The 178204-nt window shown below is 64.2% G+C and carries 162 protein-coding genes, 3 tRNA genes and 3 pseudogenes; 91 read left to right on the forward strand and 77 right to left on the reverse strand.

Going from position 1 to position 178204, the window contains the following annotated elements; all coding sequences use genetic code 11:
* Window positions 1-114: 114 nt before the first annotated feature.
* Both ABE459_RS02005 and ABE459_RS02010 read right to left on the reverse strand, forming a co-directional pair.
* A pseudogene (locus ABE459_RS02005) lies at window positions 115-228 on the reverse strand (LysR family transcriptional regulator); the annotation flags it as partial.
* Window positions 229-441: 213 nt separating this feature from the next.
* Window positions 442-660, reverse strand: a complete 219-nt coding sequence (locus tag ABE459_RS02010; RefSeq protein ID WP_323833127.1) for a hypothetical protein — start codon at window positions 658-660, stop codon at window positions 442-444.
* A 709-nt stretch (window positions 661-1369) separates the two neighbouring features.
* On the opposite strand from ABE459_RS02010, the gene ABE459_RS02015 reads away from it, so the two are divergent.
* Both ABE459_RS02015 and ABE459_RS02020 read left to right on the forward strand, forming a co-directional pair.
* A complete protein-coding gene (locus ABE459_RS02015; protein ID WP_323833125.1) occupies window positions 1370-2536 on the forward strand; it encodes an SIR2 family protein in 1167 nt (388 codons plus the stop codon).
* Window positions 2533-4386 carry an ATP-binding protein gene (locus ABE459_RS02020; protein WP_323833123.1) on the forward strand — a complete coding sequence of 618 codons (1854 nt, stop codon included), beginning with the start codon at window positions 2533-2535 and terminating at the stop codon, window positions 4384-4386. Before ABE459_RS02015 ends, ABE459_RS02020 begins: the two co-directional genes overlap by 4 nt.
* A gap of 340 nt (window positions 4387-4726) precedes the next feature.
* Here the strand turns inward: ABE459_RS02020 and ABE459_RS02025 are convergent, their stop codons facing one another.
* Window positions 4727-5674: a LysR family transcriptional regulator gene (locus tag ABE459_RS02025; protein ID WP_323833121.1), complete on the reverse strand. Its 948-nt coding sequence runs from the start codon at window positions 5672-5674 to the stop codon at window positions 4727-4729.
* A gap of 133 nt (window positions 5675-5807) precedes the next feature.
* On the opposite strand from ABE459_RS02025, the gene ABE459_RS02030 reads away from it, so the two are divergent.
* Window positions 5808-7334, forward strand: coding sequence for a CoA-acylating methylmalonate-semialdehyde dehydrogenase (locus ABE459_RS02030; protein WP_125465631.1), 1527 nt, complete (start codon window positions 5808-5810; stop codon window positions 7332-7334).
* 10 nt (window positions 7335-7344) lie between these two features.
* Window positions 7345-8235 carry a 3-hydroxyisobutyrate dehydrogenase gene (gene mmsB / locus ABE459_RS02035; RefSeq protein WP_125465630.1) on the forward strand — a complete coding sequence of 297 codons (891 nt, stop codon included), beginning with the start codon at window positions 7345-7347 and terminating at the stop codon, window positions 8233-8235.
* 268 nt (window positions 8236-8503) lie between these two features.
* Here the strand turns inward: mmsB and ABE459_RS02040 are convergent, their stop codons facing one another.
* Window positions 8504-8848 (reverse strand): cupin domain-containing protein, encoded by a 345-nt coding sequence (locus ABE459_RS02040; protein WP_125465629.1) that lies wholly within the window; start codon window positions 8846-8848, stop codon window positions 8504-8506.
* A 151-nt stretch (window positions 8849-8999) separates the two neighbouring features.
* The gene (gene dmeF / locus ABE459_RS02045; protein WP_323833117.1) at window positions 9000-9923 is read right to left on the reverse strand and encodes a CDF family Co(II)/Ni(II) efflux transporter DmeF; all 924 of its coding nucleotides are present in this window, start codon (window positions 9921-9923) and stop codon (window positions 9000-9002) included.
* A 69-nt stretch (window positions 9924-9992) separates the two neighbouring features.
* Here dmeF and ABE459_RS02050 point away from each other — a divergent pair, with 69 nt between their 5' ends.
* A complete protein-coding gene (locus ABE459_RS02050; protein WP_125465627.1) occupies window positions 9993-10268 on the forward strand; it encodes a metal/formaldehyde-sensitive transcriptional repressor in 276 nt (91 codons plus the stop codon).
* 38 nt (window positions 10269-10306) lie between these two features.
* On the opposite strand, the gene ABE459_RS02055 is transcribed toward ABE459_RS02050, so the two are convergent.
* From ABE459_RS02055 to ABE459_RS02085, 7 genes are read right to left on the reverse strand one after another with little or no spacing between them, the layout of a single operon-like run.
* Complete coding sequence (locus ABE459_RS02055; protein WP_323833115.1) at window positions 10307-10786, reverse strand: HIT family protein; 480 nt, start codon at window positions 10784-10786, stop codon at window positions 10307-10309.
* A 4-nt stretch (window positions 10787-10790) separates the two neighbouring features.
* Complete coding sequence (locus ABE459_RS02060) at window positions 10791-11723, reverse strand: phosphatidate cytidylyltransferase (RefSeq protein ID WP_125465626.1); 933 nt, start codon at window positions 11721-11723, stop codon at window positions 10791-10793.
* A gap of 1 nt (window position 11724) precedes the next feature.
* Complete coding sequence (locus tag ABE459_RS02065; RefSeq protein ID WP_346647909.1) at window positions 11725-12348, reverse strand: lysophospholipid acyltransferase family protein; 624 nt, start codon at window positions 12346-12348, stop codon at window positions 11725-11727.
* Window positions 12349-12358: 10 nt separating this feature from the next.
* Window positions 12359-12778, reverse strand: coding sequence for a hypothetical protein (locus ABE459_RS02070; protein ID WP_323833111.1), 420 nt, complete (start codon window positions 12776-12778; stop codon window positions 12359-12361).
* Window positions 12775-14187, reverse strand: a complete 1413-nt coding sequence (locus ABE459_RS02075) for a phosphatase PAP2/dual specificity phosphatase family protein (protein ID WP_323833109.1) — start codon at window positions 14185-14187, stop codon at window positions 12775-12777. The genes ABE459_RS02070 and ABE459_RS02075 overlap by 4 nt, the downstream gene beginning before the upstream one ends.
* On the reverse strand, window positions 14187-15941 hold the full coding sequence (locus ABE459_RS02080; protein ID WP_323833107.1) for a bifunctional alpha/beta hydrolase/class I SAM-dependent methyltransferase: 1755 nt from the start codon (window positions 15939-15941) through the stop codon (window positions 14187-14189). Before ABE459_RS02080 ends, ABE459_RS02075 begins: the two co-directional genes overlap by 1 nt.
* Window positions 15942-15971: 30 nt before the next feature.
* Window positions 15972-16577, reverse strand: a complete 606-nt coding sequence (locus ABE459_RS02085; protein WP_125465621.1) for a CDP-alcohol phosphatidyltransferase family protein — start codon at window positions 16575-16577, stop codon at window positions 15972-15974.
* A 213-nt stretch (window positions 16578-16790) separates the two neighbouring features.
* Here ABE459_RS02085 and ABE459_RS02090 point away from each other — a divergent pair, with 213 nt between their 5' ends.
* Together ABE459_RS02090 and ABE459_RS02095 are read left to right on the forward strand one after the other, a co-directional pair.
* Window positions 16791-16973, forward strand: a complete 183-nt coding sequence (locus tag ABE459_RS02090) for a type II toxin-antitoxin system HicA family toxin (protein WP_125465620.1) — start codon at window positions 16791-16793, stop codon at window positions 16971-16973.
* Between the two features lie 56 nt (window positions 16974-17029).
* The gene (locus ABE459_RS02095; protein ID WP_323833105.1) at window positions 17030-17440 is read left to right on the forward strand and encodes a type II toxin-antitoxin system HicB family antitoxin; all 411 of its coding nucleotides are present in this window, start codon (window positions 17030-17032) and stop codon (window positions 17438-17440) included.
* 152 nt (window positions 17441-17592) lie between these two features.
* Here the strand turns inward: ABE459_RS02095 and ABE459_RS02100 are convergent, their stop codons facing one another.
* The gene (locus tag ABE459_RS02100) at window positions 17593-18477 is read right to left on the reverse strand and encodes a LysR family transcriptional regulator (RefSeq protein WP_323833103.1); all 885 of its coding nucleotides are present in this window, start codon (window positions 18475-18477) and stop codon (window positions 17593-17595) included.
* 77 nt (window positions 18478-18554) lie between these two features.
* Between ABE459_RS02100 and ABE459_RS02105 the strand changes: the two genes are divergently transcribed.
* Window positions 18555-19319 (forward strand): sulfite exporter TauE/SafE family protein, encoded by a 765-nt coding sequence (locus ABE459_RS02105; protein WP_323833101.1) that lies wholly within the window; start codon window positions 18555-18557, stop codon window positions 19317-19319.
* Here the strand turns inward: ABE459_RS02105 and ABE459_RS02110 are convergent.
* A complete protein-coding gene (locus ABE459_RS02110; protein WP_323833099.1) occupies window positions 19309-19623 on the reverse strand; it encodes a putative quinol monooxygenase in 315 nt (104 codons plus the stop codon). The genes ABE459_RS02105 and ABE459_RS02110 overlap by 11 nt on opposite strands.
* A gap of 177 nt (window positions 19624-19800) precedes the next feature.
* Between ABE459_RS02110 and ABE459_RS02115 the strand changes: the two genes are divergently transcribed.
* The 3 genes from ABE459_RS02115 (at window position 19801) to ggt (ending at window position 23213) form a co-directional block, all read left to right on the forward strand.
* A complete protein-coding gene (locus ABE459_RS02115; protein ID WP_125860468.1) occupies window positions 19801-20391 on the forward strand; it encodes an NAD(P)H-dependent oxidoreductase in 591 nt (196 codons plus the stop codon).
* 139 nt (window positions 20392-20530) lie between these two features.
* Window positions 20531-21436, forward strand: a complete 906-nt coding sequence (locus ABE459_RS02120) for a LysR family transcriptional regulator (RefSeq protein WP_125465614.1) — start codon at window positions 20531-20533, stop codon at window positions 21434-21436.
* A gap of 109 nt (window positions 21437-21545) precedes the next feature.
* Window positions 21546-23213, forward strand: coding sequence for a gamma-glutamyltransferase (gene ggt, locus ABE459_RS02125; protein ID WP_323833097.1), 1668 nt, complete (start codon window positions 21546-21548; stop codon window positions 23211-23213).
* A gap of 79 nt (window positions 23214-23292) precedes the next feature.
* Here ggt and ABE459_RS02130 read toward each other — a convergent pair whose 3' ends face one another.
* Together ABE459_RS02130 and ABE459_RS02135 are read right to left on the reverse strand one after the other, a co-directional pair.
* Window positions 23293-25212 carry a methyl-accepting chemotaxis protein gene (locus ABE459_RS02130; RefSeq protein ID WP_323833095.1) on the reverse strand — a complete coding sequence of 640 codons (1920 nt, stop codon included), beginning with the start codon at window positions 25210-25212 and terminating at the stop codon, window positions 23293-23295.
* A 239-nt stretch (window positions 25213-25451) separates the two neighbouring features.
* Window positions 25452-26342 (reverse strand): neutral zinc metallopeptidase, encoded by an 891-nt coding sequence (locus ABE459_RS02135; RefSeq protein WP_125465611.1) that lies wholly within the window; start codon window positions 26340-26342, stop codon window positions 25452-25454.
* 202 nt (window positions 26343-26544) lie between these two features.
* On the opposite strand from ABE459_RS02135, the gene pcaH reads away from it, so the two are divergent.
* On the forward strand, window positions 26545-27264 hold the full coding sequence (gene pcaH / locus ABE459_RS02140) for a protocatechuate 3,4-dioxygenase subunit beta (protein ID WP_125465610.1): 720 nt from the start codon (window positions 26545-26547) through the stop codon (window positions 27262-27264).
* An 11-nt stretch (window positions 27265-27275) separates the two neighbouring features.
* Entirely contained in the window at window positions 27276-27881 is a 606-nt protein-coding gene (gene pcaG / locus ABE459_RS02145; protein ID WP_323833093.1) for a protocatechuate 3,4-dioxygenase subunit alpha, read from the forward strand.
* A gap of 84 nt (window positions 27882-27965) precedes the next feature.
* Here pcaG and trmA read toward each other — a convergent pair whose 3' ends face one another.
* The 3 genes from trmA to ABE459_RS02160 all read right to left on the reverse strand — a co-directional run bounded on the left by trmA (window position 27966) and on the right by ABE459_RS02160 (window position 31857).
* Entirely contained in the window at window positions 27966-29051 is a 1086-nt protein-coding gene (gene trmA / locus ABE459_RS02150; protein WP_323833091.1) for a tRNA (uridine(54)-C5)-methyltransferase TrmA, read from the reverse strand.
* Complete coding sequence (locus ABE459_RS02155) at window positions 29048-30343, reverse strand: NCS2 family permease (RefSeq protein WP_153788673.1); 1296 nt, start codon at window positions 30341-30343, stop codon at window positions 29048-29050. The genes trmA and ABE459_RS02155 overlap by 4 nt, the downstream gene beginning before the upstream one ends.
* A 293-nt stretch (window positions 30344-30636) precedes the next feature.
* Window positions 30637-31857, reverse strand: coding sequence for an MFS transporter (locus tag ABE459_RS02160; RefSeq protein WP_323833089.1), 1221 nt, complete (start codon window positions 31855-31857; stop codon window positions 30637-30639).
* Between the two features lie 345 nt (window positions 31858-32202).
* Here ABE459_RS02160 and ABE459_RS02165 point away from each other — a divergent pair, with 345 nt between their 5' ends.
* From ABE459_RS02165 to ABE459_RS02175, 3 genes are read left to right on the forward strand one after another with little or no spacing between them, the layout of a single operon-like run.
* Window positions 32203-33639 (forward strand): cytochrome ubiquinol oxidase subunit I, encoded by a 1437-nt coding sequence (locus ABE459_RS02165; RefSeq protein ID WP_125465603.1) that lies wholly within the window; start codon window positions 32203-32205, stop codon window positions 33637-33639.
* Between the two features lies 1 nt (window position 33640).
* Window positions 33641-34648, forward strand: coding sequence for a cytochrome d ubiquinol oxidase subunit II (gene cydB / locus ABE459_RS02170; RefSeq protein ID WP_125465602.1), 1008 nt, complete (start codon window positions 33641-33643; stop codon window positions 34646-34648).
* Between the two features lie 12 nt (window positions 34649-34660).
* The gene (locus ABE459_RS02175) at window positions 34661-34801 is read left to right on the forward strand and encodes a DUF2474 domain-containing protein (protein ID WP_178125879.1); all 141 of its coding nucleotides are present in this window, start codon (window positions 34661-34663) and stop codon (window positions 34799-34801) included.
* 195 nt (window positions 34802-34996) lie between these two features.
* On the opposite strand, the gene ABE459_RS02180 is transcribed toward ABE459_RS02175, so the two are convergent.
* The gene (locus tag ABE459_RS02180) at window positions 34997-36121 is read right to left on the reverse strand and encodes a methyltransferase (protein WP_346647910.1); all 1125 of its coding nucleotides are present in this window, start codon (window positions 36119-36121) and stop codon (window positions 34997-34999) included.
* Between the two features lie 87 nt (window positions 36122-36208).
* Window positions 36209-36910, reverse strand: coding sequence for an autoinducer binding domain-containing protein (locus ABE459_RS02185; RefSeq protein ID WP_125465599.1), 702 nt, complete (start codon window positions 36908-36910; stop codon window positions 36209-36211).
* A gap of 212 nt (window positions 36911-37122) precedes the next feature.
* On the opposite strand from ABE459_RS02185, the gene ABE459_RS02190 reads away from it, so the two are divergent.
* Window positions 37123-37899 (forward strand): ferredoxin--NADP reductase, encoded by a 777-nt coding sequence (locus ABE459_RS02190; RefSeq protein ID WP_125465598.1) that lies wholly within the window; start codon window positions 37123-37125, stop codon window positions 37897-37899.
* Between the two features lie 113 nt (window positions 37900-38012).
* On the opposite strand, the gene mscL is transcribed toward ABE459_RS02190, so the two are convergent.
* Window positions 38013-38423 (reverse strand): large-conductance mechanosensitive channel protein MscL, encoded by a 411-nt coding sequence (gene mscL / locus ABE459_RS02195; RefSeq protein ID WP_125465597.1) that lies wholly within the window; start codon window positions 38421-38423, stop codon window positions 38013-38015.
* 178 nt (window positions 38424-38601) lie between these two features.
* Between mscL and radA the strand changes: the two genes are divergently transcribed.
* The 8 genes from radA (at window position 38602) to ABE459_RS02235 (ending at window position 49793) form a co-directional block, all read left to right on the forward strand.
* Window positions 38602-39969, forward strand: a complete 1368-nt coding sequence (gene radA, locus ABE459_RS02200) for a DNA repair protein RadA (RefSeq protein ID WP_323833084.1) — start codon at window positions 38602-38604, stop codon at window positions 39967-39969.
* Window positions 39970-40040: 71 nt separating this feature from the next.
* The gene (locus ABE459_RS02205) at window positions 40041-40544 is read left to right on the forward strand and encodes an RNA polymerase sigma factor (protein WP_323833082.1); all 504 of its coding nucleotides are present in this window, start codon (window positions 40041-40043) and stop codon (window positions 40542-40544) included.
* A gap of 68 nt (window positions 40545-40612) precedes the next feature.
* Complete coding sequence (locus ABE459_RS02210) at window positions 40613-41608, forward strand: FecR domain-containing protein (protein ID WP_323833080.1); 996 nt, start codon at window positions 40613-40615, stop codon at window positions 41606-41608.
* Between the two features lie 198 nt (window positions 41609-41806).
* Window positions 41807-44470, forward strand: coding sequence for a TonB-dependent hemoglobin/transferrin/lactoferrin family receptor (locus tag ABE459_RS02215; protein ID WP_323833129.1), 2664 nt, complete (start codon window positions 41807-41809; stop codon window positions 44468-44470).
* 81 nt (window positions 44471-44551) lie between these two features.
* Window positions 44552-45166, forward strand: a complete 615-nt coding sequence (locus tag ABE459_RS02220; protein ID WP_125465595.1) for a heme acquisition protein HasA — start codon at window positions 44552-44554, stop codon at window positions 45164-45166.
* A 169-nt stretch (window positions 45167-45335) separates the two neighbouring features.
* Window positions 45336-47099 carry a type I secretion system permease/ATPase gene (locus ABE459_RS02225; RefSeq protein WP_323833078.1) on the forward strand — a complete coding sequence of 588 codons (1764 nt, stop codon included), beginning with the start codon at window positions 45336-45338 and terminating at the stop codon, window positions 47097-47099.
* 4 nt (window positions 47100-47103) lie between these two features.
* Window positions 47104-48450 (forward strand): HlyD family type I secretion periplasmic adaptor subunit, encoded by a 1347-nt coding sequence (locus tag ABE459_RS02230; protein WP_125860440.1) that lies wholly within the window; start codon window positions 47104-47106, stop codon window positions 48448-48450.
* A 5-nt stretch (window positions 48451-48455) separates the two neighbouring features.
* The gene (locus ABE459_RS02235; protein WP_323833076.1) at window positions 48456-49793 is read left to right on the forward strand and encodes a TolC family outer membrane protein; all 1338 of its coding nucleotides are present in this window, start codon (window positions 48456-48458) and stop codon (window positions 49791-49793) included.
* A gap of 231 nt (window positions 49794-50024) precedes the next feature.
* On the opposite strand, the gene ABE459_RS02240 is transcribed toward ABE459_RS02235, so the two are convergent.
* The gene (locus ABE459_RS02240) at window positions 50025-51542 is read right to left on the reverse strand and encodes a nucleobase:cation symporter-2 family protein (RefSeq protein ID WP_125860437.1); all 1518 of its coding nucleotides are present in this window, start codon (window positions 51540-51542) and stop codon (window positions 50025-50027) included.
* A 262-nt stretch (window positions 51543-51804) separates the two neighbouring features.
* Window positions 51805-52170, reverse strand: a complete 366-nt coding sequence (locus ABE459_RS02245) for a PilZ domain-containing protein (protein ID WP_125465590.1) — start codon at window positions 52168-52170, stop codon at window positions 51805-51807.
* 166 nt (window positions 52171-52336) lie between these two features.
* Between ABE459_RS02245 and ABE459_RS02250 the strand changes: the two genes are divergently transcribed.
* The 3 genes from ABE459_RS02250 to yjiA all read left to right on the forward strand — a co-directional run bounded on the left by ABE459_RS02250 (window position 52337) and on the right by yjiA (window position 55667).
* The gene (locus tag ABE459_RS02250) at window positions 52337-54403 is read left to right on the forward strand and encodes a carbon starvation CstA family protein (protein WP_125465589.1); all 2067 of its coding nucleotides are present in this window, start codon (window positions 52337-52339) and stop codon (window positions 54401-54403) included.
* Between the two features lie 13 nt (window positions 54404-54416).
* Complete coding sequence (locus ABE459_RS02255; RefSeq protein WP_110994698.1) at window positions 54417-54614, forward strand: YbdD/YjiX family protein; 198 nt, start codon at window positions 54417-54419, stop codon at window positions 54612-54614.
* Window positions 54615-54692: 78 nt separating this feature from the next.
* Complete coding sequence (gene yjiA, locus ABE459_RS02260; protein WP_323833074.1) at window positions 54693-55667, forward strand: GTPase; 975 nt, start codon at window positions 54693-54695, stop codon at window positions 55665-55667.
* 42 nt (window positions 55668-55709) lie between these two features.
* Here yjiA and ABE459_RS02265 read toward each other — a convergent pair whose 3' ends face one another.
* The 3 genes from ABE459_RS02265 to ABE459_RS02275 all read right to left on the reverse strand — a co-directional run bounded on the left by ABE459_RS02265 (window position 55710) and on the right by ABE459_RS02275 (window position 61987).
* Window positions 55710-56387 carry a hypothetical protein gene (locus ABE459_RS02265; RefSeq protein ID WP_323833072.1) on the reverse strand — a complete coding sequence of 226 codons (678 nt, stop codon included), beginning with the start codon at window positions 56385-56387 and terminating at the stop codon, window positions 55710-55712.
* A 213-nt stretch (window positions 56388-56600) separates the two neighbouring features.
* Window positions 56601-57854, reverse strand: a complete 1254-nt coding sequence (glyA, locus tag ABE459_RS02270) for a serine hydroxymethyltransferase (protein ID WP_110996555.1) — start codon at window positions 57852-57854, stop codon at window positions 56601-56603.
* A 302-nt stretch (window positions 57855-58156) separates the two neighbouring features.
* Window positions 58157-61987, reverse strand: coding sequence for an EAL domain-containing protein (locus ABE459_RS02275; RefSeq protein WP_258705133.1), 3831 nt, complete (start codon window positions 61985-61987; stop codon window positions 58157-58159).
* Between the two features lie 236 nt (window positions 61988-62223).
* On the opposite strand from ABE459_RS02275, the gene ABE459_RS02280 reads away from it, so the two are divergent.
* The 3 genes from ABE459_RS02280 (at window position 62224) to gdhA (ending at window position 66247) form a co-directional block, all read left to right on the forward strand.
* Complete coding sequence (locus ABE459_RS02280) at window positions 62224-62637, forward strand: hypothetical protein (protein WP_323833070.1); 414 nt, start codon at window positions 62224-62226, stop codon at window positions 62635-62637.
* 293 nt (window positions 62638-62930) lie between these two features.
* Complete coding sequence (gene ettA, locus ABE459_RS02285; RefSeq protein ID WP_110996559.1) at window positions 62931-64598, forward strand: energy-dependent translational throttle protein EttA; 1668 nt, start codon at window positions 62931-62933, stop codon at window positions 64596-64598.
* Window positions 64599-64906: 308 nt separating this feature from the next.
* The gene (gene gdhA / locus ABE459_RS02290) at window positions 64907-66247 is read left to right on the forward strand and encodes an NADP-specific glutamate dehydrogenase (RefSeq protein ID WP_323833068.1); all 1341 of its coding nucleotides are present in this window, start codon (window positions 64907-64909) and stop codon (window positions 66245-66247) included.
* Between the two features lie 140 nt (window positions 66248-66387).
* Here the strand turns inward: gdhA and ABE459_RS02295 are convergent, their stop codons facing one another.
* The 4 genes from ABE459_RS02295 to ABE459_RS02310 form a co-directional block, all read right to left on the reverse strand.
* Window positions 66388-66885, reverse strand: a complete 498-nt coding sequence (locus tag ABE459_RS02295) for a GreA/GreB family elongation factor (RefSeq protein WP_323830660.1) — start codon at window positions 66883-66885, stop codon at window positions 66388-66390.
* Between the two features lie 67 nt (window positions 66886-66952).
* Window positions 66953-67309 (reverse strand): hypothetical protein, encoded by a 357-nt coding sequence (locus ABE459_RS02300; RefSeq protein WP_125465581.1) that lies wholly within the window; start codon window positions 67307-67309, stop codon window positions 66953-66955.
* Window positions 67310-67517: 208 nt separating this feature from the next.
* Window positions 67518-69371: a DUF4105 domain-containing protein gene (locus ABE459_RS02305; RefSeq protein ID WP_323830659.1), complete on the reverse strand. Its 1854-nt coding sequence runs from the start codon at window positions 69369-69371 to the stop codon at window positions 67518-67520.
* Between the two features lie 77 nt (window positions 69372-69448).
* A complete protein-coding gene (locus tag ABE459_RS02310) occupies window positions 69449-69937 on the reverse strand; it encodes a DUF3015 domain-containing protein (RefSeq protein WP_110996202.1) in 489 nt (162 codons plus the stop codon).
* Between the two features lie 256 nt (window positions 69938-70193).
* On the opposite strand from ABE459_RS02310, the gene ABE459_RS02315 reads away from it, so the two are divergent.
* The 5 genes from ABE459_RS02315 (at window position 70194) to ABE459_RS02335 (ending at window position 74974) form a co-directional block, all read left to right on the forward strand.
* Window positions 70194-72632: an ATP-binding protein gene (locus ABE459_RS02315; protein ID WP_125465579.1), complete on the forward strand. Its 2439-nt coding sequence runs from the start codon at window positions 70194-70196 to the stop codon at window positions 72630-72632.
* Between the two features lie 162 nt (window positions 72633-72794).
* Complete coding sequence (locus tag ABE459_RS02320) at window positions 72795-73133, forward strand: hypothetical protein (protein WP_125465578.1); 339 nt, start codon at window positions 72795-72797, stop codon at window positions 73131-73133.
* 181 nt (window positions 73134-73314) lie between these two features.
* Window positions 73315-73803 carry a TIGR00645 family protein gene (locus ABE459_RS02325; protein ID WP_110996199.1) on the forward strand — a complete coding sequence of 163 codons (489 nt, stop codon included), beginning with the start codon at window positions 73315-73317 and terminating at the stop codon, window positions 73801-73803.
* Window positions 73804-73966: 163 nt separating this feature from the next.
* On the forward strand, window positions 73967-74272 hold the full coding sequence (locus tag ABE459_RS02330) for a DUF6482 family protein (RefSeq protein WP_125465577.1): 306 nt from the start codon (window positions 73967-73969) through the stop codon (window positions 74270-74272).
* Window positions 74273-74356: 84 nt separating this feature from the next.
* On the forward strand, window positions 74357-74974 hold the full coding sequence (locus tag ABE459_RS02335) for an FKBP-type peptidyl-prolyl cis-trans isomerase (RefSeq protein ID WP_125465576.1): 618 nt from the start codon (window positions 74357-74359) through the stop codon (window positions 74972-74974).
* Between the two features lie 85 nt (window positions 74975-75059).
* Here the strand turns inward: ABE459_RS02335 and ABE459_RS02340 are convergent, their stop codons facing one another.
* The 3 genes from ABE459_RS02340 to ABE459_RS02350 all read right to left on the reverse strand — a co-directional run bounded on the left by ABE459_RS02340 (window position 75060) and on the right by ABE459_RS02350 (window position 76945).
* Window positions 75060-75305 (reverse strand): hypothetical protein, encoded by a 246-nt coding sequence (locus ABE459_RS02340; protein WP_110996196.1) that lies wholly within the window; start codon window positions 75303-75305, stop codon window positions 75060-75062.
* 147 nt (window positions 75306-75452) lie between these two features.
* Window positions 75453-75791 carry a zinc ribbon domain-containing protein YjdM gene (locus ABE459_RS02345; RefSeq protein ID WP_323830658.1) on the reverse strand — a complete coding sequence of 113 codons (339 nt, stop codon included), beginning with the start codon at window positions 75789-75791 and terminating at the stop codon, window positions 75453-75455.
* Between the two features lie 185 nt (window positions 75792-75976).
* Window positions 75977-76945, reverse strand: a complete 969-nt coding sequence (locus ABE459_RS02350; RefSeq protein ID WP_110996194.1) for a polyprenyl synthetase family protein — start codon at window positions 76943-76945, stop codon at window positions 75977-75979.
* 244 nt (window positions 76946-77189) lie between these two features.
* On the opposite strand from ABE459_RS02350, the gene rplU reads away from it, so the two are divergent.
* The 5 genes from rplU to ABE459_RS02375 all read left to right on the forward strand — a co-directional run bounded on the left by rplU (window position 77190) and on the right by ABE459_RS02375 (window position 80885).
* Window positions 77190-77504: a 50S ribosomal protein L21 gene (gene rplU, locus ABE459_RS02355; RefSeq protein WP_060512528.1), complete on the forward strand. Its 315-nt coding sequence runs from the start codon at window positions 77190-77192 to the stop codon at window positions 77502-77504.
* A gap of 38 nt (window positions 77505-77542) precedes the next feature.
* Window positions 77543-77800, forward strand: coding sequence for a 50S ribosomal protein L27 (rpmA, locus tag ABE459_RS02360; RefSeq protein ID WP_008092023.1), 258 nt, complete (start codon window positions 77543-77545; stop codon window positions 77798-77800).
* Window positions 77801-77986: 186 nt separating this feature from the next.
* Window positions 77987-79213: an Obg family GTPase CgtA gene (cgtA, locus tag ABE459_RS02365; protein WP_110996193.1), complete on the forward strand. Its 1227-nt coding sequence runs from the start codon at window positions 77987-77989 to the stop codon at window positions 79211-79213.
* A gap of 87 nt (window positions 79214-79300) precedes the next feature.
* Window positions 79301-80419, forward strand: coding sequence for a glutamate 5-kinase (gene proB / locus ABE459_RS02370; protein WP_125465574.1), 1119 nt, complete (start codon window positions 79301-79303; stop codon window positions 80417-80419).
* A 22-nt stretch (window positions 80420-80441) separates the two neighbouring features.
* Window positions 80442-80885: a CreA family protein gene (locus tag ABE459_RS02375; RefSeq protein WP_323830663.1), complete on the forward strand. Its 444-nt coding sequence runs from the start codon at window positions 80442-80444 to the stop codon at window positions 80883-80885.
* Between the two features lie 132 nt (window positions 80886-81017).
* On the opposite strand, the gene mksF is transcribed toward ABE459_RS02375, so the two are convergent.
* The 3 genes from mksF to mksB are packed head-to-tail and all read right to left on the reverse strand — an operon-like array spanning window position 81018 to window position 85832.
* Window positions 81018-83849 carry an Mks condensin complex protein MksF gene (gene mksF, locus ABE459_RS02380; protein WP_125465572.1) on the reverse strand — a complete coding sequence of 944 codons (2832 nt, stop codon included), beginning with the start codon at window positions 83847-83849 and terminating at the stop codon, window positions 81018-81020.
* A complete protein-coding gene (mksE, locus tag ABE459_RS02385; RefSeq protein WP_125465571.1) occupies window positions 83846-84553 on the reverse strand; it encodes an Mks condensin complex protein MksE in 708 nt (235 codons plus the stop codon). Before mksE ends, mksF begins: the two co-directional genes overlap by 4 nt.
* Window positions 84543-85832: an Mks condensin complex protein MksB gene (mksB, locus tag ABE459_RS02390; RefSeq protein WP_125465570.1), complete on the reverse strand. Its 1290-nt coding sequence runs from the start codon at window positions 85830-85832 to the stop codon at window positions 84543-84545. Before mksB ends, mksE begins: the two co-directional genes overlap by 11 nt.
* Window positions 85833-86115: 283 nt before the next feature.
* On the opposite strand from mksB, the gene ABE459_RS02395 reads away from it, so the two are divergent.
* The gene (locus tag ABE459_RS02395) at window positions 86116-86901 is read left to right on the forward strand and encodes an energy transducer TonB (protein ID WP_323830657.1); all 786 of its coding nucleotides are present in this window, start codon (window positions 86116-86118) and stop codon (window positions 86899-86901) included.
* On the forward strand, window positions 86898-87353 hold the full coding sequence (gene rimI, locus ABE459_RS02400) for a ribosomal protein S18-alanine N-acetyltransferase (RefSeq protein ID WP_125465568.1): 456 nt from the start codon (window positions 86898-86900) through the stop codon (window positions 87351-87353). Before ABE459_RS02395 ends, rimI begins: the two co-directional genes overlap by 4 nt.
* Window positions 87354-87357: 4 nt before the next feature.
* Here the strand turns inward: rimI and ABE459_RS02405 are convergent, their stop codons facing one another.
* Window positions 87358-88047: an NYN domain-containing protein gene (locus tag ABE459_RS02405; RefSeq protein WP_323830656.1), complete on the reverse strand. Its 690-nt coding sequence runs from the start codon at window positions 88045-88047 to the stop codon at window positions 87358-87360.
* Window positions 88048-88269: 222 nt separating this feature from the next.
* Window positions 88270-89427 carry a hypothetical protein gene (locus ABE459_RS02410; protein ID WP_323830655.1) on the reverse strand — a complete coding sequence of 386 codons (1158 nt, stop codon included), beginning with the start codon at window positions 89425-89427 and terminating at the stop codon, window positions 88270-88272.
* Between the two features lie 66 nt (window positions 89428-89493).
* On the opposite strand from ABE459_RS02410, the gene ABE459_RS02415 reads away from it, so the two are divergent.
* Window positions 89494-90078, forward strand: coding sequence for a D-Ala-D-Ala carboxypeptidase family metallohydrolase (locus tag ABE459_RS02415; RefSeq protein ID WP_189654500.1), 585 nt, complete (start codon window positions 89494-89496; stop codon window positions 90076-90078).
* On the opposite strand, the gene ABE459_RS02420 is transcribed toward ABE459_RS02415, so the two are convergent.
* Window positions 90018-90923, reverse strand: a complete 906-nt coding sequence (locus tag ABE459_RS02420) for a LysR substrate-binding domain-containing protein (RefSeq protein WP_323830654.1) — start codon at window positions 90921-90923, stop codon at window positions 90018-90020. The two genes, ABE459_RS02415 and ABE459_RS02420, sit on opposite strands and share 61 nt — an antisense overlap.
* A 183-nt stretch (window positions 90924-91106) precedes the next feature.
* Between ABE459_RS02420 and ABE459_RS02425 the strand changes: the two genes are divergently transcribed.
* Window positions 91107-91724, forward strand: a complete 618-nt coding sequence (locus ABE459_RS02425) for a LysE family translocator (protein ID WP_323830653.1) — start codon at window positions 91107-91109, stop codon at window positions 91722-91724.
* Between the two features lie 54 nt (window positions 91725-91778).
* Here the strand turns inward: ABE459_RS02425 and ABE459_RS02430 are convergent.
* Window positions 91779-91855: transfer RNA gene (locus ABE459_RS02430), tRNA-Met, on the reverse strand.
* A 95-nt stretch (window positions 91856-91950) separates the two neighbouring features.
* Window positions 91951-92883, reverse strand: a complete 933-nt coding sequence (locus tag ABE459_RS02435) for a FecR domain-containing protein (RefSeq protein ID WP_323830652.1) — start codon at window positions 92881-92883, stop codon at window positions 91951-91953.
* 197 nt (window positions 92884-93080) lie between these two features.
* Here ABE459_RS02435 and ABE459_RS02440 point away from each other — a divergent pair, with 197 nt between their 5' ends.
* Window positions 93081-94295 carry an MFS transporter gene (locus ABE459_RS02440; RefSeq protein ID WP_323830651.1) on the forward strand — a complete coding sequence of 405 codons (1215 nt, stop codon included), beginning with the start codon at window positions 93081-93083 and terminating at the stop codon, window positions 94293-94295.
* 63 nt (window positions 94296-94358) lie between these two features.
* Here ABE459_RS02440 and ABE459_RS02445 read toward each other — a convergent pair whose 3' ends face one another.
* Window positions 94359-95159, reverse strand: a complete 801-nt coding sequence (locus ABE459_RS02445; protein WP_323830650.1) for an RHS repeat-associated core domain-containing protein — start codon at window positions 95157-95159, stop codon at window positions 94359-94361.
* A gap of 502 nt (window positions 95160-95661) precedes the next feature.
* Here ABE459_RS02445 and ABE459_RS02450 point away from each other — a divergent pair.
* On the forward strand, window positions 95662-96819 hold the full coding sequence (locus ABE459_RS02450; RefSeq protein WP_110995660.1) for an MFS transporter: 1158 nt from the start codon (window positions 95662-95664) through the stop codon (window positions 96817-96819).
* A 105-nt stretch (window positions 96820-96924) separates the two neighbouring features.
* On the opposite strand, the gene ABE459_RS02455 is transcribed toward ABE459_RS02450, so the two are convergent.
* The 3 genes from ABE459_RS02455 to ABE459_RS02465 form a co-directional block, all read right to left on the reverse strand.
* Window positions 96925-99399: a TonB-dependent siderophore receptor gene (locus ABE459_RS02455; RefSeq protein WP_323830649.1), complete on the reverse strand. Its 2475-nt coding sequence runs from the start codon at window positions 99397-99399 to the stop codon at window positions 96925-96927.
* A 96-nt stretch (window positions 99400-99495) separates the two neighbouring features.
* Window positions 99496-100452, reverse strand: coding sequence for a FecR domain-containing protein (locus ABE459_RS02460; RefSeq protein ID WP_323830648.1), 957 nt, complete (start codon window positions 100450-100452; stop codon window positions 99496-99498).
* On the reverse strand, window positions 100439-100954 hold the full coding sequence (locus ABE459_RS02465) for a sigma-70 family RNA polymerase sigma factor (RefSeq protein ID WP_125465559.1): 516 nt from the start codon (window positions 100952-100954) through the stop codon (window positions 100439-100441). The genes ABE459_RS02460 and ABE459_RS02465 overlap by 14 nt, the downstream gene beginning before the upstream one ends.
* Window positions 100955-101122: 168 nt before the next feature.
* On the opposite strand from ABE459_RS02465, the gene ABE459_RS02470 reads away from it, so the two are divergent.
* The 3 genes from ABE459_RS02470 to ABE459_RS02480 all read left to right on the forward strand — a co-directional run bounded on the left by ABE459_RS02470 (window position 101123) and on the right by ABE459_RS02480 (window position 105433).
* Window positions 101123-101749 carry a DNA-3-methyladenine glycosylase gene (locus ABE459_RS02470; protein ID WP_323830647.1) on the forward strand — a complete coding sequence of 209 codons (627 nt, stop codon included), beginning with the start codon at window positions 101123-101125 and terminating at the stop codon, window positions 101747-101749.
* A 168-nt stretch (window positions 101750-101917) separates the two neighbouring features.
* On the forward strand, window positions 101918-102976 hold the full coding sequence (gene ada / locus ABE459_RS02475; protein WP_125465557.1) for a bifunctional DNA-binding transcriptional regulator/O6-methylguanine-DNA methyltransferase Ada: 1059 nt from the start codon (window positions 101918-101920) through the stop codon (window positions 102974-102976).
* 54 nt (window positions 102977-103030) lie between these two features.
* On the forward strand, window positions 103031-105433 hold the full coding sequence (locus tag ABE459_RS02480) for a DUF3772 domain-containing protein (RefSeq protein WP_258705118.1): 2403 nt from the start codon (window positions 103031-103033) through the stop codon (window positions 105431-105433).
* A 153-nt stretch (window positions 105434-105586) separates the two neighbouring features.
* On the opposite strand, the gene ABE459_RS02485 is transcribed toward ABE459_RS02480, so the two are convergent.
* Window positions 105587-106804 (reverse strand): DUF3422 domain-containing protein, encoded by a 1218-nt coding sequence (locus ABE459_RS02485; protein WP_125465555.1) that lies wholly within the window; start codon window positions 106802-106804, stop codon window positions 105587-105589.
* 387 nt (window positions 106805-107191) lie between these two features.
* Here ABE459_RS02485 and ABE459_RS02490 point away from each other — a divergent pair, with 387 nt between their 5' ends.
* Complete coding sequence (locus ABE459_RS02490; protein WP_081100214.1) at window positions 107192-107482, forward strand: DUF1778 domain-containing protein; 291 nt, start codon at window positions 107192-107194, stop codon at window positions 107480-107482.
* Window positions 107440-107961 (forward strand): GNAT family N-acetyltransferase, encoded by a 522-nt coding sequence (locus ABE459_RS02495; RefSeq protein WP_323830646.1) that lies wholly within the window; start codon window positions 107440-107442, stop codon window positions 107959-107961. The genes ABE459_RS02490 and ABE459_RS02495 overlap by 43 nt, the downstream gene beginning before the upstream one ends.
* 446 nt (window positions 107962-108407) lie before the next feature.
* Here the strand turns inward: ABE459_RS02495 and ABE459_RS02500 are convergent, their stop codons facing one another.
* From ABE459_RS02500 to ABE459_RS02510, 3 genes are all read right to left on the reverse strand, one after another.
* Entirely contained in the window at window positions 108408-109838 is a 1431-nt protein-coding gene (locus ABE459_RS02500; RefSeq protein WP_323830645.1) for an aldehyde dehydrogenase family protein, read from the reverse strand.
* A gap of 13 nt (window positions 109839-109851) precedes the next feature.
* On the reverse strand, window positions 109852-111351 hold the full coding sequence (locus ABE459_RS02505) for a cytosine permease (RefSeq protein WP_125465552.1): 1500 nt from the start codon (window positions 111349-111351) through the stop codon (window positions 109852-109854).
* A gap of 86 nt (window positions 111352-111437) precedes the next feature.
* Entirely contained in the window at window positions 111438-111827 is a 390-nt protein-coding gene (locus tag ABE459_RS02510) for a nuclear transport factor 2 family protein (protein WP_323830644.1), read from the reverse strand.
* 449 nt (window positions 111828-112276) lie between these two features.
* Here ABE459_RS02510 and ABE459_RS02515 point away from each other — a divergent pair, with 449 nt between their 5' ends.
* From ABE459_RS02515 to ABE459_RS02540, 6 genes are read left to right on the forward strand one after another with little or no spacing between them, the layout of a single operon-like run.
* Window positions 112277-112966 carry a hydrolase gene (locus ABE459_RS02515; RefSeq protein ID WP_323830643.1) on the forward strand — a complete coding sequence of 230 codons (690 nt, stop codon included), beginning with the start codon at window positions 112277-112279 and terminating at the stop codon, window positions 112964-112966.
* Between the two features lie 37 nt (window positions 112967-113003).
* Complete coding sequence (ycaC, locus tag ABE459_RS02520; protein WP_062572799.1) at window positions 113004-113624, forward strand: isochorismate family cysteine hydrolase YcaC; 621 nt, start codon at window positions 113004-113006, stop codon at window positions 113622-113624.
* Window positions 113625-113683: 59 nt separating this feature from the next.
* On the forward strand, window positions 113684-115840 hold the full coding sequence (locus ABE459_RS02525; RefSeq protein ID WP_323830642.1) for an FUSC family protein: 2157 nt from the start codon (window positions 113684-113686) through the stop codon (window positions 115838-115840).
* The gene (locus tag ABE459_RS02530) at window positions 115830-116036 is read left to right on the forward strand and encodes a DUF1656 domain-containing protein (protein WP_110995645.1); all 207 of its coding nucleotides are present in this window, start codon (window positions 115830-115832) and stop codon (window positions 116034-116036) included. Before ABE459_RS02525 ends, ABE459_RS02530 begins: the two co-directional genes overlap by 11 nt.
* 9 nt (window positions 116037-116045) lie before the next feature.
* Entirely contained in the window at window positions 116046-116990 is a 945-nt protein-coding gene (locus tag ABE459_RS02535) for an HlyD family secretion protein (protein WP_323830662.1), read from the forward strand.
* Between the two features lie 38 nt (window positions 116991-117028).
* Entirely contained in the window at window positions 117029-117955 is a 927-nt protein-coding gene (locus ABE459_RS02540; protein ID WP_323830641.1) for a LysR substrate-binding domain-containing protein, read from the forward strand.
* Here the strand turns inward: ABE459_RS02540 and ABE459_RS02545 are convergent.
* The 10 genes from ABE459_RS02545 to ABE459_RS02590 form a co-directional block, all read right to left on the reverse strand.
* A complete protein-coding gene (locus ABE459_RS02545; protein ID WP_323830640.1) occupies window positions 117933-119102 on the reverse strand; it encodes an MFS transporter in 1170 nt (389 codons plus the stop codon). The genes ABE459_RS02540 and ABE459_RS02545 overlap by 23 nt on opposite strands.
* Before the next feature lie 293 nt (window positions 119103-119395).
* Window positions 119396-119692 carry a cupin domain-containing protein gene (locus ABE459_RS02550; protein ID WP_322359956.1) on the reverse strand — a complete coding sequence of 99 codons (297 nt, stop codon included), beginning with the start codon at window positions 119690-119692 and terminating at the stop codon, window positions 119396-119398.
* Window positions 119693-119921: 229 nt separating this feature from the next.
* Window positions 119922-121022 carry a redox-regulated ATPase YchF gene (gene ychF, locus ABE459_RS02555; RefSeq protein WP_323830639.1) on the reverse strand — a complete coding sequence of 367 codons (1101 nt, stop codon included), beginning with the start codon at window positions 121020-121022 and terminating at the stop codon, window positions 119922-119924.
* A gap of 23 nt (window positions 121023-121045) precedes the next feature.
* Window positions 121046-121630, reverse strand: a complete 585-nt coding sequence (gene pth, locus ABE459_RS02560; protein WP_110995623.1) for an aminoacyl-tRNA hydrolase — start codon at window positions 121628-121630, stop codon at window positions 121046-121048.
* Between the two features lie 81 nt (window positions 121631-121711).
* Entirely contained in the window at window positions 121712-122305 is a 594-nt protein-coding gene (locus tag ABE459_RS02565; RefSeq protein WP_125465547.1) for a 50S ribosomal protein L25/general stress protein Ctc, read from the reverse strand.
* Between the two features lie 120 nt (window positions 122306-122425).
* Window positions 122426-123367 (reverse strand): ribose-phosphate pyrophosphokinase, encoded by a 942-nt coding sequence (locus tag ABE459_RS02570; RefSeq protein WP_099773531.1) that lies wholly within the window; start codon window positions 123365-123367, stop codon window positions 122426-122428.
* Window positions 123368-123414: 47 nt separating this feature from the next.
* Window positions 123415-123489: transfer RNA gene (locus ABE459_RS02575), tRNA-Gln, on the reverse strand.
* Window positions 123490-123509: 20 nt separating this feature from the next.
* Window positions 123510-124370, reverse strand: a complete 861-nt coding sequence (gene ispE / locus ABE459_RS02580) for a 4-(cytidine 5'-diphospho)-2-C-methyl-D-erythritol kinase (protein ID WP_323830638.1) — start codon at window positions 124368-124370, stop codon at window positions 123510-123512.
* A 6-nt stretch (window positions 124371-124376) separates the two neighbouring features.
* Window positions 124377-124994 (reverse strand): lipoprotein insertase outer membrane protein LolB, encoded by a 618-nt coding sequence (lolB, locus tag ABE459_RS02585; protein ID WP_323830637.1) that lies wholly within the window; start codon window positions 124992-124994, stop codon window positions 124377-124379.
* A gap of 2 nt (window positions 124995-124996) precedes the next feature.
* Window positions 124997-126721 (reverse strand): tetratricopeptide repeat protein, encoded by a 1725-nt coding sequence (locus ABE459_RS02590; protein ID WP_125465544.1) that lies wholly within the window; start codon window positions 126719-126721, stop codon window positions 124997-124999.
* A 598-nt stretch (window positions 126722-127319) separates the two neighbouring features.
* Between ABE459_RS02590 and ABE459_RS02595 the strand changes: the two genes are divergently transcribed.
* From ABE459_RS02595 to ABE459_RS02615, 5 genes are all read left to right on the forward strand, one after another.
* Window positions 127320-127838 carry an Hcp family type VI secretion system effector gene (locus tag ABE459_RS02595; protein WP_125462404.1) on the forward strand — a complete coding sequence of 173 codons (519 nt, stop codon included), beginning with the start codon at window positions 127320-127322 and terminating at the stop codon, window positions 127836-127838.
* Window positions 127839-127922: 84 nt separating this feature from the next.
* Window positions 127923-130934, forward strand: a complete 3012-nt coding sequence (tssI, locus tag ABE459_RS02600) for a type VI secretion system tip protein TssI/VgrG (protein ID WP_323830285.1) — start codon at window positions 127923-127925, stop codon at window positions 130932-130934.
* A complete protein-coding gene (locus ABE459_RS02605) occupies window positions 130931-135583 on the forward strand; it encodes an RHS repeat-associated core domain-containing protein (protein ID WP_323830286.1) in 4653 nt (1550 codons plus the stop codon). The genes tssI and ABE459_RS02605 overlap by 4 nt, the downstream gene beginning before the upstream one ends.
* 2 nt (window positions 135584-135585) lie before the next feature.
* Window positions 135586-135963: a DUF2750 domain-containing protein gene (locus tag ABE459_RS02610; RefSeq protein WP_258705600.1), complete on the forward strand. Its 378-nt coding sequence runs from the start codon at window positions 135586-135588 to the stop codon at window positions 135961-135963.
* Window positions 135964-136174: 211 nt separating this feature from the next.
* On the forward strand, window positions 136175-136498 hold the full coding sequence (locus tag ABE459_RS02615) for a hypothetical protein (protein ID WP_323830287.1): 324 nt from the start codon (window positions 136175-136177) through the stop codon (window positions 136496-136498).
* Between the two features lie 11 nt (window positions 136499-136509).
* On the opposite strand, the pseudogene ABE459_RS02620 reads toward ABE459_RS02615, so the two are convergent.
* A pseudogene (locus tag ABE459_RS02620) lies at window positions 136510-136796 on the reverse strand (integrase core domain-containing protein); the annotation flags it as partial.
* Between the two features lie 244 nt (window positions 136797-137040).
* Here ABE459_RS02620 and ABE459_RS02625 point away from each other — a divergent pair.
* From ABE459_RS02625 to ABE459_RS02675, 11 genes are all read left to right on the forward strand, one after another.
* Window positions 137041-137556 carry a hypothetical protein gene (locus ABE459_RS02625; RefSeq protein ID WP_323830288.1) on the forward strand — a complete coding sequence of 172 codons (516 nt, stop codon included), beginning with the start codon at window positions 137041-137043 and terminating at the stop codon, window positions 137554-137556.
* 33 nt (window positions 137557-137589) lie between these two features.
* Window positions 137590-137802, forward strand: a complete 213-nt coding sequence (locus tag ABE459_RS02630; protein ID WP_323830289.1) for a hypothetical protein — start codon at window positions 137590-137592, stop codon at window positions 137800-137802.
* A 105-nt stretch (window positions 137803-137907) separates the two neighbouring features.
* Entirely contained in the window at window positions 137908-138165 is a 258-nt protein-coding gene (locus ABE459_RS02635; RefSeq protein WP_323830290.1) for a hypothetical protein, read from the forward strand.
* Window positions 138166-138377: 212 nt separating this feature from the next.
* Window positions 138378-138641, forward strand: coding sequence for a PAAR domain-containing protein (locus ABE459_RS02640; RefSeq protein ID WP_011531938.1), 264 nt, complete (start codon window positions 138378-138380; stop codon window positions 138639-138641).
* A 178-nt stretch (window positions 138642-138819) separates the two neighbouring features.
* Window positions 138820-141888 (forward strand): formate dehydrogenase-N subunit alpha, encoded by a 3069-nt coding sequence (gene fdnG / locus ABE459_RS02645; protein WP_258705604.1) that lies wholly within the window; start codon window positions 138820-138822, stop codon window positions 141886-141888.
* A complete protein-coding gene (gene fdxH, locus ABE459_RS02650) occupies window positions 141888-142838 on the forward strand; it encodes a formate dehydrogenase subunit beta (RefSeq protein WP_323830292.1) in 951 nt (316 codons plus the stop codon). The genes fdnG and fdxH overlap by 1 nt, the downstream gene beginning before the upstream one ends.
* Window positions 142835-143491: a formate dehydrogenase subunit gamma gene (locus ABE459_RS02655; RefSeq protein WP_323830293.1), complete on the forward strand. Its 657-nt coding sequence runs from the start codon at window positions 142835-142837 to the stop codon at window positions 143489-143491. The genes fdxH and ABE459_RS02655 overlap by 4 nt, the downstream gene beginning before the upstream one ends.
* Before the next feature lie 4 nt (window positions 143492-143495).
* Window positions 143496-144422 (forward strand): formate dehydrogenase accessory protein FdhE, encoded by a 927-nt coding sequence (fdhE, locus tag ABE459_RS02660; RefSeq protein WP_323830294.1) that lies wholly within the window; start codon window positions 143496-143498, stop codon window positions 144420-144422.
* A gap of 154 nt (window positions 144423-144576) precedes the next feature.
* A complete protein-coding gene (gene selA, locus ABE459_RS02665) occupies window positions 144577-146004 on the forward strand; it encodes an L-seryl-tRNA(Sec) selenium transferase (protein ID WP_323830295.1) in 1428 nt (475 codons plus the stop codon).
* Complete coding sequence (selB, locus tag ABE459_RS02670; protein ID WP_323830371.1) at window positions 146001-147923, forward strand: selenocysteine-specific translation elongation factor; 1923 nt, start codon at window positions 146001-146003, stop codon at window positions 147921-147923. The genes selA and selB overlap by 4 nt, the downstream gene beginning before the upstream one ends.
* A gap of 9 nt (window positions 147924-147932) precedes the next feature.
* Window positions 147933-148028, forward strand: a tRNA-Sec gene (locus ABE459_RS02675).
* 121 nt (window positions 148029-148149) lie between these two features.
* On the opposite strand, the gene ABE459_RS02680 is transcribed toward ABE459_RS02675, so the two are convergent.
* Entirely contained in the window at window positions 148150-149142 is a 993-nt protein-coding gene (locus tag ABE459_RS02680; RefSeq protein WP_258644294.1) for an asparaginase, read from the reverse strand.
* Window positions 149143-149292: 150 nt separating this feature from the next.
* Entirely contained in the window at window positions 149293-150735 is a 1443-nt protein-coding gene (locus ABE459_RS02685; RefSeq protein WP_125462417.1) for an alanine/glycine:cation symporter family protein, read from the reverse strand.
* 179 nt (window positions 150736-150914) lie between these two features.
* Here ABE459_RS02685 and ABE459_RS02690 point away from each other — a divergent pair, with 179 nt between their 5' ends.
* Complete coding sequence (locus ABE459_RS02690) at window positions 150915-151718, forward strand: helix-turn-helix transcriptional regulator (RefSeq protein WP_110993334.1); 804 nt, start codon at window positions 150915-150917, stop codon at window positions 151716-151718.
* A 139-nt stretch (window positions 151719-151857) separates the two neighbouring features.
* Here ABE459_RS02690 and ABE459_RS02695 read toward each other — a convergent pair whose 3' ends face one another.
* Genes ABE459_RS02695 through ABE459_RS02705 form a run of 3 tightly spaced genes read right to left on the reverse strand, consistent with a single transcriptional unit; the run spans window position 151858 to window position 154571 of the window.
* Window positions 151858-152697: an alpha/beta hydrolase family protein gene (locus ABE459_RS02695; protein WP_323830296.1), complete on the reverse strand. Its 840-nt coding sequence runs from the start codon at window positions 152695-152697 to the stop codon at window positions 151858-151860.
* Window positions 152698-152706: 9 nt separating this feature from the next.
* Complete coding sequence (locus ABE459_RS02700; RefSeq protein WP_323830297.1) at window positions 152707-153516, reverse strand: TSUP family transporter; 810 nt, start codon at window positions 153514-153516, stop codon at window positions 152707-152709.
* 14 nt (window positions 153517-153530) lie between these two features.
* Entirely contained in the window at window positions 153531-154571 is a 1041-nt protein-coding gene (locus ABE459_RS02705; RefSeq protein WP_323830298.1) for a hypothetical protein, read from the reverse strand.
* A gap of 270 nt (window positions 154572-154841) precedes the next feature.
* Between ABE459_RS02705 and ABE459_RS02710 the strand changes: the two genes are divergently transcribed.
* Window positions 154842-155726 carry a sugar nucleotide-binding protein gene (locus ABE459_RS02710; protein WP_125857266.1) on the forward strand — a complete coding sequence of 295 codons (885 nt, stop codon included), beginning with the start codon at window positions 154842-154844 and terminating at the stop codon, window positions 155724-155726.
* Window positions 155719-156651, forward strand: coding sequence for an NAD-dependent epimerase/dehydratase family protein (locus ABE459_RS02715; RefSeq protein ID WP_125462422.1), 933 nt, complete (start codon window positions 155719-155721; stop codon window positions 156649-156651). The genes ABE459_RS02710 and ABE459_RS02715 overlap by 8 nt, the downstream gene beginning before the upstream one ends.
* A gap of 251 nt (window positions 156652-156902) precedes the next feature.
* Here the strand turns inward: ABE459_RS02715 and ABE459_RS02720 are convergent, their stop codons facing one another.
* Window positions 156903-157343, reverse strand: a complete 441-nt coding sequence (locus ABE459_RS02720) for a helix-turn-helix domain-containing protein (protein ID WP_323830299.1) — start codon at window positions 157341-157343, stop codon at window positions 156903-156905.
* 100 nt (window positions 157344-157443) lie between these two features.
* Between ABE459_RS02720 and ABE459_RS02725 the strand changes: the two genes are divergently transcribed.
* Complete coding sequence (locus ABE459_RS02725; RefSeq protein WP_323830300.1) at window positions 157444-158688, forward strand: MFS transporter; 1245 nt, start codon at window positions 157444-157446, stop codon at window positions 158686-158688.
* Here ABE459_RS02725 and ABE459_RS02730 read toward each other — a convergent pair.
* The 5 genes from ABE459_RS02730 to ABE459_RS02750 form a co-directional block, all read right to left on the reverse strand.
* A complete protein-coding gene (locus tag ABE459_RS02730) occupies window positions 158676-159359 on the reverse strand; it encodes an OmpW family outer membrane protein (RefSeq protein WP_125462425.1) in 684 nt (227 codons plus the stop codon). The two genes, ABE459_RS02725 and ABE459_RS02730, sit on opposite strands and share 13 nt — an antisense overlap.
* A gap of 109 nt (window positions 159360-159468) precedes the next feature.
* A complete protein-coding gene (locus ABE459_RS02735) occupies window positions 159469-160002 on the reverse strand; it encodes a DUF3299 domain-containing protein (RefSeq protein ID WP_323830372.1) in 534 nt (177 codons plus the stop codon).
* Window positions 160003-160124: 122 nt separating this feature from the next.
* Window positions 160125-161390: an ABC transporter permease gene (locus tag ABE459_RS02740; protein ID WP_258644336.1), complete on the reverse strand. Its 1266-nt coding sequence runs from the start codon at window positions 161388-161390 to the stop codon at window positions 160125-160127.
* Window positions 161390-162100 (reverse strand): ABC transporter ATP-binding protein, encoded by a 711-nt coding sequence (locus ABE459_RS02745; protein WP_323830301.1) that lies wholly within the window; start codon window positions 162098-162100, stop codon window positions 161390-161392. Before ABE459_RS02745 ends, ABE459_RS02740 begins: the two co-directional genes overlap by 1 nt.
* Window positions 162101-162676, reverse strand: coding sequence for a DUF2796 domain-containing protein (locus tag ABE459_RS02750; protein ID WP_323830302.1), 576 nt, complete (start codon window positions 162674-162676; stop codon window positions 162101-162103).
* Window positions 162677-162809: 133 nt separating this feature from the next.
* On the opposite strand from ABE459_RS02750, the gene ABE459_RS02755 reads away from it, so the two are divergent.
* Window positions 162810-163154 (forward strand): hypothetical protein, encoded by a 345-nt coding sequence (locus ABE459_RS02755; RefSeq protein WP_125857272.1) that lies wholly within the window; start codon window positions 162810-162812, stop codon window positions 163152-163154.
* Between the two features lie 124 nt (window positions 163155-163278).
* Here the strand turns inward: ABE459_RS02755 and trxA are convergent, their stop codons facing one another.
* From trxA to ABE459_RS02770, 3 genes are read right to left on the reverse strand one after another with little or no spacing between them, the layout of a single operon-like run.
* Entirely contained in the window at window positions 163279-164151 is an 873-nt protein-coding gene (gene trxA, locus ABE459_RS02760; protein ID WP_125462430.1) for a thioredoxin, read from the reverse strand.
* 28 nt (window positions 164152-164179) lie between these two features.
* Window positions 164180-164839, reverse strand: a complete 660-nt coding sequence (locus ABE459_RS02765) for a 50S ribosomal protein L11 methyltransferase (RefSeq protein ID WP_125462431.1) — start codon at window positions 164837-164839, stop codon at window positions 164180-164182.
* The gene (locus tag ABE459_RS02770; protein ID WP_125462432.1) at window positions 164840-165292 is read right to left on the reverse strand and encodes a YbaY family lipoprotein; all 453 of its coding nucleotides are present in this window, start codon (window positions 165290-165292) and stop codon (window positions 164840-164842) included.
* Window positions 165293-165388: 96 nt separating this feature from the next.
* On the opposite strand from ABE459_RS02770, the gene nrdR reads away from it, so the two are divergent.
* The 12 genes from nrdR to ABE459_RS02830 all read left to right on the forward strand — a co-directional run bounded on the left by nrdR (window position 165389) and on the right by ABE459_RS02830 (window position 174245).
* A complete protein-coding gene (gene nrdR / locus ABE459_RS02775) occupies window positions 165389-165853 on the forward strand; it encodes a transcriptional regulator NrdR (RefSeq protein ID WP_016393425.1) in 465 nt (154 codons plus the stop codon).
* Between the two features lie 2 nt (window positions 165854-165855).
* Window positions 165856-166986: a bifunctional diaminohydroxyphosphoribosylaminopyrimidine deaminase/5-amino-6-(5-phosphoribosylamino)uracil reductase RibD gene (gene ribD, locus ABE459_RS02780; protein WP_323830303.1), complete on the forward strand. Its 1131-nt coding sequence runs from the start codon at window positions 165856-165858 to the stop codon at window positions 166984-166986.
* A 42-nt stretch (window positions 166987-167028) separates the two neighbouring features.
* Window positions 167029-167694 (forward strand): riboflavin synthase, encoded by a 666-nt coding sequence (locus ABE459_RS02785; protein WP_110993350.1) that lies wholly within the window; start codon window positions 167029-167031, stop codon window positions 167692-167694.
* An 18-nt stretch (window positions 167695-167712) separates the two neighbouring features.
* Window positions 167713-168804, forward strand: coding sequence for a bifunctional 3,4-dihydroxy-2-butanone-4-phosphate synthase/GTP cyclohydrolase II (gene ribBA, locus ABE459_RS02790; RefSeq protein ID WP_110993351.1), 1092 nt, complete (start codon window positions 167713-167715; stop codon window positions 168802-168804).
* Window positions 168805-168895: 91 nt separating this feature from the next.
* Window positions 168896-169372 carry a 6,7-dimethyl-8-ribityllumazine synthase gene (ribE, locus tag ABE459_RS02795; protein ID WP_110993352.1) on the forward strand — a complete coding sequence of 159 codons (477 nt, stop codon included), beginning with the start codon at window positions 168896-168898 and terminating at the stop codon, window positions 169370-169372.
* Complete coding sequence (gene nusB / locus ABE459_RS02800) at window positions 169369-169869, forward strand: transcription antitermination factor NusB (RefSeq protein ID WP_110993353.1); 501 nt, start codon at window positions 169369-169371, stop codon at window positions 169867-169869. Before ribE ends, nusB begins: the two co-directional genes overlap by 4 nt.
* A 17-nt stretch (window positions 169870-169886) precedes the next feature.
* Window positions 169887-170843 carry a thiamine-phosphate kinase gene (thiL, locus tag ABE459_RS02805; protein WP_323830304.1) on the forward strand — a complete coding sequence of 319 codons (957 nt, stop codon included), beginning with the start codon at window positions 169887-169889 and terminating at the stop codon, window positions 170841-170843.
* Complete coding sequence (locus ABE459_RS02810) at window positions 170840-171343, forward strand: phosphatidylglycerophosphatase A (RefSeq protein ID WP_023632630.1); 504 nt, start codon at window positions 170840-170842, stop codon at window positions 171341-171343. Before thiL ends, ABE459_RS02810 begins: the two co-directional genes overlap by 4 nt.
* Window positions 171344-171360: 17 nt before the next feature.
* A complete protein-coding gene (locus ABE459_RS02815; protein ID WP_258644374.1) occupies window positions 171361-172101 on the forward strand; it encodes a transporter substrate-binding domain-containing protein in 741 nt (246 codons plus the stop codon).
* Window positions 172102-172399: 298 nt separating this feature from the next.
* Window positions 172400-173017, forward strand: coding sequence for a GTP cyclohydrolase II (gene ribA / locus ABE459_RS02820; RefSeq protein WP_125462436.1), 618 nt, complete (start codon window positions 172400-172402; stop codon window positions 173015-173017).
* Window positions 173014-173433: an MFS transporter gene (locus ABE459_RS02825; protein ID WP_258644375.1), complete on the forward strand. Its 420-nt coding sequence runs from the start codon at window positions 173014-173016 to the stop codon at window positions 173431-173433. Before ribA ends, ABE459_RS02825 begins: the two co-directional genes overlap by 4 nt.
* The gene (locus ABE459_RS02830) at window positions 173433-174245 is read left to right on the forward strand and encodes a cobalamin-binding protein (RefSeq protein WP_323830305.1); all 813 of its coding nucleotides are present in this window, start codon (window positions 173433-173435) and stop codon (window positions 174243-174245) included. The genes ABE459_RS02825 and ABE459_RS02830 overlap by 1 nt, the downstream gene beginning before the upstream one ends.
* On the opposite strand, the gene ABE459_RS02835 is transcribed toward ABE459_RS02830, so the two are convergent.
* Both ABE459_RS02835 and dxs read right to left on the reverse strand, forming a co-directional pair.
* A complete protein-coding gene (locus tag ABE459_RS02835; protein ID WP_323830306.1) occupies window positions 174223-176097 on the reverse strand; it encodes a TonB-dependent receptor in 1875 nt (624 codons plus the stop codon). The two genes, ABE459_RS02830 and ABE459_RS02835, sit on opposite strands and share 23 nt — an antisense overlap.
* Window positions 176098-176179: 82 nt before the next feature.
* Window positions 176180-178072: pseudogene (dxs, locus tag ABE459_RS02840) on the reverse strand (1-deoxy-D-xylulose-5-phosphate synthase); the annotation flags it as partial.
* Window positions 178073-178204 lie beyond the last annotated feature (132 nt).

The following is a 178204-nucleotide window of genomic DNA, read 5'->3' on the forward strand; positions in this document are numbered from 1 at the left end:
GCTGTGTAACGTTCGCGTCACCCCCCCCACCCTCGGGGGTGGAACCACCCGGGGCCCACCCCCCCCCCCCGGGTTGGGGGGGGGCGCGGGATTGCCCCGCGATGGCCCTCAAGTTCAACCTTGAGCGAATTTCATCTCACGGGTCTCGCCCATCAACAACTGCGCATTCGCCTCGGTCACCTCACGGATGTAATCCCACAGCAGGGTAATCCGCTTGAGCTTGCCGAGATGCAATGCGCCTCCCGCATGAAATCCAACTGCAAGGCCAGGTTGGCGCCAATCTCGCCGTCGCAAATGGCGCATTGGGCTGCTGCGCAAATGACTTGAAGCCTGTGTGTCTCCGGAATGGCAGGCAGATGCTGCTCGCGGTACGCCGTTCGGACGTATTCCGCGACAGGGCCGCAAGGCGGCCCCAATGATGCAGGTTTTACTGCCCCAAGGTCACCCCTTCTCCGTCATAGCCCCCATCTTGCCGACCTGCTCGCTGGCCAGCCGACTGATGATCCGGATCGCCTGATGAATCCCCGCCGTATTGCGAAAGCTCAGCTGCGGGTTGTGCTCGCACTCCAGCACCTCGTCATGCTGGACCAGCGCTTCACCGAGCAATTCGAGGGTCCAGGCGTAGCTTTGGATGGTGGACAGGCGTTCGTGGTCAGTCATGGGATGCCTCCCGGTTTGCGCGGGTGGCGAGGGATTGGCTGTCGATTGGGTAGAAGGTTGGAGAAGGGGGCGCCGCGGGGGATGGGCGGCGGAGAGCGGATGCGAGGATCCTCAGTATCGTGGTGGTCATGCATGAGTTCCTTTCGTTATGGAACTGCCACCGCTCGCGGCCAAGCAAGTTTAGGTGGCAGCAGTACGCGGGTTGGCCGACCGGGACGAAAGGGGCCCGGCACACCCGAAGGTGTCCCGCGCACCACCGCCATAACGCGACATCGCGGGCACAAAAAAAAGCGCCTGCGATGAAGACTGGGCGCTGCTGCGCCTTTCGATTCCGACCGGCCAAGGTCGCGTCGCCGATACTCCGGCGACTGGGGAAATCTATCTCTGTTGGGCGCAAGGCGCAACCTTGGGGGGCTGACTTTGGGAGATTTCCCGCAGCGCGATATCGGTTATGGGCCTTTCCTAGGGTAACGAGCATGTGGAGATCTATAACCGACTGCAAGTTCCAAGCATTCAAGCCAAATGAGCGGGAGATCATTATGAACACTGTGCTACCCCCAAAACCGAATGGGCGGACATCAGTGCCACCCAGCCGCAGAGACTGAGCGTGAACATTGATAGGTTCAGTGATCGAGCCTGCACCTCTTGATGAACGACAGGCTTTCGTGGCAAATAGCCAGACCGGAACGGATCCGCTATGGATAGGCTTATGAACGCTAACGATTGGCTGGAGCAGCTTGACCGACACTTAGCCTCACCTTGTCTGACTTGGCTCTTAGGAGCAGGCGTGAGCTTTGGGGCAAAGATTCCCTTGATGTACCCCCTCACTGATAGAGTCAAAGCCTTGGCTCAGGGGACAGAGCACTTGGCGCTCCTCACTGCACTTTTTAATGAGATTCCTCAGGATGCTCATGTTGAGCATGTTTTAAGCCATCTGGGTGACTACAGTGCATTAGCATTGCGCTCTCGATCAAAAACCGTATCCATCGACAATACGGAATTCACTCTTGAGCAGATGAATGATGCTCACAAGACAATATTAAGGTGGATTGCAGAAACTATTCGCTGGGGGTATGTGCCCGCTCGGGGTGAGAACGCTGAGCAAGTGGGGAATGCCACTCAGCCACTGGTTCAAATAGGTGACCATAAGGATTTTGTCGACGCACTCTTCAAAACCTCGCAAGCAGGGCTGCATGATCGTAGGCGGGCGGTTAAGCTTTTCACCACAAACTACGATACGTTGATTGAAGATGCCTTGGCTCTTGCCAATGTCTCATATTGGGATGGGTTTTCGGGAGGGGCCGTAGCCTTTCGCACCCACCGCTTTGGAGACGAAGAACCTAAAAAATCCGTTAGAGCATGCGTTGTAAAACTTCATGGTTCTATCGATTGGTACTTGGGGGACGATGGAAAGGTTTGGCGCGTTCGTGATTTCGATACCTACCCAAATCGCCATGGACTGATCCTGATACATCCCCAAGCGACAAAGTACGCAGCCACCCAACGGGACCCATTTGCAGCACAGTTCGATCTGTTAAGGAAGTCTTTGTCAAATCACGAAGACAATGTCCTCGCTATATGTGGATATAGCTTTGGTGACGATCACATCAACGACGAAATAGAACTATGTATGGGGCGAGTAGATAGTCGAACCACTTTATTGGCATTTGTGCGCGAGGTGGATGGACTTCCAGAGTGCTTAGCTAAGTGGCGGGAAAAATCTTGGGCGGCTCGTCTTTATATTCTCACTCAGAATGGGCTTTATGTTGGTAATCGTGACGCTACTCATGCGCCCGCTGAGAATGCTGAGAGAGCCTGGTGGACATTTGCTGGGGTGACCAAGATGCTTCGTGATGGATCGGAGAGTTTTCTATGACAATGCCGTTCGAAGCAGTGCCGGACCTTAAGGTAGGCACAATAGTAGAGGTGTCAGGCTCGACAGTTAAAGTTGAGTTGTCTGGAGATGTTTCCGAGTTGACGAGAAGTTTCGGGGGGCGAGTTTACCCTATCGGCCAGATTGGGAGCATTGTGAAGGTTCATTTCGGCCGTCGCTTGGTGTTTGGTTTTGTGACATTGCTTCGAATGAAGTCTGAAGAGTTGGCCGATATGGCATTACCGTCTGTACCGGCTGACGCTGACCAGCGTGTCATGGAAATCCAGCTATTTGCGGAAGGCGCGTGGAGCTCCGGACAAAGACGGCTTTCATTCGCGCGTGGGGTGTCCACTTATCCACTGCCTCGGCAGAGCGTCTATCTCCTAACACGTGACGAGGCGACAATACTTTACCAATCTGCTGAAGGGCAACGGCCTGATGGAGTAGACTCGTTAGTGGCATTCGCGACATATGTTGGTGCCGATGCAGCAGTATGCCGTGCTAACGTAGACAAAATGTTTTCCCTGCACTGTGCTGTTTTGGGCTCAACTGGTTCCGGAAAGTCAGGAGCAGTCGCGGCTCTACTTCATAGCATTTTGGATCACTCCCCTGGCGTTGGGTTAATGTTTACGCCACGAATAGTTATGATTGACCCACATGGAGAATATGGGAAGGCGTTTTCTGAGCGAGCACGAGTTTTCAGAGCTTATGATCCTATCGGTACAGATGACACGCCGGGAACTCCTATCAGATTGCCTTACTGGTTAATGTCTGCGGAGGAGTTTAGGCTTTTGGTTATAGGGAAGACCGAGTTCGAAGCCACATCCCAAAATAATATAATATATAAAGCTCTTACTCATGCAAGGATGGTTGCCGCCGGGCTTATAGAACCAGCTCCCACCGGGTATGGCTGGGCAATTCCTCAAGACGGGTTGGATCTTGATGCACCCCGAGCGAAACAGGGTGTAAGCCCTTCTCAAATTATAGAGTTCGATAGAGATAAACCTCGTCCTTTTCTCCTAAGTGAGGTGCTGAACCACATCCATTATCTACAAGCTGCACGGGCAAGCAAAATGCTGGTAACTGAGAGGGTGACAGAAACTGATTTTGGAAAAGGGTTCAAGTCAATCATTGACAAACTTGGTATGCTTTGTCGTGATCCCCGTATTGATTTTTTGATGAGAGAATGGGATCCGCAGGAAAAGCTCGAATCTATAATTGCTCAATTTGTGGGTGAGTTGGCGGGTGAAGCAGACGTAAAGCAGGACCTCCGCATAATTGACATTTCAGGTCTTCCCAATGAAGTTGCTGGCCCTCTCGCCGCGGTGATTGCTCGCTTGCTTTTCCAGTACAAACTCTACCAGACGGTCGAGGAGCGCCGCAGAGATCCTGTTCTTTTGGTCTGTGAAGAAGCTCATAGATATGTTCCTGATCGCGGTGAAGCAGAATATGCAGCCGCCCAAACAGCAATCCGTCGCATAGCAAGAGAAGGGCGAAAATATGGAATCGGGTTAATGCTGGTAAGTCAGAGGCCCGCAGATATAGAAAGTACAGTCATCTCTCAATGTGGGACATGGCTCGTTCTCCGACTCAGTAACGCTGCTGATCAGGCGCATGTCGCTCGATTCCTCCCTGATGGGTTGACTGGGATGATTAAGGCACTTCCGACTCTGGCTCAGCAAGAAGGATTATTTGTCGGCGAAGGCGCAGCTCTGCCTGCGAGGGTGCGGATTAAAAATCTACCTGAGGAAAGATTGCCAAGGTCCGAGAGCGTAAGTTTTGCCAAAGGTTGGGCTGAACAGCGTCTGACCGATGATGAGTTGGCCGCCATCGCTGGTCGCATGAGCACCTGACGTAGTCTATCCCGACCCCTCAAGAAATCAGCGCATGACATGAGAGGCTTCTAGGGCCCACATGACACTCGCCGATGTTCATTTACTCTCTGGTGCTCTACGGTGCCAGAGGGGCTATGTGCCCAGGGCTTGGACGAACCTTTGCAGAGCACGTTGAGAGGTTCTACCTACAGCCGCAACAGAGTAATTTATTAATTCAGTCGCGTATGCCATTACTTTTCGGAGTAGATTTTTCGCTTTGGCTCAGTGTCATAAGTTTTGTCACAATCCCTATATGAACTTCATTGGCGAGCCCTTGCAGATGTCGTTAGGAATTCGCCTCCCTTACACCTATAGTTCTTCAGTCCACGAAGCCCATCACTCGGGTTTCGCCCAGCAGCAGCGGCCCGTTCAGCTCGGTCACCTCACGGATGTAATCCCACAACAGGGTAATCCGCTTGAGCTTCCTCAAATCCTCCCGGCAATACATCCAGAACTGTCGCGTCACCTCGATCTCCTCCGGCAACACCGTCACCAACCGCGGATCCTGCGCCGCCAGGAAGCACGGCAAAATCGCCAGCCCGCGCCCCTGCAACGCCGCCGTGTACTGCGCGATGACGCTGGTGCTGCGCAGGTGCGCGTTGGCATTGGGGATCAGGTTCGCCAGGTACAAAAGCTCCGAACTGAACGCCAGATCGTCGACGTAACTGATGAAGGGATGGCTCGCCAGGTCGCTCACCGCCCTGATCGGCGCGTGGCTGTCGAGGTAGTCCTGGGTGGCGTACAGCCGCAGCCGGTAGTCGCACAGCTTGCAGCACACATAAGGCCCATGCTCGGGCCGCTCCAGGGCGATGACGATATCGGCCTCGCGCTTGGACAGGCTGATGAAGTGCGGCAACGGCAGGATATCCACCGAGATCGCCGGCCAGGCATCGACGAAATGGCTCAGCTGCGGGGTGACGAAGAAGCTGCCGAAGCCTTCGGTGCAGCCCATGCGCACATGCCCCGACAACGCCACGCCCGAGCCCGAAACCTGCTCGCAGGCCATGTGCAGGGTGCTTTCGATCGACTCGGCGTAGCCCAGCAGGCGCTGGCCTTCGGCGGTGAGGACGAAGCCGTTGGTGCGCGACTTCTCGAACAACAAGGTACCCAGCGCCCCTTCCAGTGAGCCGATGCGCCGCGACACCGTGGTGTAGTCCACGGCCAGGCGCTTGGCCGCACTGCTGGCCTTGCGGGTGCGCGCTACCTCAAGAAAGAACTTGAGGTCGTCCCAGTTCAGCGCGCTCAGGGAGGTGAGGTCTTTTTGCATGATGATCCGGTTTTTTTGTTCATTCTTGTTGGATGTTTGCACATCTATACTCGATCTCAGCCCCTACACGCCACCCCGTGTCCACCCCGGCGTAGGCGTCTTCGTTCCGACAATAATTCCAAGGAGAGCGCAGATGAACGCACCCCACAACCCCAGCCAGACCAAGGTCGAACAGGTAAAACTGCTGATCGACGGCCAATGGGTCGAATCCAAGACCACCGAGTGGCGCGACATCGTCAACCCGGCCACCCAGCAAGTGCTGGCGCGGGTGCCGTTTGCCACCGTCGATGAAGTGAACGCCGCCGTGGCCGCCGCCGAGCGCGCCTTCAAGACCTGGCGCGACACCCCGATCGGCGCGCGCATGCGCATCATGCTCAAGCTGCAGGCGCTGATCCGCGAACACAGCAAACGCATCGCCGTGACCCTCAGCGCCGAGCAGGGCAAGACCATTGCCGACGCCGAGGGCGACATCTTCCGCGGCCTGGAAGTGGTCGAGCACGCCGCCTCCATCGGCACCCTGCAGATGGGCGAGTTCGCCGAGAACGTCGCCAGTGGCGTCGACACCTACACCCTGCGCCAGCCTATCGGCGTGTGCGCCGGCATCACCCCCTTCAACTTCCCGGCGATGATCCCGCTGTGGATGTTCCCGATGGCCATCGTCTGCGGCAACACCTTCGTGCTCAAGCCGTCCGAACAGGACCCGCTGTCGACCATGATGCTGGTCGAGCTGGCGCTGGAAGCCGGGATCCCGGCTGGTGTGCTCAACGTGGTGCACGGCGGCAAGCAGGTGGTCGATGGCATCTGCACCCACCCGGACATCAAGGCGATCTCGTTCGTCGGCTCCACCGAAGTCGGCACCCACGTCTACAACCTGGGCAGCCAGCACGGCAAGCGCGTGCAGTCGATGATGGGCGCGAAGAACCACGCCGTGGTGCTGCCTGACGCCAACCGCACCCAGACCATCAACGCGCTGGTCGGTGCTGCGTTCGGTGCCGCCGGCCAGCGCTGCATGGCTACCTCGGTGGCGGTGCTGGTGGGCAAGGCCCGCGAGTGGCTGCCGGACATCAAGGACGCGGCCAGCAAGCTCAAGGTCAATGCCGGCAACGAGCCAGGCACCGACGTCGGCCCGGTGGTCTCCAAGCGCGCCAAGGAGCGGGTGCTGGGCCTGATCGAAAGCGGCATCAAGGAAGGCGCCAAGCTGGAGCTGGACGGCCGTGACGTGAAGGTGCCGGGCTACGAGCAGGGCAACTTCGTGGGCCCGACCCTGTTCTCCGGGGTCAAGACCGACATGCAGGTGTACACCCAGGAAATCTTCGGCCCGGTGCTGGTCACGCTGGAGGTGGACACCCTCGACGAGGCCATCGCCCTGGTCAACGCCAACCCGTTCGGCAACGGTACCGGCCTGTTCACCCAGAGCGGCGCCGCGGCGCGCAAGTTCCAGAGCGAGATCGACATCGGCCAGGTCGGCATCAACATCCCGATCCCGGTACCGGTGCCGTACTTCAGCTTCACCGGCTCGCGCGGCTCCAAGCTTGGCGACCTCGGCCCGTACGGCAAGCAGGTGGTGCAGTTCTACACTCAGACCAAGACCGTCACCGCCCGCTGGTTCGACGATGACAGTGTCAACGACGGTGTAAACACCACCATCAGCCTGCGCTAAGGAGCTGACCATGCGTATCGCATTCATCGGCCTGGGCAACATGGGCGCGCCCATGGCCCGCAATCTGATCAAGGCCGGGCATTCGCTGAACCTGTTCGACCTTAACAAGACCGTACTGGCGGAGCTTGCCGAGCTGGGTGGGCAGGTCAGCGCCTCGCCCAAGGAGGCCGCGGCCAACAGCGAGCTGGTAATCACCATGCTGCCGGCCGCTGCCCATGTACGCAGTGTTTACCTGGACGAAGAGACCGGCGTGCTGGCCGGCATCCGCCCCGGCACCCCGACCGTGGACTGCAGCACCATCGACCCGCAGACCGCCCGCGAGGTTTCCAAGGCCGCGGCGGCCAAGGGCATCGACATGGGTGACGCGCCGGTCTCCGGCGGCACTGGCGGCGCGGCGGCCGGCACGCTGACCTTCATGGTCGGCGCCAGCGAGGCGCTGTTCGCCACCCTCAAGCCGGTGCTGGAGCAGATGGGCCGCAACATCGTGCACTGCGGCGAGGTAGGTACCGGGCAGATCGCCAAGATCTGTAACAACCTGCTGTTGGGCATCTCGATGATCGGCGTGTCCGAAGCCATGGCCCTGGGCAATGCGCTGGGCATCGACACCAAGGTACTGGCCGGGATCATCAACAGCTCGACCGGGCGTTGCTGGAGTTCGGACACCTACAACCCGTGGCCGGGCATCATCGAGACCGCACCGGCCTCGCGCGGCTACACCGGCGGCTTCGGCGCCGAATTGATGCTCAAGGACCTGGGCCTGGCCACCGAGGCCGCACGCCAGGCGCACCAGCCGGTGATCATGGGCGCCGTGGCCCAGCAGCTGTACCAGGCCATGAGCCTGCGCGGCGAAGGCGGCAAGGATTTCTCGGCGATCGTCGAGGGGTATCGCAAGAAGGATTGATGGGCGAGAGGGACTTCATCGCGGACCGTATGGTCCTCCCCCTTGTAACTGCGCACCTTGGGGGAGGGGCATGCGCTTCGCGATTTTTTTTGCCCGATGTTCCAACAGTAGCCTTGCTTGTGGGAGCAACTGTCTTTGTAGGAGCGGCCTTGTGTCGCGAAAGGGCTGCGCAGCGGCCCCGGCGATCGATGTGGTAACGCTGGGGCCGCCTTGCGGCCCTTTCGCGACACAAGGCCGCTCCTACAGGGTTTGCTGTTTTGCCGAGCTATCAGGCAAACACGAAGTACTTGCGCACCGTCTCGACCACTTCCCAGGTGCCTTTCATCCCCGGTTCGATCACGAACACATCCCCTGCCTTCAGGTGCTTGGGCTCTTCACCTTCCGGGGTGACGATGCAGTAGCCATCGAGGAAGTGGCAGAACTCCCATTTTTCGTAGTTGACCTCGAACTTGCCCGGGGTGCAGATCCAGGTACCCATGATCTTGCTGCCGTCGGCCGACAGGTAGGCGTTGAGGTTGACGGTGTGCGGGTCGCCGCCGATGCGCTTCCACTTGGTCGCGTCGACCACCGGGGTGGGGCAGGTTTCGCGCAGGACGGTGATGAAATCGGACATGGCGTGGCTCCAGGCAATGAGTGATAGAACGCATCACCATAGGGCCAGGCGTCGTCGGCCAGTTGCCTGTGCTCGACGCCTGGCTGTCTGGATGCGCTATCCGGCCTGCTGGCTCGGGCTGTGTACCACGCTGGCGCTGTCCAGAGGACGCTCAGCGCAGGGCATTCACCTCGACGGTGATGTGTGCCAGCTCTTCATGCACCCCAAGCGCCTGGCGCACGCTGTCGGCGCTCAGTGCGCCGGCGGTGGCCAGGCTGACGATGCAGGCGTACTGGTCCTTGCCAACGCGCCACACATGCAGGTCGGTGATGGCGGCGGGCACTGGCAGCTGCGCTACCACCTCGCGGATTTCCTCGACCACCGGCGCATCCATTTCGGCATCCAGCAGCACCCGCCCGGTATCGCGCAGCAAGCCTTTGGCCCACAGCGCCACCAGCATCGCGCCGACCAGGCCCATGACTGGGTCGAGCCAGCCGGCACCCCACAGTTTGCCGGCCACCAGGGCAACGATCGCCAGAACCGAAGTGGCGGCGTCGGCGATCACATGCAGGTAGGCCGAGCGCAGGTTGAGGTCGTGGTGGTGATGGCCGTGGTCATGTGCATGCTCGTGATGATGGCTGTGGTCATCGCGCAGCAACCAGGCGCAGATCAGGTTGACCGCCAGGCCGATCACGGCGATGAAGATCGCCTCGTCGTAATGGATGGCGCCTGGCGTCAGCAGCCGTTCAACCGACTGGAACGCCATCAGTGCGGCCACGCCAAGCAGCAACAGGGCGCTGGAGTAGCCGCCGAGAATCTCGATTTTCCAGGTGCCGAAGGCAAAACGACGGTCGCCGGCATAGCGCCGCGCAGCGGCGTAGGCCAGTAGCGACAGGCCGAGTGCGAGGGCATGGGAGCTCATGTGCCAGCCGTCGGCCAGCAGGGCCATGGAGTTGAAGAACCAGCCACCGGCGATCTCCGCCACCATCATCACGGCAGTCAGCCATACCGCCAGCCGCGTCTTGCGCTCTGCACCGAGGTTGCTGGTATGGAACTGGTGGCTGTGCAGCCAACGGTCGGAGGTTTGCGTGGTCATGGTTTATCATGCTCCCGGACAGGCGTGAAATATACTATACCCCAGTATACCTGCAGTGATGGAAGCAGAATGGCACATACCCTCAAGAGCAAGAAGCAGCTGCTGACCCGGGTGCGCAAGATCAAAGGCCAGGCAGCCGCGCTGGAGACCGCGCTGGAGCAGGAAAAGGACTGCCTGGCGATCCTGCAGCAGATCGCCGCCGTGCGCGGTGCAGTGAATGGGCTGATGGCCGAAATGATGGAAGGGCATATCCGCGAGCATCTGGTGGCGGAGGGGCTGAGCGCCGAGGAGCGGCTGGAGGAGGCCGACAAGGTAGCTGCGCTGCTGCGCTCGTACCTGAAATAGCGTTTGGCAACACCGTGGGGCTGGTCTCGTGATACGCGCTACAACCGCTCACGCACAGCGGCAATCACCTCAGGGATACCCCTCCCCAGTACCTTGGGTGGCGTCGGGCTTTCGCCGAACTCGCGCCAGACGAACAACGTCAGTTCCGCCCCGTCGGTCTTCGACAGGGCATGCTCCAGCGAGCCGAACTGTTGCAGCGCACGGTAGCGCTCATCAGCCCAGAACAGTGCCTCGACCCAGTCGTACACCGGGATGAAGTGAAAATGCAGCGGGCAACCCGGTACATGCCCGAAACGCCCGATGTACAACCACCTGGGCGCCAGCGTTTGCTCCATGGCCCGTTGCAGCCTGGCCATCAGCCGGCCCATGTCCGCCAGCGCCTGGTCGGGCAGGTCGGCCAGGCTGTCCACCGGCGCCCGCGAACCCAGCATCAGGTAGCCGGGCAGGCGCGACGTCAGGTGGTGGTTGACGATCCAGTGCTCGCTCTCGTGGACGATGTAATCCTGGGGAATGTCCACCGACTCAGGCCCACCAGTAGCGCACGAAGTGGAAGAACACCGGCGCTGCGAAACACACCGAATCCATGCGGTCGAGCATGCCGCCATGGCCTTCGATCATGTGCCCCCAGTCCTTCACCCCGCGGTCGCGCTTGATCGCCGACATCACCAGCCCGCCGAAGAAGCCCATGGCATTGACGGTCAGCGCCATCAGCGCCGCCTGCCAGAAGGTGAACGGGGTGATCCAGCACAGCAGCGCGCCCACCAGGGTGGCCAGCGCCACGCCGCCGGCCAGGCCTTCGACGGTTTTCGACGGCGACAGGTTGGGCGCCACCTTGCGTTTGCCGAACAGCTTGCCGCACACGTACTGCAGCACATCGCTGATCTGCACCACCAGGATCAGCCAGGCGATCAGCAGCAGGTTGCGGCCTTCGAAGCCAGGGATATCCAGGGTCATCAGCGCCGGCACTGACGACACACAGTACACCGCGATCATCAGCCCCCATTGCACCTTCGAGGCGCGTTCGAGGAAGCGCGTGGTGTCGCCGCCGAAGCTGGCGAGGATCGGCAGCAGCAGGAACAGGTACACCGGTATGAAGATGCTGAACAGCCCGTACCAGTCCATGGCGATCAGCAGGTACTGCACCGGCAGCGCCACGTAGAACGCCGCCACCAGCGCCGGGTAGTCGCTGCGCCGGGTCGGGGTGAGGGTCATGAACTCGCGCAGGGCGTAGAACGACACGCCGTAGAACAGCACGATCACCCCGTACTTGCCGAACACGAAGGCGATGCCGATCACCAGCACCATGACCCACCAGGCATTGATGCGCGCGTTGAGGTTGTCGATGACCGCGTGCGGGGCAGGGCCGGCGCGCCACTTGAGCAGGCGCCCGATGGCGCTGGCCAGCAGCAACAGGGCGCCGATGCCGGCGAACAGCGAAAGGGTGTTGTGATCCATCTCAGGCATCCTTCGGGGCCAGGTTCAGCAGGGCCTCGCGGGCCCGCTCGAGAAATGCGTGTTTGCCTTCGTCCGCCTGCAGGTGCAGCGGCTCGCCGAAACTCAAGGTGCACAGCAGCGGCAGCGGCAGGGCACGGCCCTTGGGCATGACCCGGTTGAGGTTGGCGATCCACACCGGCACCAGCTCGACCTGCGGGTTGGCCGCGGCCAGGTGGAACAGGCCGCTCTTGAAGGGCAACAGCGGTTCGTCACCGAGGTTGCGGGTGCCTTCCGGGAAGAAGATCAGCGAGTCGCCCTGGGCGAACGCGTCGAGCACCGGTTGCAGCGGATTGCCCTCGGCCGGCGTGCGTGTGCGATCGATCAGCACAGCGTTGAACACCTGGCGGATGAGGAAGTCGCGAATACCGGGCTTGCACCAGTAGTCGGCCCCCGCCACGGGGCGGGTGTGGCGGCGCAGGGGAGCGGGCAGTGCCGCCCACAGCAGCACGAAGTCACCGTGGCTGCTGTGGTTGGCAAAGTACAGCCGTTGTACCGGCTGTGGCGTGCAACCCAGCCACAGGGCGCGGGCGCCGGTGATCAGGCGGGCGGCGGAGGTGATGACTAAGGCGGTCAGGCTGGCGAGCATGGCGGCGGTCTTATCCGGTGAAGGGGAGGGTCAGTACCAGCAGCACTTGCACGGCCAGGCACAGGGCCTGGCGGCGCAGCAGGGCCAGGGCGACCTGGCTGCGTGCCGGCCAGTCGCGGCTGTCGCTGGCGCTGGGTTTGAGGCGGAGTTCATGCAGGGCACGGTCCAGGGCCTGGGTATCGGCGGGCAGGTCGCTGCTGGCGGCCAGGTGGGCGAACAGCTCGGCATCCAGGGCGACACGTATCGCCCAGTACTTGTGGGCCAGGCCGATGACCAGCAGCGCCACGCACAGTGCGCGGGCCGGCGAAGACAGCGCCAAGCCGAACAATGGCGCCAGGCTGCAGGCGATTGCCAGCAGGCTGATGCCGTCCGACAGACGTTCCAGCTGGCGGCCACGGGAGAGCAGGCTGGCGACGACGCGCAGGTTCATGGCCGGGCCTCCAGTTGCTGCAGCACCTGCCGATGGGCCGGGTGCAGGACCACCCTGGGGCGTGCCTTGCGGATGAGCATTTCGGCCTGGCTGGCGTCGCTGCAACGGCCGCTGATGATCAGCCAGGCAGCCACCGCGCTGGCGCTGCGCGAATAGCCCAGGGCGCAGCAGACCAGTAGCGGGCCATGTTGGCGCAGGTGTTCGATGGCGGCGGCGGCTTGCTCCAGGGTTTGCCGGCTTGGGGCGATCAGGTCCAGGCTCGGCAGGCTCTGGTAATACTGCACAGGCTGTTCGAGGGCCATCGCGGGGCAAGTCGCAGCGGCGCACCGCCGCTCCCACGCAGCCTCCGACGAGCTATTGCCTAGCGCGTGGGAGCGGGCTTGCCCCGCGATGGCGTCGGTACAGGCCAGCTCCGCACACAGGTCGATCACCGCAGCAAACGCCGTCGCCTCCCCGTGCCCCGGTATCCGGCCCAGATACACCCCATCCAACACTTCATCCGCCTGCGGGTGCTGCCGGGTCCACAACCGTGAGTTGGCCCACGCAGCCAGCAGATAGGGCGCCAGCAGCACGCTCGCGGCAATCGACAGCTGGCCATCCGCGCCTTTCTGGAAACCGCCCGCACCGAACAGGCCATAGTTAAGCGCCACCAGCAGCAGCGACACAGCCGGCCACAGCAGCCACAAGCTGACGTGGCCGAGCTTGAGGGCCAGCACGGCCAGCAGCATCGCGCCGAGCCCGTAGCGCAACGCCATGCGCCAACGCTTGGGGTCGCGCGCCAGCCGGGCCTGCTGCCAGGGCAGCGGGCCTTGCCGCGGCCACAGCCACAGGCAGACGAAACCGGCCAGTGCGCCAGTTGGCAGGTCGATGAAGTGATGCTGCCAGGTGGTCAGCACCGACACCCCGATCAGCCCCATCCAGCCATGCACCAGCCAACGCCACATAGGCTGCTGGGTGTGCCGGGCGAACATCGTCCAGATGATCACCAGCAGTGCGATATGCAGTGATGGCGCCTGGTTGTAAGGCTTGTCGAAGCCCATCAGCACATCGAACAGCCAGCCGAACAGCCCCGACAGTTCCGGGCGCTCGAAGGTGAAGCGCAATGGCCAGAGCAGGAAGCAAGCGACGCTGACCAGCTGCGCGGTCAGCAGCGCCAGGGCGTGCCGGTCCATCTCCCGCCGGGTGTGCGGCAACAGGAACGACAAGCCGTACAACAGGTCGATCGACCAGTACGGGATGATCGTCCATGGCCACAACGGCATGTGCCGTTCCCAGGCGAACACCAGGCTGCCGACATCTTCGCGCCCAGCCGTGTAGTTGTTGGCCAGGCCGTAGCTGAGGAAAAAGAACGGGCCGAGCAGCAACAGCCACAGCACGCCACGTCGGATCAGCCCTGCTTCACGGGCCATCAACGCACCCGCTGCGCCAGGCTGACACTGAAAATGCCCCACTCGTCGATGCGCTGGGTGATCTTGCGAAAACCTGCCGCCGCCACCAACTGGTCCATCTCTGCCTGGCTGCGCCGGCGCATCACCCAGGCCTGGCCGCCACGGTGGCTGGTCAGCGCCCGGGCGATCATCTCCAGTTGCGGGTGCCAGGGCTGGCCGGTGTACACCAGGTAGCCGCCTTCCTCGACGACATCGGCCAGCCCCGCCAGCGAGTTAGCCACGGCCTCATTGCTGGGGAACAGCTCATACAGGCCCGAGACCACCGCGAGGGTCGGGCGCGGGTCGAGGCCGGCCAGGCTCTGGCGGTCGAAGGCATCGCCCTGGACGAAACGGGCGATCTCACCCAGGCCCTTTTCGCTGATCAGCGCATTGCCTTGCTGCACGTTGAGCTCGCTGTAGTCGCGCAGCAGGATCGAGTCGGGCAGCTGCTGCAAGCCTTGCAGCGCTTCGAGGATGTAGCGGCCGTGGCCGGCGGCGATATCGACGATGCGCACCGGGCGCTGTTGCTCACGCAGTTGCGCGATGGCCAGGCGCAGCAGTTCCTCGACGTTGAGCTTGCGCTGGCGGATGCCGCGCCAGCCGATGGCGTTGAGGTAGTTCTGGTCGATCATCTCGCCCAGCCGGCCCTTGCCGGTGGGCTGGTTGCGGTACACGTAGTCCAGGGTCGAGCCAGAGTCGAAGCCGGTGTCGAAGCCCAGCTTCACGCCAGCGGAAAGGCCCTTGCCCAGTTGCAGGCCGGCGCGGGTGGCGCGCCAGTACAGGTCGCGTGGCGAGTTGCGCGGCAGCGGTGCGGCCAGGCTTTCGGCCTCGGCGCAGCTGGCGCCGGTCTTGTCGGCATCGAGCAGCGATGGCACGGGTGCGGGGTTATCGAAGCAATGCTCGACGAAGCGCTTGATCCGCGCCAGGGCATGGGCGCGGTCCCGTTCGCCGAGGGTGTCGTGGAAGAAACCAGGCAGAATGTGCATCTCTTTGCGCGCACTGCCCAGGCGCTCGAAGAAGCGCTCCTGCGGGGCGCGTTCGACCACGAAGTCCGAGCCCGATACCAGCAGTTGCGTCGGCACCTGGATCGCCTGGGCATCCGCCACCACGCGGTCGGCGGCTTCGTACAGGCCGAGCAGCATGGTCACCGAGATCGGCCGGCTGATCAGCGGGTCGGCCACGTAGGACATGACCCGCTCCGGGTCGTGGGTGAGCAGGCGCGGCTTGACGTAGCTGTTGACGAAGAAATTGCCGCGCAGGGCTTTCATCAGCTTCAGCCCGGGGCGGGCAAAAGGTACGTAGAGTTTGACCTTGAACGCTGGCGAGGCCAGCACTAGGCAGCGCACCTTGGGCGCGTAGTCATGGGCCCAGGTGGCGATCAGCACGGCCCCGACGCTCTGTGCCAGCACCACCAGGTCGGGCTCGGCGATGCCGTGCTGCGCCTGGATATGCTCGATGAAGGTCTGCACGTCGCGCACGCTGGTGGCGAAGCTCGGGCTGTCGCCGCGCGCGCCCGGCGACTGGCCATGGCCACGGGCGTCCCAGGCGAAAACGTCATAGCCGGGCAGGTCCAGCTCGTCGGCCAGGTGCGCCAGGCGCCCGCCGTGCTCGTGGCCACGGTGGAACATCACCACGGCACGGCGCGGCTGGTGTTCGTTGCGTGTGGCGGGCCAGTGACGGTAGTGCAGCTCGACGCCGTCATGGGTGGAAAAATGCAGCGATTGCGCTTGGCGCATGGCGAATATCCTTGTCCGGCAGCGGGGGGCTCAGCGGGTTTCGGCCAGGCCCTGGCGAACCCGGTTGTACAGGGTATAGAGCGAGAGCAACAGGATGACCAGCAGCAGGCCGTTGATCCAGGTTGCACTCAGCAGCCCGAAGGCTACCCCGGTGCCCAGCACGCCAAAGGCGAAGGCCCGGTCGCTCTTGCCCATCGGCCCGTCGTAGCGCCGCGACGCGCCGGCCAGCGGGCCCATCACCCCGGCGTACTCGCTGATGACCGCGAGCAGCACCACCAGCACCACCAGCGCCGGCGATACGCCGGTCAGCAGGGCGAAGGGCAGGTACAGCGCGGCATCGGCGATCACGTCGCACAGCTCGTTGAGGTAGGCGCCCAGCTTCGATTGCTGGCCGAACTCCCGGGCGAGCATGCCGTCCACCGCATTCAGTGCCATGCGCAGCAGCATCCACACCGGCACCAGTATGAACAGCCACGCCACCTGGGGCAGCCAGGCCAGCAGCAGGCCGATGAGCACGGAGATTGCGCCAGCGGCGACGGTGACCTGGTTGGCGGTGACGCCCCGCTCGAACAGGCGTTGCACGGTCGGGCGCAGCAGCGCCTGGAAGCGGGGTTTGAGCTGGTAGATCGATGGCACGTGGAATTCCCTGTCGTGGTGCGGCGATGCGGCAATTGTGAATAAGGCGCGTGGGTGGCGGCAAGTTGAAAGCGCCCATCTGTGAAGTGCATCAGGCCTACGAAATGGAAGGAATGTGCCGCTTGTCGCCTATTGTGTGCATGGTGTGTATTTGGCTTGGTTAAAACCCATAGTGGTGTGTACGCTACACATCACCTGCCAAAGGAAGGATGCATGCGCAGCAGGGACGTGATCCAGCTCATCGAAGCCGACGGCTGGTACGAGGTGGAAGTGAAAGGAAGTCACCATCAATTCAGGCATCCGTACAAGCGAGGGCGGGTCACGGTTCCCCATCCCAAAAGCGATCTGCCCAGGGGCACCGTGCACAGCATTTTGAAACAGGCTGGCTTGAAATGAGGCCGGTTGCGTTGAGCGGGACGCTTTGCGGCCCACAGGACCAAGGGAGACAGACCATGAAATTCCCCGTTGTACTGCATAAGGATGAGGGCACTGACTACGGCGTGATCGTGCCCGACGTGCCTGGCTGTTTCTCGGCCGGCCCTACTGTTTCCCAGGCGCTGGAAAATGTGCAGGAAGCCCTGGCCCTGCATTTCGAAGGCCTGGTGGCCGACGGCGAGGCGCTGCCGCAGGCCGAGGAGGTGGATGTGCATGTGGCCAATCCCGACTACGCCGGGGGCGTCTGGGCGGTGGTGGACTTCGATGTCACCCCGTACCTGGGCAAGGCGGTGCGCTTCAATGCCACGTTGCCCGAGAACCTGCTGCAGCGCATCGACGAAAAGGTGAAACGCGATCATCGTTACGCCTCGCGCTCTGGCTTCCTCGCCTCGGCTGCGCTGCGTGAGCTGGCGGTCGCCTTCCGCTAACCGCCGGGTTTGGCGCGGTCCCTGTAGGAGCGGCCTTGTGTCGCGATAGGGCTGCGTAGCAGCCCCGGCAATTGTGTGACATACACCGATCCTGGGGCCGCTCCGCGCCCCTTTCGCGGCACAAGGCCGCTCCTACAGGGATCGCGCAGCTTTCAGGCCATCAGCAAATGCTCGACCAGCGCCGCCGCATAGCCGGGGAGCGCGGCAAAATCCCGGGCGCATACCTGCAATTGCCGGTTCGCCCACGCCTCGTGCAGCGCCACCCAGTGCAGGGGCAATACACCCTCCCAACGCCGTACCGAGGCCAGCGGCACCACCCCCACGCCAGCCCCGCCCGCAACCATGCGGATCACCCCATCGAAGCCTTCGGCGCGTACCCGCACCAGCATCCTGTGTCCCAGCCGCAGTGCCTGTTCCTCAAGGTGCAAGGCCAGTGCGCTGTTCGGGCCCAAGCCGACATGCCCGTATGCAAGGCTTTGCACAAAATCGGGCGCGGCTGCATCGGCCAGTGCATGCCCCTCCGGCATCACCAGCACCAGCGGATCGTCGCGAAACACTCGGGTCTGCAGATGCCCGCAGGGCGCAGCGGTGGAGACGATGCCCAGGTCGGCCATGCCTTGGGTAATGGCCTGGACGATGCGCAGGCTCGGCTGTTCCTGCACGTCGATGCTCACCCCCGGGTACTCGACCAGATACCGTGCCAGCAACTCGGGCAGGTACTCGGTCAGCGCCGCGGTGTTGCACAGCAGGCGCACCTGGCCCTGCTGGCCCTTGGCGTACTGAGCCAGGTCGTATTGCAACCGCTCCACCTGCGCGGCGATCAACCGCGCGTGCTGCAGCAGGGCCTGGCCAGCGGGTGTCGGCTGCACGCCGCGGCGATTGCGTTCGAGCAACGGGATGCCGAGCGAGGTTTCCATGGCGCGGATCCGTGCGCTGGCGGCCGGCAGCGACAGGTGGCTGCGGCGTGCGCCGGCGGTGATGTTGCCGCACTCCAGGGTGTGCTGGAACAGCGCAAGGTCGGTCAGGTCGAAATGCATCAGCCTCTGTCCTGGCAAAAGTCTGGCTGAGTATATGGCGAATTTTCAGGCCTGCGCGGCCAGGTCAGGATGGCGCCATGAATACATTTTTCGCGTTTTACCAGAACATCGGCCCGGCACTGACGCTGCTGGTGGTGCTCACCTTCCTGCTGGCCGGCGCGGTCAAAGGGGTCATCGGCCTGGGGTTGCCGACCATCGCCATGGGCCTGCTTGGGCTGGCTATGCCTCCGGCGCAGGCTGCGGCGCTGCTGATCGTGCCCTCGACGCTGACCAACCTGTGGCAGCTGGCGGCAGGCGGGCATCTGCAGGCATTGATGCAGCGCTTGGGCGGGGTGCTGCTGATGATCTTCGTCGGCACCTTGCTGGGCAGTCGCTGGCTGGGGATCGACAGTGGCCCCTGGGCGGCCCACGCCTTGGGTGGTGCGCTGGTGGTGTACGCCCTGTATGGCCTGATCGGGCCGGGCCTGCGCCTGGCGCGGCATCACGAGCGCTGGCTGGGCCCGTTGTGCGGGCTGGTAACGGGAGTGGTCACGGCTGCCACCGGGGTGTTCGTGATGCCCGCCGTGCCCTATCTGCAGAGCCTCGGCCTGAGCCGAGACGAGATGGTCCAGGCCCTGGGCCTGTCGTTCACCGTCTCGACCCTGGCGCTGGCCATCGGCCTGGCCGGCCAGGAGGTACTGGACGGCCAGGCGCTGGGTGCCTCATTGCTGGTGCTGGCCCCGGCGTTGCTGGGCATGCTCGCCGGTACCTGGCTTCGCAGCCGTATCAGTGCAGCGCTGTTCAGGCGCTGCTTTTTCATCGGCCTGGCGCTGCTCGGCGGGCACCTGCTGATCAACGGTTAGCGGAGGAGGCACTGAGCATTTCGATCATCTGCAAATCGAAGTCGCGCTCCAGGTATTTCATGCGGTTTTCAAAGAATTCAGCCATGTGCGGCAGGGCCGAGTGCACGTCCAGTGCCGCCTTGTCTGCCCACACCTCGAAGAACAGGAACAGGCTCGGGTCTTCCTTGTCGCGCAGCATGTGGTACTCGATGCAGCCCGGCTCCTGGCGGCTCGGCTCCACGTAGGGGCGGAACAGTTGCTCGAAGGCATCGGACATTTCCGGGCGGGTCTTGGCTTGGAGGATGAAAGCAAACTGCTCGCTCATGGTGAGGCCTCTGTGGATGAGATGGTGAACAGATTCTAAGGCAATAATTGGCTGGTAATTCGTGATTTGCAGGCAAATGTATTTTGCCGTGCCCCGGCTTTATCCGCCGCCCGCGACTGCCTAATCTGCCGCCATCCAATTGACCCGGTCGCCGGTACCAACCCTTCGAGGCACACCATGAAAAAGATTCTTCTGCTCAACGGCGGCAAGCAATTCGCCCATTCCGACGGTCGCCTCAACGAGACCCTGCACGAGGCTGCCCTGGCCCATCTGGACCGCGCCGGCTTCGACCTGAAGCAAACCTTCATCGATGGCGGTTACGACGCCCGGGAAGAAGTCGAAAAATTCCTTTGGGCCGATGTGATCATCTACCAGATGCCCGGTTGGTGGATGGGCGCCCCCTGGACCGTGAAGCAGTACATCGACGAGGTGTTCACCGCTGGCCACGGCAGCCTGTATGCCAGCGATGGCCGTACCCGCTCGGACGCTTCGCAGAAGTACGGCAGCGGCGGGCTGATCCATGGCAAGCAGTACATGCTGTCGCTGACCTGGAACGCACCCCAGCAGGCGTTCGATGACCCGGCTGACTTCTTTGAAGGCAAGGGCGTGGACGCGGTGTACTTCCCGTTCCACAAGGCCAACCAGTTCCTCGGCATGACCGGGCTGCCGACCTTCCTGGCGGTGGATGTGATGAAGCGGCCGGATGTGCCGGCGGCGCTGGCGGCCTATGAGCAGCATCTGCAAGCGGTGTTCGGCAAGGCCGAGTGATAGGTGCCTGATCGCGGGGCAAGCCCGCGCCCACAAGATTGCGTGGGAGCGGGCTTGCCCCGCGATGGTTATGCAGGCTTGCGCGCTTGCCGCCCAAACGCTATCTATCAATGCGATCCCCCACCAAGGCCATCCCCGCGTGAAAACCCGCTCCGAAGAACTCCAGGTATTCGTCGCCGTCATCGACTGCGGTTCGATCTCCGCCGCTGCCGAGCAGATCGGCCAGACCCCGTCGGCGGTCAGTCGCACCTTGTCGCGCCTGGAGGGCAAGCTGGGCACCACGCTGGTCAACCGCACCACCCGGCGCATGGACCTGACCGAAGAAGGGCGCTTCTTCCTCGAGCGTTCGCGGCAGATCCTCGAGCAGATGGACGACATGGAAGAGCGCCTGTCGATGCACCGCCAGACCCCGTCCGGGCGCCTGCGCATCAATGCTGCCGGGCCGTTCATGCTGCACGCGATCCTGCCCTGGATCAGCGAGTTCCGTCAGCAGTATCCCGATATCGAACTTGAACTGAACACCGACGACCTGATCATCGACCTGCTGGAGCAGAGCACCGACGTGGCCATCCGCATCGGTGAGCTGGCCGACTCCAGCCTGCATGCCCGGGCGCTGGGTTGCAGCCCGGTGCAGGTGCTCGCCAGCCCTGCGTACCTGGCCCGGCACGGCACCCCGCAGAACGTCGAGGACCTCGCCGAGCATTGCCTGCTCGGTTTCAGCTCCCCCGAGTCGCTCAACCAGTGGCCGCTGCGCCACGCCCAGGGCGAGCGCTGGGCGATCCGCCCGCAGTTGCTCGCGTCCAGCGGCGAGACCCTGCGCCAGCTGGCCATCGCCGGGGAAGGCATCGTCAGCCTGTCGCACTTCATGACCCACGAAGACATCCGTGCCGGCCGCCTGCAGGTGCTGCTGGCGGAGCACAACAACGGCTATCGCCAGCCGATCAATGCGGTCTACTACCGCAATACCCAGCTGGCCCTGCGCATTCAGTGCTTCCTTGATTTCATCCAGGCCAAGCTGGCGGCGTACGCCTGCGCAGTTGCCTGAATGCGACAACTGCTGCCCGTCGGCGGCGGAAATTTCCTACGGTGTTTGCTTAGTCGGAGCGCTTCGGCCTTAATGACTGATCAACAAAAACAACACCAAGGAAGTGCCCATGCGTCTTGTCATGTTCCAGTCATTGGCCCTCGGGGCCGCGATCCTGAGCTGTTCCTCTGCTTTTGCCGTGACGCTGGAAGGCGGCGCGGTGGCCGCGCCTGATCAATATGGCGCACAGGTGGCCGCCGATATCCTCAAGAAGGGCGGCAACGCGGTGGACGCCGCCGTCGCCACGGCCTTCACCCTCGCCGTCACCTACCCCGAGGCCGGCAACATCGGCGGCGGTGGTTTCATGACCCTGTTCGTCGACGGCAAACCGTACTTCCTCGACTACCGCGAAGTGGCCCCCAAGGCCGCCACCAAGACCATGTACCTGGATGACAAGGGCGAGGTGATCGAGAACCTGAGCCTGGTCGGCGTGCGCGCAGCCGGCGTGCCGGGCACGGTGATGGGCCTGTGGGAGGCGCATCAGAAGTTCGGCAAGCTCAAGTGGAGCGAGCTGCTCACCCCCGCCATCGGCTATGCGAAGAACGGCTTCAAGATTGCCCAGAAGCAGTACCAGTACCGCGACGACGCCCAGGGCCTGTTCAAGACCGCCACCAATTTCAATGATTACTTCGGCAGCATGAAGGTGGGTGAGCTGTTCAAGCAGCCGGAGCTGGCGCAGACCCTGGAGCGCATCGCCGACAAGGGCGTCAGCGAGTTCTACCAGGGCAAGACCGCCGACCTGCTGGTGGCGCAGATGCAGGCCGACAAGGGTCTGATCACCAAGGAAGACCTCAAGGACTACAAGGCGCTGTGGCGCAACCCGATGGCCATCGACTGGCGCGGCAACGTGGTCTACACCGCGCCGCCGCCGAGCTCTGGCGGCGTCGCCCTGGCCCAGCTGCTGGGCATCAAGGAAGACCGTGCGGCCGACTTCAAGGGCGTCGAGCACAACTCGGCCAAGTACATCCACCTGCTGGCCGAAATCGAGAAGCGCGTGTTCGCCGACCGCGCCGACTACCTGGGTGACCCCGCCTTTACCCAGGTGCCGGTGGACAAGCTGGTCGCCAAGGACTACCTGGCCAAGCGCGCAGAGCAGGTCAACCCGAACGCGATCTCCGAGACCGATAAGGTCAAGCCGGGCCTGGAGCCGCACCAGACCACGCACTTCTCCATCGTCGACAAACAGGGCAACGCGGTGAGCAACACCTACACCCTCAACCTCGACTACGGCAGCGGCGTGGTGGTGAAGGGCGCAGGCTTCCTGCTCAACGACGAGATGGATGACTTCAGCGCCAAGCCCGGTGCGGCCAACGCCTTCGGCGTGGTGGGCGGTGACGCCAACGCCATCGCCCCCGGCAAGCGCATGCTCTCGTCCATGAGCCCGACTCTGGTGACCCGTGACGGCAAGGTGGTGCTGGTGGTGGGCACGCCGGGCGGTTCGCGGATCTTCACCTCGATCTTCCAGGTGATGAACAACCTGTATGACTACAACATGCCGCTGGAGAAATCGGTGGCGGCGCAGCGGGTGCACCACCAGTTGCTGCCCAAGGACACCATCTATTTCGACAGCTATGCGCCGCTCACCGGCAAGGTGGCCGATGACCTGAAGAAAATGGGTTATGTGCTGGAGGATCAGGGCTGGGAGATGGGCGATATCCAGGCGATCCGGGTGACCGGGGAGAAGCTGGAGACCGCTTCCGACCCGCGTGGGCGGGGCGTGGGGATGATCGTCAAATAGGGCAGGGTTGAAATGATCGCGGGGCAAGCCCGCTCCCACGGTCTGTGGGAGCGGGCTTGCCCCGCGATGCTTTTGTGGGTCAGACGCGGAACTGGCTGACCAGTGTCTGCAGGTGACCACCCAGGCGCGCCAGCTCCACGCTGGAGGCCGCGGTTTCATCACTGGCCGCAGCGGTCTGCTCCGACACATCACGCACATTCAGGATGCTGCGGCTGATCTCTTCGGCCACGGCGCTCTGCTGCTCGGCGGCGGCGGCGATCTGCTGGTTCATCGACTGGATATTCGACACCGTACGGGTGATGTTCTCCAGCGAACCACCGGCCTTGCGCGCCAGTTCCACACTGCTGTCGGTCAGGCTGCGGCTGCCGTTCATCGCTTCGGCGACCTGCTGGGTACCGTGCTGCAGGCTGGCGATCAGGCCTTCGATCTCTTCGGTCGACTGCTGGGTGCGCTGGGCCAGGCCGCGCACTTCGTCGGCGACCACCGCAAAGCCACGCCCGGCTTCACCGGCACGGGCAGCTTCGATGGCGGCGTTGAGGGCCAGCAGGTTGGTCTGCTCGGCCACCGACTTGATCACATCCATCACACTGCCGATCTTCTGGCTTTCCTGCTGCAGCAGGGTCATGGCGTCGGTGGAGCGTTTGACTTCCTGGGCCAGGCGTTCGATCTGGCTGATCGCCTCACCCACCACTTTGTCGCCGCCGCGGGCTTCGCCGTCGGCATTGGTCGCGGCAAAGGCCGCTTGTTCGGCATTGCGCGCCACTTCCTGCACGGTGGCGGCCATTTCGTGCATGGCGGTGGCCACCTGGTCGGTCTCGACCTTCTGGCTGTTGGCACCGGCGCTGGTCTGCTCGGTCACCGCCGACAGCTCTTCGGCTGCGCTGGCGATCTGGGTGACGCCGTCGCGGATACCGGTGATCAGTTCACGCAAGGTGGTGCCCATACGGCCGATGCCCTGTTGCAGCACGCCGAGCTCGTCGCGGCGGGTCACGCGCAGGTTCTGGGTGAGGTCGCCGCCGGCGATCTGCTCCACGGCCTGCAGGGTTTCGCGCAGCGGGCGGGTGATCTGACGGGTGATGATCACTGCCGCCAGCACGCCGACCAGCAGTGCCAGCAGCGTGGCGGTGATCTGCAGGCTGCGGGCCTGGGCGCTTTCGATGTCGCGGCGCTCAAGCTGGATCTGGTACAGCGCGTCGCTGCGCTTGACGATGTCGGCGCCCTGCACGGTCATTTCGGCGCGGGCGGTGGCGATGCTGGCCACGGCGTCGCGGAACTGGCGCACGGCGTCACGGTAGCTCTGCACCGATTGCTCGAACTGGCGAAGGCGCGTGGCTTCGTTGGGCAGCTGGCCCTTGAGGTTGTCGGCTTCGGCCAGCGCGGCATCCAGCTGGCGCAGGGCGGCTTGCTCGTTGGCCGCGCTGTTGTCGGCGATGTAGCCACGCACGTCGATGCGTACCTGCAGCAGTTGCTGGCGCGCCTTGCTGATCAGCTGGTACTGGGCCAGGCGCACGCTGTCGCTCTCGGCGCGCGCCATGACATCCTGGCTCAGGGTGTCCATGGCTTCGTCAGCCTTGATGGCCGAGGCGGTCATCACTTCACGGGCGGCCAGCGAGGCCTTGTAGCCTGTGCGCATTTTGTTCAGCGAGACTTTGTACTCGCTGATGGTCTGGCCCAGCTCACGCAGCAGCTTGACGTTCTCGGGGCTCTTGAAGGTGCTGACCAGGTATTCCTGCTGCTTGCTGAATGCGTCCAGCTTGGCCTGGGTGTTGGCCGCCGCTGCGTCGTCGCCGTTGGCGATCATGTATTGCAGGCGGGCGATGCGCAGGTCGGTCAGGTCCTTGTTGAGCTGGCCGATGTCGCCCATCCAATTGCTGCGGTCGATCAGGCTGCCCAGGCTGTTCCAGCCGGTCAGGGCCAGCAGGCCGGTCAGTACCAGCACCAGGCCGAAGCCCAGGCCGAGTTTGAGGTTGACGCTGATGTTGGCGAACCAGCTGTTCATGCACGCTCTCCCAGAAAATGATTTCGCTCACTTGATCTCAATCGCTGGGCGTTATTGTTGTGGGAGCCCCGCTGATTCGTGCAGGGGTTATCGGCAGGGCAGGGGCAAGCTGAAACGCTTTTTCAGCAGATTTGTAACTGCCTGAAAACGTTTGCGTTTATTCGAAATCATCGCGGGGCAAGCCCGCTCCCACGCGGTGGACCGCCCCAAAGCGTGGGAGCGGGCTTGCCCCGCGATGATCAAAGGCTACGGCTGGAGAAGGTATCGCACTGGTTCACATCGCCACTGCCGAACCCGGCCTTGAACCACCGCACCCGCTGTTGCGAGGTGCCGTGGGTGAACGAGTCGGGTACCACACGCCCCTGGCCCTGTTGCTGCAAGCGGTCGTCGCCGATGGCATTGGCGGCGTTCAGGGCTTCCTCCACGTCCCCCGGCTCCAGCCAGTTCAGGCGCTTTTGCGCCTGGTAGGCCCAGACGCCGGCCAGGCAGTCGGCCTGCAGCTCCTGGCGCACCAGCAAGCCATTGTCGCCTTCCAGGCGCTGGCCGCTGCGGCGAGCGGCGTCGACCTTGGCCGAGACCCCGAGCAGGGTCTGCACGTGATGGCCGATTTCGTGGGCGATCACGTAGGCCTGGGCGAAGTCGCCGGCGGCGGCGAAGCGGGTTTCCATTTCGCGGAAGAAGCTCATGTCCAGGTACACGCGCTGGTCGGCCGGGCAGTAGAAAGGCCCGACCGCCGCCGAGGCGAAACCACAGGCCGAGTTGACCTGGCCGCTGAACAGCACCAGTTTCGGGTCGCGGTACTGTTTGCCAGCCTGGGCGAACAAGGCTTTCCAGGTGTCTTCGGTGTCGCCGAGGATCGAGGCGACGAACGCCGCCTGTTCGTCGTTGGCGGGCGGTGCCTTGCTGCCGACATTGGCTGGGGCAGTCTGTTGCTGCTGGTCCATCTGCCCGGCCAGCTGGCCGAGGATCTGCAGCGGGTCCTGCCCGGTGAGCCAGCCGATGCCGACGATCAACAGGATGGCACCGAGCCCCAGGCCCTTGCCGCCGCCGAAACGCATGCCGCCGCCACCGCCACCTTCGCCGCGGGCATCGACCACGTTGTCGCTGCGTCGGCCTTTTCGCCATTCCATGTGCTGCTCTCCAGTTTTTTGAAACATGAAGTCAAAAGATTAGTTCAGCGCCGCGCTGGCCGTAGAGGTAAGCGCAAGAGCATAACCAAATGGTTATGCCTATGACCGCTGAATTCAATATTCATCCCGTCGTACCTGCCGGAAACTGCAAGTCCGCCTGCCACGCCCAGGCGACTTCATAATTCCAAAAGAGGTAACCGGCATGCCTGCCCAGGACACCAGCCGTTTCGTGATCCGTGATCGCAACTGGCACCCCAAGGCCTTCACCCCCGACTACAAGACCTCGGTCGCCCGCTCGCCGCGCCAGGCGTTGGTGAGCATCCCGCAGTCGATCAGCGAAAGCACCGGCCCGGACTTTTCCCACCTGCGCTTCGGCGAGCATGACCACGACCTGCTGCTGAACTTCAACAACGGTGGGCTGCCGATCGGCGAGCGGATCATCGTCGCCGGCCGCGTGGTCGACCAGTACGGCAAACCGGTGCCCAACACCCTGGTGGAAATGTGGCAGGCCAACGCGGGTGGCCGTTACCGGCACAAGAACGACCGCTACCTGGCGCCGCTGGACCCGAATTTCGGTGGCGTCGGTCGTTGCCTGACCGACCGCGACGGCTACTACAGCTTCCGCACCATCAAGCCTGGCCCGTACCCATGGCGCAACGGCCCCAACGACTGGCGCCCGGCGCATATCCACTTCTCCGTCAGCGGCCCGTCGATCGCTACCAAGCTGATCACCCAGCTGTATTTCGAGGGTGACCCGCTGATCCCGATGTGCCCGATCGTCAAGTCGATCGCCAACCCGGATGCGGTCGAGCGGCTGATCGCCAGGCTCGACATGAGCCACGCCAACCCCATGGATTGCCTGGCCTATCGCTTCGACATCGTCCTGCGCGGCCAGCGCCAGACCCACTTCGAAAACCGCTGAGGAGCACCGACATGCCTATCGAACTGCTGCCGGAAACCCCCTCGCAGACCGCCGGCCCCTACGTACACATCGGCCTGGCCCTGGAAGCGGCCGGCAACCCGACCCGTGACCAGGAAATCTGGAACCGCCTGGCCAAGGCCGATGCCCTGGGTGAGCACATCCTGCTGATCGGCCAGGTGTACGACGGCAATGGCCACCTGGTGCGTGATTCGTTCCTGGAAATCTGGCAGGCCGACGCCAACGGCCTGTACCAGGACGACTACAACCAGGAGAACGTCTTCAACAGCTTCGGCCGCACCGCCACCACCTTCGATGCCGGTGAATGGACCCTGCACACGGTCAAGCCGGGTGTGGTGAACAACGCCGCGGGCGTGCCGATGGCGCCGCACATCAACATCAGCCTGTTTGCCCGGGGCATCAATATCCACCTGCATACCCGGCTGTACTTCGATGACGAGGGCGAGGCGAACGCGAAGTGCCCGGTGCTCAACCTCATTGAACAGCCGCAGCGGCGCGAGACGCTGATTGCCAAGCGCTGTGAAGTGGAGGGGAAGACGGCGTATCGCTTCGATATCCGTATCCAGGGGGAAGGGGAGACGGTGTTCTTCGACTTCTGACCTGAGCAACGCATCGCGGGGCAAGCCCGCTCCCACTGGCCTTGTGCAAGGCCTTCGTGGGAGCGGGCTTGCCCCGCGATGCTTTCAGCGCCGAACCAGCAGGACGCCGCTTTCCATGTGATGGGTATAGGGGAACTGGTCGAACAGCGCGCAGCGTTCGATGCGATGGGTGTCCTGCAACTGGGCGATGTTCTGCGCCAGGGTCTCGGGGTTGCACGAGATGTACAGGATGCGCTCGAAGCGCCGGGTCAGTTCGCAGGTGTCCGGGTCCATGCCGGCGCGCGGCGGGTCGACGAACACGGTGCCGAAGTCGTAGGCCTTGAGGTCGATGCCTTCCAGGCGGCGGAACGGGCGGACCTCGTTCAGCGCCTGGGTCAGCTCTTCGGCCGACAGGCGCACCAGGCGCACGTTGTCCACGCCATTCTCGTCGAGGTTGTGCAGCGCGGCGTTGACCGAGGTCTTGCTGATCTCGGTGGCCAGCACCTGGCGGGCACGGGTGGCCAGCGGCAGGGTGAAGTTGCCGTTGCCGCAGTAAAGCTCCAGCAGGTCGTCGTCGCGCTCGCCCATGGCTTCGAAGGCCCAGCCGAGCATCTTCTGGTTCACCGCGCCGTTGGGCTGGGTGAACGCGCCTTCGGGTTGGCGATAGCTGAAGGTGCGGCCGGCGATGTCCAGTTTCTCTACCGCGTAGTCACGGCCGATCACCAGGCGCTTGCCCTTGGAGCGGCCGATGACGCTGACATTCAGCTCGGTGGCCAACTGCTGCGCGGCGGCTTCCCAGGCGTCGTCCAGCGGGCGGTGGTAGCACAGGGTGACCATGGCATCGCCGGCCAGGGTGGTGAGGAACTCCACCTGGAACAGGCGGTTGTTCAGCGCCTCATTGCCCTGCCAGGCGGCCTTCAGGCGCGGCATCAGTTGGTTGATGCGCTGGCTGGCGATAGGGAAGTCGTCGATCAGGATCGCCTTGTGCTTCTCGCCCGGGGCGAACATCGCGTAATGGCGCTGGCCGTCCTCGCGCCACAGGCGAAACTCCGCGCGCAGGCGGTAGTGCTCGCGCGGCGAGTCGAACACTGCAGGCTCGGGCGCCGCGAACGGCGCCAGCAGCTCACGCAGGCGGGCGACCTTGGTCGCCAGCTGCGCGTCGTATTGCGTAGGGTCGAAAACGGCACTCATGCGTTGAACCAGCCCAGCTTGATGACAAACAGAATGGACAGGATCACCAGCGCCGGGTTCAGGTCGTGGCGACGGCCGGACAGCAGCTTGATGGCGGTCCAGGCGATGAAGCCGAAGGCGATGCCGTTGGCGATCGAGTAGGTCAGCGGCATGGCCAGGGCGGTGACCACCACCGGCGCGGCTTCGGTAACGTCATCCCAGTTGATCTCGGCCAGGCCCGAGGCCATCAGCACGGCGACGAACAGCAGCGCCGGGGCGGTGGCGAAGGCGGGCACGCTGCCGGCCAGCGGGGCGAAGAACAGCGCCAGCAGGAACAGCACGGCGACCACGATGGCGGTCAGGCCGGTGCGGCCACCGGCACTGACGCCGGCGGCGGATTCGATGTAGCTGGTGGTGGTCGAGGTGCCCAGCAGCGAGCCGGCCATGGCGGCGGTGCTGTCGGCGATCAGGGCGCGGCCCATCTTCGGCATGTGGCCGTCCTTGCCCATCAGGCCGGCGCGCTTGGCCACGCCGATCAGGGTGCCGGAGTTGTCGAACAGGTCGACGAACAGGAAGGCGAAGATCACGCTGATCAGGCCGACGTCCAGTGCGCCCTTGATGTCCAGCTGCAGGAAGGTCGGTGCCAGCGACGGCGGCATCGAAACCACGCCGGCGAACGGGGTGACGCCCAGTACGATCGAAGCGATGGTCACCGCGAGGATACCGATCAGCACTGCGCCACGGACTTTCATGGCCTCGAGGGCGACGATCAGGAAGAAGCCCAGGGTGGCGAGGATCGGCGCTGGCTGCTTGAGGTCGCCCAGGCCCACCAGGGTGGCCTGGTTATCGACGACGATGCCGGCGTTATGCAGGGCGATCAGCGCCAGGAACAGACCGATACCGGCGGCAATGGCCGAGCGCAGCGGCAGCGGGATGCTGTTCACGATCCATTCGCGGATGCGGAAGATCGACAGCAGGAAGAACAGCACGGCGGACAGGAACACCGCACCCAGCGCCACCTGCCAGGTGTGGCCCATGTGCAGGACCACGGTGTAGGTGAAGAAGGCGTTCAGGCCCATGCCCGGCGCCAGGGCGATCGGGTAGTTGGCGATGATGCCCATGGTCACCGAGCCGATGGCCGCGGCCAGGCAGGTGGCGACGAAGATCGCGCCCTTGTCCATGCCGGTCTCGCCGAGGATGCTCGGGTTGACGAACAGGATGTAGGCCATGGCCAGGAAGGTGGTGACGCCCGCGAGAATCTCGGTGCGCACGTTGGTGTTGTGTGCCTTTAGTTGAAACAGCCTTTCCAGCATGCCTGCTCCCAGGGCGCCTCGCGCCGTGAATGTATCGTCCCCAACAGCAAAGCACAGACCGTACCGGATGCCGCGGTTTTGCGTGGGGGGCAAAAAAGCCGCGCATCATACCAGCATGGGGGGCGGGGGCCTATGGCCATTGGGGAGAGGGCATTCCGTAGCCTGTGCCGGCCCTTTCGCGGGTAAACCCGCTCCCACAGGGATCGCGCGGCCTCTTGGCCCTGTGCAATACCTGTGGGAGCGGCGGTGCGCCGATGCGATTTACCCGCGAAGAGGCCGGCACAGGCAACCGGTCAACCGTTATGCAGCCGGTCGCGGTGGGTCAGGGTCGGGAACAGTTTCATCCACACCCCGGTCACCACCAGGGTGCCGACACCACCGAGCACCACCGCCGGCACTGTGCCAAACCAGTGCGCGGTGAGCCCTGATTCGAACTCGCCGAGCTGGTTCGAGGCGCCGATGAACAGCCCGTTCACCGCACTCACCCGGCCGCGCATTTCATCCGGGGTCTCCAGCTGCACGAAGGCGCCACGGATGACCATGCTGATCATGTCAGCCGCGCCCAGCACCACCAGCACCGCCAGGGAGAACCAGAACGAGGTGCTCAAGCCGAAAGCGATGGTCGCCACGCCGAACACCCCCACCGCAGTGAACATGACCAGGCCCACCTTGCGTTCCACCGGGAAGCGCGCCAGCCACAGCGACATCAGCAGCGCGCCCACCGCCGGGGCCGAACGCAGCAGGCCCAGGCCCCAGGCGCCGGTGAGCAGGATGTCCTTGGCGAACACCGGCAGCAACGCGGTGGCGCCGCCCAGCAGTACGGCGAACAAGTCCAGCGAAATGGCGCCGAGGATGTCCGGGCGGCTGCGGATGAAGCGGATGCCGGCCAGCAGCGACTCAAAGCTCGCGCGGCCTTGCTGGAGTGGTTGCTGGCGGGCGTCGAGGCTGAGCATGAGCAGGCAGGCGATCACATACAGGGCCACGGTCGGGGCATACACCCAGATGCTGCCGAAGGCATACAGGAAACCGCCCACCGCCGGGGCGACGATGGTCGCGGTCTGGGTCGCCGAGGCCGACGCCGCCACCGCCCGCGGGAACAGCCCCGGCGGCACCACGTTGGGCAGCAGCGCCTGGGTGGCCGGCATCTCGAACGAGCGGGTGGCGCCGAGCAGGAAGGCCAGCACGAAGATCAGCTCGCGGCTGACGTTGTCAGTGACACTGCCAAGGGCCAATGCCAGGGCGATCAGCGCCTGCAAGGTCTGGCAAAGCGCGGCGACCTTGCGCCGGTCATAGCGGTCGGCAACGTGCCCGGTGTGCAGCATGAACAGCACGCGCGGGGCAAATTCCACCAGCCCGACCAGGCCCAGATCGAGCACATTGCCCGTCAACTGGTAGAGGTGCCAGCCGATCGCCACGGTGAGCATCTGGAAGCCGCTGGCAGTGAAGACGCGGGCCAGCCAGAAGGCCATGAAAGGGCGGTGATGACGCAGCAATTGCGGGGCGGAGTCGGACATCGGCAGGCCTGTAACCTCGGCAATAGAGGGGTCTGCAGAGTAGCATCTGTTTGTAACATTTAGTTGCTGAATGTCGAGATGGACAGTTTTTCAGTGCCTGGAAAAGGGGGTGGGACAACGGGTCACGCGGCAATCAACCACACATCTTGTGACTTGATTCGGGACTATGCTTCCAGACATTCGTTGACTTGGATCAATCGTTCCAGATGCAACGAATTTGGCCCTTGGGCCGGAATCCCTGCGATCGAACAGAACAATTCCAACGAGCCGCACTCGATCACTGTGGGGGCAGTGGGCGACAAGGGCCACAAGCCTGGACGCCGGATTATCTGAAGAGGAAGCACCATGTTCGGATTAGAAGCCCTAGAGCTCGCCCGAATCCAGTTTGCCTTTACCGTGTCCTTTCACATTCTGTTCCCGGCCATCACCATTGGCCTGGCGAGCTACCTGGCGGTTCTCGAAGGCCTTTGGCTCAAGACCGGCAACAACACCTACCGTGACCTCTACCACTTCTGGTCGAAGATCTTCGCCGTCAACTTCGGCATGGGCGTGGTCTCCGGCCTGGTCATGGCCTACCAGTTCGGCACCAACTGGAGCCAGTTCTCCGACTTCGCAGGTTCCATCACCGGCCCCTTGCTGACCTACGAGGTACTGACGGCCTTCTTCCTCGAGGCCGGCTTCCTTGGCGTCATGCTGTTCGGCTGGAACCGTGTCGGCCGAGGCCTGCACTTCTTCGCCACCTGCATGGTGGCGCTCGGCACCTTGGTCTCGACCTTCTGGATCCTGGCGTCCAACAGCTGGATGCAGACCCCCCAGGGCTACGAGATCGTCAATGGTCAGGTGATCCCGGTGGACTGGTTCGCGGTGATCTTCAACCCGTCCTTCCCCTACCGCCTGATGCACATGGCCACCGCCGCCTTCGTCGCCACGGCGTTCTTCGTCGGGGCCTCGGCGGCCTGGCACCTGTTGCGTGGCCGGGATAACCCGGCGGTGCGCAAGATGCTGTCGATGGCCATGTGGATGGCGCTGATCGTCGCGCCGATCCAGGCGGTGATCGGTGACTTCCACGGCCTCAACACCCTCAAGCACCAGCCGGTGAAGATCGCGGCCATCGAGGGCCATTGGGAAAACAAACCCGGTGAACCGACGCCGCTTATCCTGTTCGGCATCCCGGACATGAAAGCCGAAACCACCCGCTTCAAGATCGAGATCCCGGCCCTGGGCAGCCTGATTCTTACCCACAGCCTGGACAAGCAAGTACCGGCAATGAAGGAGTTCCCGCCCGAAGACCGGCCCAACTCGACCATCGTGTTCTGGTCGTTCCGGGTCATGGTCGGCCTGGGCATGCTGATGATCTTCGTTGGCCTGTGGAGCCTGTGGCTGCGCAAGCGAGGCACCCTGTACAGCTCGCGGCCGTTCCTCTACCTGACCCTGTGGATGGGCCCGTCGGGGCTGATCGCCATCCTCGCTGGCTGGTTCACCACCGAGATCGGTCGCCAGCCATGGGTGGTCTATGGGCTGATGCGTACCGCCGACGGTGTGTCCAACCATAGTTATGCGCAGCTCGGTTTCACCCTGGTGATGTTCGTGGTGGTGTACTTCGCCCTGTTCGGCACCGGCATCGGCTACATGATGCGGCTGGTGCGCAAAGGGCCGAAAACCGGCGAAGGAGAGGAACACACCCCAGGTGGCCCTGGCCAGCAACGTACGCCGGCGCGGCCGCTGTCCGCCGCCGATGATGGCCATGAGGCCACCTCCACCCGCCTGAGCGAGGGGAACTGAGATGGGTATCGATCTTCCGCTGATCTGGGCCGTGATCATCATCTTCGGCGTGATGATGTACGTGGTGATGGACGGTTTCGACCTTGGGATCGGCATGCTCTTCCCGTTCGTCCAGGACGAGCGTGACCGTGATGTGATGATGAACACCGTCGCCCCGGTATGGGACGGCAACGAAACCTGGTTGGTGCTGGGTGGCGCCGCGCTGTTCGGCGCCTTCCCGCTGGCCTACTCGGTGGTGCTGGAAGCGCTGTACCTGCCGCTGATCCTGATGCTGGTGGGGCTGATCTTCCGCGGCGTGGCCTTCGAGTTCCGCTTCAAGGCGCGGGCCAACAAGCGGCATATCTGGGACAAGGCGTTCATCTGGGGCTCGCTGGTGGCCACCTTCTTCCAGGGCGTGGCCCTGGGCGCCTTCATCGAAGGCTTCAAGGTGGTCGACCGCAAGTTCGTCGGCGGCTACCTGGACTGGCTGACGCCGTTCACCCTGTTCTCCGGCCTGGGCCTGATCGTCGCCTACACCCTGCTGGGCTGTACCTGGCTGATCATGAAAACCGAAGGGCCGCTGCAACAGAAGATGCACGACATGGCGCGGCCCCTGGCGCTGGTGCTGCTGGCAGTGATCGGCATCGTCAGCCTGTGGACACCGATCGCCTACCCGCAGATCGCCGACCGCTGGTTCAGCATGCCTAACCTGGTGTGGTTCATGCCGGTGCCGCTACTGGTGATGGTGACCTTCTATGGCCTGCTGCGCGCGGTGGCACGTAATGCGCACTACACGCCGTTCCTGCTCACCCTGGTGCTGATCTTCCTTGGCTACAGCGGATTGGGGATCAGCCTGTGGCCCAACATCATCCCGCCGTCGATCAGCATCTGGGATGCCGCCGCACCGCCGCAGAGCCAGGGCTTCATGCTGGTGGGCACGCTGTTCATCCTGCCGTTCATCCTCGGGTACACCTACTGGAGCTACTACGTGTTCCGCGGCAAGGTGACCCATGAAGACGGCTATCACTAGGAGCGCGCCATGATGGATGTCGAACAGAAGAAACCGTTGTGGCAACGCCTGGGCTGGCTGGTGCTGATCTGGGCGCTGAGTGTCGCGGCGCTTGGGGTATTCGCCTACGGGATGCGGATGTTCATGAGTGCTGCGGGGTTGAGCACGCACTGAGCCTGCATCGAAACCATCGCGGGTAGCGTGGGAACAACTGTCGTCTTGTAGGAGCGGCCTTGTGTCGCGATAGGGCCGCAGAGCGGCCCCAGGATTTCAGCGTTAATGCAGAAATCGCCGGGGCCGCTTTGCGGCCCTATCGCGGCACAAGGCCGCTCCTACAGTGGACGTGCAAGCCCGTTTAGTGGGGCTGCCTTACTTGCGGGCCTTGAGCACGACGAACTTCGGCGTCGCCGCTACTTGCTCCACACCTCTGAACAACCGCGCCAGCTTGCTGTGGTAGCCCAGGTGCCGGTTGCCGACGATGTACAACGCTCCCCCCACCTCCAGCGCCTCCCGTGCCTGCTGGAACATGCGCCAGGCGAGGAAATCGCCGACCACCTGCTGCTGGTGGAACGGCGGGTTGCACAACACCACGTCCAGCGACTGCTTGGCAATCCCCGCCAGGCCATCCGCCGCCTCAATGGCTACTTCACGATCGCCCAGCGCGGCCTGCCAGTTGTCACGGGCCGATTGCACCGCCATGTACGACTCGTCCACCAGGGTGTAATGCGCGTCAGGGTTCGCCAGGGCGCTGGCGATGGCCAGTACGCCATTGCCGCAGCCCAGGTCTGCCACCCGGGCGCGGCCCAGGTCGCGGGGCAGGTGCGGCAGGAAGGCACGGGTGCCGATGTCCAGGCCTTCGCGGCAGAACACGTTGGCGTGGTTGACCAGCTCCAGTGCCGGCGCGTCGAGGCGGTAGCGGCTAGGGTAGGGGGACTGGGCGAGTGGGCGCTCGGCGACCGTGGCGGTGAGCAGCCGGGCCTTCTTCTGGGCCAGCGAGGCCTGGACCGGGCCGATGTATTTTTCCATCAGGTCGCCGGCCGCACGTGGCAGGTGCTTGATCATGGCGCCGGCGATCACCTGAGCGCCGGGGGCCAGGTGGCCCTGCAGGCGGATCAGCTGTTCTTCGAGCAGGGCCAGGGTTTTCGGTACGCGCACCAGCACGCGATCGAAGGGCCCTTGCCAGTACTGGTTGGCGGGTACGAAAGGCACGGCATCGAACGGCTTGCCGTTGCCGGCCAGGTTCTTCTCCAGCGCCATGCGCGCCAGGTGCGAGTCGCCGCTGCTGATGACATCCAACGTGCCGGCCAGGCTGGCGGCCAGGGCGCCGAAGCTGTCGTTGAGCACCAGCACCCGGCAGCCTGCGACCGGTGCTTGGGCCGCCAGGTGCTCCAGCAGGTACTGGTCGGCGGCGTCGAACGCCAGCAGCGGGTCGTTGGCCTGTTCCGGCTGGCGAATCAGGTCGAGGTCGGCGAAGGGGCTGTTGAACAGTGGCATTAAGTACGGCTCGGCGCGAATCTGGCCGTCGCGGTGCGCGACGGGCTTGAGGTACGCGATTCTACAGGGCTTTGCGCTTCGAGGGGGTTACAGCAGGCCTTGGCGGAAGACGTTGACGATGGCTGCCACCTTGTTGTTTGTGTTGGTCTTGGCGATCACGCTGCGGATGTGGAAGTTCACGGTGCTGGTGGATAGCGAGAGTATCTTGGCGACATCCTCGGCGATTTTGCCTTCCGAGGACCACTTAATCACTTCCAGCTCACGCTTGCTCAGTGGCGGATAGTGCTCTTCGCTGGCCATATGCTGTTCGCTCACTGCGGCATGCAGCACCTGGCACAACCACATGATCTGTGCGCCGTTTTCATAGAGTTCGATGGGGCGAATCGGGTCGTCTGGCCGGGCTACACTCAGCTGGCTCTCGTTGTGCAGTTGATCGAACAACGATTGCGTCCAGCCATGGCGCAGGCCGTGGGCACAGGCTGACTCGCGCAGCTGCGGCATTTCTTTGAACAGGTCGTCGTTCCACAACAGCGGCAGGGTAGTCTTGCGGCATTCGCAGCAAGCCGGGTCGCTGTTCATGAACTCGTGCTGATAGACCTGGTGCCACTCGTCCGGGTAGTTGCTGCGGAAACTCACCTTGGGGGCTTTACCCGCGACATGCATGTGGGTCGCCAGGCTGACGAATTGCAGACCGAGTGCCTGCACCAGCTCAACCGCCTGGAGGAACAATCTGTCGGGGTCGTGCTCCCCCAGCATCTGTTGAAGCTGTTCGCTGTGCCACTGTGACATGGGTGAAACTCCCTGAAATCCGATGGATCCAATTACCGGGCTGCACGGGCCAATTGTAGGAAAAGTCCTCGTGATGCGCTGGGTTTTTTTGCTATAGCTGTCGCATTTCTTGCGCAGCTTTTTGTCAGCCAAAAACGATGCCCTACAATCCGGTGGTGTTTATCCCCGGCGCTTTGCGAGACACTTGGCGCATCTGATTTATGGAGCCCGTCATGACCGCCAGCGCCGACAAGTTCACCCGCCAGACCCTGCTCGATGTTCAGCCCCTGACGCCGAACCTGTTCAGCCTGCGGGTCAGCCGTGATCCAGGCTTTCGCTTCCGCTCCGGGCAGTTCGCCCGCCTGGGCGTGACCAAGGCCGATGGCAGCGTGGTATGGCGCGCCTACTCGATGGTCAGCGCACCCCACGACGAATTCCTCGACTTCTTTTCCATCGTGGTGCCCGGCGGTGAGTTCACCAGCGAGCTGAGCCGGTTGGGCGCGGGCGATACCTTGCTGATCGACCGCCAGGCATTCGGCTACCTGACCCTCGACCGCTTTACCGGTGGCCGCGACCTGTGGCTGTTGGCTACCGGCACCGGTATCGCGCCGTTCATGTCGATCCTGCAGGACTTCGAGGCCTGGGAGCGCTTCGACAACATCAAACTGGTGTACTCGGTGCGCGAGGCCAAGGAGCTGGCGTATGTACAGGAGATCGCCGGGCTTGAGCAACGCGACTACCTGGCGGAGTTCGCCGGCAAGTTGCAGTTCATTCCGGTGGTGACCCGAGAGCCGCATCCGGGGGCGTTGAATGCGCGGATCACCACGCTGATTGAAAACGGCGAGCTGGAGCGCGCGGCGGGGCTGGAGCTGTCGCCTGAGCATTCGCGGATCATGCTGTGCGGCAACCCGGACATGATCGATGAGACGCGCAAGGTGCTCAAGGCGCGCGACTTGCAATTGAGCCTGAGCAAGCGGCCAGGGCAGGTTGCGGTGGAGAACTACTGGTAATAAGCGGCAAGCTTCGAGCTGCAAGCCGCAAGAAAAAGCCGGACCGCAGATGCTGACAGATCGCGGTCCGGCTTTTTCTTGCAGCTTGTAGCTTGTAGCTTGTAGCTTGCCGCTTACTTCTGGTTCTGCGCCTTGAGCAGGTCGCGGATCTCGGTCAGCAGGGTTTCTTCAGCGCTTGGTACCGGTGGCGCGCTCGGTGCCACGGCTTCTTCGCGCTTGAGGCGGTTGATCGCTTTCACGCCCATGAAGATGGCGAAGGCGACGATGATGAAGTCGAGGATGGTCTGGATGAACTTGCCGTAGGCCAGGACCACGGCCGGTACATCGCCCTCGGCGGCCTTCAGGGTAATGGCCAGGTCACTGAAGTCCACACCACCGATCAGCAGGCCGATGGGGGGCATGATCACGTCGCCGACGAACGACGAGACGATCTTGCCGAAGGCGGCGCCGATGATGATACCGACGGCCATGTCCACGACATTTCCTTTGACGGCGAAGGCCTTGAACTCACTGAGCATGCCCATGTGCGATTTCCTTGTAACAAATGGTGAGGTAGACGCAGTGTAAGCCACTTAAACGCTTCATGCGTGGCATTCAGGGCTACTGACTGCGGTTAGAGCGAATAGTTTTGTCGCCTCTCGGTGCGTTCGGGACACGTCCGGCTTCGGCTATCATGGCGGTTTTTTCCAGGAGACTGCGCCCATGGCCAAGGCCAAGCGTTTGTATGGCTGTACCGAATGTGGCGCGACTTTCCCCAAATGGGCCGGCCAGTGCGGCGAGTGCGGCGCCTGGAACACCCTGGTCGAGACCATGATCGAAAGCGGCGGCGCGGCGGCCCCCAGCGGTCGGGCCGGCTGGGCCGGGCAGCAGGCGCAGATCAAGACCCTCGCCGAGGTCAGCGTCGAAGAGATCCCGCGCTTCACCACCAGCAGCACCGAGCTTGACCGGGTGCTCGGGGGTGGCCTGGTCGATGGTTCGGTGGTGTTGATCGGCGGCGACCCGGGCATCGGCAAATCGACCATCCTGCTGCAGACCCTGTGCAACATCGCCACGCAGATGCCGGCGCTGTACGTCACCGGCGAAGAATCGCAGCAGCAGGTGGCCATGCGCTCGCGGCGCCTGGGGCTGCCCCAGGACCAGCTCAAGGTCATGACCGAAACCTGCATCGAGGCGATCATCGCCACTGCCCGCCAGGAGAAGCCGCGGGTGATGGTGATCGACTCGATCCAGACCATTTTCACCGAGCAGCTGCAATCGGCCCCGGGTGGCGTGGCCCAGGTACGCGAAAGCGCGGCGCTGCTGGTGCGCTATGCCAAGCAGAGCGGCACGGCGATCTTCCTGGTCGGCCACGTCACCAAGGAAGGTTCGCTGGCCGGCCCGCGCGTGCTGGAGCACATGGTCGACACCGTGCTGTATTTCGAGGGTGAATCGGACGGGCGCCTGCGCCTGCTGCGGGCGGTGAAGAACCGCTTCGGCGCAGTCAACGAACTGGGCGTGTTTGGCATGACCGATCGCGGCCTCAAGGAAGTCTCCAACCCTTCGGCGATCTTCCTCAACCGTACCCAGGAAGAGGTGCCCGGCAGCGTGGTGATGGCCACTTGGGAAGGTACCCGGCCGATGCTGGTGGAGGTGCAGGCACTGGTCGATGACAGCCACCTGGCCAACCCGCGGCGGGTGACCCTGGGCCTGGACCAGAACCGCCTGGCCATGCTGTTGGCGGTGCTGCACCGGCACGGCAGCATCCCCACCCACGACCAGGATGTGTTCCTCAACGTGGTCGGCGGGGTCAAGGTGCTGGAGACCGCCTCTGACCTGGCGCTGCTGGCGGCGGTGATGTCGAGCCTGCGCAACCGGCCGCTGGCCCACGACCTGCTGGTGTTCGGCGAGATCGGCCTGTCTGGCGAGGTGCGCCCGGTGCCCAGCGGCCAGGAGCGCCTCAAGGAGGCTGCCAAGCATGGCTTCAAGCGTGCCATCGTGCCTAAGGGCAATGCGCCGAAAGAGGCGCCGGCGGGCTTGCAGGTGATTGCCGTGACGCGTCTGGAGCAGGCCTTGGATGCATTGTTCGAATAGTCGGCTTCTTGCAAGTGATTCTCAATAGCTAGTAGCATGCCGCCACCTTGCGACCATCGTATGGAGTGCGTGTGGCGGAGTTCGACCTCAAGCGGCTGTTCCTCAAGCACGCGAAAAACCTGCAGGCCATGCTTTCGCGCAAGGTGCGCGACCCGCAATTGGCCGCCGACCTGGTGCAGGACAGTTTCCTGCGCCTGGCCGAGCAGCAGCACGTCGACCGCATCGACAATGCCCAGGCCTACCTGTACCGCACGGCCCACAACCTGATGGTCGATCATGTGCGCCAGCAGCAGCGGCGCAAGACCGATCTGGTCCCCCACGAAGCGCTGGAAAGCATCATCGAGGACGGCCCCGGGCTCGACGAGCAGGCTGCCCGCATCCAGCACCTGCGCCGCTTGCAGGCGATCCTCGAGGCGTTGCCCGAACGTACCCGGCAGGTGTTTCGCCTCAATCGCCTGGAGGGCATGACCCACGCCGAAGTCGCGCGTCACCTGGGTATTTCCGACAGCTCCGTGCAGAAGCATCTGGCCAAGGCCCTAGCCTATGTGATGCAGTGCCTGCAGGAAGTGGAATGACCAACGGTTTACTGACAAACGCCGCTTCAGACGTCAGCCCAGACATAACCAGATCGCGAGAGAACCGTGTGAGCAGCCAGAACGAGCAAGCCATCCGCGAGCAGGCCGCCGAGTGGGTGGTGCTGCAAGGCGCCGGCCCCCTGAGCAGTGTGCAGCAGCAGGCGCTGGAGCAGTGGTGTGCGAGTGACCCGCGCCATGCCCAGGCCTTTGCCTTCGCGCAGGCGACCTGGGGCGACCTGGGGCAACTGGCGGGCCTTGCTCCCGCTGGCGCGCCGCATCGCGCGCCGCTGCCGCGCAGTGCGCGCACGCCTGCCCGGCGCAGGGGTTCGCGTATTCGGCGGGCTGTGGCCTGCAGCGCGTTGGTACTGCTGGCGGTGCTGGGGGTGGAGCAGGGGCCCGGCCTGCTGCTGGACTGGCGCGCGGACTACGTCACCGCTGCTGGCGAAGTGCGTCGGGTGACCTTGCCCGATGGCAGCCTGGTCGATCTCGACAGCCGCAGTGCCTTGCAGCTGGCCTTCGATGGCCAGCAGCGGCGGGTGCGCCTGCTGGCCGGCGATGCAGTGTTCAGTGCAGCGCCGGTCACGGCCGCCGAGCCACGGCCGTTCGTGGTCGATTATGCCGGCGCCAGCACGCGGGCCCTGGGCACGCGGTTCGTGGTCGGCATGGCGGGCGAGGGCGGTTGGGTCGGCATGCTCGAACACAGTGTCGAGGTAAAACTGCAAGCCGCGCCGGTACAGGGCGTGACCAGCCAGCTGTTGCAGCAGGGCCAGGCGCTGCGCTACGACCAGGCCCAGGGCGTTCGCCTGTGGCCAGGGCGTGACCTGCAGCGGGCCACCGACTGGCAGCGTGGGGTGCTGGTGTTCGAACGCCAGCCGCTGGCCGAGGTGGTCGAACGGCTCAATCGCTACCGTGACGGGCGCTTGCTGGTGGTCGACGCGGCCCTGGCGCAGCGCCAGGTCAGTGGGGTGTTCCGCCTCGACAACCTGGCCGTGGCAGCCGATGTGCTCACCGCCGAACTCAAGGCCGAACGCCTGCAATTGCCTGGCTTGACGCTGATCTACTGAACCGCTGAAAAAAACTTTCGTTTCGCGTTACTGAGTTTTCCCGCGTCGCACGTCTGATTGTTGAGATTGATTTTCATTACTAGAAATCGCCAACAGAAGACGAGACGCGCAGTGAGCACGCACCCCGTACAATCCCGTCGGCCCCTGAGCCGCATCGCCCTGGCCAGCAGCCTGGCCATTGGCGCCCTGAGCCTGCCGATGGGGATCGGCCTGGCCCAGGCCGCCACGTCGCCGAACAGCACAAGCCGCAGCCTGGTGCAGTTCGACATTCCCGCCCAGCCGCTCGACAGCGCCGTGCTGGCCTATGCCGAACAGTCCGGCGTGCAGGTGTTCTACGACAGCCGCAAGCTGGTCGGCCTCTACAGCGAAGGGTTGCGCGGTGGCTACAGCGTGGAAGAGGGCCTGCGCCTGCTGCTGCGCAACATGCCGGTGCGCTACCACTTCAGCGCCGCAGGGCAGGTGGGGCTGGAGCGCCTGGAAGAGTCCGGCGTGGCCCTGGAACTGGGGGCCACCCAGGTCGAGTCCAGCCGTGACGGTGACTGGGTGTACCAGGCGCCACGTTCGGCCAGCGTGATCACCCGCGATCAGATCGACAAACGCCCACCGCGCCATGCCGCCGACATGCTCGAGCAGACCGCCGGGGTGTACACCGCAGTCAACCAGCGTGACCCGGGACTGTCGGTGAACATCCGTGGCGTGCAGGACTACGGCCGGGTCAACATGAACATCGACGGCATGCGCCAGAACTTCAGCGTCAATGGCCACCAGCAGCGCAATGGCACGATGTTCATCGACCCGGAGTTCGTCAGCAACGTCGAGATCGAAAAGGGCAGCCAGTCCGGCATGGGCGGCGCGGGTGTGCTCGGCGGTATTGCCAGCTTCAACACCTTGAACGCTGCCGAATTTCTTGGCCCGGGCAAGGAGATGGGCGGCCGGATCCGGGCCGGGCACGGTATCGGTGAGCTGGGCAACGGCACCTATTTCAACGGCAGCGGCGTCTTCGCCTTCGGCAACGACGTGGGTGACCTGCTGCTGGGCATGAGCGAGCGCCACTTCGGCAACTACCGCGCTGGCACCAACAACAAGGACAACCTGGGCACCGAAATGCGCCTGCGCAAGTTGTTCCCGCGGGCCTGGGACAACTGGATCGAGTCCGAGGTTGGCGACATGGGCACGGTGACCCGCTCGAACCTGATCAAGGTGGGCCTGAACCTGCCCGAAGACCAGCGCCTGCAACTTAGCTACATGGAAACCGACACCGACAGCAAGGACGCCTGGACCTGGCTGGCCTCCGACCTCAACTCGTTCTACTACCGGCGCACCGCCAGCAGCGACATCAACGCGAAGAACTTCGGGCTCGACTACAGCTATGCGCCGGACAACGACCTGATCGACTTCAAGGCCAAGCTGTATTTCGTCACCACCCGCCAGGACCGTTGGAACAACAGCAATACCGCCAGCGTCGGCAGCGGCAACTTCTACGCCGACTACAACGACCACTTCCAGACCGACACCTGGGGCCTGCAGGCGCAGAACACCTCGCGCTTCTATTTCGGCCAGAGCAACCTGCTGAGCTTCAACTACGGCGCCGAACTGTTCCTGGACACCTTCAAGCCGAGCAGCGAGCGCATCCCCGCGCCGAGTGAAAGGGACAACCCGTTCATCGCCGGGGCTGACCCAGAAGGCAAGCGGGCCATGGGCAGCCTGTTCGGCAACCTGTCGTTCGAGCATGACGGCTGGCTGACCCTGGATGCCGGCCTGCGCTACGACCGCTATCGCCTGACCGGCAAGACCGGGTTCACCACCTGGGCCTACCCGGTCGGGGTTACCGGCGTGGACGTGCTGCGCGAGCAAACCGAGTTTGCCTACGACGTCGAACGCGAAGAGGGGCGCTTCTCGCCGACCTTCGGTATCGGCGTCAAGCCGGGGCTGGACTGGTTGCAGCTTTATACCCGCTGGGGTCGCGGCTGGCGCCCGCCGGCGGTGACCGAAGCGTTCATGAGTGGCAAGCCGCACGGTGGCGGCAACGAACTGGTGTACCCCAACCCGTTCCTCAAGCCCGAGCAGTCGCATAACTGGGAAGCCGGTTTCAATATCTTCAAGGAATCGCTGTTTCGCGATGGCGACCGCCTCGGCGTGAAGGTGGCCTACTTCGATACGCGGATCGAGAACTTCTCGTACCTCGACTACAGCGTCGACCTGCCCGGCACCGACATCACCGGGCTGTCGCTGGGCAACAGTGCCTACACCAACAACCTTGAAGGCACCAACTTCCGTGGCGTGGAGTACTCGCTCGACTACGACAACGGCCGCTTCTACACCCAGCTCAGCTACACCCACATGATCGGCAGCAACGAGTTCTGCTCCAAGCAGCTGTACATGGGCGGCGGTGTGCAGCGCAACGACGCCGGCATGATCGACACGGTGATCGACTTCGGCGGCTTCCCGATCCCGGTGACCTTACCGGCCTACAACTTCAGCGAGGGCCAGGCGATCAATGACCAGGTCAGCTGTGGCGAGATCATGGGCAACGCCGCCTACATGCCGTCCGACCGTGGCGCGTTGACCACCGGCCTGCGCTTCTTCGACAACACCCTCGATGTCGGCGCCCGCCTGCGCTACAGCGCGGGCCGGGGCGAGCACCTCAACAGCCAGGGCTACGGCAACCTGGAGAAGGCCCGCTGGCCGGAATACAAGGTCTACGACCTGTATGCCAGCTACTGGGCGACCCCGCAGCTGAACATTGCCCTGTCGCTGGAAAACGTCACCGACGAGGCTTACTTCGTGGCCATGGGCGACGCCAACAACCTGTCCCTGGCCCGTGGCCGGACCCTCTCCGGCATGCTCGAGTATCGATTCTGATTCACCAGGTTCGCCCACTGTCGGGCAACACGAAGGCGTTGGACGCCTTCGCTTTCAACTGCAACGCAATGAGGAAATGCAATGTCTCTGTCCGTTACCTACTCGGCTTCCTTCGCCAACTTCACCGTTGACCAGTACCTCTCGGCCTGGGCCACCGGTTTCAAGACCGCCGCCCACAACGCCAGCAACACCGGTGGCTTCAACGAGGGCGGCACCGATGGCAGCCAGTACGCCATTCGCGGCACCAATGGTTCGAACTTTGCCGTGATCGCCGAAAGCGACACCCCGACCGGCCTGCACTACGTCTGGAATGCCTCGCTGCCGGCCGGCGACAACCAGAACCACTACCTGTACGGCGAGCTGGACACCGTGACCCTGGGCAACACCCTGCTGCGTGACGCCAGCGGCAACTACAGCGTGCAGGCGCTGGCCGTGAGCTTCGACGGCCTGGACCTGAACGCCGCTCAAGGTGCCGGCCGTGCAGGCAACGACGTGCACAACGTGATCTACAACCTGATGCAGGGCAAGACCAGCGGCCTGGAAACCGTGCTGGACAACCTGCTGGCCGACTACGGCGTATCCACCAACAACACCTTCGCCCAGATCAACACCGCCCTGGCGGCTGGCCCGGTCGCGGCCTCGGCCGAAGCCGTTGGCGTGCAGGCGCTGCCTGAAGACCTGGCCTTGGCGGCCTGAGCCCAGGCATGAAAAAGCGAATGGAAGGTAACCCTGCCATTCGCTGATTTGTTGCATTTACCCCGCAGCCCGTGTCTTTGCCGGGCCCAGGCTGCGGTGGTGCGAATTCTGTGGCGTCGACCGGCACAAAGCAATCGCCGGTCGGCGCACCCTGTGAGGTTTCCAACGAATGCGAACCGCTCCCGCCGCGGCCAACGAAGTGCTGCAGGCGCTCAAGGCCTGCCGTGCCGGCCTCGCCAACGTCGCCCTGTTCACCGCGGTGATCAACCTGCTGATGCTGGCGCCGGCGCTGTACATGTTGCAGGTGTATGACCGGGTCCTGTCGTCGCGCAACGAGATGACGCTGCTCATGCTCAGCCTCCTGGTGCTGGGGCTGTTCGCCTTCATGGGCGTGCTGGAGTGGCTGCGCAGCCAAGTGGTGGTGCGCCTGGGCACGCGCATGGACATGGACCTCAACCCGCGGGTGTTCGACGCCGCCTATGCGGCCAGCCTGGCGGGGCACAAGGGCGCGGCCGGGCAGATGCTCGCCGACCTCACCAGCCTGCGCCAGTTCGCCACCGGCCAGGCGCTGTTCGCCTTCTTCGACGCACCCTGGTTTCCGGTGTACCTGCTGGTGATCTTCATGTTCAGCCCGTGGCTTGGACTGATGGCGCTGGTGGGCGCGGTGTTGCTGACAGTGCTGGCCTGGGTCAACGAGCGCCTGACCAAGGCCCCGTTCGCCGAAGCGGGCGAGCTGTCGCAGCAGGCCGGCCTTGAAGCCAGCGCCAACCTGCGCAATGCCGAGGTGATCGAAGCCATGGGCATGCTGGGCGCGGTGCGCCAGCGCTGGGCGCGCCTGCACCATGGTTTTCTGGCCCGGCAGAACCTGGGCAGCGAGCGCACCGCGGCGGTCAGCGCGGTGTCCAAGACCGTGCGCCTGGCTTTGCAGTCGCTGGTGTTGGGGCTGGGCGCCTGGCTTGCGATCGAGCAGTTGATCACCCCCGGCATGATGATCGCCGGCTCCATCCTGATGGCCCGGGTGCTGGCGCCGATCGACCAGTTGATCGGCGCCTGGCGCCAATGGAGCGGTGCCCGCCAGGCCTACCTGCGCCTGAGCGAGCTGTTGCGCTCGCAACCGCCGCGCCCGGCCGGCATGCCCTTGCCGGCGCCGTTGGGCAGGCTCACGGTGGAACAAGTGGGCGCGCTGCAGCCGGGCAGCAACCGGCCCTGCCTGAACAACCTGGGTTTCGACCTGGCTGCCGGTGAGTCGCTGGGCATCATCGGCCCGTCGGGTTCGGGCAAGTCGACCCTGTCCCGTCTGTTGGTCGGTGCTGCCGCGCCGTCCACCGGCAAGGTGCGCCTGGACGGTGCCGACCTGCGGGTGTGGGAACGCCAGGCGCTGGGCCGGCATATCGGCTACCTGCCGCAGGATGTGCAACTGTTCGCCGGCAGCATTGCCGACAATATTGCCCGCCTTGGCCCGGTGGACGCCCAGCAGGTGGTGGCCGCCGCGCAAATGGCCGGTGTGCACGAGATGATCCTCAAGCTGCCGGCCGCCTATGACACGGTGCTGGGCGAGGGCGGCAGCGGGTTGTCTGGCGGCCAGCGCCAGCGTATCGGCCTGGCCCGTGCGCTGTACGGGTTGCCGGCGTTGATCGTGCTCGACGAGCCCAACTCGAACCTCGACGAGGCCGGTGAGCAGGCGCTGCTCAAGGCCGTCGGCAAGCTGCGTGAGCACAAGCGCACGCTGATCCTGATCACCCACAAGTCGTCGTTGCTGGCGGGCCTGGACAATCTGCTGATGCTGCAGAACGGCCAACTGCAAGCCTACGGGCCGACCGCCCGGGTGCTGCAGGACCTGCAGCGCGCCGCCCGCCCGGCGCCGGTTGCCGCCGCCCCCGCCACACGCCCGCCCCTTGGCCTGAGCGCCAGCTTCGGCCTGCCAAGAGCCTGACTTCATGACCGTACATGCTGTTACCAAGCGCAAGACCGATGTGCCCGCCGACCCCGACAACGTGCTCAGCCTCAGTGAACACCGCCCCGCCCGGATGGGGCGTTGGCTGGTGCTGGCCGGCTTTGGCGGCTTCCTCTTGTGGGCTGCGCTGGCGCCGCTGGACAAGGGCGTGCCGGTGACCGGCAACGTGGTGGTGGCCGGCAGCAAGCAGGCGGTGCAGCACCCCACGGGTGGGGTGATCGAGCAACTGCTGGTACGCGATGGCGAGCCGGTCAGTGCCGGCCAGGTGTTGCTGCGCATGGACCCGACCCAGGCCCAGGCCCAGGTCGGCTCGCTGCGGGTGCAGTACGTCAACGCCCGCGCCGGTGAGGCGCGGCTGCTGGCCGAGCGTGACGGCCTGCCGGGCCTGGCGTTCCCGGAGGGCCTGCAGGCCGAGGCCGGCACGCCCTGGGTGGCCGCGGCCCTGGAGGGCCAACGCCAATTGCGGGTCAGCCGTGCCCGCGCATTGGACATGGAGCTTGCTGGCATGCGCGAAGGCATCGCCGGCGCCGAGGCCTCGTTGCAGGGCTTGCAGGGCTCGCTGGCCAGCAAGCAGGCCCAGCGCGACGCCCTCGACGAGCAACTGCGTGGCCTGCGCGACCTGGCCCGGGATGGCTATATCGCCCGTAACCGGCTGCTCGACAATGAACGCCTGCTGGCCCAGGTCAACGGCTCGATCGCCGAAGACCTGGGCTCGATCGGCCGCACCCGGCGCCAGGTGCTGGAACTCAAGCTGCGCATCGGCCAGCGCCAACAGGAGTTCCAGAACGAAGTGCGTCAGCAGTTGGCCGAGCTGCAAGCCAGTGCCGAGGACCTGGGCAATCGCCTGCGCAGCGCCGAGTTCGAGTTGGCCCACACCCAGGTGCGTGCCCCGGTGGCCGGCACGGTGGTGGGGTTGAGTGTGTTCACCAATGGCGGGGTGATCGCCCGTGGCCAGCAGTTGATGGAGATCGTCCCGGCCGGTGCGCCGCTGCTGGTCGATGCCAGGGCTCCGGTGGAGATGGTCGACCGCTTGCGCCCGGGGCTGCCGGTGGAGCTGATGTTCGCCGCCTTCAACCAGAGCACCACGCCTCGGGTGGAGGGGGAGGTGAGCCTGGTGTCGGCTGATCGGCTGGTCGATGAAAAGACCCAGCATCCCTACTACCAGGTGCGCATCAAGGTCAGCGAGCAGGGCCTGCAGCAATTGGCGGGGCTGGACATCCGCCCGGGCATGCCGGTGGAGGCGTTCGTGCGCACCGGTGAGCGCTCGCTGCTCAACTACCTGTTCAAGCCGTTGGCCGACCGGGTGCATGTCGCCCTGGCGGAGGAGTGATGCGGATGCTGCTGTTTGCCCGCCTTGCCCTGCCCATGCTGATCGCTGCCAGCCTGCCGGCGCAGGCGCTTGATCTGGGCGATGCCTATGCCCTGGCCCTGCGCAACGACCCGGCCTGGCAGGGGGCGATCGCCGAGCGCGCCGCCGGTGTGGAGAACCTGGCAATCGGCCGTGCCGGCCTGTTGCCCAAACTGTCGTACCGCTACAACCGCGCGCGCAACGACTCCGAGGTGACCCAGCGCAGCCCGCTCGGCAACGTCACCACCCAGCGCGACTACCGCAGCTACAGTTCGACGCTGACCCTGGAGCAACCGCTGTTCGACTACGCCGCCTGGAGTGCCTATCGCCAGGGCGTGGCCCAGGCGGCGCTGGCGGACGAGCGCCTGCGCGGGCGCGGCCAGGAGCTGGTGGTGCGCTTGTTCCAGGCCTACAGCGAGGCGTTGTTCGCCAACGAGCAGATCGGCCTTGCCCAGGCCCAGCGGCGCACCTATGCCGAGCAGCTGACACTCAATGAGCGATTGCTCAAGGGCGGCGAGGGCACCCGTACCGACCTTTTGGAAACCCGCGCCCGCTTCGAGCTGGCCCAGGCCCAGGAGATCGAGGCCGGCGACAGCCTCGATGCCGCGCTGCAGGCGCTGCAGGCGATCATCGGCGAACCTGTGACGGTCGAGGACCTGGCACCGTTGGCAACGGGTTTCACGGTCCAGCCACTGACACCGGCACGTTTCGAACCCTGGCGCGACCTGGCCGTGGCCCACAACGCCGAGCTGGCCAGCCAGCGCCATGGCCTGGAGGTGGCCGAGCACAACGTCGAGCGCCAGCGCGCCGGGCACCTGCCGTCACTGAGTGCGTATGCCAGCAGTGGCGTTTCCAGTTCCAGTTCCGAAAGCAGCTACAACCAGCGCTATGACACCGACAGCATCGGCCTGCAGTTGAGCATGCCGCTGTTTGCCGGGGGCGGAGTGTCGGCCTCGGTGCGCCAGGCCCAGGCCCAGCGCGATGCCGCGGGCTTCGAGCTGGATGCCCAGTTGCGCGACACGGTCAACCAGCTGCGTCGGCAGTTCAACCTGTGCGCCAGCAGTACGGCGAAGATCCGAGCCTATGACCTGGCGGTGAACGCTGCGGGCGCGCTGGTGGAGGCCACGCGCAAGAGCGTGGCGGGCGGCGAGCGGGTCAACCTGGATGTGCTGGATGCCGAGCAGCAGCTGTACAGTGCCCGCCGCGACCTGGCCCAGGCGCGTTACGACTACCTGCGGGCGTGGCTGAAACTGCGCTACCTGGCGGGGGTTCTGGATGCCGGGGACCTGAACGCGCTGAACGGTTACTTTGCCGCCCACGGCTGATCAATCCCAAGAACTGCAAATGACTTGTTGATTTAGCGGGGTCCTGTGGGAGCGGGTTTACCCGCGAAGCAGACGACGCGGTGCAGGGCACCGGCTTCGCCGGTGTTCGCGGGTAAACCCGCTCCCACAGGACACGCGCCGCGCTTGCGAAATCAGCGATCTGCGCAGGTAAACAAAAAGGGGAGCCGACGATGCGCATCGGCTCCCCTGCGTGATCGCTTCGCTCAGCGATCAGTGCTCGGCAACGGCTTTGCGCCTGGGCGCTTCGTTGCCGTGTTCGTCCAGCTCCATGACCGGCACTTCATTGCCGTCGGCGTCGAACAGCTTGCCATCCTTGAAGTAGTCGCCATCGCGCAGGCACGAGATGTCCGAGTACTGGATGGTGCGCTCGTAGGCCGCGGCGAACACCGACTGGTTTTCCGAGTTGCCGGTGGTGAAGTGGTTGAACATCAGGTTGAGCAGGATGGCCATGATCGCCGCCGAGCTGATGCCGGAGTGGAAGATGGTTTCGAACCAGCTCGGGAAGTTGTGGTAGAAGCTCGGCGCGGCGATCGGGATCATGCCGAAGCCCAGCGAGGCGGCGACGATGATCAGGTTGACGTTGTTCTTGTAGTTGACCTTCGACAGGGTGCGGATACCACTGGCAGCCACGGTACCGAACAGCACGATACCGGCGCCGCCGAGAACCGGGGTTGGGACTGCGGCGATGATGCGGCCCATGATCGGCAGCAGGCCGAGCACCACCAGGATCACGCCGCCGGTGGCCACCACGTAGCGGCTCTTGACCCCGGTCACGGCCACCAGGCCAACGTTCTGGGCGAAGGCGCTCTGGGTGAACGAACCGAAGATCGGCGCCAGGATGCTCGATGCCATGTCGGCGCGCAGGCCGTTGCCCAGGCGTTTGGAGTCGACCTTGGTGTCGATGATTTCACCGACCGCGAGGATGTCGGCCGAGGTTTCGACCAGGGTCACCATGATCACGATGCACATCGACAGGATCGCGGCGATGTGGAAAGTCGGCATGCCGAAGTGGAAGGGGGTGGGGAAGGCGAAGATCGGGCCTTCGGTGACCTTGCTGAAGTCGGTCATGCCCAGCGCCCAGGCGATCAGGGTGCCCGCCACCATGGCCAGCAGGATCGACAGCCGCGAGATGGTCGCGCTGCCCAGCTTGCTCAGCACCAGGACGATGGCGAAGGTCAATGCCGCCAGGCCGATGTTGGCCACGCTGCCGAACTCCGGCGAAGCGCTGTTGCCGCCCATTACCCAGCGCGCCGCGACGGGCATCAGGGTGAGGCCGATGGTGGTGATGACGATACCGGTCACCAGCGGCGGGAAGAATTTGGTGATGCGCGAGAACACCGGGGTGATCAGAAAACCGATCAGAGAGGCGGCCATGACCGCACCCAGCACCGCCGGCAAGCCACCACCGTCCTGGCTGCCGAGGATCGCGCCCATGGTCGCCACACCGGCAAACGAGACGCCCTGCACCAAGGGCAACTGGCAACCGAAGAACGGCAGGCCGAGGGTCTGCAGCAACGTCGCCAGCCCCCCCGCGAACAACGAAGCCGCAATCAGCAGGCCGATCTCCGCGGGGGCCAGACCGGCCGCCTGGCCGAGGATCAGCGGTACCGCGACGATCCCGCCATACATGGTCAGAACGTGTTGCAGGCCGTAGGCCAGGTTGGCGCCAAGCCCGAGGTTTTCATCCTCGGGGCGTTGGGTGGGAGACGTGCTAGGGGACGTAGTCATGGAGCAGGCTCTCAGCATTTATTGTTGTGGCACTACTGTAGACAGGATGTGGATTCGATTGCCATCAGAATTGTATACAATATTTTGATCCTGACGCGCACAGCTGTGCCTCCAGGGTGCGCTTTTTCTGGATGCAGAATGCGTTCCAACTCGGTAAATGCGGTACTAGAAGGGTGTGTACAAGGGTCGATGGGGCCCGCACAAAGCTGTCTGGGTAGACAGGAAACACTCCCGAGTCAGTTTGTTAGCAGGCTAAGAGATTTCAATCTTCGATCAATTCACGCAGCTCACGCATCATTTCGGTGCTGTCGGCCACGTTCAATTCCACCAAACGGTGCAAATGGGTCATCGAATCGACGTCGATATAGAGGCAGATGAAGCCCAGGCGCTTCGATTCCTCATGGCGTAACTCGACCTGCATTTTCACGTGGTTGTTCGCGTCGAGGTGGATGATCGCGTCGAAATCCTGAGAGGGGTCGGCATCCCAAGGGGTGGGGCGCTCGATCAACAGGCCCTTGAGTGAAAGGTCGAGCAACTTGACAGGCCAGCGCTGGTCGCCCTGGCGCAGTTCGGTAGGTGCATCGAAGTCGATGCGTTGGAAGCGGCGGCGTTCGTCGTGACTGCTCATGGGGGAGGTCCTCGAGGGTTCAACCTGACTATAGTGGTTAATGTCGCTGTAGCAGGTACCGCAATCTGGCCGCAGAGGCTCTAGACCAAAGCAAGTGTGGCAATGCGCGATGACACGCCCTAGACTCGATGGGCGGTCTTTCCAATCCACCAGCTGGAAGTAAACCATGAACAACAATAATAGCCTGCTACGCCACATTCCGTGGCTGGCGCTGGCAGTCATAGGGGCCTGCGCGCTGGGTGTGGTAGCCCTGCGGCGCGGCGAGGCAATCAACGCCTTGTGGATCGTGGTCGCGGCAGTGGCCATCTACCTGGTTGCCTACCGTTACTACAGCCTGTTCATCGCCACCAAGGTGATGCAACTGGACCCCCGTCGGGCCACGCCCGCGGTACTCAACAACGATGGCCTGGACTACGTCCCGACCAACAAACACATCCTCTTCGGCCACCATTTCGCCGCCATTGCCGGTGCCGGCCCGCTCGTGGGCCCGGTGCTCGCCGCACAGATGGGCTACCTGCCCGGCACGCTGTGGCTGATCGCCGGCGTGGTGCTGGCTGGCGCGGTACAGGACTTCATGGTCCTGTTCCTTTCCACCCGTCGCAACGGCCGCTCGCTGGGCGACATGGTGCGTGAGGAAATGGGCCGCATCCCGGGTACCATCGCCCTGTTCGGCTGCTTCCTGATCATGATCATCATCCTCGCGGTGCTGGCGCTGATCGTGGTCAAGGCCCTGGCCGAGAGCCCGTGGGGCATGTTCACGGTGATGGCGACCATCCCGATCGCGATGTTCATGGGCATCTACATGCGCTATATCCGCCCGGGCCGCATCGGCGAAATCTCGGTCATCGGCGTGGTGCTGTTGCTGCTGTCGATCTGGCTGGGGGGCCAGATCGCCGCGGATCCGGTCTGGGGCCCGGCCTTCACCTTCACCGGCGTGCAGATCACCTGGATGCTGGTCGGTTACGGTTTCGTCGCCGCCGTGCTGCCGGTTTGGCTGGTGCTGGCGCCGCGTGACTACCTCTCTACCTTCCTCAAGATCGGCACCATCGTCGGCCTGGCCATCGGTATCCTGATCATCGCCCCCGAGCTGAAAATGCCGGCGCTGACCCAGTTCACCGACGGCACCGGCCCGGTGTGGAAGGGCACCCTGTTCCCGTTCCTGTTCATCACCATCGCCTGCGGCGCGGTGTCCGGATTCCACGCGCTGATCTCCTCGGGGACCACGCCCAAGCTGCTGGACAACGAAACCAACGCCCGCTACATCGGCTACGGCGGCATGCTGATGGAGTCGTTCGTCGCCATCATGGCCATGGTTGCCGCCTCGGTGATCGAGCCAGGCGTGTACTTCGCCATGAACAGCCCGGCCGCAGTGGTCGGTGCCGACGTTGCTTCGGTGGCGCAAACGGTCAGCAGCTGGGGCTTCCTGATTACCCCCGAGCAGCTTGAAGCCACGGCCCGTGACATCGGCGAACACACCATCCTGGCCCGTGCCGGTGGTGCGCCGACACTGGCGGTCGGTATCGCGCAGATCCTGCACCAGGTGCTGCCGGGTGAGAACACCATGGCGTTCTGGTACCACTTCGCGATTCTGTTCGAAGCGCTGTTCATCCTGACCGCCGTGGACGCCGGTACCCGTGCCGGGCGCTTCATGCTGCAGGACCTGCTGGGCAGCTTCGTGCCTGCGCTCAAGCGCACCGAGTCGTGGGGCGCCAACCTGCTCGCCACCGCCGGTTGCGTGGCGATGTGGGGCTACCTGCTGTACCAGGGCGTGATCGATCCGCTGGGTGGTATCAACACCTTGTGGCCGCTGTTCGGTATTTCCAACCAGATGCTGGCCGGTATCGCCCTGATGCTCGGCACCGTGGTGCTGATCAAGATGAAGCGTCAGCGCTACATCTGGGTCACCCTGGTACCAGCGGTCTGGCTGCTGATCTGCACCACCGCAGCGGGCCTGATCAAGCTGTTCGACCCGAACCCGGCCGTCGGCTTCCTGGCCCTGGCCAAGAAGTACAGCACCGCGCTGGACGCCGGCCAGGTGCTGGCCCCGGCCAAGGACATCGGCCAGATGCAGCACGTGATCTTCAACGCCTACACCAACGCCGGCCTGACGATCCTGTTCCTGCTGGTGGTGTTCAGCATCCTGTTCTTCGCCCTCAAGGTCGGCTATGCCGCCTGGGGCCGCAAGGAGCGCAGCGACAAGGAAACCCCGTTCCAGGCTTTGCCTGACGCTTGAGAGGAATGCCGCGATGTTCAACGACTTGAGTCGACTGGGTAAGTACCTGGGGCAGGCAGCCCGCCTGATGGTCGGCATGCCCGACTACGACAACTACGTCGAGCACATGCAGACCAAGCACCCGGACAAGCCGGTGATGAGCTACGAAGCGTTCTTCCGCGAACGCCAGGAAGCGCGCTACGGTGGCAAGTCCGGGCCCAAGTGCTGTTGAACCCGCGACACGTGTGAATCAGTGGGAGCCCGGGCAACCGGGCTCCCACTTTCGTTTTCAGCTCCAGGAGACAACCGCGTGCATACGCCGATTCCCGTTACCGTGCTGACCGGCTTCCTCGGCGCCGGCAAGACCACCCTGCTCAAACACATGCTCAAGGCCGAGCACGGCCTGAAGATCGCCGTGATCGAAAACGAGTTCAGCGAGGCCGGCATCGACAGCCAGCTGCTGGGCGACGAACCGGTGCAGGTCATGACCCTGGCCAACGGCTGCGTGTGCTGCAGCATCCATGGCGACCTGACCCGCGCCCTGTACCTGCTGCTCGAGCGCCTGGATGCCGGCGAAATCGCCTTCGACCGCCTGGTGATCGAGTGCACCGGCCTCGCCGACCCGGCGCCGGTGGCGCAGACCTTCTTCATCGATGAGGAGCTGCGTGAGCGCTATGTCCTCGACGGCATCATCACCTTGGTCGATGCCGTGCATGCCGAACTGCACCTGACCCAGGCCATCGCCCAGGCCCAGGTCGGTTTTGCCGACCGCCTGCTGCTGAGCAAGACAGACCTGGCCGAACCCGAAGCCGTCGAGGCCCTGCGCGAGCGCCTGGCCCGCATCAATGGCCGGGCGGCGATCCGCGTGGTGGAGCACGGCTGCATCGACCTGGCCGAGTTGCTCGATGTGCGGGGGTTCAACCTCAATCCGGATTTGGGCATCAGCCTCAGGCCCACCTTGCGCCCGGTGCTCAAGCCCGCCACTGCGGACCGTATCTCGACGCTGGTGCTGCGCACCGAAACGCCGTTGGATATCGATCGTCTCAGCGACTTCATGAACACGTTGCTGGAGGAGCACGGCAAGCAATTGCTGCGCTACAAGGGGGTGTTGAACATTGCCGGCGAGGAGCGCCGCCTGGTGTTCCAGGGGGTGCTGAAGTTGTACGGATTCGACTGGGATGCCGAATGGAAGGTAGGCGAGCAGCGGGAAAGCGTGATGGTGTTCATTGGTGATGAACTGCCAGAGGAGAAGATCCGGACGGGGTTCGAGGCGCTGTCTCGATAACTTGAGCGATGGGCCGCCCTGCGGCCCATCCACATGCCTGGCTCATACCTCGCCAGGATTGCTCAGATACGGTGCGTTGCGTTGCAGAATCCGCATGTTCAATTCAAGCGGGCCTTCGCCTTCGGCGCAGATGTACGTGTAGGCAGCTTTCTTGAACGTACGTAATTGAAAGGGGGTGTTCTGGTTTACCTGGGCCAGCCTGAAGGTGAATGAGTCGCCTGCTACTGTCGGGTCTATCTTCTGGTTGTCAGCGTTCAGCAAGTGAAAGAGGTTGGCGTATCGTCCTTCACTTTCATGCGTAGCGGCGCCCAAGCACTGCTCGGAAAGCATGAAAATCGCTTTGCCGAAGCGTTCCTCTGAACGCACATAAAGCCGGTATCCGTTCTCCACCGATCGGAAGTACAGGTGCAGCGGCGGCACGTCGACTGTTTCGGCTCGATGCCCAAGGTAGTGGGATTCGTTGTATCGCTTCACCTTTACCCCGCCCTGTTTGCGCTCGCGATGCAGCTGGCTGCCTACGAGGACCCAACGAGAGACACCCTTACTGCGAAAGCTCCGCAGAAACACAAAGCGGGTAGAGGCTTTCGATTTTTTGTCGGGTGGCTGAATTTCCTTCGACGTTAGGATTACCGGCCCGCCGTGGAGTTGATCAAGGAAGTGGAAGGTACCGTTCTTTGCCGTGACTTGCGCGATGAAGGAGCGTTGTCGATGAGTTGGCATGGGGGCCTCATGGATACTGTGGGTGAAGCCCGATCATCGTCTCGCCTGGTCGCATGCATCAGCAGGAAATGCCATCGTTGAAGACGTTGAGCGCAAGGTTGCCAGGCGCGGAAAAACGCGAGGGTGTTCATTGCTGAAAAACTACCCAAGGATTGGCGAGGCATGAAAAAGCCCGGCACATGGCCGGGCTTTTTCACATCAGGCAATCGCCAATCAGTTGCCGTACACCGGCAGCTTCTTGCAGATGGCCTTGACCTTCTCACGCACGGCGTCGATCACCGCTTCGTTGTTCAGGTCGGCCAGGATGTCGCAGATCCAGCCGGCCAGCTCTTTGCACTCGGCTTCTTTGAAGCCACGGGTGGTCACGGCCGGGGTGCCGAAACGCAGGCCCGAGGTGACGAACGGGGAACGTGGGTCGTTCGGCACCGAGTTCTTGTTGACGGTGATGAAGGCCTTGCCCAGGGCGGCGTCGGCGTCCTTACCGGAGATTTCCTGCTTGATCAGCGACAGCAGGAACAGGTGGTTCTGGGTGCCGCCGGAAACCACGTCGAAACCGCGCTCGATGAACACCGAAGCCATGGCCTGGGCGTTCTTCACCACTTGCTGCTGGTAGGCCTTGAACTCAGGTTGCAGGGCTTCCTTGAAGCAGATTGCCTTGGCGGCGATGACGTGCTCCAGCGGGCCGCCCTGGGCGCCAGGGAAGACGGCGGAGTTCAGCTTCTTCTCGATGTCGGCGTTGGCACGGGCCAGGATCAGGCCGCCACGTGGACCGCGCAGGGTCTTGTGGGTGGTGGTGGTGACCACGTCGGCGAACGGCACCGGGTTCGGGTACACGCCAGCGGCAACCAGGCCGGCGACGTGAGCCATGTCGACGAACAGGTAGGCACCGACCTTGTCGGCGATTTCGCGGAAGCGGGCGAAGTCCAGTACCTGCGAGTAGGCAGAGAAGCCGGCAACGATCATCTTCGGCTTGTGCTCGACCGCCAGGCGCTCGACTTCGTCGTAGTCGATCAGGCCGTTGCCGTCGATGCCGTACTGGATGGCGTTGTACAGCTTGCCCGACGAGCTTACCGAAGCACCGTGGGTCAGGTGGCCACCGTGGGCCAGGCTCATGCCCAGGATGGTGTCACCGGCCGACAGCAGCGCCAGGTAGACGGCGGCGTTGGCCTGGGAGCCGGCGTGCGGCTGGACGTTGGCGTAGTCGGCGCCGAACAGCTCTTTGGCGCGGTCGATGGCCAGTTGCTCGACCACGTCGACGTACTCGCAACCACCGTAGTAGCGCTTGCCTGGGTAGCCTTCGGCGTACTTGTTGGTCAGTACCGAACCCTGGGCTTCCATGACGGCGGGGCTAGTGTAGTTTTCCGAAGCGATCAGCTCGATATGCTCTTCCTGGCGCAGGGCTTCTTGCTGCATGGCTTCGAAGAGCTCGGCGTCGTACTTGGCAATGGTCAAATCACGGCTGAACATGGCGGTCCTCAAGGATCGGGCTGGATTGGGGGGGCATTCTAACCGATTGATTCGCGCCTGGCATATGAAGTGGCATCAAGTCGCGGACCAATGGGGCTCATGTTGCAGGCCGCGCCGTGTCTGGGTTGGGCGGAAATGAGAGTTGACCCTTGGGTCCGTTTTTAGATGCGCATTTCAGTCGCGACGATGTACCTGTGGGAGCGGGTTTACCCGCGAACACCGGCCAGGCCGGTGCCATGTACCGTGTGGCCTGCTTCGCGGGTAAACCCGCTCCCACATGGATCGCACCAGACTGCAGCAGCTCACTGGAACATGAACAACGTCTCGTTGCTGAACTGCGCCTCGAACTGGTTGGCCGGCATCGGCCGGCCGAACAGGTAGCCCTGCACCTCGTCGCAGCCATGTTCGCGCAGGAACTCCAGCTGCTCGTGGGTTTCCACGCCCTCGGCGATCACCGCCAGGTTGAGGCTGTGGGCCATGGCGATGATCGCCCGGGCGATCTGCGCGTCCTGCTCGCCCTCGGGCAGGCCGTCGACGAAGGTGCGGTCGATCTTCAGCACGTCGATGGGGAACTGCTTGAGGTAGTTCAGCGACGAGTAGCCGGTGCCGAAGTCATCGACCGCGATGCTCAGGCCAAGGTTCTTCAGGCTGTCGAGGATCTGCATGGCCTCGTGGACTTCACGCATCAGGATGCTTTCGGTCAGCTCCAGCTCCAGGCATGCCGGCGGCAGGCCTGTTTCTTCCAGGATGGTGGCGATGCGCGTGCCAAGCTGGCCATCGGAGAACTGCCGGGCCGAGATGTTCACCGACACCTTCGGCACCCGCACCTTGGCCAGGTGCCAGGCCTTGAGCTGGCGGCTGGCCTCGCGCAGCACCCAGTCGCCGACGTCCACCACCAGCCCCAGTTCCTCGATCACCGGGATGAAGTCGCCCGGCGGTACCAGGCCGCGGGTCGGGTGGCGCCAGCGCAGCAGCGCCTCGGCGCCGGTCAGGCGCTTGCCGTCGCCGCTGAACTGCGGCTGGTAGTAGAGGATGAACTCGTTCTGCTCCAAGGCGTGGCGCAGGTCGCTCTCCAGCTCCAGGCGCTCCAGGGCGCTGGCGTTCATGTCCGCCTGGTAGAACTGGAAGTTGTTCTTGCCACGCTCCTTGGCGTGGTACATGGCGGTGTCGGCGTTCTTCATCAACTGGCTCAGCTCGCTGCCGTCCTGAGGGCTGAGGGCGATGCCGATGCTGGCGGTGACGAAGAACTCGCGGTTCTCCAGCACGAATGGGGTGACCAGGCTGCCGAGGATGTTCTCGGCGACGTGGATGGCGCGGTTGAGCGCCAGTTCGCGGGTAGCCTTGGGTTGCAGCAGCAGGGTGAACTCATCGCCACCCATGCGCGCCACGGTGTCGTCGTCGTCGACACAGGCCAGCAGGCGCTCGGCCATGTCCTTGAGCATGCGATCGCCCGCGGCGTGGCCGAGGGAGTCGTTGATCGGCTTGAAACGGTCGAGGTCGAGGAACATCAGCACCACCCAGGCCTTTTGCCGTTCGGCCTGCTGCAGGGCGGTATACAGGCGGTCCTGGAACAGCGTGCGGTTGGGCAGGTGGGTGAGGGCGTCGTAGTAGGCCAGGCGGTGGATGCGCTGTTCGCTGGCCTTGCGCTCGCTGATGTCGGTGAAGAAGCACACGTAGCTGGCCAGGTCGCCTTCGTCGTCGAGTACCGCGGTGATGCCGACCCAGGCCGGGTAGTGCTCGCCGTTGCGGCGCTTGAGGAACACTTCGCCTTCCCAGCTGCCGCGCTGGTTGAGCTGTTTGAGCACGTAGCCCAGGTGGGCGTCCTGCTGGTGTTCGACGGTGAGCATGCCCGGCAGCTGGTCGAGCACTTCGGCGACCGCATAGCCGCTGACCCGGCTGAACGCCTCGTTGGCCTGGACGATGTAGCCGGCCGGGTCGGTGATCAGAATCGCCGAGGTTGAGTGCTCGAATACCGTGGCCGCCATGCGCAGGTCCTTCTCGGCCCGGCGCTGCTGGCTGATGTCGCGGCCCACGCCGAGCACGCCCTCGAACCGCTCATGCTCGTCCCACACCAGTACCAGGCGCAGCTCGATGGGGATCTTGCGGCCGTCGGCGCGCAGGCAGTCGAACAGGAACAGTTGCGTGGGCAGGGTGGTGCGCAGCAGGGCCAACTGCTGGTTGTCGCCGAGGGCCTTGCTGACCCGTTCCATCAGGGCATAGACGCCGCTGAGCTGGGCCGGGTTGGCGACGATCGACTGCCAGCCGTTGGCGAAGATCCAGTCGGCCTGGTAACCGAGCACCGCCTGCACCGAAGGGCTGACGTAATTGAGCTGCAACAGGCTGTCGGTGGAGAAGATCACGTCGCTGATGCTTTCGGCGAGCATGCGGTAGCGCTGCTCGCTGTCGCGCAGCGACGCGCTGGCCTCGATCTGCACGGTGACGTCCTTGCCCACCCCGATGATGCGGGTGATGAGGCCGTCGCTGTCGCGGGTCAGCACTTGCTCGCGAATTTCATAGCAGCGCCAGCCGCCGTCGCGGTGGCGAAAGCGCAGCTGGCAGTACAGCGATTGTTCACGGTTGCTGTCCAGTTGTTGCCGGCGCAGCGTTTGATAGTGCTCGGCGTCCTCGGGGTGCAGCAGCAACTCCCAGAAGCGCTCGCCCATCTGCGCCAGCTCCGCGCGGTCGTAGCCCAGGGTCTGGCCGAGGTGGCGGTTGCTGAAAATCATCCGCTGGCTGTGCACGTCCTGCACGTAGAGCTGGTCGGGCACGGTGCGGACCACGTCCGACCAGAAACTCTCGCGTTCGAGCAACGACAGTTCCACCTGCTTGCGGCTGGTGATGTCGCTGATGCTCAGGATCACCGCCTGGAAGTCGCGGCGCTGCTGCGGCAGGCGCACCATCAGCCACAGGTGCAGTTCACCGCCCAGCGGGGCCGGCAGACGCACTTCCAGTTCGAGCTGGCTGCGTTCTTCGATCAGCGCGTCGATCAGTTGCATGCCGACGCTGTCGCGTCCGTCGCCGCTGCCATCGATCAGGCGTTGCCAGGCGCCTTCATTGCAATCGACGTTGAGCAACTGGCGGGCGACCTGGTTGATTTCGGTGATCTTCAGTTCGGCCAGCAGCGAGCGGCGCAGGTTCGGGTCCAGGGCCAGGCTTTGCTTGAGCGCGGCGCGGTTGCGCAAGTGGTAGCGGTCGAGCTGGCCGGGCAGGCTGGAGAGGTCGAGCACGCACAGGGCCACGCCGGTGCCCTCGAAGATTTCCTGATAACGCCGTCGGTCCTCCTGCAAGGCGCGCTGGCGGCGGCGCATGTTGATCAGCGCCAGTACCGGCAGCAGGGCGCAGAACAGCACCAGCACACATTTGCCGATCAGCGCCGGGAGCAGCTTGCTGCGGGCCAGGCCGGCGTCGAACAGGCCGCGCAGCTGCCAGCTGCTGTTGTCGATGTAGGCCAGCATCACGCTCTGCAGCGGCTCGTCGCTGGTGGTGGTCGGGCCGTGGCGCTCGATTACCTCGCCGCTGCGGCTGTTTTCCAGCAACCACAATGGGTGGCCGGGGCCATCCAGGTGTTGGGCCAGTTCCTTGTAGTAGTCGGGGCTCAGGCGCAGCAGCCAGTAGCCGCGGTCCTGCTCGGCGGGTTGGCGCAGCAGCAGGTAGACCTGGGTGTTGTCAGGGCTGTTGGTATAGAAGAAGGCGCGCCCCTGGTTGAGTTGCAGGAGCTCGTCAATCAGTGGGCGGTCGTCACTGCCGTCCAGGGTGTCGACCAGGGGCTGGCCATTGCTGTCCAGCCAGGCCAATTGCTGCAGGGCAGGCAGGCGCGCCTGCAAGGTTTCGAGCAGGGTCGGCAGGGCGGCGGGCGCCGGAGTTTTGACGTAGGGCTGGACCAGGTTCAGCGCTTGCTGTGCCTTGAGCGCCATGTTCAGGCTCAGATGGTCGGCCAGTTCCGCGCTGGTCGTCAGGCTTTGCTGGCGAAGGTCAGCCTGGGTGTGGCGGAACTGGGTGAACAGTTGCCATAGCAGCAGGCCCAGCAACACCAGCGCCAGCAGGGCCAGCGCCCCTTTCAACGAGCCGCGCAGATGGCTGCCGGCCTTGGCAGCAGCGGGGCGCAGGGATGACGGATGCGTGAGATTGGTCAAGCGTTGGTCCTGCGATTGGGCTGACGGCAGGGAGGGCGCATGCACGGCGCATGCCGTGGCCAGGCAAGCCGCCGGGCGCACTATAAGCCGCCAATGTGAAGCCGCCTAGCATGCCTTCAAACATGGCAAAGTGCCAGTGGGTGTGATCGCAGCCGGTCATGCCGGTTCGGCAAGCCCCTGCATCCTGTGCGAGAATGCCGGCCGCTTCATAGTCAACGCATCGGAGAAGTAAGGTTTTGGTTACCCACTATTCCACCAATGGTCTTGATTCTGCCTGCGGCCGCAGCAGTCAGACCCTGGTCAGCACTGCTGCGGCCGAGGACGTATCCTGCAAGACCTGCCAGCGCTCGCTGGCCAAGCCGGACGCGGCTGCTGCCAACCTGAACAAGACGCCGTCGCTGGCCGAGCTGCGCAAGTCGGCCAAGGCGGCCAAGGCCGCCGCTGAGCCTGTTGCCGAAGTTGCCGCGCAGCCGCTCGCCAAGCCTGCCGCAGCACCCGCCAAGGCGGTGAGCAAGCCGGCCGCCAAGCATGTCGACAAGCCAGCACGCAGCGGCGCCTTCAGCGTCAAGTCGGCCTGGGCCGCACGCCTGGCCGAGCAGTCGGACCGTTGCCGCCTGCCGCGTGGCAAGGCCAGGCAGTCGCACGTCTGAGCCCTGCCAGACCCTACTGGCCTCATCGCGGCAAGCCCGCTGTCACAGGTATGTCGAAGCCCCTCAGGGCGCTGCGAACCCTGTGGCAGCGGGCTTGCCTGCGATGAGGCCGTGACAGGCCATCGCTGTCACTCCAGCCCCAAGGGCTCGGCCACCCTGCGACCACTCTGTGCAAAGCCTGCGCTTGGCGTAGAATGGCCCACTTTGTTCAATGACACCCCGTAAACACATCCCCCGGGCAACCGCCTCGGGCGTACGTCGATGTCTTTACCTATCTGATAGAGGGCTTGGTTTTGGCTCAATACGTCTACACCATGCATCGGCTGAGCAAGGTCGTGCCGCCGAAGCGGGAAATTCTCAAGAATATTTCCCTGTCGTTCTTCCCGGGCGCCAAGATCGGCGTGCTCGGCCTGAACGGCGCGGGTAAATCGACGCTGCTGCGCATCATGGCGGGCGTCGACAAGGAATTCGACGGCGAAGCCCGTCCGATGCCCGACATCAACGTCGGCTACCTGCCCCAGGAGCCGCAGCTGGACCCAACCAAGACCGTGCGTGAAGTGGTCGAGGAAGCGGTCAGCGTGATCAAGGACGCCCAGGCCCGCCTGGACGAGGTCTACGCCGCCTACGCCGACCCGGATGCCGATTTCGACAAGCTGGCCGCCGAACAGGCCAAGCTCGAAGCCATCCTGCAGGCCGCCGACGGCCACAACCTGGAGCGCCAGCTGGACGTCGCCGCCGACGCCCTGCGCCTGCCGGCCTGGGATGCGAAGATTGAGCATCTGTCGGGTGGTGAAAAGCGCCGCGTGGCCCTGTGCCGCCTGCTGCTGTCGGCCCCCGACATGCTGCTGCTGGACGAACCGACCAACCACCTGGACGCCGACTCGGTGGCCTGGCTGGAGCGCTTCCTGCACGACTTCCCCGGCACCGTGGTGGCGATCACCCACGACCGTTACTTCCTCGACAACGTCGCCGGCTGGATCCTCGAACTGGACCGCGGCGCCGGTATCCCGTACGAAGGCAACTACTCGGGCTGGCTGGAGGCCAAGTCGGACCGTCTGGCGCAGGAATCCAAGCAGCAGAGCGCCCACGAAAAGGCCATGAAAGAGGAACTGGAGTGGGTGCGCAAAGGCGCCAAGGCCCGCCAGTCCAAATCCAAGGCTCGTCTGCAGCGCTTCGAAGAGATGCAGTCGCAGGAGTTCCAGAAGCGTTCCGAGACCAACGAGATCTACATCCCGGCCGGTCCGCGCCTGGGCGACAAGGTCATCGAGTTCAAGAACGTCACCAAGGGCTACGGCGACCGCGTGCTGATCGACAACCTGTCGTTCGCCATGCCCAAGGGCGCCATCGTCGGCGTTATCGGCGGTAACGGTGCCGGTAAATCGACTCTGTTCCGCATGCTGATGGGCAAGGAGCAGCCGGACTCGGGCAGCATCGAGATCGGCGAAACCGTGCAACTGGCCTGCGTCGACCAGAGCCGCGAAGACCTGGACGGCAACAAGACCGTGTTCCAGCAAGTGTCCGACGGTTCCGACCAGATCCGTATCGGCAACTACGAGATCCCGTCGCGCACCTATGTCGGCCGCTTCAACTTCAAGGGCGGCGACCAGCAGAAGTTCGTCAAGGACCTGTCCGGTGGTGAGCGTGGCCGTCTGCACCTGGCCCTTACGCTGAAAGAGGGCGGCAACGTCCTGCTGCTCGACGAACCGTCCAACGACCTTGACGTCGAAACCCTGCGTTCGCTGGAGGAGGCCCTGCTGGACTTCCCGGGCGCCGCCATCGTGATTTCCCACGACCGTTGGTTCCTGGACCGTGTGGCCACCCACATTCTGGCGTACGAAGACGACTCGAGCGTGGTGTTCTTCGAAGGCAACTACACCGAGTACGAAGCCGACCGCAAGAAGCGCCTGGGCGATGCCGCTGCCCAGCCGCACCGTGTGCGTCACAAGAAGCTGGCTCAGTAAGCTGGCTTAGGTTGCACAAAAATGGGGCCCCATGTGGCCCCATTTTTGTGCCTGACCGAAAAGTGGGGCTGGCTTCTTCGCGGGTAAACCCGCTCCCACAGGTCCGGCACTGGCAGTGAAATTGGTGCAGTCCTTGTGGGAGCGGGTTTACCCGCGAAGAGGGCGACGCGAGAGCAATTTTGTATACAGTTATATAAAACGCACCAAATAATTTCATAAAAACGACATTGCGCCCTGTTCCAGTGCGATTGGTTCTTGGTACATTCCCGAAAAAACCAAAAACAATCCCTCTTGGTGAGATGTCTACCATGATCGAATCTGTCGACGCCTTCCTGGCCCGTCTGCAACAGCGCGACCCTGCCCAGCCCGAGTTCCACCAGGCGGTGGAAGAGGTGCTGCGCAGCCTGTGGCCCTTCCTCGAAGCCAACCCTCACTACCTCAAGGCCGGCATCCTCGAGCGCATGGTCGAGCCTGAGCGCGCCGTGCTGTTCCGTGTGTCGTGGGTGGATGACCAGGGCAAGGTCCAGGTCAACCGCGGCTACCGCATCCAGATGAGCAGCGCCATCGGCCCGTACAAAGGTGGCCTGCGCTTCCACCCGTCGGTGAACCTGGGCGTACTCAAGTTCCTGGCCTTCGAGCAGGTGTTCAAGAACTCGCTGACCTCGCTGCCGATGGGCGGTGGCAAGGGTGGCTCGGACTTCGATCCGAAGGGCAAGAGCGATGCTGAAGTGATGCGCTTCTGCCAGGCGTTCATGAGCGAGCTGTACCGCCACATCGGCGCCGACCTCGACGTGCCAGCCGGTGACATTGGCGTGGGTGCCCGCGAGATCGGCTACATGTTTGGCCAGTACAAGCGCCTGGCCAACCAGTTCACCTCGGTGCTGACCGGCAAGGGCATGACCTATGGCGGCAGCCTGATCCGCCCGGAGGCTACCGGCTTCGGCTGCGTGTATTTCGCCGAAGAGATGCTCAAGCGCCAGGACAAGCGTATCGATGGCCGCCGCGTGGCGATCTCGGGTTCGGGTAACGTTGCCCAGTATGCTGCGCGCAAGGTGATGGACCTGGGTGGCAAGGTGATCTCGTTGTCCGACTCAGAAGGCACGCTGTTCTGCGAAGCCGGTTTGAGCGATGCCCAATGGGATGCGCTGATGGAGCTGAAGAACGTCAAGCGTGGCCGCCTCAGCGAGCTGGCCACGCAATACGGCCTGGAGTTCCGCAAGGGTCAGACGCCATGGGCCTTGCCGTGCGACATCGCCCTGCCATGCGCCACCCAGAACGAACTGAACGCCGAAGACGCCCGTACCCTGCTGCGCAACGGCTGCATCTGCGTGGCCGAAGGCGCCAACATGCCAACCACCCTCGACGCTGTGGATATCTTCATTGAGGCCGGCATTCTCTATGCGCCGGGCAAGGCGTCCAACGCCGGTGGCGTGGCCGTGTCGGGCCTGGAGATGTCGCAGAACGCCATGCGCCTGCTGTGGACTGCGGGCGAGGTGGACAGCAAGCTGCACAACATCATGCAGTCGATCCACCATGCGTGCGTGCACTATGGCCAGGAAGACGATGGCAGCATCAACTACGTCAAGGGCGCCAACATCGCCGGTTTCGTGAAAGTCGCCGATGCCATGCTGGCGCAGGGCGTGGTTTGATCTGAGACCGACGGGGCCGCTTTGCGGCCCTTTCGCGGCACAAGGCCGCTCCTACAAGATTGCGTGATCATCCAAATTGTCGCGCTCCCTGTAGGAGCGGCCTTGTGCCGCGATGGGCTGCAAAGCAGCCCCCAAGGCCCTCAGCTTTCACCCTCGATTTCAAGTATCTCGATCAACTGATCCCCCACCGGCCGCCGCCAAACCACTTCATCCCCAGGCCCCGCGCCCAGCAAAGCCCGCCCTAACGGCGAACTCCAGTTGATCAATCCCCGCCCAGCATCCGCTTCATCCTCGCCCACCAGCCGCACCACTTGCTCCTGGTCCTGCGCATCGACAAAGCGTACCCGGCTACCAATCTGCACCTTGTTGCGTGAAGCCGCTGCCGGCACCACCTGGGCACTCTGCACGCGGGCATTGAAATAACGCAGGTCGCGTTCGGCGTCGGCCAGGCGCTGCTTGTCGCCATGCTCGCCCTGCGCCTGCAGTTCACTGCGCAAGGCATTCAGTTCGGCCACGCGCGCTTGCAGCTGACACAGGCCGCTGGCAGTGACGTAGTTGGGTTCTTCGCTGACACGCCGCTCTACCGGCTGGTCGGCCTGGGCGGCGGCCTGGTCCTCGTTGACGAATGCTCGGCTCATGGGGGCCTCCTTGTGCTGGAGACCATGGTGGCAGGTCGTGGGTTGCAATGGTTGTCCGTTTGCGACGTCAGTTGCGGCGATAGGCGCGGGCGGCGCCCTGGTCCTTCTCGCGCTGCCAGTCGCGGTCGCGTTCGTCCCAATAGCGGTCATGGTATTGGCGCTGCTCTTCGCTGTTCTGCATGGCCTGGCATTGGCGAAAACCGTCGTCCCAGCCGCTTTCGTACTGGCGGTTGTGCAGGTAGCGCGCAACGTCCTTGCGAAAATCGCCGGCCATCGGCCCGGCGGCCTGGCGACCGCTGCTGCAGCCGTCCTCGAAACCGTCGGCGTAGGCGGGGGGATACCCTTGGTTGACCATCTGTTCGTGAGTGGTCTCGCAGCCTGCCAACAGCAACAGGACACACAGGCCCAACCAGTACCGCGACATATCCACCAGACCCTTGAAGTGATGGTGGGGAGTCTAGGGGATAGTTTGTCGGGCCAATGTCAAAACAGCGTCAAAGAGTCAGTTGGCTTTCATCGAGGAGTGTATTGCCGGCTTCGCGGGTAAACCCGCTCCCACATGGACCGCGCTAACCTCGAGGCAAGCATCGTACCTGTGGGAGCTGGCTTGCCAGCGATGAGGCCCGCACCGCTCAATACTGATACCACTTCAACTCCAGCATCACTTCGTTCTGCGCCGTGGCCAGATGGCTGAGCTGGCGCGAAGCACTCAACCGCACGCCCAGGTCCCGGCTGATCTCCCACTGCTGGTTCAGGCTCACGCTGCGCCGCACCTCGCCGTTGGTGAAGTAGTCGCCCTTGGCCTCCAGCGTCAGGTTGCCCAGCCCATTGCGCCACAACAGGCCGCCATTGAAACCGGCCGCCGGTGAGACGAACTCGGCGAAGTCGTTGTGATGCTCCACACGCAGCGTGCCCAGGGCAAAGCCCAGCAGCCCGTCACTCAGTTGCCAGGTACCGCCGGCGCCACCGTTGACGTGGCTGACCAGCACTTCGTCATCATGCTTGCCCGGCACCCGCTCCAGCCCGCCGGCTACCTGCCACGACCAGGGCTTGAGCAGCTCATTGCGCGGGGTCAGCGAACGAATGGTGGCCAGGTCCAGGCGCTGCACCTGCCAGTCGTTGCCTTCGTACTGGCGCAGCTTGAGCTGGAGGATCTCAATCTGCGCGCCGAGGGGGAAGCTGTACATGTTGTCGTTGAGGTCGTGGTAGGCCATGCGCAGACCGTACTCGGCGAAGGCACGGTCTTCACGGGTGCCGACACCCAGCTGCCAGGTCCGCGACTGGTGGCCATCTTCAGGCAGGCCGGGCCGCTCAATTTGCAGCGCTGGCGGCGGGTTGCGGTTGATCGCCCTGAGCAGCTCGAAGCTGCGCGCGGCCTGGGCTGGGTCGCGTTCCTGGCCGTTGGCTCGGTATCGCTCCAGGCGGTAGGCGGCGTCCTGCACCAGGGCCTGGCGGTCGCGGGGCAGGGCGGTGAATTCGGGGCTTTGCAGTTGCCCAGTGTCGGCGCTGAGGGCCAATACCTGCTGTTTCTCCGCAGGCTCCAGCGGCTCGGCCCGGGCCAGCAGCTCACGCTCGCGGGACGGGCGGTAGCGCACATCGGTGACCAGCCCGGACTGCTTGACCGCCTTGACGGTGTCGGTGGGGATGGCGGTCAGCGGGAACTGGGAGGTGAGGTCCAGGCTCGGGCGCGCCACCTGCAGCAGTTCGAGCAGGCGGTAGGAGCAGTTTTCGTCGAAGAAGAAATAGTCGAACTTGATCTGCTTGAGCTCCCACACATGCTCGACCATCCGTCCGGTCTCTTCCGGCGTAAGGTCCAGCTGGTACTCCCACAGGTCGCGGTTTTCCAGGCTGCGGTACTCGGACAGTTTTTCCTGGTAGGGCATGATCGCGAACAGCCCGGGGTAGCCGCCCATCAGGCCTTTCCAGGCGTAGAGGATGCTGTTGTCGCTGCCTTCGATATAGGCACCGAAGTTGATCGCGTAGCTGAGCAACGTGGTGTCGTCGCGGCGGGTGTTGGACTGGTCGATGCGCAGCAAGGTGTGGCCGAACATCGACGACGGGCTGTTGAGGTAGGCCGCCGGGAAGATCAGCGTCGCGCTGTGCGGGTCGACCGATGTGTACCAGGTGGCGAACTCCTGGCAAGCCGGCTTCGGCAGGTCGGTCAGGCCCAGCTGTTCGCGCAACCAGCGGGTGCGTGCCGGGAATACGCACTGCGGGTGCTTGTCGCCGAGGCTGGCCGGGGCATACAGCGCTGCGACCGTGGCCTTGAGCTCCTGGTCTGGATGGTGCGCGCCGTCTTCTGCAAGAAAGAACCGGCTGTCGTCCACATAGCTGCGCCAGCCGCCGAGCTTGGCCGTTTCATAGTGGCCCAGGGCGATCCAGTAGGGTGTGGCGGCCAGCTGTTGCAGGCGGGCCGGGTCTGGCTGTGGTGCGGCGTGCAAGGGTGCGCTGACGAACAGCGCCAGGGTAGCGAAGCGTTTGAGCATGTCGGGCAACTACGTCTGAATGATGCCGAAGGTGGATCGCCAAGCCCGCCCCGCTGCCGGGGCGGGAGGCGTGGGGCTCATGCCTCGGTGGCGTATTTGGCCAGTTGCGGGTCGCTCTTGAGCACTGCCAGGGTGTTGCTGTGGACGGTTTCGGCAGTGACGTCGGCGCTGCTGAAAATCTGCTGGAAATGCTCGTGGGTGACGGCGGCGAAATGCGCGCGGTCTTCAGGCGCCACGCCGAGGACCACGGCGTAGGTGGTCAGGGCTTCGCCCTGGCCCTTGGCCATGTCTTCGGACAGTTCGTTCATCATGCCGTTCATGGCGAACCACGACTTGCCGCCATAGGTGAGGGAGGCCTTGGTCGAGCAACCGTTGGTGCCCGAGGTCATGCCGAAGGTTGCGTTGCCGGACGTGCCGTTTGTAGTGGAGGCCAGGAAGTGGGCCGGGGTGCCGCGCTGGCCTTCGAACAGCAGGTTGCCCCAGCCGCAGTTGGGGCCACCCGGCGCTTCGGCCATGGCGTTGATAGAGACAGCGGCGAACAGAGTACCCAGAAGAATCCGTTTCATAGCGTTGTTCTCATTCTCAAGTGACGTACCAATGGTCAGGGTTCTGGCAACGCGGTTGCCAGCACAGGAAGTCGTGCCACCCCCCCGCGCAGCTAGGAGTTTAGGCAGGATCCAAAGGTTGCGTTGTTTATTGCGAAAAATGTCTTGCGTGATCGCCATTGTTGGGCTGCGACATAAAGTCCCGCAGAGCCTTGCAAGCTGCGCGCTGGCGGCGCCAGAATGCTTTCCATCCGCCCCGCCGAAGTAAGGAAACCCAATGCCCGATCCTGTCGCCTCGCGCCTGCGTCTCGCGCCCGAAGCCCTGACCCGGCGTTTCTCCGCTGAACAGTTTGCTTTCTCCAATACCGACGATCTGGAGCCATTTCGTGGTGTGCTGGGCCAGGAGCGTGCCGTCGAGGCCCTGCAATTCGGCGTGGCGATGCCGCGCCCCGGTTACAACGTGTATGTGATGGGCGAGCCCGGCACCGGCCGTTTCTCGTTCGTGAAGCGCTACCTGAAGGCCGAGGGCAAGCGCCAGGCCACGCCGTCCGACTGGCTCTACGTCAACAATTTCGAGGATTCCCGCGAGCCGCGTGCGCTGGAGCTGCCCGCCGGCAGCGCACATGCATTCATCAGTGACATGAATGGCCTGATCGACAACCTGGTGGCGACCTTCCCGGCGGTGTTCGAGCACCCCTCCTACCAGCAGAAGAAAAGCGCCATCGACCGCGCCTTCAACCAGCGCTACGACCGTGCGCTGGACGTGATCGAGCGCGCCTCGCTGGAAAAGGACGTGGCCCTGTACCGCGACAGCAGCAACGTCGCCTTCACCCCCATGGCCGACGGCAAGGCACTGGACGAAGCCGAGTTCGCCCAGCTGCCGGAAGAATTGCGCGAGCGTTTCCATGAAGACATCGCCCTGCTCGAAGAGCGCCTGAACGAAGAGCTGGCCAGCCTGCCGCAGTGGAAGCGCGAGTCGAACAACCAGCTGCGCCAGCTCAACGAAGAAACCATCACCCTGGCACTGCAGCCGCTGCTGGCACCGCTGTCGGAAAAGTATGCGGAGAACGCAGCTGTCTGCGCTTACTTGCAATCCATGCAGTTGAACCTGCTGCGCACGGTGGTCGAGCAACTGGTCGACGACAGCAAGACCGACGCCGTGGCGCGCAAGATGCTCGAAGAGCAGTACGCGCCCAACCTGGTGGTGGGCCATTGCGGCAACGGCGGCGCACCGGTGGTGTTCGAGCCGCACCCGACCTACGACAACCTGTTCGGCCGCATCGAATACAACACCGACCAGGGCGCCCTGTACACCTCCTACCGCCAGCTGCGGGCGGGGGCACTGCACCGCGCCAATGGTGGTTTCCTGATTCTTGAAGCCGACAAGATGCTCGGTGAGCCCTTCGTCTGGGATGCACTCAAGCGCGCCCTGCAGTCGCGCAAGCTGAAGATGGAGTCGCCGCTGGGCGAGCTGGGGCGTGTGGCCACGGTCAGCCTGACGCCGCAGATGATCCCGCTGGGGGTCAAGCTGGTGATCATCGGTTCGCGCCAGCTGTACTACGCGCTGCAGGACCACGATTCGGACTTCCAGGAGATGTTCCGGGTGCTGGTCGACTTCGACGAAGACCTGCCCATGGTCGACGAGAGCCTGGAGCAGTTTGCCCAGCTGTTGCGCACCCGCACCAACGAAGAAGGCATGGCGCCACTGACCAGCGACGCCGTGGCGCGTCTGGCCACCTACAGCGCGCGCCTGGCAGAAAACCAGTCGCGGCTGTCGGCACGTATCGGCGACCTGTTCCAGCTGGTCAGCGAGGCTGACTTCGTCCGCCAGCTGGCCAATGAAAGCATGACCGACGCCGGCCACATCGAACGTGCGCTCAAGGCCAAGGCCACGCGTACCGGGCGGGTGTCGCAGCGTGTGCTCGACGACATGCTCGCCGGGATCATCCTGATCGACACCGAAGGCGCGGCGATCGGCAAGTGCAACGGCCTGACCGTGCTGGAGGTGGGCGATTCGGCGTTCGGCATGCCGGCGCGTATATCGGCCACCGTCTACCCGGGCGGCAGCGGCATCGTCGACATCGAGCGCGAGGTCAACCTGGGCCAGCCGATCCACTCCAAGGGGGTGATGATCCTCACCGGATACCTGGGCAGCCGCTATGCCCAGGAGTTCCCCCTGGCGATCTCGGCGAGCATCGCCCTGGAGCAGTCCTACGGTTATGTCGACGGTGACAGCGCCTCGCTGGGCGAGGCCTGCACACTGATTTCGGCGCTGTCGCGCACGCCGCTCAAGCAGTGCTTCGCCATCACCGGTTCCATCAACCAGTTTGGCGAAGTACAGGCGGTGGGCGGGGTCAACGAGAAGATCGAGGGCTTCTTCCGCCTTTGCGAAGCCCGCGGCCTGACCGGCGAACAGGGGGTGATCATTCCCAAAGCCAACGTTGCCACGCTGATGCTCGACGAGCGTGTGTTGCAGGCGGTCGAGGCCGGGCGCTTCCACGTCTACGCCGTCAGCCAGGCCGACGAGGCCCTGAGCCTGCTGGTGGGCGAGGAGGCGGGCGCGCTGGATGACAAGGGCGAGTTCGCCGAAGGCAGCGTCAATGCCCGGGTGGTCGAGCGCCTGCGGGTGATTTCCGAAATGATCAGCGAGGAAGAGATCAAGGAGGCCGAGAAGGAGCGGCTCGAGGAAGTCATCGCCCAGGCTAATCCGGCTTAAGTCAATAATCCGGCGCTGGCGGCCAAGTGCTACCGTTCAGCGCCGGTTTTCTAACTTTTCCGTAGGTCGGCTACAGTGGAACTTAAGGACGGTTACAGGGTTCAGGATGGAAACAGCCCGTTGCTTGCGGGCTGAACAGGGCTCCACAGAGGGGACGCCGCCATGCGCAACCTCAGCCTTACCCGCCAGTGCCTGGGCCTGGTGACCCGCATCGAATGCAGTATTCGCCCACTGGCCGGTGACAACGGCATGTGGACCTTGCTGTTCGCCGCCGGCATGGCCGGCGAACAACCCTCGGCGATCAAGGCCCAGGGGCCGTTCCATGGCCCTATGGTGGCCGAGTCGGTGATGAATGCCATCGTCGACAGCCTCACCCTTCATGGTTACCAAGTCGCTGAAGATCCGCAGATCTGGTGCCTGCACCTGCAGGCGCAGTTGCGCAAGATCAACGGCGAGCGGTGCCGTAATCTTGGGGATTATCAGTTCCATCCCGAAAACTGACCGCATGCCCTCATCGCCGGCAAGCCGGCTCCCACACCTACCCTGTGGGAGCCGGCTTGCCGGCGATCGGGTTTCGGGGGGCATCTCGGGCTGCGGCAAGCCGCCGCAGGCTTTTGCTGTCACGGGTGGCTGGCTATACTCGCGCACGCTTTTCCAGTCACCTTATGAGTCCCCACTGTCCATGGAACGTATCCTCGAAAACGCGATGTATGCCTCGCGCTGGCTGCTCGCACCGATCTACTTCGGCCTCTCGCTGGGCCTGCTGGCACTGGCCCTGAAGTTCTTCCAGGAAATCATCCATGTCCTGCCCAACGTGTTTTCCCTCGCCGAGGCCGACCTGATCCTGGTGATCCTGTCGCTGATCGACATGTCGCTGGTTGGCGGCCTGCTGGTGATGGTGATGATCTCCGGCTACGAGAACTTCGTCTCGCAACTGGACATCGACGAGAGCAAGGAGAAGCTCAACTGGCTCGGCAAGATGGACTCTTCGTCGTTGAAGATGAAAGTGGCCGCGTCCATCGTCGCCATCTCTTCGATCCACCTGCTGCGGGTGTTCATGGATGCGCAGAACATCTCCACCGAATACCTGATGTGGTACGTGATCATCCACATGACCTTTGTCGTCTCGGCGTTCGTCATGGGCTACCTGGATCGCCTCACCAAGCACTGATCTGCCTGGACATCTGCCATCGCGGGGGGCGCCCCCCCCCCCCGCGGCCGGGGGGGGGGGGGGGCCCCCCCGCGATGTTTTCTGACCGACGGAGGCTTGTGCTTTAAAGCGCCCTGTACAAAAAATGAGCACTCAAGCGGAGTTCCCGCAGCGAGGTGCACCCATGAACCTGCAGCAGCTCAACGCCGAGGCCAGGGCTGGCCATGTCGACGAACTTAACCTGATCGCCATCGAAGGCGGTGATTATCTGCTCGAAGCCCGGGTGAAGGGCCGTGCCCACCCCCTCTCCAGCCCCAGTGGCGAGCGCTTGCGCGTGCATTCGGTGGAGGATGCGCGGGGGTTGCTCAAGGCTATCCCGATGGTCTCGATGAACCTGATGCACTGGTCGGTGCAAGACGAGATGTGTGGCATGGGTACGCACCCGGAAGAAGACCTGAAGGTGCCGATTTCCCAGCGTTCGGCCTGGTAGCTGATTCACCGCACCGCTGTGTGCTAGGCTTCATGCCCTTTTTCTTACAGGGCGGAGTTCGTTCGCCCTACAGCGGAGAGCGAAATGTCCGAACTCATCCTGACCACCGACGAAACCCGCGTCAGCTACGGCATCGGCCGCCAGCTGGGTGGCCAACTGCGTGACAACCCGCCACCAGGCGTCAACCTGGACGCCATCGTTGCCGGCCTGACCGACGCCTTCAATGGCGCCGAAAGCCGTGTCAGCGAAGCCGACCTGTCGGCTGCCTTCAAGGTGATCCGTGAGGTGATGCAAGCCGAAGCTGCTGCCAAGGCCGAAGCCGCTGCTGCAGTGGGCAAGGAATTCCTGGCCGATAACGCCAAGCGTGAAGGTATCGTCACCCTGGCTTCGGGCCTGCAGTACGAAGTACTGACCGCCGGTGAAGGCGCCAAGCCGACTCGCGAAGACAATGTCCGCACCCACTACCACGGCACCCTGGTCGACGGCACCGTGTTCGACAGCTCCTACGAGCGCGGCCAGCCGGCCGAGTTCCCGGTGGGTGGCGTGATCGCTGGCTGGACCGAAGCCCTGCAGCTGATGAACGCCGGCAGCAAATGGCGCCTGTACGTGCCAAGCGAGCTGGCTTACGGCGCCCAAGGCGTCGGTAGCATCCCGCCGCACAGCGTCCTGGTGTTCGACGTCGAGCTGCTCGACGTTCTGTAAGACCTACACAATCGCGGGGCAAGCCCGCTCCCACGTAATCTCCGTGGGAGCGGCGGTGCGCCGATGCGACTTGCCTCGCGATTTTTCAGTTCCAATCCGTTCCCCCAGGGCGCAACGCCCGCGCATAGCAGAACAGAAACAGGTTCCTCACCAGCTCCTTCAGTACCCCCGGTTCACTCGAATTCAACCCGGTCATGTCCAGGTCGCCCTGGTCACGTAGCTCGTCGAGTGCGTCTTCCTCGAGCACGGCGCACACTTCGCCGGTCTCGCGATGCAGGATGCGTAGGTAGGGGTGGGGGCGTTCGAGCCAGGCGTCGATCAGATAAGTCATGGCTATTCTCCTTGGATAGCGGCTCCAATGAGAATAATTCTTATTATCAAAATAGCAAGTGACAATTGGCGAAAATGTTGCGAAGGGTGCAGGCGATCCTGTTGCAGGATCTGTCAGGGCCACCCGGGGGCAGCCCCGAAAGGGAGGTCAGACCTTGCGTACGAACTCGGATTTGAGCTTCATCGCGCCGATGCCATCGATCTTGCAGTCGATGTCATGGTCGCCGTCGCACAGGCGGATGTTCTTGACCTTGGTGCCGACCTTGACCACCAGCGAGGAACCCTTGACCTTGAGGTCCTTGATCACGGTGACGGTGTCGCCGTCCTGCAGGACGTTGCCCACCGAATCCTTCTTCACCACGTCGTAGCTGGCTTCGGCTTCGCCGCTGGCCGACCACTCATGGGCGCACTCGGGGCAGATCAGTTGCGCGCCATCTTCGTAGGTGTATTCGGAGTTGCATTTAGGGCAGGGTGGCAGAGTGCTCACTTCGGTTCCTTGGGTTGCAGGACAGTAAAGGCGCACATTGTATAAGGTTTTGCCGAGGAAATGTGTTTTGCCTGTGCAAAAGCATTCGCGGGTAGACCCGCTCCCACAGGTAACCCATGCCCTCCAAGAGCAGTGGGATCCCTGTGGGAGCGGGTTTACCCGCGAAGAGGGCGACGCGATTGGATTTAGTGCGTACGGGCTACCGCGAACTCGCTCAACTCAATCAGCGCATCCCGGTACTCACTGGCCGGCAGCACTTCCAGGCAGGCAATGGCACGGGCCACATAGTCACGGGCCATTTGGGCGGTGTAGGCCAGGGCGCCCGACGCCTCGACGGCAATGCGGATCTGTTCCAGGTCTTCGATGCCACCTTTCTGGATCGCCTTGCGCACCAGGGCGGCCTGCTCAGGCGTACCTTCACGCATGGTGTAGATCAGCGGCAGGGTCGGCTTGCCCTCGGCCAGGTCGTCGCCGACGTTCTTGCCCAGGGTTTCCGAGTCGCCCTTGTAGTCCAGCAGGTCGTCGACCAGTTGGAAGGCCACGCCCAGGTGGTCGCCGAAGGTGCGCAGGGCTTCACGCTGTTCGTCGGTGGCCTGGGCCAGCGCGGCGGCGCTGTGGGTCGAGGCCTCGAACAGCATCGCGGTCTTGCCGCGGATGACGTCCATGTACACCTCTTCGGTGGTGCTGGCATCGCGCACGCGCGACAGCTGCAGCACTTCGCCTTCGGCGATCACCCGGGTGGCCTTGGAGAGGATCTGCATGACCGGCATCGAGCCCAGTTCGACCATCATTTCGAACGAGCGCGAATAAAGGAAGTCGCCCACCAGCACGCTCGGCGCGTTGCCCCACAGGGCGTTGGCGGTGGAGCGGCCACGGCGCATGCCGGACATGTCGACCACGTCGTCATGCAGCAGGGTGGCGGTGTGCAGGAACTCGATGGTGGCGGCCAGCAGGCGCAGGTCGTCGCCTTCGCGGCCCAGGGCCTTGCCGCACAGCAGCACCAGCAGTGGGCGCAGGCGCTTGCCGCCAGCGGAAGTGATATAGTCGCCGATCTTCGATACCAGCGGCACGCGCGAGGTCAGCTGCTTCTTGATGATCTCGTCGACGGCGCTGAAATCGTCAGCTACCGCGCGGTAGAAGGATTGGGGTTGCATCGGCTGCTCCATTGAGGTTGCGCGGCATGCTAGGTCGCGGGTATCGGTGTGTCAAGGCGCGGTGCCCGTGGGCCCTGGCCAGTACTTGCAAGCATTTCTGGGGTTGCGTACAATCGCGCACCCTAACTTCCTGGGCAGCACCTGCCTTACGCAATTGCACCGGGCCGTTCCAGCCCCATGCAGCCATGCCAGCCAATACTCATCATATAAAGCGCTGGGTGAGCAGGATTATCGGAGAAATACCATGTCTTACGCAGTAATCGTTACCGGCGGCAAGCAGTACAAAGTCGCTGAAGGTGAATTCCTCAAGATCGAAAAACTGGAAGTCGCCACTGGCGAATCCGTGACCTTCGATCGCGTTCTGCTGGTCGCCAACGGTGAAGAAGTCACCATCGGTGCTCCAGTTGTCGCTGGTGCCAAAGTTGTGGCCGAAGTGATTTCGCAAGGCCGTCACGACAAGGTTCGTATCATCAAGTTCCGTCGTCGTAAGCACCACATGAAGCGCATGGGCCACCGCCAGTGGTTCACCGAGATCAAAATCACCGGCATCCAGGCTTAATCCCCTAGATCCCCTGAATTTATTTGGAGAATTGAACCATGGCTCACAAGAAGGCTGGTGGTAGTACCCGTAACGGTCGCGACTCAGAATCGAAACGCCTTGGCGTGAAGATGTATGGCAGCCAGGTCGTCAAGGCCGGCAACATCATCGTCCGTCAGCGCGGCACCCAGTTCCACGCCGGCTACGGCGTTGGCATGGGCAAGGATCACACCCTGTTCGCCAAGATCGAAGGCGTGATCAAGTTCGAGAAGAAAGGCGAGTTCAACCGCCGTTACGTGAGCATCGTCGCCGCTTAATCGCGACGTCGCTCCAGAAGCCCCGTCATGCGACGGGGCTTTTTCGTTTGTGTTGAGCCTCTTGCAAAGCTGTTTGTTTGGGCTGCTGGCGTTGGTTTCTGGTCGTGCGGGGCCGCCGCGCTCATTTTTGCAAGAGCCTCAGGTTTTCTGGTTTTCGACTCGTCATTCGACGAGAGGCGGTTTTGAATGAAGTTTGTTGACGAAGTATCGATCCGGGTAAAAGCCGGTGACGGCGGTAACGGTTGCATGAGCTTCCGCCGCGAGAAATTCATCGAGAACGGCGGCCCCAACGGCGGTGACGGTGGCGACGGCGGCTCGGTGTACATGGTGGCCGACGAGAACCTCAACACCCTCGTCGATTACCGTTACACCCGTCATCACGAAGCTCAGCGCGGCTCCAACGGCGGCAGCACCGACTGCACCGGCAAGAAAGGCGACGACCTGTTCCTGCGCGTGCCGGTCGGCACCACCGTGATCGACGCCTCCACCCAGGAAGTCATCGGCGACCTGATCACCCCGGGCCAGAAACTGATGGTCGCCCAGGGCGGCTGGCACGGCCTGGGCAACACCCGCTTCAAGTCCAGCACCAACCGTGCGCCACGCCAGACCACCCCAGGCAAGCCAGGTGATCAGCGCGACCTGAAGATGGAAATGAAAGTGCTGGCCGACGTCGGCCTGCTGGGCCTGCCGAATGCCGGCAAGAGCACCTTCATCCGCTCGGTATCGGCCGCCAAGCCGAAAGTCGCCGACTACCCGTTCACCACCCTGGTGCCGAACCTGGGCGTGGTCAGCGTCGACCGCTGGAAGAGCTTCGTCATCGCCGATATTCCCGGCCTGATCGAAGGCGCCTCCGACGGTGCCGGCCTGGGTATCCGCTTCCTCAAGCACCTGGCCCGTACCCGCGTGCTGCTGCACCTGGTCGACATGGCGCCGCTGGACGAAAGCAGCCCGGCCGATGCCGCCGAAGTGATCGTCAACGAGCTGACCCGCTTCAGCCCGTCGCTGGCCGAGCGTGAGCGCTGGCTGGTGCTGAACAAGGCCGACATGGTCATGGACGACGAGCGCGACGAGCGGGTCAAGGAAGTGGTCGAGCGCCTGCAGTGGGAAGGCCCGGTGTACGTGATCTCGGCGATCTCCAAGCAAGGCACCGAGAAGCTCAGCCACGACCTGATGCGCTACCTCGAAGACCGCGCCGACCGCCTGGCCAACGACCCGGCCTACGCCGAAGAGCTGGCCGACCTCGACCAGCGCATCGAAGACGAGGCCCGTGCCCAGCTGCAGGCCCTGGACGACGCGCGTACCCTGCGCCGTACCGGTGTCAAGAGCGTGCACGACATCGGCGACGATGACGGCTGGGATGATGATTTCGAGGACGACGAAGACGGCCCGGAAATCATTTACGTGCGCGACTGATCGGTTGCAGTACACTGAACGCCGCTCTCTGGAGCGGCGTTTTTGTATCTCAGGTATCTACAGATTCGACATAGGTTGGAAGAGAAGATGCGAAGCAAGGTGACTGGCGCCAAGCGCTGGGTCGTGAAGATCGGCAGCGCGCTGCTGACTGCCGATGGCAAGGGCCTGGACCGTGGCGCCATGGCGGTGTGGGTCGAGCAGATGGTGGCCCTGCGTGAAGCGGGCGTGGAACTGGTGCTGGTCTCCTCCGGGGCCGTGGCCGCCGGCATGAGCCAGTTGGGCTGGACCTCCCGACCGAGCGCGATGAACGAGCTGCAGGCCGCTGCCGCGCTCGGCCAGATGCGCCTGGTGCAGGCCTGGGAGTCGAGCTTCGGCGAGCACGGCAAGCACACCGCACAGATCCTGCTGACCCATGACGACCTTTCCGACCGCAAGCGTTACCTGAACGCGCGCAGCACCCTGCGCACCCTGGTCGACCTCGGCGTGGTGCCGGTGATCAACGAGAACGACACCGTGGTCACCGACGAGATCCGCTTCGGCGACAACGACACCCTGGCCGCGCTGGTGGCCAACCTGGTCGAGGCCGACCTGCTGGTGATCCTTACCGACCGCGACGGCATGTTCGACGCCGACCCGCGCAACAACCCCGAAGCCCAGCTTATTTACGAAGCCCGTGCCGACGACCCCTCGCTCGACGCCGTGGCCGGCGGTACCGGTGGTGCCCTGGGCCGTGGCGGCATGCAGACCAAGCTGCGCGCCGCGCGCCTGGCTGCCCGTTCCGGTGCGCACACCATCATCATCGGTGGCCGTATCGAGCGCGTGCTGGACCGCCTGAAGGCCGGCGAGCGCCTGGGTACCCTGCTGTCGCCCGAGCGCGGCATGCTTGCCGCGCGCAAGCAGTGGCTGGCCGGCCACTTGCAGACCCGTGGCACCCTGGTGCTGGATGACGGTGCCGTGCAGGCCTTGCGCCAAGCCAACAAGAGCCTGCTGCCGGTCGGCGTGAAGACCGTGCAGGGCAGCTTCCGCCGCGGCGAGATGGTGGTCTGCGTCGGCCCGGATGGCCTGGAAGTGGCCCGTGGCCTGGCCAACTACAGCGCGCTGGAAGCGCAGAAGATCATCGGCCAGCCGTCCGATGCCATCGAAAGCGTGTTGGGCTACAGCGCCGAGCCTGAACTGGTGCACCGCGACAACCTGGTTCTGGTCTGAGGAAGCGAACGTGCTGAAAAGGATGATTGCCATGGCAGCCCTGGCGCTGCCGATGCTGGCCGGGGCCGAGGAGATCGGCCAGGTGTCCACCGTGTTCAAGTTCGTCGGGCCCAACGACCGTATCGTCGTCGAAGCCTTTGACGACCCCAAGGTCGAGGGCGTGACCTGCTACCTGTCGCGGGCCAAGACCGGCGGCCTGAAAGGTGGGTTGGGCCTGGCCGAGGACCGTGCCGAAGCGTCGATCGCCTGCCGTCAGGTCGGGCCGATCCAGTTCAAGGGTGAATTGAAAGACGGTGAGGAGGTGTTCAAGGAGCGCACCTCGCTGGTGTTCAAGACCATGCAGGTGGTGCGTTTCCTCGACAAGAAGCGCAATACGCTGGTGTACCTGGTGTACAGCGACCGCCTGATCGAAGGCAGCCCGCAGAATGCGGTGACAGCGATTCCGATTCTGCCTTGGGCACAGTGATACCTGGTTGATCGCCGGGAGGCCTTTGGCCTCCTTTCGCGGCACAAGGCCGCTCCTACAGGGGTACGCATATCCCTGTAGGAGCGGCCTTGTGCCGCGAAAGGGCCGCAAAGCGGCCCCAGTACACAGATTTCAGGCCAGTTCCTCGGCCTCATCCTCACGCACGATGGCCTTCACCTCATCGCGACGGCTGATGTACTTCCAGTCCGCCTCGTCGATGTAGATGCCGTTCGGCCCGCTACCGCCTTCCAGGTCGATCGCCACCCGCGCCGACACCTGCGGCTTCACGCTCGCCAGGATCGGCACGAAGCCCAGCTGCTGACTGGTTTCCAGCAGCGCGGCCTGGTTGCGTTCGTCGATGTCCGCCGCCTCGTCCAGGTAGTACGGCAGGCGAATGCGCCCGGCCAGGTCGCGGTCCATCAGGTGCAGCAACAGGTACATGTTGGTCAGCGCCTTGATGGTCATGGTGGTGCCGTTGGAGGCGGCGCCGTCGATGTCGGCATGGATCACCGGCTGGCTGTTGATCTTGGTGATCTCGAACGCCAGTTCGAACAGGTCCTTCAGGCCCAGCTGGTTGTGGTTGGCCGCCACCAGCCGCGCCAGGTATTCCTTGGCCTCTTCGTTCTTGTGATCCTGGTCGCTGTTCTGGGTCAGGTCGAACACCGACAGGGTCTCGCCTTCCTCGTACTGGCCGGCGCTGTGGATGATCTGGTCGATGTGCTTGAGCGCTTCCTTGTTCGGCGCCAGCACCACGCGGAAGCTCTCCAGGTTGGATACCTGGCGCTTGTTGATCTCGCGGTTGAACAGCGCCAGCTGGTGTTCCAGGCTGTCGTAGTCGCTGCGGATGTTGCGCAGGGTCCGGGCGATGTCGGTGACCGCCGCGCGGCGCGCCTTGGCCAGCGTCAGTGCTTCCTCGGTACGGTGCGAGTAGGCGTTGATCAGCAGCTGCAGGCGGCGCTCCATGTCGTCTTCGCTGTCGAACTTGGCCACGCCCTTGAGGCGCACCTGGGCGTACAGCGCCTCGATCTGGTTGTCCACGCGCTGCAGCGCCTGCCAGCTGTCCTGGTAGTCGTTGAGCAGCGGCAGCAGGTTGTCCATGGAGTCGTCGATCGCTTCCATGAACGGCGTGCCGAAGGGCAGGTCGGCCGGCAGCAGCTGGCGACGGCGCAGGGCGTCCTCCAGGGTACGCTGCTTGGCTTCCAGGTCGGCGATCTGCCGGCCTACCAGCTGCAGCTTGGCGGAGAGCTGCTGGACGCGTTCGGTGAAGGCGTCGCTGGAGCGCTTGAGCTCGTCCTGGGCCGCTTCCAGCTGGCTCAGTTGCTCCATTTTTTCCGGCTCTTCGGCGGCCAGGGTCTCGGCGCGGCGGAAATCTTCCAGGGCCTTCTGCGCATCCAGCACCTGCTGGTACAGCGCTTCGGTCTGTGCCTTGCTGGCGGCGCGGTCGAGTGCCACGGCCTGCTGGGTCTTGAGCTGCTTGAGCTCTTTATCCAGGCGTTCCTTCTGGTCGCGCAGGGCGGCGCGGTCGGCCAGGGCCTGCAGCGCGGGCGGGTCGATGTGCGAGATATCGATGGACAGGCCCGGCACTTCGAAGCGCTCGCCCTTGAAGCGGTCAAGCACGCCTTCCAGGGTCTTGACCCAGATATCGCTGTCATCCAGTTCGATGCCGCGTTCGCCCAGCGGCAGGCTGAACAGCGCGCCGTTGAACAGGCGCATCAGGCGGTCGACGTCCTGCTGGGAGAACTCTTCGCGCAGGCGGGCGTAGCTGTTGTTGTCGGCGTGGTCGAGTTGCAGCTTGACCGCTTTCACGCGCTTCTCGAGGTCGCGCACGCGCTCGTCGAGGTCTTCGGCGGAGAACTGCCGCGACTGGGCCAGGGCGCCGGCCAGTTCGTCGTGGGCGTCCTTGGCGGCCAGCAGTTGCTGTTCCAGGGTCTTGACGTCGGTGACCAGGGCAAAGCGGTGCTTGAGCACCGACAGCTCACCCAGCCAGCGCTGGATGCCGGTGATCTCGCGCTCCAGGCGCATCAGCTCCTGGGTGCCGCCGCGCTGGTCGTTCTGCAGGCGGTCCTGCTCGCCACGGTAGTGCTCGGACTGGATGACCAGCTCTTCCTTGCGCGCCATGGCGTATTCCTGCCAGGTGCCCAGCAGGTTGTCGAGCAGGGGCGAAATGCGGTGCAGCTTGCCGCGCAGGATGTCGCGCTGGGCCACGCCGCCGGCCAGGGCCTCGACCAGTGGGCCTGCGGCCACCAGGGCGTTGTAGTCGCCCTCCATGCGGCGCACGTCGCGGAAGGCCTCTTCGCAGGCGGCGATGTAGTCGACGCTGCCCGAGCGCAGGCTGTGTTCGAAGGCGTCGAGGAACAGCTGCTTGAGCTTGGCCGCAGTGATCTCGCGCATGTGCAGCAGGTTGATGAACAGCGCGCGGAAGGTTTTCAGGCTCTGCTCGCTGGTCGAACGCAGCGGGATCAGGGTGAGGTCCAGCGGCACCGAGGTGTGGCCGCCGACCAGCAGCCGACGCAGTTCATCCGGCTTGAGCTCGTAGGCTTTCAGGCCGTTGCGCTCGAGGTTGGTGAACAGCTCTTTCTGGCGCAGGCAGGTGTCGTCTTTCTGGTAGTGGGCCAGGTCCAGCTCGCCCTGGTAGGCGAAGAACTGGTGGCCGAAGCCGCCGCCCGGGCCGCGGCCGACCACGCCGATCACATGCGGGCCGTGGGGCAGGTTCAGCTCGCAAAGGATGTAGCTGGTGTCGCTGGCGAAGTAGAAGCGCCGCGACTGTTCCAGGCTGTACTTGCCGAAGCTCATGTCCGACATGCGCGCCAGGATCGGGAACTGCAGGGCGTTGATCGACGCCGATTTACCCAGGTTGTTGGCGCCATAGACCGACAGCGGGTGTTCCAGGGGGAACAGGCCGAGGCTGTAGCCGGCGGTGTTGAGCAGTGCGAAGCGGCGGATGCCGTAGCGTTCCTGGCTCATGCGTCAATCTCCTGTTGCTCTTCGCGGATGGCCCGGGCCAGGGCTTCCTCTTCGCTCTCCTGGCCGTCGAACGGCGTGAGGTCGAGCGGGTCGTCGGTGCGGTTGAGTTCTTCGGGCGTCTCTTCCACCACCAGTACCGGGATCGGCAGTGGCAGGTCGCTGTGCAGGGTGGCGGCGAGGTCGCGGTCCTGCTGCACCGACAGGCACACGTCGAGGAAGCGGTGCATCGGCGGCAGGAAGCGGTAGATGCCACCCTCTTCGTGGGCGAAACCGAGTTGGGTCATGCGGCGCAGGATCTTCTCTTCCAGCTCTTCGACGGTCTGCACTTCGGCCTGGAAGAACAGGTCGCGGTACTTGTCCAAAAGCGATGGCAATTCGTCGCGGCCGATGCTGCCGCCGTCGAGCACGGCCATCGGGTCACGGCCCTGGTCGGCCAGGTGCTCGACCAGGATGAAGGTGAACAGCGACAGGCGCTGGGCGGTCTTGTTGACTTGCGCGGCGGCCTGCTCGGGGACGAAGTAGTAGAAACCGCGGGTGTCGCAGACCAACTCGAAACCGAGGGCCTTGAACAGGGTGCGGTACTGGTCCTGGAAGTTCGACAGCTGGGCGTACAGCTCCGGGTCGCGGCGGCTGACGTGGAAGCCCTTGAACAGCTCGCGGAAGATCGGCGCGAGCTGGGACAGTTCGGAAAGATCAAGATGCATGGGCGGGGCTCGCGGTGGATTCGGTCGTGGTGGCCGGCTTGTTTTCGCGGCTGGACGTCAGGGCGAAGGAGCGCAGGCTGACCAGGTGTTCGCGGGTGATGTATTCCTGGCGGTCGAGGCGCTGGCGGGCGAAGCGCTTCTCGCGCGACAGGCGCGAGAACCAGTACAGCAGTTCGTCGGTGGCGCCCTCGGGTTCCTGCTCCAGTAGCCAGACCATCAGGTCCGGCAGCGGCAGGGCATCCTCGCAGCGCTCGAGCATTTCCTTGACCGTGCGCGGGGCGCGGGGCAGCGGCCCCTTCTGGGTCTTGTGCGCCTTGGGGAAGCGCGCAGGCTTGGGCTCGAAACGGGCCAGGGCATAGACATAGGCTTCGACCTGGCTGGCGCTGCCCAGGAAGGTGCTCTGCGGGCGGGTGAACATCGGCATGGCCGCTTGCGGCACGGCGTCGATGCCCTTCTTGCGGATCACCGACAAGGCCAGCGCGGCGCCACGGGTCACGGCGTTGTGCCGGCGGGCTTCTTCGCGCAGCGGCAGCAGCAGTTCGCGGGCGTGGCGCAGGGTGAGCTGGGCGCTGGTCTGCATCTCTAGGATGCGCGCGTGGGTGCGCAGCAGCATGTCGTCGTCGACCAGGTGGCCCAGGCGCGCCTGCTCGCCCAGGAGGCGCAGCAGCACGGTCTCGACCTTGCGCACGCCCTGCTCGAAGGCGCCGTCGGCGTTGACCAACTGGATCATCGGTTCGACGTATTCGTCCCAGGTTGCCAGCACTTCGGCGTAACGCTGGCGCAGCGGGATCTGCCGGTTGCTGGTCTTGGCCCGTTCGGCCACGGCTACCAGCGCCTGCTCGTCGTTGTCGAGTTTCTTCAGCACGTCGCGCACGCGCATGTCGAGCAAGCGCAGCTGGCGCGCCAGGTCGTCGCTGTCGCGGTTGTCGAAGGCGTCCTGGATATGCCCGGCCAGGCGCTCCAGGTGGCGCAGGTAGGCCTCGATCTCCAGGCACAGGCCCAGCCGGTGTTCGCGGCGCAGGTAGGCGAGGAAGTCGTGGATCTGCGCGTTGAGCTCGAAACGGTTCGGGCTTTTGGCCACCGGGACCAGGATGTCCAGGCGGATCCACACGTCGAGCAGCTGGGTGATGTCCTGCGGCGTGCTTTCCACCTGTTGGCGGGCCAACTGCTGGCGCAGTTCGATCAGGCTCAGGGTGCCCTGGTCGAAGCGCTCGCACAGCGGCTCGATCAAGGCCCAGTGTTCGGCTAGGGCGCGCAGGACGCGCTTGGGTTCGATCATTGGCGGGTCGACTCGTTGCCAAATAAAAGGGGCGATTGTACTGCATACGGGGGGGAGGATTTCACCCCTTGGTCTGCAATGGGGGATAACCTTGTTGGCTGTAGGGGATTCACTGGCCCTTTCGCGGGGCAAGCCCGCTCCTACGGGCCCCTCGAAACCTGCAGGAGCGGGCTTGCCCCGCGAAGGGGCCGTCACAGCTGACAAAAATCCGCCGACCAGTTGCGGCACAGCCCGGCCAACAACGTTAGAATGTGCGACGTTTCGAACCCCGGACCCCCGAGCCTTGCTGACCGAATCCCGCCGCCGCGCCTACCTTTCCGCCATGCAAGTGGTGCATTGGCTGCCGCGTGCCGAACTGCCGTTCGCCGCGCCGTCGCGCCCGGAACTGCTGTTGCCGCTGGCGCCGGTCGAGGATATCGAGTTCGAGGTGCGTCCGTCGGCGCCCGCGCCCCGGGAAGCGCCGGTGGCGCCCCAGCCGCGCGCAGAGCGGCCGAAAATCGAGATCCCGCGCCCTGGCAGCATACCGAAACCGGTCGCCAAGCCGGTCGAAACCGAGGTAGAGGCCCCCGCGGCGCGTCCCGCCCCGGTGCCACCACCGCGCTTTGCCCTGCAGTTGCTGCGCGCCGGCAGTTGCCTGCTGCTGGTGGAGCTGGCCACCGGTCAACCGTTCCAGAGCCGCGACCCGTCGTACCTGCTGCTCAAGGACATGCTGCGCGCCGCCGGCCTGCCGGACGCCCCGCAGATCATCGGCGAGCCGGTGCGCTGGCCGCTGCTGATGCGCGGCAACATGGATCAAGGGCCGGACGCCGCCCGCGACTTCGTCCAGGGCTTCATCGCCGCACGCCTGGAAGAGGCGCCCAGCAGTTGCCTGTGGCTGATCGGCCTGCCTGCCATTCGCTTCGCCGGCCAGGCCGACGCCGAGGCCTATTACCAAGAACTCAAGGTCGACCTGCTCGGCGATGCCTGGGCCTTGCCCGGCCTTGAACTGTTGATGGACGAGCCGCAGCGCAAGGCGGACGTCTGGAAAGCCATGCGCCAGCTGATGGCGCGCTGGAAGAGCGTTGAATGAGTGAGTCGATCAGTTTCCGCCCGATGACCGAGGCGGATCTGGATGCCGTGTTGAAGATCGAATACGCAGCCTTCAGCCACCCCTGGACCCGCGGCATCTTCCTGGATGCGCTGAAGTCGTACGAAGTGTGGCTGATGTTCGATGGTCAGCAGCAGGTCGGCCATGGCGTGATCAACGTGATCATCGACGAGGCGCACCTGCTCAATATCACCGTCAAGCCAGAGAGCCAGGGCCGTGGCATGGGCCTGCGCCTGCTCGAGCACCTGATGGCACGGGCCTACCAGCTCAATGGCCGTGAGTGCTTCCTCGAAGTGCGTGCCAGCAACCAGTCGGCCTATCGGTTGTACGAGCGTTACGGCTTCAACGAAATCGGCCGGCGGCGCGACTACTACCCGGTGGCGGGTGGGCGTGAAGATGCACTGGTGATGGCCTGTACCCTGCTCGAGGACTGATGGGTTACCAGTATGCCGGTTTGATAGCCGGCTTCTTGAGAGTGGCAACCCGTTCAGGGAACTGGTGACAGGCAAGCTCTTCATTCGTCACAAGCTGGCGCATCCAGTTGCAATGGTTTCTGAGTGAGCCCGGCGGTATGCGCTTCATCCCCTCTCGGTGCGGGAGCACCACGCCCAGGCAGATATCAGGGAAGTCTTCGCGCAAAGCCTGCAGGGCTGGCGTCATGTCCGTGTCTGCGGAAACCAGGACTATCTGCCTCACTCGCTGTTCGGTCGGCAAGTGTGCTTGCCGGGCGGCCAGCCGGTACATGCTCAAGGCAATGCGAACGTCGGTTTCCTTTTCTTCGAGTTTCCAGATGGCGACCTGATCGACTCGGGAAGGTGGCGTTTTTTTGTCGATGAAGCGCGGGGCGTTGCGTGGTTCGAGTTGATGGCGGCCATAAAAGACCGATACGTTGCGCGCGATCAGGGCTCGCAGGTAGGTGTCCTGGGCCTCCTTCGACAGCCGGCCACGGCTTGCCAGAGATGGCTTTACGCCCGAGGTGTAGAAGTTGATCGCGCTCAGCAGGCTGCCTGGTTGTTCCGTGCGCAGGATGTGAGCCAGTAGCGCAGGCAGGTCGAGCCATTTGTAGCGGGTGCCGGCGACCAGGCCGTAAAAGACGTTGTATCCATCAACGAAGCAGGCGGTACGCAAGGTTCCATTCCCTTGAAACGAAAAAACCGGCGCAAGGGCCGGTTTTTTCACCCCAACAGCCGACGAACTGAATCATCGCGTACGGGGTTGAGTGGTGAGAGTGAGTATGCCATTTCAACCTTGAGAGTCAAGCGGGCACACCAGCAAGCAATCGGCTTGGGGATGATCACTCAAAGACTCGCACCTGAGCATCCCTGGATTGTTGCTGTGCATTTCCTGGTGCTAAAGCGCTTGCGGGATATCGATGGGTTTACGCAAATCCCGCAAACTGCGCGTCACCGTTCCGGTATTGCACTTGGCTGCCGCCTGCTCCGGCGTCATGTTGCGGATGGTGCGGTAGAACAGCTCGCAGGTCTGCTTCTTCTGGGTTACCTGCCACTTGGTGCTGCAGGCATCCAGGGTGAGCTTGGCGTCGGCCTGCGGGTTGCGGCCCATGCCGGCCTGCCAGCAGGCGGCGGAGAGGTCCTGGCCCATCATCTTCAGGCCGGCGGCGTCGGCCTTGTCCTGGTCGCCGTCATAGCTTTTCGGATCGGCGGCGTACCAGATGGCGCTGGGGTGGTTGGCGCCCAGCACCGGCACCTTGGCGCCATCGGCCGTGGGGGTGATGCTGACCAGGCCCAGCACGTTCACCTTCGGCCCGTACTGCTGCTGGATCCAGGCGCGCACCGGTGCGCCGAAGGCGACCATCGGCAGCGCTTGGCCGGCATGGGTGACGGTCATCTGCTTGACCATGCTCACCTGGTAGTCACGGAAATAGTCGTAGACCCCTTCGAGAGCCTTGCCGGCATCGGACGGCGCGGCGATCGGCGCGATATCGACGATGGTCTGGTAGGCCGGGGTCTGGCTGGCGTCGATGCCGTTGTAGGTGAGCAGGTCTGCCCAACGGTCGGTGGTGTTGGACTTCAGGTAGTCCTGGTAGCGGGTCAGCGAGTAGTCCGGCGGGAAGTGCAGCAGCTCGATGCTGCGGCGGTTCTCCAGGGCCATGCCCAGCGGCAGGAACAGGTACCAGTTGTAGTCCCAGCCGCCTTTCTGGTTGAGGCGGGTGGCGCCTTGGTAGGCCAGTTCACCGCTGTCGAGCAGCTTGCGCAAGGGCTCGGTATAGCCGCTCGGCACGCCCGTGATGCTGGCGTGCAGCTTGTGATTGTCGCGGCTCACCGTGACCTTGGCGTTGGCATAGCCGTCGCGTTGCACGCTCTGGGTGAGGTAGTGCTCGACGGTTTTTTCCAAGGTCCAGTCGCGGTAGCAGATCACGTTGCAGTTGTTGGGGTAGGCGAACAGTCGGGTGACACGCTGGGTGTCGCCCAGGTCGATCTGCGCGTCGGCCAGTGCCAGGCCGCTGAAGGCGAGGGCGGCCAGGCCCGATAGAGCAATCTTGTGCATGCTTAACTCCATGTCAGTGGCCGCCAGGACGGCGGGCGCGCCCATGGTGGATGAAGAGGTGGGGCGATGAAAAGCGGCAAGGCATGGCTATTGGCGGGGGCGCTTTCCTGCATGGGCGTAGCCCAGGCCGACGAGCGCGATGTGTGGATGTTCGCCCAATGGGCGGGGGATCACGAAAACCGCAGGTTCCGGGAAATGCTGGTGGATGCGCGGTTGTACGGGGTGGTGCCGATCCATCAGTTGTTGCGCTCGGCCTCGGATTGGCGCCAGTGCCGCGCCTCGCCGTTCGCGGTGCCGCCGGCCAGCCACTGGCCGGCGGTGCGTTCGACGCTGTCACTGATCAAGACGCTGGATGAGCAGGGCATCCTGCGCCAGTTCGAGGTGGTCTCGGCCTACCGCGATCCGAGCCTCAATGCCTGTGCCGGCGGTGCGCCGAGCAGTGCCCATATGCGCGCCTTCGCCGTAGACCTGCTGCTGCCGGCCTGGGCCGACCCTAATCCGCTGTGCAGTTTCTGGCAGCAGCACGGCCAGGCCTGGAGCATGGGGCTGGGGCGTTATCCGTCAGGGCGTATCCATATCGATACCGCCGGCTACCGCACCTGGGGTGGTGATGGTGGTGCCGGGTCATCGTTCTGCAGCAAGCCGAGGTGAGCCAGGTGTGCCTGGCATTCGGCGCCGACCCACTGCGCGAAGCGCTGGCGTTTGCTGCCGTCGTCCAAAGGGTGCGGGCTGAGCAGATGGTAGCTGGAGCCGTCGCGCAGGAAGCCGAAGGGTGCTTGTAGCTGGCCGTTGTCCAGATCGTCGCCGACCATCAGTGCCGAGGCCATGGCCAGCCCCAAGCCGGCGCTGGCAGCCTGGATCGACAGGTAGAAGTGCTCGAAGTCGCTGCGCTCTTTGTGTTCGGCAGGGTGATCGCTCAGGCGCAGCCAGGTCGACCAGGCATCCGGGCGCGTCTTGCTGTGGAGCAGGCGCTGGCCATCGAAGCCCGCGGCGGCCACCGGGCCGATCCATTCCTCGCAGATCTTCAGGCTGTGCAGCCGGCGGTCCCAGTGGAAGTCGTCCCGGCGCAGGGCCATGTCCACGCCTGCGCGGGCGAAATCCACCGGGCCACCCGCCGCCACCAGGTGCAGTTGCAGGTCAGGGTGCGCGGCGTGCAAGCGCGGCAGGCGCGGGATCAGCCAGCGCATGGCGATGGTCGGCTCGCAGGAGACCACCAGCACCTTGTCGTCGGTTTGCTGCTGCAGGCGCTGCACGGTGCTCTCCAGGTGCTCGAAGATCGCCTGGGTGGTGCCGTGCAGCTCGCGGCCGGCGCGGGTCAGGAACACCGCTCGGTTGCGCCGCTCGAACAGCTCCACCCCAAGGCTTTCCTCCAGCAGGCGTACCTGACGGCTGACTGCGCCGTGGGTGACGTGCAGTTGCTCGGCGGCGCGCACGAAGCTTTCGCTGCGGGCGGCGAGGTCGAAGTATCGAAAGGCGGTCAGTGGGGGCAGTTTCATGTGCTGTCCTGTGCCGGCGCTATCGCGGGGCAAGCCCGCTCCCACGAAGTGCAGCATCCGGTCGGTTACATACAAATAGGTGAGTAAAACTAGCAGATTGGCGTCACTTTAAATCGATTTTTACTCGTTCAAGGCAACAGGATAATCCCATCTTCTGTGAATTTTCATCGAGGATACCTGTTCGTGAACGAACTCATCGCCGTCGCTCTCTTCACCCTCCTGGCTGTCATCAGCCCGGGCGCCGATTTCGCCATGGTCACCCGCAGCAGTTATGCACAGGGCCGCAAGTCAGGCCTGGCTGCTGCGCTGGGTATCGCCATGGGGGTGCAGGTGCATGTGCTGTACACCGTGCTTGGGATCGCCGTGATCATCAGCCATAGCCCGGTGCTGTTCCTGACGATGAAGGTGGTGGGGGCGGGTTACCTGGTGTACCTGGGCTACAAGTCGCTGACCAATACCACGCGCATCAGCCTGGGAGCTGTGCGGGATGGCGATGACAGCGGTGTCATCAAGGCGCTGCGCACGGGCTTTCTCACCAATGCGCTCAACCCCAAGACCATGCTCTTCGTGGTCAGTGCCTACACCCAGGTGGTTCAGCCTGGTAGCCCGCTGGCGCTGGACTTCGCCTATGGGGCGTTCATGTCGCTCGCTCACTGGGCGTGGTTCAGCCTGGTGGCGGTATTCTTCTCCAGTGCGTGCCTGCGCGCCGCGATGATCGAGCGCCAGCGCATCGTCGATCGGGTCATCGGCGTGGCTTTGATTGGCCTTGGGTTGGCCGTGGTGGTGGCGGGGGTGAGGTAGCTTTTTCGCAGGCAAAGAAAAAGGGCTTATCTTTCGATAAGCCCTTTTAGAAGGTGGTGGCTACACAGGGACTTGAACCCCGGACCCCAGCATTATGAATGCTATGCTCTAACCAACTGAGCTATGTAGCCAACTTGGCGCGCATTATTAGCTCGAATCGCGATCCTGTCAACAACGTTTTTAAAAAAATTGCCAACCTTTCAAAAACTTAGCCGGGAAGCTCGCTTCAACGGACGATCAGCCCTTGGCCAAGCACGTTGTACAGGCGCAGCTGCTGGTCGCGGGCAAGCTGTTCCAGGCTCAGCAAAGGGTGATCAAGGTCGAAATCGCCACTCACCCGTCGATGGCTGGCCTCTTCATCCAGTAGCCACACGCGTTGCCCCTGATACGCCGCCAGGCGTTCGAGCACCTCGACCAGGGGCCTTTGGCTGACCTGCAAACGGCCACTGCGCCAGGCATCGGCGGCTTTGCTGTCGATCTTTTCCACCGGGTTGATGTGGCTGTCGGTGAAGGTCACCCGTTCCCCGGCACTGACCATGCGCTGGTCGCCACCCTGCAGGACGGCGGCCTTGCCGCTCAATACCAGCAGTTCGTCATGGTCGCTGTAGCGGGTAATCTGCAGGCGGGTGCCGAACACCTGGATACGTGCATCATCCACCTGCACTTCCAGGGCCCGCCCATCGAGCATCACTTCCAGGGATATCTGGCCCTGCACCAGGTGCAGCCGGCGGGTGCGGTCGCGCAAGTCGACGTTGATCGCGCTGGCGCTGTCCAGGTGCAGGGTCGAGCCATCGGCCAGGCGCACGCTGCGCCGTTCGCCGCTGCCGGTGTGCAGCTCGCTGGCCAGGCGCTGCATGTGTGGCCAGAAGAGCCATGCCAGGGTCGCCAGCAGCATCAGGAACAGCAACCCCAGATACAACCCGCTGCGGCTGCGGCGGGCCTTGATGACCTGCGGCCGTGGTCGGGCAGCCGGCACCTGCAGTTGCTGCCAGTAAGCTTCGAGCTGGGCATAGGCCCTGGCGTTGAGTGGGTCCTGGCACCAGTGGGCGAAGGCCTGACGCAGCGTGTCGTCACAGCCGGGCTGGCGCAGGCGCGAGAACCAGTCCAACGCTTCCTGCTCGGGGTCGGGCTGTGGCTGCAAGGCGGGCATCGGGCTCATGGGATGGTTCTACTCGCAAGGGCGGGGCGGTTTTGCCCAGCGTTTACGGGAGGTGAGGCCTGAGGATGCTAAATATATTGAGAACCATTTACAAGCACGTTGCGTCAGGAAGCGCTCCAGGAAAAAATAAAAAGGTAGCTTCGTATCTATTTGTTTCATGATAATCGGATCCCATCCTGCGCACGGACATCCAGCCCATGGCCACCAGCAGCACCCAAACCGCCAGCGCCAGCAGCACGGCCAGCCAGGCCAACCCGCTGGTGATGCGCATCATCACCTTCTGCGCCCTGGCGCACCTGATCAACGACCTGATCCAGTCGGTGCTACCGGCCATCTACCCGATGCTCAAGGCCAACTACAGCCTGAGCTTCGCCCAGATCGGCCTGATCACCCTGACCTTCCAGGTCACCGCCTCGCTGCTGCAGCCCTGGGTGGGCTTCTTCACCGACAAGCGGCCGACGCCGAACCTGCTGCCCCTGGGCACCCTGTGCACCCTGGTGGGCATCGTCATGCTGGCGTTCGTCGGCAGCTTCCCGATGATCCTGCTGGCCTCGGCGCTGGTGGGCATCGGCTCGTCGACCTTCCACCCCGAGACCTCGCGCATTGCCCGGCTAGCCTCGGGCGGGCGCTTCGGCCTGGCCCAGTCGACCTTCCAGGTCGGCGGCAACGCCGGTTCCGCGTTCGGCCCGCTGCTGGCGGCGGCCATCGTCATCCCGTTCGGCCAGAGCCACGTGGCCTGGTTTGGCGTGGCCGGGCTGCTGTTCTTCGCCGTCACCCTGATGCTGCGCCGCTGGTACAAGGAACACCTCAACCAGGCCAAGGCGCGCAAGGCGGTGCAGGCCACCCATGGCATCTCGCGCCAACGGGTGATGATGGCGCTGCTGGTGCTGGGCCTGCTGGTGTTCTCCAAGTACTTCTACATGGCCAGCTTCACCAGCTACTTCACCTTCTACCTGATCGAGAAGTTCCAGCTGTCGGTGGCCAGCTCCCAACTGCACCTGTTCCTGTTCCTTGGCGCGGTGGCCGCCGGCACCTTCTTCGGCGGGCCGATCGGCGACCGCATCGGGCGCAAGGCGGTGATCTGGTTCTCGATCCTGGGCGTGGCGCCGTTCACCCTGGCGCTGCCCTATGCCGACCTGTTCTGGACCACCGTGCTCAGCGTGGTGATCGGCTTCATCCTGGCTTCGGCGTTCTCGGCCATCGTGGTGTATGCACAGGAACTGGTGCCGGGCAATGTGGGGATGATCGCCGGGATCTTCTTCGGGTTGATGTTCGGCTTCGGCGGCATTGGCGCGGCGCTGCTGGGGTATGTGGCCGACCTGCGTGGGATCGAATATGTGTACGGAGTGTGCTCGTACTTGCCGTTGTTCGGGTTGTTGGCGGTGTTTTTGCCGGCTACGGGCAAGAAGTAAGCCGATTGAGAGGAGCCACGTTTTGGTGCGTGGCTCTTGCTATCAGCCTTCCTGAACACCTGTTTACATGCGGCGCAGAGCTTGGGCGTTGCCGACCGCATCAAGTACTCCGTTATCGGTTTGTAATGGTCGGTTGCTTTTTATCTGTTTTGACAGTGTATTGGCCGCACTTAGTCGGGCAAAGCTTGGAATATCTCTTCGGCTGGTAAGTGTTTTCCTTGCTCTTTCAAGTTCGGTCAGTGATCTGACTTGTGTCAATGTGTTGTTTTTTAACTGAACAACCGCTTCATTCGGTCTCGGGACGGGAGAATAAGTCGGGGAGGCAAATGTTGTTGCGGACAGGCTTTTTGGGGCGGGCGCAGGGGTGGGACTGTAGGGTGGGGGGGATCCATACTCTGCAAAATAATTTGGCAAGCTTGCTGATTGTGCGCTATTGAATTCGCCCTGCGTGGTGATTTCTGGAGCAGACGGTGACGGGAGTATCGAATCGGCAGCCGATATCGCTGATGGTTCAGGTCTTCTGAAGAGATTTCGGATACGACGCCCAAAGTGACCGTCAGGGTCTTTTCGATTGACTGGATCTGCTTGGCAGTAGGCGTAATTATTGATCCCGCCTGCGTTGAATGGGCTGGCGCTGTCCGGCGAGCCGAACCTCATCAACACGGGGTGAAACGCACGGTATCCATTGCCAAGCAAATAGGTTCCGGCAAGCTCAATCAGTTCTGAGTTGAATCCTAGTAGTCGCCGCTCAGTATTCACAGGACTGTAGCCGTATGCGCAATACCTGGTCGCATGTTGGATTACTCCTGTGTGCCGTAGCAGCACTGAGCCCTGTATATCCGTTGACAGTAGTGCAGTTTCCATGGGCGCGCTCCAGAGACCGTGGCCTGTGGGAAATCTTGAAGCGGGCCGGCTGCCTTGGCAACTGGCAGAAATGCTAGTTCATGCTTGCGATGCCACCGTATACAACTGGTTATTATTGGACGTGGATCGCTTGCGCGTTGCTGAGATTGAAATCTTGCTCAGTAGGGCCGATTGACTGCCAAGGTTGTCCTGGCCTAGAGTGCCGCCTCCTCAATCCCTGCGTAGTCGATGCAATGCGCCGTACCCGTAGTTTCCGCCCACACCGCCAGCCTGTCGCCCCGACAGCGCGCCGCGCGTGGCCGAGCGACACGGTGCTCAAGCGTCGGCGCAGCGTGCTGTTTGCCTTCACCTTCTCGCCACACCTTGCCCTGAACTGATTCACGCCCCTGCGTTGCACGCCTTACCCGCGTGACGGCGGGCGTTTGCGTTCGATCATTTTCCAGTGGATTCAACTGCCGGCCAGGGCCACAGCCCCTGCGCGCCGGCGGGCAAGGAGTGGTACATGAACATGCGTTTGTTGGCGGGCCTGTTGTTCGCCGTGTCGGTGGTGGGTTTCAGCCTTGGGGCGAGCCTGCCGCTGGTGTCGTTGCGCCTGCACGAGGCCGGGGCGGGAACCCTGGAGATCGGCATCATTTCGGCGATCCCCGCGGCGGGCATGATGCTCTCGGCGTTCATGGTCGATGCCTGCTGCAAGCACCTGACCCGGCGCACCATCTACCTGCTCAGCTTCAGCCTGTGCACCTTGAGCATCGCCCTGCTGGAGTGGGCCTTCGACTCGATGCTGTGGCTGGCGCTGCTGCGCCTGGGCCTGGGCATCGGCATGGGCATCGCGATCATCCTCGGCGAGTCGTGGGTCAACGAGCTGTGCCCGGACCACAACCGCGGAAAGATCATGGCCCTGTACGCCACCAGCTTCACCGGCTTCCAGGTGCTGGGGCCGGCGCTACTGGCGCTGCTCGGCGCCGACAGCCCGTGGCTCACCTACATCGTCACCGCCTGCTATGGCCTGGCTCTGCTGTGCATCCTGTTCACCGTGCCCAACGACCATGTCGAACACGAGGAAGGCGAGAAGAGCTTCGGCCTGGCCGGCTTCTTCCGTGTCGCCCCGGCGCTGTGCATGGCGGTGCTGTTCTTCTCGTTCTTCGATGCCGTGGTGCTGTCGCTGCTGCCGGTGTATGCCACCAGCCATGGTTTTGCCGTGGGCGTGGCGGCGTTGATGGTGACCGTGGTGTTCGCCGGCGACATGATTTTCCAGTTGCCCCTGGGCTGGCTGGCCGACCGGGTCGAGCGTACCGGGCTGCACCTGGTGTGCGGGCTGGTGGCGATGAGCATCGGCATCGGCCTGCCGTGGCTGCTGCAGATGACCTGGCTGTTGTGGCCGCTGCTGGTGGTACTGGGCGCTGTGGCGGGGGGCATCTATACCTTGGCGCTGGTGCTGATCGGCCAGCGCTTCAAAGGGCAGGACCTGGTCACGGCCAATGCCAGTGTCGGCTTGCTGTGGGGCGTGGGTAGCCTGGTCGGGCCGTTGGTCAGTGGCGCGGCGATGGATGTGGCGCCCCATGGCTTGCCCATGGCGCTGGCGCTGATGGCCGGGCTGTTCGTGTGTTTTGCCCGGCAGGCGTACCGGCGGGTGGGGCGGTTGGAGGCAGTGGCGGACTGATCCTCTTGTGCCGGCCTCTTCGCGGCTGAAGCCGCTCCCACAGGATATGCGCAGGCCCTGTGGGAGCGGCTTTAGCCGCGAATACGATCGCTCAGGCAGCGCCAGTCAGAACGTGCCGCGCAGGGTCACCGACACATTGCGCGGATCCCCCCAGTAATACCCGGTCGGTGTCGGTGCCACCTGGCGGTAGTACTTCTTGTCGAACAGGTTATTGGCGTTCAACTGCAGCGAATAGTTGTCGTTGAAGCGGTAGTTGACCATCGCGTTGTACACCGCATAGCCCGACTGCGAAGCCTCGGCGGTGCCACTGCGGTTGTAGATGTCGCTTTGCGCCTGCACCCCGCCACCCACGGTCCAGGCCTGCAGCTCGCCCGGCAGGCGGTAGCTGGTGAACAGGCGCAGCAGGCGCTTGGGGTCGGTGGTGCGGATCGGGTTGCCGTTGTTGCCCGTGGTGTCCTTCAGGTATTCGGTGGTGTTGTAGGTGTAGCCACCGCTGAGGTTCCAGCCTGGCAGCACTTCGCCGGAGATCTCCAGCTCGAAGCCCTGGCTGCGGTTCTTGCCCGCGGCCACCTTGCAGTAGCCGCTGGTGTAGTTGGGCAGGCACGGGTTGGGGCCGCTGATGTCGTCCAGCGCGTTGCCCACCTGGTAGATGCGGAAGAACGCCAGCGAGGTGTTCAGGCGCCCGTCGTAGAACTCGCCCTTGATCCCGGTCTCGTAGGCTTCGCCGGTCACAGGTTCGAGCACCGAGCCTGCGGCGTCGGTGTTGGTCTGCGGGTTGAAGATCTCGGTGTAGCTGGCGTAGGTGCTGAAGTTGTCGTTCAGGTCATAGATCAGCGCGGCGTACGGCACGATCTTGTTGTCGACGCTGAATTTGCCATTGGCCTTGGTGTTGTTTTCCTGCTCGTAGTCATACCAGTTGGCGCGCGCGCCGATGATCGCGGTGAGCGGATCGGCCAGGGAGATGCGCCAGGTGGCGTAGGCCCCTTCCTGGGTGGTGCGGGTGCGCACCGGGTGGGCGGTGATGTTGATGTCCGGGTTGGCCAGGCTGGTTTTCGGGTCCCAGGTGCGGATATCGAACACCCCGGAGGTCACGAAGTTGGTGGCCGAGGCATAGGAGTCGTTGCGGATGCGCTCCACGCCGAGCATCAGCTCGTGGCTGCGCCCGAGCAGGTCGAACGGGCCGTTGAGCGTGGCGCTGAGGTTGTTCTGCAGGCTCTCGCCGCCATCGCCCTCGGTGACCTGGTAGTTCATCAGGTAGGGGTTGCGCCCGGGGTTGGCGGCCCCGGTGGCACGGGTGAAGTAGGTCTGCTTGAAGCCGTTGTCGTCCAGCTCGAAGTGGGTGCGCTGGGCCATCAGCTTAAGGGTCCAGTCGTTGTCGAAGCGGTGCTCGAGCTCGGCGAACGTCTGCAGGTTGCTGCGGTTCCAGCGGTTCCAGTCGGCGCCCAGGTAGGTGCTGCGGCCGAACGGCAATGGCGAGCCGTCGTAGTCGGCGGGCAGGTTGCCCCAGGCGCCCGTGGCGTCGAGCTGGGTCCATTCAAGGCCGGTGGTCAGGGTGGTGCTGTCATTGAGGTCGAACGCCATCACCCCGTACAGCACGTCCTTGCGCTCCTGGCGCGACGCCTGGAAGTGGTCTTTCTCGTCGTGCACCGCGATCACTCGGCCGCGCACGTTGCCGGTCTCGGTCAGCGGCCCGGAGATATCGGCGACATAGCGCTGGGCATCCCAGGTGCCCAGGGTGACGCTGCCTTCGCCCTGGAATTCGTAGGTAGGGCGCTTGCGCACCAGGTTGACGGTGCCCGACGGGTTGCCGGCGCCACGCAGCATGCCGGTGGCGCCCCGCAGGATCTCGGCGCGGTCGATGATCGCCGAGTCGCTCTGGATGAACGAACCTCCGCCGCTGCTCTGCACCACGGTGGCGCCGTCGTACTGGATAGCGTCGATCGCGTAACCGCGGGCGAAGTACTGCACCCGCTCGCTGTCGGTGAGGTTGACCACCACGCCCGGGGTCTGCTCCAGCAGGTTGGTGAGGTTGGTGATGTTCTGGTCGTCGATACGCTGGCGGGTGACCACGGTGACCGATTGTGGGGTGTGGCGGATGCTCTGTGGGGCCTTGCCGATGGTCACCGCGCCGGTGGTGTAGGAGCCGCTGTGCTCGGTGGTTTCACCCAGGCGGTTGCTGGAGATGCTGGTGGCGCCCAGCTGCACGGCATCACCGGCGTCCAGTGCCGGGATCAGCAAGAAACTCTGCTCGCTTTGCTGCTGCATCTGCACGTCACTGCCATGCAGCAGGATCTGCAGGGCCTGGGCATTGTCATAGTGGCCGCGCACGCCGTTGGTGGTCCTGCCCTTCAGGCTGTCGGCGTCGAACGACAGGTTCAGCCCGCCCTGGCGTGCCATCTGGTCCAGCGCGACGGCCAGCGGGCCGGCCGGGATGTTCCAGTCGCGTTGCTGGCTCTGGCTGGCCGGCGCGGCGCTGGCCTGTGCCGGCAGCAGGCCGACGGTGGCCAAGCCAAGGCCGAGGGCGGCGCCACGTATGGCGTTGCGCAGGGTGTCGTTGCGGGGGGCACACGGGCGAATCATGAAGCGCTCCTGAAGGTTGTGAAGACCACTTTGCGGGCTTTGTTCCTTCAGGCCGGACGAGAATGAGATTTCACCTCATTTATTTTCACGATTTTTTCACGCGGCATCGATGCTCACCCAGTAACGCGTGCGGTAGTCGATGCGCACCGGCAGGTTGCGCGCGATCAGCAGCAGGATCTGATCGGTATCGGCCAACTGGTAGGTGCCGGACACCTTCAGCTCGGCCACTGCTGGCGCGCAACGCAGCAGGCCCGGGCGGTAGCGCGACAGTTCGGCGACGAACTCGCCCAGCGGCATCTGCTGCACGCTGAGCACGCCATCGGTCCAGCCCCAGGGGTCAGCGTGCAGCGTGGCCGGTTGATAGCTGCCCGCCGCCAGCACCTGCACCACCTCACCGGGCTTGACCTGATGGGCTGCGGCAGAGCCGGGGAACAGCGTCACGTCGCCGCGCCGTACTGCCAGCAGCAGGCCCCGGGTGTTCTCGCGCAGCAGCAACTGGCCGCCCTGGGTGGCCAGGGCGGCGAAGGGGGTGGCGATGCGGAACGGGCGATTGTCGCTGCCATTGCTGTCCAGGCTGACCTCGCCACGTACCAGTGTCAGCTGGCGCAGGTCGGCGCTGTAGCGCAGGTCGATGGCGCTGGCGGTGTTGAGGCGGATGCGGCTGCCGTCGCTGCCCTGCAGCTCGCGGCGCTCACCCGTGGCGGTGCTGCTGTCGGCCAGCAGTGCCGGCAGCCCCAGCGGCTCGCGCGCCGCCCAGCCAAGCGTGCCACCCAGCGCCAGTACCGACAGCAGCTTCAGGTGGTCACGACGGTTCATGCGTTGGCGCTCGCTGCCTTCCAGGGTGCGACGGCTCAACTCCCCGGGCAGGCTGGCCAGTTCGTCACTCAGTTCGCTGACCCGTCGCCAGGCCTCGGTATGTTGCGGGTGGCTGGCCAGCCACAGCTGGAACTGTTGTTGGGCACGCGGGCCGGGGCTGTCGTAGCGCAGCTTCACCAGCCAGTCGATGGCCTGGTCGACCTGGGCCTGGGTGGGCTGCTGGTCAGAGGTCGGCATAGCGCAACCGATAGCAGACGCCCAGGGCCTTGGCCAGGTCGCGCTCGACCGTGGCCCGCGACACGTCCAGGCGCAGGGCGATCTGGGCCAGGGGCAGGCCGTCGAGCTGGGCCATGAGGAAGGCCTGGCGCGCGCGGGGCTTGAGGCTGTGCAGGGCGTTGTCGAGGCGTTCGAGGGTGTCGAGGATGACCAGGCGCTGTTCTTCGCTGGGCGCTTGCAGTTCCGGCAGATTGGCCAGGCTTTCGAGGTAGGCGATTTCCAGGGCGCGGCGGCGAAACTGGTCGATCATCAGGCCACGGGCAATGCTGCTCAAGTAGGCACGCGGCGCTTTCAGCGGTGAAACCTGGCGCGCCTTGAGCAGGCGCACGAAGGTGTCCTGGGCGAGGTCGGCGGCGTTGTCCCGGCAGCCGGTGCGGGCGCTGAGCCAGTTGCGCAACCAGCTGTGGTGATTGCGATAGAGCAGATCGACTTCGGCCGGTTGCAGCGTGTCAGGGATCTGCATCGTCTGGAGAGCCTTGCCCGGTTAATGTGATTGTGAATTGTTCTCAATTCTATGCGGGGCACCGCAGACAGATCAATGGTATGCCAACGATTCAATGCGCAAGATTGAGCGTTTCGCCGATGAGCGGTTGCGCTAGGCTGAAGTCTTTCAGCCTGTTCGAGCCCCCCGATGATCCTTGCAGACCTTACGCCCCGTGCCTTCACGGCCGCCGCCGAGTTTCTGGCTGGGCAGGATGCGGACTGGTCGCGGCACATTGCCGCAACCGGCCCTTGCCTGCATGCCGCCACTCCCGGGCGTGAACCCTATGAAGCGCTGGTGCGGGCAATTGCCTACCAGCAGCTGCATGCGCGGGCTGCAGAGGCGATTCTTGGGCGATTGCTGGCGCTGTTTCCCGGGCAGTGCTTTCCTGCGCCCGAGCAATTACTGCGGGTCACGCCGGAGGCGATGCGGGCCTGTGGGTTTTCCGCCAGCAAGGCCGCGACTCTGCAGGGCATTGCCCAGGCCAGCCTGGACGGCATCGTGCCCAGCCGCGACGAAGCGCTGACCCTGGCCGATGATGCACTGATCGAGCGCTTGGTGACGCTGCGCGGGGTGGGGCGCTGGACGGTGGAGATGCTGCTGATCTACAGCCTGGAGCGCTCGGATATCCTGCCGGTGGATGACTTTGGCGTGCGCGAGGGGTATCGGCGGATGAAGGGCCTGGAGAAGGCGCCGACGCCTGCGCGGATGCGGGCGCTGGGACAAGAGTGGAGCCCGTACCGGACGGTGGCGGCCTGGTATCTGTGGCGCGCATGACTGGCTATCGGCCCTATCGCGGGGCAAGCCCGCTCCCACGCCCGATCTCGATCTGTAGTGGGAGCGGGCCTGCCCCGCGATGAGGCCGGTGTAATCACCGCAAGAATCGGAGTTCGGCGCTCTGCCTGTCCAGGCAAGGTAACTGCAGCGAATCAAAGGAGCGACGCCATGATCCTCGTCCCCCCCTACACCACCGACGCCGAGCGCTGGCACGCCGTGCAAACCCGCGACAGCGCAGCCACCGGCCACTTCGTCTACGCCGTGCGCACCACCGGCGTGTACTGCCAGCCGGCCTGCTCGTCGCGCCTGGCCAAACGCCAGAACGTCGAGTTCTTCAATGACGCCCAGCAAGCCGAGGCGGCCGGTTACCGTGCCTGCAAACGCTGTGCAGGTGGCACCCACGCGGTACGCCGCAGCGAAGTGGTGGCCCGCGCCTGCCGCCTGATCGAAGCCAGCGACACGGCACCCAACCTCGAGCAGCTGGGCGCCGACCTGAACCTCAGCCCCTTCCATCTGCACCGCCTGTTCAAGGCCGAAACCGGCCTTACCCCCAAGGCCTATGCCTCAGCCTTTCGCGCCCGGCGCCTGCGCGAGGGGCTGGAGGCTGCCGGCAGTGTCACCGAGGCCATCTATGACGCCGGCTACAACTCCAACAGCCGCTTCTATGAAAGTGCCGCCGAGCGCCTGGGCATGCGCCCCCGTGAGTACCGGGCCGGCGGGCAGGGCGCGACCATCCGCTTTGCCCTCGCCCAGTGTTCACTGGGGGCGATCCTGGTGGCGCAGAGCGAGCGCGGCATCTGCGCGATCCTGTTGGGCGATGAACCCGAGCCGTTGCTCCAGGACCTGCAGGACAAATTCCCCAAAGCCCAGCTGATCGGTGGCGATGCCGCCTTCGAGCGCCTGGTTGCCGAGGTGATCGGCTTTGTCGAAGCCCCGGCCCTGGGCCTGGCGCTGCCATTGGATGTGCAGGGCACGGCGTTCCAGGAGCGGGTCTGGCAGGCCTTGCGCGAAGTGCCGGCGGGCAGCCGGGTCAGCTACACCGACATCGCCGAGCGCATCGGCGCGCCCAAGGCCGTGCGCGCCGTGGCCCAGGCCTGCGCGGCCAACGCGATCGCGGTGGCCATCCCTTGCCACCGCGTGGTGCGTCGCGATGGCGACCTCAGCGGCTACCGTTGGGGGGTGGAGCGCAAACGCCAGCTGCTGGCCCGAGAAACGGCACCCTCCTGAGCGGCCGGACCGCGTAGAATTCACGCCCTGTCGAGTTGTATAGAGGAATATTCGATGAGGCGTGTCAGCCTTGACCGATTCTATGTGGGGATTTTGGCCCTGCTACTGTGGGTGGCCGTACCCGCCTGGGCTGCTCCAGTCACCCCGGTGTCGCGGCTGGCCGTGGCCGAGCAGCAGGTGCTGGACGAGAACGCTGGCCTGGAAGAGCTGAGCGAACGGCTCGACCAGATTCGCCAGGGCGTCACCAGCAACGCCAACGACGACCTGCTCGCGCAGTTGCGCCAATCGGCCCTGCAAGTGCAGCGTCAAGCCGATGTACTGGTCACCGCGCGTACCGCCGATGTGCAGCGCCTGGACGATCAGCTCAACGTGCTCGGCCCGCCGATGCCGGAAGAGGCCGAGAGCCTGACCCGCCAGCGCAAGCAACTGACCGATCAGAAGAACGCGGTGCTTGCCGAGCAGAAGGACACCACCGCGCTGGCCCAGTCGGCCCGTGACCTGTCCACGCAGATCGTCAACCTGCGCCGCAGCCTGTTCAACTCGCAGATCACCAGCCGCGCCGCCAGCCCGCTGAGCCCGGCGTTCTGGTCGAGCCTGATCCGTCCCACCGATGACGACGTGGCCCGCCTGCGCGACCTGCGCGCAGAGGCCGCCGACGCCATGGCCAGCGCGTTCAGCGCCGAGCACCGTTGGTTGTTCATCAGCGCCCTGGTGGCCGCAGTGCTGGTCTGGACCCTGGTGCGCCGGGTGCTCGAACGGTTGCTGGCCGATGCCATGGTGCGCTGGCTGCCCGAAGGCCGGCTGCGCCGCAGCGCCCTGGCCTTGAGCGTCAGCCTGGCGACCCTGGGCACCATCTCCGGCTCGGTGTCGTTGCTGCGCTGGGGCTTGGAAAGCAGCGCCGAGCTGGGCACCGACCTGGCCAGCCTGACCAACCATGTCCTCACCCTGGTGGTGTTCAGCGCCTTCATCTCGGGCCTGGGCCGCGCCATGCTGATGCTGCAGCGCCCGTCGTGGCGCCTGCCGCCGATTGCCGACGAAGTGGCCAGCGCCCTGGGCTGGTTCCCCAAGGTGCTGGCCCTGACGCTGATGGTGATGCTCACCATGGAGCGCATCAACAGCGTGATCGGTACCAGCCTGGCGCTGACCCTGGCCACCAACGGCTTGACCGCGCTGGTGGTGTCGCTGCTGTTCGTGGCGGCGCTGGTGTGCTACCGCCGCGCCCGTCGCCAGCACGGCCTGGAACGCCCCAAAGGCCTGACCGGGCTGATCCCGTTCGTGATCGTGGTGTGGGTGGTGGCGATCCTGCTGGCGCTGGTGGCCGGCTACCTGACGTTGGCCTACTTCCTCACGGCCAAGCTGCTGTGGATCAGCGTGGTCACCGTGTGTGCCTACCTGCTGGTCACGGTGTTCGGCGATCTCTGCGAAACCTTGCTTTCGCCACGCCAGCCCGGTGGCCTGGCGCTGGCTTCGGCGTTGGGCCTGCAACAGCGCCACCAGGCCCAGGCCAGCACCATCCTGGCCGGTATCGGCCGCACTGTGCTGCTGTTCGCCGCCGCCTTGCTGGTATTCATGCCATCGGGCACCAGCCCGGGTGAACTGCTGCTGAGCCTGGCCGACTGGGACGGCACCGGCGGCAAGGTGCTCGGCAACCTGAACATCGTGCCTCAGGACATCCTGATGGCCGTGGCCATCTTCATCGGTGGCTGGTTCGCCATTCGCGTGGTCAAGCGCTGGCTCAGCGATCGCCTGCTGCCCGAAACCGACATGGACGCCGGCATGCGTGCCTCCCTGGTGACCCTGGTGGGTTACCTGGGCTTCCTGTTCCTGGCCATGCTGGTGATGTCCACCCTGCACATCAACCTGACCAGCCTGACCTGGGTGGTCAGTGCGCTGTCGGTAGGTATCGGTTTTGGCCTGCAGCAGATCGTGCAGAACTTCATCTCCGGCCTGATCCTGCTGACCGAGCGCCCGGTGAAAGTGGGTGACTGGGTCAGCCTGGCGGGTGTGGAGGGTGATATCCGCCGCATCAACGTGCGCGCCACCGAGATCCAGATGTCCGACCGCTCGACGGTGATCGTGCCCAACTCGCAGTTCATTTCGCAGAACGTGCGCAACGTGACCATGGCCAATGCCCTCGGGGTGGTAGGTATCACCCTCACGCTGCCGCTCGAGACCGACCCGGCCAAGGTGCGCGAAGTGTTGCTGGCGGCCTACCACGAGCACGAGTCGATCCTCGATGCGCCGGCCTGTTCGGTGACGTTCAAGGACCTGACCAGCAGTGGCATGGTGATTGGCGTAAGCGGTTACGTGGCCTCGCCGCGGCAGGTGTCGAGCACCCGCAGCGACCTGCTGTTCACCATCCTCGGGCGGCTGCGCGATGAAGGCATCGCCCTGTCCTCGCAGCAGACCATGGTGCTGGTGCAGGACAATGGCCGACCGGCCGACGAGCCGGCGTGATGCTGTGCAAGCAACCGCCTTGTGTTGCTTGTGCTGGCCTCATCGCTGGCAAGTCGCAGCGGCGAACCGCAGCTCCCACAGGGTTGAGGTAAGCGCGGTCGAGGTGGGAGCCGGCTTGCCGGCGAAAGGGGCGCAAGGCGCCCCCCTGGCCTTTCAGTGCTGCTTGGCGCGCCTGATGCGCAGCAAGATCACCAGCAATACCAGCAGCACCGGCGGCGCCATCCCCAGCAACGCTTCGCGCGCCGCCAGCCCCGCGCCCAGTACATTCAGCCCGCCATACAGCAGCTTGAACAGGTTCAGCAGGTAGTAGGTGATCGCAATGATCGACAAGCCTTCCACCGCCCGCTGGATCTTAACCTGGGCATCGGCCCGGGCATTGAGGCTTTGCAGGATCCCGGCATTCTGTTCTTCCATCTCCACCTGCACCCGTGCCTGCAACAGGTCGCCGAGGTTGGCCACGTTCTTCGCCAGTTGCTCCAGGCGCTGCTCGGTGGCCGCGCAGTAGCGCACGGTCGGCTTGAAGCGCCGCTCGATGAACACCCCCAGGCGCTGGCAGTCACCCACATGGCTTTCGCGCAATTCGCCCAGGCGCTCGAACACCAGTTGCGCATAGGCCTGGGTGGCACCGAAGCGGTGGCGGGTCTTCACCGTGCGGCTGACCACCTGGCGCGACAGCAGGGCGATGGCTTCGAGCAACGCCTTGGAGTCATGCCCGGCGGCGCTGGCGCCGCGTTCGGACAGGCTCACCAGGGTCTTGTCGAAGGCGTCCAGTTCGTGGCTCAGAGTTTTCGCCGTGTCCAGGGTCAGCGAGGCCATCATGCGGTAGGTCTCGATCTCCAGCAGGCGGCGGATCATGCGGCCCTGGCGGTAGGCGTTGAGGCGGCGGTTGATGAACAGGAAACGGTTGCTGCCGTCGGCGGTCAGGCGGAAGTCGCTCCATACCGTGGCATCGCCACCGCCGACGCAGGAGCCGCAAGGGTCCTTGAAACCGTAGCGGGTGAGGTCCAGGCTCTGTTCATCGCGCACCAGTACCTGCACCGCGTTGATCACCTGCGCTGCCTGCGGGGCGATGGCCTTGGCCAGCACTTCTGGCAGCACCTGCCAGTCGCAGTCGCTGCTGGCGCAGGGCACGACCAGGGTCAGGGTGAAGAACTCGGTATGCCGTTCCCATTTGAATGGATGGCCGTCGAGCTGGGTGATGCCTTGGGCCGCGTACGGGTCGGGCGCTTCGGGGCAGCAGCGTTGCAGCAGCGACTGGCAGGCCGCGTCGCCGCCGAGCAGGGCGAAGTGGAAGACATGGGCCGGGCCGTCGAAATACAGCGACGGGCGGGCGTGCAGTTCGTTGTGCAAGGTGGTGCGTTGAGGGTGCATAGATAGAAGGCCGGCCTGGTGTTGTGATTATGGGGCTACCAGGGAGTGGGACTTTGCGGGGAGGGGGAAAAGTCACGGGGGAGATGGATGATTGGGTGAGGGCTCCTAAGCGATGCGCCGCGTGGGCGGCGCTCGATCTCAAGAGCGCTGCAAGGCATTCGCCCTGCACCCCGTAGCCGTGACGCAGTTGAAGCAACTGGTTCCAATCTCAGAATGTCCTGACGTGCAAGCCAAAGCGAGCAAGGTCAATCTAAGCATCGACATGAGCAGTCTAAGCGTAACGTAAATTGATATCTGGCTATACATTTGCGTTACGCTGGAGTAGCCTTTGTCTGGTCGATATCCTTCGTCGATTCAGTGCCCCGTGGGATGGGCTGGGAGTCACCAATGAGCGATTTACAGATCAAGGATCGGAGCAAGGCCGTACCGTTGAACATGAGAGTGGCCGAGCATCGCAGAGACCTCATCGATGCCGCCGTGGAGATTGTGGGCGGTGACCGCACCAGCTTCGTTCTCGATGCGGCTTGCCGACGTGCTGAGGAAGTACTGATGGAGCGTCGGTTGTTCCTGCTTGATGACGAAGCCTTCGATCAATTCACCCAGGCGCTTGAAGACAGCCCCATCAGGAGCAATGAATGCGTGAAGAAGCTGTTGGCAAGGCCGAAGCGCTGGAGCTGAGCGCTCCGCAGAAGCTCGAAGCCTTTCATGAGCTAGGTCAGTTCGACTGTGGAGAGGCGTCGATCAATGGCTACCTTCGTGAAAAGGCTTACAAGGCGCAGATAGCGAAGCACGCGGTGGTGTATGTCACTTGCTTCAAGGGCACATCGATTGTGGCCGGTTACTACACGCTTTCGACGGGGTCTGTGGCGCGTGCTCATGGTTCTTCCGCAAGTGTGCGACGCAATGCCCCAATTGATTTGCCGGTGGTGGTGCTGGGGCGAATGGGTGTAGCCCTGAGAGCTGCTGGGCAAGGGGTTGCCACGGACCTGTTGCAGGACGCTGTCGAGAGAGCTCTGGTTGCGTCCGAGATCGTCGGATGTGTTGCAATGATCGTGCACCCGCTTGATGAGCGTCTGGAGCGCTTCTACGCCAAAGCTGCGGGGTTCGCAGCCTGTCCACAGCTGTCACCGAAGACGATGATGCTTGCACTTCGGTGAGACTCGCCTGTCGGCTTAAAGCAAAAGGCCTTTCTGGGGCCCTGGGCACGAGGGCTGTTGACCGAGTGAGGGCCAGCAGGTGCCGGCCGCGGCCCTTGTAGCGCCTGTCAGATCGAGCGCCGCCTGCGCGGCGCATCGCTGGCAAGCCAGCTCCCACAGTTTGTTTAGGGCCAGTTACTTCAGCGGGGTCATCACTGTCCGCATCACTGTCCGCTTTGGTGGTACGACGGGGTTGCAGTGTGGGCGTTGCCGCCGCCCCACATGACTCAAGGCATGCACCAAGGCAGGCGCCGGTACTTTCACAGGACTCATTGGCCCGAAACAGATGTGGGAGCTGGCTTGCCAGCGATGCGCCGCGCGGGCGGCGCTAGATCTCATAGGCGCTGCAAGGCTCTCGCCGAACACCTGCCAGCCTCCCCGAACCCTTGAAAGGGACGCCTACCAAATCACCCCAAACACCGCGTCACATGCTTCACCGACAGATACCCCGACAACCCCCAAGGCCCGAGCTCGCGGCCAATCCCGCTGCCCTTGGTCCCGCCCCACGACGTCTCGACGAACACCGCCTGCACCGAGTTGATCCACACATGCCCCACCTCCAGCGCATCGGCCACGCGTTCGGCGCGTTCCAGGTCGGCTGAGCACACGGTGGCGACCAGCCCGAAGCGGCTGTCGTTGGCCTGCACGATGGCCTCGGCTTCCGTGGCGAAGCGCCGCGCGCACAGCACCGGCCCGAAAATCTCCTCGGCCCACAGGCGGCTGCTCTCAGGCACGTCCACATACAGCGTCGGGCTGACGAACCAGCCGTCGCGGTCCAGCGCCTTGCCGCCGGCCAGGCACTTCAAGCCTTCCTCGCGGGCCTTGGCGAAGTAGCTGGCGACCTTGAGCCACTGCGCCTGGCTGGTCAGCGGCCCCATGTCCACTTCCTCGCTCAGCGGGTTGCCGACGCGCAGCTTCTCCAGCGCCTCCTGCAAGCGCGCCAGCAACGCATCGGCGATGCCGTCCTGCACCAGCAGGCGCGAGGTGGCCGAGCACATCTGCCCGGCGTTCCAGGTGATGCCGGCGACGATCCATTCCACGGCCTGGTCGACGTCGCAATCGTCGAACACCACGATGGCCGACTTGCCGCCCAGCTCCAGGGTCACCGGCCGGCATTGCGCGGCGGCTGCACGCATCACCTGGCTGCCGACGCCGTTGCTGCCGGTGAACGACAGCTTGTCCAGGCCGTTGTGGCCGCTCAGGGCGGCGCCGGTCTCGGCCTTGCCGTTGACGATGTTCAATACGCCGGCCGGCAGGCCCAATGTTTCGGCGATCTGGCCGTAGGCCTGCTCGATCAGCGGGGTCACTTCCGAGGGTTTGAGCACCACGGTGCAGCCGGCGGCCAGGGCCGGGGCGAGCTTCCAGGCGCTGGTCACCAGCGGGAAGTTCCACGGCACGATCAGGCCGACCACGCCCACCGGTTCCAGGCGGGTGCGGGCGGTAAAGCCCGGTGCGGCCAGCGGCACATCGCGGTTCTTTTCCGGCAACTGTTCAGCCAGGTCGGCGTAGTAGGCGAAGGTGGCGATGGCGTCGTCCAGGTCGATCTCGGCCTCGTGGCGCGGCTTGCCGTTGTTGCGCATCTGCAAGGCGATCAGCTCGTCGCGGCGCTGGCCCAGTTGCTCGGCAAAGCCGCGCAGGTAGCTGGCGCGTTCGCTGGCGGGCACGGTTTTCCAGGTGCTTAGCGCACGGCGTGCGGCGGCCACGGCCTGGTCGACCTGGCCCGTGCTGGCGGCCATCAGTTCGGCGAACGGCAGGCCGTCGGACGGGTTCTGCACAACGATGCAGTCGCTGCCCTGGCCTTCGACCCAGCGGCCGTCGATGTAGTGAGAGGTGGTCATGGTCGGTTTCCAGTCAGGCCATTTCGGCGGTGGTCACGGGCTTCACCGGCGTGCTTTTGCAACGCACCCAGCGCGGGCCTTGCGGGCCGTACACGCCAGCCGGTTCAGGGAACAGGTTGAGCAAGATCAGGTACAGCACGCCGGCGATACCGAGGGTGACCGGCAGGCTCAAGTCGATGCCGCCGGCCAGTTCGCCCAGTGGGCCGACGAACTGCCCAGGCAGGTTGACGAAGCACAGGCCGACCAGCGCACTGGGGATCCATGCGCCCATGCCGCGCCAGTTCCAGCCGTGGCAGAACCAGTAGTGGCCGCCTTGCTGGCCACGGGTGAACACCTGCAGATCGTCGGCGTGGTAGAAGCCGCGGCGGGTGATCAGGCCGAGGATCATGATCACCATCCAGGGGCTGGTGCAGGTGATGATCAGCACGGCGAAGGTCGAGACGCTCTGCACCAGGTTGAAGGTGAAGCGGCCGACGAAGATGAAGCCGATGGCCAGCACGCCGATCAGCAGGGTGGCAGCGGCGCGGCTGAGCAGGCGCGGGAACACGCTGGACATGTCCAGGCCGGTGCCGTACAGCGCCGTGGTGCCGGTGGACATGCCGCCGATCACCGCAATCAGGCACACCGGCAGGAAGAACCAGCCCGGCGAGATCGCCAGCAGGCCACCGACGTAGTTGTTGGCGGCGATGTAGTCCGGCGCCTGGCTGGCCACCAGGGTGGCGGTGCACAGGCCGAACAGGAACGGGATCAGCGTGGCCACCTGGGCCAGGATCACCGCCAGCATGATCCGCGATTTCGGCGTGGCGCGGGGGATGTAGCGCGACCAGTCACCGAGGAAGGCACCGAACGACACCGGGTTGCTCATGGCCAGGATCGCCGCGCCGACGAAGGCTGCCCAGAAGCCGGCCTGGCCGAGGTTGACGCTACCGGCGTAGCCCGCGTCGAACGGCCCGGCGAAGGCGAAGATGCCCAGCAGGAACAGCAGGCTGGAGGCCCACACGGCGATCTTGTTGACCCACAGCATGAAGCGGAAGCCGAAGATGCACACCACCAGCACCAGCACCGCGAACAGGCCGTAGGCCAGGCCCAGGGTCAGGTCGGTTTCCGGCAGGCCGGCCAGGCGCTTGGCGCCGCCGACCAGGGCATCGCCCGAGCTCCACACCGACAGCGAGAAGAACGCCACGGCAGTGAGCAGCGACAGGAACGAGCCAACGATGCGCCCGTGCACGCCGAAATGCGCGCCCGAGGACACCGCGTTGTTGGTGCCGTTGAGCGCGCCGAACAGGCCCATCGGTGCAAGGATCAGCGCGCCCACGCCGACGCCGAGCAGGATCGCCCACACGCCAGCCTGGAACGACAGCCCGAACAGCACCGGGAAGCTGCCCAGCACGGCGGTGGCAAAGGTGTTGGCGCCGCCGAAGATCAGGCGGAACAGGTCCAGCGGGGCGGCGTCGCGTTGATCGTCGGGGATCTGTTCGACGCCATTGGTCTCGATACCGGTCGAGTGGCTCATGGTGGTGCTCCAGCGCGAATGTTGTCGGCCTCAAGGGGCCTTGTTGTGGGTGCGATGGCAGTGCGGCAGGGCCGCTTGAAAGGGGATCAGGCCGGCGAGACGACCGACAGGTGCTCGTGGCAGGCCAGCCAGCGCTCGCCGTGGCGGCGGAAGACGATGGTCTCGCGCTCGCTCAGGGTCAGTTCTTCGCCGGCAACGCGCAGGCGCGTGGCCACATCGTGCATGAAGATCGCCACGTCACCTTGCAGGCTGACCTGCACATTGTTGGATTCGCAGCCGAGCACGGCGAAGCCGTCTGCCTGCCAGGAGGCCCAGAGTTCTTCGTAGGCGCGGCGCGACAGCAACGGTTGCGGCAAGGTGTGGAAAAGGAAGGTGGCGTCTTCGCTGAAGCAGGCGAAGTAGCGGGCGGTGTCATTGCTGGCGAAGGCGGCAACGAGGTCGGCGGCGGCCTGCCGTACCTGGAGTGTCTGGTCCACGGGAGTGGCCTCACGATTATTGTGATTGTTGGTGAAGCGATTCTGGTGGGGGCGGACGGGGGGAAAAATCGCTGTGGACAAATAATCAGTTCAGGAATTTGTGAAGTGTTGTTGGTTGAGGACGTTATCGCGGGGCAAGTTGCACCGCCGCTCCCACCAGAAGCACACAGTTACCGTGGGAGCGGGCTTGCCAGGAGCACGCATCGTTCTCCAGATGGAACTCTGAGGGTTCACCCATGGGCCTACCGGCCCGCATCTCTCCTCTCTACCGTTAGCCCTGTCGCCCGCCTGGCCACAGGCCGCACGGGCATTTGCCACGGCCCGCCGACTGACGGTCGCTCCGTTCAGCCTGCGTTGCCTACTCTGTTAATCCCCACGTGGGAGTTGTGGGGCGCGGCCCGACCGCAGCGGCCAGGATGGCCTGTTCTCCACACCAAGAGGAGAGAACGATGAGCAATTTCTCGCAAGCCGCCAACTTCGAAGGCCAGGTGCCACGCATCGACCCCGACAACGCCACGATGCTGCTGATCGACCACCAGAGCGGCCTGTTCCAGACGGTCAAGGACATGCCCATGACCGAACTGCGGGCCAATGCCATCACCCTGGCCAAGGTCGCCAGCCTGGCGAAGATCCCGGTCATCACCACCGCCTCGGTACCCCAAGGCCCCAATGGCCCGCTGATCCCGGAAATCCACGAAGCCGCGTCCCATGCGCAGTACGTTGCCCGCAAGGGTGAGATCAACGCCTGGGACAACCCTGAATTCGTCGCCGCTGTGAAGGCCACTGGGCGCAAGCAACTGATCATCGCCGGCACCATCACCAGCGTGTGCATGGCCTTCCCCAGCATCAGCGCGGTGGCTGCCGGCTACCAGGTGTTCGCTGTCATCGATGCGTCAGGCACTTACTCCAAGATGGCCCAGGAAGTGACCCTGGCACGGGTAGTCCAGGCCGGCGTGGTCCCGATGGACACCGCCGCTGTCTGCTCCGAAGTGCAACGTACCTGGAACCGCCCGGACGCCGCCCAGTGGGCCGAGGCCTACAGCGCGGTGTTCCCGCACTACCAACTGCTGATCGAGAGCTACACCAAGGCCCAGGCCGTCGTCACCGGTCATGAGCAACTAGACTCGCAACGCAGCTGACCCCCACGCTTTTTCCATCCACGCAAGGAGTTCCATCATGGCTTTCCAATACAAGCGTCTGGACAAGAACAACGCCGCGGTACTGCTGGTCGACCACCAGACCGGGCTGCTGTCGCTGGTGCGCGACATCGACCCGGACCGGTTCAAGAACAACGTGCTGGCGCTGTCCGACCTGGCCAAGTACTTCAAGCTGCCGACCATTCTCACCACCAGCTTCGAGACCGGCCCCAACGGCCCGCTGGTGCCCGAGCTCAAGGAGCAGTTCCCCGATGCGCCCTACATAGCCCGCCCCGGCAACATCAACGCCTGGGACAACGAGGATTTCGTCAAGGCGGTGAAGGCCACCGGCAAGAAGCAGCTGATCATCGCCGGCGTGGTCACCGAGGTGTGCGTGGCCTTCCCGGCACTGTCGGCGCTGGAAGAGGGCTTCGACGTATTCGTGGTCACCGACGCCTCCGGCACCTTCAACGAACTGACCCGCGACTCGGCCTGGCGCCGCATGGAGGCCGCTGGTGCCCAGCTGATGACCTGGTTCGGCGTGGCCTGCGAGCTGCACCGTGACTGGCGCAACGACATCGAAGGGCTGGGTACGCTGTTCTCCAACCATATTCCTGACTACCGTAACCTGATGACCAGCTACAGCAAGCTGGCCAAGTGACGCTGAGCCCGGGCCCCGGTAGCGGGGCCTGGGCCGTCCTGTCGGTTACGAGGTAACGGATGGCTCCACTGATTGCCTATTTCAGCCTTGCCCTGCGTCCTGGGCGCGATGTGCTGCTGTTCGCGCTGCGTACGGTGGTGGCGGGCCTGCTGTGTCTGTACCTGGCGTTCGTGTTCGACCTGGAACAACCGAAATGGGCGCTGATGACGGTGATCATCATCAGCCTGCCGCTGGCTGGCATGACCCTTAAGCGAAGCTTCGCGCAGGTGCTTGGCACGGTGGTCGGCGCGGCAGTGGCCGTGTTGCTGATGGCGTTGTTCGCGCAGATGCCATACACCCTGGTGGTCAGCCTGGCGCTGTGGCTGGGGCTGTGCACCGCCGGTGGCACCTTGCTGCGCTTTACCGATTCCCATGCCTTCGTGCTCAGCGGCTTTACCGCGGTGGTGGTGGCGATGCTGGCCGTGCCCGAGCCCGAGGGTACCTTTCTGCTGGCCGTCACCCGCGTTACCGAGACCTTGCTGGCAGTGGCCTGCGTGGCGGTGGTCAGCCTGTTGACGGCCCGCCCGCAGGCGGTGGCCAACAGCTATTTCGCCAAGGTCGACAGCTTGCTGAAATTGATTGCCAGCCATGCCGCGCAAGTGATCCGCACCGAGGAGGACGAGGTCGCGTTCGGTCAGCGTCAAGCCCGGTTGATCGCCGAGGTCAGTGCGCTGGAAGGGTTGCGTCGGCACCTGTATTTCGACGCGCCGCACCTGCGCAGCGGCGACGGCTTGGTGCAACTGTTCGCCAACCAGTTGGTGCTGCTGGTTTCACGGCTGCTGGTGCTGCGTCAACAGCGCGAACTGGTCAAGGCGAACTGGCTGGGGCCGCTGCCGGTGGATATCCAGCTGCTGCGCGACGCCGAACTGCTGAGCCTGGAGGCTCTGGCACGGGACGGCATGGCGCTCTCGGCAGCGGACCGCGAAGCCCTGCGCACCTTGCACCAGGGCTTCGATGACGCCGCCGACCGCGCCGAGTTTCTCAACGAGCCACTGCCCCCGCACCTGCGTGCCCTGGCCTGGGCCTTGCGTTGGGAGCAGGCGCGGCTGCTCCAGCAACTGGGCGAGCTGATCGAGTTGAACGAGGCGATCCAGCAGGGCCGTCTGGCCAGTTGCCCCCAGCGGCAGGGCCGTGCCAGCGCCTTGCACCTGGACTGGCCGTTGGCGGCAATGAACGCCGTGCGCGCCTGCCTGGCCCTGTTGCTGATTGGCGGGTTGTGGATCGAGAGCGCCTGGGATGGCGCGCGTTCGGCGGTGATCCTGATGGGCGTGATGTGTTCGCTGATGGCGACCTTGCCGCGCCCCCTGCTGGCCAGCCAGAACTACAATCGCGGGCTGCTGGTGGGCATGGGCTTATCGGCGCTTTATCAGTTCGCCCTGCTGCCACTGTTCACCGACTTCGAGATGCTCGCCCTGTGCCTGGCGCCCCTGCTGTACCTGGCGGCGGTCGGGCTGGCCAACCCGATGACGGCGGGGATCGGTATGGGCATCGGCCTGATCGGCCTGCTGATGATTGGACCACAGAATGTCGGGGCCTATCACAACAGCGACATCCAGTGGTTCGAGTTCGCCGGTGGCTACCTGGTGGCCGGCGTGTTGGCGATGGCCGTGTTCTCGCTGGTATTTCCGTTCAATGCGCAGAAACGCATCGCCCGACTGTTTCGCCAGACCCGTGAGGATGTGCGCCGACAGGTGCTCGCGAACGGTTCGCTGGCTGGGCAGTTCGCCTTCGAGAGCCTGCTGCTCGATCGCCTGTCGGCATTGATCGGTCTGCTGCCGGCCGCCCCGGACACGGCTTCCCGCGAGCGTGTCGAGTGTGCGCTGGTGTGCCCGGCGTTGGCCATCGCCGTGGGGCAGGCGCGCACCTTGTGCGACGGTGACCTGGCATTGCCATCGGCAACCCGGGCTCGATTGCGAGAAAGCTTGCAGGGCGTTGCCGACTTCATCGGTGGCCAGGGTGCGGTGGACCTCGACCCGCTTCTGCGTGAGCTGGACGACCATACGCGGGTGCTCGATGCCCTGCATGGCGCGCCAGGGCCACTGGACCGCGACGCCTTGCGTCGGCTGTTCATCCTGCGGGTGGCCCTGGCGGTGGGCGGGCAGTTGCTGGCGCGCTATCGCCGGGTGCTGGAGCCCGTGCGTGCGCGGCCGATCCCGGAGGTGGCCAATGCCCATTGATTTTGAGGTGGGTGGGGTCTACCTGCCGCCCATCGCCCAGGCGCTGCTACTGGCCCTGCCGTTGTTTCTGCTGGTCGATGCCTTGTTGCGTCGAGTGGGCGTGCTGGCATTCGTCTGGCATCCGGCGCTGTTCCAGGGGGCCGTGTATACCGCGATTTGCGCGGCCTTGCTGTTGTGGATGGGAGTGAGTAGGTAGATGTCGTCGATCAAGCCGCTGTTGTCGCGCAGCCTGACCCTGGCCATGTTGGTTGTTGCCATCGTGCTGGGCTGGCTGGCCTGGACGCACTATACCCAGGCGCCCTGGACCCGCGACGCACGGGTGCGGGCCGATGTGGTCACCCTGGCGGCGGAGGTCAGCGGCCGGATCGTCGCCCTGCCGGTGCGGGACAATCAGTTCGTGCACAAGGGCGACCTGCTGTTGCGCATCGACCCGGCGCGCTATGAGCTGGCCGTGTTGCATGCCCGGCGCGCGGTCGAGGTGGCACGGGCAGCCCTGGGGCAGTCGCAGGCGAACATCGTCGCCAACCAGGCGTTGCTCAGGCAACGGCGTAGCGAGGAACAGCGCCGCAGCAAGCTGCAGTCACTGTCGGCCATTTCCGCCGAGGAGTGGGAAAAGTCTAAGACTGATGTAGCTGTGGCTCAGGCCGACCTGCTGCGCGAGCAATCCAGCCTGGGCCTGGCGCAAGCCAATGTGCAACTGGCCGAAGCCACGCTGGAACAGGCACAACTCGACCTGCAGCGCACCGAGGTGCTGGCGCCGGTCAATGGACATGTCACCAACCTGCTGACCCGTCAGGGCGATTTCGCGCAACCGGGCGCTGCGTTGCTGGCGTTGGTGGACAGCGATTCGTTCCATGTCAGTGGCTACTTCGAGGAAACCAAGCTGCCGCGCATCGCCGTCGGCAGCCGGGCGCGCATCGTGTTGATGAATGGTCAGGCCTTGCAGGGCACGGTGGAGAGCATCGCCTACGCCATCACCGACCGTGAGAACCAGCCGGGCAATCGCCTGCTGGCCAACGTCAATCCGAACTACACCTGGGTCAAGCTGGCCCAGCGCGTGCCGGTACGCCTGCGCTTGGACCCGCAAGATGCCGAAGCGCCTCCTTTGCGGGCCGGGACCACTGCCACTGTGACGATCCGCGAAGAATGACGGATGATGCAGCGGTGAGCCGTGGACGAGTGTTGCCAATGTTCGACCTGAACGACCTCTATCTCTACGCCAAGGTAGTTGAGCACGGCGGCTTCGCGCCCGCCGGGCGCATCCTTGGCTTGCCCAAGTCACGCCTCAGCCGGCGCGTGGCCAAGCTCGAGGAGCGCCTGGGCGTGCGCCTGATCCAGCGCTCCACGCGGCAGTTTCAGGTGACCGAGGTGGGCCTGGAGTATTACCGCCATTGCCTGGGCATGCTTGAACAAGCGGTTGCCGCCGAGGACGCGGTCGAACGCAACCGTGGCGAACCGCGTGGCATCGTGCGTCTGGCCAGCAGTACGGCGTTGCTCGATTCACGGCTGGCGCCGATGCTGGCGCGCTTCATGGCGCAATGCCCGGTGGTCGAGCTGCTGGTCAAGAGCTACAACCGGCGGGTGGATGTGATCGGCGAGGGCTTCGACCTGGTCTTGAGCGTGCAGCACCAGCCACTGGAAAGCAGCGAGCTGGTGATGCGCCGGCTGGCCCCGAGCCGGCAGTGCCTGGTGGCTGCGCCGGGCCTGCTGGCCGAACACGGGCGCCCGGTGTCGCCGGAAGGGCTGCCGGCCCTGCCGAGTTTGAACTGGGGTGCCAATGTGCAGGATGCCACCTGGATGCTGGTGGGGCCTGCGGGTGCCGAGGCTGCCGTGCGCCATCGACCCCGCGTGGTGTCGGACGACCTGGCGGTGCTGCGCGAGGCCGCCCTGGCCGGCGTAGGGCTGGTGCTGCTGCCCGAAGAGGCGGTGCGCGCCGACTTGGCTGCCGGGCGCCTGGTCCATGCCCTCGACGATTGGGCGCCACGGGAAGGGGAGGTAGTGGCGCTGTTCCCCTCACGGCGCGGTTTGATGCCAGCGGTGCGCAAGTTGATCGACTACCTGGCCGATGCCTTCGAGCAGGAGCAGCAGAAGGCTACGCCGGTTCGCGCTGGCTGAAACCTGGTTCGGCGGGTAGGCGAGCAGACCAGCACGCCAGGGCCGCCGCCAACGCCGTCAGCGCGGCGCCGGCCCACGGGGTGGCCGACAGCGTCGCCCCGGTGATCACCACGCCGCCGATGGCCGACCCCAACCCGACGCCCAGGTGCATGGCCGACATGTTCAGGCTCATGCCCGCCGGGAAGGTATCTTCCCCACGTTTGGCCAGGTAGCTCTGCACCACCGGCGAGGTGGTCCAGCTCAGCCCGCCCCAGAGCATCATCGCCGGCAGGAACAGCCACGGCGTGCCCGCGCTCAGCGGCAGCAGCAACAGGCTGGCGAGGTACAACAAGGGCGCCAGCAGGATGGCCTTGGCCACACCCAGGCGATCGGCCATCCAGCCGCCGATGTAACCGCCCGAGACACCGGCGATGCCGAATGCCGCGAACACCGCCGCCAGCCATTGGCTCGGCACTTGGGCGACCTGCTGGGCGTAGGGCGCCAGGTAGGCGAACACGGTGAAGTGCCCGGCGATCATCAACAGCGACACCCCTTGCGCGGCCGTCAGGCGGCTGTCGCGCACGTGGCGCAGGTAGCTGGCCAGGGCGATGCGTTCGTCGCTCTGCAACGTCGGCAGCCCGCGCCAGGCCAGCAGCAGCACCGCCACCGCCAGGCCGCTCAGGCCAACGAACACGCCGCGCCAGCCCAGGGCGTCGGACAACAGCATGCCGGCCGGCACGCCCAGGATCAGCGAGCTGCAGATACCCATGAAGATCACCCCGATGGCGCGCCCGCGCAGGGCTTCGGGCGCCATGCGCGTGGCCATCAGGGTGCAGGTCAGGCAGGTCAAGGCGCTGGTCGCGGCCATGCCGATGCGGGCTATCAGCAGCGCGGTGTAGCCGGGTGCCCATGCCGCCAGCAGGTTGCACAGGGCGAACAGCGCCAGGGTGGCGCACAGCAGGCCACGCAACGGCAAGCGTGTGGTCAGCAGGGGAGAGAAGGGCGCGGCGAGGGCGAAGCTCAGGGAGAAGACGGTTGTCAGTTGCCCGGCCACGCCGAGCGGAACGTCCAGGCCATCGGCCAGTGCCGGCAGGATGCCGACGGTGATGTTTTCGGCCATGCCGGTGACGAAAGTCGCCAGGGCCAGCAGCCAGATACGCGGGTTCATGCGTTGCCTCCGATAAACAGGCCGGCCAAGGTCCGGACCCATTAGTCCCGACGGTTGACCAGCAGTGGTCAGGTCCATCGGGTTTCGAGGCAGTGCTTCGGTTATCCCGGTTCAAGCAGGAAGGGAGTGTAGTCGGTTGTGCGGTGGGGGTGAAGTCAGCGAACGACGACAATGCCTATCGCCGGCAAGCCGGCTCCCACCTCGACCGCGCAGGCCTCAAGTCTTGCGCATACCCTGTGGGAGCTGGCTTGCCAGCGATGGGGACAGTGCAGCTGGCCAGGCGGGCGGCCTGTCTATTTAAGCTCGGTCTCGATGAACACCACTTCATGGTCGCTGGCATTGATCACATTGTGCTCGACGCCAGCCTTGCGGAAGTAGCTCTGGCCCGCCACCAGCGGGGCGCGTTTCTCGCCCTCGGGCGTTTCCAGCAGCAGGGTGCCGTCGGTCATCGGCACCACCACGTAGTCGTGGCCATGCAGGTGGCGGCCGGTCTCGGCGCCGGGGGCGAAGCGCCATTCGGTGACGATGACTTCGTCGGTGTCCACCTGCACGGTGGGCACGGCTTGGGGGCGTTGAATTGTTTGCGTCATGGGAGCATGCCTGGTCATGGAAAGGTGACTAGCCTGGGACAGTCCCGCGCGAGGTTAAATGCAACTCTGCTGGCAGTCAGTTGCGCTGACGCTCAACTTTTCCCTGCCCAAATGCATCGCGGGCGGTGCGGCGTCCCGACAAGCCCGCTCCCACGAGTCCAGTGCAGACTGCGTGGGTGGGCTTGTCGAGGCGTCGCACCGCCCGCGATAGGAGGACGTCGAGCTGTGCTTAGACGTTGAAGCGGAAGTGCATCACATCGCCGTCCTTGACGATGTAATCCTTGCCTTCCAGGCGCCACTTGCCGGCTTCCTTGGCACCGCCTTCACCCTTGAACTGAATGAAGTCGTCGTAGGCCACCACTTCGGCGCGGATGAAGCCTTTTTCGAAGTCGGTGTGGATCACGCCAGCAGCCTGTGGCGCGGTGGCGCCGACGCGTACGGTCCAGGCACGTACTTCCTGCACGCCGGCAGTGAAGTAGGTTTGCAGGTTGAGCAGCTCGTAACCGGCGCGGATCACGCGGTTCAGGCCAGGCTCTTCCAGGCCCAGGGCCTCGAGGAACATGTCTTTCTCTTCGCCATCATCCAGCTCGGCGATTTCGGCTTCGATCTTGTTGCACACCGGCACCACCACCGCGCCTTCTTCCTCGGCGATGGCATTGACCACGTCCAGGTGCGGGTTGTTGTCGAAGCCGTCTTCGGCCACGTTGGCGATGTACATCACCGGTTTGCTGGTCAGCAGGTGGAAGCCGCGGATGACGGCTTTCTCGTCGGCGCTCATGTTCTTCATCAGGCTGCGCGCAGGCTTGCCTTCGGTGAAGTGGGGGATGAGCTGCTCGAGGATGGCTTTCTGCGCCAGGGCGTCCTTGTCACCGCCCTTGGCGTTGCGCGCGACCTTCTGCAGTTGCTTCTCGCAGCTGTCGAGGTCGGCAAAGATCAGTTCGAGGTCGATGATCTCGATGTCGCGCTTGGGGTCGACGCTGTTGGAAACGTGGATCACGTTCTCGTCTTCGAAGCAGCGCACCACGTGGGCGATGGCGTCGGTCTCGCGGATGTTGGCGAGGAACTTGTTGCCCAGGCCTTCACCTTTCGAGGCACCGGCCACCAGGCCTGCGATGTCGACGAACTCCATGGTGGTCGGCAGGATGCGGTTCGGTTTGACGATCTCGGCCAGCGCATTCAGGCGCGCGTCGGGCATCGGCACGATGCCGCTGTTCGGCTCGATGGTGCAGAAGGGGAAGTTCTCAGCCGCAATACCGGACTTGGTCAGGGCGTTGAACAGGGTGGACTTGCCGACGTTGGGCAGGCCGACGATGCCGCAATTGAAACCCATGGGTATTCCCCTTACTAGAGTTGTCAGGCCTTCTGGCTGTGCAGCTCGCGCATCGCCTTGGCGAAGTCGCCAGCGAGCACGTCCGGCAGCACGCCGAGGGCATAATCGATGCTGGCGTCGAGCTTCTCCTGTTCGGCGCGCGGTGCGCGGCCCAGGACGAAGTTGGAGACCAGCTTGGCGTCGCCCGGGTGGCCAATGCCAAGCCGCAGGCGGTGGAAATCGTTCTGGTTGCCGAGCTGCGCGATGATGTCGCGCAGGCCGTTGTGCCCACCGTGGCCGCCACCGCGCTTGAGCTTGGCGACGCCGGGAGGCAGGTCGAGTTCGTCGTGTGCCACCAGAATGGCCTCCGGCTTGATCCGGAAGAAATTGGCCAAGGCCGCCACGGACTGGCCGCTACGGTTCATGTAGGTGGTGGGGATCAGCAAACGAACGTCGTTGCCCTGATGGCTGAATTTAGCCGTCAGGCCGAAATATTTGCGGTCAGCGGTCAAGGAGACACGCTGGGCGCTGGCTACGCGTTCAACGAAAAGAGCCCCTGCGTTATGCCGGGTCTGTTCGTATTCGGGGCCGGGGTTACCCAGGCCAACGATCAACTGGATGGCGGTCACGTCAGGGGCTCTTCCTTGGAGTTGGTGGGTTACAGGGCGCGGCGCGCACTGTAACCCGGTCAACACCGGCGCGCGAGTGGATTACTCGGCAGCGCCTTCTGCTTCTGGAGCAACGCGTGGAGCGTGAACGTTGGCAACAGCTTTGTCATCACCGTGGGCCAGAGCAACGAACTCTACGCCTTTCGGAGCTTTCAGGTCCGACAGGTGGATGATCGCGCCGACTTCGGCCTTGCTCAGGTCAACTTCGATGAACTCAGGCAGGTCTTTGGCTTCGCAGGAAACTTCGATCTCGGAAACAACGTGCGAGATTTCGCCGCCTTTCTTGATCGGGGCTTCTTCGCCGACGAAGTGAACTGGAACCTTGGCGGTCAGCTTCTGGCCAGCAACGACGCGAACGAAGTCGGCGTGCATGATGTAGCCTTTGGCTGGGTGACGCTGCATGGCCTTGACCACGACGTTTTGCTTGGCGCCGTCGACGTTCAGTTCGATAACGTGGCTGAAGGCAGCTTCGTTTTCGAACAGCTTGGTGATTTCCTTGGCCAGGATGGTCAGGGATTGTGCTTCTTTATCGCCACCGTAAACAACGGCAGGGATGTTCAGCGTGTGACGCAGGCGGCGGCTCGCACCTTTCCCCAGGTCAGTACGCGCTTGGGCGTTCAGGATGAAGTCAGTCATTTTGTTTCTCCAAAATAGCCTCCCGCAAGGCGTTTGCGACCAGCGCCAGACGGGGATGGCAAAAAAGCCCCGCCCCAACACAGGTTGGGGCGGGGCGCTTCACATCAACACGTGTCCCGCTTAGCGGAACATCGCGCTGATCGATTCTTCATTGCTGATGCGGCGTACCGCTTCAGCTACTACCGGTGCGATATCCAACTGACGGATACGGTCACAGGCTTGAGCAGCGGCGGACAGCGGGATGGTGTTGGTCACCACCAGTTCGTCCAGTACCGACTTCTCGATGTTCTCGATCGCGCGGCCCGACAGGACAGGGTGCGTGCAGTAGGCGTAAACCTTGGCAGCGCCGTGTTCTTTCAGGGCCTTGGCCGCGTGGCACAGGGTGCCGGCGGTGTCGACCATGTCGTCTACCAGGATGCAAGTGCGCCCTTCGACGTCGCCGATGATGTGCATAACCTCGGAGTGGTTAGCCTTCTCGCGGCGTTTGTCGATGATCCCGAGATCAACACCCAGGGACTTGGCGACGGCACGAGCACGTACCACACCACCGATGTCCGGGGAGACGATCATCAGGTTCTCGAAACGCTGGTCTTCGATGTCGTCGACCAGTACGGGCGAGCCGTAGATGTTGTCGACGGGGATATCGAAGAAACCCTGGATCTGGTCAGCGTGCAGGTCGACGGTGAGTACACGGTCGATACCTACGACAGTGAGCATGTCAGCGACGACTTTGGCGCTGATGGCTACACGTGCCGAACGCGGACGGCGGTCCTGGCGGGCGTATCCGAAGTAAGGAATCACGGCGGTGATTCGGGATGCTGAGGAGCGGCGGAAGGCATCGGCCATCACTACCAGTTCCATCAGGTTATCGTTGGTCGGGGCACAGGTCGGCTGAATAATGAAGACGTCTTTACCGCGGACATTTTCATTGATCTCAGTGCTGATCTCGCCGTCGGAGAATTTACCGACAGAGACGTCACCGAGAGGGATATGCAGCTGACGTACGACACGCCGAGCCAGATCGGGGTTAGCGTTCCCCGTAAAGACCATCATCTTGGACACGCGCAGTACCTGAAGGCTGAGGGTATACCTGGATGAGTATAGGAAAATGGCAGGGGCGGCTGGATTCGAACCAACGCATGGCAGGATCAAAACCTGCTGCCTTACCGCTTGGCGACGCCCCTGTATCTGTTGCTGCGAGCTCTTATGAACTCGACTTCTTGAGCAGACTTTGCAGCTTGCGATGCAACATCGAAACATTGCTTCCTTTCGCCACAAACCCTGTTTGGGTCGCTGAAAGAAGGGCCAGAACTTTATCAGCTTCGGCTTTGCTTGGGAAGGCCCCAAACACACAACTTCCAGTGCCGGTCATTCGAGCTTCCGTATATTTACCCAATGAAATCAGCGCGTTGCGAACTTCAGGGTAACGTTGCTCTACTACCGGTTGGCAGTCATTTCGACTGTTTCCCTCGGGAACGGGGCGCATCTTAAGGGGGAGGGAATCACGTGTCAACTCTGGATGCGAAAAAATTTCCGCTGTGCTGACAGACACTTGCGGCACCAGTACGACGTACCAGGGTTCGCTGGGGTCGACTGGGGTCAACTGCTCGCCGACGCCCTGGGCGAACGCGGCATGGCCACGGACGAACACCGGTACGTCGGCACCCAGGCTCAGGCCCAGGCTGGCCAGGCGATCTTCATCCCAGTCCAGTTGCCACAGGTGGGCCAGCGCCAGCAGGGTGGTCGCGGCGTCAGAGCTGCCGCCGCCAATGCCGCCACCCATGGGCAATACCTTGTGCAGCCAGATATCGGCGCCCAGCGAGGTGCCGGATTGTTGTTGCAACTGGCGCGCCGCGCGAACGATCAGGTTGCTGTCGTGGGGCACGCCTTCGATTTCGGTCTGCAGGCGGATCTGGCCGTCGTCGCGCAGCGCGAAGCTCAAGTCGTCGGCGTGATCGAGGAACTGGAACACGGTTTCCAGCTCGTGGTAGCCGTCCGGGCGGCGGCCGGTGATGTGCAGCCACAGGTTGAGCTTGGCCGGGGCGGGGAGGGTGAGCTTTTCCATCAGCTGTCAGTGCCCCAGCTGGCGCGGCTGCCAGTCCTTGACCACCAGGGTCACGTCGATGTTCTCGCCATGCAGTTTCAGGCGCTCGGGCAGCCAGTAGCCGTTCTGTTCGGTATAGCTCAGGTACTGCACCTGCCAGCCGTCCTGCTTGAGGCTGGCCAGGCGGCTGTCGCCGTCGAGGGTGAGATGGCTCTTGCTGTCCGGAGCGGGCAGGCCGCGCACCCACCACACCAGGTGCGATACCGGCAGGCGCCAGCCAAGCTGTTCTTCCAGCAGGGCTTCGGGGTTTTCGGCCTGGTAGCGGCCCTGGTTGGCCACTTCCAGCACTACGCCACCAGGGCGCCCGGTCAGGCGCGCGGCGCCGCGGCCGAGCGGGCCGGCCAGGCGGATGTCGTAGTAGTCCTGGCGTTGCAGCCAGAACAGCGTGCCGCTGCCGGAGTCACGCGGGGCGCGGATGCCGACCTTGCCGTTGATCTGCCAACCATCGAGGCTGGCCAGCTGCTGTTTGTGCTCACGCCACAGTTGCGGGTTGCCCTGGCCTTGTACGGCCTCTTTGCTGCCGAAACCGGCGCAGCCGGCGAGCAGGGCGATGAGCGAGAAGGTGATGCAATGACGCAGAAACATGTTTACAGGCTCTCGGATCCGGTCAGGCGCAGGAGGGTCTTGCGCAGGATGGGGCTGTCGGGCTGTGCTTCGAAGCCCTTGGCCCAGAACTGTTTGGCCTCGCGGCGCTTGCCGTTGGCCCACAGCACTTCGCCCAGGTGGGCGGCCACTTCATGGTCGGGGAAACGCTCGTAGGCCTGGCGCAGCAGGCGCTCGGCTTCGTCGAGCTTGCCCATGCGGTAATTGACCCAGCCCAGGCTGTCGAGCACCGCCGGGTCGTCCGGGGTGAGCTGGTGGGCCTTGTCGATCAGCGCCTTGGCCTCGCCGTAGCGGGTGGTGCGATCCGCCAGGGTGTAGCCCAGCGCGTTGAGCGCCATGGCGTTCTCCGGCTCGCGGGCGATGATGGCGCGCAGGTCTTTTTCCATCTGCGCCAGGTCGTCGCGCTTCTCGGCGAGCATGGCGCGGGTGTAGAGCAGGTTGAGGTCGTCGGGGTAGCGCTTGATCGCCTGCTGCAGCACCTGGTCGGCCTGGGCCTCCTTGCCGTTGTTGCCCAGGCTCTCGGCCTCGATCAGGTACAGCTGGATGGCGTAGTCGGGCTGCGCTTCACGGGCCTCGGCGAGCAACCGCGAGGCTTCGGCGCTGCGGCCGTTGGCAATGAGGATGTCGGCCTGGCGCAGTTGCGCCGGCAGGTAGTCATTGCCGGCACCCACCAGGGCGTACTCGCGCAGGGCGGCGGCGGGCATGCCGCGCTCTTCGCGCAGGCGGCCGAGGTTGAAGTGGGCGGCGTCGACGTTGGCGTCGCGCTCGACCATTTCCTGCAGATAGCCTTCGGCCTCGTCCCAGTGCTTGGTTTCCAGGCAGACCAACGCCAGCGAATAGCGGATCTCGTCGTCTTCGGGGTATTGCTGCAGCAGGCTTTCGAACTCGGCCTTGGCGTCGTCGATGCGGTCCTGCTCGACCAGGGTGCGCGCGTAGGTAAGGCGCAGGCGCTTGTCTTCCGGGTTGTCGCGGATCGCCCCGCGCAGCAGCGGCAGTGCTTCCGGGCCGCGGTCCAGCGCCTGCAGCAGGCGGGCACGCAGCAGCACCGGAGCGATCTCGCCGTTCTGCGGCGGGTGGCTCTCGAGCAGCTCCAGGGCCTGTTCGGGCTTGTTGTCCTGGTTCAGCAGCAAGGCTTTGCCGAACACCAGCTGGCTGTTGTCGGGGTACTTCACCAGCAGGCGGTCGAAGCTCTGCATCAGGCCGTCGCGGGTGCTCTGGTCGGTCTCGGCGGCCGACAGGGCGAGGAAATCGAAGTGGGTATCGCCCTGGCCCTGCAGCACCTTTTCCATATAGGTCATGGAGTCGTCGTAGCGCCCGGCACGGGCCAGCTGGATGGCGGCGGCGCGCTGGGCGTCGAGGTTCTGCGGGTCGTTACGGGCCCAGATCAGCGCGGTGTCCAGGGCCGGTTCGTCGGCGCCGAGGTATTCGGCGATACGGTAGGCGCGTTCGGAAATGCCAGGGTCCTGGGTTTTCTCGGCCTGGTCGACGTAGTTTTTCAGGGCGATGTCGAAGCGGTTGCGCTGGCCGGCCAGCTCCGCCACCAGCAGGCTGTAGACCGTCTCCTGCTTGAACGATCCGTACACCACGGGCTTTTCCGCGCTCTTGCCGGCATCGGCGGCGGGTGTCTGGCCGCCCGACGTGTTCGGGGCCAGGCTCTGGCAGCCTTGGAGCAGGGCGAGGGTAAGCAGCAATGCGTAGGATTTGTTCATAGAGGGCTTTGGTGGCTAACCGGCGGTCGGAGCATGATGACACAAGCGCAGTGGCAAACCCACCTGCGAAGCGTTCGGATAGCTGCGACCTTCGCCGGGCGCCACAGGTTCCGTAGCGGCGTGGCGCAGCGCCTGTAGTCAGCCTCTGCGTTGTTTATCCGGCCCTGGTGTTTGTAGGTTCTTTGCAGTCTCGTTGTCAGAACAATCCTTCCTTTTGACTGAGAAGCGTCTGACTCCCTCCTTTAGTACCGCTTCGGTATCGTTTCCCCCTCGGCGACTCGGCAGATTTGACCTCAGGTTCAACTGCGCAAGAAGTTGCGCACTTGGTCAGTCAAAAAATGCCCTCTGACGCGCTGCAGCCCTTGTGGCACGGCCTCTTCAGCCAAGTGCGCAACTTTTTGCCAGCACTGCGCAAGAAGTTGCGCAACTTTTGAATGTCGATCGCTGAAAAACCAATCCAAACGAATGACATTGTCATGTAATGCATTGATTTATATAGATAAAAATTCACTGGCGCAGATTTTGTATGGATGCGCATCCCCCGTTCGGCAACTTTCTGCCACCGGGCGACTTTCTCAACGCATGGAGAGCAACACGCATGGCAACTCCCGCCTACATGTCCGTCACTGGCGAAAAACAAGGCCTGATCACCGCTGGCGCGTTCACCGCCGACTCGGTGGGCAACACCTACCAGGAAGGCCACGAAGACCAGGTCATGGTCCAGGGCTTCGAGCACGAAGTGATCATCCCGCGTGACCCGCAGTCCGGCCAGCCGACCGGCCAGCGCGTGCACAAGCCAGTGAAGATCACCAAGGTCTTCGACAAGGCTTCGCCGCTGTTGCTGGCTGCCCTGACCTCGGGCGAGCGCATGACCAAGATCGAGATCAAGTGGTACCGCACCTCGGCCCAGGGCACCCAGGAGCACTACTACACCACCGTCCTGGAAGACGCGATCATCGTCGACATCAAGGACTACATGCACAACTGCCAGGACCCGAGCAACGCTCACTTCACCCACCTGGAAGACGTGCACTTCACCTACCGCAAGATCACCTGGACCCACGAAGTGTCCGGTACTTCCGGTTCCGACGACTGGCGCGCGCCGGTCGCAGGCTAAGCCTGGACCCCACCGTAGCCCGCCGCGCTTGCGCCGCGGGCTGCGGTCGTTTCACCAGCCCATTCTCGCTACAGAGGGACAAGGATGTTTGCCGCCGCGAACCAGACCCACTTCAGCTTGCATATCGATGGCCTGGAGCATGATTTCCAGGTGCTCGCCTTCGACGGCACGGAAGCCATCAGCCAGGCCTACGCCATCGACCTGGAGCTGGTCAGCGAGCACCCCTCGCTGAACCTGGAAAACCTGCTGCACAAGCCTGCGTTCCTGCAGCTCGGCGACGACGGGCGGGGCCTGCACGGCCTGATCTACCGCGCCGCGCAAGGCGAGGCGGGCAAGCGCCTGACCCGCTATCAGGTCACCCTGCGCCCACAGCTGGCGTACCTGGCCCACCGCATCAACCAGCGCATGTTCCAGCACATGAGCGTGCCGAAGATCATTGCCCAGGTGCTCGAAGAGCACGGCATTCTTGGCAACGCCTACCAATTCCAATTGGGCGCGACGTACCCCGAGCGCGAGTACTGCGTGCAGTACGACGAGTCCAACCTGCAATTCATCCAGCGCCTGTGCGAAGAAGAGGGCATTCACTACCACTTCCGCCACAGCGCTGCCGGCCACCAACTGGTGTTCGGTGACGACCAGACCGTGTTCCGCAAGCTGGCCCCGGTGGCCTACCAGCAGGACGCCGGGCTGGTGGCCGACACACCGATGATCAAGCGCTTCGGCCTGCGTGTGGAAACCCGCACCAGCAGCGTCACCCGTCGCGACTATGACTTCAAGAAACCGCTGATCCAGCTCGAAGGCGAGTCGGTCAGCCACGCCGAGCCTGAGCTGGAAGACTACGACTACCCCGGGCGCTTTCTCGACCGCGCCCGTGGCAAGCACCTGGCCACCCGCGCCCTGGAGCGTCACCGCAGCGACTTCCGCCTGGTCGAAGGGCACAGCGACCAGCCCTTGCTCGCCAGCGGGCACTTCCTGACCCTGGCCAGCCACCCCAATGCCGCCTGGAATGACCTCTGGCTGCTGCTTGAAGTGACCCACCAGGGCCGTCAGCCGCAGGTGCTGGAAGAAGCCATCACCAGCGATATCGACGCTAAACATGACGGTTTCCAGCAGGGCTACCGCAACCAGTTCAGCGCCACCCCGTGGGATGCGGCCTATCGCCCGCCCCTGAACCACCCCAAGCCACGCATCCTCGGCACCCAGCGCGCCATCGTGAGCGGCCCCGCCGGCGAAGAGATCTACTGCGACGAGTTCGGCCGCATCAAGGTGCAGTTCTTCTGGGACCGCGAAGGCCAGGCCGACGACAAGTCCAGCGTGTGGATGCGCGTGGCGTCGAGCTGGGCCGGGCAGGGCATCGCCGGCCTGCAATTGCCGCGCATCGGTATGGAGGTATTGGTCAGTTTCCTCGAGGGCGACCCCGACCAGCCGCTGGTGACCGGCTGCCTGTACCACGGCGTGAACATGCCGCACTACAAGCTGCCCGACCTGAAGACCCTGGCCACGATCAAGAGCAAGGAATACAAGGGCAGCCGCGGCAACGAACTGCGCATCGACGACACCACCAGCGAAATCAGCATCGCCCTGCGCAGCGACCACGGCGCCAGTGCGCTGAACCTCGGTTACCTCACCCACCCCAGACCGAGCGGCGGCGCCCCGCGCGGTGAAGGTTTCGAGCTGCGCACCGACCGCCACGGCGCCATCCGCGCTGCCGGCGGCCTGCTGCTCACCACCGAGCCCCGTGCCAACGAAGCCAAGCACCACAAGGACCTGCCCGAAACCGCCGAACGCCTGGCCACCGCCAGCGACCAGCAGGACAGCCTGGCGGAACTGGCCAAGCAGATGCAGGCCCAGGAGCCTGGCGATCAGGACGACGTCGCCAAGCGTTTGCACGAGCAGCACCAGGGCATCCTCGGTAGCGGCCCGGTCAACCAGAGCGCCAACGAATTCCCCGAGTTCGCCCAGCCGCACCTGGTGCTCTCCAGCCCCGCCGGTATCGCTCTGACCACCCCGGGCCCCAACCACATCACCACCGGCGAGCACCTGGCCCTGAGCAGCTCCGGCCACACCAGCCTGACCGCCGGCAAACGCCTGTTGGCCAGCGCCAGCCAAGGCATGCGGCTGTTCGTGCAGAGCCTGGGCTGGAAGCTGGTGTCGGCCTCCGGCGACATCGACATCCGCGCCCTGAAGGACAACATCAACCTGCTGGCCAAGCTCGACGTCACCGCCAACGCCGACCGCATCGTGCTCACCGCCAAGACCGAGCTGGTGCTGCAGGGCGGCGGCAGCGGCACGACTTACAACGCCGGTGGCATCACCCACGTCACCAGCGCCAACTACACCGCCAAGGCCGCGCAGTTCGCCCATATCGGCGCGGCGAGCAAGGCCGGCACCTTCCCTGAGCCGCCCAAGCCGGGCAAGGGCAACCTCGAGCTGTTGTACCAGTACGCCAACAGCAAGGGCGTGAAGACCGGCGACTACGACGTGATCGATGCCTTGGGCAAGTCGATCAAGGGCAAGCTCGACGGCCAGGGTTTCAACATGGCCAGCGGCGCCGCCGCCGGCCCGCTGTGGGTCGACTTCGGCCTGGACCCGGCCGACACCTGGGCCGACGGCAGCCACTTCGGTGCTGGCGTCTGGCCGGCGAAGACCGACTTCAACGACATCGCCCCCGGCCAGCAGGCCGTGGTCGGCGAGGTGCTGAGCGCTGGCAAGGGCGCCGATGGCCTGCTGGGCAAGGGCCTGGCACTGGCCCAGCAAGGCATGGACAAGGGCAAGGGATTGGTACAGAACGCGATGGCACAAGGTAAAGCGATGATGGGCCCCGGTGGCACGGGGATGCTGGAGCAGGGCAAGGCCCTGGCCGGCACTGGCATGCAACTGGCGAAAAGCGGCCAGGCCGCGCTGCAAAAAGTGCAGCAGGTCAAGGCCGCCGTCGGCGGCGACACCGGCGCCATGGCCCAGCTGGCCAGCAATGTGGTGCCCGGCGCGGCGCCGGCGCTCAAGGCCGCCAACGCGGCCCGCCAGCTGCCGAGCCTGCCCACGCTCACCCCACCGCTCAACCCGGCGAAAAGCCTGAGCAGTGAGGTGCTGGCATGACCGACGCCAAGCAGCGCGAACCGCAGGTCGCCGTCGCCCCCCTCAACACCATCGATGCCAAGGACGTTGGCCGAGGCGCCGCCGCCTTCGACGCCTGGCTGCAATCGGTCAGCGGCGGCTACGTCACCCTCGAACGGATCAAGACCGTGGCCGGCGCCTTGCCGGTGGTGGGCAACATCATGGCCCTGGTCGATGCCCTGGGCGACGTGGTGACCCTGGTCAAGAGCAAGAATCGCCAGCTGCTCGACTGGGTGAGCCTGGGCATCAACCTGATCGGCGTGCTGCCGGCGCCGCCGACTATGGCCGCCGCGCGCATGAGCCTGCGCCCGACCCTGTTCCTGGTGCGCCAGGAGCTGCGCAACAGCGCCAAGATGCTGCTGGGCGATTCGCTGATCACCGTGCTGATCGGCCATCTCAACGCCACCATCGCCGGCACCATCGACGACTTCGTCAAGCAGGCCCAGCCGAAGCTCGCGGGCATCCTCGCCGACGCCGGCGCGCTCGGCACCAAGATGACCAGCGAGATCGCCACGGGGCTGGAGAAGGTCACCCTGGGCCAGTTGGACGCCAAAGGCGACATGTCGAAGGCGAGCAAGCAGGCGTCGGCTGCCGCCGACAAGCTGCTCAACGACCCCAAGGCGGCGTTCAGCAACTTCTTCGGCGCGGTGCACAGCGCCTACAAGGCTGCCGGCAAAGGCCTGGCCAACAGCGCGACGAGCAAGCTGCTGCCGGACGAAATCAAGACCAAGGTGCTGGCCAACACCGGCCAACTGCGCGCCCTGGGCCCGGAGATGGCCCGGCAGTTGAACAAACTGGCCGACCCGGGCACGCAGATGAGCATCGGCTGGATGCTCAACGTGCTGGGCGGGGCGGTGAAGGGGTTCCGCAAGCGCAACAAGAACGGCCAGCCGGGGGTGAGCAAGCCTGGCACGACTACCAAGGTGGATCGGGAAAAACCGCACTCGGAACTGGGCAAGTCGGATAGCCAGCATGATGCGATCGCATCAACCAGCCCTATTGAAGAAAGCTGCCCGATTCCCCTACCTACGCCTCCCGCGCATAGCCCGAGCCACATCAGCTTTGCCATCGGTTCGGAATTCATCATCCACACCGATTTCAGCCTGACGGGCGCATTCCCCATCGAGTGGCAACGGATCTACCACTCGCGTCTGGCCGAGTACGACCAAGGTTGCCTAGGCGCGCGCTGGGTCACCGAGTTCACCACTCGGATCGAGGTGGTGGGCAAGGGCCTGCTATTCCATGACTTCGATGGCCGCAGTCATGCCTTCGAGGTGCCTAAGGTCGGCAAGTCGTTGTTCAACGCCATCGAGGACCTGCTGCTGATACGCAGTAGTGACGATGAGCTGGTGATCTGCCGAGGTTTTGACCGCAAGGAGTACTACTTGCGTGTGGGCGATTGCTACTACCTGCGCAAGATCATGCTGCAGAACGATGCGGGTTGCATGCTGCATTACGAGCATCATCATGAGAGTGGTCCGGTGCTGTCGGACATCATCACCTTCCAGAGTGATGTACAGGATGTGCTGCGTCATTTGGGCACGCTGATTGACGAGCAGGGTCACATCACGGGACTGTGGGAGATGCGCGACGGCCAGCCGCTGAGGCAGTTGTGTGCTTATCACTACGATGACCAAGGCGATCTGATTGCCGCCCAGGACGAGAACGGCGCGGCCTGGCACTACCAGTACCAGAATCACCTAGTGACGCGTTATACCGACCGCACTGGCCGCGGCATGAACTTGCAATGGGATGGCAGTGCGTTCGATGCTAAGGCCATCCGCGAATGGGCCGATGACGGCAGCTACGAAATTCGCTTGGAATGGGACGAGAACATCCGCCTCACCTACGTGACCGATGCCCATGGTCAGGAAACTTGGTACTACTACGACATTCTCGGTCACCTGTATCGCGTCCGCTACCCCGACGAGCGTTCGGAATGGATCTTCCGTGACGAGCGCAAGAACGTGGTACGCCATGTGCACACCGATGGCAGCGAAGACCGTTACGATTATGACGAGCAAGGCAGCGTCATTCGCCATATTCGTGCCGACCACAGCCAGGTGCACATTGCCTATGACGACCGTCGTCATCCGATCAAAATGCGCGATGCCGAAGGTGGTTTGTGGCTGCGTGACTATGACAAGCAGGGCAACATGGTCGAGACCGTCGACCCACTGGGCAACAAGACCGAATTCGTCTATTCGCGTTCTGGCCTGGTCAAAGCGATCAAGGACGCCAACGGCAATGAAAAGAAGCTGGTGTATAACGCGGCGGATCAGTTGGTCGAGTACACCGACTGCTCTGGCAAGACCAGCCAGTGGGCATACGACGATTTCGGCCAGTTGGTGTTGTTCGCCGATGCCGCTGGCAACAAGACGGTCTACGAATATAAGGCCGGCCAACTGGTCAAAGTCATTCACCCAGACAATACTGAGGAACGCTTCGAGCGCGATGCCGAAGGGCGCCTGCTGGCGCACTCCGATGCGCTGGACCGTTGCACCACGTGGACCTACAACGCCGCGGGCCTGCTCGCAGAGCGGGTGGATGCCAACGAGCACACCCTGCGTTATCGCTGGGACAAGCTGGGCCGCCTGATTGGCCTGGAGAACCAAAACGAGAGCAAGGCCGATTTCCTCTACGACCCGGTCGGGCGCTTGCTGCAAGAGCAAGGTTTTGACGGCCTGGTGACGCGTTATCAGTACGACCCTGATACGGGACGCCTGGCCAGCACTCAGGTTGGCCAACGGCGGATCGACATCACCTTTGACCCGGTGGGGCGTCTGACCTCGCGCACTGCCAGCCAGGACGACCAGCGTCAAGAAGAGACCTTCGCCTATGACGGCAACGGCAAGCTGATCCAGGCAATCAACGCCGTCAGCAAGCTGCAATGGTTCCACGACGAAGCCGGCAACCTGACCCGCGAACACCAGCACTACCTGGGCACCGAGGTGCCTATGGTTGCGGTTTGGCAGCACGAATACGATGCGCTGAATCTGCGTACGGCGACGATTCGCCCCGACGGGCACAAGGTCAGTGTGCTCACCTACGGCAGCGGTCACGTGCTCGGCATGACCCTCGACCAGCACGAACTGTTGGCCTACGAGCGTGACGACCTGCACCGCGAAGTGGTGCGGCATCAGGGCAACCAGCTGATGCAAACCCAGGCGTGGGACCCGGCCGGGCGTCTTCAGGAGCAACTGCTGGGCAGCCACGATGGCAAATCCACCTTGCTCAAACGCCAGTATCAATACGATGCGGTTGGCCAGCTGACTGATATTCACGACACCCGCCGTGGCCACCTGGCCTATCAGTACGATCCCGTTGGTCGCCTGTTGCAAGCCACCAACCGTCTTGGTGTCGAGACCTTTGCCTTCGACCCGGCCGGCAACCTGCTGGACGACAAGACCCAGGAACTCAATCGTCCGCTGGAAAGCGACCCTCGTCGTAACAAGCTGATGGACAACCTGCTGCGTAAATACGCCGGGACCCATTACCAGTACGACGAACGCGGCAACCTGGTCCATCGGCTGCACAACGGTGAACACGCCCGACTCGGTTGGGACCTGTTCGACCGCCTGAGCCGCTTCGATGACAGCAAGCTCAGCGTGGTGTACAGCTACGACGCTCTGGGCCGCCGTCTGCACAAACACTCCACTGCGCATCATCAGGACGATCCGCGTGCCGGCAGTGGCTGGAACCAGATGCAGCGCGCCAAGCGCCAGCGCGAACTGGGCTGTGGCTACACCCTGTACGGCTGGGACGGCGACAACCTGGCCTGGGAAAGCTCGCCGCCGCAGGACGAAGGCGAGACCGGGCGCACGGTGCACTACCTGTATGAGCCGGGCAGCTTTGTGCCGGTTGCTCAGGCGTTGCGCAAGCAGCCGATCCGTTTGCTGCGTCAGCCCAACTGGAGCGATCGCGAGTACGACTTCGATCAGGATCCGCTGTGGCAGCAAGAGATCAAGCCACAGCCAATTGATGCGATTGCTTGGTACCAGTGCGACCACCTCGGCACGCCGATGGAGCTGACAGACCACCATGGTGAGGTAGCATGGACGGCGCAGTACAAGGCGTGGGGTGAGGTCAAGGAATCCCGATCGGATTGGGCTAAGCAGGTCGGTCTGAGCAATCCGATCCGTTTCCAGGGGCAGTACCACGACCACGAGACCGGGCTGCACTACAACCGCTATCGGTACTATGATCCGAGGGTGGGGCGGTTCATCAGCCAGGACCCGATAAGTTACGCGGGAGGCATGAATCTTTTCGCTTATGCGCCAAACCCCATTGAGTGGTTTGATGTATTTGGTCTAGCACCTAAAAAGCAATGCCCTATTTGCCAGGATGGGTCACATGGACGCTCTAACAAGCAAGAGCGAATTAGAGATCTGGCAGAAGATGATAGGCAGCCTGCATGGGTTCGAGGGTGGGTGAAGAATGATATGCGCCATATCAAGAACGGAAATAGAAAGGCGCTCAGGTTGCCTGGGAATTCGCGTAACTCAAAAGGCAAGGGTAAAGAGCTGGCGCACGGCTATGGTACTGAGGCAAAAGATGGATTCTGTTATCGTCACTCTAAGCTGCAAGATGCGGACCTTCACAAAAGACAACATCAGATTGGAGGGTACTGATAATGCATGAAAAGAAAATAAATAACATATCGGCTATGAAGGCGGAGGATAGGTTCGATTATTTTGTCAGGAAGGTTTCTGACTTTGAGGTGGTCTGGGGGCTACGTGACCAAGGGTGGGCTACATCTGGGTTGGATGGAAGAGAGGTTGTTCCATTTTGGCCTGAGGAGGATTTTGCAAGACTCTGTGCAGTCGACGAGTGGAGCGGTTTCTCGCCATGCCAGATTTCCGTCGGTGATTTTTTGGAAAAATGGCTTCCCGGCATGCAGGGGGATAATAGACTTTGTCAAATATTTCCTGTGCGGGATGACGTTGGGTTTGTTATTAACCCGGCGGAGCTTGAATCGGCTTTAAGGGCTGAGTTGGAACAGTATGAATAGATTTATGTAATTAAAATTTGGTGGTCTCGTGGTTGACGATCGATGTTTTCCATGCGTCAGGTTGTGTCTCTTGCTTTACGTATGCTGACAAACCAAAGGCACTTCGAGAAGCGGCGAAAAACATATGAAAAGTATCCATGAGCCCTGACAAGACTCACGTCGGGGCGCAATTCGCAGATCTATCAAGTGTCCGAAAATGGCCGCATGGATCATGAGCTACGAATACAACCTTGTCTTTGATGGCCCGGCTGCCTTGCAGCGAGTCATCGAAAAGCTTCGGACGAGTCAGGCGTATGTCGGTGAGGGGGATGGAGCTATCTGGCTCAAGGATCAAAAACAGTCAACGTTGGCTGTTTATGATGTTCGACTTACCAAGCTGGATTCACTTTCAGCTTGGTTAGAGGTCAATTTCAGATCTCTGAATTTGCATGAGCTCTTTGATGATTCTTTAGCAGGGGCCAATCTGAGGTGCTTTGAAGACGGCGACTTTGATGATGAAGTGACGTTGAGAGAAGCTTTCAGGATAAAAAACTGACCTGGCGAGGATTAGGTTTTTGGTCCTGAAACGAAGTGGTGCGGGCCAACAGTGAATCGGTCGGGATGTTGAGTCCAGGCCTCACAGGCAACTTTGAATGGCGTGCGCCGGCGCAAAGCCTTCAGATGCCTGGCGAAGTTGTAGGCCGTCACGAAAGCCAGTACCTGCGCCTCTAGGACCTTGATATTGGGTGGTGGAACGCCTGAACGGTCGCCTACTTTATCGTCCGGCTCATGCGTTCGACTTGGCCATTTGTCTACGGATGGTAGGGTTTGGTTAGCCGATGTTTGATACCGTGGTGGTTATACCTTGTACGGCTGGAATGGCGATAGCCTGGCTTGGGAAGGCTTGCAACCACAGGATGAAGGTGAGGCCGGGCGGGCATGCGGAGGCCAGCCTTATCAAAAGGTACGCAGAGCAAAATAATATGACGGTTCAGGAAATTTTGGCCGGCATGCCAGTATGCGTGAACTGCGAGAAAATAATTATGGGGCATGGCGCCAAGCCCGTGTCGCCATTTAAGCGAAAGAGAATTTGAGAGCATGAGTGATGATGAGCGGGTTGGGCTTTATGTTTCGCTGAAATCACTTGATCGCCTTACGGTGCTGTTGGAAGGTAAAGGCATCGAAATTCCGCCCGTATTTTCTGGTTTGCTCGATCAGGCTTGGAGGTGGCTTGCGGAAGGCAAAAAAGTCACTCTAAAAGGTGTAGAGAAGACAATGCGGAGTACGGTTGTTGATGAACAGGTGGCTAGAGTCGATAGCATTTTGCTCAATATGTATTTGTACGCTCTGTCAGATCTTGCTCAGTATTTCAAAGAGGGTGAGTTTGAGAGCTTGGAGTGTGTGGAGGCAGCTGTTATTGATTTCTATGACTTCTATGTGGCTCAGATGCATTTGGATAACATTGGTGGTGCAGGGGCGGTAGTGTTCAGCTCCGCTCAAGAAACGGCGGTGAAGGAGGATCCGATCTTCGCCAGTGAATTATCAATGTTAAGCGATGATCGTGCATTTGCCAAAAATCAGGTCGATTGGTCAGGTATTGAGTCGACTCGTTGACGCATTACCTTTCACAGGATAAACAAGCCATAGGTGGCATTCAAAATAATTAACTCCCTACGTCTTGGCGCGATCATTGAGTGCAAGTCCAAGGCCCTGGCCGGCACCGGCATGCAACTGGCGAAAACCGACCAGGCCGCGCTGCAAAAGGTGCAGCAGGTCAAGGCCGCCGTTGAGCAAGAGCGACTACTAGGAGCCGGTGATGGAATTTTGGATGTCGAGCGAAAAGCACATTCTAGTAGGTGATTCAGAGAGAGTTGCGCGTAATACAGTTGAGCCTGTTATCTCTGAGTTGCTCGAAGGTGTCGAGCTCTCATGTGGTGCAAAAAATGGAGTGTCATAACTATAGCTATGCCCGACGAGCGGGTTGGCGATTATCCGGAAGTCAAGCGTTACCACAAGAAGAGGCAAGTTATTGAGCTTCGTGTGCAACTGCCTTTCTATAAATTTATAAAGGCGGGTAGTTCACAGCAGATTGATTTGATGCTCGACGCATTAACGCGCTCGGTCGACCTGATGAAGGAGATAAAGAGTTTGAAGTTGACCATTGAGGAGTACTCCATGCTGAAGGAAATCGTTGAGAAGGCCCGGTTGGTGTTCAAGGTATAGGCAGAGTTATATGAGTCGCCGAGGGGAAGCCTGGTTACTTGCTTCCAGAAGCGGCACTTACTGGCAGGCAAGCTGAGAAGATCGGCCCGAACAACCCAACCCGCTTTCAGCGGCAGTACCACGAGCATGAGATGGTCCTGCATTACAACCACCCCACCATGTTAGGCTTTGCCACCGGCATCGACGCCACTTACTGACACGGAGTTCTCCCCATGAAAGACATCATCCGCCTCGGCGATTCCACCACCCACGGTGGCAAGGTGCTCGGCTCCTTCGGCAACACCAACGTCAACGGCAAGCCCATCGCCGGTGTCGGGCACATGGTCAGTTGCCCGCTGTGCAAGGGCGTGTTCCCCATCGTCGAAGGCAGCGCCACCTACAACGTTGACGGCACCCCGGTCGCCCTCGATGGGCACAAGACCGCCTGCGGCGCGGCGCTGATCGCCAGCGGCCCGAAAAGCGGTGTCGCCAGCTGAGACCAACAGGTTCCCACAGGACCGCACGCTGTTTCCTACGGGCTATTGACCCAGGTCATCCCACTTCCCTGATTCTTGACTAGTCTTAACGATTGGCGGCCTCTATCCACCGCCACCGTGAAGTCCCTGAGGCGCCGGCCATGTCCCGCGCGCCCGAGAACCTGATCAGGAGTGCACGATGGACCTCAACCGTCGGCAATTCTTCAAGGTCGCCGCCGTCGGCCTTGGAGGCTCGAGCCTTGCGGCGTTGGGCATGGCCCCAACCCCCGCATTCGCCGAGCAGATACGCCACTTCAAGCTGGCGCACACCAAAGAAACTCGCAACACCTGCCCTTACTGCTCGGTCGGCTGCGGCCTGATCATGTACAGCCAGGGCGATGCGGGCAAAAACGTCAAACAGAGCATCATCCACATCGAGGGCGACGCGGACCACCCGGTCAACCGCGGCACCCTGTGCCCCAAAGGCGCGGGCCTGCTGGACTTTATCCACAGCCCGAGCCGCCTCAAGTACCCCGAGATCCGCAAGCCGGGCAGCAAGGAATGGACCCGCATCGAGTGGGACGAGGCCCTCGACCGCATCGCCGACCTGATGAAAAAGGACCGCGATGCCAACTTCATCGAGAAGAACGCCCAGGGCCAGACGGTCAACCGTTGGCTCACCACGGGCTTCCTTGCTGCGTCCGCCGCTTCCAGCGAAGCGGGCTACCTGACGCACAAGGTGATCCGTTCGACCGGCATGCTGGGGTTCGATAACCAGGCGCGTGTCTGACACGGCCCGACGGTGGCAAGTCTTGCCCCGACGTACGGCCGTGGCGCGATGACCAATCACTGGTCTGACATCGCCAACGCAAACCTGGTCCTGGTGATGGGCGGCAACGCCGCTGAAGCGCACCCGTGCGGCTTCAAGTGGGTGACCGAAGCCAAGGCGCACAACAAGGCGCGGCTGATCGTGGTCGACCCGCGGTTCACCCGTACCGCTTCGGTAGCCGATTACTACGCACCGATTCGGACCGGCAGCGACATCGCTTTCATGGGCGGGCTGATCAATTACCTGCTGAGCAACGACAAGATCCAGCACGAGTACGTGCGCAACTACACCGACGTGTCGTTCATCGTCAAAGAAAGCTATGGCTTCGAGGACGGGCTGTTCAGCGGCTACGACGCGGCCAAGCGCGTGTACGCCGACAAGTCCGGCTGGGGCTACGAGCTGGGCGAGGATGGCTTTGCCAAGGTCGACCCGACCCTGCAGCACCCGCGTTGCGTCTACCAGCTGATGAAGCAGCATTACAGCCGCTACACGCCGGAGCTGGCGAGCATGACCTGCGGCATGCCTCAGGACCAGATGATGAAAGTCTGGGAAGAGATCGCCACCTGCTCGGTGCCGGGCAAGACCATGACGATCCTCTACGCCCTGGGCTGGACCCAGCACTCCATCGGCGCGCAGATCATCCGCAGTGCGGCCATGGTGCAGTTGCTGCTGGGTAACGTCGGCATGCCGGGCGGCGGGGTCAACGCCCTGCGCGGGCACTCCAACATCCAGGGCCTGACCGACCTGGGCCTGCTGTCGAACTCGCTGCCGGGTTACCTCACCCTGGCCGGCGACGCCGAGCAGGACTACGCCAGCTACATCGACAAGCGCGCCTCCAAACCGCTGCGCCCCGGGCAGCTGTCGTACTGGCAGAACTACGGCAAGTTCCACGTCAGCCTGATGAAGGCCTGGTATGGCGCCAATGCCACCGCCGCAAACAACTGGGGCTACGACTGGCTGCCCAAGCTCGACGTACCGGCCTACGACGTGCTGCGCATGTTCGAGATGATGGGCCAGGGCAAGGTCAACGGCTACATGTGCCAGGGCTTCAACCCGATTGCCGCGCTGCCGGACAAGAACCGCGTCACCGCCGCGCTGGCCAAGCTCAAGTGGTTGGTGATCATGGACCCGCTGGCCACCGAAACCTCCGAGTTCTGGCGCAACGCCGGCCCGTTCAACGACGTCGACACGGCCAACATCCAGACCGAGGTGATCCGCCTGCCCACCACCTGCTTCGCCGAGGAAGACGGCTCGCTGGTCAACAGCAGCCGCTGGCTGCAGTGGCACTGGAAGGGCGCCGACGGCCCGGGCGAAACCCGCACCGACGTGCACATCATGAGCGAACTGTTCCTGCGCCTGCGCAAGCGTTACCAGGCCGAGGGCGGCGCTTACCCCGACGCCATGCTCAACATCAGCTGGCCCTACAAGGTCCCTGAGGAGCCGTCCCCCGAGGAGCTGGCCAAGGAGATGAACGGCTGGGCGGTCAGCGACCTCACCGACGCCAGCGGCGCCACGCTCAAGGCCGGGCAACAGCTCGCCGGCTTCGCCCAGATGAAGGACGACGGCAGCACGGCGTCCGGTTGCTGGATCTTCGCCGGCAGCTGGACCGAGCAGGGCAACCAGATGGCCCGCCGCGACAACAGCGACCCGTACGGCATGCACCAGGTGCAGAACTGGGCCTGGGCCTGGCCGGCCAACCGCCGCATCCTTTACAACCGCGCCTCCAGCGACCCGCAAGGCAAGCCGTGGGACCCGGAGAAAAAACGCCTGGTGTGGTGGAACGGCAAGGCCTGGACCGGCACCGACGTGCCGGACTTCAAGGTCGATTCCCCACCGGAAGCGGGGATGAACCCGTTCATCATGAACCCCGAGGGCGTGGCCCGGTTCTTCGCCATCGACAAGATGGCCGAGGGGCCGTTCCCCGAGCACTACGAGCCGTTCGAGACGCCGATCGGGATCAACCCGCTGCACCCGCAGAACAAGAAGGCCACCAGCAACCCGGCCGGGCGCATCTTCGATTCGGTGTGGGACACCCTCGGCACCCACGACGAGTTCCCTTATGCGGCGACCACCTACCGGCTGACCGAGCACTTCCACTTCTGGAGCAAGCATTGCCGGCTCAACGCCATCGCCCAGCCCGAGCAGTTCGTCGAAATCGGCGAGGTGCTGGCCAACGAGAAAGGCATCAAGGCCGGCGACCGGGTGCGGGTGTCGAGCAAGCGCGGGCATATCGACGCGGTGGCGGTGGTGACCAAGCGGATCCGCCCGCTGCAGGTCAACAACCAGACCGTGCACCAGATCGGCATCCCGCTGCACTGGGGCTTCACCGGCAGCACGCGGCACGGCTACCTGACCAACACCCTGGTGCCGTTCCTCGGTGATGGCAACACCCAGACGCCGGAGTCCAAGTCGTTCCTCGTCAAAGTGGAGAAACTCTGATGGCCAGCCAAGACATCATTGCCCGCTCCGCCACCACCACCGTGCCGCCCTCGGTACGCCAGCAGCAGGAAGTCGCCAAGCTGATCGACACCACCAAGTGCATCGGCTGCAAGGCCTGCCAGGTGGCGTGCTCGGAGTGGAACGAACTGCGTGACGAGGTGGGCCACAACCACGGCACCTACGACAACCCCCAGGACCTGTCTGCCGAAACCTGGACCCTGATGCGCTTCACCGAGCACGAGCGCGACGACGGCAACCTGGAGTGGCTGATCCGCAAGGACGGCTGCATGCACTGCGCCGACCCCGGTTGCCTGAAGGCCTGCCCGAGCCCGGGGGCGATCATCAAGCATGCCAACGGCATCGTCGACTTCAACCAGGACCACTGCATCGGCTGCGGCTACTGCATCACCGGCTGCCCGTTCAACATCCCGCGCATCTCGCAGAAGGACCACAAGGCGTACAAGTGCACCCTGTGTTCCGACCGCGTCAGCGTGGGCCTGGAGCCGGCCTGCGTGAAGACCTGCCCCACCGGGGCGATCGTCTTCGGCAGCAAGGAAGAGATGAAGGTGCATGCCGACGAGCGCATCGTCGATCTGAAATCGCGTGGCTTTGAGAACGCCGGGCTGTACGACCCGGATGGCGTCGGCGGCACCCACGTGATGTATGTGCTGCACCATGCCGACACGCCACGGATCTACGCCGGCCTGCCGGACCAGCCGGTGATCAGCCCGCTGGTGGGGCTGTGGAAGGGCTTCACCAAGCCGCTGGCGTTGCTGGCCATGGGCGCGGCGGTATTGGCCGGGTTCTTCCACTACGTGCGCGTCGGGCCGCAGCGGGTCGAGGAGGACGAACACCCGGCGCCTGTGGATAACACGGTCCATCAGGTGGATCCGGCGGTGCATGTCTATGATCCGAGCCGCCCCGGCGGGCAGGGGGAGCAGCGGCCATGAACGACGACAAACCGATCCTGCGCTACAACGCCAACGAACGCAGCAACCACTGGGTGGTGGCGATCCTGTTCGTGCTGGCCGGCCTGTCGGGGCTGGCGCTGTTCCACCCGGCGCTGTTCTGGCTCAGCCACCTGTTCGGCGGCGGGCCGTGGACGCGCATCCTGCACCCGTTCATCGGCGTGGCGATGTTCGTGTTCTTCCTCGGGCTGGTGCTGCGTTTCTGGCGGGCCAACTTCATCACCGCCAACGACCGCCTGTGGCTGCGCCGCGTCGACCGGGTGATGCTGAACAAGGAAGAGGGCGTGCCGCCGGTGGGCAAGTACAACGCCGGGCAGAAGCTGCTGTTCTGGACCCTGCTGGCGTGCATGCTGGTGCTGTTGATCAGCGGCGTGGTGATCTGGCGGGCGTATTTCAGCCACTGGTTCGGCATCGACGTCATACGCCTGTCGGCCCTGTTGCATGCCCTGGCGGCGTTCGTGCTGATCCTCAGCATCATCGTGCATATATATGCCGGGATCTGGATCAAGGGCTCGATCGGCGCCATGCTGCATGGCTGGGTCAGCCGCGCCTGGGCACGCAAGCACCATGAACTCTGGTACCGCGATGTGACCGGCGACAAGACGCCGAGCAATCACGGCCGTAAGGAAGGATGACCGTTTGAGCACGATTCTCGAACCCGGGCAGATCGAAGCGTCGGCAGTGATGCCGCCGTTTCTGCACCTGCCCCCCGCCAACCTGTTCGAACTGCGGGCCGCGCGGTTGCAGTACCTGGCCGAGGGCAACGCCCTGGGTGAGTACCTGCAATGGGTTGCGCAGCTTTGTCGGATCCAGCAGCTGCTTGTGGATAACCCGCCCGGCGCCTTGCCGGTGGCGGCAGAGCGTCAGCGCCTGTGCATAAGCCATGGATTGCCGCCGCTGGCGGCGGACAGCCTGGTGCGCGAAGGGCAGTGGTTGCCGTGGTTGCAGGCGCTGCTCGAGCACTTCAAGGTCGACGCCGAGGGCCCCTTGGCCGATGCGCTGCAAACCCTGCGCGACGCGGACGACAGCCAGCGCAAAGGCTGGGGCATCGCCTTGCTGGGTGGCCAGTACGATGGGCTGCCGGCGGCGCTGGTGCCCTTCATCGGCGCCGCGTTGCAGGCGGCCTGGTCGAGCTGGTTGCTGGCGCTGCCCGAACCCGAGCTCAAGCCCGCTGGCAGCCTGGCGCAATGCCCGGCTTGCGGTTCGCCAGCCATGGCCGGGGTGGTGCGTAACCGCGGCAAGCACAACGGCCTGCGCTACCTGGCCTGCTCGCTGTGTGCCTGCGAATGGCATGTGGTGCGGGTCAAATGCGTGTATTGCGAGTCGAGCAAGGACTTGCGCTACAGCCACTTCGAAGATGACCGCTACGCCGCAGGCAAGGCGCCGCTGCGCGCCGAGTGCTGCCCGGGGTGCGAGAGCTACCTCAAGCAGTGTTACCTGGAGAACGACGCCGCCGCCGAAGCGCTGGCCGACGACCTGGCGAGCCTGGCGCTGGATATTCGCCTGGACGAGGAAGGGTTCCATCGGCTAGCGCCGAACCTGCTGTTGGCGCCGGGTGGGGAGTGAGTGTCTACACTGCAGTACCGAGCCGCCCTTTTCGCGGGTAAACCCGCTCCCACAGGAGTTGCGCTGGCATCATGGCCGGTGCCGTACCTGTGGGAGCGGGTTTACCCGCGAATGGGCCAGAAAGGACAACGGATCAGTTCAAGGTAGTACCTGAATGTCTTCAACCCTCGCCAGCTCCACCCCACGCCTGCCCTCCATCGACACCCTGCTGCGCCACCCAGCCTGCGCCCCGCTGATCGACCGCCACGGCCGCGACACCACGCTGGCCACCCTGCGCCAACTGCTCGACGACCTGCGCGAGCCAGCTCGTCTCGGCCAACTGAATGCCACCGAACTGACCGCCGAAGTCCTCCTGGGCCGCGCCGGCGAACGCCTGGCCATCCAGCAACGCAGCCAGGTCCGCCGGGTGTTCAACCTCACCGGCACGGTTCTGCACACCAACCTGGGCCGGGCATTGCTGCCCGAAGAAGCCATCGAGGCGATGCAGACTGCCGCCCGTTACCCGCTCAACCTGGAATTCGACCTGGCCACCGGCAAGCGCGGCGACCGCGACGACCTGATCGAAGGCCTGATCCGCGAGCTGACCGGCGCTGAAGCCGTCACCGTGGTCAACAACAACGCCGCCGCCGTGCTGTTGGCGCTCAACAGCCTGGGCGCGCGCAAGGAAGGCATCATTTCCCGCGGCGAGCTGATCGAGATCGGCGGCGCCTTCCGCATCCCCGACATCATGGCCCGCGCCGGTGTGAAGCTGCACGAGATCGGCACCACCAACCGCACCCATGCCCGCGACTACGAAGGCGCGATCAACCCGCGCACCGGGCTGCTGATGCGCGTGCACTGCAGCAACTACAGCATTCAGGGTTTCACCACCCAGGTGCCTACCGCCGAGCTGGCACGCATTGCCCACCAACACCAGTTGCCGTTGCTCGAAGACCTGGGCAGCGGCAGCCTGCTCGACCTCACCCGCTGGGGCCTGCCGGCCGAACCGACGGTGCGCCAGGCCCTGGCCGACGGCGCCGATATCGTCACCTTCAGCGGCGACAAGCTGCTCGGTGGCCCACAGGCCGGGATCATCGTCGGGCGCAAGGACCTGATCGCGAAGATCAAGAAAAACCCGCTCAAGCGCGCCCTGCGTGTGGACAAGATCACCCTCGCCGCGCTGGAAGCGGTGCTGGCGCTGTACCGCAACCCCGACCGCCTGGCCGAACGCCTGCCCAGCTTGCGCCTGCTGACCCGCAGCCAGGCTGAAATCCAGGCCCAGGCATTGCGCCTGGCCCCTGACCTCCGGGCCAACCTGGGTGAACAATGGGCCGTTACCGTGGAGCCGGCACTGGGCATGATCGGCAGCGGCAGCCAGCCCGTGGCGCGCCTGCCCAGTGCCGCCCTGTGCCTGCGCCCGCAGGTGTCGAAGAAGCTGCGGGGCCGCAGCCTGCACGTGCTGGAGCGGGCCCTGCGCGATTTGCCGGTGCCGGTGCTCGGCCGCATCGACGACGATGCCCTGTGGCTCGACCTGCGCCAGCTCGACGACGAGGCCCAGTGGCTGGCGCAACTGCCGGCGCTGCAACTGGGGCCGGTACAGTGATCGTCGGCACCGCCGGGCATATCGACCATGGCAAGACCGCGCTGCTGCAAGCCCTGACCGGCCAGGCCGGCGACACCCGCCAGGAGGAGCGAGCGCGGGGCATGACCATCGACCTCGGCTACCGCTACGCGGCGCTGGCCGAGGGTGCGCCGCTGACCGGCTTCATCGATGTGCCCGGGCATGAGCGCTTTATCCACAACATGCTGGCCGGCGCCCACGGCATCGACCTGGTGCTGCTGGTGGTGGCCGCCGACGACGGCGTCATGCCGCAGACCCGCGAGCACCTGGCGATCATCGAGTTGCTGGGCATTCCCCAGGCGTTGGTGGCGATCAGCAAGTGCGACCGGGTCGAGCCTGCGCGGCTGCTCGAGGTGCAGGCGCAGGTTGCCGAACTGCTGGCGCCCGGGCCCTACGCGGGGGCGTTGCAGTTCCCGGTTTCGAGCTTGAGCGGCGAAGGGGTCGAGGCGTTGCGCGAGGCATTGCTCGTCGCTGAACGACAGGTTCATCGGCGCAGTGCGCGCGGGGGCTTTCGGCTGGCCGTGGACCGCGTCTTTGCCGTGTCCGGCGCGGGCATCGTGGTCACGGGCACGGCGTTGGCCGGGCAGGTCAGCGCCGGTGACACACTGCTGCTTGGCAAGGCCGGCAAACCGGTGCGGGTGCGCGGATTGCACGCACAGAACCAGGCTGCGCTGATAGCCGAAGCCGGGCAGCGGGTAGCGCTGAACATCACTGGCGAACGCCTGGCGATCGAGCAGGTGCATCGTGGCGATTGGTTGCTGCCCGATTGGCTGCATGCGCCCAGTGTGCGGGTCGATATCGAACTGACCTTGCTGGCCTCGGAAACCCGCACCTTCGAACATTTCAGTGCGGTGCACGTGCACCTCGGCACCCAGGACGTGACGGCCCGGGTGGCGCTGCTGGAAGGTGAAAAGCTGGGCGCCGGCGAGCGCATGTTCGCCCAGTTGCTGCTCAATGCACCCTTGCAGGCGGTGCACGGCGATCGCCTGGTGCTGCGCGACCAGCGCGCCCAACGCACGCTGGGTGGCGGCCGGGTGCTCGACCCATTCGCCCCGAGCCGGCAACGCCGCAGTGAGGTGCGTTTGCGCCAGTTGCAGGTGCTGCGTGATGCCATCGAGCTGGAGCAGGCCTTGCCTGCGCTGCTCGAAACCGCCCCCGCAGGGCTCGACCCGCAGCGGCTGGAGCGCCAGTTCAACCGCCGGCGTGAAACCTGGCAGCTGCCAGACCACGTGGTGGTGATCGCCACGCGCCAGGGCCAGCTGTTGTTTGCCCGTGAGCAATGGCAGGCACTCAAGCAACAGCTGCTGGCGCGCCTGGCGCAGTTCCACGAGCAGGAGCCCGACCAGCTCGGCCCCGACCGTGACCGGCTCCGCCGCTTCTGCGCCTTGCCGCTGGAGCGCCCTGCGTTCGTCAGTTTGCTGGATGAGCTGCTCGGTGACGGCGCGATCGGCAGCAGTGGGCCCTGGCTGCACTTGCCGGATCACAAGGTTCAATTGAGCGAGGCCGATGCGGCCTTGTGGGCGCGTTTGCAACCGCGCCTGCTGGCGGGCGACTACGATCCACCCTGGGTCAGGACCCTGGCCGGGGAACTGCAACGCGAAGAGGCCGAAGTGCGGCTGTTGCTGCGCAAGTTGGCAAGGCTGGGCGTGGTGCACCAGGTGGTGCGTGACCTGTTCTACCCGCAGGACACGCTAAGGCGCATGGCAGAGCTGCTGTTGCAGCTGGCGGCGGGATCGCCGATAGTACAGGTCGCCGCGTTTCGCGACAGCTTGGGCATCGGTCGCAAGCGCAGTGTGCAGATACTCGAATACTTCGATCGCATCGGCCTGACCCGCAGGGTCGGCGACCAGCGTCACATTCGTACCGACAGTGCCCTGGCCCAGCAGCAGGCCGAGCACTGAACGATCCAAGGAAGGCAATCGCGCCCGGTGGCGCGGCCGGGCTTCAAACCCGGTTGGGGACGGCATCCGTTCCCGGGCAGGTTCGACTCCCGCTGCCTTCCGCCATTCATTCTGTTGGGGCTGCTTTGCAGCCCTTTCGCGACACAAGGCCGCTCCTACAGGGAAACGCAATTCCCCTGTAGGAGCGGCCTTGTGTCGCGAAAGGGGCGCAAAGCGCCCCCAGCATTCAGTTGGCGCGCTCCCCGCACAGGTCCAGCGCAAACCAGTGCTCAGCCGCATCGGCATCCAGCCCCGCCCCCAGCAGCGCAAACAACTTGCCCAGGGCCGCCTCACGGGTCATGCCACCGCCACTCACCAGCCCGGTATCGCGCAGGCGGCTACCGGCGGCGTAGGTATCGAACACCACCGAACCTTCCGGGCACTGGCTGATGGCGACGATCATCACGCCGCCCTGGCGGGCGTCATGCAGCACGTCGAGCAGCGCCTGGTCGTCGGACGGCCCGGTGCCGCTGCCATAGCACTCCAGCACCAGCCCCTGCACGCCACTGTCGAACAGGCCGCGCAAGTGCTCGGCGGCAAGGCCCGGGAACACCGGCATCACCGCCAGCTTGACCGGCTGGCGCTTCTGGCGGTAGTCCAGGCGAGTCGGTAGTTCCGGAGCGCGCGGGCCCTCACGGTGGCGGGGCAGGGCAGTGAAGGCGTCGAACGCCTCGCTGCGCAGCTTCGACGCACGGCAGCCGTGCAGCAGCTGGCCGTGGAAATACAGCTGCACGCCGTCTTCCAGGCCGCTTTCGAACAGGCGCAGGGCGCCGATCAGGTTGGCCCAGGCATCGCTGTCCGGCGCGCCGGCCGGCAGCATCGAGCCGGTCAGCAGCACCGGCACCGGCAGGCCCAGCAGCAGGAACGACAGGGCCGCGGCGCTGTAGGCCAGGGTATCGGTGCCGTGCAGTACCAGCACGCCGTCGTGGCCCTGCTGCTCGACCGCCTCGACGATGGCGTCGCGCATTGCCAGCCAGTTGGCCTGCTGCATGTTGGCGCTGTCGATCAGCGGGTTCAGTTCACGCAGGGTCCAGGGTAACTGGGGGGCATCGGCGCAAGCGGCAAAGTGCTCGCGCATGCGTGCGTCGAAGCCGCCGGCTGGCGCCAGGCCTTCGGCGGACTGCAACATGCCGATGGTGCCACCGGTGTAGAGGACGAGGAGATTCTTGACTGCACGCATTGGAGCATTCCGTAGCGATGTCAGGCCCTGTCGCGGCGTATGCCCGGGGCAGCGCGATCCCCAGTGGGAGCCGGCTTGCCGGCGAGGGGGCCTGAAGACGAAGAAAGAGTCAGCCGCCCACGGACGGGGCGGCTGGGGCAGGGGAGAATATCAGCGCTGGGTTTGCGCTTGGGCAGCGCGATTGTCAGCGGCTGTTTCAGCCTGCGGATTGGCCGGCCAGGCGGCACGGTCCAGGTCCAGATCGGTGAACTTGCTCGAGTCGAACACCGGCTGCTTGATGCCAGCCTTGCGCTGCTCGTCGTAGTCGCGCATCACCCGCAGGCCGACCTTGAACAGCAGGGCCAGGGCCACCAGGTTGACGAACGCCAGGCAGGTCATGGTGATGTCGGCGAAGGCGAACACGGTCGACAGGTCCTGCATCGAACCCCAGACCACCAGTGCCAGCACCAGGCCGCGGAAGGTCATCAGCACAACGCGGTTGCGGGTTAGGAACTGCAGGCTGTTCTCGCCCAGGTAGTAGTTGTAGAGGATGCAGGTGAACACGAACAGCGACAGTGCGACGCTGACGAAGATGCGGCCCCAGTCACCCACCACGGCGGCCAGCGAGTTCTGGGTCAGGACGATGCCGTCACCTTCGAAGCCAGGGGTGTAGAAGCCCGACAGCAGGATCAGCAGCGCGGTGCAGGTGCAGATCACGAAGGTGTCGAGGAACACGCTGAAGGCCTGGACCACGCCCTGGGCGCCAGGGTGTTTCACCGCGGCCACGGCGGCGACGTTCGGCGCACTGCCCAGGCCCGCTTCGTTGGCGAACACGCCACGCTTCACGCCCATGACGATGGCGCTGCCGAGCAGGCCGGCGAACGCAGGGTCAAGGCCGAAGGCGCTCTTGAAGATGGTTTCCAGCATGGCCGGTACGTGTTCGATCTGGGTGCCGATCACGTACAGGGTCACGCCGATGTAGGCCAGGGTCTTGATCGGTACCAGCAGGTCGGACACCGCGGCGATGCGCTTGATGCCACCGATGAAGGTGATGGCCAGCAGCACGGCCAGGACGATACCGGTCTGACGAGGGTCGAAGGCAAAGGCGTTCTGCAGCGAGTGGGTCACGGTGTACGACTGCAGGCCGATGAAGGCGAAGCCGTAGGTGACCAGCAGCAGGATCGAGAACACGATCGCCATGCTCTTGAGCTTCAGGCCGTGCTGGATGTAGTACGCCGGGCCGCCGCGGTACAGGCCGTCGCCGTCGGCGCGCTTGTAGACCTGGGCCAGGGTGCATTCGAAGAAGCTGCTGGACATGCCCACCAGTGCGGTGACCCACATCCAGAACACGGCGCCTGGGCCGCCGAGGGTCACGGCGATACCGACACCGGCGATGTTACCGGCACCGACGCGGCCGGCCAGGCTCAGCATCAGGGCCTGGAACGAGCTCAGCTGGCCTGCCTGGCCACGCAGGGATTCCTTGAACACACTGAACATGTGGCCGAAGTGGCGGAACTGCACGAACCGCGAGCGGATGGTGAAGTAGCTGCCGAGACCGACGATCAGCACGATGAGGAGCTTCCCCGAAAGGAAATCGTTGAGTGCTTCGAGCATTTTGAAATGACCTCGATTCTTATTGTTCGTGTGGAAAATCTGCGGACGGCAGGCGCACCGCGATTGATTGGGGCGCAGGGTGGGTCATGACAACTGCGGTTACAATTTCGCGGGTTGCTCTGTTTTGGTGCGACTTGATGCTAGAATTGCATCACTCGCATCATCTGGACCCCGGCATCATGGGCGATCACTTCGCTGACAACCTTAAATTGGCCTGTAGCCACTACCGCTCTATCTCGGAGGTTTGCCGGCAGCTGTCGATCAACCGCGGGCAGTTCAACAAGTACCTGAGCGGGCAAAGCCGGCCGACGCCGTACAACCTCAAACGGATTGGTGACTTCTTCGGCGTCGAGGATTACGAGCTGGGTTTGCCGCCCGAACAGTTCGCCCGCCTGATCGGCGCGCGCAACCCGGCCGCGCAGCAGAACAACCCGATCAGTGAGCTGTTCAAGCCGCTCAACGACCATGTCGTCAACCTGTCGCGCTACTGCGGTTACTACTTCGAATACTCCAACTGCATGTCGGTGCCAGGCTTGATCCTGGTGTCGCTGGTGCACCTGCGCGAAGAACGTGAGCGCTACCTGTTCGAGCGCCAGGAGCGCCAGGAGCGCAGCAGCGCCACCGACCCCCACGCCGAGGTGCGCTGCCGCTACCTGGGGGCGGCGTTCCAGTTGCAGGATCGCCTGTTCCTGGTGGACTACGAGTCGCTGACCTTGAACGAGATGAGCCAGACCATCCTCATCCCCAGCTTCAAGAGCCGCATCACACGCCTCAATGGCCTGAAAACCGGCGTGTCCAGCGGCGACCGGCGTAACCCGGCGTGCACCCGCGTGGTCTGGGAGTACCTGGGCGAGGAGATCAACCGGATCAACGCCTTCCGTCAGGTGCGCCTTTATCGCCCGGATGACCCGCGCATCGACGACGATATCCGCGACCGCCTGAGCGCGGGTTCGATCAGCAACGGCCTGTTCGAGATCGAGTGATAGGCTCAGCGCGATCTTGTGGGAGCGGCGGTTCGCCGCTGCGATTCACCCGCGAACACGGGCATAGCCCGTGCCAGGCACCGAGGTGTCATCTTCGCGGGTAAACCCGCTCCCACAGGGCCACAGGCGTCAGGCGGACTCAGCCCAGGATGAACGCCGCCACCGCCTGCGCCACCTGATCCGCCACCTCCGGCCGGTCACGCAGGTGGGCGGCAATGCCATGGTCGCAGTCGGTGAGCATCAGGCACTCCACATGCGGCGCCGGCACAGAGCGCAGCAGGCTGTGGGTAACTTCCTCGGGGATCGGGCTGTAGCGCTCGACACCCGCCATTCGCCGGACCCCCGCCGACGTCCCGGCCCCCTGGCCGTGCACCCGCGAGTTGAGCCCGTCGTATTCGCCGATCACCAGCAGCACGCGGCCCTGGAACTGGCGCAGAAAGGCATAGCTGTCGCAGTCGAGAAACGCGAAAGGCTTGCGGATCGCCGCCGTGAACGCCGGGCCGAAGGGCGCGCTGTGGGCGGCGTCGGGATACACCGCCGGGCAGATCAGCACCAGCTTGCGCACATTCGGGCGCTGCGCCGCCAGCTTGAGGGCGATGGCGCCGCCCAGGCTGTGGCCGATCAGGGTGTCGCTACGGCTGTCCAGATGCTGGTGGAAGCGCAAGGCTTCCTGCAGGTTGCTGGCCAGCGAGGCATCCTTTGCCCCCGGTTCGCTGGCCAGGCTGTGGCCGGACAGGTTGCCGGTCAGCGAGCCGATGCCTTGCTGCTGCAGGCGGTACAGCAGCGGGTTGAGCCGGGTGAAGTCCGAACGGGCGCCGCCGACCACGAACACCGGTGGCGCCCGTTCGCAGTCCGGCAACAGCAGGCGGGCCTGCTGGCGATAACCGTCGAAGGCTTCGTCAATGAAGCGCTCGGCGCCGGGGGCGGGTTCGTTGTACTGCCAGAGAGCGCGTTGCGCGGAGGTCACCCCGAGGTCCATCTCTTGCTCCTATGAAAACTGACTGCTTACCCATTCGCCGAGCGGGTTATCAGCACTGGCCAGCAGTTTGAGCGCCATGATGCAGCAGACGCTGACCAGCAGCGGCCTGATCAGCCGGGGCCCAAAACGCACGGCGCAGCGGGCGCCTAGTTGTGCGCCGGTAAAGGCTGCACCAGCCATCGTCAGTGCCAGTGGCCAGATGATCGCGCCGCCAAGAGCGAACACTGATAACGCACCCAGATTACACGCAGCGTTCAGCAGTTTGCTGGTGCACACCGCGCGCATCAAGTGCTGCCCGAGCAGGAGCACACAAGCAAGCATGAAAAACGAACCAACCCCAGGGCCGAATACGCCGTCATAGAAGCCAATCAACGGCGCCACGCCCAGGCAGAACAGGCGTAGCGACACTTTTGCCTTGCGCTCCTGCTCTCGCGGTTTGGGGCTGAAGGCAAACCAGGCAGCGACCAAAATCAGCAGAACAGGCACGCAGGCCTGCAGCAGGTCATGGGGAATCAAGCTGATTGATAGCGCGCCCAGGGCGCCGCCAATGAATGCCATAAGCGCCATGGGCAGGCCGCCGTGCCAGTCGATCATGCCTTTGCGGGCAAAGGCTACGGTCGCAGAAACGGTCGCCGAAGTGGCTTGGAACTTATTGGTTGCGATGGCCGCCAGGGGGTCGATACCGGTGATGAACAGCACAGGTAAGGTCAACAGGCCACCACCACCGGCAATCGCGTCGAAAAAACCAGCCAGCAATGCGACAGCGGCCAGCAGAAGCAGCATTTCGATATTTATCGCTTGCGTGAAATTTTCCAGCATGGGGAAGCTCCAGCTCAGCCGCGTACCAGCAACGGGTCGTCGCTGATGATCAACGGGCGCGCGAAAGGGGAGTAGCCGAACAGGCGTACCAGCAGGCGGCGGTTGTCCATGACGGTGTCTCGGCCATGCAAGGCTCGACAGTTGTTGATCAGCAGCGCCTTGTCGGCTTGCAGTACAAAGGGGAGGGGCTGCGCTTGCATGAGCAATGCCTGGAAGGCATCGAGCGCTCGCTCGGCGGCTTGGCTGGCGTGATCGTTGAGTGAAAAGCGGTAGGCGTTGTAGCGCAGGCTGAAGCCGCCGTTGGCATCGAATTGCAGGATGGGGACGGCTTTGCCAGCCTGCCCTTGGCCACTGACGAAGCATTCGCTACGGGTGAAATCGAAGGAGCAGGAGGTCAAGGCCAAGGCATGCAGCCCTCCTAGTCTTTCGATAATGCCGGCCATGGGGATGATGTGGGTCGGTTCCTGCGCAGGGTTCCACCGTGCAGCGAGAATCAGCGCTGATGGCGCGGGAGAGTGCCCGTCGTGGGCTATCACCGAACAGTTATAGGGCGCTTCGGTGTGCGCACCCAGCCGTAGGCCAGAATGCGAGCTGAGTTCGACGGGCCTTCGTCTGTCCTCGTCGGGACGTTGCGTAGTTCCGCCACCTTTGAAGTTGGCAACTAGACGCACATGCTTGCCATCGTTGTCGATATCGAAGGCGAATGCACGATAGCGTGCAAGCGCCAGCAGCAATTGGTTGCGCGAGGCGAGGTACAGAGTGCCCTGATCCTGCTCCAGCTCACTTTGACAAGGCAGGTATTCGGGCAGCGGATCGTCAGGGCTATGCATCTGTGAGAACAGGAGTGCCGACAGGTGGCCTTCGGTAAAGCGCTGAAGGGTAGTTCGCTGGTCAGGCGTAAGGGTTGCCCTCAGCGCTTCGGCATATTGATTGGCCTTCTGGGCTACGCCGCAGGCCTGCGGCCCCCCTGAGTTTGCGAGTTCCTGGCTGAAACCGGTCAATGCCAACGCCTGAGCCGGGTTGAATTGCAGGTAGGCGACTTCCAAGTCTTTCATGAGCTACGTTCCATGTTGTTGAGGGTGTGCTGGAAAATTTTGCCCGTCGATACCGGCGATAAGGCACGGCGGCTATTGGATCTACTTACCCCACCTTTCAAAAGCCGGACTGCTCCCGTTCGCTTGTCAGTCGTTTCCTGGGTTTGTAAAGGCAGTAGGGCTGAGCAAGGCAGGGAAAACGCATGTATGACAGGCCCAGGTTGGACTTCGCCCCACGGAAACCGCAAAATGCCCCTTTCCTCCATCGACCTGAGCGGACCTGTTGACCCTATGCGTATGCGCCTGATGCTGTTGGGTGGAGGCAATGCCCTCGGGCAAGCATTGATTCGTCTTGGCGCCGAGGAAGACATCGCCTTCCTGGCACCGCGCCCCCCGGAAACCGGCTGGGCCCCGGCCAGCCTGACCCTGTTGCTCGACGAGCACCGCCCCGACGCGGTGGTCAACCTTGCCTATTACTTCGACTGGTTCCAGGCCGAGTCGGTCAGCGAACAGCGCCTGGCCCAGCAGGAGCGTGCGGTGGAGCGGCTCGCCGAACTGTGCCAGCACCACGAAATGATCCTGGTGCAGCCTTCCAGCTACCGGGTGTTCGATGGCTCGCGCGCCACGGCCTACAGCGAGAAGGACGAACCGGTACCGCTCGGCTTGCGCGGCCAGGCCCTGTGGCGCATCGAGCAGAGCGTGCGCGCCACCTGCCCGCAGCATGTGCTGCTGCGCTTCGGCTGGCTGCTCGACGAAAGCCGCGACGGTGCGCTCGGGCGTTTCCTGACCCGTGCCGAACAACCCCAGGAGCTGCTGCTGGCCGATGACCGGCGCGGCAACCCGACGCCGGTGGATGACGCCGCGCGGGTCATCCTCTCGGTGCTCAAGCAGCTCGACTGCAAGGCGCCGCTGTGGGGCACCTACCACTACGCTGGCAACGAGGCCACCACGCCGCTGGCGCTGGGCCAGGCGATCCTCGGCGAAGCCGCGCAGTGGCACAAGCTGGCCGTGCAGCAACCGACCGCCCAGGCCCATGCCGCGCGCCCGGATGCCAGTGAAGAGCCGCAGCATGCGGTGCTGGCCTGCAAGAAGATCCTTCACACTTTCGGCATCAAGCCGCGCGCCTGGCGTGCCGGCTTGCCGCCCCTACTGGACCGTTTCTACCGACATGGCTGATGCCCCCATCCTGATCACCGGCGGTGCCGGCTTCATTGGCTCCCACCTGTGCGATGCGCTGCTGGAAAAAGGCTACGCGGTACGCATTCTCGATGACCTGTCCACCGGCAAGCGCAGCAACCTGCAACTCGGCCACCCGCAGTTGCAACTGATAGAGGGCGATGTCGCCGATGCGGCGCTGGTCGCGCGTGCGGCCGCCGGTTGCCGGGCCGTGGTGCACCTGGCCGCGGTGGCCTCGGTGCAGGCGTCGGTCGAGGACCCGGTAAAAACCCACCAGAGCAATTTCATCGGCACGCTCAACGTCTGTGAAGCGATGCGCCAGCATGGCGTGCGCCGGGTGCTGTTCGCCTCCAGCGCGGCGGTGTACGGCAACAATGGCGAAGGCCAGTCCATCGCCGAGGACACGCCCAAGGCACCGCTGACCCCGTACGCGGTGGACAAGCTGGCCAGCGAGCAATACCTGGATTTCTACCGTCGCCAGCACGGCCTGGAGCCGGTGGTATTCCGCTTCTTCAATATCTTTGGCCCGCGCCAGGACCCGTCTTCGCCGTATTCCGGGGTGATCAGCATCTTCTGCGAGCGTGCCACCAGCGGCAAACCCATCATGGTGTTCGGCGATGGTGAACAGACCCGTGATTTCCTGTATGTCGGCGACCTGGTCCAGGTGATGGTCCAGGCGCTGGAGCAGCCGACGGTGGAAGAGGGCGCGGTGAACATCGGCCTGAATCAGGCGACTTCGCTGAACCAGTTGCTCAAGGCCCTGGAACAGGTGATCGGCAGCCTGCCGCCGATCAGCCACGGCCCGGCGCGTTCCGGGGATATCCGCCATTCGCGGGCGGACAATGCGCGGCTGCTGGCGCGCTTCGACTTCCCCGAGCCAACGCCCTTCGTCGAAGGCGTGGCACGGTTGCTCGGCAAGGCCTGAGGCCGGCGGCCACAGGGGCAGCGTAATTCTTGTGGGAGCGGGTTTACCCGCGAAGCAGGCGGCGCGGTGGATGGCACCGGCTCTGCCGGTGTTCGCGGGTAAACCCGCTCCCACAGGACACGCGCCGCTTTGACGGCAAGCGTTGTAACTGTGAGGGTGCAGCCTGCGATGAGTTAAACGCAGGCAGTACAAGACAGTTGCTCCTAGAGCGGACGTTCAAGTCCATTGCGTGGGGATCGCCTCACAGGCCATCACCCATGCCGAACCAACTGCCGCTGGCACCGCTCCGGTTCCACCACTCGCCCATCCTCAGCCCGCACCTGCAGCGTCTGAAGCCCCTGGCCGCGCTCATCGACCAGCTGCGAGCGTGACTCCCCTTCCGTGAACAGATACCGCTCCCCCCACTGGCGCAAGCCGATCACGATCGGGAACACCGCGCGCCCCTGCTCGGTCAGCACGTACTCCTTGTAGGCACTGCCATCGGAGGCGGGTTGTTGCACCAGCAGGCCGGCCTCGACCAGCAGCTTCAGGCGCGTGGCGAGGATGTTCTTCGCCAGCCCCAGGTTCTTCTGCCATTCGCTGAAGCGGCGCAGGCCATCGAAGGCATCGCGCAGGATCATCAGCGCCCAGCGATCGCCGAGCACTTCCAGTGCGCGGGCCACGGGGCATTGCTGGTTGTTGTCGTCGAGCATGGGCCATTCCTGATCAATGTTGGTTGCAGATTAAAACCACATTTGCTAGAAATCCAGTTGTGGTTTCAAAACGAAACCGGAATCTGTCGAGGACTGTGCAATGCCATCTGCCTCATCTGTACCGCCGCCATTGACCCGTGGTCTGACGCAGCTGCTGGCGCTCGCCTGCGGCCTTGCGGTGGCTACCGTGTATCTGTCCCAGCCGCTGCTGGAGTCCATGGCCGGCAGCCTGGGTATCGCCCAGGCGCAGGTCGGCCTGGTGGTCGGTGCGACCCAGGCTGGGTATGCCGCAGGGTTGTTGCTGATCGTGCCGCTGGGCGACCTGTTCGCTCGCAAGCGGCTGATCCTCACGCAACTGGTGCTGGCGGCTGTTGCCCTGCTGGCGGTGGCGTCGAGCCTTGACTGGGCAATGCTGCTGGCGGCCATGGGCATGGTCGGGCTGATGGCGGTGGTGGTGCAGGTGATGGTGGCCCATGCCGCCACACTGGCCACCCCCGCGCAACAGGGGCAAGCGCTGGGTACGGTCACCAGCGGTGTGGTGCTGGGCATCCTGCTGGCACGCCTGGCCTCGGGGTTGGTGGCCGATCTGGCGGGTTGGCGTACGGTTTATTGCGTGGCTGCGGGCCTTGCCCTGCTGATGGCGCTGTTGCTCGCCTGGCGTTTGCCCGAGGCACCACCGCGCGGCGTGCGACAGGGGTATCTGGCCCTGCTGGGGTCGGTGTTCGCGCTGTACCGCCACGACCCGCTGTTGCGCCAGCGGGGCACCTTCGCCCTGCTGATCTTTGCCGCCTTCAGTGTGCTGTGGAGTGCCATGGTGCTGCCCCTGAGCGCCGCGCCGCTGGCGCTGGACCATACCCAGGTCGGCCTGTTCGGCCTGGCGGGGGTTGCCGGTGCCCTGGCGGCCGCACGGGCCGGGCGCCTGGCCGATCGTGGGCAAGGGCAGAAGACCACCGGCCTGGCGTTGGGGTTGCTGGTGCTGTCATGGTTGCCGATTGCCCTGCTCGAGCACTCGTTGCTGGCGCTGCTGCTGGGCGTGCTGCTGCTGGACTTCGCCGTGCAGGCGGTGCACGTGACCAACCAGAGCCTGCTGCTGGCCGGGCGTGGCGACATGGCCAGCCGACTGATCGGTGCCTACATGTGCTGCTACTCGTTGGGCAGCGGGCTGGGTGCGGTGGCCGCGACCTGGGTCTACGGGCAATGGGGCTGGGCCGCGGTGTGCGGGTTGGGGGCCGGCATCAGTGGCCTGGCTCTGGGGTACTGGGTGTACCTGTGGCGGCTGGGCCAGAATGAAAAAGCCCGCTCGGGCGAGCGGGCTTGTCGGGCGGTACTGGATCAGAACTTGTAGCCCAGGCCCACCATGTAGACCCACGGGTCGACGTCCACGTCGACCTTGGTCTTGCCCACGCCCAGGGCGCTCGGGCCGTCGATGGTGGCCTTGGTGTCGATGTCGACGTACCAGACCGCGGCGTTGAACAGCAGGTTTTCGGTAAGCATGTAGTCCATGCCCAGCTGGCCGGCGAGTCCGACCGAGTCCTTCAGCTTCATGTTGCTGAAGCCTTGCGCCTTGCGGTTGCTGCTCAGGTCTTCATCGAAGAACAGGGTGTAGTTCAGGCCCACGCCGGCGTATGGCTGGAACTTGGAGCTGGCGTCCATCGGGTAGTACTGCAGCGACAGGGTCGGTGGCAGTTGCTTGATGTCGGCCAGCTTGCCGTCCAGGCCGGCACCCAGGCCCTTCACGCCGACGGTGTGCTTGAACGGGGTGGCGGCCAGCAGCTCCAGGCCGATGTGGTCGGTCAGCATGTAGGCGAATGCCAGGCCCAGTTGGGTGTCGCTGTCCAGGGTCGCCTTGGTGCCCGACACCTTGGCGCCATCGAGTTTGATGTCGCCGCTGTTCTCGTTCGGCGCGGTGGTGATGGCGCCGGAACGGATGATGAAATCACCTGCCTGGTGGGCGTGGGCAACAGGGGCTGCGAGCGCCAACGCGACGAGCGAGGCACTGAGCAAGGACTTGTTCATGGAAGCTCCCAAAGGACGTGAGTAATCGAGTAGTCCAATGGTACGAAGCTGACTAAACAGAAAGTTTGACCCAGCTCAACGAAGCCGTGTCATGAGCCCCTGTCAGTGCTCACTTCAGCTCATAGGCGTAGATTTTCTCCGCTTCCATCTGGTAACCGGCATCGGCCAGTTCGCTGCTGCTGGCCTTGACCTGCATCGTCCCCTCGATCCAGTACGGCTGGTAGAGGTCTTCGACGCGCACGCCCATCTCGCTGAAGATATGCACGATCTGGTTCGACGGCGGTGGCGGCACATGGATGCAGGCGCCGTAGTAGGGCACCAGCAGGAACTCGGTGGTGCGGCCCTCTTCGCTGACCTCCAGCGGCACGATGTAGCCGGGCAGCTTCACCTGCTGGCCATCGAGTGCCTTGACCACCGGCGCGTCGGGTGCTTGCTGGCGCGCGGCTGGGGCAGATTCGGAAAGCGCACTGCCGATCTGCGACAGGTCGTGTAGCGGGGCCAGTTGCGGCGGGATGATCGGGGCGCCCTCGGGGATCAGTGCGGGCCAGTCCAGTTCGCGGGGCTCACTGGCCCAGGCAGGAGACAAGATGAACAGCAGCGCCAGGGCCAGTGCGGCGAGCAGGCCCGGCTGCGCTGCCTGCATCGCCGGCAAGCCGGCTCCCACAGGTATCGCGTTGGCCCTGAAGCTCGCACTGTTCATGTGGGAGCCGGCTTGCCGGCGATTGAATGCAACGAAGGTCTCGGCTGAAAGGCGCATGGTCATTCTCAAAGATGAATCGACAGCCCATCGGCCAGCGACTGCCGATAGGCGCGCCAGGCCGGCACGCTGCCCATCAGCAGCGCCGCGCCGAGGATGATCCCCAGCAACGTCCACTCATGCGCACTCGGCCAATCCAGCGGCAGGTACAGCCCGTAGTTGGCCTGTACATAGCCCTGGGCGAGGGCGATCCCGGCATACAGCAAGCCCAGCCCGGCGGCGATCCCGGCCACGGCCAGGGCCAGTGCTTCGAGTACCAGCAACCCGGCGATGTGCCACGGCCGGGCCCCCACCGAACGCAGGATGGCCATCTCCCGGCGGCGTTCGTTGAGGCTGGTGAGGATCGCCGTGAGCATGCCGATCAGCCCGGTCAGCACCACGAACAGCGACACCACGAACAGCGCCTGCTCGGCCGTGCCCATCAGGCTCCACAGCTCTTGCAGCGCCACGCCGGGCAGGATCGCCAGCAGCGGCTCGTTGCGGTACTCGTTGATCTCGCGTTGCAGGCTGAAGGTGGCGATCTTGTTGTTCAAGCCGAGCATGAACGCGGTGATCGCCGCTGGTTGCAGGTCCATGCCGCGGGCCTGCTCGGCGCTGATGCGCCCGGCACCACGCGCCGGCACGCCGTTGTGCCAGTCGATGTGAATCGCCTCCATGCCCGCCAGGCTGATGTGCAGGGTGCGGTCCACCGGGGTGCCGGTACGCTTGAGCACGCCGACCACGGTGAATGGCTTGTCGTCGTGCTTGACCAGGCTGATGGCGGCTACACCGTGGGCCAGCACCAGTTTGTCGCCGAGCTTGTAATGCAGCGCGTCGGCCACTTCGGCCCCCAGCACCACTTCGAAGGGGTCGTCGGCGAAGGGCCGGCCCTGGCTCAGCTCGAGGTGCTGGCGGCGGCCGTACTGATAGTGCGCGAAGTAGTCGCCGGTGGTGCCCATCACCCGGTAGCCGCGATGCGAGTCACCCAGGGAAATGGGGATGGCCCACTTGACCCGTGGGTCCTTGGCGTACTGCTGGTAGCTGTCCCAGCGAATGTTGTTGGTGGCATTGCCGATGCGGAACACCGAATACAGCAGCAGGTTCACCGAGCCCGAACGGGCGCCGACGATCAGGTCGGTACCGCTGATGGTGCTGGCGAAGCTGGCGCGGGCTTCGGTGCGCACCCGCTCGACGGCCAGCAGCAGGCACACCGACAGGGCGATGGCGAAGGCGGTGAGCAGGGCGGTGAAACGGCGGTTGGCCAGGCTGGCCAGGGCAAGGCGGAGCAGGTACATCAGGCCTCCCGGGGCGTGGCGGCGCGGTTGAGTTCGGCCAGGGACAGGTGACGGTCGAACAGCGGCGCCAGGCTCTGGTCATGGCTGACGAACAGCAGGCTGGAGCCGGCCGCGCGGCATTCGTCGAACAGCAGGCGGATGAAGGCTTCACGGGTGTCGGCATCGAGCGCCGAGGTGGGTTCGTCGGCGATCACCAGTTCGGGCTGGCCGATCAGCGCCCGGGCGGCGGCGACGCGTTGCTGCTGGCCGATCGACAGGCTGCCGGCACGGCGGGCGAGCAGGCCGGGGTCATGCAAACCCAGGTGCGCCAGCAGGTGCGCGGCGGCCTGGTCGACGCTGCCATGGCGCTGGCTGGCGCGTTCGGCACGGGACTTCGAGAAGCGGCAGGGCAGCTCGACGTTCTCGCGTACCGACAGGAACGGCAGCAGGTTGAACTGCTGGAAGATGTAGCCGGTGTGGTCGACCCGAAAACGGTCGCGGGCGCCCTGGCTCAGGCTGGCAAGGTCCTGGCCCAGCAGCTGGATACGCCCCTGGCCCGGGCGGTTCACCCCGCCCAGCAGGCCGAGCAGGGTGGTCTTGCCGCTGCCGCTGGGGCCCTTGAGGAACAGCGCCTCGCCGGCTTGCAGGCGGAACTCGCGGATATCCAGCAGCGGCGCCTGGCCGGGCCAGGCGAACACCAGGTCATGCAGTTCGATCAGCGCCTGGCTCATTCAGAACGCGACCACGGCCTTGGCCGCGGTGGCCTCGACACCTTTCTGGCCGTTGGGGCCGATCAGTTGCACGTTGATCTTCTGGGTTTGCGGGAAGGTCTTGAACAGCGGGCCAAGGTCGAGCTGGGCGAGCTTGGTCGGGGTGGCGCAGGTGAACTGGTAGTGGGCGTTCACATCGGCGTGCTGGTGGCCGTGCTGGTGGCCGTGCGCGTCGTCATCGTCGTCGGCATGGGCGGCGTCGCCGAACAGCGGGCTTTGCAGCTCTTGCGCTTCATCCTTGCAGCCGGCGGCCTGGGCCAGGCCGAACAGCTTCAGCGGTTGCTCCAGCTGCTGGCGCGCGGCGGCGACCTTGGCCTTGTCGGCATCGGTGCTGGCGGCGTGCTCGAAGCCAACCAGGTTCATGGCCGGGCTGTCCAGTTCCAGCTCCAGGGTGTTGCCGTCGAGCACCACGTTGAGCTTGGCCACGCCATGCTCGTGGGCGGCGAGGGTACCGTGATCATGATCATGCTCGTCGTGGGCATGGGCCACGGCCAGGGGCAGCAGGGCAAAGGGCAGGGCGAGCAGCAGACGACGCATGAACGGCTCCAGGGAGGCTTGGAATGATTTGGTAATGTTATAACAATTTTTCTGCGCCTCGCCAGCCTGCCTGGCACAGGTTTCATGTTCGTGGGAGCATGACGGCATTCAGCCCTGGTACGAGGAAGGCAGCGTGAGAATTCGTGGACAGATCGGTGAATGGCCGGTGGACTTGACCATTGAACTGGCGCCGGAAGAGTGGGCGCAGTTGGGCCGTCGGCTGGAGCAGCCTGCGCTGGTCGAAAACGCACCGGTGAGTGCCAGCCCCGTGCCGCGCCAGGATGACGGGCAGTGGATGGCCGCGCGTGATGTGTTGCGTCAGGCCGGGCAGATGAGCGGGCCCGAGTTGCTTGACCGCCTCGAAGGGCTCACCGGCAGCACGGCGGCGGGCAAGCGCCTGCTGGTGCGTTTGCGGCACAGCAGTGAGGTGAAGGTGGAAAGCGGCGTGGATGCGCCGGTGTATCACTGGGTGGGGTGAACCAGCAGGTTCTGTGCTGGCATTTTCGCGGGTAAACCCGCTCCCACAGGGATCGCGCTGTTCTTGAATCCTGTGGGAGCGGGTTTACCCGCGAACGAGGGCGAAGCCCTCGCCAATTATTGGATCAGAACATCGCCGCCGACAGTTTGCGGCGGTACACCCCCACCAGCGGATGATCGCTGCCCAGCAGCTCGAACACCTGCAGCAGCGCCTTCTGCGGCAAGCCGTTCTCGTAACCACGGTTACGCTGGAACAGCTTGAGCAACCCGTCCAGCGCCGCTTCGTACTGCTGGCGCGCCAGTTGCTGGATGCACAGCTGGTAGCTGGCCTCGTCATCCTGCGGGTTCTGCGCCAGGCGGCTTTTCAGCTCGGCGGCTTCCGGCAGGCTGGCGGCCTGGCGCAGGAAGGTCAGCTGGGCCTTGGCGCCTGCCAGGGCTGCTTTGTGCTCATCGGTCTTCACCGCGTCCAGCACCACTTGCGCCTCGCCCAGCTCACCGCGCTCGGCCAGGCAGCGGGCGTACAGAATCAGCGCTTCGGCGTTGCTGTTGTCTTCACCCAGCAGCACCTGCAGCAGCGCTTCGGCCTCGCTGAAGCGGCTCTCGGCGAACAGCGCCTTGGCCTGCTCCAGCGGTGCGGCGGTTGGCGCTGCGGGCATCTGCACATGGGGCTCGAGCATGGTGCGGATGGCCGACTCGGGCTGGGCACCGGCAAAACCGTCGACCGGCTGGCCGTCCTTGAACAGCACCACGGTCGGCAGGCTGCGGATGCCGAACTGGGCCACCACCTGCTGCTCGACGTCGCAGTTGATCTTGGCCAGCAGCAGCTCGCCCTGGTAGCCCTCGGTGATCTTCGCCAGCAGCGGCATCAGCGCCTTGCACGGCGCGCACCACTCGGCCCAGAAGTCGACCAGGACGGGTTTGTGGAAGGAGTTCTCGATGACCAGTTGCTGGAAGGTGGCATCGGTGGCATCGAAGATGTACTGCGTTTCCTGGCTCATCGTGACTCTCGCAAACGTGAATGCCCCACTATAAAGGCTCGCGGCTGGCGTGGTACAGGCTGACCCGGCGGAATTCGTGCGGTTCGGCCAGGTCCGGCAGGGTCAGCGCCTCGAGCACGCCCAGCGGGCGGTATTGCGGGTGGCTGAAGTCGCGCACGCGCGAATCCGCCACCAGCGCCTGGCGGCCACGGCTGAGAAATTCATCCAGCAACGGCAGGTTGGCGCGGTCGTACAGCACATCGGCGACCAGGATCAGGTCGAAGCGGTCGGCCTCGGCGAAGAAGTCGCTGCTGTAGTTCAGCGCCACGCCATTGAGCGCGGCGTTGGCGTGGCAGGCGTCGAGGGCCAGCGGGTCGAGGTCGCAGGCCACCACCTCGAGCGCGCCCGCCCGGGCCGCGGCGATACCGGCAATCCCGGAGCCGGCGCCGAAGTCCAGCACGCGCTTGCCGCGTACCCACTCCGGGCGCTCGGCCAGGTAGCGCGCCATGGCCAGGCCGCTGGCCCAGCAGAAGCTCCAGTAGGGCGGCTCTTCGAGGATGCGCCGGGTTTCCTCGCTGCTGAATTCACGGTCCATGTTCTGGTCGTCGATCAGCCAGAGCTTCAGTGCGCACCCGGGCAGCTCGCTGACCACCAGGCGCGCTTCGCCGATCAGGCCGCTCAGGGCCTGTTGCAGGGCGTGCGGTGCCATTTACGGGGCCTTTTCGAAACGCAGCGGGCCAGTGGCCTGGGTTTCGGCCTGGGCGATGCGCACCGGTGGCAGGTGCATGATCAGCTGGCCGGACTGGCTGGCACGGCCACGCAGCTCTACGCGGGCTCCGGCGGGGAAGGCCTCGGGGTTGAAGCGCAGTTGGTAGGGCAGGGCCTGGCCGGTACCGGTCAGGGTGCTGCTGGCCAGCAACTGTTGCGGGCGGCCACGATCGTCGATGACCAGCAGTGCCAGTTCGACGTCGGCGCCGGCGGGGATCTCCATCAGCGTGCCGCTCAACTCGCGCTGGTAGGCCGGCAGCGGGCCGAGTGGCTGGGCTTTCTTCGCCACCTTGGCCGGCACGGGCTTTGGTGCCTGTTCAGGCTTTGGTCGGTCGCTGCCGCAAGCGGCGAGCAGGGCGGCGGCGCACAGCACGACGAGCGCTCGATAGTGCATGGTGTAGTCCTTGGCGGGCAGAATTGCATGGATGGTAGCTTGTCTTGCCAGTGCAATGCGCTACCATGGCCCTCCCTTTTTTTGTTGCCTGCCACCATGCACTGTCCGTTTTGCGGTGCCAACGACACCAAGGTCATCGACTCGCGCCTGGTCGCCGAGGGCGAACAGGTTCGTCGCCGTCGCGAATGCGTCGCCTGCGGCGAGCGTTTCACCACCTTCGAAACCGCCGAGCTGGTCCTGCCACGGCTGATCAAGCAGGACGGCACGCGCCAGCCCTTCGATGAAGACAAGCTGCGCGCCGGCATGCAGCGCGCGCTGGAGAAGCGGCCGGTCAGCGTCGAGCGCCTGGAAGCGGCGCTGGCGCATATCAAGAGCCGCCTGCGCGCCACCGGCGAGCGGGAAGTGAAGTCACTGGTGGTCGGTGAACTGGTGATGGCCGAGCTGCGCAAGCTCGACGAAGTCGCCTACATCCGTTTTGCCTCGGTCTACCGGCGTTTCCAGGACCTCGACGAGTTCCGCGAAGAAATCGACCGCCTGGCCCGCGAGCCAGCCAAAGAGTAAGCATGACCAGCCAAGCCGCCATTCTCGACGCCCACTACATGGCCCGGGCCGTGGAACTGGCCCGCAAGGGCCTCTACACCACCCACCCCAACCCACGCGTAGGCTGCGTGATCGTGCGCGATGGCGAGGTGGTCGGCGAAGGCTGGCACGTGCGCGCCGGCGAGCCCCATGCCGAAGTCCACGCCCTGCGCCAGGCCGGCGAGCGTGCCCGTGGCGCCTGTGCCTACGTCACCCTCGAGCCTTGCAGCCACCATGGCCGCACGCCGCCGTGCGCCGAAGCGCTGGTCAAGGCCGGCGTGGCGCGGGTGGTGGCGGCCATGCAGGACCCCAACCCGCAAGTGGCCGGCAATGGCCTGCGCCGCCTGCAGGAGGCCGGGATCGAAGTGGCCAGTGGCGTGCTCGAAGCCGAAGCCCGTGCCCTCAACCCCGGTTTCCTCAAACGCATGGAGCACGGCCTGCCGTTCGTTCGCGCCAAGCTGGCGATGAGCCTGGACGGCCGTACCGCCATGGCCAGCGGCGAAAGCCAGTGGATCACCGGCCCTGCCGCCCGCTCGGCGGTGCAGCGCCTGCGCGCCCGTTCCAGCGTGGTGCTGACCAGCGCCGCCAGTGTGCTGCAGGACCAGGCGCGGATGACCGTACGCGCTGAACAGTTGGGCCTGGACGCCGAGCTCACGGCCCTGGCCTTGTCGCGTCCGCCGCTGCGGGTGTTGATCGACGGCCGCCTGCGCCTGCCACTGAATGCGCCATTCTTCCAGGCCGGCCCGGCGCTGGTGATCACCGCCGCCGGTGAAGATCCGCGCTATGCCGCCGCCGGCCACGAACTGATCAACCTGCCTGGCAGCGCCGGCCAGGTCGATCTGCCGGCGCTGCTGCGTACCCTTGCCGGGCGCGGCGTCAACGAAATCCTGCTGGAGGCTGGCGCCGGCCTGGTCGGTGCCTTCGCCCGCCAGGGCCTGATCGACGAGTTCCAGCTGTTCGTCGCCGGCACCTTCCTCGGCTCCGCTGCCCGCCCGCTGCTGGACTGGCCGCTGGCGCAGATGAGCGAGGCGCCGCGGCTGAAGATCACCGAAATGCGCGCAGTCGGCGATGACTGGCGAGTCACTGCCATCCCCCTGCCGGCCCCCGGCGTATAATGCCGGGCTTGCCCCGCGCAGCCTGTCTTTGAGGAGAACAGCATGTTCACCGGCATCATCGAATCCATCGGCACCATCCGCAGCATGACCCCCAAGGGCGGTGACGTGCGCGTTTATGTAGAAACCGGCAAGCTCGACCTGGGCGACGTCAAGCTCGGCGACAGCATCGCCGTCAACGGCGTGTGCCTGACCGCCGTCGAATTGCCCGGCGACGGCTTCTGGGCCGACGTCAGCGTCGAGACCCTCAAGCGCACCGCCATGGTCGATCTGAAGACCGGCAGCCGGGTCAACCTGGAAAAGGCCCTCACGCCCACCACCCGTCTGGGTGGTCACCTGGTCAGCGGCCACGTCGACGGCGTCGGCGAGATCGTCTCGCGCGCCGATAACGCCCGCGCCATCCAGTTCCGCGTGCGCGCACCCAAGGAACTGGCCAAGTACATCGCCCACAAGGGCTCGATCACCGTCGACGGCACCAGCCTGACGGTCAACGAAGTCGATGGCGCCGAGTTCGAGCTGACCATCGTCCCGCATACCCTGTCCGAAACCATCATGGCCGACTACCGCGCAGGGCGTCGGGTGAACCTTGAGGTCGACCTGCTGGCCCGTTACCTGGAGCGTCTGCTGCTGGGCGACAAGGCTGCCGAGCCGAGCAAGGGCAGTGGCATTACCGAAAGCTTCCTGGCCGCCAACGGCTTCTTGAAATCCTGATTGAGAAGGGGGTGCCGCGTGGCGCTCAACAGCATCGAAGAACTGGTCGAAGACATCCGCCAGGGCAAAATGGTCATCCTCATGGATGACGAAGACCGCGAGAACGAAGGCGACATCATCATGGCGGCTGAGTGCTGCCTGCCTGAGCACATCAACTTCATGGCCAAGCACGCCCGTGGCCTGATCTGCATGCCGATGACCCGCGAGCGCTGCGAAACCCTGAAGCTGCCGCTGATGGCGCCGCGCAACGGTTCCGGTTTCGGCACCAAGTTCACCGTGTCGATCGAGGCCGCCGAGGGTGTCACCACCGGCATTTCCGCCGCCGACCGCGCGCGCACCGTGCAGGCCGCCGCCGCCAAGGACGCCAAGGCCGAAGACATCGTCAGCCCTGGCCACATCTTCCCGCTGATGGCCCAGCCCGGTGGCACCCTGGCCCGCGCCGGCCACACCGAAGCCGCCTGCGACCTGGCGCGCATGGCCGGTTTCGAGCCGAGCGGGGTGATCTGCGAAGTGATGAACGACGACGGCACCATGTCGCGCCGCGCCGAGCTGGAAGTGTTCGCCGCCGAGCACGGCCTGAAGATCGGCACCATCGCCGACCTGATCCACTACCGCATGATCCACGAGCGCACCGTTCAGCGGGTTTCCGAGCAGCCGATCGAGAGCGAGCTGGGTGAATTCAACCTGGTCACCTACCGTGACGCGGTGGAGGGCGACGTGCACATGGCCCTCACCCTCGGCAAGATCTGCGCCGAAGAGCCGACCCTGGTGCGGGTGCACAACATGGACCCGCTGCGCGACCTGCTGATGGTCAAGCAGCCGGGCCGCTGGAGCCTGCGCGCGGCCATGGCCGCCGTGGCCGAAGCCGGCAGCGGCGTGGTGCTGCTGCTGGGCCACCCGCTGGACGGCGACGTGCTGCTGGCGCACATCCGCGAAAGCGCGGGCGATGCGCAACCCAAGGCACCGACCACCTACAGCACCGTTGGCGCCGGCTCGCAGATCCTGCGTGACCTCGGTGTGCGCAAGATGCGCCTGATGAGTTCGCCAATGAAGTTCAATGCGATATCCGGATTCGATCTGGAAGTTGTAGAATACGTGCCCTCCGAGTGACTTGAGGCGGCTTGATCGCCTTCCAACTCGAGTCAAAACCCTCCCGAGGCCGCCACAGCGCGGCCTCGCTCTTGAAGATGAGAACTCAAGAATGACCCTGAAGACCATCGAAGGTACCTTCATCGCCCCCAAAGGTCGCTATGCTTTGGTGGTTGGCCGCTTCAACAGCTTCGTCGTCGAAAGCCTGGTAAGCGGTGCAGTCGATGCCCTGGTACGCCACGGCGTCAGCGAAAGCGACATCACCATCATCCGTGCCCCGGGCGCCTTTGAAATCCCGCTGGTGGCACAGAAAGTCGCCCAGCAAGGCAACTACGACGCGATCATCGCCCTGGGCGCCGTGATCCGTGGCGGTACCCCGCACTTCGAATACGTGGCGGGCGAGTGCACCAAGGGCCTGGCCCAGGTGTCCATGGAGTTCGGTGTTCCGGTGGCCTTCGGCGTGCTGACCGTCGACTCCATCGAACAGGCCATCGAGCGCTCCGGCACCAAGGCCGGCAACAAAGGTGCTGAAGCTGCCCTGTCCGCTCTGGAAATGGTCAGCCTGCTGGCGCAGTTGGAGGCCAAGTGATTAGCGACGAAAGCGATCGTTTCAACCCGCGCGATCCGAAACCTGCGGATGCCGGCAAGCCCTCGAAGAGCGCCAAGCGTCGCGAAGCCCGCAAGCTCGCCACCCAGGCCCTCTACCAGTGGCACATGGCCAAGCATTCGCTGAACGAGGTCGAAGCGCAGTTCCGGGTCGACAACGATTTCACCGATATCGACGGCGCCTACTTCCGCGAGATCCTGCACGGGGTCCCGGCGAAGAAGAGCGAAATCGACGAAGCACTCAAGCCTTGCCTGGACACCCCGCTCGAAGAGCTCGACCCGGTCGAACTGGCGGTTCTGCGCCTGTCCACCTGGGAGCTGATCATGCGCGCCGACGTACCCTACCGCGTAGTGATCAACGAAGGTGTGGAACTGGCGAAAGTGTTCGGCGCCACCGACGGCCACAAGTTCGTCAACGGCGTGCTGGACAAGCTGGCTCCGCGTCTGCGTGAGGCGGAAGTCAAGGCGAACAAGCGCTGAGTGCGCGCCTGCCGGCCATGGGTGAGTTCGAGCTGATCAGCCATTACTTCGCCGCCGCGCCCTGTGCGCAGGGCGGCGAAGGCGTGGCCCTGGGCATCGGCGACGATTGCGCCCTGCTGGACATTCCCGCCGGCGAACAGTTGGCGATCTCCACCGACACCCTCGTGGCCGGTGTGCATTTCCCCGCAGTCTGCGACCCCTTGCTGCTTGGCCAGCGTGCGCTGGCCGTGGCGGTCAGCGACCTGGCGGCCATGGGTGCCACGGCGATCGGCTTCACCCTCGCGCTCACCTTGCCCCAGGTCGGCCCCGACTGGCTCGAAGGCTTCGCCGACGGCCTCGGGCGCATGGCCCGGCGCTGCGGCATCAGCCTGATCGGCGGCGACACCACCCGTGGCCCGCTGAGCATCACCGTGACCGTGTTCGGCCGGGTACCGACCGGCCAGGCGCTGCGCCGCAGTGGCGCGCGCCCGGGCGACCTGCTGTGTGTCGGCGGTGATCTGGGCAATGCGGCCGGGGCGCTGCCGTTGGTGCTGGGCGAGCGCGAGGCCATCGACGAGGTGGCTGGGCCGCTGCTTGAGCACTATTGGTCGCCGCTGCCGCAACTGCAGCTTGGCGAGCGCTTGCGTAGCCTGGCCACGTCGGCGCTGGATATCTCCGATGGCCTGCTGGCCGATTGCGGGCACATTGCCAAGGCGTCCGGCGTGGCATTGCAGGTGAACCTGGCGCAGGTGCCAGTGTCTGGCGCCTTGCAGGCCTTGCTCGGCCATGAAGGGGCGTTGCACGCGGCGCTCACCGGTGGCGATGACTACGTACTGGCGTTCACCGTACCCGAGGCGGCTCTGGCGACCCTGGGCGCTGGCGTGCACGTGATCGGCCATGTGCTGCAAGGCCAGGGCGTGACCCTGCGCGACCCGCAGGGCCGGGACATCACCCCGCAACAGCGGGGCTATCAACATTTCAGGGAGACACCGTGACCGACCACCCCAACCAGGTGCCTGCGGAGTTCGTTCCGCCTTCGGTCTGGCGCAATCCGTGGCACTTCATCGCCTTCGGCTTCGGCTCCGGCACTTTGCCCAAGGCCCCTGGGACCTGGGGCTCGCTGGTGGCGCTGCCGTTCATTCCGCTGTGGCAGATGTTGCCCGACTGGGGCTACTGGCTGCTGCTGGGCATCAGCATGCTGTTCGGTGTGTGGTTGTGCGGCAAGGTGGCCAATGACTTGCGCGTCCACGATCATGAAGGCATTGTCTGGGACGAAATCGTCGGCATGTGGATCACCCTGTGGCTGGTGCCGGAAGGCTGGCAGTGGCTGCTCGCAGGGTTCCTGATGTTCCGCTTCTTCGACATCCTCAAGCCGTGGCCGATCCGCTGGGTCGACCGGCATGTGCATGGCGGGTTCGGGATCATGCTCGACGATATCCTGGCCGGGGTATTTGCCTGGCTGGGCATGCAGGTTCTGGTGTGGGCGGTGGCCTGAAACACAGGAGTGTTGTGATGGGCGTGAGGACTGTTGTACTGGCATTGATGCTGCTCGTCGCCCCGGCCGTCATGGCCCGCGAGACGCCCGCACAGGTGCGCCTGGTCAGCGAGGAATGGCTCGACTACACCAACGCCGATGGCAGCGGGGTGGCCTGGGACGTGCTGCGCAAGGTGTTCGAGCCGGCAGGGGTCAAGGTCGTCACCCAAAGCGCGCCGTACAGCCGTGCAGTAGGCCTGGTCAGGCGTGGCGAGGCCGATGCCTGGGTTGGCTCGTACAAGGAAGAGAACGAGGACAACCTCTACCCGCGCTGGCACTTCGACATGGACCACATCTACGCCCTGGGCCTGGCCGGCAAGGCACAGCCCACGCCCGAAAACGTCGGCCAGTATCGCCTGGCCTGGGTGCGCGGCTATGACTACGCCAGCTACCTGCCCAACGTGCACAACTTCCGTGAGGTTCAGCGCCGCGAGGGCATCCTGCCGATGCTCGAGCATGACCGGGTGGACTTTTACATCGATGCGCAGACCGAAGTCGACTACGTGCTTGGGCAGTCGCCACACCCCGAGCGTTTTCGCAGCACCCACGTCGCCGAGCTGCCGCTGTACCTGGCCTTTACCCGTAGCGAGCAGGGCAAGGCCCTGAGTGCGCTGTTCGACAAGCGCATGGCCGAGCTGGTGCGCAGCGGTGAGTTGAAGCCGATCTTCGAGCGCTGGAAGCAGCCGTATCCGTTCAGCGCCGACAGCCAGCCGCATTAAGGGCGGCTGGTAGTTTCCACCGTTGGCGCGGGCCCTGTGGGAGCGGCTTTAGCCGCGAACACCGGCGAAGCCGGTGCCATCCACTGGGTTGCCTGCTTCGCGGCTAAAGCCGCTCCCACAGGGTTCGCGCCAGCGTCCTGATAATCAGCAGGACAGTTGTTGCCAGGTGCATGCAGCGCGCGCTCCCCATAAGCATCGAACTTTTCGATCTTAAGCGGCGATATTCAGCCTGCGCACCCGTGCCGGGCTGCTGATACAATCGGCCCAACTGAAATTTCCCACTTCCCAGGAGCACAACGTGCCCGTCGTCTTTGTCGCCGCTTGCAAACTCCCGACCCCCTACGCGATTTTCACCATGCATGGTTTCCTCGACGAAGCCACCGGCCGTGAGCACGTGGTGCTCAGCCTGGGTGACATTGCCGACGGCGAGCCGGTGTTGGGGCGGCTGCACTCCGAGTGCCTGACCGGCGATGCGCTGTTCAGCCAGCGTTGCGACTGCGGTTCACAGCTGGACGCCGCGCTGCAGGCCATCGCCCGCGAAGGCCGTGGCGTGCTGCTGTACCTGCGCCAGGAAGGCCGTGGCATTGGCCTGCTGAACAAGATCCGCGCCTACGAGCTGCAGGACGGCGGCGCCGACACCGTCGAGGCCAACGAGCGCCTGGGCTTCGCCGCCGACCAGCGTGACTACGCCATGTGCCTGCCGATGCTCGAGCACCTGGGCGTCAGCGCGCTGCGCTTGATGACCAACAACCCGCGCAAGGTCAAAGCCCTGACCGACATGCACATCAAGGTCGCCGAGCGCGTGCCGCTGCACACTGGCCACAACCCGCACAACCGCCTGTACCTGGCCACCAAGGCCGACAAGCTGGGCCACATGATGGGCAACAAGCACCAGGGCGAGGTGCCGCAGGCGTGACCCGTGGCGAGGTGAAGCGGCGCCTGGCGCTGGCCTGGTGGCAGTACCTGGCGGTCGGCCTGGTGCCGTTGCCGGTGATGGCCTGGGCTTTCGGTGGCGGCGAGCCGCTGATCCCGGTGCTGGCCATGCCGCTGTTCATCGCCGGTGCAGCCACCATGTTCCTCAGCCTGCCGCGCTTTGGCGCCTACAAGCGCACGCTGATCGCCACCGACAAGCTCCTCGGCAGTGCCGAGGAGCCGGCCGCCTGGATCGAGTTGGCGCGGGTGCGGCGCCTGGCCATGCTGTATGCCTGCTTCCCGGCCTGGGTCGCCGCCTTGTCGGTGCTGGTCGGGCTGGAGGCGGTGCCGCAGATTCTCCTGGCGATTTCCACCGTGGTGCTGTTGTACCTCTACCGCATTCCGCGCCAGCTCGGCTGATGCGGGCGCTGCTCGTCCTGTTTGCACTGCTGAGCTTCGGCGCCCTGGCCGAGGCTGCGCCGCGGGTGGTCAGCCTGGCGCCGTCCATGACCGAGATCGTCGTCGAGTTGCAGGCACAGGACCTGCTGGTCGGCCTGCTCGATGGCGGTGAACGCCCGGCGTCGCTGCAGGGCCTGCCCTCGGTGGGGCGCCATGGACAACTGGACATGGAGCGGCTGCTCAGCCTCAAACCCGACCTGCTACTGCTCTGGCCCAGCAGCGTGGCGCCTGCGCAGCGCGACCAGCTGCGACGCCTGGGCATCGCCACCTTCAGCGCCGAGCCCGGCGACCTCGACCAGTTGATCACCCAGATCGAAGCCATCGCCCAACGCCTGGGGCGTGACGAGCAGGGGCGCGTGTACGCGGCCAGCCTGCGTGAACGGCTGAACGGCCTGCGCGAGCGCTACCGGCGTCAGACGCCGTTGCGGGTGTTCTACCAGGTGTGGGACAAGCCCCTGTACACCTTGGGTGGGCGGCAGGTGGTCAGCGATGCGTTGCGGGTCTGCGGGGCGCGCAATGTGTTCGATGACCTCACGCAGCCGGCGCCACAGGTCAGCCTGGAGTCGGTACTGCTGCGTGACCCGCAGGTGATCCTCGCTGGCGACCCGGCGCAACTGGCCAGCTGGCGTAGCTGGCCGAAGCTGAGCGCCGTGGCCGCTGGTCACCTGCTGGTGGTGCCGGACAAGGGCCTGGAGCGGCCCAGCGGGCAGATGATCGAGGCCACGGCACGCTTGTGTGCCTTGCTGGACGCTACAGCGCCGGTGTCCAGGTGACGCTGAGCAGCCAGGTGCGACCCTCTTCGCGATAGCCGTACTGGTTGTCGTCGAAGCTGTACAGGGCGCGGCTGTACTCTTTGTCCAGCAGGTTGTCGAGCTTGAGCTCCAGCTTTACCTCATCCGTCGCCGACCAGCCGCCGCGCAGGCCGAGCAGGCCGTAGCCACCCAGGCTATTGCGGTTGGCTTCGTCGTCGTAGCTGCTGCTGACGGCCTGCCAGCTACCACCCAGGCTGAAACGCTCGAACTGCCGATCAAGGTCCAGGCTCAGCGTGCGCCGGGCGCGGCGGGCCAGGGTGTGGCCGCTGTCACGGTCGCGCGGGTCGATCAGTGCCAGGCCAAGCTGGCTGTGCCACTCGCCCCATTGCTGCTGCAACCCCAGTTCGAAGCCATTGATGCGGGCCGAGGCTACGTTGCGTGGGATCGAGTCGGCGCCGAAGATGATCGCGTCGCGCAGGTCGGTGCGGTACAGCGAGGCTTCCAGGCGGCTGTCGGCGGTCAGCTGGCTACGCCATTGCAGCTCGTAGCTCTTCGAGCGCTCAGGGTCCAGGTTCGGGTTGCTGTACTGCGGGTAGTACAGGTCGTTGAAGGTCGGCGCGCGGAACCCCTCGCTGTAGGACAGCAGCAGGTCGTTGCTGGCGTTGACGGGCAGGGTGAGGCTGGCGCTCCAGGTGTTCTGGCCGCCGAACTGCTGGTTCTGGTCGCGGCGCAGCCCCAGCTCGGTGGAGAACCACTCACCCGTGTAGCGATGCTGGGCGAAGATCGCGCGGTTCCAGCGGCTGTCCTCGTCGAAGTCGGTGCTGGCATGCACCCGGTCCTGGTACCAGTCGCCGCCGAGCAGCAGGTCGTTGCGTGCATCCAGGGTGAAATCGTTCTGCCAGGTGACCTGGTCGCGGTAGGTGTTGAACACCTGGCGTTCGTCGCTGAGCTTGTCGCGCTTGTCGTCACGGTTCTCGCTGTGGCCCAGCTCAAGGCGTGAATGCCAGGCGTCGTTGAGCTGGGCGTCCAGGTAGGTACCGAGGCTGCTGACGGTGAAGTCGGTATAGGGCTTCTGGCCGAAGCTCTTGAAGGTGGCCGGGTCGAAGCGGCCGAACGGGTTGTCGTATTCGCTGCGCCCACGGCTGTCGAGCAGGTTCAGCCCGGCCTCGAAGCGTTCGTTGAGCACGTGGCTCAGGCTCAGGTTCAGCGAGCGGTCGCGGTAGGCATCATGGTCGCCGTCGCTGGCGAATGACGGGCCGGTCGAATCGAGCCCGGCGGTCTCGTCCAGGCTGGCGCCCAGGTTGAAACGGGTGTCGCCATCGCCGCCGGACAGGCCCAGGCTGCGTTGCCAGGCCTGGTTGCTGCCGGCCGCCAGGCGCAGGCGGGGCTGCAGGCCCTGGCCGTCGCCACGGCGGGTGAAGATCTGGATCACCCCGCCGATGGCGTCGCTGCCGTACACCGCCGAACGCGAGCCGCGCAGCACTTCCACCCGTTCTATCTGATCGACGTCGAGAAACTGCAGGCCGCTGTCGCCGGAGGTGGCGTTGGCGATGCGCACGCCATCGACCAGCACCAGCGTCTGCGCGGCCTTGGTGCCACGGATGAAGATGCCGGGCAGGCTGCCACGGCCGCCGGTTGGAGCTACTTGCACGCCGGGCACGCGGGTGAGCAGGTCGCTGACGCTGGTGGGTTGCAGGCGGTCGATGTCGCTGCGGGTGAACACCGTGTTGGCGGCGCTGGTGGCGCTGCGCGATTCGACCTGACGGCTGGCGCTGATCAGTACGTCGGGGAGCTTGAGGGCGTCGTCGCGGGAGGGTTCGGCGGCCAGGGCGGCGGCAGGGAGGCAGAGCAGGGAAAGCGTAGAGATCTTCATGGGCAGTTCAATTGAAATCGCGGGGCAAGCCCGCTCCCACGCACTCGCCGGGGGAGCGGGCTTGCCCCGCGAGAGGGCCAAACAGGCCCAGCGTGGCCAATAGGGCTTTGTCGGCAGCCTCGATCCCGGCGGCCTCCAGCCCGCACTCGGCGAGCATTTGCGCAGGCTTTGCATGCTCGACATAGATGTCCGGCAGGCCCAGGTGCAGCAGCGGCTTGACCACCGCCTCGCGGGCGAGGAACTCGCCCACGGCAGCGCCGGCACCGCCCATGATGGCGTTTTCTTCGACGGTTACCAGCAGTTCATGGCCAGCGGCCATTTCCAGCACCAGGGCTTCGTCCAGCGGTTTGACGAAGCGCATGTCGACCACGGTGGCGTCGATCTCTTCGGCGACCTGCAGGGCTTCGCTCAGTTGCACGCCGAACACCAGCAGGGCGACCTTGCTGCCGCGGCGGCGGACCACGCCCTTGCCGATCTCCAGGGGCTCGAGGTCGCCGCTGATCGGCGCGTTCGGGCCGGTGCCACGCGGGTAGCGCACGGCCGCCGGGCCCTTGTAGTGGTGGCCGGTGCTGAGCATCTTGCGCAGCTCGTTCTCGTCGCTCGGGGTCATTACCAGCATGCCGGGGATGCAACGCAGGTACGAGAGGTCGTAGGCCCCGGCGTGGGTCGGGCCGTCCTCGCCGACCAGGCCGGCGCGGTCGATGGCGAACAGCACGTCGAGGTCCTGCACCGCCACGTCGTGGATCAGTTGGTCATAGCCGCGCTGCAGGAAGGTGGAGTAGATCGCCACTACTGGCTTTGCACCTTCGCAGGCCATGCCGGCGGCCAGGGTGACCGCGTGCTGTTCGGCAATCGCCACGTCGAAGTAGCGCTCGGGGTAGCGTTCGCTGAAGTCGACCAGGTCCGAGCCTTCCTTCATCGCCGGGGTGATGCCCACCAGGCGGTTGTCGGCGGCGGCCATGTCGCACAGCCACTGGCCGAACACTGCGGAGTACTTCGGCCCGCTCGGCTTTTTCGGCGCGACCGGCTTGTTGGCCGGCTCCAGCTTGGTGATGGCGTGGTAGCCGATCGGGTCGACCTCGGCCGGGGCGAAGCCCTTGCCCTTTTTGGTCACCACGTGCAGGAACTGCGGGCCCTTGAGGTCACGCATGTTACGCAGGGTGGCGATCATGGTCGGCAGGTCGTGGCCGTCGATCGGGCCAATGTAGTTCCAGCCCAGCTCTTCGAACAGGGTGCCGGGCACCAGCATGCCCTTGGCATATTCCTCGGTGCGGCGGGCGATTTCCCAGGCGCCAGGCAGGCGTGACAGCACTTTCTTGCTGCCCTCGCGCATGCTGGCGTAGGTGCGACTGGACAGAATCTTGGCCAGGTAGTTGGACAGCCCGCCGACGTTGCGCGAGATCGACATGTCGTTGTCATTGAGAATGACCAGCATGTCGGCATTCACTTCCTGCGCGTGGTTCAGCGCTTCGAAGGCCATGCCGGCGGTCAGTGCGCCGTCGCCGATCACCGCGATGGATTTGCGCGGATCGTTCTGCAGACGAGCGGCGATGGCCATGCCCAGCGCAGCACTGATCGAGGTGCTGGAATGACCGACGCCGAAGGTGTCGTACTCGCTCTCGCTACGGCGCGGGAAGGCGGCGATGCCGTCCTTCTGGCGCAGCGACAACATGCGGTTGCGCCGGCCGGTGAGGATCTTGTGCGGGTAGGCCTGGTGACCGACGTCCCACACCAGCCGGTCATCCGGGGTGTCGAAGACGTAGTGCAGGGCGATGGTCAGCTCGATGACGCCCAGGCCGGCACCGAAATGCCCGCCGGTCTGCCCCACGGTATAGAGCAGTTCCTGGCGCAGCTCGTCGGCCAAAGGCTCGAGGTCGGCTTCGGCCAGCCGGCGCAGGCCAGCAGGCGTGTCGGCGCGGTCGAGCAACGGCGTGACCGGGCGTTCGCGGGGGATCTCTTGAAACGTCGTGGGCATCAGGCGAGTCGTTATAGGTTTGAAGACGCGGCAGTTTACCCCATTGTGGGAAAAGCTGCCCATTCAAGCGGGGGCCTACGCCCTCTGTGGGAGCGGGTTTACCCGCGAATGCGATGTTGCATCAACCACCGC

Origin of the sequence: Pseudomonas sp. TWI923 (assembly GCF_039673365.1) — a bacterium.
Taxonomy (GTDB): Bacteria; Pseudomonadota; Gammaproteobacteria; order Pseudomonadales; family Pseudomonadaceae; genus Aquipseudomonas; species Aquipseudomonas sichuanensis.

What these genes read in the sequence shown, in the direction of transcription:
- ABE459_RS02010 (WP_323833127.1), bottom strand. Translation starts at nt 660, where the DNA reads ATGACTGACCACGAACGCCTGTCCACCATCCAAAGCTACGCCTGGACC.
- ABE459_RS02015 (WP_323833125.1), top strand. Translation starts at nt 1,370, where the DNA reads ATGAACGCTAACGATTGGCTGGAGCAGCTTGACCGACACTTAGCCTCA.
- ABE459_RS02020 (WP_323833123.1), top strand. Translation starts at nt 2,533, where the DNA reads ATGACAATGCCGTTCGAAGCAGTGCCGGACCTTAAGGTAGGCACAATA.
- ABE459_RS02025 (WP_323833121.1), bottom strand. Translation starts at nt 5,674, where the DNA reads ATGCAAAAAGACCTCACCTCCCTGAGCGCGCTGAACTGGGACGACCTC.
- ABE459_RS02030 (WP_125465631.1), top strand. Translation starts at nt 5,808, where the DNA reads ATGAACGCACCCCACAACCCCAGCCAGACCAAGGTCGAACAGGTAAAA.
- mmsB (WP_125465630.1), top strand. Translation starts at nt 7,345, where the DNA reads ATGCGTATCGCATTCATCGGCCTGGGCAACATGGGCGCGCCCATGGCC.
- ABE459_RS02040 (WP_125465629.1), bottom strand. Translation starts at nt 8,848, where the DNA reads ATGTCCGATTTCATCACCGTCCTGCGCGAAACCTGCCCCACCCCGGTG.
- dmeF (WP_323833117.1), bottom strand. Translation starts at nt 9,923, where the DNA reads ATGACCACGCAAACCTCCGACCGTTGGCTGCACAGCCACCAGTTCCAT.
- ABE459_RS02050 (WP_125465627.1), top strand. Translation starts at nt 9,993, where the DNA reads ATGGCACATACCCTCAAGAGCAAGAAGCAGCTGCTGACCCGGGTGCGC.
- ABE459_RS02060 (WP_125465626.1), bottom strand. Translation starts at nt 11,723, where the DNA reads ATGGATCACAACACCCTTTCGCTGTTCGCCGGCATCGGCGCCCTGTTG.
- ABE459_RS02065 (WP_346647909.1), bottom strand. Translation starts at nt 12,348, where the DNA reads ATGCTCGCCAGCCTGACCGCCTTAGTCATCACCTCCGCCGCCCGCCTG.
- ABE459_RS02070 (WP_323833111.1), bottom strand. Translation starts at nt 12,778, where the DNA reads ATGAACCTGCGCGTCGTCGCCAGCCTGCTCTCCCGTGGCCGCCAGCTG.
- ABE459_RS02075 (WP_323833109.1), bottom strand. Translation starts at nt 14,187, where the DNA reads ATGGCCCGTGAAGCAGGGCTGATCCGACGTGGCGTGCTGTGGCTGTTG.
- ABE459_RS02080 (WP_323833107.1), bottom strand. Translation starts at nt 15,941, where the DNA reads ATGCGCCAAGCGCAATCGCTGCATTTTTCCACCCATGACGGCGTCGAG.
- ABE459_RS02090 (WP_125465620.1), top strand. Translation starts at nt 16,791, where the DNA reads ATGCGCAGCAGGGACGTGATCCAGCTCATCGAAGCCGACGGCTGGTAC.
- ABE459_RS02095 (WP_323833105.1), top strand. Translation starts at nt 17,030, where the DNA reads ATGAAATTCCCCGTTGTACTGCATAAGGATGAGGGCACTGACTACGGC.
- ABE459_RS02100 (WP_323833103.1), bottom strand. Translation starts at nt 18,477, where the DNA reads ATGCATTTCGACCTGACCGACCTTGCGCTGTTCCAGCACACCCTGGAG.
- ABE459_RS02105 (WP_323833101.1), top strand. Translation starts at nt 18,555, where the DNA reads ATGAATACATTTTTCGCGTTTTACCAGAACATCGGCCCGGCACTGACG.
- ABE459_RS02110 (WP_323833099.1), bottom strand. Translation starts at nt 19,623, where the DNA reads ATGAGCGAGCAGTTTGCTTTCATCCTCCAAGCCAAGACCCGCCCGGAA.
- ABE459_RS02115 (WP_125860468.1), top strand. Translation starts at nt 19,801, where the DNA reads ATGAAAAAGATTCTTCTGCTCAACGGCGGCAAGCAATTCGCCCATTCC.
- ggt (WP_323833097.1), top strand. Translation starts at nt 21,546, where the DNA reads ATGCGTCTTGTCATGTTCCAGTCATTGGCCCTCGGGGCCGCGATCCTG.
- ABE459_RS02130 (WP_323833095.1), bottom strand. Translation starts at nt 25,212, where the DNA reads ATGAACAGCTGGTTCGCCAACATCAGCGTCAACCTCAAACTCGGCCTG.
- ABE459_RS02135 (WP_125465611.1), bottom strand. Translation starts at nt 26,342, where the DNA reads ATGGAATGGCGAAAAGGCCGACGCAGCGACAACGTGGTCGATGCCCGC.
- pcaH (WP_125465610.1), top strand. Translation starts at nt 26,545, where the DNA reads ATGCCTGCCCAGGACACCAGCCGTTTCGTGATCCGTGATCGCAACTGG.
- pcaG (WP_323833093.1), top strand. Translation starts at nt 27,276, where the DNA reads ATGCCTATCGAACTGCTGCCGGAAACCCCCTCGCAGACCGCCGGCCCC.
- trmA (WP_323833091.1), bottom strand. Translation starts at nt 29,051, where the DNA reads ATGAGTGCCGTTTTCGACCCTACGCAATACGACGCGCAGCTGGCGACC.
- ABE459_RS02155 (WP_153788673.1), bottom strand. Translation starts at nt 30,343, where the DNA reads ATGCTGGAAAGGCTGTTTCAACTAAAGGCACACAACACCAACGTGCGC.
- ABE459_RS02160 (WP_323833089.1), bottom strand. Translation starts at nt 31,857, where the DNA reads ATGTCCGACTCCGCCCCGCAATTGCTGCGTCATCACCGCCCTTTCATG.
- ABE459_RS02165 (WP_125465603.1), top strand. Translation starts at nt 32,203, where the DNA reads ATGTTCGGATTAGAAGCCCTAGAGCTCGCCCGAATCCAGTTTGCCTTT.
- cydB (WP_125465602.1), top strand. Translation starts at nt 33,641, where the DNA reads ATGGGTATCGATCTTCCGCTGATCTGGGCCGTGATCATCATCTTCGGC.
- ABE459_RS02175 (WP_178125879.1), top strand. Translation starts at nt 34,661, where the DNA reads ATGGATGTCGAACAGAAGAAACCGTTGTGGCAACGCCTGGGCTGGCTG.
- ABE459_RS02180 (WP_346647910.1), bottom strand. Translation starts at nt 36,121, where the DNA reads ATGCCACTGTTCAACAGCCCCTTCGCCGACCTCGACCTGATTCGCCAG.
- ABE459_RS02185 (WP_125465599.1), bottom strand. Translation starts at nt 36,910, where the DNA reads ATGTCACAGTGGCACAGCGAACAGCTTCAACAGATGCTGGGGGAGCAC.
- ABE459_RS02190 (WP_125465598.1), top strand. Translation starts at nt 37,123, where the DNA reads ATGACCGCCAGCGCCGACAAGTTCACCCGCCAGACCCTGCTCGATGTT.
- mscL (WP_125465597.1), bottom strand. Translation starts at nt 38,423, where the DNA reads ATGGGCATGCTCAGTGAGTTCAAGGCCTTCGCCGTCAAAGGAAATGTC.
- radA (WP_323833084.1), top strand. Translation starts at nt 38,602, where the DNA reads ATGGCCAAGGCCAAGCGTTTGTATGGCTGTACCGAATGTGGCGCGACT.
- ABE459_RS02215 (WP_323833129.1), top strand. Translation starts at nt 41,807, where the DNA reads ATGGGGATCGGCCTGGCCCAGGCCGCCACGTCGCCGAACAGCACAAGC.
- ABE459_RS02220 (WP_125465595.1), top strand. Translation starts at nt 44,552, where the DNA reads ATGTCTCTGTCCGTTACCTACTCGGCTTCCTTCGCCAACTTCACCGTT.
- ABE459_RS02225 (WP_323833078.1), top strand. Translation starts at nt 45,336, where the DNA reads ATGCGAACCGCTCCCGCCGCGGCCAACGAAGTGCTGCAGGCGCTCAAG.
- ABE459_RS02230 (WP_125860440.1), top strand. Translation starts at nt 47,104, where the DNA reads ATGACCGTACATGCTGTTACCAAGCGCAAGACCGATGTGCCCGCCGAC.
- ABE459_RS02235 (WP_323833076.1), top strand. Translation starts at nt 48,456, where the DNA reads ATGCTGCTGTTTGCCCGCCTTGCCCTGCCCATGCTGATCGCTGCCAGC.
- ABE459_RS02240 (WP_125860437.1), bottom strand. Translation starts at nt 51,542, where the DNA reads ATGACTACGTCCCCTAGCACGTCTCCCACCCAACGCCCCGAGGATGAA.
- ABE459_RS02245 (WP_125465590.1), bottom strand. Translation starts at nt 52,170, where the DNA reads ATGAGCAGTCACGACGAACGCCGCCGCTTCCAACGCATCGACTTCGAT.
- ABE459_RS02250 (WP_125465589.1), top strand. Translation starts at nt 52,337, where the DNA reads ATGAACAACAATAATAGCCTGCTACGCCACATTCCGTGGCTGGCGCTG.
- ABE459_RS02255 (WP_110994698.1), top strand. Translation starts at nt 54,417, where the DNA reads ATGTTCAACGACTTGAGTCGACTGGGTAAGTACCTGGGGCAGGCAGCC.
- ABE459_RS02265 (WP_323833072.1), bottom strand. Translation starts at nt 56,387, where the DNA reads ATGCCAACTCATCGACAACGCTCCTTCATCGCGCAAGTCACGGCAAAG.
- glyA (WP_110996555.1), bottom strand. Translation starts at nt 57,854, where the DNA reads ATGTTCAGCCGTGATTTGACCATTGCCAAGTACGACGCCGAGCTCTTC.
- gdhA (WP_323833068.1), top strand. Translation starts at nt 64,907, where the DNA reads ATGATCGAATCTGTCGACGCCTTCCTGGCCCGTCTGCAACAGCGCGAC.
- ABE459_RS02295 (WP_323830660.1), bottom strand. Translation starts at nt 66,885, where the DNA reads ATGAGCCGAGCATTCGTCAACGAGGACCAGGCCGCCGCCCAGGCCGAC.
- ABE459_RS02300 (WP_125465581.1), bottom strand. Translation starts at nt 67,309, where the DNA reads ATGTCGCGGTACTGGTTGGGCCTGTGTGTCCTGTTGCTGTTGGCAGGC.
- ABE459_RS02305 (WP_323830659.1), bottom strand. Translation starts at nt 69,371, where the DNA reads ATGCTCAAACGCTTCGCTACCCTGGCGCTGTTCGTCAGCGCACCCTTG.
- ABE459_RS02310 (WP_110996202.1), bottom strand. Translation starts at nt 69,937, where the DNA reads ATGAAACGGATTCTTCTGGGTACTCTGTTCGCCGCTGTCTCTATCAAC.
- ABE459_RS02315 (WP_125465579.1), top strand. Translation starts at nt 70,194, where the DNA reads ATGCCCGATCCTGTCGCCTCGCGCCTGCGTCTCGCGCCCGAAGCCCTG.
- ABE459_RS02320 (WP_125465578.1), top strand. Translation starts at nt 72,795, where the DNA reads ATGCGCAACCTCAGCCTTACCCGCCAGTGCCTGGGCCTGGTGACCCGC.
- ABE459_RS02325 (WP_110996199.1), top strand. Translation starts at nt 73,315, where the DNA reads ATGGAACGTATCCTCGAAAACGCGATGTATGCCTCGCGCTGGCTGCTC.
- ABE459_RS02330 (WP_125465577.1), top strand. Translation starts at nt 73,967, where the DNA reads ATGAACCTGCAGCAGCTCAACGCCGAGGCCAGGGCTGGCCATGTCGAC.
- ABE459_RS02335 (WP_125465576.1), top strand. Translation starts at nt 74,357, where the DNA reads ATGTCCGAACTCATCCTGACCACCGACGAAACCCGCGTCAGCTACGGC.
- ABE459_RS02340 (WP_110996196.1), bottom strand. Translation starts at nt 75,305, where the DNA reads ATGACTTATCTGATCGACGCCTGGCTCGAACGCCCCCACCCCTACCTA.
- ABE459_RS02350 (WP_110996194.1), bottom strand. Translation starts at nt 76,945, where the DNA reads ATGCAACCCCAATCCTTCTACCGCGCGGTAGCTGACGATTTCAGCGCC.
- rplU (WP_060512528.1), top strand. Translation starts at nt 77,190, where the DNA reads ATGTCTTACGCAGTAATCGTTACCGGCGGCAAGCAGTACAAAGTCGCT.
- rpmA (WP_008092023.1), top strand. Translation starts at nt 77,543, where the DNA reads ATGGCTCACAAGAAGGCTGGTGGTAGTACCCGTAACGGTCGCGACTCA.
- cgtA (WP_110996193.1), top strand. Translation starts at nt 77,987, where the DNA reads ATGAAGTTTGTTGACGAAGTATCGATCCGGGTAAAAGCCGGTGACGGC.
- proB (WP_125465574.1), top strand. Translation starts at nt 79,301, where the DNA reads ATGCGAAGCAAGGTGACTGGCGCCAAGCGCTGGGTCGTGAAGATCGGC.
- ABE459_RS02375 (WP_323830663.1), top strand. Translation starts at nt 80,442, where the DNA reads ATGATTGCCATGGCAGCCCTGGCGCTGCCGATGCTGGCCGGGGCCGAG.
- mksF (WP_125465572.1), bottom strand. Translation starts at nt 83,849, where the DNA reads ATGAGCCAGGAACGCTACGGCATCCGCCGCTTCGCACTGCTCAACACC.
- mksE (WP_125465571.1), bottom strand. Translation starts at nt 84,553, where the DNA reads ATGCATCTTGATCTTTCCGAACTGTCCCAGCTCGCGCCGATCTTCCGC.
- mksB (WP_125465570.1), bottom strand. Translation starts at nt 85,832, where the DNA reads ATGATCGAACCCAAGCGCGTCCTGCGCGCCCTAGCCGAACACTGGGCC.
- rimI (WP_125465568.1), top strand. Translation starts at nt 86,898, where the DNA reads ATGAGTGAGTCGATCAGTTTCCGCCCGATGACCGAGGCGGATCTGGAT.
- ABE459_RS02410 (WP_323830655.1), bottom strand. Translation starts at nt 89,427, where the DNA reads ATGCACAAGATTGCTCTATCGGGCCTGGCCGCCCTCGCCTTCAGCGGC.
- ABE459_RS02415 (WP_189654500.1), top strand. Translation starts at nt 89,494, where the DNA reads ATGAAAAGCGGCAAGGCATGGCTATTGGCGGGGGCGCTTTCCTGCATG.
- ABE459_RS02420 (WP_323830654.1), bottom strand. Translation starts at nt 90,923, where the DNA reads ATGAAACTGCCCCCACTGACCGCCTTTCGATACTTCGACCTCGCCGCC.
- ABE459_RS02435 (WP_323830652.1), bottom strand. Translation starts at nt 92,883, where the DNA reads ATGAGCCCGATGCCCGCCTTGCAGCCACAGCCCGACCCCGAGCAGGAA.
- ABE459_RS02440 (WP_323830651.1), top strand. Translation starts at nt 93,081, where the DNA reads ATGGCCACCAGCAGCACCCAAACCGCCAGCGCCAGCAGCACGGCCAGC.
- ABE459_RS02445 (WP_323830650.1), bottom strand. Translation starts at nt 95,159, where the DNA reads ATGGAAACTGCACTACTGTCAACGGATATACAGGGCTCAGTGCTGCTA.
- ABE459_RS02450 (WP_110995660.1), top strand. Translation starts at nt 95,662, where the DNA reads ATGAACATGCGTTTGTTGGCGGGCCTGTTGTTCGCCGTGTCGGTGGTG.
- ABE459_RS02455 (WP_323830649.1), bottom strand. Translation starts at nt 99,399, where the DNA reads ATGATTCGCCCGTGTGCCCCCCGCAACGACACCCTGCGCAACGCCATA.
- ABE459_RS02460 (WP_323830648.1), bottom strand. Translation starts at nt 100,452, where the DNA reads ATGCCGACCTCTGACCAGCAGCCCACCCAGGCCCAGGTCGACCAGGCC.
- ABE459_RS02465 (WP_125465559.1), bottom strand. Translation starts at nt 100,954, where the DNA reads ATGCAGATCCCTGACACGCTGCAACCGGCCGAAGTCGATCTGCTCTAT.
- ABE459_RS02470 (WP_323830647.1), top strand. Translation starts at nt 101,123, where the DNA reads ATGATCCTTGCAGACCTTACGCCCCGTGCCTTCACGGCCGCCGCCGAG.
- ada (WP_125465557.1), top strand. Translation starts at nt 101,918, where the DNA reads ATGATCCTCGTCCCCCCCTACACCACCGACGCCGAGCGCTGGCACGCC.
- ABE459_RS02480 (WP_258705118.1), top strand. Translation starts at nt 103,031, where the DNA reads ATGAGGCGTGTCAGCCTTGACCGATTCTATGTGGGGATTTTGGCCCTG.
- ABE459_RS02485 (WP_125465555.1), bottom strand. Translation starts at nt 106,804, where the DNA reads ATGCACCCTCAACGCACCACCTTGCACAACGAACTGCACGCCCGCCCG.
- ABE459_RS02490 (WP_081100214.1), top strand. Translation starts at nt 107,192, where the DNA reads ATGAGCGATTTACAGATCAAGGATCGGAGCAAGGCCGTACCGTTGAAC.
- ABE459_RS02495 (WP_323830646.1), top strand. Translation starts at nt 107,440, where the DNA reads ATGCGTGAAGAAGCTGTTGGCAAGGCCGAAGCGCTGGAGCTGAGCGCT.
- ABE459_RS02500 (WP_323830645.1), bottom strand. Translation starts at nt 109,838, where the DNA reads ATGACCACCTCTCACTACATCGACGGCCGCTGGGTCGAAGGCCAGGGC.
- ABE459_RS02505 (WP_125465552.1), bottom strand. Translation starts at nt 111,351, where the DNA reads ATGAGCCACTCGACCGGTATCGAGACCAATGGCGTCGAACAGATCCCC.
- ABE459_RS02515 (WP_323830643.1), top strand. Translation starts at nt 112,277, where the DNA reads ATGAGCAATTTCTCGCAAGCCGCCAACTTCGAAGGCCAGGTGCCACGC.
- ycaC (WP_062572799.1), top strand. Translation starts at nt 113,004, where the DNA reads ATGGCTTTCCAATACAAGCGTCTGGACAAGAACAACGCCGCGGTACTG.
- ABE459_RS02525 (WP_323830642.1), top strand. Translation starts at nt 113,684, where the DNA reads ATGGCTCCACTGATTGCCTATTTCAGCCTTGCCCTGCGTCCTGGGCGC.
- ABE459_RS02530 (WP_110995645.1), top strand. Translation starts at nt 115,830, where the DNA reads ATGCCCATTGATTTTGAGGTGGGTGGGGTCTACCTGCCGCCCATCGCC.
- ABE459_RS02540 (WP_323830641.1), top strand. Translation starts at nt 117,029, where the DNA reads ATGTTCGACCTGAACGACCTCTATCTCTACGCCAAGGTAGTTGAGCAC.
- ABE459_RS02545 (WP_323830640.1), bottom strand. Translation starts at nt 119,102, where the DNA reads ATGAACCCGCGTATCTGGCTGCTGGCCCTGGCGACTTTCGTCACCGGC.
- ABE459_RS02550 (WP_322359956.1), bottom strand. Translation starts at nt 119,692, where the DNA reads ATGACGCAAACAATTCAACGCCCCCAAGCCGTGCCCACCGTGCAGGTG.
- ychF (WP_323830639.1), bottom strand. Translation starts at nt 121,022, where the DNA reads ATGGGTTTCAATTGCGGCATCGTCGGCCTGCCCAACGTCGGCAAGTCC.
- ABE459_RS02565 (WP_125465547.1), bottom strand. Translation starts at nt 122,305, where the DNA reads ATGACTGACTTCATCCTGAACGCCCAAGCGCGTACTGACCTGGGGAAA.
- ispE (WP_323830638.1), bottom strand. Translation starts at nt 124,370, where the DNA reads ATGGAAAAGCTCACCCTCCCCGCCCCGGCCAAGCTCAACCTGTGGCTG.
- lolB (WP_323830637.1), bottom strand. Translation starts at nt 124,994, where the DNA reads ATGTTTCTGCGTCATTGCATCACCTTCTCGCTCATCGCCCTGCTCGCC.
- ABE459_RS02590 (WP_125465544.1), bottom strand. Translation starts at nt 126,721, where the DNA reads ATGAACAAATCCTACGCATTGCTGCTTACCCTCGCCCTGCTCCAAGGC.
- ABE459_RS02595 (WP_125462404.1), top strand. Translation starts at nt 127,320, where the DNA reads ATGGCAACTCCCGCCTACATGTCCGTCACTGGCGAAAAACAAGGCCTG.
- tssI (WP_323830285.1), top strand. Translation starts at nt 127,923, where the DNA reads ATGTTTGCCGCCGCGAACCAGACCCACTTCAGCTTGCATATCGATGGC.
- ABE459_RS02605 (WP_323830286.1), top strand. Translation starts at nt 130,931, where the DNA reads ATGACCGACGCCAAGCAGCGCGAACCGCAGGTCGCCGTCGCCCCCCTC.
- ABE459_RS02610 (WP_258705600.1), top strand. Translation starts at nt 135,586, where the DNA reads ATGCATGAAAAGAAAATAAATAACATATCGGCTATGAAGGCGGAGGAT.
- ABE459_RS02615 (WP_323830287.1), top strand. Translation starts at nt 136,175, where the DNA reads ATGAGCTACGAATACAACCTTGTCTTTGATGGCCCGGCTGCCTTGCAG.
- ABE459_RS02625 (WP_323830288.1), top strand. Translation starts at nt 137,041, where the DNA reads ATGAGTGATGATGAGCGGGTTGGGCTTTATGTTTCGCTGAAATCACTT.
- ABE459_RS02635 (WP_323830290.1), top strand. Translation starts at nt 137,908, where the DNA reads ATGCCCGACGAGCGGGTTGGCGATTATCCGGAAGTCAAGCGTTACCAC.
- ABE459_RS02640 (WP_011531938.1), top strand. Translation starts at nt 138,378, where the DNA reads ATGAAAGACATCATCCGCCTCGGCGATTCCACCACCCACGGTGGCAAG.
- fdxH (WP_323830292.1), top strand. Translation starts at nt 141,888, where the DNA reads ATGGCCAGCCAAGACATCATTGCCCGCTCCGCCACCACCACCGTGCCG.
- ABE459_RS02655 (WP_323830293.1), top strand. Translation starts at nt 142,835, where the DNA reads ATGAACGACGACAAACCGATCCTGCGCTACAACGCCAACGAACGCAGC.
- selA (WP_323830295.1), top strand. Translation starts at nt 144,577, where the DNA reads ATGTCTTCAACCCTCGCCAGCTCCACCCCACGCCTGCCCTCCATCGAC.
- ABE459_RS02680 (WP_258644294.1), bottom strand. Translation starts at nt 149,142, where the DNA reads ATGCGTGCAGTCAAGAATCTCCTCGTCCTCTACACCGGTGGCACCATC.
- ABE459_RS02685 (WP_125462417.1), bottom strand. Translation starts at nt 150,735, where the DNA reads ATGCTCGAAGCACTCAACGATTTCCTTTCGGGGAAGCTCCTCATCGTG.
- ABE459_RS02690 (WP_110993334.1), top strand. Translation starts at nt 150,915, where the DNA reads ATGGGCGATCACTTCGCTGACAACCTTAAATTGGCCTGTAGCCACTAC.
- ABE459_RS02695 (WP_323830296.1), bottom strand. Translation starts at nt 152,697, where the DNA reads ATGGACCTCGGGGTGACCTCCGCGCAACGCGCTCTCTGGCAGTACAAC.
- ABE459_RS02700 (WP_323830297.1), bottom strand. Translation starts at nt 153,516, where the DNA reads ATGCTGGAAAATTTCACGCAAGCGATAAATATCGAAATGCTGCTTCTG.
- ABE459_RS02705 (WP_323830298.1), bottom strand. Translation starts at nt 154,571, where the DNA reads ATGAAAGACTTGGAAGTCGCCTACCTGCAATTCAACCCGGCTCAGGCG.
- ABE459_RS02710 (WP_125857266.1), top strand. Translation starts at nt 154,842, where the DNA reads ATGCGTATGCGCCTGATGCTGTTGGGTGGAGGCAATGCCCTCGGGCAA.
- ABE459_RS02715 (WP_125462422.1), top strand. Translation starts at nt 155,719, where the DNA reads ATGGCTGATGCCCCCATCCTGATCACCGGCGGTGCCGGCTTCATTGGC.
- ABE459_RS02720 (WP_323830299.1), bottom strand. Translation starts at nt 157,343, where the DNA reads ATGCTCGACGACAACAACCAGCAATGCCCCGTGGCCCGCGCACTGGAA.
- ABE459_RS02725 (WP_323830300.1), top strand. Translation starts at nt 157,444, where the DNA reads ATGCCATCTGCCTCATCTGTACCGCCGCCATTGACCCGTGGTCTGACG.
- ABE459_RS02730 (WP_125462425.1), bottom strand. Translation starts at nt 159,359, where the DNA reads ATGAACAAGTCCTTGCTCAGTGCCTCGCTCGTCGCGTTGGCGCTCGCA.
- ABE459_RS02735 (WP_323830372.1), bottom strand. Translation starts at nt 160,002, where the DNA reads ATGCAGGCAGCGCAGCCGGGCCTGCTCGCCGCACTGGCCCTGGCGCTG.
- ABE459_RS02740 (WP_258644336.1), bottom strand. Translation starts at nt 161,390, where the DNA reads ATGTACCTGCTCCGCCTTGCCCTGGCCAGCCTGGCCAACCGCCGTTTC.
- ABE459_RS02745 (WP_323830301.1), bottom strand. Translation starts at nt 162,100, where the DNA reads ATGAGCCAGGCGCTGATCGAACTGCATGACCTGGTGTTCGCCTGGCCC.
- ABE459_RS02750 (WP_323830302.1), bottom strand. Translation starts at nt 162,676, where the DNA reads ATGCGTCGTCTGCTGCTCGCCCTGCCCTTTGCCCTGCTGCCCCTGGCC.
- trxA (WP_125462430.1), bottom strand. Translation starts at nt 164,151, where the DNA reads ATGAGCCAGGAAACGCAGTACATCTTCGATGCCACCGATGCCACCTTC.
- ABE459_RS02765 (WP_125462431.1), bottom strand. Translation starts at nt 164,839, where the DNA reads ATGGCACCGCACGCCCTGCAACAGGCCCTGAGCGGCCTGATCGGCGAA.
- ABE459_RS02770 (WP_125462432.1), bottom strand. Translation starts at nt 165,292, where the DNA reads ATGCACTATCGAGCGCTCGTCGTGCTGTGCGCCGCCGCCCTGCTCGCC.
- nrdR (WP_016393425.1), top strand. Translation starts at nt 165,389, where the DNA reads ATGCACTGTCCGTTTTGCGGTGCCAACGACACCAAGGTCATCGACTCG.
- ribD (WP_323830303.1), top strand. Translation starts at nt 165,856, where the DNA reads ATGACCAGCCAAGCCGCCATTCTCGACGCCCACTACATGGCCCGGGCC.
- ABE459_RS02785 (WP_110993350.1), top strand. Translation starts at nt 167,029, where the DNA reads ATGTTCACCGGCATCATCGAATCCATCGGCACCATCCGCAGCATGACC.
- ribE (WP_110993352.1), top strand. Translation starts at nt 168,896, where the DNA reads ATGACCCTGAAGACCATCGAAGGTACCTTCATCGCCCCCAAAGGTCGC.
- thiL (WP_323830304.1), top strand. Translation starts at nt 169,887, where the DNA reads ATGGGTGAGTTCGAGCTGATCAGCCATTACTTCGCCGCCGCGCCCTGT.
- ABE459_RS02815 (WP_258644374.1), top strand. Translation starts at nt 171,361, where the DNA reads ATGGGCGTGAGGACTGTTGTACTGGCATTGATGCTGCTCGTCGCCCCG.
- ABE459_RS02830 (WP_323830305.1), top strand. Translation starts at nt 173,433, where the DNA reads ATGCGGGCGCTGCTCGTCCTGTTTGCACTGCTGAGCTTCGGCGCCCTG.
- ABE459_RS02835 (WP_323830306.1), bottom strand. Translation starts at nt 176,097, where the DNA reads ATGAAGATCTCTACGCTTTCCCTGCTCTGCCTCCCTGCCGCCGCCCTG.